General features: G+C 42.9%; 219 protein-coding genes and 1 other RNA gene (1 of these 220 cut by a window edge). 77 read left to right on the top strand and 143 right to left on the bottom strand.

The annotated features are described in order from the left end of the window. The 3 genes in view from plsY to KXQ82_RS16920 are tightly spaced (at most 46 nt apart) and all read right to left on the bottom strand, a layout consistent with a single transcriptional unit that may run on beyond the window. Positions 1-237, bottom strand: partial view of a glycerol-3-phosphate 1-O-acyltransferase PlsY gene (plsY, locus tag KXQ82_RS16930; protein WP_219489641.1) — the 5' portion only. Its footprint begins 414 nt before the window's first position; the window shows 237 of its 651 coding nt (coding positions 1-237); its start codon is at positions 235-237; the stop codon falls past the left edge of the window. Positions 238-280: 43 nt separating this feature from the next. Beyond that, a complete protein-coding gene (gene nadC, locus KXQ82_RS16925) occupies positions 281-1,129 on the bottom strand; it encodes a carboxylating nicotinate-nucleotide diphosphorylase (protein ID WP_219489640.1) in 849 nt (282 codons plus the stop codon). A 46-nt stretch (positions 1,130-1,175) separates the two neighbouring features. Continuing rightward, complete coding sequence (locus tag KXQ82_RS16920; RefSeq protein WP_219489639.1) at positions 1,176-1,568, bottom strand: DUF4783 domain-containing protein; 393 nt, start codon at positions 1,566-1,568, stop codon at positions 1,176-1,178. A gap of 69 nt (positions 1,569-1,637) precedes the next feature. Here KXQ82_RS16920 and gpmI point away from each other — a divergent pair, with 69 nt between their 5' ends. Further along, complete coding sequence (gene gpmI / locus KXQ82_RS16915; protein WP_219489638.1) at positions 1,638-3,164, top strand: 2,3-bisphosphoglycerate-independent phosphoglycerate mutase; 1,527 nt, start codon at positions 1,638-1,640, stop codon at positions 3,162-3,164. Further along, the gene (locus KXQ82_RS16910; protein WP_219489637.1) at positions 3,151-3,699 is read left to right on the top strand and encodes a hypothetical protein; all 549 of its coding nucleotides are present in this window, start codon (positions 3,151-3,153) and stop codon (positions 3,697-3,699) included. The genes gpmI and KXQ82_RS16910 overlap by 14 nt, the downstream gene beginning before the upstream one ends. Here KXQ82_RS16910 and KXQ82_RS16905 read toward each other — a convergent pair. After that, a complete protein-coding gene (locus tag KXQ82_RS16905) occupies positions 3,696-4,319 on the bottom strand; it encodes a tetratricopeptide repeat protein (protein WP_219489636.1) in 624 nt (207 codons plus the stop codon). The genes KXQ82_RS16910 and KXQ82_RS16905 overlap by 4 nt on opposite strands. A gap of 346 nt (positions 4,320-4,665) precedes the next feature. Between KXQ82_RS16905 and lon the strand changes: the two genes are divergently transcribed. From lon to KXQ82_RS16885, 4 genes are all read left to right on the top strand, one after another. Continuing rightward, positions 4,666-7,140 carry an endopeptidase La gene (gene lon, locus KXQ82_RS16900; RefSeq protein WP_219489635.1) on the top strand — a complete coding sequence of 825 codons (2,475 nt, stop codon included), beginning with the start codon at positions 4,666-4,668 and terminating at the stop codon, positions 7,138-7,140. Between the two features lie 8 nt (positions 7,141-7,148). Further along, complete coding sequence (locus tag KXQ82_RS16895) at positions 7,149-7,382, top strand: hypothetical protein (protein WP_219489634.1); 234 nt, start codon at positions 7,149-7,151, stop codon at positions 7,380-7,382. Between the two features lie 372 nt (positions 7,383-7,754). Continuing rightward, a complete protein-coding gene (locus KXQ82_RS16890) occupies positions 7,755-9,458 on the top strand; it encodes a M3 family oligoendopeptidase (RefSeq protein WP_219489633.1) in 1,704 nt (567 codons plus the stop codon). Positions 9,459-9,535: 77 nt separating this feature from the next. Continuing rightward, positions 9,536-10,873, top strand: coding sequence for an alpha/beta fold hydrolase (locus KXQ82_RS16885; protein ID WP_219489632.1), 1,338 nt, complete (start codon positions 9,536-9,538; stop codon positions 10,871-10,873). A 2-nt stretch (positions 10,874-10,875) separates the two neighbouring features. Here the strand turns inward: KXQ82_RS16885 and KXQ82_RS16880 are convergent, their stop codons facing one another. Next, the gene (locus KXQ82_RS16880) at positions 10,876-11,364 is read right to left on the bottom strand and encodes a DinB family protein (protein WP_219489631.1); all 489 of its coding nucleotides are present in this window, start codon (positions 11,362-11,364) and stop codon (positions 10,876-10,878) included. Between the two features lie 180 nt (positions 11,365-11,544). Between KXQ82_RS16880 and KXQ82_RS16875 the strand changes: the two genes are divergently transcribed. Further along, positions 11,545-12,240, top strand: a complete 696-nt coding sequence (locus KXQ82_RS16875) for a porin family protein (RefSeq protein WP_219489630.1) — start codon at positions 11,545-11,547, stop codon at positions 12,238-12,240. A gap of 78 nt (positions 12,241-12,318) precedes the next feature. On the opposite strand, the gene KXQ82_RS16870 is transcribed toward KXQ82_RS16875, so the two are convergent. The 11 genes from KXQ82_RS16870 to KXQ82_RS16820 all read right to left on the bottom strand — a co-directional run bounded on the left by KXQ82_RS16870 (position 12,319) and on the right by KXQ82_RS16820 (position 22,985). Then, positions 12,319-15,045, bottom strand: coding sequence for a carboxypeptidase-like regulatory domain-containing protein (locus KXQ82_RS16870; protein WP_219489629.1), 2,727 nt, complete (start codon positions 15,043-15,045; stop codon positions 12,319-12,321). Positions 15,046-15,154: 109 nt separating this feature from the next. Then, a complete protein-coding gene (locus KXQ82_RS16865) occupies positions 15,155-15,622 on the bottom strand; it encodes a hypothetical protein (RefSeq protein ID WP_219489628.1) in 468 nt (155 codons plus the stop codon). A 106-nt stretch (positions 15,623-15,728) separates the two neighbouring features. Beyond that, on the bottom strand, positions 15,729-16,976 hold the full coding sequence (locus tag KXQ82_RS16860; protein ID WP_219489627.1) for an LVIVD repeat-containing protein: 1,248 nt from the start codon (positions 16,974-16,976) through the stop codon (positions 15,729-15,731). A gap of 76 nt (positions 16,977-17,052) precedes the next feature. Next, complete coding sequence (locus KXQ82_RS16855; protein ID WP_219489626.1) at positions 17,053-18,012, bottom strand: YpdA family putative bacillithiol disulfide reductase; 960 nt, start codon at positions 18,010-18,012, stop codon at positions 17,053-17,055. Between the two features lie 140 nt (positions 18,013-18,152). Next, positions 18,153-18,250: signal recognition particle sRNA small type (ffs, locus tag KXQ82_RS16850), an RNA gene on the bottom strand. 144 nt (positions 18,251-18,394) lie between these two features. Continuing rightward, positions 18,395-18,862 carry a QcrA and Rieske domain-containing protein gene (locus KXQ82_RS16845; protein ID WP_219489625.1) on the bottom strand — a complete coding sequence of 156 codons (468 nt, stop codon included), beginning with the start codon at positions 18,860-18,862 and terminating at the stop codon, positions 18,395-18,397. Between the two features lie 41 nt (positions 18,863-18,903). Continuing rightward, positions 18,904-19,806 carry a DUF5777 family beta-barrel protein gene (locus KXQ82_RS16840; RefSeq protein WP_219489624.1) on the bottom strand — a complete coding sequence of 301 codons (903 nt, stop codon included), beginning with the start codon at positions 19,804-19,806 and terminating at the stop codon, positions 18,904-18,906. Between the two features lie 22 nt (positions 19,807-19,828). Then, entirely contained in the window at positions 19,829-20,374 is a 546-nt protein-coding gene (locus KXQ82_RS16835) for a YceI family protein (protein WP_219489623.1), read from the bottom strand. Positions 20,375-20,380: 6 nt separating this feature from the next. After that, positions 20,381-21,655, bottom strand: a complete 1,275-nt coding sequence (locus KXQ82_RS16830; RefSeq protein WP_219489622.1) for a hypothetical protein — start codon at positions 21,653-21,655, stop codon at positions 20,381-20,383. Next, on the bottom strand, positions 21,652-22,278 hold the full coding sequence (locus tag KXQ82_RS16825; RefSeq protein WP_219489621.1) for an RNA polymerase sigma factor: 627 nt from the start codon (positions 22,276-22,278) through the stop codon (positions 21,652-21,654). Before KXQ82_RS16825 ends, KXQ82_RS16830 begins: the two co-directional genes overlap by 4 nt. A gap of 125 nt (positions 22,279-22,403) precedes the next feature. Continuing rightward, entirely contained in the window at positions 22,404-22,985 is a 582-nt protein-coding gene (locus tag KXQ82_RS16820) for a 2'-5' RNA ligase family protein (RefSeq protein ID WP_219489620.1), read from the bottom strand. A gap of 69 nt (positions 22,986-23,054) precedes the next feature. On the opposite strand from KXQ82_RS16820, the gene dinB reads away from it, so the two are divergent. Next, positions 23,055-24,239 carry a DNA polymerase IV gene (gene dinB, locus KXQ82_RS16815; RefSeq protein ID WP_219489619.1) on the top strand — a complete coding sequence of 395 codons (1,185 nt, stop codon included), beginning with the start codon at positions 23,055-23,057 and terminating at the stop codon, positions 24,237-24,239. Between the two features lie 237 nt (positions 24,240-24,476). Here dinB and KXQ82_RS16810 read toward each other — a convergent pair whose 3' ends face one another. Further along, a complete protein-coding gene (locus KXQ82_RS16810; RefSeq protein ID WP_219489618.1) occupies positions 24,477-27,317 on the bottom strand; it encodes a TolB-like translocation protein in 2,841 nt (946 codons plus the stop codon). Between the two features lie 142 nt (positions 27,318-27,459). Between KXQ82_RS16810 and hscA the strand changes: the two genes are divergently transcribed. Continuing rightward, entirely contained in the window at positions 27,460-29,328 is a 1,869-nt protein-coding gene (hscA, locus tag KXQ82_RS16805) for a Fe-S protein assembly chaperone HscA (RefSeq protein WP_219489617.1), read from the top strand. Positions 29,329-29,447: 119 nt separating this feature from the next. Here the strand turns inward: hscA and KXQ82_RS16800 are convergent, their stop codons facing one another. Continuing rightward, positions 29,448-30,353 (bottom strand): SMP-30/gluconolactonase/LRE family protein, encoded by a 906-nt coding sequence (locus KXQ82_RS16800; protein ID WP_219489616.1) that lies wholly within the window; start codon positions 30,351-30,353, stop codon positions 29,448-29,450. A 125-nt stretch (positions 30,354-30,478) separates the two neighbouring features. On the opposite strand from KXQ82_RS16800, the gene KXQ82_RS16795 reads away from it, so the two are divergent. From KXQ82_RS16795 to KXQ82_RS16765, 7 genes are all read left to right on the top strand, one after another. Further along, positions 30,479-31,333 carry an SPFH domain-containing protein gene (locus KXQ82_RS16795; RefSeq protein ID WP_219489615.1) on the top strand — a complete coding sequence of 285 codons (855 nt, stop codon included), beginning with the start codon at positions 30,479-30,481 and terminating at the stop codon, positions 31,331-31,333. A gap of 1 nt (position 31,334) precedes the next feature. Further along, the gene (locus tag KXQ82_RS16790; protein WP_219489614.1) at positions 31,335-31,844 is read left to right on the top strand and encodes a hypothetical protein; all 510 of its coding nucleotides are present in this window, start codon (positions 31,335-31,337) and stop codon (positions 31,842-31,844) included. Positions 31,845-31,852: 8 nt separating this feature from the next. Continuing rightward, positions 31,853-32,038, top strand: coding sequence for a type II toxin-antitoxin system antitoxin (locus tag KXQ82_RS16785; RefSeq protein WP_219489613.1), 186 nt, complete (start codon positions 31,853-31,855; stop codon positions 32,036-32,038). A 114-nt stretch (positions 32,039-32,152) separates the two neighbouring features. Further along, positions 32,153-33,331 carry an acetyl-CoA C-acyltransferase gene (locus KXQ82_RS16780; RefSeq protein WP_219489612.1) on the top strand — a complete coding sequence of 393 codons (1,179 nt, stop codon included), beginning with the start codon at positions 32,153-32,155 and terminating at the stop codon, positions 33,329-33,331. A gap of 22 nt (positions 33,332-33,353) precedes the next feature. Continuing rightward, positions 33,354-34,271, top strand: coding sequence for a hypothetical protein (locus KXQ82_RS16775; RefSeq protein WP_219489611.1), 918 nt, complete (start codon positions 33,354-33,356; stop codon positions 34,269-34,271). Positions 34,272-34,446: 175 nt separating this feature from the next. Beyond that, positions 34,447-35,913 (top strand): POT family MFS transporter, encoded by a 1,467-nt coding sequence (locus KXQ82_RS16770; protein WP_219489610.1) that lies wholly within the window; start codon positions 34,447-34,449, stop codon positions 35,911-35,913. A 116-nt stretch (positions 35,914-36,029) separates the two neighbouring features. Continuing rightward, the gene (locus KXQ82_RS16765) at positions 36,030-36,251 is read left to right on the top strand and encodes a hypothetical protein (RefSeq protein WP_219489609.1); all 222 of its coding nucleotides are present in this window, start codon (positions 36,030-36,032) and stop codon (positions 36,249-36,251) included. Positions 36,252-36,255: 4 nt separating this feature from the next. Here the strand turns inward: KXQ82_RS16765 and KXQ82_RS16760 are convergent, their stop codons facing one another. The 4 genes from KXQ82_RS16760 to glmM all read right to left on the bottom strand — a co-directional run bounded on the left by KXQ82_RS16760 (position 36,256) and on the right by glmM (position 40,033). Then, entirely contained in the window at positions 36,256-36,891 is a 636-nt protein-coding gene (locus tag KXQ82_RS16760) for a hypothetical protein (protein WP_219489608.1), read from the bottom strand. Positions 36,892-36,970: 79 nt separating this feature from the next. Continuing rightward, a complete protein-coding gene (locus KXQ82_RS16755) occupies positions 36,971-38,107 on the bottom strand; it encodes a cysteine desulfurase family protein (RefSeq protein WP_219489607.1) in 1,137 nt (378 codons plus the stop codon). Between the two features lie 124 nt (positions 38,108-38,231). Next, positions 38,232-38,567, bottom strand: coding sequence for a four helix bundle protein (locus KXQ82_RS16750; protein WP_219489606.1), 336 nt, complete (start codon positions 38,565-38,567; stop codon positions 38,232-38,234). An 80-nt stretch (positions 38,568-38,647) separates the two neighbouring features. Next, positions 38,648-40,033, bottom strand: coding sequence for a phosphoglucosamine mutase (glmM, locus tag KXQ82_RS16745; protein ID WP_219489605.1), 1,386 nt, complete (start codon positions 40,031-40,033; stop codon positions 38,648-38,650). Positions 40,034-40,117: 84 nt separating this feature from the next. Here glmM and KXQ82_RS16740 point away from each other — a divergent pair, with 84 nt between their 5' ends. Next, positions 40,118-40,687 carry a phosphatase PAP2 family protein gene (locus KXQ82_RS16740; RefSeq protein WP_219489604.1) on the top strand — a complete coding sequence of 190 codons (570 nt, stop codon included), beginning with the start codon at positions 40,118-40,120 and terminating at the stop codon, positions 40,685-40,687. Continuing rightward, positions 40,684-41,409 (top strand): ZIP family metal transporter, encoded by a 726-nt coding sequence (locus KXQ82_RS16735; protein WP_219489603.1) that lies wholly within the window; start codon positions 40,684-40,686, stop codon positions 41,407-41,409. Before KXQ82_RS16740 ends, KXQ82_RS16735 begins: the two co-directional genes overlap by 4 nt. A 25-nt stretch (positions 41,410-41,434) precedes the next feature. On the opposite strand, the gene KXQ82_RS16730 is transcribed toward KXQ82_RS16735, so the two are convergent. From KXQ82_RS16730 to KXQ82_RS16685, 10 genes are all read right to left on the bottom strand, one after another. Further along, complete coding sequence (locus KXQ82_RS16730; protein WP_219489602.1) at positions 41,435-42,325, bottom strand: DUF6438 domain-containing protein; 891 nt, start codon at positions 42,323-42,325, stop codon at positions 41,435-41,437. A 62-nt stretch (positions 42,326-42,387) separates the two neighbouring features. Then, positions 42,388-42,834 carry a MarR family winged helix-turn-helix transcriptional regulator gene (locus tag KXQ82_RS16725; RefSeq protein WP_219489601.1) on the bottom strand — a complete coding sequence of 149 codons (447 nt, stop codon included), beginning with the start codon at positions 42,832-42,834 and terminating at the stop codon, positions 42,388-42,390. Positions 42,835-42,873: 39 nt separating this feature from the next. Then, positions 42,874-43,032: a C1orf53 family protein gene (locus tag KXQ82_RS16720; RefSeq protein ID WP_219489600.1), complete on the bottom strand. Its 159-nt coding sequence runs from the start codon at positions 43,030-43,032 to the stop codon at positions 42,874-42,876. Then, positions 43,032-43,970 carry an MBL fold metallo-hydrolase gene (locus KXQ82_RS16715; RefSeq protein ID WP_219489599.1) on the bottom strand — a complete coding sequence of 313 codons (939 nt, stop codon included), beginning with the start codon at positions 43,968-43,970 and terminating at the stop codon, positions 43,032-43,034. Before KXQ82_RS16715 ends, KXQ82_RS16720 begins: the two co-directional genes overlap by 1 nt. Continuing rightward, positions 43,967-44,566 (bottom strand): dephospho-CoA kinase, encoded by a 600-nt coding sequence (gene coaE, locus KXQ82_RS16710; RefSeq protein WP_219489598.1) that lies wholly within the window; start codon positions 44,564-44,566, stop codon positions 43,967-43,969. The genes KXQ82_RS16715 and coaE overlap by 4 nt, the downstream gene beginning before the upstream one ends. Continuing rightward, positions 44,566-45,513, bottom strand: a complete 948-nt coding sequence (locus tag KXQ82_RS16705) for a CdaR family protein (protein WP_219489597.1) — start codon at positions 45,511-45,513, stop codon at positions 44,566-44,568. Before KXQ82_RS16705 ends, coaE begins: the two co-directional genes overlap by 1 nt. Before the next feature lie 104 nt (positions 45,514-45,617). After that, positions 45,618-45,932 carry a preprotein translocase subunit YajC gene (gene yajC, locus KXQ82_RS16700; protein WP_219489596.1) on the bottom strand — a complete coding sequence of 105 codons (315 nt, stop codon included), beginning with the start codon at positions 45,930-45,932 and terminating at the stop codon, positions 45,618-45,620. 22 nt (positions 45,933-45,954) lie between these two features. Next, positions 45,955-46,356: a DUF1573 domain-containing protein gene (locus KXQ82_RS16695; protein ID WP_219489595.1), complete on the bottom strand. Its 402-nt coding sequence runs from the start codon at positions 46,354-46,356 to the stop codon at positions 45,955-45,957. Between the two features lies 1 nt (position 46,357). Further along, positions 46,358-47,305 carry a transcription antitermination factor NusB gene (gene nusB / locus KXQ82_RS16690; RefSeq protein ID WP_219489594.1) on the bottom strand — a complete coding sequence of 316 codons (948 nt, stop codon included), beginning with the start codon at positions 47,303-47,305 and terminating at the stop codon, positions 46,358-46,360. Between the two features lie 56 nt (positions 47,306-47,361). Then, positions 47,362-48,450 (bottom strand): Glu/Leu/Phe/Val dehydrogenase dimerization domain-containing protein, encoded by a 1,089-nt coding sequence (locus tag KXQ82_RS16685; protein WP_219489593.1) that lies wholly within the window; start codon positions 48,448-48,450, stop codon positions 47,362-47,364. A 152-nt stretch (positions 48,451-48,602) separates the two neighbouring features. Here KXQ82_RS16685 and KXQ82_RS16680 point away from each other — a divergent pair, with 152 nt between their 5' ends. Then, entirely contained in the window at positions 48,603-49,844 is a 1,242-nt protein-coding gene (locus KXQ82_RS16680) for a multidrug effflux MFS transporter (RefSeq protein ID WP_219489592.1), read from the top strand. Here the strand turns inward: KXQ82_RS16680 and KXQ82_RS16675 are convergent. The 3 genes from KXQ82_RS16675 to KXQ82_RS16665 all read right to left on the bottom strand — a co-directional run bounded on the left by KXQ82_RS16675 (position 49,841) and on the right by KXQ82_RS16665 (position 53,389). Further along, positions 49,841-50,704, bottom strand: a complete 864-nt coding sequence (locus KXQ82_RS16675) for a glycoside hydrolase family 28 protein (protein ID WP_369412478.1) — start codon at positions 50,702-50,704, stop codon at positions 49,841-49,843. The two genes, KXQ82_RS16680 and KXQ82_RS16675, sit on opposite strands and share 4 nt — an antisense overlap. Before the next feature lie 110 nt (positions 50,705-50,814). After that, the gene (locus tag KXQ82_RS16670) at positions 50,815-51,237 is read right to left on the bottom strand and encodes a glycosyl hydrolase family 28-related protein (protein ID WP_219489590.1); all 423 of its coding nucleotides are present in this window, start codon (positions 51,235-51,237) and stop codon (positions 50,815-50,817) included. A gap of 223 nt (positions 51,238-51,460) precedes the next feature. After that, positions 51,461-53,389 carry an SPFH domain-containing protein gene (locus KXQ82_RS16665; protein WP_219489589.1) on the bottom strand — a complete coding sequence of 643 codons (1,929 nt, stop codon included), beginning with the start codon at positions 53,387-53,389 and terminating at the stop codon, positions 51,461-51,463. Between the two features lie 564 nt (positions 53,390-53,953). On the opposite strand from KXQ82_RS16665, the gene KXQ82_RS16660 reads away from it, so the two are divergent. From KXQ82_RS16660 to KXQ82_RS16650, 3 genes are all read left to right on the top strand, one after another. Beyond that, positions 53,954-57,313: a SusC/RagA family TonB-linked outer membrane protein gene (locus KXQ82_RS16660; protein ID WP_219489588.1), complete on the top strand. Its 3,360-nt coding sequence runs from the start codon at positions 53,954-53,956 to the stop codon at positions 57,311-57,313. Positions 57,314-57,332: 19 nt separating this feature from the next. Beyond that, the gene (locus tag KXQ82_RS16655; RefSeq protein WP_219489587.1) at positions 57,333-58,913 is read left to right on the top strand and encodes a SusD/RagB family nutrient-binding outer membrane lipoprotein; all 1,581 of its coding nucleotides are present in this window, start codon (positions 57,333-57,335) and stop codon (positions 58,911-58,913) included. 62 nt (positions 58,914-58,975) lie between these two features. Then, positions 58,976-59,806: a tyrosine-protein phosphatase gene (locus KXQ82_RS16650; protein WP_219489586.1), complete on the top strand. Its 831-nt coding sequence runs from the start codon at positions 58,976-58,978 to the stop codon at positions 59,804-59,806. A gap of 112 nt (positions 59,807-59,918) precedes the next feature. Here the strand turns inward: KXQ82_RS16650 and KXQ82_RS16645 are convergent, their stop codons facing one another. The 5 genes from KXQ82_RS16645 to KXQ82_RS16625 form a co-directional block, all read right to left on the bottom strand. Beyond that, positions 59,919-60,470, bottom strand: coding sequence for a DUF2911 domain-containing protein (locus KXQ82_RS16645; protein WP_219489585.1), 552 nt, complete (start codon positions 60,468-60,470; stop codon positions 59,919-59,921). Positions 60,471-60,539: 69 nt separating this feature from the next. Next, complete coding sequence (locus KXQ82_RS16640) at positions 60,540-61,529, bottom strand: Gfo/Idh/MocA family protein (protein ID WP_219489584.1); 990 nt, start codon at positions 61,527-61,529, stop codon at positions 60,540-60,542. A 44-nt stretch (positions 61,530-61,573) separates the two neighbouring features. Next, positions 61,574-62,563, bottom strand: a complete 990-nt coding sequence (mgrA, locus tag KXQ82_RS16635) for an L-glyceraldehyde 3-phosphate reductase (RefSeq protein ID WP_219489583.1) — start codon at positions 62,561-62,563, stop codon at positions 61,574-61,576. 196 nt (positions 62,564-62,759) lie between these two features. After that, the gene (locus tag KXQ82_RS16630; protein WP_219489582.1) at positions 62,760-62,972 is read right to left on the bottom strand and encodes a helix-turn-helix domain-containing protein; all 213 of its coding nucleotides are present in this window, start codon (positions 62,970-62,972) and stop codon (positions 62,760-62,762) included. Position 62,973: 1 nt separating this feature from the next. After that, entirely contained in the window at positions 62,974-63,579 is a 606-nt protein-coding gene (locus KXQ82_RS16625; RefSeq protein ID WP_219489581.1) for a hypothetical protein, read from the bottom strand. 217 nt (positions 63,580-63,796) lie between these two features. Here KXQ82_RS16625 and KXQ82_RS16620 point away from each other — a divergent pair, with 217 nt between their 5' ends. The 3 genes from KXQ82_RS16620 (at position 63,797) to KXQ82_RS16610 (ending at position 66,842) form a co-directional block, all read left to right on the top strand. Beyond that, complete coding sequence (locus KXQ82_RS16620; protein WP_219489580.1) at positions 63,797-64,657, top strand: sigma-70 family RNA polymerase sigma factor; 861 nt, start codon at positions 63,797-63,799, stop codon at positions 64,655-64,657. 178 nt (positions 64,658-64,835) lie between these two features. Next, positions 64,836-65,621, top strand: a complete 786-nt coding sequence (locus KXQ82_RS16615; RefSeq protein ID WP_219489579.1) for a PhzF family phenazine biosynthesis protein — start codon at positions 64,836-64,838, stop codon at positions 65,619-65,621. A gap of 45 nt (positions 65,622-65,666) precedes the next feature. Next, a complete protein-coding gene (locus tag KXQ82_RS16610) occupies positions 65,667-66,842 on the top strand; it encodes a chondroitinase-B domain-containing protein (protein ID WP_219489578.1) in 1,176 nt (391 codons plus the stop codon). A 118-nt stretch (positions 66,843-66,960) separates the two neighbouring features. Here KXQ82_RS16610 and KXQ82_RS16605 read toward each other — a convergent pair whose 3' ends face one another. From KXQ82_RS16605 to KXQ82_RS16590, 4 genes are read right to left on the bottom strand one after another with little or no spacing between them, the layout of a single operon-like run. Then, on the bottom strand, positions 66,961-67,578 hold the full coding sequence (locus KXQ82_RS16605) for a hypothetical protein (RefSeq protein ID WP_219489577.1): 618 nt from the start codon (positions 67,576-67,578) through the stop codon (positions 66,961-66,963). Continuing rightward, positions 67,579-68,844, bottom strand: coding sequence for an adenosylmethionine--8-amino-7-oxononanoate transaminase (gene bioA / locus KXQ82_RS16600; protein WP_219489576.1), 1,266 nt, complete (start codon positions 68,842-68,844; stop codon positions 67,579-67,581). After that, complete coding sequence (locus KXQ82_RS16595; RefSeq protein ID WP_219489575.1) at positions 68,831-69,280, bottom strand: NUDIX domain-containing protein; 450 nt, start codon at positions 69,278-69,280, stop codon at positions 68,831-68,833. Before KXQ82_RS16595 ends, bioA begins: the two co-directional genes overlap by 14 nt. After that, entirely contained in the window at positions 69,267-70,256 is a 990-nt protein-coding gene (locus KXQ82_RS16590) for a cation diffusion facilitator family transporter (RefSeq protein WP_219489574.1), read from the bottom strand. The genes KXQ82_RS16595 and KXQ82_RS16590 overlap by 14 nt, the downstream gene beginning before the upstream one ends. 88 nt (positions 70,257-70,344) lie before the next feature. Here KXQ82_RS16590 and KXQ82_RS16585 point away from each other — a divergent pair, with 88 nt between their 5' ends. Then, positions 70,345-71,538: a pyridoxal phosphate-dependent aminotransferase gene (locus KXQ82_RS16585; protein WP_219489573.1), complete on the top strand. Its 1,194-nt coding sequence runs from the start codon at positions 70,345-70,347 to the stop codon at positions 71,536-71,538. A 55-nt stretch (positions 71,539-71,593) separates the two neighbouring features. Here the strand turns inward: KXQ82_RS16585 and KXQ82_RS16580 are convergent, their stop codons facing one another. After that, entirely contained in the window at positions 71,594-74,014 is a 2,421-nt protein-coding gene (locus tag KXQ82_RS16580; RefSeq protein WP_219489572.1) for an outer membrane beta-barrel family protein, read from the bottom strand. 322 nt (positions 74,015-74,336) lie between these two features. On the opposite strand from KXQ82_RS16580, the gene KXQ82_RS16575 reads away from it, so the two are divergent. Next, positions 74,337-76,955 (top strand): MGH1-like glycoside hydrolase domain-containing protein, encoded by a 2,619-nt coding sequence (locus KXQ82_RS16575; RefSeq protein ID WP_219489571.1) that lies wholly within the window; start codon positions 74,337-74,339, stop codon positions 76,953-76,955. 293 nt (positions 76,956-77,248) lie between these two features. Here KXQ82_RS16575 and KXQ82_RS16570 read toward each other — a convergent pair whose 3' ends face one another. Next, the gene (locus KXQ82_RS16570; protein ID WP_219489570.1) at positions 77,249-77,689 is read right to left on the bottom strand and encodes an Hsp20/alpha crystallin family protein; all 441 of its coding nucleotides are present in this window, start codon (positions 77,687-77,689) and stop codon (positions 77,249-77,251) included. A gap of 156 nt (positions 77,690-77,845) precedes the next feature. On the opposite strand from KXQ82_RS16570, the gene KXQ82_RS16565 reads away from it, so the two are divergent. Both KXQ82_RS16565 and KXQ82_RS16560 read left to right on the top strand, forming a co-directional pair. After that, entirely contained in the window at positions 77,846-78,289 is a 444-nt protein-coding gene (locus KXQ82_RS16565; protein WP_219489569.1) for an acyl-CoA thioesterase, read from the top strand. Between the two features lie 36 nt (positions 78,290-78,325). After that, complete coding sequence (locus KXQ82_RS16560; RefSeq protein WP_219489568.1) at positions 78,326-79,057, top strand: hypothetical protein; 732 nt, start codon at positions 78,326-78,328, stop codon at positions 79,055-79,057. Between the two features lie 44 nt (positions 79,058-79,101). On the opposite strand, the gene KXQ82_RS16555 is transcribed toward KXQ82_RS16560, so the two are convergent. Beyond that, entirely contained in the window at positions 79,102-80,499 is a 1,398-nt protein-coding gene (locus tag KXQ82_RS16555; protein WP_219489567.1) for an FAD-binding oxidoreductase, read from the bottom strand. Beyond that, positions 80,489-80,857 (bottom strand): dihydroneopterin aldolase, encoded by a 369-nt coding sequence (gene folB / locus KXQ82_RS16550; protein ID WP_219489566.1) that lies wholly within the window; start codon positions 80,855-80,857, stop codon positions 80,489-80,491. Before folB ends, KXQ82_RS16555 begins: the two co-directional genes overlap by 11 nt. Positions 80,858-81,215: 358 nt before the next feature. Between folB and KXQ82_RS16545 the strand changes: the two genes are divergently transcribed. Together KXQ82_RS16545 and KXQ82_RS16540 are read left to right on the top strand one after the other, a co-directional pair. After that, entirely contained in the window at positions 81,216-82,397 is a 1,182-nt protein-coding gene (locus KXQ82_RS16545) for an acyl-CoA dehydrogenase family protein (protein WP_219489565.1), read from the top strand. A 97-nt stretch (positions 82,398-82,494) separates the two neighbouring features. Beyond that, complete coding sequence (locus tag KXQ82_RS16540; protein WP_219489564.1) at positions 82,495-84,621, top strand: tetratricopeptide repeat-containing sensor histidine kinase; 2,127 nt, start codon at positions 82,495-82,497, stop codon at positions 84,619-84,621. Between the two features lie 87 nt (positions 84,622-84,708). Here KXQ82_RS16540 and KXQ82_RS16535 read toward each other — a convergent pair whose 3' ends face one another. Both KXQ82_RS16535 and KXQ82_RS16530 read right to left on the bottom strand, forming a co-directional pair. Continuing rightward, positions 84,709-85,338 (bottom strand): PXPV repeat protein, encoded by a 630-nt coding sequence (locus KXQ82_RS16535; RefSeq protein WP_219489563.1) that lies wholly within the window; start codon positions 85,336-85,338, stop codon positions 84,709-84,711. 217 nt (positions 85,339-85,555) lie between these two features. Next, entirely contained in the window at positions 85,556-86,017 is a 462-nt protein-coding gene (locus KXQ82_RS16530; protein ID WP_219489562.1) for a hypothetical protein, read from the bottom strand. A gap of 125 nt (positions 86,018-86,142) precedes the next feature. Between KXQ82_RS16530 and KXQ82_RS16525 the strand changes: the two genes are divergently transcribed. After that, positions 86,143-88,080, top strand: a complete 1,938-nt coding sequence (locus KXQ82_RS16525; RefSeq protein WP_219489561.1) for a heparinase II/III domain-containing protein — start codon at positions 86,143-86,145, stop codon at positions 88,078-88,080. 30 nt (positions 88,081-88,110) lie between these two features. Here KXQ82_RS16525 and KXQ82_RS16520 read toward each other — a convergent pair whose 3' ends face one another. Next, positions 88,111-88,692 (bottom strand): STM3941 family protein, encoded by a 582-nt coding sequence (locus KXQ82_RS16520; RefSeq protein ID WP_219489560.1) that lies wholly within the window; start codon positions 88,690-88,692, stop codon positions 88,111-88,113. A gap of 21 nt (positions 88,693-88,713) precedes the next feature. After that, a complete protein-coding gene (gene recQ, locus KXQ82_RS16515; protein ID WP_219489691.1) occupies positions 88,714-90,909 on the bottom strand; it encodes a DNA helicase RecQ in 2,196 nt (731 codons plus the stop codon). A gap of 244 nt (positions 90,910-91,153) precedes the next feature. Between recQ and KXQ82_RS16510 the strand changes: the two genes are divergently transcribed. Next, entirely contained in the window at positions 91,154-92,239 is a 1,086-nt protein-coding gene (locus KXQ82_RS16510) for a mannose-1-phosphate guanylyltransferase (RefSeq protein ID WP_219489559.1), read from the top strand. 109 nt (positions 92,240-92,348) lie between these two features. On the opposite strand, the gene rlmB is transcribed toward KXQ82_RS16510, so the two are convergent. Then, on the bottom strand, positions 92,349-93,110 hold the full coding sequence (gene rlmB, locus KXQ82_RS16505; RefSeq protein WP_255563691.1) for a 23S rRNA (guanosine(2251)-2'-O)-methyltransferase RlmB: 762 nt from the start codon (positions 93,108-93,110) through the stop codon (positions 92,349-92,351). Between the two features lie 304 nt (positions 93,111-93,414). On the opposite strand from rlmB, the gene dnaB reads away from it, so the two are divergent. Further along, entirely contained in the window at positions 93,415-94,989 is a 1,575-nt protein-coding gene (gene dnaB, locus KXQ82_RS16500; protein WP_219489558.1) for a replicative DNA helicase, read from the top strand. A gap of 182 nt (positions 94,990-95,171) precedes the next feature. Here dnaB and KXQ82_RS16495 read toward each other — a convergent pair whose 3' ends face one another. From KXQ82_RS16495 to KXQ82_RS16485, 3 genes are all read right to left on the bottom strand, one after another. After that, positions 95,172-96,362, bottom strand: a complete 1,191-nt coding sequence (locus KXQ82_RS16495; RefSeq protein ID WP_219489557.1) for a GAF domain-containing sensor histidine kinase — start codon at positions 96,360-96,362, stop codon at positions 95,172-95,174. Positions 96,363-96,445: 83 nt separating this feature from the next. After that, the gene (gene chrA, locus KXQ82_RS16490; protein ID WP_219489556.1) at positions 96,446-97,648 is read right to left on the bottom strand and encodes a chromate efflux transporter; all 1,203 of its coding nucleotides are present in this window, start codon (positions 97,646-97,648) and stop codon (positions 96,446-96,448) included. A 7-nt stretch (positions 97,649-97,655) separates the two neighbouring features. Then, positions 97,656-97,991: a tetratricopeptide repeat protein gene (locus tag KXQ82_RS16485; protein ID WP_219489555.1), complete on the bottom strand. Its 336-nt coding sequence runs from the start codon at positions 97,989-97,991 to the stop codon at positions 97,656-97,658. A gap of 58 nt (positions 97,992-98,049) precedes the next feature. On the opposite strand from KXQ82_RS16485, the gene KXQ82_RS16480 reads away from it, so the two are divergent. From KXQ82_RS16480 to KXQ82_RS16455, 6 genes are all read left to right on the top strand, one after another. Continuing rightward, positions 98,050-98,787, top strand: coding sequence for an electron transfer flavoprotein subunit beta/FixA family protein (locus KXQ82_RS16480; RefSeq protein WP_219489554.1), 738 nt, complete (start codon positions 98,050-98,052; stop codon positions 98,785-98,787). Positions 98,788-98,855: 68 nt separating this feature from the next. Further along, on the top strand, positions 98,856-99,827 hold the full coding sequence (locus KXQ82_RS16475; RefSeq protein ID WP_219489553.1) for an electron transfer flavoprotein subunit alpha/FixB family protein: 972 nt from the start codon (positions 98,856-98,858) through the stop codon (positions 99,825-99,827). A gap of 38 nt (positions 99,828-99,865) precedes the next feature. Further along, the gene (locus KXQ82_RS16470) at positions 99,866-100,471 is read left to right on the top strand and encodes a bifunctional nuclease family protein (RefSeq protein WP_219489552.1); all 606 of its coding nucleotides are present in this window, start codon (positions 99,866-99,868) and stop codon (positions 100,469-100,471) included. A 244-nt stretch (positions 100,472-100,715) separates the two neighbouring features. Continuing rightward, positions 100,716-102,005 carry a nucleoside permease gene (locus KXQ82_RS16465; protein WP_219489551.1) on the top strand — a complete coding sequence of 430 codons (1,290 nt, stop codon included), beginning with the start codon at positions 100,716-100,718 and terminating at the stop codon, positions 102,003-102,005. A 198-nt stretch (positions 102,006-102,203) separates the two neighbouring features. Next, positions 102,204-102,551, top strand: a complete 348-nt coding sequence (locus tag KXQ82_RS16460; protein WP_219489550.1) for a helix-turn-helix domain-containing protein — start codon at positions 102,204-102,206, stop codon at positions 102,549-102,551. Positions 102,552-102,769: 218 nt separating this feature from the next. Further along, on the top strand, positions 102,770-103,072 hold the full coding sequence (locus KXQ82_RS16455; RefSeq protein WP_219489549.1) for a hypothetical protein: 303 nt from the start codon (positions 102,770-102,772) through the stop codon (positions 103,070-103,072). Here KXQ82_RS16455 and ung read toward each other — a convergent pair. Continuing rightward, positions 103,069-103,746, bottom strand: a complete 678-nt coding sequence (gene ung, locus KXQ82_RS16450) for a uracil-DNA glycosylase (protein ID WP_219489548.1) — start codon at positions 103,744-103,746, stop codon at positions 103,069-103,071. The two genes, KXQ82_RS16455 and ung, sit on opposite strands and share 4 nt — an antisense overlap. Before the next feature lie 73 nt (positions 103,747-103,819). Between ung and KXQ82_RS16445 the strand changes: the two genes are divergently transcribed. Further along, positions 103,820-104,374 carry a DUF2892 domain-containing protein gene (locus KXQ82_RS16445; RefSeq protein ID WP_219489547.1) on the top strand — a complete coding sequence of 185 codons (555 nt, stop codon included), beginning with the start codon at positions 103,820-103,822 and terminating at the stop codon, positions 104,372-104,374. Positions 104,375-104,413: 39 nt separating this feature from the next. Here KXQ82_RS16445 and KXQ82_RS16440 read toward each other — a convergent pair whose 3' ends face one another. Together KXQ82_RS16440 and lysS are read right to left on the bottom strand one after the other, a co-directional pair. Continuing rightward, on the bottom strand, positions 104,414-104,620 hold the full coding sequence (locus tag KXQ82_RS16440) for a hypothetical protein (protein WP_219489546.1): 207 nt from the start codon (positions 104,618-104,620) through the stop codon (positions 104,414-104,416). Positions 104,621-104,906: 286 nt separating this feature from the next. Beyond that, positions 104,907-106,628, bottom strand: coding sequence for a lysine--tRNA ligase (gene lysS / locus KXQ82_RS16435; protein ID WP_219489545.1), 1,722 nt, complete (start codon positions 106,626-106,628; stop codon positions 104,907-104,909). A 166-nt stretch (positions 106,629-106,794) separates the two neighbouring features. Here lysS and smc point away from each other — a divergent pair, with 166 nt between their 5' ends. Beyond that, positions 106,795-110,331 (top strand): chromosome segregation protein SMC, encoded by a 3,537-nt coding sequence (gene smc, locus KXQ82_RS16430; protein ID WP_219489544.1) that lies wholly within the window; start codon positions 106,795-106,797, stop codon positions 110,329-110,331. A 51-nt stretch (positions 110,332-110,382) separates the two neighbouring features. Continuing rightward, positions 110,383-110,844 carry a hypothetical protein gene (locus KXQ82_RS16425; protein ID WP_219489543.1) on the top strand — a complete coding sequence of 154 codons (462 nt, stop codon included), beginning with the start codon at positions 110,383-110,385 and terminating at the stop codon, positions 110,842-110,844. Positions 110,845-110,867: 23 nt separating this feature from the next. Here KXQ82_RS16425 and KXQ82_RS16420 read toward each other — a convergent pair whose 3' ends face one another. The 6 genes from KXQ82_RS16420 to KXQ82_RS16395 all read right to left on the bottom strand — a co-directional run bounded on the left by KXQ82_RS16420 (position 110,868) and on the right by KXQ82_RS16395 (position 116,350). Beyond that, on the bottom strand, positions 110,868-111,101 hold the full coding sequence (locus KXQ82_RS16420; protein ID WP_219489542.1) for a UPF0175 family protein: 234 nt from the start codon (positions 111,099-111,101) through the stop codon (positions 110,868-110,870). 196 nt (positions 111,102-111,297) lie between these two features. Next, positions 111,298-111,906 carry an HAD family hydrolase gene (locus KXQ82_RS16415; RefSeq protein ID WP_219489541.1) on the bottom strand — a complete coding sequence of 203 codons (609 nt, stop codon included), beginning with the start codon at positions 111,904-111,906 and terminating at the stop codon, positions 111,298-111,300. Beyond that, positions 111,906-112,373 (bottom strand): hypothetical protein, encoded by a 468-nt coding sequence (locus KXQ82_RS16410; RefSeq protein WP_219489540.1) that lies wholly within the window; start codon positions 112,371-112,373, stop codon positions 111,906-111,908. Before KXQ82_RS16410 ends, KXQ82_RS16415 begins: the two co-directional genes overlap by 1 nt. Positions 112,374-112,381: 8 nt before the next feature. Then, positions 112,382-113,041, bottom strand: coding sequence for an ABC transporter ATP-binding protein (locus KXQ82_RS16405; protein WP_219489539.1), 660 nt, complete (start codon positions 113,039-113,041; stop codon positions 112,382-112,384). Between the two features lie 112 nt (positions 113,042-113,153). Continuing rightward, positions 113,154-115,724 (bottom strand): M1 family metallopeptidase, encoded by a 2,571-nt coding sequence (locus tag KXQ82_RS16400; protein WP_219489538.1) that lies wholly within the window; start codon positions 115,722-115,724, stop codon positions 113,154-113,156. Positions 115,725-116,083: 359 nt separating this feature from the next. After that, positions 116,084-116,350: a hypothetical protein gene (locus KXQ82_RS16395; protein ID WP_219489537.1), complete on the bottom strand. Its 267-nt coding sequence runs from the start codon at positions 116,348-116,350 to the stop codon at positions 116,084-116,086. An 84-nt stretch (positions 116,351-116,434) separates the two neighbouring features. Between KXQ82_RS16395 and sucC the strand changes: the two genes are divergently transcribed. Further along, positions 116,435-117,628 (top strand): ADP-forming succinate--CoA ligase subunit beta, encoded by a 1,194-nt coding sequence (sucC, locus tag KXQ82_RS16390; RefSeq protein WP_219489536.1) that lies wholly within the window; start codon positions 116,435-116,437, stop codon positions 117,626-117,628. 91 nt (positions 117,629-117,719) lie between these two features. Here sucC and KXQ82_RS16385 read toward each other — a convergent pair whose 3' ends face one another. After that, the gene (locus KXQ82_RS16385; protein ID WP_219489535.1) at positions 117,720-118,370 is read right to left on the bottom strand and encodes a DUF4279 domain-containing protein; all 651 of its coding nucleotides are present in this window, start codon (positions 118,368-118,370) and stop codon (positions 117,720-117,722) included. 65 nt (positions 118,371-118,435) lie between these two features. On the opposite strand from KXQ82_RS16385, the gene KXQ82_RS16380 reads away from it, so the two are divergent. Then, the gene (locus KXQ82_RS16380) at positions 118,436-118,735 is read left to right on the top strand and encodes a hypothetical protein (RefSeq protein ID WP_219489534.1); all 300 of its coding nucleotides are present in this window, start codon (positions 118,436-118,438) and stop codon (positions 118,733-118,735) included. A gap of 61 nt (positions 118,736-118,796) precedes the next feature. Here KXQ82_RS16380 and KXQ82_RS16375 read toward each other — a convergent pair whose 3' ends face one another. Continuing rightward, the gene (locus tag KXQ82_RS16375; protein ID WP_219489533.1) at positions 118,797-119,099 is read right to left on the bottom strand and encodes a GIY-YIG nuclease family protein; all 303 of its coding nucleotides are present in this window, start codon (positions 119,097-119,099) and stop codon (positions 118,797-118,799) included. Between the two features lie 674 nt (positions 119,100-119,773). Between KXQ82_RS16375 and KXQ82_RS16370 the strand changes: the two genes are divergently transcribed. Both KXQ82_RS16370 and KXQ82_RS16365 read left to right on the top strand, forming a co-directional pair. After that, positions 119,774-120,172 (top strand): hypothetical protein, encoded by a 399-nt coding sequence (locus tag KXQ82_RS16370; protein ID WP_219489532.1) that lies wholly within the window; start codon positions 119,774-119,776, stop codon positions 120,170-120,172. Continuing rightward, complete coding sequence (locus KXQ82_RS16365; RefSeq protein ID WP_219489531.1) at positions 120,169-120,369, top strand: helix-turn-helix transcriptional regulator; 201 nt, start codon at positions 120,169-120,171, stop codon at positions 120,367-120,369. Before KXQ82_RS16370 ends, KXQ82_RS16365 begins: the two co-directional genes overlap by 4 nt. 58 nt (positions 120,370-120,427) lie before the next feature. On the opposite strand, the gene KXQ82_RS16360 is transcribed toward KXQ82_RS16365, so the two are convergent. Continuing rightward, positions 120,428-121,081 carry a hypothetical protein gene (locus KXQ82_RS16360; RefSeq protein ID WP_219489530.1) on the bottom strand — a complete coding sequence of 218 codons (654 nt, stop codon included), beginning with the start codon at positions 121,079-121,081 and terminating at the stop codon, positions 120,428-120,430. A gap of 252 nt (positions 121,082-121,333) precedes the next feature. On the opposite strand from KXQ82_RS16360, the gene KXQ82_RS16355 reads away from it, so the two are divergent. The 3 genes from KXQ82_RS16355 (at position 121,334) to dapA (ending at position 124,644) form a co-directional block, all read left to right on the top strand. Next, on the top strand, positions 121,334-121,513 hold the full coding sequence (locus tag KXQ82_RS16355; protein ID WP_219489529.1) for a cysteine-rich CWC family protein: 180 nt from the start codon (positions 121,334-121,336) through the stop codon (positions 121,511-121,513). Positions 121,514-121,620: 107 nt separating this feature from the next. Further along, the gene (gene ligA / locus KXQ82_RS16350; RefSeq protein WP_219489528.1) at positions 121,621-123,639 is read left to right on the top strand and encodes an NAD-dependent DNA ligase LigA; all 2,019 of its coding nucleotides are present in this window, start codon (positions 121,621-121,623) and stop codon (positions 123,637-123,639) included. A 123-nt stretch (positions 123,640-123,762) separates the two neighbouring features. Then, positions 123,763-124,644: a 4-hydroxy-tetrahydrodipicolinate synthase gene (gene dapA, locus KXQ82_RS16345; RefSeq protein ID WP_219489527.1), complete on the top strand. Its 882-nt coding sequence runs from the start codon at positions 123,763-123,765 to the stop codon at positions 124,642-124,644. 50 nt (positions 124,645-124,694) lie between these two features. Here the strand turns inward: dapA and KXQ82_RS16340 are convergent, their stop codons facing one another. The 24 genes from KXQ82_RS16340 to gap all read right to left on the bottom strand — a co-directional run bounded on the left by KXQ82_RS16340 (position 124,695) and on the right by gap (position 152,938). Beyond that, positions 124,695-124,871, bottom strand: coding sequence for a BF3379 family histone-like protein (locus KXQ82_RS16340; RefSeq protein ID WP_219489526.1), 177 nt, complete (start codon positions 124,869-124,871; stop codon positions 124,695-124,697). Between the two features lie 390 nt (positions 124,872-125,261). Next, positions 125,262-126,503: an aminotransferase class I/II-fold pyridoxal phosphate-dependent enzyme gene (locus KXQ82_RS16335; RefSeq protein WP_219489525.1), complete on the bottom strand. Its 1,242-nt coding sequence runs from the start codon at positions 126,501-126,503 to the stop codon at positions 125,262-125,264. Between the two features lie 141 nt (positions 126,504-126,644). Further along, entirely contained in the window at positions 126,645-128,261 is a 1,617-nt protein-coding gene (gene ftsZ / locus KXQ82_RS16330; protein WP_219489524.1) for a cell division protein FtsZ, read from the bottom strand. A 126-nt stretch (positions 128,262-128,387) separates the two neighbouring features. Next, entirely contained in the window at positions 128,388-129,728 is a 1,341-nt protein-coding gene (gene ftsA / locus KXQ82_RS16325; protein WP_219489523.1) for a cell division protein FtsA, read from the bottom strand. Between the two features lie 12 nt (positions 129,729-129,740). Then, positions 129,741-130,589 (bottom strand): cell division protein FtsQ/DivIB, encoded by an 849-nt coding sequence (locus KXQ82_RS16320; protein ID WP_219489522.1) that lies wholly within the window; start codon positions 130,587-130,589, stop codon positions 129,741-129,743. Further along, positions 130,582-131,934, bottom strand: coding sequence for a UDP-N-acetylmuramate--L-alanine ligase (gene murC, locus KXQ82_RS16315; protein ID WP_219489521.1), 1,353 nt, complete (start codon positions 131,932-131,934; stop codon positions 130,582-130,584). The genes KXQ82_RS16320 and murC overlap by 8 nt, the downstream gene beginning before the upstream one ends. Positions 131,935-131,981: 47 nt before the next feature. Next, positions 131,982-133,085 (bottom strand): undecaprenyldiphospho-muramoylpentapeptide beta-N-acetylglucosaminyltransferase, encoded by a 1,104-nt coding sequence (gene murG / locus KXQ82_RS16310; RefSeq protein WP_219489520.1) that lies wholly within the window; start codon positions 133,083-133,085, stop codon positions 131,982-131,984. A gap of 5 nt (positions 133,086-133,090) precedes the next feature. Then, entirely contained in the window at positions 133,091-134,275 is a 1,185-nt protein-coding gene (locus tag KXQ82_RS16305; protein WP_219489689.1) for an FtsW/RodA/SpoVE family cell cycle protein, read from the bottom strand. A 96-nt stretch (positions 134,276-134,371) separates the two neighbouring features. Continuing rightward, a complete protein-coding gene (murD, locus tag KXQ82_RS16300) occupies positions 134,372-135,754 on the bottom strand; it encodes a UDP-N-acetylmuramoyl-L-alanine--D-glutamate ligase (RefSeq protein WP_219489519.1) in 1,383 nt (460 codons plus the stop codon). Positions 135,755-135,763: 9 nt separating this feature from the next. Further along, positions 135,764-137,005, bottom strand: a complete 1,242-nt coding sequence (gene mraY / locus KXQ82_RS16295; RefSeq protein ID WP_219489518.1) for a phospho-N-acetylmuramoyl-pentapeptide-transferase — start codon at positions 137,003-137,005, stop codon at positions 135,764-135,766. A gap of 2 nt (positions 137,006-137,007) precedes the next feature. Next, the gene (locus KXQ82_RS16290; RefSeq protein WP_219489517.1) at positions 137,008-138,471 is read right to left on the bottom strand and encodes a UDP-N-acetylmuramoyl-L-alanyl-D-glutamate--2,6-diaminopimelate ligase; all 1,464 of its coding nucleotides are present in this window, start codon (positions 138,469-138,471) and stop codon (positions 137,008-137,010) included. Beyond that, a complete protein-coding gene (locus tag KXQ82_RS16285; protein WP_219489516.1) occupies positions 138,468-140,600 on the bottom strand; it encodes a PASTA domain-containing penicillin-binding protein in 2,133 nt (710 codons plus the stop codon). The genes KXQ82_RS16290 and KXQ82_RS16285 overlap by 4 nt, the downstream gene beginning before the upstream one ends. Further along, a complete protein-coding gene (locus KXQ82_RS16280; RefSeq protein ID WP_219489515.1) occupies positions 140,597-140,992 on the bottom strand; it encodes an FtsL-like putative cell division protein in 396 nt (131 codons plus the stop codon). The genes KXQ82_RS16285 and KXQ82_RS16280 overlap by 4 nt, the downstream gene beginning before the upstream one ends. A 6-nt stretch (positions 140,993-140,998) precedes the next feature. Continuing rightward, entirely contained in the window at positions 140,999-141,901 is a 903-nt protein-coding gene (gene rsmH, locus KXQ82_RS16275; protein WP_219489514.1) for a 16S rRNA (cytosine(1402)-N(4))-methyltransferase RsmH, read from the bottom strand. Further along, a complete protein-coding gene (gene mraZ / locus KXQ82_RS16270; protein ID WP_219489513.1) occupies positions 141,894-142,361 on the bottom strand; it encodes a division/cell wall cluster transcriptional repressor MraZ in 468 nt (155 codons plus the stop codon). The genes rsmH and mraZ overlap by 8 nt, the downstream gene beginning before the upstream one ends. A 607-nt stretch (positions 142,362-142,968) precedes the next feature. Continuing rightward, complete coding sequence (locus tag KXQ82_RS16265) at positions 142,969-145,452, bottom strand: hybrid sensor histidine kinase/response regulator (protein WP_219489512.1); 2,484 nt, start codon at positions 145,450-145,452, stop codon at positions 142,969-142,971. Positions 145,453-145,474: 22 nt separating this feature from the next. Continuing rightward, complete coding sequence (locus KXQ82_RS16260) at positions 145,475-146,281, bottom strand: alpha/beta fold hydrolase (protein ID WP_219489511.1); 807 nt, start codon at positions 146,279-146,281, stop codon at positions 145,475-145,477. 240 nt (positions 146,282-146,521) lie between these two features. After that, positions 146,522-146,926, bottom strand: a complete 405-nt coding sequence (locus KXQ82_RS16255; protein ID WP_219489510.1) for a hypothetical protein — start codon at positions 146,924-146,926, stop codon at positions 146,522-146,524. Beyond that, entirely contained in the window at positions 146,907-147,509 is a 603-nt protein-coding gene (locus KXQ82_RS16250) for an archaeosortase/exosortase family protein (protein ID WP_219489509.1), read from the bottom strand. Before KXQ82_RS16250 ends, KXQ82_RS16255 begins: the two co-directional genes overlap by 20 nt. Before the next feature lie 103 nt (positions 147,510-147,612). After that, on the bottom strand, positions 147,613-147,969 hold the full coding sequence (locus KXQ82_RS16245; RefSeq protein WP_219489508.1) for a hypothetical protein: 357 nt from the start codon (positions 147,967-147,969) through the stop codon (positions 147,613-147,615). 237 nt (positions 147,970-148,206) lie between these two features. Continuing rightward, positions 148,207-150,078: a CocE/NonD family hydrolase gene (locus KXQ82_RS16240; RefSeq protein ID WP_219489507.1), complete on the bottom strand. Its 1,872-nt coding sequence runs from the start codon at positions 150,076-150,078 to the stop codon at positions 148,207-148,209. 84 nt (positions 150,079-150,162) lie between these two features. Further along, positions 150,163-151,353 (bottom strand): phosphoglycerate kinase, encoded by a 1,191-nt coding sequence (locus KXQ82_RS16235; protein WP_219489506.1) that lies wholly within the window; start codon positions 151,351-151,353, stop codon positions 150,163-150,165. A 158-nt stretch (positions 151,354-151,511) separates the two neighbouring features. Continuing rightward, on the bottom strand, positions 151,512-151,946 hold the full coding sequence (locus KXQ82_RS16230; protein ID WP_219489505.1) for a GNAT family N-acetyltransferase: 435 nt from the start codon (positions 151,944-151,946) through the stop codon (positions 151,512-151,514). Then, positions 151,943-152,938, bottom strand: coding sequence for a type I glyceraldehyde-3-phosphate dehydrogenase (gene gap, locus KXQ82_RS16225; RefSeq protein ID WP_219489688.1), 996 nt, complete (start codon positions 152,936-152,938; stop codon positions 151,943-151,945). Before gap ends, KXQ82_RS16230 begins: the two co-directional genes overlap by 4 nt. 84 nt (positions 152,939-153,022) lie before the next feature. Between gap and KXQ82_RS16220 the strand changes: the two genes are divergently transcribed. Beyond that, positions 153,023-154,624 carry a hypothetical protein gene (locus tag KXQ82_RS16220; protein ID WP_219489504.1) on the top strand — a complete coding sequence of 534 codons (1,602 nt, stop codon included), beginning with the start codon at positions 153,023-153,025 and terminating at the stop codon, positions 154,622-154,624. A gap of 42 nt (positions 154,625-154,666) precedes the next feature. On the opposite strand, the gene KXQ82_RS16215 is transcribed toward KXQ82_RS16220, so the two are convergent. From KXQ82_RS16215 to KXQ82_RS16125, 19 genes are all read right to left on the bottom strand, one after another. Further along, the gene (locus tag KXQ82_RS16215) at positions 154,667-154,807 is read right to left on the bottom strand and encodes a hypothetical protein (protein WP_219489503.1); all 141 of its coding nucleotides are present in this window, start codon (positions 154,805-154,807) and stop codon (positions 154,667-154,669) included. Between the two features lie 57 nt (positions 154,808-154,864). After that, positions 154,865-155,881, bottom strand: a complete 1,017-nt coding sequence (gene hemH, locus KXQ82_RS16210) for a ferrochelatase (protein WP_219489502.1) — start codon at positions 155,879-155,881, stop codon at positions 154,865-154,867. Between the two features lie 150 nt (positions 155,882-156,031). Further along, positions 156,032-156,703, bottom strand: coding sequence for a fatty acid desaturase (locus KXQ82_RS16205; protein ID WP_219489501.1), 672 nt, complete (start codon positions 156,701-156,703; stop codon positions 156,032-156,034). A 25-nt stretch (positions 156,704-156,728) separates the two neighbouring features. After that, positions 156,729-157,580: a 4-hydroxy-3-methylbut-2-enyl diphosphate reductase gene (locus KXQ82_RS16200; protein WP_219489500.1), complete on the bottom strand. Its 852-nt coding sequence runs from the start codon at positions 157,578-157,580 to the stop codon at positions 156,729-156,731. A 73-nt stretch (positions 157,581-157,653) separates the two neighbouring features. Further along, the gene (locus KXQ82_RS16195; RefSeq protein ID WP_219489499.1) at positions 157,654-158,310 is read right to left on the bottom strand and encodes a carotenoid biosynthesis protein; all 657 of its coding nucleotides are present in this window, start codon (positions 158,308-158,310) and stop codon (positions 157,654-157,656) included. Next, on the bottom strand, positions 158,307-159,395 hold the full coding sequence (locus tag KXQ82_RS16190; RefSeq protein WP_219489498.1) for a glycosyltransferase family 2 protein: 1,089 nt from the start codon (positions 159,393-159,395) through the stop codon (positions 158,307-158,309). The genes KXQ82_RS16195 and KXQ82_RS16190 overlap by 4 nt, the downstream gene beginning before the upstream one ends. Then, a complete protein-coding gene (locus tag KXQ82_RS16185; protein ID WP_219489497.1) occupies positions 159,396-160,019 on the bottom strand; it encodes a lysophospholipid acyltransferase family protein in 624 nt (207 codons plus the stop codon). It lies immediately after the preceding gene. A gap of 3 nt (positions 160,020-160,022) precedes the next feature. Further along, entirely contained in the window at positions 160,023-160,613 is a 591-nt protein-coding gene (locus KXQ82_RS16180; protein ID WP_219489496.1) for a lysophospholipid acyltransferase family protein, read from the bottom strand. Positions 160,614-160,645: 32 nt separating this feature from the next. Beyond that, entirely contained in the window at positions 160,646-161,464 is an 819-nt protein-coding gene (locus KXQ82_RS16175) for an alpha/beta fold hydrolase (protein WP_219489495.1), read from the bottom strand. 177 nt (positions 161,465-161,641) lie between these two features. Next, a complete protein-coding gene (gene crtD, locus KXQ82_RS16170; RefSeq protein ID WP_219489494.1) occupies positions 161,642-163,120 on the bottom strand; it encodes a 1-hydroxycarotenoid 3,4-desaturase CrtD in 1,479 nt (492 codons plus the stop codon). 42 nt (positions 163,121-163,162) lie between these two features. Continuing rightward, complete coding sequence (locus tag KXQ82_RS16165; RefSeq protein WP_219489493.1) at positions 163,163-163,714, bottom strand: type 1 glutamine amidotransferase domain-containing protein; 552 nt, start codon at positions 163,712-163,714, stop codon at positions 163,163-163,165. 75 nt (positions 163,715-163,789) lie between these two features. Continuing rightward, positions 163,790-164,689: a LysR substrate-binding domain-containing protein gene (locus tag KXQ82_RS16160; RefSeq protein ID WP_219489492.1), complete on the bottom strand. Its 900-nt coding sequence runs from the start codon at positions 164,687-164,689 to the stop codon at positions 163,790-163,792. A gap of 82 nt (positions 164,690-164,771) precedes the next feature. After that, positions 164,772-166,787 carry a M1 family metallopeptidase gene (locus KXQ82_RS16155; RefSeq protein WP_219489491.1) on the bottom strand — a complete coding sequence of 672 codons (2,016 nt, stop codon included), beginning with the start codon at positions 166,785-166,787 and terminating at the stop codon, positions 164,772-164,774. Positions 166,788-166,905: 118 nt separating this feature from the next. Next, the gene (locus tag KXQ82_RS16150) at positions 166,906-167,253 is read right to left on the bottom strand and encodes a Spx/MgsR family RNA polymerase-binding regulatory protein (RefSeq protein ID WP_219489490.1); all 348 of its coding nucleotides are present in this window, start codon (positions 167,251-167,253) and stop codon (positions 166,906-166,908) included. A gap of 12 nt (positions 167,254-167,265) precedes the next feature. Then, positions 167,266-169,734: a TonB-dependent receptor gene (locus KXQ82_RS16145; protein WP_219489489.1), complete on the bottom strand. Its 2,469-nt coding sequence runs from the start codon at positions 169,732-169,734 to the stop codon at positions 167,266-167,268. Between the two features lie 164 nt (positions 169,735-169,898). After that, the gene (locus KXQ82_RS16140; protein WP_219489488.1) at positions 169,899-172,103 is read right to left on the bottom strand and encodes a tetratricopeptide repeat-containing hybrid sensor histidine kinase/response regulator; all 2,205 of its coding nucleotides are present in this window, start codon (positions 172,101-172,103) and stop codon (positions 169,899-169,901) included. A 169-nt stretch (positions 172,104-172,272) separates the two neighbouring features. Then, positions 172,273-172,833 (bottom strand): aminoacyl-tRNA hydrolase, encoded by a 561-nt coding sequence (gene pth / locus KXQ82_RS16135; protein WP_219489487.1) that lies wholly within the window; start codon positions 172,831-172,833, stop codon positions 172,273-172,275. Between the two features lie 47 nt (positions 172,834-172,880). Then, entirely contained in the window at positions 172,881-173,372 is a 492-nt protein-coding gene (locus tag KXQ82_RS16130) for a GNAT family N-acetyltransferase (protein WP_219489486.1), read from the bottom strand. Between the two features lie 61 nt (positions 173,373-173,433). Further along, positions 173,434-174,441 (bottom strand): aspartate-semialdehyde dehydrogenase, encoded by a 1,008-nt coding sequence (locus KXQ82_RS16125; RefSeq protein ID WP_219489485.1) that lies wholly within the window; start codon positions 174,439-174,441, stop codon positions 173,434-173,436. Between the two features lie 231 nt (positions 174,442-174,672). Between KXQ82_RS16125 and KXQ82_RS16120 the strand changes: the two genes are divergently transcribed. The 3 genes from KXQ82_RS16120 to KXQ82_RS16110 all read left to right on the top strand — a co-directional run bounded on the left by KXQ82_RS16120 (position 174,673) and on the right by KXQ82_RS16110 (position 176,537). Beyond that, positions 174,673-175,398 (top strand): YebC/PmpR family DNA-binding transcriptional regulator, encoded by a 726-nt coding sequence (locus KXQ82_RS16120; RefSeq protein WP_219489484.1) that lies wholly within the window; start codon positions 174,673-174,675, stop codon positions 175,396-175,398. Positions 175,399-175,525: 127 nt separating this feature from the next. After that, on the top strand, positions 175,526-175,750 hold the full coding sequence (locus KXQ82_RS16115; protein WP_219489483.1) for a DUF2442 domain-containing protein: 225 nt from the start codon (positions 175,526-175,528) through the stop codon (positions 175,748-175,750). 4 nt (positions 175,751-175,754) lie between these two features. Beyond that, complete coding sequence (locus tag KXQ82_RS16110; protein ID WP_219489482.1) at positions 175,755-176,537, top strand: hypothetical protein; 783 nt, start codon at positions 175,755-175,757, stop codon at positions 176,535-176,537. 25 nt (positions 176,538-176,562) lie between these two features. Here the strand turns inward: KXQ82_RS16110 and KXQ82_RS16105 are convergent, their stop codons facing one another. The 3 genes from KXQ82_RS16105 to KXQ82_RS16095 form a co-directional block, all read right to left on the bottom strand. Then, positions 176,563-177,363 carry a carboxylesterase family protein gene (locus KXQ82_RS16105; RefSeq protein WP_219489481.1) on the bottom strand — a complete coding sequence of 267 codons (801 nt, stop codon included), beginning with the start codon at positions 177,361-177,363 and terminating at the stop codon, positions 176,563-176,565. 29 nt (positions 177,364-177,392) lie between these two features. Further along, positions 177,393-178,361, bottom strand: coding sequence for an oxygen-dependent tRNA uridine(34) hydroxylase TrhO (trhO, locus tag KXQ82_RS16100; RefSeq protein WP_219489480.1), 969 nt, complete (start codon positions 178,359-178,361; stop codon positions 177,393-177,395). Between the two features lie 101 nt (positions 178,362-178,462). Beyond that, entirely contained in the window at positions 178,463-180,913 is a 2,451-nt protein-coding gene (locus KXQ82_RS16095) for a DUF5686 family protein (RefSeq protein WP_219489479.1), read from the bottom strand. A 179-nt stretch (positions 180,914-181,092) separates the two neighbouring features. On the opposite strand from KXQ82_RS16095, the gene pheS reads away from it, so the two are divergent. The 3 genes from pheS to KXQ82_RS16080 are packed head-to-tail and all read left to right on the top strand — an operon-like array spanning position 181,093 to position 183,204. After that, positions 181,093-182,127 carry a phenylalanine--tRNA ligase subunit alpha gene (gene pheS, locus KXQ82_RS16090; RefSeq protein WP_219489478.1) on the top strand — a complete coding sequence of 345 codons (1,035 nt, stop codon included), beginning with the start codon at positions 181,093-181,095 and terminating at the stop codon, positions 182,125-182,127. Between the two features lie 44 nt (positions 182,128-182,171). Next, entirely contained in the window at positions 182,172-182,618 is a 447-nt protein-coding gene (locus KXQ82_RS16085) for a Rieske (2Fe-2S) protein (RefSeq protein WP_255563690.1), read from the top strand. Positions 182,619-182,622: 4 nt separating this feature from the next. After that, a complete protein-coding gene (locus KXQ82_RS16080) occupies positions 182,623-183,204 on the top strand; it encodes a TetR/AcrR family transcriptional regulator (protein WP_219489477.1) in 582 nt (193 codons plus the stop codon). A gap of 71 nt (positions 183,205-183,275) precedes the next feature. Here the strand turns inward: KXQ82_RS16080 and KXQ82_RS16075 are convergent, their stop codons facing one another. Next, positions 183,276-184,022 (bottom strand): hypothetical protein, encoded by a 747-nt coding sequence (locus tag KXQ82_RS16075; RefSeq protein WP_219489476.1) that lies wholly within the window; start codon positions 184,020-184,022, stop codon positions 183,276-183,278. A 323-nt stretch (positions 184,023-184,345) separates the two neighbouring features. Between KXQ82_RS16075 and KXQ82_RS16070 the strand changes: the two genes are divergently transcribed. From KXQ82_RS16070 to KXQ82_RS16045, 6 genes are all read left to right on the top strand, one after another. Further along, on the top strand, positions 184,346-185,905 hold the full coding sequence (locus KXQ82_RS16070) for a sensor histidine kinase (protein ID WP_219489475.1): 1,560 nt from the start codon (positions 184,346-184,348) through the stop codon (positions 185,903-185,905). A 14-nt stretch (positions 185,906-185,919) separates the two neighbouring features. Further along, positions 185,920-186,354: a response regulator gene (locus KXQ82_RS16065; RefSeq protein WP_219489474.1), complete on the top strand. Its 435-nt coding sequence runs from the start codon at positions 185,920-185,922 to the stop codon at positions 186,352-186,354. Positions 186,355-186,404: 50 nt separating this feature from the next. Next, entirely contained in the window at positions 186,405-187,043 is a 639-nt protein-coding gene (locus KXQ82_RS16060) for a response regulator (protein WP_219489473.1), read from the top strand. 287 nt (positions 187,044-187,330) lie between these two features. After that, a complete protein-coding gene (gene rlmD, locus KXQ82_RS16055) occupies positions 187,331-188,764 on the top strand; it encodes a 23S rRNA (uracil(1939)-C(5))-methyltransferase RlmD (RefSeq protein ID WP_219489472.1) in 1,434 nt (477 codons plus the stop codon). A gap of 5 nt (positions 188,765-188,769) precedes the next feature. Continuing rightward, a complete protein-coding gene (locus KXQ82_RS16050; protein ID WP_219489471.1) occupies positions 188,770-189,162 on the top strand; it encodes a hypothetical protein in 393 nt (130 codons plus the stop codon). 57 nt (positions 189,163-189,219) lie between these two features. Further along, positions 189,220-189,729 (top strand): phosphoribosyltransferase family protein, encoded by a 510-nt coding sequence (locus KXQ82_RS16045; protein ID WP_219489470.1) that lies wholly within the window; start codon positions 189,220-189,222, stop codon positions 189,727-189,729. A 54-nt stretch (positions 189,730-189,783) separates the two neighbouring features. Here the strand turns inward: KXQ82_RS16045 and KXQ82_RS16040 are convergent, their stop codons facing one another. Genes KXQ82_RS16040 through KXQ82_RS16030 form a run of 3 tightly spaced genes read right to left on the bottom strand, consistent with a single transcriptional unit; the run spans position 189,784 to position 192,046 of the window. Further along, positions 189,784-190,314: a shikimate kinase gene (locus KXQ82_RS16040; protein ID WP_219489469.1), complete on the bottom strand. Its 531-nt coding sequence runs from the start codon at positions 190,312-190,314 to the stop codon at positions 189,784-189,786. Between the two features lies 1 nt (position 190,315). After that, entirely contained in the window at positions 190,316-191,491 is a 1,176-nt protein-coding gene (locus KXQ82_RS16035; protein ID WP_219489468.1) for a BT_3928 family protein, read from the bottom strand. Positions 191,492-191,497: 6 nt separating this feature from the next. Continuing rightward, complete coding sequence (locus tag KXQ82_RS16030) at positions 191,498-192,046, bottom strand: DUF1599 domain-containing protein (RefSeq protein ID WP_219489467.1); 549 nt, start codon at positions 192,044-192,046, stop codon at positions 191,498-191,500. 184 nt (positions 192,047-192,230) lie between these two features. On the opposite strand from KXQ82_RS16030, the gene folP reads away from it, so the two are divergent. Further along, complete coding sequence (gene folP, locus KXQ82_RS16025) at positions 192,231-193,082, top strand: dihydropteroate synthase (protein WP_219489466.1); 852 nt, start codon at positions 192,231-192,233, stop codon at positions 193,080-193,082. Between the two features lie 461 nt (positions 193,083-193,543). Here folP and KXQ82_RS16020 read toward each other — a convergent pair whose 3' ends face one another. Genes KXQ82_RS16020 through recJ form a run of 3 tightly spaced genes read right to left on the bottom strand, consistent with a single transcriptional unit; the run spans position 193,544 to position 197,563 of the window. After that, entirely contained in the window at positions 193,544-195,067 is a 1,524-nt protein-coding gene (locus KXQ82_RS16020; protein WP_219489465.1) for a GH3 auxin-responsive promoter family protein, read from the bottom strand. Positions 195,068-195,076: 9 nt separating this feature from the next. Then, complete coding sequence (lptB, locus tag KXQ82_RS16015) at positions 195,077-195,832, bottom strand: LPS export ABC transporter ATP-binding protein (RefSeq protein WP_219489464.1); 756 nt, start codon at positions 195,830-195,832, stop codon at positions 195,077-195,079. A gap of 27 nt (positions 195,833-195,859) precedes the next feature. Then, complete coding sequence (gene recJ, locus KXQ82_RS16010) at positions 195,860-197,563, bottom strand: single-stranded-DNA-specific exonuclease RecJ (RefSeq protein ID WP_219489463.1); 1,704 nt, start codon at positions 197,561-197,563, stop codon at positions 195,860-195,862. Between the two features lie 88 nt (positions 197,564-197,651). Between recJ and KXQ82_RS16005 the strand changes: the two genes are divergently transcribed. Then, complete coding sequence (locus KXQ82_RS16005) at positions 197,652-198,425, top strand: MBL fold metallo-hydrolase (protein ID WP_219489462.1); 774 nt, start codon at positions 197,652-197,654, stop codon at positions 198,423-198,425. Here KXQ82_RS16005 and KXQ82_RS16000 read toward each other — a convergent pair. The 9 genes from KXQ82_RS16000 to KXQ82_RS15960 all read right to left on the bottom strand — a co-directional run bounded on the left by KXQ82_RS16000 (position 198,418) and on the right by KXQ82_RS15960 (position 208,564). After that, complete coding sequence (locus KXQ82_RS16000; protein ID WP_219489461.1) at positions 198,418-198,837, bottom strand: response regulator; 420 nt, start codon at positions 198,835-198,837, stop codon at positions 198,418-198,420. The two genes, KXQ82_RS16005 and KXQ82_RS16000, sit on opposite strands and share 8 nt — an antisense overlap. A 373-nt stretch (positions 198,838-199,210) precedes the next feature. Beyond that, positions 199,211-202,102 carry an aminomethyl-transferring glycine dehydrogenase gene (gene gcvP, locus KXQ82_RS15995; protein WP_219489460.1) on the bottom strand — a complete coding sequence of 964 codons (2,892 nt, stop codon included), beginning with the start codon at positions 202,100-202,102 and terminating at the stop codon, positions 199,211-199,213. A 130-nt stretch (positions 202,103-202,232) separates the two neighbouring features. Then, entirely contained in the window at positions 202,233-202,955 is a 723-nt protein-coding gene (locus KXQ82_RS15990) for a pyridoxine 5'-phosphate synthase (protein ID WP_219489459.1), read from the bottom strand. Positions 202,956-203,067: 112 nt separating this feature from the next. After that, positions 203,068-204,684 (bottom strand): M56 family metallopeptidase, encoded by a 1,617-nt coding sequence (locus KXQ82_RS15985; RefSeq protein ID WP_219489458.1) that lies wholly within the window; start codon positions 204,682-204,684, stop codon positions 203,068-203,070. Then, positions 204,681-205,052: a BlaI/MecI/CopY family transcriptional regulator gene (locus KXQ82_RS15980; RefSeq protein ID WP_219489457.1), complete on the bottom strand. Its 372-nt coding sequence runs from the start codon at positions 205,050-205,052 to the stop codon at positions 204,681-204,683. Before KXQ82_RS15980 ends, KXQ82_RS15985 begins: the two co-directional genes overlap by 4 nt. 110 nt (positions 205,053-205,162) lie before the next feature. Continuing rightward, positions 205,163-205,780: an START domain-containing protein gene (locus KXQ82_RS15975; RefSeq protein WP_255563689.1), complete on the bottom strand. Its 618-nt coding sequence runs from the start codon at positions 205,778-205,780 to the stop codon at positions 205,163-205,165. A 95-nt stretch (positions 205,781-205,875) separates the two neighbouring features. Next, positions 205,876-207,195 carry an adenosylhomocysteinase gene (gene ahcY / locus KXQ82_RS15970; protein WP_219489455.1) on the bottom strand — a complete coding sequence of 440 codons (1,320 nt, stop codon included), beginning with the start codon at positions 207,193-207,195 and terminating at the stop codon, positions 205,876-205,878. Between the two features lie 72 nt (positions 207,196-207,267). Beyond that, positions 207,268-207,690: a bactofilin family protein gene (locus tag KXQ82_RS15965; protein ID WP_219489454.1), complete on the bottom strand. Its 423-nt coding sequence runs from the start codon at positions 207,688-207,690 to the stop codon at positions 207,268-207,270. 10 nt (positions 207,691-207,700) lie between these two features. Beyond that, positions 207,701-208,564, bottom strand: a complete 864-nt coding sequence (locus KXQ82_RS15960; protein WP_219489453.1) for a M23 family metallopeptidase — start codon at positions 208,562-208,564, stop codon at positions 207,701-207,703. A 296-nt stretch (positions 208,565-208,860) separates the two neighbouring features. On the opposite strand from KXQ82_RS15960, the gene KXQ82_RS15955 reads away from it, so the two are divergent. After that, positions 208,861-209,271, top strand: coding sequence for a BrxA/BrxB family bacilliredoxin (locus tag KXQ82_RS15955; protein WP_219489686.1), 411 nt, complete (start codon positions 208,861-208,863; stop codon positions 209,269-209,271). A gap of 114 nt (positions 209,272-209,385) precedes the next feature. Then, positions 209,386-211,899: a M1 family aminopeptidase gene (locus tag KXQ82_RS15950; protein ID WP_219489452.1), complete on the top strand. Its 2,514-nt coding sequence runs from the start codon at positions 209,386-209,388 to the stop codon at positions 211,897-211,899. Between the two features lie 72 nt (positions 211,900-211,971). Here the strand turns inward: KXQ82_RS15950 and KXQ82_RS15945 are convergent, their stop codons facing one another. The 5 genes from KXQ82_RS15945 to KXQ82_RS15925 form a co-directional block, all read right to left on the bottom strand. Then, the gene (locus tag KXQ82_RS15945; RefSeq protein ID WP_219489451.1) at positions 211,972-212,340 is read right to left on the bottom strand and encodes a hypothetical protein; all 369 of its coding nucleotides are present in this window, start codon (positions 212,338-212,340) and stop codon (positions 211,972-211,974) included. 89 nt (positions 212,341-212,429) lie between these two features. Then, the gene (locus tag KXQ82_RS15940; RefSeq protein WP_219489450.1) at positions 212,430-213,302 is read right to left on the bottom strand and encodes an aldose 1-epimerase family protein; all 873 of its coding nucleotides are present in this window, start codon (positions 213,300-213,302) and stop codon (positions 212,430-212,432) included. Between the two features lie 104 nt (positions 213,303-213,406). After that, complete coding sequence (gene msrA, locus KXQ82_RS15935) at positions 213,407-213,955, bottom strand: peptide-methionine (S)-S-oxide reductase MsrA (RefSeq protein ID WP_369412474.1); 549 nt, start codon at positions 213,953-213,955, stop codon at positions 213,407-213,409. 71 nt (positions 213,956-214,026) lie between these two features. Continuing rightward, a complete protein-coding gene (locus tag KXQ82_RS15930) occupies positions 214,027-215,085 on the bottom strand; it encodes an NAD(P)-dependent alcohol dehydrogenase (protein WP_219489449.1) in 1,059 nt (352 codons plus the stop codon). A 46-nt stretch (positions 215,086-215,131) separates the two neighbouring features. Further along, positions 215,132-216,118 (bottom strand): aldo/keto reductase, encoded by a 987-nt coding sequence (locus KXQ82_RS15925; RefSeq protein WP_219489448.1) that lies wholly within the window; start codon positions 216,116-216,118, stop codon positions 215,132-215,134. Between the two features lie 168 nt (positions 216,119-216,286). On the opposite strand from KXQ82_RS15925, the gene KXQ82_RS15920 reads away from it, so the two are divergent. Continuing rightward, positions 216,287-217,183 carry a helix-turn-helix domain-containing protein gene (locus KXQ82_RS15920; RefSeq protein ID WP_219489447.1) on the top strand — a complete coding sequence of 299 codons (897 nt, stop codon included), beginning with the start codon at positions 216,287-216,289 and terminating at the stop codon, positions 217,181-217,183. A gap of 2 nt (positions 217,184-217,185) precedes the next feature. Here KXQ82_RS15920 and KXQ82_RS15915 read toward each other — a convergent pair whose 3' ends face one another. From KXQ82_RS15915 to KXQ82_RS15905, 3 genes are all read right to left on the bottom strand, one after another. After that, positions 217,186-218,502: an APC family permease gene (locus tag KXQ82_RS15915; RefSeq protein WP_219489446.1), complete on the bottom strand. Its 1,317-nt coding sequence runs from the start codon at positions 218,500-218,502 to the stop codon at positions 217,186-217,188. A 70-nt stretch (positions 218,503-218,572) separates the two neighbouring features. Next, positions 218,573-219,430 (bottom strand): alpha/beta hydrolase, encoded by an 858-nt coding sequence (locus tag KXQ82_RS15910; RefSeq protein ID WP_219489445.1) that lies wholly within the window; start codon positions 219,428-219,430, stop codon positions 218,573-218,575. A gap of 87 nt (positions 219,431-219,517) precedes the next feature. Then, on the bottom strand, positions 219,518-219,727 hold the full coding sequence (locus tag KXQ82_RS15905; protein ID WP_219489444.1) for a hypothetical protein: 210 nt from the start codon (positions 219,725-219,727) through the stop codon (positions 219,518-219,520). Positions 219,728-219,833: 106 nt separating this feature from the next. On the opposite strand from KXQ82_RS15905, the gene KXQ82_RS15900 reads away from it, so the two are divergent. Beyond that, positions 219,834-220,397, top strand: a complete 564-nt coding sequence (locus tag KXQ82_RS15900; protein ID WP_219489443.1) for a hypothetical protein — start codon at positions 219,834-219,836, stop codon at positions 220,395-220,397. 2 nt (positions 220,398-220,399) lie between these two features. Beyond that, the gene (locus KXQ82_RS15895; RefSeq protein ID WP_219489442.1) at positions 220,400-220,897 is read left to right on the top strand and encodes a hypothetical protein; all 498 of its coding nucleotides are present in this window, start codon (positions 220,400-220,402) and stop codon (positions 220,895-220,897) included. On the opposite strand, the gene surE is transcribed toward KXQ82_RS15895, so the two are convergent. The 3 genes from surE to acs all read right to left on the bottom strand — a co-directional run bounded on the left by surE (position 220,887) and on the right by acs (position 223,926). Further along, positions 220,887-221,657 carry a 5'/3'-nucleotidase SurE gene (surE, locus tag KXQ82_RS15890; protein WP_219489441.1) on the bottom strand — a complete coding sequence of 257 codons (771 nt, stop codon included), beginning with the start codon at positions 221,655-221,657 and terminating at the stop codon, positions 220,887-220,889. The genes KXQ82_RS15895 and surE overlap by 11 nt on opposite strands. Before the next feature lie 88 nt (positions 221,658-221,745). After that, positions 221,746-221,931: a CsbD family protein gene (locus KXQ82_RS15885; RefSeq protein ID WP_219489440.1), complete on the bottom strand. Its 186-nt coding sequence runs from the start codon at positions 221,929-221,931 to the stop codon at positions 221,746-221,748. Positions 221,932-222,018: 87 nt separating this feature from the next. Next, positions 222,019-223,926 (bottom strand): acetate--CoA ligase, encoded by a 1,908-nt coding sequence (gene acs, locus KXQ82_RS15880; protein WP_219489439.1) that lies wholly within the window; start codon positions 223,924-223,926, stop codon positions 222,019-222,021. A 114-nt stretch (positions 223,927-224,040) separates the two neighbouring features. Here acs and KXQ82_RS15875 point away from each other — a divergent pair, with 114 nt between their 5' ends. The 7 genes from KXQ82_RS15875 (at position 224,041) to bshC (ending at position 229,699) form a co-directional block, all read left to right on the top strand. Next, the gene (locus KXQ82_RS15875; protein WP_219489438.1) at positions 224,041-224,739 is read left to right on the top strand and encodes a hypothetical protein; all 699 of its coding nucleotides are present in this window, start codon (positions 224,041-224,043) and stop codon (positions 224,737-224,739) included. Positions 224,740-224,849: 110 nt separating this feature from the next. Next, on the top strand, positions 224,850-225,083 hold the full coding sequence (gene rpmB, locus KXQ82_RS15870) for a 50S ribosomal protein L28 (protein ID WP_219489437.1): 234 nt from the start codon (positions 224,850-224,852) through the stop codon (positions 225,081-225,083). A gap of 45 nt (positions 225,084-225,128) precedes the next feature. Beyond that, positions 225,129-225,311 (top strand): 50S ribosomal protein L33, encoded by a 183-nt coding sequence (gene rpmG, locus KXQ82_RS15865; RefSeq protein ID WP_022830075.1) that lies wholly within the window; start codon positions 225,129-225,131, stop codon positions 225,309-225,311. An 86-nt stretch (positions 225,312-225,397) separates the two neighbouring features. Next, positions 225,398-225,562: a DUF4295 domain-containing protein gene (locus tag KXQ82_RS15860; RefSeq protein ID WP_219489436.1), complete on the top strand. Its 165-nt coding sequence runs from the start codon at positions 225,398-225,400 to the stop codon at positions 225,560-225,562. Positions 225,563-225,635: 73 nt separating this feature from the next. Further along, positions 225,636-226,601 (top strand): signal recognition particle-docking protein FtsY, encoded by a 966-nt coding sequence (gene ftsY, locus KXQ82_RS15855; protein WP_219489435.1) that lies wholly within the window; start codon positions 225,636-225,638, stop codon positions 226,599-226,601. Between the two features lie 115 nt (positions 226,602-226,716). Further along, entirely contained in the window at positions 226,717-228,051 is a 1,335-nt protein-coding gene (gene rimO / locus KXQ82_RS15850) for a 30S ribosomal protein S12 methylthiotransferase RimO (protein WP_219489434.1), read from the top strand. 46 nt (positions 228,052-228,097) lie between these two features. Further along, the gene (bshC, locus tag KXQ82_RS15845) at positions 228,098-229,699 is read left to right on the top strand and encodes a bacillithiol biosynthesis cysteine-adding enzyme BshC (protein ID WP_219489433.1); all 1,602 of its coding nucleotides are present in this window, start codon (positions 228,098-228,100) and stop codon (positions 229,697-229,699) included. A 131-nt stretch (positions 229,700-229,830) separates the two neighbouring features. Here bshC and KXQ82_RS15840 read toward each other — a convergent pair whose 3' ends face one another. After that, positions 229,831-230,028 (bottom strand): hypothetical protein, encoded by a 198-nt coding sequence (locus KXQ82_RS15840; protein WP_219489432.1) that lies wholly within the window; start codon positions 230,026-230,028, stop codon positions 229,831-229,833. A 64-nt stretch (positions 230,029-230,092) separates the two neighbouring features. After that, positions 230,093-230,506: an SRPBCC family protein gene (locus KXQ82_RS15835; RefSeq protein ID WP_219489431.1), complete on the bottom strand. Its 414-nt coding sequence runs from the start codon at positions 230,504-230,506 to the stop codon at positions 230,093-230,095. Positions 230,507-230,686 lie beyond the last annotated feature (180 nt).

Below are 230,686 nucleotides of genomic sequence, written 5' to 3'. Positions count from 1 at the left end.
TATGCCTATAAAATAAGCCAGGTTGGTTGCTGTCCACCCTTTTAAAATATCAATAAGCATAACAGGGATACCGGCTCTTTTACCCAGTACCCTGAAGGTGTTAGTCGCACCGGCATTACCGCTGCCGTACTCGCGGACATCAACTTTATAAAAAGCCATCCCGATCCATACAGCAGTTGGTATTGAACCAAACAAATAGGCCAGTATGAGCGCTGAAATCGAATAGGTTGAAATCATCTCAGTACAATAATACTAAATGCTATCGTAATCACCATAATATTTAATCATTAAAGGCTTTAAGGCTTAAATCTAAACTTTTTACTGAATGTGTTAAAGCGCCTATTGAAATATAATCAACACCACACTCGGCATAGCTACGCACATTTTCGATAGTGATACCGCCCGATGCTTCAGTAATAAACTTACCACCTATTATTTCAACCGCCTTTTTAAGGTTATCGGTTGTAAAATTATCAAGCATTATCCGTTGCACGCCGCCTGCCTGCATGGCTTGTTCCAATTCGGTAAAGTTACGTACCTCTATTTCAATATCCAGTTGTTTGTTGTTTTGTTGGAGGTAGTTTTTGGCATTATTTATCGCGTTAGCTATCCCACCTGAGTAATCAACATGGTTATCTTTAATCAAAATCATATCGTACAAACCAAAACGATGGTTAACACCACCGCCTATTTTTACTGCCCATTTTTCAAAAAAGCGAAAACCAGGTGTGGTTTTACGGGTATCAAGCACTTTAGTATTTGTCCCCTCCAATAAGGCAACAATTTTTTGCGTTTGTGTCGCTATGGCGCTCATGCGTTGTACACAGTTAAGCACTAAGCGCTCAGCCTTTAAAATACTGTGTACACTGCCGCTTACATTCAGCGCGATATCGCCAATCACCATACTGTCGCCATCGTGCATTAGCACTTCAACAGCAAGTTGGCTATCTATCAGGCCGAATATTTCTATAGCCAGGTCAACACCGGCCAGTATGCCGTTTTCTTTTACCAGTAATTTGGCTTTTCCTTGTGTGCCTTGCGGGATGGTTGATAATGAGGTATGGTCGCCATCGCCAACATCTTCGGCAAGGTAAACTTTAAGGAGTTCGCGGATGATATTTTTATCCAAAATTCAGTTTTTAAGAGACTCCAAAAGTAAAAAAATACTTTTAAAGCTAATTGGCTTTTTCTTCGCTGATACCTAACTCGGTGAGTTGAAATACACCTTTGTTATTTTTAACAGAAAAAGACACCCGATAGTTTCCGCCTTTTGTAGTAAGAATAATGACGGCATAAAGCAGATCGGGATTGGAGTTTAACCTGTGTACCACCTTAGCACTTACAGGCTGATTTTTGGCAAAAAAAGCATTCAGCATTACCTGCGCCTTTTCTTTGGGATAAGTATCCTGATTATCGGCTATGGCGAGATCGATACTGGGGGCCAGTGTTTTACAAAGCTCAGCAACGTTGCCCTGCTTTAAAAAAGCTATGGTGCGCTCAACAGGATCGTCGGTACGTGGCTGCAATACAGCCAACGACAGTAAAAACGAAAGATACAGCATTTTCATAGCACAGGTTTGTTTGATGTTACGTAATAAATATACTAAAAGTTACGCATATCAAATTATATTTGCAGCGTGGAAAAAACAAATAAAAAAGTAGCCTTACTTATCCTTGATGGATGGGGTTATGGCCGTAACGACAGATCAAATGCAATATTAGCAGCAAATACTCCTTTTTTTGATTCGATACTCGAAAAATACCCGCATTCAAAATTGCAGGCATCGGGCATATCGGTAGGTTTGCCTGCCGGGCAAATGGGCAACAGCGAAGTTGGCCACATGAACCTTGGGGCGGGCCGCGTAGTTTACCAGGAGTTGGGCCGTATCCACAAAGCGGTTGACGACCACGAATTTGACACCAACCCGGTTATCAAAAACGCGTTCGACTATGCTAAACAGAATAATAAAGATGTACACTTTATCGGTTTAGTATCCGATGGTGGCGTACACTCGCATATCAAGCATTTAAAAGGCCTATGCGATGTTGTGGGCCGTTTTGAGTTACCAAACGTTTTTATCCATGCCTTTTTAGATGGGCGTGACACCGACCCGAATGGCGGCATTAAATACATTACCGATTTAGAGAACCACATTAGCGGCAGTAATGTAAAAGTAGCATCGGCTATTGGGCGTTACTATGCTATGGACAGGGATAACCGTTGGGAGCGTGTTAAAAAAGCTTATGATGTAATGGTTAACGGCGAAGGCCACCATACCCATAACATTCAAAAAGCAATAACAGACTCATATGCCGAAGGCGTTAGTGATGAGTTTATTTTGCCTATAGTTAAAACTGATGATAATGACCAGCCCATAACCGTAATTAAACCCGGCGATGTAGTGCTTTGCTTTAATTTCCGTACGGACAGGGGCCGCGAAATTACTGTGGCGCTTACGCAGAAAGCTTTCCCGGAGCAAAATATGCACCCGCTTGATCTGCACTACATCACGATGACAACCTACGACGAAACATTTAAAAACGTTCAAGCTGTATTTACCAAAGATGATCTGTCGTTTACCTTAGGCGAAACCTTGCAGAACGCGGGTAAAAACCAGGTAAGAATTGCCGAAACAGAAAAATATCCGCACGTTACCTTCTTCTTTTCGGGTGGCCGCGAAAAAGAATTTGAAAACGAAAAGCGTATTTTGATCCCATCGCCCAAGGTGGCTACTTATGACCTGCAGCCCGAAATGAGCGCCGAAGGTATCCGCGACGCGATCATCCCGGAGTTACAATCGGGCTGGCCTGATGTGGTGATACTTAACTTTGCCAATACCGATATGGTGGGCCATACCGGCGATTTTGCCGCGGTTGTTAAGGCGGCCGAAACGGTTGACCAATGTACACAAGCGGTTGTTGAAGCAGGTATTGCCAACGGATACTCATTCATCATCATTGCCGACCATGGTAATGCCGAATTTATGATAAACGATGACGGATCGCCAAATACAGCACATACCACCAACCTGGTACCTTGTATTTTGATAGATAAAGATTATAAGGAAATTAAAGACGGTAAACTGGGCGATATAGCACCAACCATATTAAAAATAATTGGCGTACCTATCCCATCACAAATGAGCGATAATGTTTTGGTATAAACTAAGGCCCGCCGTTGTTATTATTTTATTAATGGCTGCAAGCTGCAAGCCGGAGGTGAAAGATGACAACGGCAAACTAAAATATTTTGACCTGAAGAAATATTTTAACAATGAAGCCGCACGCCTTACCCGGCAATATCAGCACATTAATAAAACGGTAAGTTATAACGGCCAGCAGGAAACTAAAAACGTAACCATAAAACACTGGCAGCAAGAGCTAAATTCGTTTATAGAATCGGATGTTAATAAGGCTGCATGGAAGGATAGCTATATCCAAAAAGCAGAGCACGCGTATGCGATAAGTTACATTGCATTGGATACAACACTGCATACACGCAGGATAGAGATCTTTTTTGAACCACGGAATAATACTAAAGTTGAAAAGATCGAGATCAGTAATTTTACATCAAACATGCTGTATAAAACCAAAGAGCAATTAGTTTATGTTCCTGATAGTATTTACGTGATAGAGAAAAACCAAAAAGTAAGGTTATTGGGTAATAACGATTATAAAATAACAGGGAAATTTAACTAAGGCCTTAGCATAGCTGTAGCCAATAGTTGTTTTGACTGATCGAGCTGTACAGAAATATCCTTTCGCTCGGGGTGATCGGCAAGTATCTTATCCAGATCGGTAATGGATGCCTTCAACGATTCTGTTCCACGGGCCTTATCGTAAAACTTAGTAGTTTTTTGCAGTTTGAAAACCCCGTATTCCCGGTAAAATATTCCACGGTTCTGATAAAATTTTGTGTCTGTTGGTTCCAAAGTTATCGCTTTCGTCAAATCAGCAATGGCGCCTAACAGGCTTTTATCACGTTCTTTATCAGATGTTTGTATATCCCGTGCTAAATAGCTTCTGGCTAAAGCGCGGTAATAATATGCAGAGCAGTCGGCAGGTTTTAACTCAATTAATTTGGTGTAGGTAGATATCGACCTTTTATAATTTTCGTTATGGAAGTATGAATAACCCAGCATCCAAAGCGCGCTGGAGTTGGTAGAATCAACAATACAAGCTTTTTCAAGCTGGTTAACAGCCGCTTTAAAATCGCCCTGAAGTAAAGATTGCTGGCCCAGTTTAAGATATGAACTTTGAGCCTGAGAGCTCCCGATAGAAGATACCAGCAAGAGGGGGAAAATAAATGAAAGTTTCATCAGTACCTTAGATCTGGTGTTCAATTAACATATACTATAACTCTTTTGTAAAGAAATTATTATGCCAGTTTTATTAAATTTTTACAAATGTTATCTGTTTATACAACATCAATAACATTAAACTTGTTTTCAATAGTTAAACCAATGTTTCTACATCCCTGGTAAATAACTAAAATGAGTAATTAAATATAAATATCAAATTTAATTAACTTTAAATGAAGCTTGGCATAGCTCTTGAAATATAAGTACCCCGGCGGTAAATACACTAAAAACCACCCATTTTAACCTGTTAACATATAACAGGCTGACAACTTGACGTTATTACACATACATAGAAGGATATTTGATGAGTTTTGATCCATTTGATTTTAGAAGCGCGCTACCCATTATAAACGAAGATTCAGAGTTTTTCCCCCTCATGTCATCAGAGGATGAGGAGGAAATGAACAACGAAGAGCTGCCCGAAATACTGCCAATATTACCACTACGTAATACAGTGTTATTTCCGGGAGTTGTTATCCCTATTACTGTTGGCCGCGATAAATCTATCAAACTGATACGCGATGCCAATAAAGGTAACCGCATGATCGGGGTAGTATCGCAACAGGATGTGGGTATTGAAGACCCTACTTTTGAGCAATTGAACCATGTAGGTACCATTGCGCTCATCGTAAAAATGCTGCAAATGCCCGATGGTAATACCACCGTTATTATACAGGGTAAAAAACGCTTTATGCTAAAAGATGAGGTACAAAGCGAACCTTACATAAAAGCTACCATACAGCCCTTTATTGAAATTAAAGGTAAAGAAGATAAAGAGTTTAAGGCCTTAATATCATCGATAAAAGATATGTCGATGAACATTATACAGCTTTCGCCGAATTTACCGAGCGAGGCAGGCATAGCCATCAAAAATATTGAAAGTACTGCTTTCCTTATCAATTTCATATCATCAAATATGAATGCCGATATGCTGGCAAAACAGGAATTGCTTGAAATTAACAATGTGCGCGACCGTGCCAAAGTTGTTTTGGAACACCTTACCGTTGAGCTGCAGATGCTGGAACTGAAAAACCAGATACAAAGCAAAGTACGTGTTGACCTTGACAAACAGCAACGCGATTATTTTTTAAATCAGCAACTAAAAACCATACAGGAAGAATTGGGCGGTACATCGCCCGACCTGGAGATAGATAACCTGCGCCAGCGCGCATCCAAAAAGAAATGGGCCAAAGAAGTTGGCGACCACTTTAAAAAGGAACTGGAAAAAGCAGCCCGCACCAATCCCGCGGCAGCGGATTACTCGGTACAGATAAATTACTTAGAGTTATTACTCGATTTGCCGTGGAACGAGTTTACCAAAGATAACTTTGACCTTAAACGCGCCCAAAAGGTTTTAGATAAGGACCATTTTGGTTTGGATAAGGTAAAGCAACGCATTGTTGAATACCTTGCCGTATTGAAACTTAAACGCGATATGAAAGCCCCTATACTGTGTTTAGTTGGCCCCCCGGGAGTTGGCAAAACATCATTAGGTAAATCAATAGCAAAAGCTTTGGGCCGTAAGTACGTACGCATGAGCCTTGGCGGGATACGCGATGAAGCCGAAATACGCGGACATCGTAAAACCTATATTGGCGCTATGCCGGGCAGAGTAATACAATCGCTCAAAAAAGCGGGAGCAGCTAACCCTGTGTTTATTTTGGATGAGATAGATAAGATAGGCAATGATTTCCGTGGCGATCCATCTTCTGCCCTGCTGGAGGTTTTAGACCCTGAGCAAAACAGTACTTTTTATGATAATTACGTGGAGATGGATTTCGACCTGTCGAACGTGATGTTTATCGCTACAGCAAACTCATTAAGCACGATTCAGCCCGCTTTGCTGGATAGGATGGAAATCATAGAAGTGAACGGCTATACCATTGAAGAGAAAATTGAGATAGCCAAACAGCACCTTGTACCAAAACAACGCGAGGCACATGGCTTAAAATTGAAGGATGTTACCTTAAAAAATAACGTGCTCGAAAAATTGGTAGAAGATTATACCCGCGAATCGGGTGTGCGTTCATTAGAGAAGAAAGTAGGATCGTTGATCCGCGGTATCGCAAAAAGCATTGCCATGGAAGAAGAATATAACGCCGCCGTAACCAAGGATGATGTAGAGCGTATTTTGGGCGCCCCTATTTTTGATAAGGACCTTTACGAAAATAACGAGGTTGCCGGTGTGGTTACAGGGCTTGCCTGGACACAGGTTGGCGGCGATATCTTATTTATTGAAGCGAGCTTAAGCCCCGGTAAAGGAAGGTTGACCCTGACAGGCAGCCTGGGCGATGTAATGAAGGAATCGGCAACGATAGCCCTCGCCTACCTGCGCGCGCATGCTTCATTGTTTGATATCGATCAGAAACTGTTCGACCAATGGGATATACATATCCACGTGCCTGCGGGCGCTACACCTAAGGATGGCCCATCGGCAGGCATAACCATGTTAACTGCCCTTACCTCTGCATTTACACAACGCCGGGTAAAGAGCCATTTAGCGATGACAGGCGAGATTACCCTGCGTGGCAAAGTATTGCCTGTGGGCGGTATCAAAGAAAAGATACTGGCAGCAAAACGCGCTAATATTAAAGAGATTATACTTTGCAAATCCAATCAAAAGGATATTAACGAGATAAAAGGCGATTACATTAAGGATATGACCTTCCATTATGTTACCAGCATGCGCGAAGTGATAGACCTTGCCCTGCTGAAGAACAAAGTGAAAGACGCGATAGTCCTTACGGTTAAAGAAGACCCGAAACCCATTTTAAATTAACATATTACATGGCTAACAACGTATTTAAAGTATTGTACCTGCTGGTAGGCATGGCACTGGTTGCCGTACTGTTTGCCATGTACCAAAAACAAACTGAAAGCCGTTACGAGGTGATCAACCAGGCATCGGGCGTAATGTTGTTTGATAAACATACCAACGAGGTTTATTTTAACGCGGATAATAAATGGCATGTGGTGCGTAATGATGGCAGGATGGAGACTTTGGCGGAATTGCCTAAATAGTTTTTTTGTTGAAAGGTTGGAAGGTTTCTGAATACCTATTTTATCTGTTTACAACAGATTTGTCATTGCGAGAAGTTCCCTTTTCGGGAACGACGTGGCAATCTCTGAGACAGGTCTGCAACCATGTATGTCGTGAATATCCTCAGTGATGGCCATTCCGCCGAAGAGGCGGATCGCCATGACAGAGTTGGAAGATACCTATTTTTACCTGCTTAATGATTATGCAAAGTAAATCCGAAATCGAACATCTGAATCCTAAATAAAAATAAAAGAATACCCATAAATACCCATATTCATTTATAAATTCGAAATCGAAAATCCGAAATTCGAAATCAAATAATACCCATATTTGCCCATCAGCATATTCATACGATGATCCATAAAAAAGAAAGAAAATATATACCCGCCGAACTTGAAATTAAGTGGGAAACCCTTGAGCCATTTTATAAAGAGTTAACCGACCGTGCAATAAATTCGGTTGAAGAACTGGAGAAATGGCTGCAGGACCGTAGCGAGTTAGAGGCAGCTTTAGAAGAAGATTTTGCATGGCGATACATCCGCATGACCTGCGATACGGTAAGCGAAGACCTGCTGCAAAAGTTCCAGTATTTCGCTACCGAGATTGAACCGAATATTGCCCCTTACAGCAACAAGCTAAATGAGAAGTTTGTAGCCAGTGAGTTTGCTGAGCAACTGGATGGCAAAAAATTCTTTATTTACCTGCGTGGAGTGAAGAACGCGCTGGAGCTTTTCCGCGAGGAGAATATCCCGATACAAACCGAAATACAGGTGGAGCAACAAAAATACCAATCGACTACCGGCGCCATGTCGGTGCATATTGATGATAAGGAGTTTACTTTAGAGCAGGCTTCGGTATTTTTGAAGGACCAGGATCGCGATAAGCGCCAAAGCGTTTGGGAGAAAATAACCACCCGCCGTTTGCAGGACAGGGATAAGCTGAATGAGTTATTTAATCACCTGCGCGGCCTGCGCCATAAACTGGCGCTGAATGCCGGCTTCGAAAATTTCCGCGATTATATGTTCAAAGCCATGGGGCGCTTTGATTATACATCACAGGATTGTTATAATTTTCATGAAGCGATAGAAAAAGAGATTGTTCCGATACTGAAAGCGCAGGCCGAAAAACGTAAAGCAGCGTTGAATCTTGAGGCTTTAAAACCATGGGACACTGAAGTAGATATTACAGGAAAAGCGGCATTAAAACCATTTAGCAGTGGCGAAGAGCTGATAGAAAAATCGATACAGTGTTTTACCAACATCAGCCATTATTTGGGTGAGCGTTTGGAAATAATGAAAGACAATGGACTGTTTGATGTAGAGAGCCGCAAAGGCAAGGCACCGGGTGGTTATAACTATCCATTGGCCGAAACAGGTGCGCCTTTTATATTTATGAACTCGGCCGGTGGCTTGCGCGACCTCACCACGATGGTGCACGAAGGCGGCCACGCAGTACATACCTTTTTAACGGCAGACCTGGAACTGAACGATTTTAAACATTGCCCGAGCGAGGTTGCCGAACTGGCATCGATGTCGATGGAGCTGATATCGATGGATAACTGGGATGTTTATTTTAAAGACGAGGCGGAACTAAAACGCGCCAAACGCGACCAGCTTTTTGATGTATTGAAAACCCTGCCATGGGTAGCCGTGGTTGATCAATTCCAGCACTGGATATATACCAACCCCGACCATACCAACGAGCAACGTACTGAAGCCTGGACACAGATATTCGACCGTTTTGGCGCCAGCTTTGTTGATTGGGCCGGCCTGGAAGATGCCAAGCAAAACCTGTGGCAAAAACAGCTGCATATTTTTGAAGTGCCGTTTTACTATATTGAATACGGAATGGCCCAATTAGGCGCTATAGCTGTTTGGAAAAACTATAAAGAAAACCCGGAAAAAGGTTTGGACCAGTACATAGCAGCTTTAAAATTAGGCTATACCAAAACCATCACCGAAATTTACGAAACAGCAGGCATCAAATTTGATTTCAGCGCAAGCTATGTAAAAGAATTGGCTGAGTTTGTGAAGGCTGAGATGGATAAGATAGATTAATGTGCAAATATGCAGATGAGTAAATGCCGAATATTTTAAATGAGATTGATTATTGCCTACTTTAGGCTGATATAATTATGATGATGAGAAGAGTTTTATTGTGTTTGATGTTTGTGGTATCGGTGCTGTCGGTTTTTGCGCAGACTGAAAAACCTAACTATGCTACTGCTATTGGTAAGCTTAAAAAGTATTATAACAATAGCCTTCCCGATAGCTTGTTCGCCATGTTTGCACCTGCGGTTAAAACAAGTTTGCCTTTAGATAAAACCAAAGAACTCATCAGCAGCATGCATGCCCAAATAGGTAATTTAAAGCAAACTACTTTCGCAAAATATATGAGCACAGCGGGTGTTTACAAGGCGGAGTATGAAAATGCTACCCTATTCATCAACCTATCGTTAAACGGTTATAATCAAATTGATGGCTTGTATTTCAGAGAATATAAAGAAGAAAAGCCTACGGGTGCGAATGTACCAGCTTTAATAGCAGCACCTTCTTCACCGGCCATATCCGACCCATCGTTAACAGAATCGCCTTTTACTTTAAAAACACTGGCAGGCACCCTTTCGGGTACATTGACCACTCCTAAAAACGCTACCGGAAAAATACCGGTTGTACTGATCATAGCAGGTTCAGGCCCTACCGACAGGAACTGCAACAGCTCCCTGGGCTCTAAAACCGACGCCTTTAAATACCTTGCCGAAGGTTTAGGTAAAGCGGGTATCGCATCATTACGGTATGATAAACGTGGCGTAGGGCAAAGCACAACATCGCAAAAAGAAAAAGATACCAAGTTTAGCGACATGAGCGATGATGCCGGTTCGGTAATAGTTAAACTGCAGGAAGACGACCGTTTTTCGAAAGTGATCGTATTGGGGCACAGCGAAGGATCGCTGGTTGGCATGATAGCTTGTTACAGTGCCGAAAATCTGGCAGGTTTTATATCAGTAGCAGGCCCGGGCAGAACAGCAGACGTGATTATAGCGGAGCAAATGAAATCTGCGCCACCATCGGTAGCTATGGAGTTTAAAACCATTGTAGATAGTTTAAAAAAAGGGAAAACAACACCTAAAGTTGACCCCGCACTATACGCGCTTGCCAGACCGAGTGTACAACCCTACCTGATGAGCGCGATATTTATTGACCCGGCCCGTGTTATCAAAAAGATTAAGCTGCCCGTGCTAATCATACAGGGGAATAATGATATGCAAGTAAGTGTGCTTGATGCCGAATTGCTAAAGAAAGCAAAATCTGAAGCGACACTAAAGATCATTGACGGAATGAACCACGTTTTAAAGCAAGCACCAACTGATAGGGCCGGAAATATGGCTACTTATAACGACCCATCGTTACCTGTTAAACCTGAACTTATTACTGCTATAGTTGACTTTATAAAGGGACTAAAAAGCAAATAACGCTATTTCCAGCTATTCAGCATTCGCCTCATCAGCACGATCTGGCCTATGTGATAGCTGTTATGGTCGGCCATCATCAACGCGAACCTGAAAATGGTCTCGTTCTCTTCCGTGGCGAAGGGCTCAAACAGGTCAACGTCTTCATCACTTACAAGGTCAATAAATTTTTGGCGGTCACTTAATATCTGGTCGATCGAGTTTTGCCATTCCTCTTCGCTTTTGGGGGCCGCGTTTTTTGGCCAATAAGCATCGGGCCATTTTGGCGATGTATGCTGCAGGTTAGTGCTGAGTTTTAATACATCCCACTGTACCACACGGATATGATCAACCAATTGCCAGATGCTGTAGGGCGCATCATTGGGTTTAACGCCTCTTAAATTCTCCGGTAAACCATGCAAAGCTTCAGTTAACGATGCGTGGGAGTTACCGCCCTCTAACAGAGCCAGTAATTGTTTGCGGGTTGTTGATTCAACTAAAGACAGATCGGCCATGGCAGTAAATTTTATTATTCAAAATTACATAATGCACGTTACTTATGGTTTGTTTTTATCGTCTTTTTAAAAATGAATTTACAACGCGCATTTAAAAATTTAACCAGGTATTAAATTAATTACACAATAAACCTTTCGGCTTTCCTGTTATCTATACCATTATAATAAAAATTAAGAATCATGAAAAAAATTATCTTATTATCAATATGCCTGCTTAGTATAGCAGCTTCTGTAAGTGCACAGCGTTACCCGCCTGCACGCCGTAATTACCCGCAACGCCGTGCGCCGCAACAACAGCAACGCAAGGTAGTTGATAACGATTTTAACCGGCCACGGTTAGGTATAGTAGGTGGCATAAACCTCGCGAACATTATTAAACCAAACGACCCGGGCTTTCGTACCGATATAAAAGCAGGGTTAAACGCGGGTATTAGTTTGGATGTACCTATCTCCTATCCTTTTGGTTTCGAAGCTGACCTGTTATACTCAGAAAAAGGTTACACAGCATACACCGGCTTTGGTGGCCAGTTTACACAACGCAGCCAATTTATTGATCTGCCATTGTTATTAAAGCTATATGTAACACGTGGGTTTAGTTTTGTTATCGGCCCGCAGGTATCATTCCTTACCTCAACGCAAAACATCTACAACAATGGTTTTACTACTACGGTACAAAACCAGTATAACCTGGATAGTGAAGGCTATAATAAAACCCTGATAGATGGTGTTTTTGGTGTGGCTATAGCATTAAACCGTAATGTTGAGTTACGCGGCCGTTATACCATCGATCTGCAAAGCAATACCAGCTATGCGTCATCAAACAACCCTCAATATGCTAACCAGGTTTGGCAAATTGGCATAGGGTATAAGTTTTAAAAAGCAGAATCAAGAGTAAAGAATCAAGAACCAAGATGAGTGTTCTCTTGATTCCTGATTCTTTCTTCTTGACTCTATCTACTGTACCTTATACCGGTACACATAGCGGCCAATGTTACCATCAGCATCAATCCCTTCAACAACAACTTTATAAGTGCCTTTACCATCAGCGTTATAGTACTCCAAACTTGCATTGCCTGTTTTATCGGTATATACAAGCGGGTTCCAGTAAATGGTGCTGCGCAGGTCATTAGCAGCTTGTACCATGCGCGGTGCAACATATTTTGGCGAGTAAAATACCCTATCCATGGTATATCCCTGTGGCGCGAAAGTAAGCAGGTATTTTGGCGGGAACAGCTCTTTAAGCTGGGCTAAGGTAACCTTTTTACCTTCGGGAGGCTTACGCATATTAACAACCAGTACGCCATTTGTATTATTCATACGGTTAATGCCGCTTACACCATCGTTGTTAAATATTTCTATGGATTCTACCTGCTTTGGGTTTACACTGTTCAGGTAATTATAATCAACCGGGAAACCACCAACGTATATGGCCATAGGCACTTTTTTGCCCTGGTTATAATCGCGGGTGATATAAAAGTTATCTACATCAAAGGTTACACCAATAAGCATACCCTGTACACAGGTTAAAAAATCGTTACAGTCTTTAAGCCTGTCGGCCGAAAGGTCGTGATCTGCCAGCATGTTTAGCCCTACCAGGTTTGGAAAATCAATGTGACTGATCTTTTTGGGAGCAGGCTTATCTTTGATCTGTACCTCCCTTAAGGTATGCGATGTATTGAATTGCTTTTTGCTGTTAACCAGGTAAGGGTGCAATGCGCTGTCAATGTTCAATACCTCGCTTGGTGCATCCAGGTTTTTGGTTAATCCCTGTTGGCGGGGATAGTCAAGCATGATCATCAGGTTAGTATTATTCACGTTGTTGCGGGCATTTAAAACTACTTTTGATGAATCAGTAAGCAGCAACTTTGAGAACCTGAATACACCATCGGCATTGGTTATTGTTTGCGTGGTAAAGTTCCTGTCGGGTATGTTTAAACTTATGGAGCCTTTGTTTATTGGCATACCGGTTTGGTTACGTAGCGTACCGGTTACCTCAATACTTTGCTCCGGCAAAAAGTATATTTGCGGGGTTTTATCCCTTACAATATCCCGGTACGAGAACCTGCGGTAGCCTTGTGTAAGCATCAATATATCCAGGTTGGCAATACTTTCGGGGGTGACATGGTTAAAATATGAGTTCGGCTTTTCTATATATCCCTTCAGGTCTGATGTAAGCAAGAGGTTAGTGAGTATGGTAGTTTCGGCATTTTCATCACAAGGTACCTTGGTCTCATCAATAACCGCCACAGATAGATTTGCCATAGCAGGCAGGTTATCCGCCTTTGCCGATATGTTGAGTTTCACCTTTTCGCGTGTTAAAAAAGCGTTTTTTACTGTGCTTGCTGCCAGGTTAAGAAAATCGTTCCGTTGCACAAAGGTTATCCTTTCGCTGTATGGGTCGCCTTTATCATTAAATAAGGTAAACTGCACTATACCTGTCGGGAATTTTGTTTTGGGAATTGCTGCTGTATATACTGCATTTAACAGCACACTTTGGGCCGCATAATAAATAATGCCTCCGCTTTGTGCAATTACGTAGAACTTTTGATCCCGATGTTGTGCGAAAAAAGTTTGGCTCGCAGAAATTTTCATACTCAGGTTATCCGGATCGATATTACTCACCGAAAGGTTAATGCTACTTTGTTGCACACGTGGCAGATCATACACATGGGTTGAGCCATCAGGAAAAATAACGTTTGCCTTATAACTCTTACCATCTTCAGGGTTCATAAAAAATGCGCCCATACCGAGGTTTTGAGTTTTAATATCCGCGGTGGCTTTGCCATCGTTATCAACTACAGTTCCTTTGATATTAACGCCTAATCCATCACCTTTTATGGCTTTAAAACCTATGCGTGTTGATACACCGGCAATGAGTTCCCCTCCTTCAGGGAAAAACTGCACATCGATATTAGGGTCGGCATATTTTAAAGCGAACGTGCTTGCAATGGGCTTTTTATCACCACGTTCAAGTACAGTTTGCAGGCTGCGCGATGTAAGAGCCAGTGCTTTACTGCCCTCAATACTTACAGTCAGTATACCGTTATTGTCTGTGGTGCCTTTCCCCTTTAGCGGCTTATCGTTATCGGTATCAATTTTCCAGCTTACTTTTTTATTGCTGTATGGTGCACCGGTTTCATCCTTATAAGCTATTTGAGCATTTATTTTAGTAACGTCGCCTTTTTCCGATCCTGTAAAAGAAACATGGGTGCTTAGTTCATTATCAATAGCGTTACCTACTGTAATGTTTTTATTAAAAAAGTACTCGCCTTCAAAATTGCGCATCCAGGCAGTGTATGCCCTGATACGGTAATTACCTTTTTTTACAGCGTATTGCCCTAAGGGGATATTACCTGTAGCAACGCCATTCATCACCTGTATCTTTAACGATTGCACTAACGAATCGGTACTGCTTATCATCTCAACATATACAATTTTGCTTAACTCGGATGGCTGGTGTTTAAGCATAGTGAGATAGGCCTTAAACCAAATGGTATCGCCAACGGCATAGTATGGCTTATCAAAATGGAGATAAACTTTTTCTATAGGGCGCGAGCCCATGTATTTTGCGGTTTTTGATAGCAATGCAGGGAGGCCTATCGTATCGCGCTGGGCGGATGCCGAAAAATGAACAGCGCATGTAATAAAAGATAGTACGAATAAAAATTTACGGGTATTCATCAAAATCGTATCGAACAGGTTAACGTTGTTAAATATATAATTAACTAACGTTGCATGCTAATAATGTTGTTTCATTTAACATTATTTTACAATTCGAAATTATTGAATGTTAAAACCGGTAACCTACGCTTACCATATAACGGTTAAAAGTGTAGGTATAATAGTGGCCCGTTTGGTTATATATTGGGTAGGTTGGATAAATTATATCTGCCACATACTGCTTCAACGTTTTAACCGAATACCCTAAGCCAAACTGCACGCCGCGCAAATGGCTGTTGTATAAGCTATAGCCTAAACCAAAATCGGTATAAATACCGCGGGCAAAGCCCGTACTTGTATATTCCGTTTGTTCGTATTGTTGCTTCGCTGTCAGTTTGTTCAAATTTACACCAAGCTTTGTATAAATAAATACCTTGTCAAGCTTCCCCGAAAAGTTAAACCTGCCTTCGACAAAAATGGGTACCGATCGCAATCCATACCAATCAATACCCGAACCAACACCGAGCATTAATTTTTTATATGATACCCCCGCATTTAATATAACCTGTCCGCTTACTTCTTCATTGTTAATCGCCATGGCTTCCTGCGGTATTAGATAAAACCCAACAGCATCCCGCTGTGCCAATGCTGTAAGCGAACAGGTACACACGATAAGTAACGTAATTATTCTTTTCGCACACATATTACTGACCTGCAACGGGTATACTACCGGTTACCTGCGCATTGGCCGGATCGCGATAATCAATAATAAACAACCCATTTGCCGATGTTACAATGGCTTTGCCGTTAACGGCAATTACATCACGGGCATCAAAGCCTGCTACCTGCTTAATCAGCGGAATATTGCTTGCCACGGTTGCATCAAACAGCTTTAACCCATCCGTACCATCGCATATTAGTAACAGGTTCCCATCTTTACTTAAACCGCGCGGCCCTTTAAGCAAGTACGTTTTTACTAATAATGGGGTGTTGATGTTTGAAATATCAAGCACATTCAGTTCGTTACTGTAACCACCACATGCCGAGCCTCCGGAAAGGGTAACATAAGCATAGCCGCCATCGGCAATAACCGGATCGCACGAGCGGGCGTGTACAAACTGCGAAAGCTTAATGGGATTATCAGGATTAGTGGTATTATAAACATACATGCCGTTTTGCGAACCGATAAACAACATACTATTGTACGGAAATATGGTTTCGATACTGCCTTGCTGCATGTTAATGGTTTTAACATACGATGGCGCCGCTGCATTATCGGTATTAAAAACTTTAAGATTAAAACTGCTCACCGTGTACATACGGTTATTCAATAGACCAAACCTTGCTGTAGAACCACCTATAGCCATTGCCGGGCTTGAACTGCTGCTAAAAGAAGATATTGAATAATAAATACCACTGCTGTAATAATTTTGAAGCTTCGGATCGTTAAATTTACGTGCAATGGTGGTGTCACTTTTTATCCAGTCTACTATAATTTTGGAGGCGTCGTTAGTGTAATTCCCATTATAGTTTTCAGGGAACACGCCCGAAATGGTGTTTACCAGGCTGGCAGAAGCAGGGTTGCTGATATCGATGGCAACCATATCTTTATAACTATCAGCATATAAGTAGTTGTTTTTTATAGCGATATCTGCGCATCCTGGTATGGGTATAAATGCCACCTTAACGGGGTTTTTACCATCGCTGATATTAATAACATGTACGCCCCTGTTAACATCAACCAGGTAAGCAAAGTTACCTTGCATAAAGATCTTACCGGCTTCACGCACGTTTTGAGGTGCCTGGCTATGCATATCGGCCTTTACAGCGGCAAGGCTTTTGTAAACCGGTTTATATATGGTATAATGCTCGGTTATGGTGTCCCTGGTACAGGCAGGTATCACAGCCGCCAGCAACAAGCCCGCGGTTACAAAAGTTAGTAGTTTTTTCATTGGATGCGTTTGGTTGTATAGTTCATTTACATACCAATACGCACTGCTGCAGGTAAACGCTACAGCAATTGTGATTTTACTTTTTGCTTACAATATCGCTAATGATCATATCGGCGTGTACGCGCGAATTTTCTATAAACCAAAGGTGTGTATCCATACCGCCGCAAACTACCCCCGCAAGGTAAATACCCGGCAAATGGGTTTCCATGGTTTCGGGGTTGTACTCGGGTAATAGTTTTTCATCAACCGAAAGGTTAATGCCAATGCGCTTTAAAAAATCAAAATTGGGTTTATAGCCTGTCATAGCCAAAACAAAATCGTTTGCTATAGTTAAGGAGCCTTCGGATGTTTCAATATCCACTTCGTAAGGGCGAATAGCTTTTAGCGATGAGTTAAAATATGCTTTTATGCTGCCCTCTTTTATACGGTTAATAATATCGGGGCGTACCCAGTACTTTACACGGCTGCTTATTTCGGCATCGCGCACTATCATGGTTACTTCGGCACCTTTACGGTAAGTTTCCAACGCTACATCAACTGCCGAATTGCTCGATCCTACTACCACCACTTTTTGCATGGCATAGTAATGCGGGTCTTTATAATAATGCTTTACTTTAGGCAGTTCTTCGCCGGGAATATTCAGGTCAACAGCTATATCGTAAAAGCCCGTCGCTACAATAATTTGCTTCGCGCGGTACCCGGCTTTTGCAGTTTTAATGCTATAAGCCCCGTCACCGGCACTTACGTTTAAAACCTCTTCGAATAATTTAACGGGTAACTGATTAGAAAATGCCACCCTGCGGTAATACTCCAAAGCTTCGGCGCGGGTTGGTTTTACATTGTTGGATACAAATGGGATGCCGCCTATCTCCAGCTTTTCGGAAGTGGAAAAGAACGTCATGGTTGAAGGATAATTGTATAGCGAATTGGTTAAACAACCCTTATCTACTATAACGAAAGACAAGCCTGCTTTTTGAGCTGCCAAACCACAAGCCAAACCAATAGGGCCGGCACCTATAATGAATATATCGAGCATTATTTAAACGTTATTGAGTTGCTAAGTTATTGGTTATTGATGGCTTTTTGGTAAGTATTAAGTCAATAAAGCCGGAGCCGGCGTATCGGGAAGGGAACTATCACATGGTATAAGTTCCCGAAAAAAAGGGCATAAAAAAAAGGGTAAGCACCTTTTATCGCACCGCTACAACCCTCTACCCTTGCTGCGTTCCCACCCTGGGGGAGTTCAAGAGGAGCTGGTCGTAAAAGACTTACCCCGGCACAAAGATAGAAAAATTTGCGCTTTGCCTTAATAAAAATTCACTTTTATTGGTTGCAGGTTGCGTGGCGCGGGTTATGAGTTGTTTATTAAGCTGTTAGCTTTAAACACGCAACTCATAACACGCAACATACAACTTAAATTAAGATACCGCTAACGATGTTCCGGTAATGGTAACTGTATAATGTTGCAAATTTGCTGCAGCCGGGCCTAATATCACATTGCCATTAGTATTAAACTCACTGCCATGCAACGGGCAAATAAATTTATTTTGACCTGCGTTATAATTTATAGATGTGCCCTCATGCGTACAGGCTATTTGCACCGCGGTAAATGATGAAGCTACATTGCCTGCGGCCAAACGAACCAGTATAATACCATTGCCTGTTTTTATTGAGCCAACAGCTGTTAGTTCGTTAGTTAAATCGGCTGTTAAAAATGCGCTGCCACCGCCTGTACCAGGTGTAGGCGCGGGTGTGCCACCACCGCCTCCGCCGGTACCCGGACTTGGATTATCTGCCTTTGAGCCCCCGCATGCTGCTAAAGCGCAACCTGCACATACAGCTACTACTCCTATTCCAAACTTTGATAAAAATTCCTGCCTTTCCATGGTTTTGAGTTTTGTGGTGTGTGATATGAGTTAATATGTAATTATTTATAAGTGCTTTTATGATTAAAATCGAATATCCTTGAAATGGTAAAGCCAATACGGTACTGCCCTTCCGAGTATTTTGACAGCGTGCTGCTGAGGTAATTTACTTCTTCAACCGCTCTTGAATTGGTGATATTGATGGTAAATACGTGCCCGCCTGTTTCAACCTCAAGACCGAAACCAAAAGGGTCGCTAAAGCCTATATTACTGTTTTGTCTGAACGATGAGAAAGGGTGCGCATAATCAACCACTAAAGCCATGTGTTTTGATACTTTTAAACGTGCTGCCGCAGATAGCGAAAAGAAATTATTTTCATTTCCCGCTACGTTTGGGTTGGGGATATTGTCTTGCACAAAACCCGGCGCTACCTGCACTGAAAACCTGGAGAACTGGCGCGACAGGATGGCTTCGCCAAAGTAGGCAAGCCTGTCACCGAAAGACGAGTATACACCATAAGTATGTACAGCGCTTTGGCCAAACAAGCTTAATGATACCGGCATACTATTATCAGTAGTTTGCTGCAACAGTGAATATTTCAGATCAACATTTACCAGGCGGCCAATAGTACTGCGGCCCAGATCAACATTAAGTTTATCGGTTATCCCGTATTCAAAACCAATGTAAACATCGGCTACGGCATCCAGACCATAAAATATCTGGCCACCGCCATTATCGCCGCTAAAATCGCCAAAGCGGTGTATCACCATAAAATTGAGCGTCTTTTTCTTTATTGTCTCGGGTGTTTCTGATAGAATAAGCCTTGTTGACCTGAAAGAGATAACCGGTTGTTTGGTACTATCCGTATTCAATGATTTTAAAAGGTCATCGGTAGAGCCCGCCGTTTGGGCCATTATGCCCGTGCTTGCAAAACACATGGCTAATAAAATTGAAAACTTTTTCATGGTGTGTGGAGTTTGTTTGAGTTTACTTTTTATAAGGGTTGTAAGTAGCCGCAACATTCATTTTAATAGTTTCGGCAATGTTGTGGAATACAATAGTTGGTATGTGAATATTATGATCGGCACATTTAACCATAAACTCTGCTGTCATGGTTATAATACCACTCTTTATGGTTACCATTCCCGGGATGGTTCTGGCTTTGGTAACACCATGTACAGTCAGGTCGCCAACTACAGTTATTGCTGTATTGCCATCTTTAGTTACATCTATCTTCTCTTGTATTTTGCCTTTAAAACCCGCAGCAGGAAATTTATCGCTATCCATGTATTCGGTGTTAAAATGATCCTGCATTAACGATTTAGGAAACTGAAACGAACGGATCTGCACGTTAAACGCCAACTCGCCTGTTGTGGCATTAAAAACAGAAGCGCCTTTGTTTGATATTGCTTCAATATCCTCAATAGGAGCCTTTGAAAACAGGCTTATTTTGGCATTTTTACAGACATAGATGTCCTGCCCTGTCTGGAAAACTAACATCCAGACAAGTAATAATATACTTATGTATCTCATGGTGTTTTAGGGTTTTGCTAAACTGTTTAAGTTCCAACTCAGCCCAAAAGCTACACCTGCAGTTTGTAGCTTAACCCGGCTGTATCCTATATCGGTTAATGGGATTTTTAAATATGGTTGTATATCTAAACTTAATTTTGAACTCAACCTGCGCTGATAAGTAGTATTCAGGTTAAGTACGCCCAAAAAGTGTTGGTTTTGATTAACGATGTTAACTCCCTGCGGACCGTAAGTGTAGGGAGTAGCGTAATTATAACGATAATTTTCCTTCAGCATAATGTATGACGAAAGGCCTGAACCTACGCTGAATTTATTACCCGATTTGCTATAAACCTGGTAAGCAATATTTAACGGTATATCGAGCACACGGCAATCTGCCGAAACATTTACCGGATTAACTACAAAAGGATATGCGGTATGATAACTGCTAAATGGCGTTAGGTAGGGTGTTTTAGCATATACGGCCCCTGTAGTAAAAGTAAACTTTGATACACTTACCGAAAATTGCAAACCTACATCGGCACCAACTTCGGCTTCTTTAAAAGAATTTACCCCGTTAATATTAGAAGCAGCCAATACGGCTATAGCGTATTGCGGACGGTGTTTGTTGATTTGTATACCTTTTATAGTAGTACTTATATCTGTTGCTGAAACTACCGTATCATTTTTCAATTCCGAAAAATCAATTACATGATTGATACCATATGCGTCTATTTTATTATTACTAATAGCAGCTAATGTTACTGTACTCTTATTATTTACATCATTATCATTCACTAAAACAGCGGTATCGTGGCGGAAAGTATGGGCAGATAAGATAGCCGACCTCCCTTTTGGCTGATGTTTGCTCATTGCCAATATATGGCCACCTTTGACAGCATACGGCGTTTTTGCTGAGCCAACAGTTATTTGATGCTCTCCTCCGCCGCTTTTATTATCTTGAGCAGGGGTAACATTATCGGTGTTGTTAACAATTGGCGGTGTTGTTATCGTTACGGCATTGGCTGTATCTTTAACTGCAGGGCTAACAGCCATGTTTTGCTTTGCTGGTTTGGTTGCATTATCGGTTTGCATATACAACCAACCAAAAACTAACAGCAATGCCGCTGCAATACCGCCGGCTATGCGTAACCATAAAATAACAGGGCGTTTCTTCTCCTCGCCATCCAACATTTGCTCAAAGGCATCCCAATCGCTTTCGCGGTACTCCGCAGCGCTATCGGGCTCTTTTAGCCTTTGTTTAAATATGTTGTCTAATCCTTCTTCCTCTGTGCTCTTCATGGCCTGAAACCCTTGTTAAAATATATGTCTGTCACGTCTGTTTGTCGTATCGCTACAATTGATGAATGCCTTATCTCGCCCACTCCTGTACCTGATGTACTGAGTAGCATTTTCTGTAATTTTTGCCTGGCCTTATGCAGATTAGACTTTGAAGTACCCGGGTTTATACCCAGCATCTCACCTATCTCTTCGTGCGTATAGCCATCAATAGCGAAAAGGTTAAACACGGTGCGGTATGCTTCGGGTAGCTTTTGTACCAGCTTAAGCAATTCATCGTACCCCAATTTACTGCTCACGGTTTCGCACTCGCCAATATGGTCTGCCTGATCCAACTCTTCGGTATAAGCTACTTTTAAATTTGCCCGGTAATAATCAATAGATGTATTCATCATAATACGTCCCAACCATGCCTTAAATGGTTTAGCCGGGTCATATTTGTGCATATTGGTCATCGCTTTAAAAAAGCCTGTATTCATTATCTCCGAAGCCTCATACCTGTTACCTGCATAGCGCAAACAAATCCCCATAGCAAAGCCATACAATGCTTTATAAAGCATTTTCTGACATTTTCTGTCCTGGTTCTTACAACCTTCAATCAGTTGCTGTAATTCTTCTTCACCCATGTAGGTTTGTTCAGATCAGTTAGTATTACTTCCTTATCTGCAATCAATACGGCTATACCACGCCCGATGGTTGCCTTGGCCTAAAATTATTTTACAATTAAACGCAATCAATAAAATTACTCAAACTATTTACTAAAATGTAATTCCTTAAAATGCACCCAGTTATCATCATTGATATTGATGGTAGGGCGGCATAAAACCGTTAGTTTATCCGGTGTAAAAGTTTCAGCATACTCACGCATGGCAAATTCGGGCCAAAGCATCTTAAAAGCATGCGGCGGTATATTTTTAGCAATAGTGATATGCGGGGTAATGCCTTGCCTGTCGCCAAAAATACGTTTCAGGTGAGCGAACCATTTATTTACTTCGGTATTCAATTCAATTTTGGCATAAATAGTAAACCCTGAGCGACCATGTGAAAAATAGGCAAAGCCCGCGATACGGAGCTCGATGGATTTGAGCCTACCTACAAAACGCTGATAGTTATCTAACTTTTGCCGCATGGTTACCGGCATTTGCCTGTATTGCCCCGTAACAGATATATGGGCTTTGCTGTGCATGCTATCAAAATTGCCTATCATCCTTGCGGATGACAATTTGTATTTACGCACCATTTCAATTACTTCATCGGGTGGAGCAATGAGCAGCATATAATCAGAATAGGTGGCCGCGTTAACACCATAGTTGTTAAACATTTTAGTTTCCATATTGCATTATTCAAACAACTAAAATACTAATATTTTTAGCATTTATAATTATTTTTATACCTTTGATGTATGGATACAAAGCGCCATATCGTTCACATCGATCTCGATTCATTTTTTGTTTCGGTAGAGCGAAAGTTCGATCCATCACTTAACGGTAAGCCTGTTATTATAGGTGGCTCAAAAGAGCGAGGCGTTGTAGCTTCATGCAGTTATGAGGCGCGGCAATATGGTATCCACTCGGCCATGCCCAGCGCGCAAGCTTATAAGCTTTGCCCTCATGCTATTTTTCTGCATGGCTCATATCACCGCTACTCGGAGGCATCGGCACAGGTAACACAAATAATTGCCGATACCGTACCTGTGTTTCAAAAAGCATCTGTTGATGAGTTTTATATTGACCTTACCGGGATGGACCGCTTTTACGATTGCTATAAAATAGCCACCGACCTGCGCCAAAAGGTAATACGCGAAACCGGGCTGCCAATATCTTTCGGCATGGCATCAAACCGCACTATCGCTAAAATGGCTACCAATAAAGCCAAACCTAACGGGCAGCTTTTTGTGGAACATGGTAAAGAGCGTGAGTTTTTAGCCCCACTCAATATTGGCGCCATACCTATGCTGGGCGAAAAGACCTGCCAAAAGCTTTACGAATTTGGCATCGAAAAAATAGCTGACCTGCAACGTACCGACATCCGCTTTTTGCAAACTGTGTTTGGCAAATTTGGCCGTAACATATGGGAAAAAGCAAACGGGATGGATGACAGTGAGATAGTGCCTCACTCCGACAGGAAATCCATATCAACCGAAACAACATTTGATAAGAATGTGGCTGATAAAAAAACCTTGGAAAATGTGCTGGTATCGATGACGGAAGAGCTGGCTTTTAAACTGCGTAAGGAGAATAAACTCACATCGTGCCTGGCAATTAAGGTAAGATACGCCAATTTTGAAACACATACTTTGCAGGAAAAGATAGCGCTCACTTCCGCCGAGCATATTTTAATACCTGGTATAAAAAACCTGCTGGCCCGCGCATGGAACCAGAGCCGCCCCATCAGGCTCATCGGTGTTAAACTAAGTCAGCTTTGCCAGGGAAATTACCAGATCAACTTATTTGAGGATAATGAAGAACGGCTAAACCTGTATAACGCCTTAGATAAAATAAACTTTAAATATGGAGAAAAAACGGTTTGCCGCGCAGCAGGCATGGAAATTGGTACCCGGGGATTTAATCCTTTTATGCGGGGTTGAGTTTTACTTATTCTATAAAAAACTGACACATTCGTCATTTTTTTAAGTTAAATGACAATTTTGTAAAAGAATGTTAAACCTTAATAAATTTTTCCCGTTAAAGTAATAAGTTCAGTTGCCCATGCTGAACCAGTAACGTTCTTTGGTTTGGGTTTAATCAATAGTTTAAATTAATTAGGGGAAAGAGAGCATATTCGTATGCTCTCTTTTATTTTTTGTGGCTATTTGTAATTAGATCTAAAATATGCTTAAAGGCAAAACCAATTCAAAACGGTTTGGATTTTTACCTCCAAAAACATCATAGTCCAACAAGCGACTATACCTTATACCAACAGATACCGGGAATTGATTAAATATTTTGGTATCAAAAAACACTTCGGTACCGGCCGAACGGAAATTAGCGTTGGTGCTGTTTGAATAAGCCGGGATAATTCGCGAATCGGTAGCAAAACCATAGTCATAAAACAAATTACCACGTATACGCAAAAAGTAAACCGCGTTGGCAACACCAGCATCGGGGTAAACTATCGGGAAATAATAATTAGCACTTATTTTATATTGCTGATACAGGTTCTCGGCGGTGTAACCCCTTGCCGTAGGAAAGTTATTGCTAAAATTAGCGCCATTAGCCTTATCGCGCTCTTGGTAAGCACCCTGTAAAATCAAATTATGGTTAACGCCTATGCCGGGTAAAAACAAATTACCTACAGCTAAAAACTGATGGCCTGTAATGTTGGTAATGGTTCCTTCATAGTCCAAAAACAGACTTTGTCCAAAATGAGGATAGATATTTTTCCGTGCCTGCCTGCCATGGTTACTAAAACTCAGGTAATTATCTACATACATGTAATTACGATCGGCAATATAACTGCTTAATGGTTGTTGAAAGCTGGTCAAATCATACACTAACTGGCTGCCTATTGACAATGATGTAGCTGTATGCCCCTTAGTAAAATTAAAAGGAAACTCCAGGCCGCCATGTATCTGCGTTTCGTTGTAATAGCCTGTTTGTATGGCAGATGAGTTATTAAGCCTGTAAAAAAGCGTCCTGTCTATAACGTAATCGGCGCCAACAGAAATATAGGGGAACAAGCCGCCATAAACCAGCCCGGCACCAAATTCTTTATACCCTTCGTTACGATTGTAATTAAACAACAACTCCGACTGGACAGTGTTTAGAACATTCTCTCCCAACAAGGAAAATCCATAATTAGGGTCACTGATAGCCGGGGCAAGGCTATGAAAATTTAACAGATGAAATGCCTTGTTGTATTTTGTAACCGCGGGGTGCTCATCTGCTACGGTTGCCAGCATATCGGCAGCGGTGCCTTTATCCAAAGCTTTAATACCATATTCAGGTAGTTGGCCGGGGATATCATTAGTCGCGATGGGTTGCCATTGTATTCTGGCGTTATCCAACTCGTGAATTTTATAGCCAAAAGCGGTAAGGCTTGTCCACGCTATTTTATTTGCTGATGCTGTGGGCTGGTAATTGCCTATGCTTGCTGTAAGCGAATCACTTTGCAGGCGGTAGAGCTTTTTATCAGTTAACGACAGGGCGAACAACACATCGTTTTTATCGCTTGTGGCAGAAAAGTATACCTTATCCTTTTGTACCGATGGAAATACGATTGGCTGGATGGTGAATGGTATTAAATACTCGTTTTTACCTGTAGCAATATCGGTTAAAGCCAGCGACATTTTACCGGCAGTATTGCGCACGGCCGAAATGATCTTACCATTATAAAACTTAGGGTAGCTGTAAAACAGGTTTTCCTTGTTCGGGATAGCTATAATGAGTTTCCCGGTCCTGTCCAGTATGTGCAATTGGCTTTTGCCATCAGAACTTTGCTGTACTGCTACGATCTGATCACCAAACTCACTAAACGACGGCGAAAAATATTTGGTGGCGTTGGTAATGCGGGTTTGATCGCCTGTTTTAATATCCAATATATTCAGTTCGCTGTAATTACGGTATCCCCAGCGCAGATCGGGGCGGTATGATGCGTAAACGATCTTACCATCGCGGTAATCAAAGTAATTATCCAAACTAAAATCGTGCACGCGAATATTGCGTATGGCATTGCCTGTTTTAATAACAAACTCCGGAACATGATCATATGTAGTTTTAACGTATACAAGCGTGTTATCATTAACATAGGCCGGGTATTCTTCATCAGCAATGAAATGCCGGTTATTTTTTGCCGGCTGGTTTGATGTGGAAACATTGTATTCTTTTTTAAAGTGCTCAAATGCTTGTGTTCTGAACAGGTTAAAATCAACAGCCGAATACTTCTTTATTGCCCTTTGCATAGGGTAAAACAGCCCATCAAATGAAGCTGCATCGTGTGTCACTTTTTTCCAGAAGTCATCACCATATTTATCACGCCCGTATGCTACCAACATATAGCCGAGTGGGTAATGGTCGGGCACAAAATCCAGGTATGATCCATTGCGTAGCTTCATCCAGCTATAGTTTTTACCGGCAGCCCACAAGCTGCGGTAATCATCAAAAAAAGATGGCAGCCTGCCCCTGCCCTGCGTGGTTACATAAGTTTCGTTAAAAACAGCGTCGCCTTCAAAAAACCAGTTGGGTATAGCCAGTGCATTACCTACCGACTGACCACCTTCGCCAAATAAAATATGCAGCAAGCGCGAGCCGCCTACATCAAAATTATTAAACTGCTGCACATGCCTGAACTCGTGCACTGATAACTGATCTACCCAGTTCAGGCTTCCTAACTGAAAACTGTTTTGCGGAGGCGTATAATAAAACTCGCTGCGAAATGGTGCCAGGCCAACATAAGCATTTGATACAGTAGTTTGATTTTGAAGTAATATGCTGATTTGTTTTTGCTTCAGGCCGATGGTGGGTTGCACCGCCTTGTTCATCTGCCCGATGATATTGGCAATACGGATACCTGCCGAATCTAAGCCTGCCGGAAATATTACCCTTGCCGCCGGGGTATTAACCTGTTCCCAATTAACAGATGGCGGGTTACCGCCAAAATACTGGGCTTTTGTTTGAGTGGCGACACTTAGCAGCAGTGGCAGTACTAATAGTTTTAAATTACGCATTTACCAGGTTTTGATTGGTGAAAATAACACAAAAATTATGAAAATTATGTGAAGACCCGCCATATGCATATCAACCTACAATCAAATGACACGGCATCTGCAAAAACTCGCTACATTTGCGGCTTGTTAATTACGTATAAAAATGGCTAAAATTTCTATCAACCTGGCAACAGGTTCATTACAAAAAGAAGAGATCATTGTTGGGATAGACCTGGGCACCACCAATTCGCTGGTAGCTTTTATTAATCCCGATAAGGAGCCTAAAGTAATTAACGATGCCGGTAAGGGCGTGTTGGTGCCAAGTATAGTTCACTTTGGCGCGGCAGGCGATATTACTGTGGGTAACGAAGCCAAAGATTTTTTAATAACCGACCCGCAAAACACCATATTTTCGGTAAAACGCTTATTGGGCCGATCATACAAAGACATTGAAAAACACAAAGACTTTTTTAGCTACAAAGTTATTGATGACGACAGCGAAAGCCTGGTTAAAATAAAAGTAGGCGATACTTTTTACACTCCCATAGAACTATCGGGCCTGATATTAAAAGAACTGAAGGAACGCGCAGAGCATGCTTTAAAAACCCCGGTTAACCGCGCCGTGGTTACTGTGCCTGCTTATTTTAATGATTCTCAACGCCAGGCAACACGCGACGCCGGTAAATTGGCCGGGCTGGATGTGTTGCGCATAGTGAATGAGCCTACTGCCGCCAGTTTGGCTTATGGCATTGGCCTGGATCCGGAAGAAACAAAGACTATTGCGGTGTACGACTTGGGTGGCGGTACATTTGATGTATCTATCCTGCAAATACAGAGCGGCATTTTTGAGGTACTGGCCACCAATGGCGATACCTTTTTAGGTGGTGATGATTTTGACCGTGCGATACTGGATTATTGGATAGAAAAGAACCAGCTTGACCGTGCCGTGCTTTTGGCTAACCACGAACTTTCGCAGGAACTGCGTTTGAAGGCCGAAGAAGCTAAGAAATCGATGAGCCACCAAAGCATTTTTAATGAGAAGGTAGGCGAGATCTGGTGTACGTTGGATAAGCAAACTTTCGAAAGCCTTATCCTGCCAAAGGTTAACCAGACCATTGATTGCTGTAAGAACGCCCTTGCCGACGCTAAACTGAGCATTAGCGATATTGATGAAGTGGTAATGGTAGGCGGCTCAACCCGTACGGCTTTAGTGAAGAAGATGGTATCGGAGTTTTTTGGTAAACCTGTACACGATGATGTAAACCCTGATGAAGTGGTTGCCCTTGGCGCTGCCATACAGGCTGATATTTTAGCTGGTAACCGTAAAGATATTTTATTGCTGGATGTTACACCGCTATCTCTCGGTATTGAAACTATGGGTGGTTTGATGGATGTGATCATCCCGCGAAACAGTAAAGTGCCTACCAAAGCGGGCAGGCAATATACTACCTCGATTGACGGGCAGGTGAACATGAAAATTTCGGTTTACCAAGGCGAGCGCGACCTGATCAAAGAGAACCGTAAGTTAGCGGAGTTTGACCTGAAAGGCATACCGGCTATGCCCGCCGGTTTCCCCAAAGTGGATATTAACTTTTTGTTGAACGCCGATGGGATACTGAAGATACAGGCCATTGAACTGCGATCTGGTGTGAAACAGGAGGTGGAAGTAAAACCAACCTACGGCATTACCGACGACCAGGTGGAGCAAATGCTGATGGACAGCATTACCCACGCCAAAGATGATGTTGCCCAGCGTATGCTGATAGAGGCTCGCACCGAAGGCGAACAAATAACCTATACCGTTGAGAATTTTATTAAGAAACACGGCACACACCTGAGTGTTGCCGAGATAAGCGATACGCAAAAATACCTGGTTACCTTAAAAGAAGCCCTCACCAGTGGCGACAAAGACCTAATACATAAAGCTATTGACGAGCTAAACGAATTTACCCGCCCCTTTGCCGAGCGCCTGATGGACCATGCGGTAAATACGGCCATGAAGGGAAAATCGATTGAGGGGGCGGTTGATTGATTTTTTTGTTGATTGGGTTGGATTAGTTTATTAACTGAGTGGTTTTTGTTTGTGAGCATTATTAGGTTCATTAAGTGATTAGTTTGATCGAAAAAATCTAGCTTAATCACCCCCCTTAATTATTCAACTCCCTTAACTTTCATTCTAATAATATATATGGCCGTCGAAGCTGTAATAAACAAGTCTTTCCTGTTCTTGCCTGCAAAACAAAGGTTAGCTGTCCATGGTTCGGGGATATCAATGTGGGCTATCTTTTTACCGGCTGGATTGTACACGGTAACACCTTTTCCCGTAAGGTAAATATTACCGTGCTCGTCCAAGGTCATCCCGTCAGAGCCTTGGGTTATCACCAATTGTTTGTCTGTTAGTGTGCCATCGGGTGTGGTTTGGTAGCGGTATGTTTTGTTGGCCTTTATATCGGCTACATACAGGTATTTGCCATCAGGGATACCAACTATACCGTTAGGCTGCCGCAAGTCATCGGCAACTGTAATGGCTTCCTTTTTCCCTTTCGGGAGATAAAAAACGTACTGGCCGGGCATGTCGGTCGTCGTCCTGCTCCAGTAAGGGCGCTGGTAGTAGGGGTCGGTGAAGTAAATACCTCCTTTGGTATCCATCCAGACATCGTTGGGGCCGTTCAGGCGGTGGCCGTTGTAATTGGTTAACAGCGTATCGATCTTTTTGTCGGGGTGTATAAGCCATAGCTGGTTATGCTCATCGGCGCAAACCAGCAGGTTTCCTTTTTTATCGAAGTATGTGCCATTGGCGCGGCCCGCTTTATCCATAAAAACAGAGAGCTTTCCGTTTACATCATACTCCCAAATTTTGTCGTTAGGCTGATCGGTGAAAAACACATTGCCGTGCTTATCAACCGATGCGCCTTCAGTAAAGCTAAACTGCTTTGATATCAGAGTTGCCCTTAAATTGGTATCTACCACGTTATCGTTCGTGCTAAGCGCATCCATTTGGCACAACGCAGTAAATGGCGTTAAGCCAAATAAGAGGAATAATATAAAATTCTTCATGAGGTAATTGATTGATCAAATGTAACTGAAAATCAAGGCATCTAAAAAATAATTTCAACAAAATACTTGTTTTCTATTTTTTAAATATGATATCTTTGTGATATCATTTTAAATCATAAATCAACATGAACTCTGAAAAAATTATAACACCAACATCCGGCTACGGCGCAATGGGTATAGCTGCGTCATTGTTAATTGTGGGAATTGTTTGCCTTGTTATGGAACTGGTTGTTCCGGGAGCGGTATTGATCATTTTTGCATGGCTTATACTACCGGGCCTCATCATTATTAACCCATCACAATCAAAAGTTTTAACCCTGTTTGGTAATTACTTAGGTACGGTAAAACAGGATGGTTTCTTTTGGGTAAACCCCTTTACTATCAAAAAAACGGTATCATTAAAAGCATATAACGTTAATGGGCAGCAGCTAAAAGTGAACGACAAAGCTGGCAACCCCATTGAAATTGCCGCTGTAATTGTTTGGCAGGTTAATGATACGGCAAAAGCGCTTTTTGATGTAGAAAACTATATCCAATATGTAAACATTCAGAGTGAGTCGGCAGTGAGGCATTTGGCAAATTCGTTCCCCTATGATAATTATGAGGACGAGGGCGCCCGTATTACTTTACGCGATGGTGCCGATGAGGTAAGCAAAATGCTGGAAGATGAACTGAACCAACGTTTAGAACGGGCTGGCATCAGTGTGGTTGAAGCGCGGATATCGCACCTGGCTTATGCGCCCGAGATTGCCGCTGCCATGCTGCAAAGGCAACAGGCATCGGCCATTATTGCTGCACGCCGCCTGATAGTTGAGGGCGCGGTTGGCATTGTTGAAATGGCATTAGACAGACTGGCACAAAAGAATGTAGTTGAGCTTGACGAAGAGCGCAAAGCAGCTATGGTAAGCAATTTATTGGTAGTATTGTGCGGCGAGCGCAATGTTACACCCGTTGTAAATACAGGCACTTTATACCATTAAGATGTATACCTCGTTTAAAACAATAAAAAATCCTGCTATCCGGCTGAAAAGTATTGGCTGGTGGAGGCCGTGGTACCAGCTTACAGACGGGCAATTGATATATGGAAAGATGTATTACGATGGCTTTTTCAGAACAAGGAGCATCTGCGAAACAGACACCGATACCTGGGTGTTTGAAAGAGCCGGTGTATTTAGCCGCTCCATCAAAATCAGCAACCAGGGCGAAGTTATAGGGCAGTTAAAAATGGGAATGTTCTGTAAAGCATCATTACTGATGAATGACGGTTTTGAAGCAGAATTTAGTCGTGATTCAGTATGGAAACGGGGCTTTAGCTGGAACACCATGCGCTTTGGCGAAATTGTAAAAATGAAGCAAGGTGTATGGGGCAGGTGTATCGATATCACACTCGACCCCAATACATCAAAAATTGACCTTGTACCATTGCTGTGTTTTTTGGGAGCACACTTTATGTTTTTAAAGCAAAGGCAGGCGGCCGCGGCATCAGTTTAAAGATAAGAATGGCAGAGAAAAAAGCATTTGTGTTGAGGATAAACCCCGAGGTTTTAAAAGACCTGGAGCAATGGGCGGGCGATGAGTTTAGGAGCACCAACGGGCAAATTGAGTACCTGCTGCAACAGGCATTGAATGCGAGGAAGAAAAAGAAGAATCAAGAAGCAAGAGGCAAGAATCAAGACAGGGAGTAATGCAAACAACTATTATTCAATCATTGAACAGGCGCAACACAAATCGCTATCCATACGTTATAAGCTTGTGTAAATATGTAAGTTTGCACTGACCACATTATTGAACAATTATTTATGAACGAAGTTTATATAGTTGCCGCTACCCGTACCCCTATTGGAAGCTTCGGCGGCAGTTTATCATCATTTTCGGCCACACAATTGGGTGGCCTGGCTATTAAAGCGGCAGTTGAAAAATCAGGCTTAAAGCCGGAGCAAATACAGGAAGTTTATATGGGCAATGTGTTATCGGCCAATTTGGGCCAGGCACCGGCCACGCAGGCCGCAAAATTTGCCGGTTTGCCCGATCTGCCTACCACTACCATCAACAAAGTTTGCGCATCGGGTACCAAGGCCATTATGCTGGGGGCGCAGAGCATCCAGTTAGGGCAAAATGATATTGTTGTTGCCGGTGGGATGGAAAGCATGAGCAATACGCCTTATTATTTAGATAAGGCACGTAACGGTTACCGTTTGGGACATGGGCAGATCATAGACGGTTTGGTTAAAGACGGGCTTTGGGATGTGTATAATGATTTCCATATGGGATCGGCAGCGGAGCTGTGTGCCGTGGAGTATAATGTTAGCAGGGAGGAGCAGGACGCTTATGCTACCGAATCATACCATCGCGCGCAAACCGCACAGGCCGAAGGCAAATTTACTGCCGAAATAACCTCGGTTGAGATAAAAGACAAAAAAGGCGATGTGACTTCGGTTAAAGACGATGAGGACCCGCATGCTGTCAAATTTGATAAGATCCCTACGCTTAAACCAGTGTTTAAGAAAGATGGCACTGTTACAGCCGCCAATGCATCGGCACTGAACGATGGCGCGGCGGCTGTGGTATTAATGAGTAAACAAAAGGCTGACGAGTTGGGTATTAAACCGCTGGCAAGGATCATCGCTTACGCGGATACACAGCAGGAACCTGAGCGCTTTACTACCGCGCCATCAAAAGCTATCCCTTTGGCTTTGCACCGTGCGGGTTTAAAGAGCAGCGATATTGATTTCTTTGAGATCAATGAGGCATTTTCGGTAGTATCATTAGCTAATAATAAGATTTTGGAACTGAATCCCGCCAAGGTAAATATACATGGCGGCGCGGTGGCTATGGGGCACCCGTTGGGCGCTTCGGGCGCGCGTATTGTAGTTACTTTATTATCGGTGCTTGAACAAAACAAAGGAAAATACGGTGTTGCCGGAATTTGTAACGGCGGCGGCGGGGCCAGCGCAATTGTGATAGAAAATTTGCGTTAATTAGCTAAGTTCAATCACGATAATGAGAAACACCGCTTTAGGCTTACTGCTTTTTATATTTATACCATTTACTTCGTTAGCGCAGCAGGCCGGTAGTAACCCTGCAGCGTTAAAGCAATTACGTTTTTTTGAAGACAGCCTGAAATCATTAGGGAACAAAGTGATCAACCATCCTGAAGCTTTGGAGCGCAAAAACGCTAACTATACTTTTATAAAAACATTGGTGGGTGCTTTGCAGGTAAGCGGCTCATATAGCTATGGTTTTGATTCGGTAAAGAGCATGAGCATTATTAACGCGCCTGACAATAAGTTCAGGCTGATGACATGGCATGTGATGAACAGCGATGGCAGTTACCGGTTTTACGGTGCTATACAAATGAACAGCACTACCTTAAAACTTGTGCCTTTAGAAGATTATTCGCCCCTGCTTAAAAACCCCGAAGACTCGGTAGTTGATAACCGTAAATGGTACGGGGCCCAATACTATAAAATTATACAGGTAAGCGCGGCTACGCCGTATTATGTACTGGTGGGTTGGAAAGGAAATACCGAAAAATCGACCAAGAAGGTGATAGATGTGATATCTTTTAAAAACGATAAGCCCGTGTTTGGCGCGCCCGTGTTTGATGGGAACGGCAAAACACGTAAACGTGTCATTTTTGAGTATAACCGTTTGGCATCTATGTTGCTGCGGTATGTGCCATCGCAAAATACCATTGTGTTTGACCACCTGGTACCTCCCGACCCTAAAATGAAAGGTAAGTTTGATACCTACGGCCCCGATATGAGTTATTGTGGCTACCGGCTAAAAGAAGGACGCTGGGTGTATATTGACAATATTGATATGCGCAATATGCCCGATGCAGGCGACGACCAATTGGTTGACCCCAAAAAACAAGCCTTATTAGATAAACAAAGGGCGGCGGCCGGGAAGAATTAGTTAAAAAAACAGTTGATCAGGTTTATTGGATTGGCATACGTTAGCTATCCATGTGTTTTGCAAAAAACTTATGATAACCAATATAAAGCAATAAGTTTTGTTTACTTTCAACATTTAATTCTGACTAATAAGAATAATCTTAATTTAGACGAAATTTTTAATTGACCTTTTAAATATGCAAGAACCCACCACTGTGCCGGCTGAAAAGCCACGCTATCCGCGAAGTATTCCTTACATTATAGGCAACGAGGCTGCCGAGCGTTTCAGTTTTTATGGAATGCGCTCTATACTGGTAACTTTTTTGGCCGCGCAATTCTACAGTAAAATGTTCGGCCCGGCCGAAGCTGCTGCAAAAGCAAACCAAAGCACCCACTTTTTTGTGGCCCTGGCTTATACCCTACCCTTTGTTGGCGGTATTGTTGCCGATTGGTTTACCGGGAAATACAAGATCATTTTATGGATATCAATAGTATACTGTATAGGGCACTTATGTTTAGCTGTATTTGATACTAACTTATCGGGCTTTACAGCAGGTTTGGTTATTATAGCTATTGGTGCCGGTGGTATCAAATCCTGCGTATCCGCAAACGTTGGCGACCAGTTTGACGCAAGTAACCAATCATTATTATCAAAAGTATATGGCTGGTTCTACTTCAGCATTAATGCGGGCTCAATGTTCTCTACCGTACTTATACCATACGTATATAAAAATTATGGTGCGAAATGGGCATTTGGTATCCCCGGAATTTTAATGGCAATAGCCACCATAATTTTCTTTTCGGGAAGGAAAAAATATGTGCGTGTTCCGCCAAAAGGCGTTGATAAAAATAACTTCCTGTTCATATCGCTGTACGCGTTGTTTAATATGGGCAAAAAGAAAAAAGGCCAATCGTTATTAGATGTAGCTAAAGGGCCGTTCAATCCCGAAAAGGTGGAGGGCACAAAAGCGGTATATCGTGTGCTGGCCGTATTCGCGTTCGTGCCAATTTTTTGGGCCATGTGGGATCAATCTGAAAGCGAATGGGTACAGCAAGCCGAGCATTGCTACCGTGTAATTAATTTAGGTTTTACCCAGTTCACCATATTACCGGGCCAGGTACAAACAGTTAACCCGGTATTCCTTCTCATCTTTATCCCGATATTTACTTATGGTGTTTATCCATTTTTTGAGAAGATGGGTATTAAAACCACCCCATTACGCCGTATTGGCGCAGGCTTGTTTTTAACAGGTTTATCCTTCGTTATTATAGCCCTGATACAAACCAGTATTGACGGCGGCGGCCATCCAAATATCTGGTGGCAGGTGCTCGCTTTTATTATCCTCTCAGCAGGTGAGGTAATGGTATCTATAACAGGTTTGGAGTATGCTTATACACAGGCGCCTATATCAATGAAAAGCACCATGTCGGCCATATGGTTGTTAACTGTGGCTGCGGGTAACTTATTTGTAGGTTTTGTAAATGGTAGTATTGCAGAACATGGAATATTTAAAGGGCTTACCGGCGCAAGTTACTATTGGTTCTTTATCGAATTGATAGCAGGGTTTTTGATCATATTCATGTTTATATCGCCGCGATTGAAAGAACGTAATTATATTACAGACCCGGATGAGGTAGCTGTACCGGAAACTGAGAATTTATAATATCATTCCGCATTATTTTGAAAGCGCCCTGATCACCGGGGCGCTTTTTTTATGTAGTTATATTTCAAAACAACATGGCGGGTATACTGTTGTAAGGATATATAAAAACCAAGACCATGATAAACCCAATAAATTCAACCCCGCTAAACGAATCGGAAAATGATGCTGAAGATCAACAAAGCCAGCAGGATATACACTCTGATGGTATTGAGGGCACAGATGATGTAATATTAACTGAAACAGAACCTGATATTGAAGGGCTGCAGGCTGCCGACAGGGCATCTGAATCATCGTTCACTTTGAATGTAGATAAAGGGATTGCGCCGAAGAAGGAGTAGGCTTTTACGATATTAATTTATCGTATAGTATACCTATAACTGATGCAATAACAATTAACAATATCCAGGAAGTCAGCTTCGATTTATCGTCGATACTCTTATTAGTTCGTAACTGATAAAAAGCATAAGCCATCAAAACAACTATGCCCAAACCAGAGATGCCGACAATTATTTTGTTATCGGAAAGGTAAACGCATATCATCATTATGATTGCCATCATTATCGTACCTAAGGCCTTGTAGTTTACTAACTGATAACGAGGTTTACTTTTAACCTGAATAATGTTATTTAATATTATTTCAAGTTCGATAATGTTCTCAATTTGAGAAGGAATTATTAGTTTCCCATTTGAATTATTTGACTTTATGATTAAATAGCCATCATTACTTTTTTCAATACTCGTAATATCATCATATCTGATAATGATGCTTGGCTTACTAAATTGAAGCCGTGTCAAAGTCTCATTATCAGTTATTAACTGAATGCTTTCAAATGAATGCTTTTGACTTTTCACCCCACGATATATTACAAAACCTAAACAAAAGCACAGTATAGGAATGTTAAGTAAAAGATTGTTAATATTGGCTTCTTTCGAATGATATAAAGAAATTACAACGCCTACAATTACTGATATTGTCATTAGCGGTAAAATCCTAATGAAAATTTTCTTTTGAACTTTTTTAAAAGAGCCCGCGGGCACGTTAAATTGCTGCATGATATCAGGCCTTCACCAAACAAATCTCTTTTATCTTCTCTACAGTATAATCTACTTCTTCTTTAGTATTGTATTTTGAGAAGGAGAATCTTACCGCAGGGCGAAGCGGGCTTGAGCCGATGCCGGTTAATACATGCGAGCCAATATCTGTGCCGGAACTGCAGGCGCTGCCGCCTGAGGCGGAGATACCCGCTATATCTAAACTAAACAACAGCATATCTGCCATTTCCATTTCGGGGAAGGATACGTTGAGTACGGTGTACAGGCTTTTAGCCGGGTCAGTTTCGCCGTTGAACGCAATGCCGGGCACGTTGGCTTTTAATTGCGCCATCATATAGCTTTTAAAGCCTTGAATGTGTGCCTGGTGTTGTGGCATTTCGGCGTAAGCTAATTCCATAGCTTTGGCTAAACCAACGATGCCGTAAACATTTTCAGTACCGCCACGCATGTTGCGCTCCTGCGAACCGCCATACAGTAATGGCTTAATTTTGATCTTGTGGTTTACGTGTAAAAAGCCAACGCCTTTAGGACCGTGAAATTTATGTGCCGCGCCGACGATAAACTGCATTTTAAGCTTGCTCAGATCGTGCGGGTAATGTGCCATGGTTTGCACGGTATCGCAATGGTAAATGGCGTTGTATTTTTCGCAGATATCGCCTACCATCTCAATATCGGTTAGCGTGCCTATCTCGTTATTGGCGTGCATTAACGATACAAAACTACGGTTATGGCTTTTTAATAAGGTTTCGAGGTGCTCGGTATTTACGTTTCCTTTATCGTCAACATCAACAAAATCCAATTCAATCACACCGGCTTTTTCCATTGCCTCAAGGGTGTGTACAACGGCATGGTGTTCTATTTTGCTGGTGATGGCATGTTTGATACCATGATCTACAATACCACAACGGATGGCCATGTTATCAGCCTCGGTCCCCCCGGATGTAAAGAAGATTTCGGCAGGTGACGTGTGGAGCAATGATGCTACCGTTTTACGTGCTTTTTCGATAATGGTACGTACCTCGCGGCCATGGCCGTGGATGGATGAGGGGTTTCCAAAGTTTGTTTCCATTACCTGATACATTGCTTTTAGCACTTCAGGGTCAATAGGCGTTGTAGCAGCATTGTCTAAGTAAACACGCATCTTTTTTATTTATTGATTTATTGATTGATCGATTTATTGATTAATCAATTCAGTTAATATTTTATTTTTGATTTATTGATTGATCGAATTATTGATTAACCAATTTCAATTATTGATTAGAAAATTACTTTTGCAGTGTCGTTTTTCTCGCGGCAGCCACTACTTTCAGTATTTCTTTTCCTTCAGTTATTAATTTACTAATTTTCTCTTTATCTACAATTTCGGCTTCGGTCAGAATTTCCATCCAAAACACTGCTTCATCCGCTTCCTCAACAACGATAGAGAGTTTTGCACCGAATTCAGCTTTTGACCGCGCCCGGCAGGCAGCTCTGTAATTTGCGCCAACCGATGATGATGAGCGTAATAATTGTTTTCCAATAATCTTCGCTTCTTCAGTTTTAGGCAGATCCCTGAACAATTTGATATTATCGATCACAAACTTCTTTGTGCGATCTTTCATCAATTCAGCAAAATCTGCCTTATCATCCTCTCCATGCGATTCTTAAAAATCAATCACTCAATCATTCAATAAATCAATCATTAAACATTCAATATTTCTTTTATATCGGCAATTATCTTATTCGCCAAATTATTCGCAACGGTTTCAGAATCACCTTCTGAGTAGATGCGGATAATAGGCTCGGTGTTTGAGCGGCGCAGGTGTACCCATTGCTTATCGAACTCTATTTTTAAACCATCAATGGTGCTGTGCGGTTGCTTTTTGTATTTCTCTTCTACCTTAAGCAACAGGGCATCAATATCCATTTCGGGTGTTAACGTGATCTTGTTTTTGGAGATGAAATAGTTTGGATACGTATGCTTTAATGTAGAAATACTTTTACCAAACTTTGCCAGGTGCGTTAAAAACAGCGCGATACCAACCAAAGCATCACGCCCGTAGTGCGATGCCGGGTATATTACCCCGCCATTGCCTTCGCCACCTATTACGGCATTGGTTTCCTTCATCTTGTTCACCACGTTCACCTCTCCTACAGCGGCCGCATTGTACTCACCGCCGGCAAGTTCCGTCACATCGCGCAAAGCACGGGTTGACGACAGGTTAGATACTGTATTACCTTTATTGTTCTTCAACACGTAATCAGCAACAGCAACCAGGGTATATTCTTCGCCAAATACGTTTCCATCTTCGCAAACAAAGCAAAGGCGGTCAACATCCGGGTCAACGGCTATGCCCAGGTCGGCACCTTTATCCAATACTGTTTTTGACAGGTCTATCAGGTTTTCGGGCAGCGGCTCAGGGTTGTGCGGAAATTGCCCATCGGGCTCGCAAAACAGTTTATGCACTGTTTTAACGCCCAAAGCTTCCAGCAATGCCGGAACAAAGATACCGCCTGATGAGTTTACGCAATCAATAACCACCTTAAAATTTGCTTTGGCGATGGCTTTTACATCAACCAACTCCAAACCTAAAATGTGGTCGATATGCTTTTGCATATAGCTATTATCAACAATACGCTGTCCCAGGTCATTCACATCAGCATATTTAAAATCGCTTTTTTCGGCAATGTCCAATATCTCCAAACCATCGGCTTCGCTTACAAATTCACCATTCGCGTTAAGCAATTTGAGGGCGTTCCATTGTTTTGGATTATGGCTAGCGGTAAGGATAATACCTCCGCCTGCTTTTTCTAAAGGTACGGCAATTTCAACGGTCGGGGTTGTTGATAGGCCTATATCTACCACATCAATACCCAAACCCTGTAGTGTACCAACAACAATATTGAGTACCATCTCGCCCGAAATACGAGCATCGCGCCCAACAACAATTTTGTTGATACCCGATTTTTTAACGGCCCAGGCGCCGTATGCCGACGTAAATTTAACAATATCTAATGGCGTTAATCCATCGCCCACGGCACCGCCAATGGTGCCCCTTATTCCCGAAATTGATTTAATTAATGTCAAAGTATTAGTATTTACTGCAAAAATAACATTATTTGCCCGATAGCCAACGATTGTGCAATGTCAAATTAGCTATATTTGCCCTTCATGCCCCAGCAGCTTTTACAATTTGATCAGCATTTGTTTTACTTAGTTAACCACGGACTAAGCAATGCTTTTTTTGATTGGCTGATGCCCATTATTCGTAACCCGCTGGTGTGGATACCCTTGTACGTTTTTATTATCGCATTCAGTATTTACCGATATAAAAAAACGGGATTATATATTATTTTGCTGCTTGCCTTAACTTTTGGCATTGCCGATTTTGGTAGCGCCAGCATTATAAAACCTTTGATGCACCGCCTGCGCCCCTGTAACGACCCGGCTTTGGCTCAAACAATCATCACCCGTGTGCCCTGCGGCTCAGGTTATAGTTTCCCATCATCACATGCCAGTAACCATTTTGCTATAGCTATATTTTTGTGCCTGGTATTTGGCAGCAGGTGGCGTTGGGTATGGCCCGCGGCATTGTTATGGGCCTTTTCCATCAGCTTTGCGCAGGTGTATGTAGGCGTTCATTACCCTGTTGATGTTACCGGAGGTGCTTTGTATGGCCTTTTGGTAGGATGGGCCATGGTACAATTATTCAGAAAAATTCAACCCCAATTCCGGTTATGAGCGTTTGGCAATTGTTATTATTATTTGGCTGTGCTTTCCTTGGCGGGATGAGTATTTTTTTGTTTAAGGGCAGGGATAATACAAAGCTGCTTAAACTGGTGCTGTCGTTCAGCGGGGCATTTCTATTTGCCATCACTGTACTGCACTTGATACCTGATGCTTACCATGGCAGCGATAATTATGTAGGCGTATTCATTCTCGGGGGCTTTTTATTCCAGATCGTTTTGGAGCAGTTTTCGGATGGTGTGGAACACGGGCATATCCATAAACATACTGACCACGGGCACACGGTATTCCCCTTCGCTATTTTGATCAGCCTTTGTTTACATGCTTTTTTAGAAGGGATGCCATTGGCGCAAGGCTACCAGAATCAATTAGTGTTCGGTATCGCGCTGCATCATATCCCGGCTTCGTTCGCGTTGGCGAGCGTGATGCTGGCCAACCATGTGGCGAAGAATAAAATGATCTTCTTTTTGTTCCTGTTCGCAATAATGGCACCGGTAGGTTACTTTTTCAGCGATACGTTAAGCCACAGCAGCGTTTGGAACCTGCAGCATTACTTTAACCGGATAATGGGTATTGTGATCGGGATATTTTTGCATATATCTACCACCATCCTCTTCGAATCGACCGACGATCATAAATTTAATCTGCGAAAGCTGGTAGTTGTTCTGTTGGGTATCAGTATCCCGCTGATAGGGTTTCTTCTTGAGGTTCATTAGTTTATTGGTTCATTGGTCATTAGTCCTATCTATTATCCTTACCCAGATCAGGTTTTGCCGTAAACTGAACATCAAAATCAGTCGCGGCACGCTCCAACTTGATTTTTTGTGGCAGATCCATCAAATAATTAAAAAGTGGCCCTATTGCCAAAGGCATCGTCATCGAATTGATGGCCCATACTTTATGGTTATACCAAATCTCCAAAGTATAGGTAGGCAAATCGATATTCCTATCTGTATTCGCCCTCAACTTGTCCAGTTCAGACATTTTTAATATGCTGATCAGACTGTTGTAAAGCTTTGGAGAAAGCATGCCTGTAAAACTCCCTTCCAAGGCATTTAACTTTTCGTTTTCCGACATGTTCGGAATATTATGTTGCCTCGGATCTCTCTCCCTAATATACTTCATTGTTTTATCGTTATCGATCCGGATACTCATGGGTATGCATGGACCGTAACAGGTAGTGGAGTGGAACAGTATCTTCTCAAACTTTATGGTATCTGTGTAATCAGCATCGAGATTGTGAAATTTTAGTTTATCCGAGCCTTTACCGGGAGCTATACGGTCAATCACATCACGCGCGGCTGCATCCATGGGCTTCAAAATAAAAAACCCTTTTTTCCCGGTGTCGATCAGGAATCGGGCAACAGGCATCCTATTTTCCTTAAAAATGAGCGTATCGGTTTTTAATGTGTAGCGCGATACGGATCGTACCGGCAATACATGCCCCCTGAAATTATGATACCGGGCCGGATCCATCGACTCGATGACCAATATCGAATCCCCGGTGTATGCTAAAATGGTTTGGAGATATAAAAGGCGGTCATCACTCACCCAAACTTTCTGTTGTGGCAATGTTTGAGCCTTAGCTAAAAGAGTGACGCCAACAAGTAATAAGATAAAAAAGATTTTCATGCTTTCGGATTTTTAACAGCACGATGTACGATGGCACCGATTTCCATAAATGCAGAAATAAATTATCCCCTCATCTTATCCAGCAAAGCACTCAGTTGCCCTGCTTCTTCTTCGGTGAGGTTGTTCTTCAGGACATCGCGGGTTTTTAGCTCGATATCCAGTTTGGATAATATGTCTAAACCTTCATCGCTGATACGGATATCAACAGAACGGCGGTCTTTATTATTGGTGCAACGGGTAACCAATTGCTTTTGCACCAGGCGATCGACGATACGTGAGGCGTCTGACATTTTATCCAGCATGCGGTCCTTTAACAGGTTTACTGTTGCTGGGTTTGGCAATTGCCCACGCAATATGCGGAGTATATTGTATTGTTGCTGGGTAATGTTATATTTATCGAGATGATCGCGCATTATGTAGTGCAACCAATTATAGGTAAACACGATGTTTACAGTAGAGCGATGATAATTATCCTCAAATTTACCTTGTATTTCCTTATCTATCTCCATTATAAATTCTCAAAGGCCTGATATTCAAATATGACTATTTTATTTTGATTTTTTAACCTCACCGGTTTCCTTTCCGTAACCCCAAGGGCAATGTTTACATTTATTTTTACAGCAATACCCACGTTTTAGGTGGGCGGCTTCTGTAAAAACATACCTGCCCTGATCGTCAACATAATAATCTATACCTTCAACAAACACTATTTTAACAGTTTTACTTCAATATTACCGGCAAAATGCTCCTGCAAATGTGTACCATCGCCATGTAAGGTCCATATTTGTTTTGGTTTGGTAAAGTTAACACATTGCAGTATATCGTTCCAATCCACATGGTCTGATATAAACAACGTATCCTGCTCATTAGTTTGCAGGTTTTTCCATCCTGATGCAAATAAACGCTTTACACCTGTAGCTTTAAAATAACTATCGAAGGTAAAAGGCGGCACCAGGTATACGTATTCCTTCTGCTCCTTCATCAGTTTGCGGCCATACATCTGGTATTTACCGAGGCTAAAACCGTGCTTTTCATACACCGCATTGATGGGCATTATTTTATGATGCACCAAAATGATCTTCTGCGGGCAATGGGTGCTGATAAGGTTAATGAGCCGCTGACTTTTACCCAAAGCATACGCGCCAAGCAGGATATTGCTCTTAATACTATTCAGCTTTTGGATCTCGGTAACCGGATCGGGGTGTTGGGTGGCGGGGTTGGCAAAGGTACTTTCGGAGATGAGCACATCTGTTTCTATCCACTCGATGGGTTGGCAGGTAGCATCGGGCTGTACCTTGTAATCGCCTGTGTAGAGGTAGCGGATACCTTTGTACTCCATCAACACCTGCGCGGAGCCTAAAATATGGCCGGCCGAAATAAAGACAACTTTTACCTCCCCTATCAAAAATGGTTCGTGAAATTTAAATGTGTTAAAGGTTTTAGCGGCAGTTTTACCATAGCGCAGGGTCATCAGGTCGGCAGTAGCGGCGGTGCTGTATACCAATTTGTTACCCGTTACGGCATGATCGCCGTGGGCATGGGAGATGATAGCTTTTCCGGCGGGTTGTTTTGGATCGAGGTAAAAATCGCCGTAGCGGCAATAGAGGCCGGTTTCGTTGATCTCAATAAAATCGGCTAGTATCATTTGGTACCCGCCATTTCTAAAAACTGTTGGTGCAGTGCCAGTACCTGCGGGATAACCAGGGCAGTATCATCATTAATGATGGTATAATCGGCCAGTTTGATCTTTTCTTCGTCGGGCATTTGCCTGGCGTTACGGCTCAGAACTTCTTCTTTTGTGATACCATCGCGGCGGGTTACACGATTCAGGCGGGTTTCCAGGGGCGCATAAACCATAATGGCCTTATCGCATAGTTTGTAAGAAGCAGCTTCGAACAATAAAGCGGCTTCTTTGAGGATATAAGGCACATTGCCCACCTGCTCTACCCAGGTATCAAAAGCACGGAATGTGGCGGGATGAACTATCGCGTTCAATTTTTCCAGTTTAGCGGCATCGTTAAAAACGATGTTGGATATATATTTACGGTTAAGGCTGCCATCATCAAAATACGATTCTTCGCCAAACTCCTGTTTGATGGCATTGATCAGGATCTGATCTTCAACCATTACACGTTTGGCATGGTCATCAGCATAAAAAACGGGTACACCAAGCACTTCAAAAACTTTGCTTACTGTTGTTTTGCCGCTGCCTATTCCGCCTGTTATTCCAACTTTAAGCATTATTGATTAACGATAAAATCTATATTCTGAGGTTCTATTTTCACTATCTTACAAAAAGCGGGCACACGCACCGTTTTAACCGGGAGTTGGTGCAAACCCTGATCATGCCATAAATTCAGATCGGCAACGGCTTCAAAAAAGCTTTCATCGGTAGCGGTATATTTGCCAAGAGGAACAGTAAAAGTAACTTTAACCTTTTTAGGGAAAACCTTTACGTTGTAATAATCCTTATTATTGGCCAGCTTAACGGGTATATATATTGTTTTCTCGGTATACTCATCAACAGGCAACTTAACCTGCACGGTTTTGGGGTAAATATTAATGTTTGACTGAGAAACAGGCTGCAATTTAATTGTTCGCCTGATGGTATCAGCAATATCAATCAACGCCAGCGAGTCTGTTTTCCATGCATTAATATTAGCAAGTATATTGGCAGGGCCACTTATGGTTACATAATCGGGGTTTAACAGTGCATTGCCCGAAAAAGCATACTGGTGCCTGAATTTGATATTCGACAGTAATTGTATAGGTACGCGTTTAACCACCCTCGATGAGAAATCAAAGTATAGCGTATCCGGATTAAAGGAAATGATCTGCTGATCTGACGCCCATTTTTCGTTAATGCTTTTTAGCTGGGTGTTTAATACGATGAAATTTTTAAAATCGAGGTTCTTTAAATTAACCGGGATGGTTTGGTTGTTCAGTTTCATGGCCGAAAACAATAAATTCCAGCCGCTGCCCTGAACGGTTACATCGGCCGAATCTGCCTGTAAGGCCCGGAAAGAACGGTGTATGGGTGCATTGGTATAAACCAATGCCGCTTTAAAAGTATAAGGATAATTTTTTGACAACATGGTAAACATCCAGGCTACAAACGCCAAAGCCAGGCAGGTAAAAAATACCGATAGCCGCCTGCGTTCGTTTTTGGATAGTTTAATGATTGCCATTGTAACAAAATTATAAATAAATCAGACTGAAAACAGGGTAATCATCAGCCTGCAAAAAAAAAGCCCTACCAAAGTAGAGCTCTTTGTTTCCGGAAACTATTCCCTTAAGCTTTTTCGGGTGCATTAAGCGCTTTAGATGCTTCCAAAGAAATGGCCGACTTATCAAAGCGCATTTTTACATTATTATCAACGTTAATGGTAACAATAGTATCGGTTATTTCGGCAATGTGACCGTGTATACCTGCGGTAGTTACCACCTTATCACCTTTTTTAAGCTCTTCAACAAATTTCTTTTGGTCTTTTTGTTTTTTGATCTGCGGGCGGATCATGAAAAAATAGAACACTACGAATATCAATCCAAACATTAGAATTTGCTGGATGGTGGCAGAGTTCATTTGCAATAAAATAGTAGCGGTCATTTTAATTTAATTTATGTGTTGTTTACTTTTCTGTTACCTCGCCGGTTAAATGCACCATAGATTGGGCCGGATTGGTATTACCTGTTACGGTTATCATTTTATCTTGTATACCCTTTTTACCTGCGCTGTGAAAGGTAACTTTAATTTCGCCTTTATCACCGGGTTGGATAGGTTCTTTAGGCCACTCGGGTTTTGTACAGCCACAGGTAGCCACAGCATCAGTAATGATCAATGGCGATTTACCATTATTTATAAACGCGAATTTGTGCATTACCGAGTCGCCCTCTTTAATTTTACCAAAATCAAATTTGTCTTCGGTAAATTTAATAGCGGCAATTTCGCCAGCAGTGGCGGTAGTTTTGTTAGTTTGGTGGCAGGCCATCAGCATTGTTGCTGTTACAAGGCCAAAAAATAACTTTCTCATATTATTCCATTAATCCTCTTCCGGTTTTCTTTATTTTATTATCAGCTTTAAGCTCGGCTAAAATTTTGTCTAAGATACCGTTTATAAATGAATTACTCTTTGGCGTACTAAATTCCTTCGAAATTTCGAGGTACTCGTTTATGGTTACCTTAACCGGGATTGAAGGGAAGTACATAAACTCGGCCAGCGCCATTTTCATCAATAAAGTATCCATCATGGCAATACGCTCAGGCTCCCAGTTTTGGGTTTTGTTGGCTATCATTTCCTGGAAGGTTTCATCATAACGTATAGTTTGCTGGAACAAGCTGATGATAAACTCACGGTCGTCATCCCAGTTCACTACTACTTCGGCAAGCTTGTTTTTCTCAGGCTCTTCAAAAGCGAAGTTTTTAAAGGTCTTCGCGATAAGCGCCTGTAATACATCTTTATCAACCGGCCAGTAAATAAACTTATCCTCAAAAACCTGCTCGGCTATTGATGATTTAAGGATCACTTTTTTGAAGATGAATTTGATGATGTCTTTATCCGAATGTATGCTATCGTCAGTTTTTTCGAGATAGGCTTTGTAATCGTCGGATGCCTTGAGGGTAGCAAAAAGCGACTTGGTTAATTCAGGATCGAAATCCCAGATCACCTTGTACTTTTTAGTATGGGCCAGGTATTCTTTGTTTTTGTTGAGCGACTGGATGAAGGTGTTACCTAGAATTTTAAGGTTGGGTTTCAGGTCGGCTTCGGTAGGCAGGTATTTGTTTGACATTGCCGTTGCATCGGTATCGGCATATTGTGCCACTTCGTTAATGAGCGACAGCATCCAAATGTACATTTCCTGTACTTTGTCAACACTTTGAATTAACGATTTTTCGTAAGCCTTAAGATCCTTTTTTTCGGACTGATGATAAGCATACAATGATTGTAATACTTTTACGCGCAGGTGCCTTCTGTTTAGCATGTGATAAGAACGATTTTGCCCCGGACAAAACCGGGACGGGTTAAACTATTATTTATTTAGTACGATGTTTTTATTTTTTTGATATCAGCAATTCTCTTTTCGGCAATTTTATTGGCTGCCTCTATAGTAGAAATGTTTTCGGCCTTAGAAAGTTTTAAAACATTTCTAATAGCGTCATAAATATTTTCGGTGAGCTGCATGGTCCGCTTTTTATTGAACTTAGCAATCTCCGAATACATGTTGATCACCCCGCCGGCGTTTATTACATAGTCGGGCGCGTAAAGGATGCCTTTATCTAACAGCATTTGGCCATGTAATGTTTCATCTTCCAGCTGGCTGTTTGCCGAGCCTGCTATAATAGCACATTTTAACCGCGGTATGGTTTTACTGTTAATAGTTGCACCCAAAGCACAAGGGGCATAAATATCAACATCAAGGTCAAAAATACTGTTATGTTCTACTGCTTCGGCACCGTATTTTTTGGCAACCTGGCGCAGGCGGTCTTCATCAATATCACTAACGTAAACCTTGGCGTTCTCATCGCGCAACAGCTTTACCAGGTTTTCGCCAACGTGGCCAGTGCCCTGTACCGCTACCGATTTCCCGGCAAGGTTATCATTACCATATAACTCCTTTAAGCAACCTTTTATACCCATGTACACGCCGCGTGCCGCAACCGGGGTTGGGTCGCCGCTGCCGCCAATGCTTTCGGGCAGGCCGCTTACGTGTTCGGTTTCCATACGGATGTACTCCATATCGCGGGTGTTGGTGCCCACATCCTCGGCGGTAATATATTCGCCGTTAAGGTTTTTTACAAACTTGCCAAACATGCGGAACAAAGCTTCGGATTTATCTTTACGCGAATCGCCAATGATAACGGCATAGCCACCGCCCAGGTTTAAACCTGTTATGGCCGCTTTATACGTCATGGCGCGCGAAAGGCGCAATACATCGCGCAAAGCATCCTCTTCTGTTTTGTATGGCCACATGCGTGTGCCGCCCAAGGCAGGGCCAAGCGTGGTATCGTGTATGGCGATAATGGCTTTTAAACCTGTGGCTACATCATTACAGAAAACAACTTTTTGGTGTCCAAAAATATTGAGCTGGTTAAATACCGATGTATTGTTGGTGATTTGAGCTGACATTTTTGACAAAAGCGGATAGAGGTTGAAGTTGAGGCAAAAGTAGGTGTTTTTTTTAATTTACAAGGTTTGTATTTATTTATTATTAACAATGTAGCCAAATCGGGCGGCTTATAAGGCGCATCGGGTTATCTTTGCAGCTTATTACATTTGCTTTGGGTCGTAAACAATATATCATCATCATTCTCATTTTAGGCTTCATTATCGCCCTGGGTGCCTTATCCATCGATATGTATCTGCCCGCTTTCAAAGCCATTGCTGCCGACCTGCATACCGATGAATCCGGCGTTCAGCTTTCGTTATCCAGTTACTTCCTCGGCATATCTTTCGGGCAGCTGCTCTACGGTCCCCTGCTCGATCGTTACGGCCGCAAAAAGCCATTGTACATCGGCTTGCTCGTTTATATCATCGCATCAGTGGCCTGCGCCCTTACCCGTTCAATAAGTGTACTCATTGCCTTGCGGCTGATACAAGCCCTCGGCGGCTGTGCAGGCATTGTTGCCGCCCGTGCCTTTGTACGCGATCTTTTCCCGGTTAAGGATATCGCCAAAGTGTTCTCACTCTTACTGCTCGTTCTTGTGGTATCGCCTATGCTGGCACCAACCATTGGCGGTTATGTGAGCTCGGCATGGGGCTGGCACTATATCTTTATCATACTGGCAGCAGTCGCAGTTATCGTTGTTGTATCCTGCATCATTTGGTTGCCCGATGGCCGCCAGCCCGATACCACCCTATCGCTAAAACCAAAGCATATTACTAACAGCTTTTGGAGTGTATTTAAGCACCCGCAGTTCTTCACTTACGCCCTTACGGGATGTATTGGTATGGGCGGACAGTATGCCTACCTCGCCGGTTCGTCCTACGTGTTCATATCCTACTATCACGTCGATCAAAAACATTTCGGCTACATATTCGCCATCATCGCCGCGGGACTAATCGGCTTCAGCCAGGTAAACAGCCTTGTAATACGCAAGATATCCGGCGAAATCGTAATGAAGAATGCCCTCATCCTGCAATGCATTGTAGGTATAGTGCTCTTCGGTTTAACCTATAGCGGCTACATTAACATGTACTGCATGATTGGCATCATCTTCCTTTTCCTAAGCGTACAGGGCTTTATCACCCCTAACGCCACAGCCCTGTCACTCGCCCCCTTTGCCAGCCAGGCCGGCATCGCATCGGCATTGATGGGGTTTTTACAAATGGGCCTCGGCGCATTATCCGCAGCCATCGTCAGTCATTTTAACGAAGGTCGGCTTTCGCCAATACCCATGGTTGCTATCATGATGATAAGCGGTGTCATGGCCCTCATCTTCCTGTTCGTTACCAACAACTTCGTCAGCAAAAAGGAATTCACCGAGCCTGTTTTGGATGATGCTGAAACTTCAATGCATTAGTGACTAATATTCTTCGTATTCGTTAAATTATACACGGTTTTATCCGGCGAAATTATCGTCACGTTCTTCAGATCAATATCCGAAGCCTCTGTCATGTAAACTGCTTTTTGGGCTGATATTTTGATATCCTTAAAGTACAGATGGTTCACCTGCGCATCGGGCAGGCCAATGATGGAGATAGCCGTCTTAGCGTTATTGCAATAGATATCACTCATATGAAAATCCTGGAAAAGAGGGGTCTTATCATCCGATACCTTGTTCACTGCTCCCGGCGCACCATCTCCATAATAGCTGCTGAACAGGATGGCCTCGTTCAGGATATCGTGCATAAAAATATGGTCGATAAAAATATTATGCACCAGGCCGCCCCTGCCCTTGTTGCTTTTAATGCGGATGCCAATATCAGTATTTATAAAGTTACAATTGGTTACCCAGATGTTGTTCATCCCGGCATCGGTGTTACTGCCCACCACAAAGCCGCCGTGGGCATGGTAAACCACATTTTCGGCAATAATGATGTTTTCCAATCCGGCCGTTCCCTTTTCTGTTGTTCCGCTCGATTTCATACAAATACCATCATCACCGGCATGAACAGTACAATGATAAACGATAGCGTTTTTACAGCTCGACAGATCGATGGCATCGCCATTTTGCGCATAGTATTCGTTCTCGATCTTCAAATTGCGAATGATGAGGTTGTTGATATTTTTAGGATTAAAGGCAAAATTAGGCGAGTTTTTAAAGGTCGGCCCGTCTATCAACACGTTCTTACTACTGGCAATGCTTACCTCGATGGGTCGTAAACGGTCGTTCTCAGCCCCTTCTTTGGTTGGGTACCACATATCACCGTTGTTGGTAATTATCCCGCCCGATTTGGTGAGGTCGTTCCACAGTGTAGGCGCTGCCTTGCTCTTTTTTAAAGGGCGCCAGGTATCGCCCGCACCATCAAAAATACCGTTACCTGTTATAGCTACGTTCTCCAGCTTTTCGCCGTATAATTGTGGCCTGCCGCGCCCCCCTCCATTTTAAATAGCGAGTGGTCGCTGCTGAACATCACCAAGGTTCCCCATTCGGTATGCAGGTTCACATTGCTTTTAAGCTCGATGGGGCCTGTTAGCCAAAGCCCGGCAGGGATAAGTACTGTGCCGCCACCCGAAACCGAACACGTGGCAATGGCCTTATTAATGGCATCAGTATTAAGGGTTTGCCCATCGCCAACGGCGCCAAAATCTTTTATATTAAGAACTTTAGCAGGGAATACCGGTTCGGTGATGCTTACCTTAAAGGGTGCGTTTTTGATATAGTAAGCCATATCCCTTTCGGATTGGCTGAATGTGGCAGTGAATGAAAGGCAGCTTAAAAGAGTAAGCGCCAGGAAACGTTGTTTTATCATGGGGAATTTAATTGGTTAACAATGCTAACAGTTTTAAAGCACATTATGCATAGGTTTATTACGAATTATTTATGTGTTCTCACGAGGGTAATGTTGCGACAGAATAGTTTGCTACCTGTCTCAGTGATGGCCACGTCGTTCCTCCTCGCCATGACATGGTGTGAACGAAAAAACGGCACGCCTTGGGGCGTGCCGTTGCACATTAAAACACCAAACTAAAACGCTATTTATCCTTTTCGGGATTCTTTTTCAGTTCTTTGACTTCTTTTGTGGTATCCATCATCTCCATCAGCTTAATGCCAAGCAATCCGCTTATCGGCCCTTCCGAGCCGTTGGCACCTCCGCCTATCAAAACATCAGGCATAACTTTAATATGGCCCTTACCGATCTCTTCAGTGATCTTGAACTTGGTAAAGTTATCGCCACCCATGGCTTTCACCTGTAGCTCGTAAGCTTCGGCAGTTGATTTACCTATCGCCATAATTTTCTCGGCCTCAGCCAAACCTGTTTTCGAGATCTTTTCGGCTTCGGCAACAGCGTTCAACTTGGTCGATTCTGCCTGGGCAGCAGCTCTCACTCTTGTGGCTTCACCCTCAGCTTCGGCCCGCATTTTAGTGGCCGATGCTTCAGCACTTACCTGTAGCTTCAAACTGGTAGCCTCACCTTCCGATTTCTTAACAGCAGCATCCGCGGTGCGTTGAGCGATCTCCACACTTTGTTGTGCCTTCACTATTTCCTTTTGGATCTCGGCGATGGCGGTTTCTTTTTCCACACCCTGGCGTTGTACCTGCGCCATGCGTTGCGTTTCGTAGGTCTTTTCTTCCTCTTGCGCAATTTTACGGTCGGTTAAGGTTTTCATCAGCGCTTCCGGCGGAACGATGTCACCGATAAGGGTATCCACGGCGTTCACGTTATACTCTTCGAGTACGACCGAGATATGTTGCTTGGCCGATTCCTGCCTTTCCTTACGGGTGATGAGGAAGGAGATCACATCGCTGTCCTGCGCCGAGTTACGGAAGTAGTTACCGATGGTAGGCTCCAGCACCTGCGATACCAGGTTGAGCATGCTACCGAACCTCGCGATCACCTTTGGTGCCTCGTTGGCGGGGATGTGGATGATCTGCGCCACATCCAGGTTGAAAGGGAAACCATCTTTTGAACGTACGGTTATGGTACACAAATTCTTATCTAAATTGTGCGACTCGCTCCTGGCGTTCGCCCAGTTTAACACTAAGTTGGTTGTTGGTACCAGCTCAACCTTCATGGTAAAGGTATTGATGGGGTACCTACCCGGGCCAAGCGGTTCCATCCAAACACCGCGGAAGCCTTTGCCTACAATGTTACCGTGTTTAAAGTGTTCGCCGGTAAGGTCTTTACCATCCTCGCCAATGTACGATATCACTACACCGACGTAACCGATAGGTACTTCAGTCATGGGGATCTCTTCGATCTGTACGGCCCATTGGTTAATGTTGTACGAACCGGCCAGTACAATTTGTGGCTGCAAACCACGGTTACCACCGTTGTTTAAAAAGGCATCGATGTCCTGGAAGTTGTTGTGGCCCTCCACGTGCTTACCGGCTATCTGGCCGATGGTGATCGGCTGACCATCCAACACGGTGATGACACCTACTTTACTTTCGTGGATGACCGTCATATCGGCTATCGAAATGGTAAAGGCATAGGTATTGATACGATAGGTACCCGCGGTAATAATGGCTGTTTGACGGCCTTTTTGACCACCGTTAACCAGGAACTTCTCGGCATCCTGGAAATTATCACAGTCCACCTTGCGGCCCAAAATATTACCTGTAGGAATCTCGGCGCCGTCTTTCGATAAGATGAGGCCAATTTTACCTTCCGGGATAACCGTAAAGCCCTCCATGTTGATGCCATACTGCCACGGGAACATAAACCAGTACAAACCCGGCGCCAGCGCCTTTGCCTGGAAACCGGCCTCGCCTTTTGTGGCGATGATACGGCCGTCGGGCAGTTCCCTGTCGCCACCATAGAGCACGAACTTTTTAGTGACCAGGCCTATCCTGTCTTCGGGAATAATGACCATCCCGAACATGAGGCGTAAAATAGTTTTGTAAAATAAGATACATAATACGGGTATGATAACCCACCAATAAATTGCAACGTAATTCATATTTGTTTAAGTTTAAATTATAGCACCAAGTACCATATAAACTAAACATCTGTCAAGAAAAACAGCCCTAAACCGTCTGCAGGATACTTTTTTTACCAACTTATAAAAAAAGGGGCCTAAGCAAAAAAGGTATTATTTATAAACACGCCGGGATGCTATAATTATAAAAGTTGCAAAAAACGGGACACGGCAATTTTGGACATAAAAAAACCACCCCGGTTTGTGGGATGGTTTTTTGTAATTTTCTGCCCAAAAGTATGGGATGATCTTAATTTTTTGGTTTGGGGGCTATTATCATAGTCAGAAAAACCAAACCATAAATAACCGCATTTTAGAATAACGTTATAAGCTATGCCGAATTATTGTGCGATGCACTACCGGGCTTTAATTAAAAAGACAATTATTTCGAACGGAGAAACAGTTTAACTAAAGTTTAGCATTTATTAACAATGGCTCTATTTCGATATCATTTCGCTAACATTATTCATCTATTGTTGTTATTCCGTCAATAATTTAATAATAGGGCGTAGATAGTTTTGCTCAAATCAATCTAATTAATTGAATATGAAGCAACAATTATCTAAACTCCCAAAATTACTGATTGCATTTGCAGTAATATTACTGACAACAACACCACTGTTTGCCCAAAACAATACACTAAGGGGTATTGTTATTGACGACACTAACCAGCCCTTACCCGGTGTAACTATATTGGTTAAGGGTACAAAGCAAGGTACCACTACAGGCGCCAATGGTCGTTTTACCATTTCGGGCTCAAAAGAGCAGGTATTGGTTTTTACTTCTTTGGGCTTTATTAGCCAGGAAGTAACCATTAGTGATGAAACATCACTTTCTATCAAATTAGTGCCAAACACAAAAGCCTTAACAGAAGTAGTTGTTACCGCTTACGGTATTAAAAAGGAAGTAAAAAAGTTAGGGTACTCTGTACAGGAAATTAAAGGCTCTGAGCTGATAAAAGCACGTGAGCCAAATCCGATAAACGGCCTTGCAGGTAAAGTAGCAGGTTTAACCATAGGTGTTAACGCCGAGATGCTTGGCCGCCCTGAGATCGTGCTTCGTGGCAGCAAGGATTTGCTGTTTGTTGTTGATGGCTCGCCTATCAACTCTGATACCTGGAACATCAGCCCTGACGATATTGAATCTTACAGTATTTTGAAAGGCCCTAACGCTGCTGCCTTATACGGTTTTAGGGGTATAAATGGCGCCATCGTTATCACCACTAAAAAAGGAACGAACGATAAAAAAGGTTTCCAGGTTGATTATAACAGCAGTACTTTATTTGAAGGCGGATTTATCGCTTCGCCCGAAGCACAAACCGAGTACGGTCGCGGTAACGCATACCATTATGAATACCAGGCAAAAGATAACAGTAACGTTTACGCACCTGCGGCAGATGCTTTGTATGATAACGGAAATCGTTTAGGTGAGTACGGCCCACGTTTTGACGGCCAGTTATTACGCCAGTACGATAGCCCGTACAACACACTAACAGGTGTAAGAACACCAACACCCTGGGTTGCCCGTGGTATAAACAATTTTGACAACTTTGTACAAACAGGTTTAATTACCACTAATAACCTGGCCATTGGTGCATCCGGCTCTAACTACAACATCCGCATGTCGTACACGCACAGTTACCAAAAAGGCATTTTCCCTAACACGCAGTTAAACTCTGATAATTTTAGCCTGAACACCAGCTACAATGTATCGCCAAAGTTTAGCATTGATGGTAACATTAATTATAACAAACAATATACACCAAACATACCCGATGTTAGCTATGGCCCCAACAGCTACATTTATATGTTTAAAGTTTATGGCTCGGCCGATTATGATGTACGCGACCTTAAAGATTACTACAAAGGCCCACAAGGTGTGCCGGATCTGGTACAATACGCCCAGGAATATGGCCGTTTAAATAACCCCTGGTTTATGGCCGACAAATGGTTGCGCGGACATGACAAAACCGATATATACGCTTACTTGAAATTAAACTATAAGATCACCCCTGATCTGAATTTGAGTTTGCGTTCGCAAATATCAACCTGGAACCAAAAACGTACGGAGCAGGTGCCATCATCAGCCAATTTAAATGCTTATACAAGCTGGTATTATTTTGGCTGGTATGGTGATTACCGCGAAGATGACCGCCAACTGTTTGAAAACAACACAGACGTTCAATTAAACTACAACAAAAAATTTGGTAAATGGTCTGTAAGCGCCTTGGCGGGTGCCAATAACCGCACGTTTAATTACCATTCGTTTTATGGTACTACCCGCGCTTTGCAATTACCTAACGTATACTCGTTGTCAAACTCACAACAACCGGCTTTAACTTATACCTGGGATGCTAAAATGCAGGTTTCAAGCGGTTACTACTCTGCTGATTTTGGTTACGATAAATACTTTAACATAAACACTACAGGGCGTCTTGATAAGGTATCAACACTGCCAAACTCGTTCTTTTACCCATCTGTATCATTATCAACCCCACTGTCTGATTATGTTACACTTCCTAAATTTATCAGTTTTGTAAAATTCAGGGGCTCTGTTGCCGAAGTTAAATCGGCTTTAACAAAAGCAAGCATTGGTTCGGCATACCAGCAGGTTACAGGTATAAGCACCGGTACCTTATTAAACTATGGTACAGAACTGTATAGCTCTTATGATGGCCCTTCGTACTTAAACGAAAACAAGGCAAGTACCGCTACTTATTGGAATGGCACACCTTCAATTCAATATTCAAATACACTGGCTAATCCTAACTTAAAACCATTGAGCCGTCTGTCATACGAAGCCGGTGCTGACATTAAGTTTTTGGATAACCGTTTAGGTTTAGATGTTACTTACTTTTATACCAACAATGGCCCGAACATTTTTGCCATTCCAACACCTCCATCAACAACTAATGATGCCAGTCTGCAAAATGCTGTTACCACAAAAAGAACAGGTTTTGAGCTTGCTTTAACCGGCTCACCATTCCGCAGATCTAACGGTTTTTCGTGGGATATCAACGCGAATATTTCTACCTACAGAGAAACCATATCTGATATTGGCTACGGTACCCTATCTGAAATTACCTTAGGTAACCACAATTACAAAGTTGGCGACAGGGTTGATGAGATATACGGAACTAAGTTTTTAAGAGATCAAAACAATAATATCGTTTATGATGCTTCGGGTGGCTTATTAAGGGCATCGGGCTCACAAAGCCAAACCTTAGGTTCATTAGGTTTTTTAAATCCTGATTTCACCTTTGGTATCAACAACAAGTTCTCTTATAAAAACTTAAGCTTTAGCTTTCAGTTTGATGGCCGTATAGGTGGTGTAATTTATGATTACAACTACTACGCTGCAAGACAAGGTGGTACAGACCTGTCAACCGTACAAGGTGTAATTGGCGCAGCACGTTTAGCCGAGTGGCAATCAACAGCTACCGGTACAAAGGCTCCAACAGCAGCTTTACTGGGTAACGAGTATGGCGCCGGTGTAAAGATCATCAGCGGAACGCCTAAATATCTTAACGGTCAAATATCAAATTTAAGTGAACTTACTTTTGGCCCTAATACATCGCCTATCACCGTTCAGGGTTATTTAAATGGCAACGTAAAATCTATTGATGAGGCCTTTATGATCAGCCGTTCATACGCCAAACTTCGCGAGGTTACATTAGGTTATACTGTACCTGCAAAATGGCTGAAAACTACTTTCATCAAAGCACTTACCGTATCGGCAGTAGGGCGTAACTTACTTTACTTTGCCGCCCGTAAAGACTTTGATATTGACCAATATGCATCAGGTTATGATTTTACCAACGGTACTACCGGCGGTGCCCCTGCAAACGGCGCTTTGCAAAGTACCACCACCAGGAAATATGGTTTCAATATAAACCTTACATTCTAACATTATTAAAACAACAGACATGAAAAATATTAAGTTAATTATAACATGCATCTTACTGGTACTTTCGGTAAGCAGCTGCCAAAAAGGGGACCTGCTATCAGATCCCAACGCGGTAAACTCGAACTCATTAGTACCAATCTCATTAATACTGAACCACCTTACCGCTACCATGATAAGGGCCGAGGAATTACCATTTAACGGAAGCGTTTATAAATACGATCAATTCCAGGTTTCAAACTATGAGAAATACTGGGGCAATAATGAAGATACCTGGTCATACTCAACCCATAGCTATGATATATTGAAGTACGCGGTACAATTAGAAACACAGGCGGCAAGCCAGGTGGGCGGCACTGCAAACAAATACTCGGCAGTTGCAAAATTTTTCCGTGCTTATGCTGCTATCTGGTTATCGCAAAGGGTGGGTGATATACCAATGACCCAGGCAGGCGATCCGGCTTATTTAACACCTGCTTTTGATGCCCAGCACGATGTTTATAAAAATTCGCTTAAGTTGCTTGATGATGCCAATACGATATTCAATACGGTAATATCTCCGGCTACGCAAGGTGCATTATTCAATTCGGGCGATATTTTTGGTTTTACCAATTTGCAATGGCAAAAACTGATCAACACGTATCGTTTAAGGATACTTATCAATTTAAGTAAACGCGCTGATGATAATGCTGACCTGAATGTTAAGACACAATTTGCTACCATTATAGGTAACCCTGCAACTTACCCCATCATGACCGGCAATGCCGACAATATGGTTTATAAATTTACGGCTATTACATTATATCCAATTTTTGCATCGGGTAATGGATCTTACAACAACTTTATGAATGTTGGTAAAACGGTGTTGGATATTACAACCGCTAATAAAGACCCTCGTACTTACTTAATGGCAACACCAATTACTACAACAAATGTTGGTGCTTTTACAAATTATGTTGGTTCCGACCCTAATATTATCGTAGCAACATTACAAACTACTGCTGCTACAGGCATTTACTCATGTTTTAACGCCAAACGTTATTTTGGTGCAAACACAGGCAGCACTGTTGAACCATTTATATTTATAGGTTACCCGGAGTTGTGCTTTAACATTGCCGAAGGCATAAACAGGGGCTGGGCACCCACGCTTACCGTTGCTGATGCAAAAACATATTATGATAAAGGTATAGCTGCATCATTTTCAAATTACGGCTTAAGCGTTACTGCAAACTCAGCAGTTAGTATTTCTGATGCGGGTGGTGCTACCTTAGGTACAGTAACTACTGATAACGCTACGTTTTTAACTAATGTAGCTTATGATGTAGCTAACCCTGCCAACGCGCTAACACAAATTTTACAGCAAAAATATGTGGCCTTCTTTATGAACTCGGGCTACGAATCATTTTTTAACTACCGCCGCACAGGTGTACCAAACTTTAGTAAAGGCGGTGCAGGTATTGGTACTACCGGTGGTGCTATACCACGCCGCTGGTTATATCCGTTAGCCGAGATCAATGCCAACGGTGCTAACTATTCAAAAGCAATAGCCTCGCAATTTGGCGGCGCCGAAGATGTTTTTAAAGATACCTGGCTAACTAAATAACCAATATAAACTTAACAAGTGAACAGGGGCTTTTAAACCCCTGTTTTTTTATACCAGCTAAAATGAAAAAACAAATTGCATTTTTTATTGGCAGTTGTATTGCGCTAACAGCAAACGCGCAAATTGCCGATAGCGTAAAACGTAAAGTTAGCCTGCAGGGCGCGGTTAATTTCAGAGATATTGGTGGCTATAATACTACCGATGGGCATCACGTAAAGTGGGGGCTAATATACCGCAGTGCCGATATGAGTAAATTAACCGATACCGATTTGGCCGAGCTTGCCAAACGCAACATTGCTTATGATGTTGATTTTCGCGGAAAACAGGAAGCAGCACAGGCCCCCGATAGGCTTAACCCGAATACAGATTATATACTATGCCCTGCCGGCAGCGATGATGTAAACCAATCGATGATAAAGAGCTTAGCAACTGTGCATGGCCAACAAGGCGATTCGGTAATTACAGCCTACTATAAGAACATCACTTATTTGGCCGACAGGTATAAACCCTTTTTTGAAAAGCTATTAGCCTTACCCGAAAACAAAAGCCTGGTTTACCACTGCACCGCCGGTAAAGACCGTACAGGCATAGGTACAGCGCTGTTATTATACAGCCTTGGCGTACCATACCAAACCATTGTAAATGATTACCTGGCATCAAACTACTACCGCGCTGCCGAGAACGAAAAATCAATTAAAGGCATGGTGCAATTCCTGCATATTGATGAACCTGTGGCCCGTGATGTACTTAGTGTAAAGAAAGGATACCTGGATGCTACTTTTGCGGCCATTAACCAGCAATACGGATCTGTTAACGCTTACCTTACAACAGCTATCGGGCTTGATGACGCTAAAATAAAACTGCTTAGAAATAAGTTTTTAGCAAAAAACTAATATCCCGGTTTGATTACCGCTTTATAGCAAGCACAAATATTTGTCCATAAAAAAACCATCCTGTAATACAGGATGGTTTTATAATTTCATTACCAGGAATTGATCCCGTAATTTACTTCACTTTAAAGGCAACCATATAATCGCCCCAGGCAAATGATACATCGTCTTTACCTACCGAAAATTTTAATAACTCGGTAAAGGCAGGTGCCTTTTGGGTTTTAACCGTTACACGCAACACATCAAATGCATCACTGTAAACGGTACCCCACTCCGTAGTTTTTTTATTGATGATGATCACCCATTCTTTTTCGCCGGGTATGCTCCACAAGCTGTATTTGCCTGCCGGCACCTCTTTGCCTTCCAATTTTACATCCTTGCTAAAAGATATCGTGGTTTCTTCGTTAGCGCCGGTGCGCCAGGGCTTACCATCAAATGGGGCAATCTCTTTACCTACGGTACGTCCTTTTACACCGGGCTGGCTATATGCTACAACAATATCAACACCGTTTTTGGTAGTGCCTTTTACGGTATCGGGCAAACTTGGCCTTGGCTTTTTAACTTTAGCCGGTGTTATAGGCGTAGCCGGTGTCATGGTTTGTGCCGAGGCAGCAAACCCCAAACACATTGCACCAATTAAAAAGGCCGGAAATATTATTTTTTTCATAGCTGATCGATTTATGATTTTAGTGGTTAATTGAGATGCAATTTAGTACTTATATATCAACAAATGCAATTATGGCTTGGCCGCAAAAGAATCTATCATTTGCATGACAATTATGGCCTGCTCAATATCGCACAGGTTATCACCCTTATCCTGAAAGAAATTAACTACCCTTTCTATCATAGGTTGCTGTATATGTTGCGGGTGCTCAAATTTCACTACTTCAACATCGTCGCTGTCCTCATTTTGCCAGGTTACCGTGTTGCCGAAAAACGGAAAACTGATACTGCCTGTGCTGCCTACAATAAGGCACTCATCAATCTGTTCTTCCTCATCCACATTAAAGCTCCATGAACCGTTGAGCACTACATTATTAGGGAATAAGGCTATACCGGCAGTATGATCATCAGCCGGTGTAATATCAGCCTGGTTTAATGAGAAGCCATGCAGGTGCGTTGGCGTTCCGAAAAAATACAACATCAGATCGAGCTGGTGTGGCGACAGGTCGTGAAAATAACCTCCGCCCGAAAGTGCAGGGTCCACGCGCCAGGCGTGCTCAGTATAAGTAATGAGTTGTGGCTTACGCGATTGCCACATTTTTATCTGCACGGTGCGCACATCGCCAATCTGTTTACGGTCTAACAGGTCCTTAACAAACAAAAACATAGGCAACGCACGGCGATAATGTGCCACACTCAACTTAGCTGTTGATGCTTTTGCCGCTTCGGCAATGTCTTTTGCCTCCTGCGCATTTAGCGTTACGGGTTTCTCTACGTACACGTTTTTGCCAAGCGCCAATGCCTTTAGGGTATACTCTTTATGATAAACCGGCGGCGTTGCGATATAGATCGAATTGATCTCCTGATCGTTCAGCAGTTCATCGGCATCACTGTACCATTTGCCTATACCGTGGCGCTGTGCATAATCTGCAGCCTTTTCGGCATCGCGGCGCATAACGGCAATGATCTGGCTGCCGGCAACTTTATTGAATGCGGGGCCGCTTTTTACTTCGGTAACGTCGCCGCAGCCGATGATGCCCCATTTTATAGTTGATTGGTTCATTAGTTCATTAGTTTATTGGGTGTCTGTTTGCTAAACACTCAATGTTACTTTAAAATCTCTTCTATGCGGCTCAATTCTTCGGTGCTGAATTTGATGTTGTCGAGGCATTTGAGCGAGTCGGTCAGCTGTTCGGGGCGGCTGGCTCCTATCAGCACAGTGGTTACCTCTTCGTGCCTTAATATCCAGGCTAAGGCCATTTGTGCTAAACTTTGGCCGCGCTCCACCGCTATGTCGTTCAGTTGTTTTATTTGTGCGATACGTTCTGGGGTGATATTGTTCTCCGTCAGGAAGCCTACACCCTTAGCCACACGCGAATCGGCAGGGATCCCGCCAAGGTATTTATTGGTTAGCAACCCTTGAGCCAACGGCGAGAACGGGATACAGCCTACGCCCTCTTTACCTAAAAGCTCCAGCAAACCACCCTCAACCCAACGCTCAAACATTGAATATTTGGGTTGATGAATAAGGCATGGTGTGCCTAACTCTTTTAAAATACGAATAGCCTCGGCAGCTTCTGCAGGCCTGTAATTGGAGATACCTACATACAAAGCTTTACCCTGGCGAACGATAAGATCAAGTGCCGACATGGTTTCGTACAACGGCGTATCCGGATCGGGGCGGTGGTGATAGAATATATCTACATAATCCAAATCCATCCGTTTCAAGCTTTGGTTTAAACTGGCAACCAGGTTCTTTTTCGAACCCCATTCGCCATAAGGGCCTTCCCACATGTAATAACCCGCTTTGGTACTGATGATCATTTCATCGCGATGAGCGGCAAAATCTTGTTTCAGTATCTTACCAAAGTTAACCTCGGCGCTGCCCGGAGGCGGGCCGTAGTTATTTGCCAGATCGTAATGGGTAATACCGGCATCAAAGGCTGTATGTAGTGTTTTACGATAAATGTTAATATCGTCAACATCGCCAAAGTTGTGCCACAGGCCAAGCGAAACAGCAGAAAGTTTGATGCCACTTTTACCGCAACGGCGGTATATCATATTTTTATATCTATCCGGAGATGCTATATAGGTCATTTGGAATTTGGTTGGTTATAGTTGGAGGTAAAAATAAAATTTAAACTGATATAAACTATCCTGCGGTATGCTAATTTAGTCGGGAGTCTTTAGTCTTGAGTCCTTAGTCCTTAGTCGGAAAGACTGGAAGTCAGAAAGTAAATCCGGGAGATTTCGGATTTATAAACCGGTATGCGACTGCTATTCAGTTCCCCCTTTAGGGGGTTAGGAGGCTGTATTCCAAAATATCCCCCGGCTGGCAATCCAAGGCTTTGCATATCGCTTCAAGCGTTTCGAGGCGAATGGCTTTGGCCTTGCCGGTTTTGAGTATGGATAAATTTGACAAGGTAATGCCCACCCGTGCGCTCAACTCATTCAGGCTCATTTTGCGCAGCGCCATCATTACATCCAAATTTATAATAATGGGCATATTATGCGGCAGCGTTTTGATCATCCCAAAGTACTATCGCTTTTTCGATAAAGCGGCTCAAAACTATCAGCATAATGCCCAGGTAAAAGTAATACCATTGGATAGTTTCGGCAGGCAGGGTAAATTGCCCGCCGGTAATATGCTCAACATACCTGTTAAGCAGCTTGAATTTTAAAAACTCCAGCGCGGGTGTTATGGCGATGATGAAAAAGATAACCCTGAAACCCTGTACCGCATTTTTTATAAACGCGGCTTTGTTTTCCCTATTCCTTGTCATTACATAAAAAACAAATACAAATACAAAAAGGAACAGCCAATGTTGTACGTCCATAAAGTTCAGGTTGCGGGTATCTGTCATTTTTAAAACAAACGTTTGCCATATGCTTTCAGGATGCCATATCAATGTGCCGCTCCCGCCGCCGGTTACAAAGGCATTATTAGCAGGTAAAGCGTAACTATTGCGTGTTGATAGCTGGCTCGCATGAGTAACCACAGCTATGCTCATGGTAGCCTTACTGGTATCGTATGCATCCATAATGGATATGCAGGCAAAAAAAGTAACGATCAGAAAATAGGGCCATACAGGGATGGAGTTTTTTGTTTTCATGTGTTTAGATGGTTAGTTCAGCTACCAAATTCATGGCAAGATAAAGACATTTTATTATTGCGAAACAATAAATATGCGCGCCAGGCTTAACTGTTGAAATCGCCTTGTTTGTTAATAATTATTTTTATCAACACACTTTCAAAAGTTAATTTTTAGCAACATTTTTATATTATTGCACGTTGTATAGTTAAAATAGGATAGCGCTTTATATTCCAAGATGAGACAACTCAAAATAACCCAATCCATTACCAATCGTGAGTCGCAATCATTAGATAAGTATTTACACGAAATTGGAAAGGTTGACCTGATCACTGCTGAAGAGGAAGTAATTCTCGCACAAAAAATTCGGGAGGGCGACCAGGCCGCTTTGGAGCGTTTAACAAAAACCAACCTGCGCTTTGTTGTTTCTGTGGCTAAGCAATACCAAAACCAGGGCCTTACCCTGGGCGACCTGATAAACGAAGGTAACCTGGGTTTGATTAAGGCTGCCAAACGTTTTGACGAGACCAAAGGTTTCAAATTCATATCATACGCCGTTTGGTGGATACGCCAAAGCATATTGCAAGCCATTGCAGAGCAATCGCGCATTGTGCGCTTACCATTGAACCAGGTAGGCTCGCTAAGCAAAATAAGTAAGGCTTTCAGTAAACTGGAGCAGGAATACGAGCGTGAGCCAAGCCCTGAAGAACTGGCCGATATTTTGGAAACTACCGTTGATAAGATATCCGACACGTTAAGTAACTCAGGCCGCCATGTATCTATGGATGCGCCTTTTGTTTCGGGCGAAGAAAATACGCTATTGGATGTATTGGGTAACAACGAGCCCAATACCGATTTTAACCTGATTAACGAATCACTATCCGAAGAGATCAAGCGCTCTTTATCAACCCTTACCGAGCGTGAGCGCGAGATCGTCATATTGTTCTTTGGTTTGGGAGGCAGTTCGCCGCTTTCGCTTGAAGAGATAGGCGAAAAGTTCAACCTCACCCGCGAGCGTGTACGCCAGATAAAAGATAAGGCTTTGCAGCGTTTAAGGCATACATCGCGAAGTAAGATATTGAAATCGTATTTAGGATAAGCTCTGCGATGTAATTATGCGTACGCTGTGGTTAATTTTACCACAAAGGGCGCAGAGAGTAGAAAACCACGGAGATACACAGGGTAAAATATTTGAAAGCCTTTCTGAAACACCGGAAAGGCTTTTTAGTTATCGTCAATTTCGGCTATCTTAGTCAATAATACCTATTGATACCATCATGACCATACCTATTTACCAGGCCGATGCCTTTACCGATCAGCTTTTTGGCGGTAACCCCGCCGCAATATGCCCCTTAACCGAATGGCTACCCGAAGCTACTATGCAAAAGATAGCCGCCGAGAATAACCTTGCCGAAACCGCCTACTTTGTAAAAGAAGGCGATGGCTACGGCTTGCGCTGGTTTACACCCGAACTGGAGATAGACCTTTGCGGCCATGCAACCCTGGCTTCGGCGCATATTTTGTATACCGAATTGGGATATGATCAGCTATCTATCAACTTTTACACGCAAAAAGCAGGCACATTGGTGGTAAGTAAGCAGGGCGATAAATATTGTCTTGATTTTCCAAGCAGGCCACCGCAGCAGGTTATTGCGCCGCAGGAGTTGATTGTCGCTCTTGGCGGGAAAACACCGGTTGAGGTTTTAAAATCGAGAGATTACTTTGTGATTTACGAGACTGAGCAGGATATCCACGATATAGCTCCCGACTTTAACCTGCTGGCCAAAGTAGATACTTTAGGAATTATTGTAACTGCCGTTGGCGATGATGCTGATTTTGTATCCCGCTTCTTCGCGCCATCAGCGGGGATAAATGAGGACCCGGTTACCGGTTCGGCACATTGTAACCTGATACCGTATTGGGCGGAAAAGTTAGGCAAAGATAAAATGCACGCCTACCAAATATCATCCCGCAAAGGTGAATTATGGTGCGAAAACAAAGGCGACCGTGTGCTGATGGGCGGCAAGGCGGTTACTTATTTAAAAGGCGAAATATACGTTTAACACCTATCAATTATATTTTTTAACCTATCACACAACACACATTTTATGAAGAAGATTTTATTGGGTACTGCCCTGGCGGCGGCCTTTATTGGCACGGCCCTGGGTAAAAACCGGCTGGTACACACACAGCAGGAATTTGAAACGGCACTAACGCAAACCCAACCGGGCGATGCGGTCGTTATTGCTAATGGTACGTATACGCCATGGGAGTTGAACATCACCATATCCGGCACGGCGGAAAAACCTGTCACTATTCGCGCGGAAGCGGAAGGCAAAGTAACCTTTACAGGCGATGTTTACGATCACATTTTCAGGATAACGGGTAATTATGTAATACTTAACGGTATCACCTTTTCGGGATGTAACGTTTTAAAAAAGGGTAATAAAAACGCGTTGCTTATCGAGTTTTTCAATACCAAAAACGGCAGGCTCAGCAAATGCATGTTTACTAAAAACACGGGTAAAAGCCAGTTTATGCCTTTGGTGGTAATATCCGGCTACGGCGAAAACAACCGGGTTACCAACAACGCTTTTATTGCCGATGTTGATGATATGGAAGTACAGGTAAAAGTAACCAAAGAAGACTGCCCTAAATACACTTTAATTGACCATAATACTTTTAAAGATAAACCAAAAGTAAGCTGGCCTATATACAATGGCGGCGAATGCGTACAAATAGGTCAGGACCCGATACTATTGGGCAACTTAGTGCCTAATGCTACCGTGAGGGAGAATGTATTTATACATTGCGACGGCGAGCCGGAGGTGATCAGCAATAAAAGCACCGGCAACAAATACATTAAAAACTACTTTGAAGATTGCCAGGGTGAACTGGTTATGCGCGGCGGCCACGATTGTTTGGTGGATAGTAATAAATTTAAAGGCGGCATTGGCGGCATACGTGTAAATGGCACGGGGCATACCATTACTAATAACAACATTAGTAATATTAAAACCGCTATCCGCTTAATGTATGGCATGGCCAAAGGTAAAGAGGTAACGGGATTTTACATCGCGGCAAGCGGCTGTACAGTAAAATACAATCACATTACCAATGCTTCGGTAGCTATTTTGGTTGGCGATAGTAAGAATGTGGATTGGACGGGCAAGTTTGATACCAACCGATATCCATCGCGCACCATGCAGGATGTAGCGCCTTTTGATAATCAGTTTGTAGGCAATGTATTTACCGGGGCAGAGAAGGAGATCGTTTATAATTAAACTTTTAAAACGCGTCATTGCGAGCGATAGCGAAGTAACCTCTGCACATGCAAGTCGATAATGTATATCGGAAACCTGTCGCGCAGAGGTTGCTTCGTACCTCGCAATGACGTATTTTTTAGTTCGCTACGCCTTGCAACACTTCTTTCTTCAAACCTTCTATCCAGTTGTTAAACAACCGTGTTTCAATTTCAACAGCAATATCCGCATGCTGTTGCCAATCGGGCGAGAATGATTTGAGTTGGTTGATCATTTCTTCTAGGTGGCCTTCTTCTTCTAGGATGATGGATTTTACGTTTACTTTGCTGCCTGCGGCTTCTAAAGCGGTTTGATAAACCGGGTAAAGCTCATCAGCACGCACTTCGATGGCGTAGGTAACCAGCAGATATGCTGCGAAGCGCAACTCAGCACCTGATAGTTGGAGCGTGCTTTTCAGGTAACGACAAACTTCAACATCCAATAAATTGAGGTAGTATTTACTTTGGGCCGGGGCTATTAAATATTCAGTAGCGTAAGTTGGGCAAAGATTGGTACCAACTTTTTCTAATTGTTTTTTAAGATAGAACGCGTGGCGATGTTCTTCGGCAGCGTGTTTTAGTATGATATAGGTAACAGTAGCCATATCCTCGCTTGCTGATATTTTACGTGCGCCGGTGTTCTCCATCAACGAAAGCGTATTTAACCAGCGGGCATGCAGGTCGGCATTGGTAACTATGGTATTCAGTAAGTTCTCCATTTAAAATATCTCTAAGGCCTCTTCAATTTTGCTGTAAATATAGCTGAGTTGGCTATCCGTAATGCAATACGGAGGTAAAATGTACAGAATGTTGCCAAGCGGGCGCAAAATGATTCCGGCATCTAAAAAGTAGGTATATAGCTTATCACGTAAGCCGCTAAAGTATGATGTATTGCTGCCCGTCTCCCACTCCATCGCTATGATCGTTCCGGTTTGGCGAATCTCTTTTAACTTAGGGTGCGATGCTATTTTTGCTCCGAATGTCTTGTGCCTCGCTTCAATCCGTTCAATATTAGCTATGGTTTCAGGTTGTAAGAACAGATCCATACTGGCCGATGCCGCGGCACAGGCTATAGGGTTGGCTGTAAATGAATGGCCGTGAAACAAGGTCTTCAGTTTATCATCCGAAAGGAAAGCGTTATAAATTTGTTGCGTGCAGGTAGTAACACCCAGAGCCATGGTGCCGCCCGTTAGCCCTTTGGAGAAACACATAATATCGGGCTGCTGCTGCAGGTGATCGCAGGCGAAACGTTTGCCGGTGCGGCCAAAGCCGGTCATTACTTCATCAGCAATGGTTAACACCTGTTCGGCGCGGCAATGGGCCATTAGCTCGTCAAGGTATTTAGCCTCATACATCAGCATCCCCCCCGATCCTTGTATTAACGGTTCGAAAATAAAGCAGGCTAATTCGGATTTGATATGCGAGATCTGAGTTTTGAGTTGGTCAATATTATCGGCATTGGGCAGGTCAATAAATTCAACATCAAACAATAAATCATCAAAGGCTTTAGTAAATGCGCTGCGGCCGCTTACAGCCATGGCACCAAAAGTATCGCCGTGGTAAGCGTTATTAAAGGCTACTATTTTAGTACGCTGTATACCTTGGTTGTTCCAGTATTGCAGGCACATTTTTATCGCCACTTCTATAGCTGTCGAGCCATTATCAGAATAAAACACTTTTTTTTGATTTTGCGGGATGATGGCTAATAAGCGTTCTGCCAGTTCAACCGCTATGGGGTGCGTAAAGCCCGCGAATATCACGTGCTCCAATTGCAGCGCCTGCTCATATATTTTCTTCGCGATATGCGGATGCGAGTGCCCGTGGATATTTACCCACCATGATGATACGGCATCGATATATGTTTTACCATCTTCGGCAAATAACAGTGAGCCCTCTCCTTTTACTATCGGGATATGCGGCAATGCTGTTTGCATTTGTGTATAAGGGTGCCATATTACGGCCAGATCGCGCTCAACTAAGCCCATGTTGTTGTCTTAAAAGTTTCACCACGTGTTTATCTACCGGGAAGGTAACATCGTGTTCGGTAAGGTCATTTAAACTCACCCAACGGAAAGCCTGCAGGGGCTCCACATCGCCATCAAAATCAAAAGCTTTTTGCTTAATAGTTAGGTTGATGGGTTCAAGGTTTTTAACCGTATAGTAAACGCTGATGAGTTGTGCATCATGAAAGAGCGATTTTACAAAAAAATCAGTGGTATAATAATGCTGCAGTACTTCGATCTTTAAATTGCACTCTTCAATAAACTCGCGCTGAAGGCCTGCTATTAAACCTTCGCCAAACTCAAGCCCGCCACCCGGGAATTTTGAAAAGCGCATACCATACTCCTTTTCGTCGCTTATCAGCACTTCGTTTTGCTCGTTAATGAGCAAGCCATATACACGTACACTAAAGTTGTTCATCAGGTTCAAAATGTTTTTTGTTACGGATCACATTGTCCATCGTCCAGGTAATATCTACCCGCTTTGCTTCGCTGCGTATGGGGCAGTTGGGCATATTGCAATAGTGGCAGCACTCGGGCAAACAGGGATCGGTATGGATAAAAAATTCGGTTTGTATGCTGGCTTTGGTGTTAATCAGTTCATCAAGCTCTTTTACTTCCTGGTGCACACGGTTCAGGTCGAAGTAATTGGGTAGGGTTAAGTGGCAATCAATGTGCAGTTCGTTACCGTATTTCTGCGCGCGCAGGTTATGGATATCTATCCAGGCCTCGTCGCGGTTATCGTTCAGTATCTTCACTACATCGTCAACAATGGCAAAGTCGGTTTCGTCCATCAAGCCACCAACCGATTTACGGGTAAGTTTATATCCCACAAACACAATATACAATGCTACTAATATGGATAAGGCATTATCCAGTGCTTCAATCTTCGTGAAATATATCAGCGTTAAGCCAACAACCAGGCCACCGCTGGTAACCATATCGGTAAGCAGGTGGCGGCCATCGGCGTCCAGGGTCATTGATCGCAGGGCTTTTCCCCTCACTATCATATACCAGCCCAGCAAGCCGTTAACCACCCCGGTAACACCAATAATTGCAGCACCTAATAATACAGCATGTACGGGGTGCGGGTTAAAAAAACCATATATTGATTTGCACAGGATAAGCACCCCCGCTATGGTGATGAGTATCCCTTCAACAAATACCGAAAAAAACTCCACTTTACCATGCCCGTATGGGTGGTTATTATCGCGCGGCTGTGCCGATAGGTAAATACTGTAAAAAGCGAAGGCGCTGGCCACTACATTAACAATGCTTTCGGCGGCATCGGTAAGTATAAAGTTCGACTCGGTTAAAAAGTAGGCAGCAAACTTGGCGACCATTAATATGGCACCCGTTATTAACGAAAATAGAATGATGCGCCTTTGTTCGTTCAAGTAAATGAAATTTCTTCAAATTTATAAATAACAGCCAAGTACCCGTAAAGTTATTTTCTATATTTGCCGCAACAAGCAAAAAAAATATATGAATGCACTGAGCGACAGGATCAATAATTTATCCGAATCTGCAACCATTAAAATGGCCAAACTTGGCCGCGAACTTTCTGCTAAAGGTGTTGATGTGATCAGCCTTAGCTTTGGAGAGCCTGATTTTCATACCCCCGAGCACATTAAAACTGCTGCCAAGGAAGCTATGGATCAGAACTACACTTATTACACACCTGTAGCCGGTTACCCCGAACTACGAAAGGCGATAGCGAATAAGTTAAAGGTGGAAAACGGATTAGATTATGATGCAAGCCAGATAGTAGTATCAACAGGTGCTAAACAGGCTATTGCTAATGCGTTGCTATGTTTGGTTAACCCGGGCGAAGAGGTAATTATCCCTACGCCATACTGGGTATCATACAGCGAGGTGGTTAAGTTAACCGAAGGTACCAGTGTTTTCATTAATAGTACTGTTGAAAACAACTTTAAAATTACACCTGAGCAATTAGAGGCGGCTATCACACCAAAAACAAAACTTTTCATGTTCTCATCGCCATGTAACCCTACAGGCAGTGTATACAGCGAAGAAGAATTGGCCGGTTTGGTAAAAGTTTTCGAAAAATACCCGAACATTTATATCCTGTCTGACGAGATATATGAGCACATTAACTTTGTTGAAAAATGCGTTTCTATCGCGTCTTTCCCATCGGTTAAAGATCGTGTGGTGATCATCAACGGTTTCAGTAAAGCTTACGCGATGACCGGATGGCGCATTGGCTACTCGGCATCAAACAAAGAAATTGCTGCTGCATGCGATAAACTGCAAGGTCAGATCACATCAGGAACATGCTCTATTACCCAACGTGCCGGTATTGCCGCTGCCGAAGGTGGTTTAGAAAGCGTTCACGAAATGCGCACAGCTTTCCGCAAACGCCGTGATATTGTTTACGATCTGTTGAAGAACATTGATGGTGTAAAAGTGAACCTTCCCGAAGGTGCGTTTTACTTCTTTCCGGATGTTACTTCGTTCTTCGGTAAAAGCTACAACGGCAAAACGTATAACGATGCTGATGAGTTAAGCATCTTTTTATTAGAAGAAGCGCACGTTGCAACCGTTGGCGGTGATTCTTTCGGCGATCCGAAATCTATCCGTATATCATACGCCGCGTCAGAAGAAAAACTGATTGAAGCGATGAGCAGGATCAAAAATGCTTTAGCTAAACTGCAATAACAGATCTGATCTTTATTTCATAAAAAAGCGATGGTTTTAATAACTCATCGCTTTTTTAGTTTCCACCCCCGGCGCGGCCTTGCTCTTCGAGCGCCGCTGCCCTATGTTTACGCTCTTCTTTAGCGCCCTTGCTACCAAAAGAGTAAACCATACTCAGCTGATACGTTCTGAAAAAATTACGCGCGTATGCCGTATAATTGAGGCCCTGGTAATCGGCATAGTAGGTATTATAGTAAGAGTTGAAAACATCGGAAACCTGGAATTGAACAGATCCCATTTTATTAAAAATACTTTTGCTCAGGCCCGCGTTAACCCGGTACCTGCCATTATAATGATAAAATCCCTCGTACTTTGGCGACTCATAAGTTGTAAGCAATTCGGCTTTAAACTGCTTTAAAAAGCTAAACTGCTGCTGGATGTTTAAATTAACCTCCTGGGTATTGATGTTATAATCAGTTCCGTTCAAACTATTATCATAATGCTCATAAGATATATCAGCATTTAAATTGGCTTTCCACCATTTAGCAACATCAACAGCCTGGTTAATTTGCACACCGTAGCTGTTATTATATCCAAAGTTTACTTTTTGCGCTATAATGTTACCGGGTAAAAACGTAACAAAAACATAATTACGGGTAATTGATGTACTTAATGTAACACTAAATTTCTGTTTAAAAGTGTTTGTGATCTCGACATTGCTTGTGTACTGAGGCTTCAGTTCGGGATTGCCAATATAGTAGTTATACTGGTCCTGGTAGTTTAAAAACGGGTTCAGATCGGTATACATTGGCCTCCGTATCCGGCGGCTGTAAGAAAACGAAAGCTGATCGTTATCATTCAGGTTTGATATTAGCTGGAACGCCGGGAACAGGTTAACGTAGTTATTTGTTGCTACCGGGCTTGTTTTAGTTAACGATGTTGCCTGACCATGATTTATAGTCTGCTCTGCCCTTAGCCCAACCTCTATAGAAGTTTTTCTATTTAAAATGGCGCTGTAAGTTATGCCTAATGCATTTATTTGTTCGTTATAATTGTATTGATTAGTAAAACGCGGATCGGATTTATATACATTATTTGTAACGTAACCAAAATCGGCATTATTAGCATTAGTAACATAACTTACCTTAGCAGTTGCCAAAACAGACGACAGTTTATTCAGCTTAATATTATCGCTAACATTAAAAGAGTATATGTTATAAATTGTAGGAAAAGTGTTTTGTATATACGGTGGCTGCGGTGAACGTTGCAATATTATAACAGGATGCAAAACATACCTATCGGTATAAACTGTTTCAAAAGGCTTCCTGTCAAAAACAGAATAATCAGCATCGGCTGATAATTCGCCCCATTTACCCAGGCTACCTTTATAATTTAAGTTCAGTGTATAGGTTAGCAGTTTACGGGTAGTTAATGAGTTGCTAACAAACATAGAATCGGGCTTGGAATAAACCGTAGTAACCGTGCTTGTATTTTTAGTATAATCGTAATTACTATATATACCGTTTACCAGGAAACCAACAAGCTGCTTCGGGTTGATCGCATAATCCATACCCAGCCTGAAAATATTACCCCTATCGTTGAGATCGTTAAGGTAATCGGTATGCGCTTGTTTTAATGATGGATTATATACATCCCTATCGGTAACGGATAATCTTTGCGATATATTAGTAGCGCGTGTAAATCCGCCAAACAGGCTTATATTTTTATTATTATAATCTAAATTAAAGCCCGTACTCCATTTTTTCCTTGTTCCGTATTGCTCATTAATATCAGTTATGCCAAATGCTGCATTAACAGATCCCTTGATGCCATCAGTTTTATCGCGCTGTATTTTAATATTGATCACCCCTCCGCTACCCTCTGCAGAATATGTTGCATTTGGGTTGCTGATCAATTCTATTTGCGCAATAGTATTTCCGGGGGTGTTACGCAATAATTCGGCTAAAGCATCGGGCGATAAATAAACCTGCTTATTATTCATCATAACTGTTACGTCCTTCCCTCTGAGCTTTACATTGCCATTATCATCAACCAGAACGCCGGGTGCCGTATTCAATATATCCAAAGCGGTATTGCCTGCTGATAAAATACTTTTATTTACATTTAAAATTATTTTGCCCGGCTTTACATCAATATAATTAGCGGTTTTGGCAGTAATATCAACCTGCTTCAGGTCGTTTCCCTTCGTTATGGTAATGGCACCAACATCAATTGCATTTTGCTGTATGTTAATTATTGGCAAAATATACCTGCGGTAACCCAATACTGAAATATTAACAAGGTACGGCCCGGGTTTCAGATGATCAAACTCAAAAGCACCCTGGCCATTTATCAGAGACGTTTTTACCAGGCTTGAATCATTAGCCTTGAGCAGGTAAACAGCGCCCATTGGAACTGCTATTCCTTTAGTATCAACAACATTGCCCTTTATCGCCCCGTTTACCTGTTGCGCCGAAACAGAGGAACTACATAGCATAAGCATTATCCCGCTAAGGATAACCGTAATTTTATACCGCTTATAGTTAATGTAAAGTACTACCAATTAATGCAACATTTCGGTTACAATTTACTCACAGTAAATTAAAACTGCAACCATTGTTTATAAGTATTACAATAAAAGGGGAAATTTTATTGAAGTGCTAAATTAATAATTTAATATAATACTATCAGATACAACACATATTATTGCTGCACCCAACCAAAACATTGCATTTAAAGCAATATGGTAATCCTTTTAATGCTTATCTTCACGGCTTTGCATTAAAGTTATTTACAATTTAACAGGTTGAGTACACCCTATGACAGCTATTTCTAATAATCCGGAGCAAAACCGGTTAGACGAAAATTCGAAAAAAGATGTACCCTTAGAGCTTTGGGGGCCTTACCTGAGCGAGCGGCAATGGTCAACAGTACGCGAAGATTACAGTACCAACGGCGATGCCTGGAATTATTTTACGCATGACCAGGCCCGCAGTCGTGCTTACCGCTGGGGTGAAGATGGTATTGGCGGAATATCCGACTATTACCAGCGCCTGTGCTTTGCCATTGCTTTATGGAACGGAAAAGACCCTATTTTAAAGGAGCGGCTTTTTGGCTTGCCTAACGGCCAGGGTAACCATGGCGAAGATGTAAAGGAATTATATTACTACCTGGATAATGTACCATCGCATTATTACATGAAGTACCTGTACAAGTACCCCCACCAGGGCTTTCCGTATGATGAGTTGGTAAGCGTTAATTTAAACAGATCGAAATTAGAACCGGAATACGAGTTACTGGATACTAATATTTTTGATAATGACCGCTATTTTGATGTGTATATTACCTACGCAAAAAACAACAGCCAGGATATACAGATATGTATTGAGATAGTTAACCGCGCCGCAACAAGCGCGGATATTACCGTGCTGCCTACGCTTTGGTTTTATAATTACTGGCAATTTGACCAGGTAAAGCCAAAACCACTCATCAGCAAAATTGATACCGGCAGTGTAAAAGCAACCCACCCTAACGGGGGGGATTATTACCTGTATCATAAAGATGCCGCCTTTACCATGTTTACCGAGAATGATACCAATAAGGAGCGGATCTTCAGGCAAAAGAATGACAGCGTTTTTGTAAAAGATGCCTTTCACGAGGCCATCATTGATAAGGATAATATAGATCAGCTTAAAAAACAAACTACCGGCACCAAGTTTTCGCCGGTTTACCAATATACTATCCCCGGTAAGGGATCAAAAAAAATATACCTGCGCCTGAGTAAAGCCCAGCATGAAAACCCTTTTGATGAAGCATTTGAAAAAATGTTTGATACCCGAAAAGAGGAGGCCGATATTTTTTATAAAGCCATGCTACCGCCTGATACTTCGCCCGAGTTGGCAAATATTCAGCGTCAGGCATTCGCGGGCTTGTTGTGGAGCAAACAATACTACCATTACGATATCAGGGCGATGATATACAAGGGCAAAAACGCGTCGCCCGCATTAGAGAACCGCCCTAACCAGCGTAACAGCAATTGGAAATACCTAAAAAACCAGGACGTAATATTGATGCCTGATAAATGGGAATACCCATGGTATGCCGCCTGGGACCTGGCATTCCATTGTGTGCCAATGGCGTTAATAGACCCGGTTTTTGCCAAAAACCAGCTCATTTTAATTATGCGCGAATGGTATATGAACCCCGAAGGGCAAATACCCGCTTACGAATGGAACTTTAGCGATGTTAACCCGCCTGTACAGGCATGGGCAGCCATGCAGGTTTACCGCATTGAAAAAGAAAAGAAAGGCGTTGGCGATATTACCTTTTTAAAACGCGTGTTTCAGAAATTGGTGGTAAATTTTACCTGGTGGGCTAACCGGAAAGATATTGATGGCAACAACATATTTTCGGGTGGATTTTTGGGCCTGGATAATATTGGTGTTTTCGACCGCAGCAGCGTTATCAAAGATGCCGTACTGGAACAGGTTGACGGTACAAGCTGGATGGGCGCCTTCGCGCTAAACATGATGGATATGGCGGTAGAAATATCGTTACAGGATGAGGCTTACGAGGATATGGCCGTTAAGTTTTATGAACATTATGTACTTATAGCGGAAGCACTGAATGAACTGGGCCTATGGGATGAGCAGGATGGCTTTTTTTACGATACCCTGCGTATGGATAACGCCACGCCATATCACCTTAAAGTACGCTCATTAGTGGGATTAACATCCATGTTCGCGGTATCGGTATTTAACCTGGATGATTACCATAAACTGAATGATTTTAGGAAACGCGCCGGATGGTTAAACCGCTATCGTACACAAAACAACTTGTTTTTACCAACTACAGAAAACGACAAAGGGCAGGTATTGCTTTCACTGGTGCCTTTTGAGCGTTTGGCAAAATTGATGAGCAGGATATGCGATGAGAACGAGTTTTTATCAAAAGGAGGTATCCGGGCATTATCAAAATTCCATTTAAACAATCCGTATACTGCTAATATTAACGGGCACTCGTATTCTATAAAGTATGAGCCCGGCGACTCAACCACCAACCTGTTTGGTGGAAATTCCAACTGGCGCGGGCCAATATGGATGCCCATGAACTACCTGCTTATTAACGCGATAAAAGAGTATGCCAAATTTTATGGCGAAGAAACCAAAGTTATCTTCCCGACAGGGAGTGATAAGGAGGTAACTATTGGCGATGTGGCTAACGAATTGAGCCGCCGCCTCATCAGTATTTTTGAGCAAGATAACACAGGCGCACGCCCTGTACATGGCATACATTCCGATTTTTATAAAAAGCCCGAAAACGCCGACCTGATATTATATTATGAGTACTTCCATGGCGATGAAGCCTTTGGCCTGGGTGCCAGTCACCAAACCGGTTGGAGCGCACTGATAGCGAATATGATAAACGATATTTATTAGACTCACCCGGTCATCGCTCCGCTCGACCAGCCTCTCTCCCGCAAGCGGGAAAGAGGGTAAAAAACTTAAAAAATATTTTTTCCTCCTCTTTACGCAGCAGAGGGGGGCGGCCAACGTAGTGTCGCCGGGGTGAGTCAAAAAAAGCGGGGTGCCGCTTACGCAACACCCCGCTTCAACTAAACTAACAACCTATATGAAATACCATGCTATCAGCACTTATCTATCACACTTAACACGCATGGTATCCCATATATAAACTAAACCAAACTATATAATGAAAACCTTAGCCTAAATTACTTTACAGCAATTTCGCGGGTTTGAATTTTAGCTTCTTCTTTTTTAGCCACATTGATGTTCAAAATACCATCAACATATTCGGCGCTAATGTTTGCATAGTCAGCACTTTCGGGTAAAGTAAACGTCCTGCTAAAGGCGTTATAGCTGTACTCGCGTTTGCTGTATTTTTTACTCTCGTCAACGTTTTCAACTTTCTTTTCGGCTGATACAGTTAACAGGTTCTTCTCTAAATTTATTTTAAAATCTTCCTTTTTTAAACCCGGTACAGCCAACTCAATGTGAAACTGGTTTTCGGCTTCGGCAATGTTAACAGCCGGAGTTTTTGAAACCTGGCTTCCACCGAAATATTTATCATTTAATATCGAGTCAAATACATCAGTGAATAATGGATTTAAAGCGTTGTTTTTGTGTCCGTTTGCAAATTTTACAAGTGTCATTTTTATAATCCTCCTATATTGTTTTTTATTAACTTCGAAAACTCTAATTCAATTGCTATACCAAGGGCGGTTTTTATGCCCTTTTATACATTTTCGACAGAAACAAGCAGACAATTTGTCGCTTTAATATATTTATTACAGACATATTGACACAACATGACGCCTAACCTTGCTAACTTTAAGTACAAAACTCCCATACATATTCGCTTTTCGGACATGGACGCCTTTGGCCATGTTAACAATGCCATATATCTTACCTATTTCGAAATAGCCCGTGGCGACTACTGGACCAATATTATTGAGTGGGATTGGGACGAAATGGGCATCATTTTAGGCCGATCGGAAATTGACTACCGCAAACCCATCACCCTGAACGATACGATTGTATGCTATGTGCGCACCAGCCGTGTAGGCAACAGCAGTTTTGATGTGGAATATATCTTGTCGAAAGTAGTTGATGATAAGGAAGACATCTGCACTACCGGCAAAACGGTCTGCATCAGCTACGATTATAAATCGAACAAATCAATGCCGATACCGGATAAGCAGCGCAAAAAAATGATCGCGTATGATGAGCCGAGGTTGATTATGAATAGTTAGCTCCCCGGCCCCCTGAAGAGGGAGATTAAATTAAAAATGGCTACAGATTTTATGAGAAAAGCAACTTTGTTATTGTTTTTTGTCACCTACCTTGGTTTAGCGTCCAAAGCGCAGCAAAAATATTTGTGTGATATTGTTTTTAATCATGAATACCGAAATTCTGAAGGTTTAATGATGAATATTGATTATTGGTATTTTGGACCTGACATATTTGATCAAACTCGAATTTCAAAAGAATATACTTCGGCGGGCGCCCGGATAAAAGTTTTCAATCAAAATAGCGCAAAAGTAACTTACCAACTTTTAACAGGTAATCAATCTGGCTATAAAAGCCAGAATCCAAATGATTCACTTATCTATGTCTTTGATAAACAAAATATTGACGAGTCAACTTTAAGACGTAAAATATTGATCAATGAAAAATATTATCGTGCCGATACATTTTATTTAAAAGTTATCGATACACTATTACTTAATAACTATCGATTATCAAAAAGAGTATTTGGTAAGGACATCTTGAAGGATAAAAAGTCGTTAAAAATCTATGTACTTAAGTCGATAGATAGTTCGAATAGCCTTATGCTTCATTTTTGGGTAGAACAAATTGGAGTTGTTAAACTAACGAATGAAAAGTATTGGCGCTGCTCATTCGAGATGAAAGATACCAGAACTAAAGATTCCGAAAAACTATTTTCGGCTATTATGAATGTTATAAAAAGTAAATACAAAGACCCAAATTGGAAGCCCGATAAGTTTTATCCCGATTAAATCAGAACAAACTCGTATTCCCCCTTCAGGGGGTTAGGGGGCCTCTAAAATATCTTCCCCGGGTTCAAAATCCCATTCGGATCGAAAACCTGCTTTATCCCACGCATCAAATTCAGATTGATATCAGCATACTTCAAAGGCATAAATTCTTTTTGCACCAGGCCAATGCCGTGTTCGCCGCTGATGGTGCCGCCGAGGGCTACCGTGAGTTCAAATATTTCTTTAATGCCGTCTTTGAGTTTGGTGTTCCAGTCGGCATCGCTCATACCGGCTTTTATGATGTTTACGTGCAGGTTACCATCACCGGCGTGACCGTAGCAAACGGATTCGAAACCGTATTTCTCGCCTATGGCCTTAATGCCTTTGATGAGGGCGGGTAGTTCGGCGCGAGGTACTACGGTGTCTTCTTCCTTATACACGGAATTTGATTTAACCGATACGGCCATAGTGCGGCGCATGTACCAAAGCTCTTCTTTTTGTGCCGATGAATCGGCAAAGAGGATATCCTGGCAATCAAATTCTTCCAATACAGTGTTGATGGTTTCACAATCGCCGAATATGACATCGGCATTATTACCATCTACCTCGATGAGCAGGTAAGCGCCAATGCCGTCTTTAATATCAAAGTTAATGCCGTCATGCTCCACCACCCATTCTACTCCTCTGCGCTCCATAAACTCTAATGCCGACGGGATAATGCCCGCCCTGAATATAGCGGATACCGCGCCGCAAGCCTGCTCATTAGTTTGGAACGAGGCCAGCATGAGTACCGTTTGCGTTGGTTTTGGAATGAGTTTTACTACTATTTTGGTGATGATACCGAGTGTTCCTTCGGATCCTATCATTAATTGAGTGAGGTTATAGCCCGATGCGTATTTGAGCGTATTGGCACCTGTCCAGATAATTTCACCGGTAGGTAAAACCACCTCGAAGTTGAGCACATATTCGCGGATGGTACCGTACTTTACCACTCGTGGGCCGCCCGAGCAATTGGCCATGTTGCCGCCAATAAAGCAGCTGCCCTTACTTGCCGGGTCTACAGGGTACAGCAAACCCTTCTCTTCTACCGCGTTCATAAATACCTCGGTAATTACGCCGGGTTCAACAGTAGCCTGCAGGTTGCGCTCGTCGATACTGATAATGGTATTGAAACGCTCCATTGAAATGATCAAGCCGCCGTGAATAGGCAATGCGCCACCTGCTAAACCCGTGCCAGCTCCGCGTGGTGTTACCGGGATAAGTTTTGCGTTGCAAAGTGCTAACAGGGCCGATATCTCATCAGCCGTTTTGGGTTTTACGGCAACTTCGGGATAATAATGTAGGTCCTCGGTTTCATCATGGCTGTATTTTTCCAGGTCATCCCTTAAGGTAAATACGTTGCTATCGCCAACAATAGCTTTTATTTGTTGTAAAATATCTGCGGTTATGGAATTAAATTTCATCGGGCTTACGGTATGTTATTTCAACAAGTGAGCAGGCAATATCCGCTTTTATAGGCGGGTTCAATTTTTTCAGGCTTACGCGGATGGCTTCGGCAAAAGGGTAAGTTTCTTTTACTTCATCCAATATGCCCTGTACTACGGTTTCGAGTAGCTTGCGGGTAATGCCCATGTGCCTTTCGGCGATGGCGTATAGTTGTTCGTAGTTAACAGTGTGACCTATCTCGTCGGTATCAAAATGCTGTTGCTGTAAAAACGACACTTCAACATCTACCACAAAATTATTCCCCGAAACCTGCTCTTCGGGGTAAAAGCCGTGCCAGGCAAAAAACTGAATACCCTGTAACCCTACCTTAACCATGCGGTAAAGTTATTATACTGGTTTTAATTAACTGTACTGATTGATTGACTTTTTGGCAATGCGGTTGAAATTTTGTATATTGTAGGGATGGAAGATGTAAAATGAAAGACGGAAGATGTTTTGAATTTCTTTCTTACTTTATCCCCCCTCTTTATTTTTTATTGATTGATTTTTGATTGATTGATTATAAAAACTCTGTGCACTCTGCGAAAAACCCCGGTGACCTCTGTGGTTAAATTTAACCGCAAAGTACACAGGAGATAAGGCACGGAGATACACAGAGAAAAGACCATTTGCATATACGCACATTTACTCATTTGCACATTAAATATTAGCTTTGTATATAACATTAAGCCCCATGCCTAAAACCGACCTGTACCAAAGTCCTGATTATTATTTATTGGATGAATTGTTAAGCGAAGAGCATTTGCTGATACGTGCTACGGTGAGGGATTGGGTAAAGCGGGAGGTTAGCCCGATAATTGAAGAGCACGCTCAAAATGCTACCTTCCCTAAGCAACTGATAAAGGGCCTGGGTGAGATAGGCGCTTTTGGTCCTACGATACCTGTTGAGTATGGTGGCGCAGGGTTGGATTACACCGCATACGGCATTATGATGCAGGAAATAGAGCGGGGCGACTCGGGCATACGATCTACAGCTTCGGTACAGGGCTCGCTGGTAATGTACCCTATTTACGCATATGGCAGCGAGGAGCAGCGCAAAAAGTACCTGCCTAAACTGGCCACCGGCGAGTTGATGGGTTGCTTTGGTTTAACCGAACCTGACCATGGATCGGATCCGGGTGGCATGACCACTAACTTTACAGACATGGGCGACCATTACCTGCTGAACGGCGCCAAAATGTGGATATCCAACGCTCCCTTTGCGGATATCGCGGTAGTGTGGGCAAAGAATGAAGAAGGCAAGATACATGGCCTTATTGTGGAGCGGGGTATGGAAGGTTTTACTACGCCCGAAACACATAATAAATGGTCGTTACGGGCATCGGCAACGGGCGAGTTGGTTTTTGATCAGGTAAAGGTCCCGAAAGAAAATCTGCTGCCCAATGTATCAGGCTTAAAAGGACCATTGGGTTGTTTAAACCAGGCGCGTTATGGCATAACATGGGGTGCTTTGGGCGCGGCTATGGATTGTTATGATACGGCTTTGCGTTACACCAAAGAGCGCAAGCAATTTGGCAAGCCTATAGCGGGCTTTCAGCTACAGCAAAAAAAGCTGGCCGAAATGATCACCGAAATTACCAAAGCGCAATTACTGGTATGGCGTTTAGGGGTATTGAAAAGCGAAAACCGCGCAACGGCGGCGCAAATATCAATGGCAAAGCGCAACAGCGTAGAAACAGCCATTACCATAGCGCGCGAAGCCAGGCAAATGCTCGGAGGCATGGGCATTACCGGCGAATACCCGATAATGAGGCACATGGCTAATTTGGAATCGGTAATTACGTATGAAGGTACACACGATATACATTTACTGATCACCGGAATGGATATTACCGGCGAAAACGCCTTTAAGTAATTTCAAAGTCAGATTTAGCCGATCCCTATTATTTATCCTGTTAAATTGACAGAATACCATCAAAGCATGCTATTTTTTTTATATTTGGTAAATAAACATGCCTAAGCTAAAATTACGAAGTGTTTTGCCCGTAAAAAAAGCAACCCGTGCTTTTTATGGCATGGCTGTATTTATTGTTTTGCTTTTATTGCCCTCATGTAACTCAAACGTAAACGAAGGTGCATCCCCAGCTCAATTCAAAAAAACACTGGATTCGGCAACCCGGATATTTTACATCAAAGATCATAATGAGGCATTACATATTATTGATTCGGCTGTTGCAAAAAACCCGAAAATAAGCATTGCCGATCAGTTTGACGTGTATATGATGCATTGCGACCACTACGTTAATGTAGTGAATGATTACGAAAAAGGAGGACTTTATGCCGACAGCATGCTCAATTTATTGGAAACTACCGGGCATGCTAAAAACTATCCCAAGCAATTGGGTATTGCCTATTTTTCGTTAGGAGATGTAGCGTTCAAAAAGCAAAAATTTGTTGAAGCCTACCAATATTATTATAAAGGCAAATTAACCGCCCGCAATAACCTGAATAACTGCACCCTTGCCGATTACAGTTACCGCCTGGGTATGGTTATATACAAGCAAGAGCATTATGACTTAGCAGCTAACTACTTTAAACAAAGCTTTCAAGAATCGGCAGGTTGCGAGAAAAATTTCCCATCCTTTTATCGCCAGCAGGAATTATTGGATAATGCCGCTTTGAGTTATTATAAAGCCGGACTTGTAGACAGCGCTAAGATGTTTTACCAAAAAGCGCTGAATTTTATTGATACCGAAGGCAAAAAGTATCCTGAAAAAAGCACCTCGGCAGAGGTAGCGCGTGGCGTAGTTTATGGAAACATGGCACAACTATACATAGCCGAAAAAGATTATAAAATTGCTGTCGAATTACTTAAAAAGAGCTATATCATAAACCTTAAAAAAGGCAATGATAACCGGGATGCCGAGCTTACAGAATTAAAGCTGGCTCATATTTACGTTACCCAAAATAACATTGATTCATTGTATTTGCTACTGCAAAATATAGGAAAGCAATTGGATACTGTTAAAAACGCTGATGCTGAAGTTGACTGGAACCATTTAATGGCCAATTATTACCAAAGCAAAAACAAGTTAAAAGAGTCAATCGGGCATTTTAACAGGTACGCTACTTTAAAGGATTCGGTAGATAAATCAAAACAAAAACTACTCGAAATTGATGTAAGTCACCAGTTTAAAGATTTTGAGAACCAAAGTACCATTGCAAAGTTAAAATCAGACAACGGTATGCAATTGATCTACCTATCGGTTGCTATTGTTATTGCCGCCATGGCCCTGATCATTGTTTTACTGATATTATCCAACTGGCGAAAAACGCGCAGGAACGTATCTGTATTAAGCGATCTGAATAAAAAGATACACGAGCAGAATGAAAGCCTGCAAAGAGCATTTTTAAACCTCGAACTGAACGATAAGGAAAAAGACAGGATATTACGCGCCGTAGCGCATGATTTGCGTAACCCTATTGCCGGTATAGCATCGTTAACGGCATTGATGCTGATGGAAGAGGAATTGCACAACGATCAAAAAGAATTATTGCAGCTTATTAAAACCACTACTACTAACTCATTGGAACTGATAAGGGAGATACTGGAAGCTACAGGCGCAGTTACGGTTAAAGATATCCAGAAAGAAGATATTGATATTAACACCCTGGTAAGCAACAGTATTGAACTATTACGCTTTAAGGCCGCTGAAAAGGAGCAGAAAATAGTTTTTGAACCCTTGCCTGATCCTGAGATACTATCATTAAGCCGCGAAAAAATGTGGCGGGTGATCAGTAACCTCATCAGTAACTCGATCAAATTCAGTCAGCAGGGTACAGATATTGTTGTTAAGGTTACACACCGCAACGCTGATGTTTTGATCTCGGTAGCAGATAGCGGCATTGGCATACCCGATGAGCTTAAACACTCGGTATTTAATATGTTTACTCAAGCTAAAAGGCCGGGCACCATTGGCGAGCCTTCATTTGGCCTGGGCCTGTCTATCTCTAAACAAATTATTGAAAGCCACGGCGGCGAGATATGGTTTGAAAGCGTTGCCAACAAGGGTACTACGTTTTATATATTGCTGAAGGAATCATCAAAGAAACCGGGGGCCGAATTGTTGCATCAATAAAAAAGCCGCCCCAGACTTGCTCCGGAACGGCTTCGTAAACAACAACAATCAAAACTAACAACACTAAATCACTAACACTAAACTATCTTATATACCGTGGCTATCGCGCCCAAAATGGTTACCACGGTTATTATTTTGCTGGTTACCCTGTTGCGGCCCGCGGTTATTGTTACCTCCATTTTGTTGGTATTGGCCCTGGCCCCTGTTATCACGGTTACCATTGTTTTGTTGATAATCACGATGGTCATTATCCCTCCTATCATCCCTTTGGTACTGGTTGCGGTAATCCCTGTCGCGGTTTGCATACATCCTTTCGCGGTCGTAAGCGCGGTTCCAGTCGCGGTTAGCTACACCACCAAAACGCTGGCGGTAAACATCGTTACGTAAATATGGCCTTGCTTCGCGCACTTCAAAACGGCGGGCGCGGCTGATATCATAATCGCGGTAAGCACCGGGTAAGTAAGCAGCCGATACCCAGGTACGGCCGTCGTTATAATAATAACAGTGGCGGCTTACCGAGTAATAGGCTTCAACATCGGGCAGGTAATAATAATCTACATCGTTGTAAACCGGAGCAGGTTCGTGGTAAACAGGAGCCGGTGCATAAACTACCGGGCTACCTAAGTTGATGTGTAAACCTACGTGGATCTGTGCGCTTGCCGATTGATACATCAAACTGCTTGCTGCTATGGCTGATAATAAAATTAACTTTTTCATTTTTCTTAGTATTTGTATGTAAGACGAGGTCAATTTGATATAGTTTAATTTTAAAGATTATTATATTGTAATAAATAGATTACAAAGAATATAATTCTTTAATTTATGAATTATAAAGAATTACAACTCAAAACATTAAATAGATTTGGTAAAGAGTAGAATTTAATTGCCTTTTTTGAGATTTGACAGAATAAATGAGAATTTGGGAAGATACGGGCTATTGTTTTTCACTGAATGGCCTCATGTAAACAGTTGGCGTACCCTTTACGTAATACTGCCATAAAACAGCCCCACTGCTTATGATGATGATATTTTTCATGATGTACTGGCCCAGCAGGGTAAAGTCATAAGGCAGGTGCATAAATGTTTGGTGCGGAAAGAAAACGAAAGGCGTAAAAGTAAGGCACATATGCGCGAACATGAGGATGAGTGTAAATTTCATGTATCTGCGCAAAATGAGCATAGTGCCTAATACGCATTCCCAAACTGCAAGAGCGCTTATGGCTATACGGTCGGGCAACAAACCGAATGTTAGCTGGTGTATGGTTTGCGATGCCACCTGCTCTGCCGGGCTAAGGCCGAAGAAGAACTTTAACACCCCAAACCACAGGTAAATGATACCGATGCTAATGCTCAGTATTTTGAAAGGGTTTAGTGTATTTTGTTTGATCTCGGTCATATCATTCGGCAGATATCTTTTGGAGGCATTTTATTGGCAATGGTTTAATTTGACAATGATTGAATGAGTGATTTATTGAATGATTGATTGTTTTGACTATTATTGTTTACCATTATACACCTGCCATGAAATATGTTCTAAAACATATCGCCTTCCCGATATTAATTATTGGTTGCCTTTCCGCGAAAGCGCAATTGATCCATCGCGAGCTGTTGCAAAAGACATCAGCGGATTTGAGCCAATCGCTTATCCCGCAAGGTAAGTTTAAGCCTTTTCCGCAAACGCCGGATGGCTGGAAGCAGTTATTACCTGATACGGTGATCGCTAATATCATCCGCAGGGGCGAATTGGCTTTAAAAAAGGAGTTTAAAAATATCCCGGCAACGGTAATGCTCGATTTTGTACGAAACGGCAATCGTACCAATTATGAAAAATTGTCTTTCGAGAAACGAAACCAGTTATGGGACCTGGTAATGGCCGAAGCGGTTGAAGGAAAAGACCGTTTTGTTGACCAGATAATAAATGGCATATGGTCGGTAAGCGAAGAGAGTTTTTGGGGGATAAGCGCGCATGTTGGCGCACAAAAGGCAGGGCCCGGTTTACCGGATGTGGAAGACCCGATTGTTGACCTGTTTGCTGCCGAAACCGGGGCCATAATGGCATGGACAGATTACTTTGTTGGCCCGCAATTGGATAAAGCATCAAAACTGGTAAGGCCGCGTATCAGTTACGAACTTAACCGCAGGATATTTACACCGATGCTTACCGCCAAATACGGCTGGATGGGTGGAGGCAAGCCCGAAGCCAAATTAAACAACTGGGCGCCATGGATATGCAGCAACTATATTACCGCCGCCTTATTAATGGAAAAAGACGAAACCAAACGCACAGCCGACCTAACCCGTGCCATTAAAATATTGGACCAATACATGGATGGCCTTGGCGTTGATGGCGGCTGCGAAGAAGGCCCAAGTTATTGGGGCGCTGCGGGTGGCTGTGTTTATGATGCCTTGAACTTATTATATGATGCAACAAGCGGCAAAGTAAGTATATATAAAGAGCCCTTTATACAAAAAATGGGAAGCTATATTTATAAAACCCACATAGCGGGCAATTACTTTATCAATGTAGCCGATGCCCACCCTACCCTACAGCCCGATGGCCTGATGATGTACCGTTTTGGTAAAGATATTGGTTACCAGCCTATGATGGAGTTTGGCAGCTGGGCCTATCATTCCTTTAATACTGAAGGTGGATATGAGCAGTTCCGGCGGACAAGGGTATTGTATAACCTGGCAGCGATAAAGGCCTGCGCCACGGCTACTGCAAAAGAAAGCCCCGTACCCGATGCCTGGTACAGCGATGTACAACTGATGGTATCGCGCTCAAACAACGGGTTGTTTGTGTCATCACATGGAGGTACTAATGGCGAAAGCCATAACCACAATGATGTTGGCGATTTTATAGTGTATGCCGATGGATACCCTGTTATTATTGATGTAGGTTCAGGAACGTATACGGCGCGTACTTTTGGTAAGGATAGGTATAAACTTTGGTTCAACACATCGGCATACCATAACCTGCCCGTTATTAATGGCAAAGAGCAGGGTGTGGGTTTGCAGTTTGAAGCAACGGGCGTTAACTACCAGCAGGCAAAAAACATATCGAACTTAACTTTGGATATTGCCAAAGCATACCCCGCCGATGCGGGGCTTAAAAGCTGGACACGAGTAATTAAAATGGATAAGACCAACGGTATAGAGGTTGATGATACCTACGCGATGGAAGTACCTTTAAACAGTTTAACACAATCATTCATGTCTGTTTGTGATGTTGATACGGCAACACCCGGAAGGATAGCTTTTAACCTGCCTGATAACAGCAAAGTTTATCTGGATTATGATGCGGCGATGTGGAGCGTTAGCAAAGAAAAAATGGAACTTGTTTCGCCAGAAGACCAGGGTTTAAAACATAGCTGGGACGGAAAGACGATATGGCGGGTGTTGCTGACTTGTAAGACTAAGGATGTGGCTAAGACTGTAAAGTATTTGGTGCATAAGTAAAGGGATCAAATACGCCGGAGTTGAAAAAACTTAATCCTTGTCGCTATTTCCTGTTTTATAATTTTCAAACCGCTCGCTCATAAGTATAAAAAGATCCTGATGGTTTGTTTTGAGGCCATTGGTTGAGATATGGATGGGCGAGCCGTAGCTTTTGGCGTTGGCTTCAAGCAGTTTTCTTTTCAGGGTGTTTGTTTCCTTCGTGATGTATTTCCCGGGCTTGGTTAGCCCTATGGTTACAAAGTGTTGCCTGGATGTTGCTGTTGCCTGGATTGTCCGTTCATATATTTGCGAAATATCAGACCAGGGAATCAGCCCAAATTTAAATATGCTGGTGTTATCATAAATACCTTCCTCGTTAATAACAAGGCCCGGGTTATTGTCGAACAATTTTCTGGAGAAATAATAGCTACCCAGCACACCCATTATTATCGCACCGTAAGACGCGAATATTTTAACCACCGGGTTATTGAATACCGGGTTACTAATCTGTGGATCTTTTATCACCATCCAAAGGCCGATAATCAAAAATATGATGCTAAACAGCAAAAGCTTCGCCAGCTTGGTTTTACTCAAAGGGATCTCGATCCTGGTGTTCTCTATCATATCGGGCATTAATGATAAATAGCTTTTTCTTTAGTTCCCCAACTCGCTCATAAACTTTATGCGCATTAGCTGCACTTCTTCGCGGGTGTAATCATTGGGGCCAAGTTCGGCTAAAGCGTCGTCTATCGAGTCAATCTCGGCACTGCGGAAGTAATCAAAAACTTCTTCCTGCTTATCTTCATCTATCACCTCATCAATATAATAATTGAGGTTTAATTTGGTACCCGAGTTTACTATTGATTCCACCTCGCGGATGATATCCTCATAACTTAAGCCTTTGGATGCCGCTATATCTTCGAGCGACAAGTGGCGATCTATGTTCTGGATGATATACACCTTCATGGCCGATTTATTGGCCGCGCTCTTTATCACCATATCTATCGGGCGGTCAATATCGTTCTCCTCCACGTACTTACCGATCAAGTCGATAAACTGCGCGCCAAACTTCATAGCTTTACCGGCTCCAACACCCGAAATTTGTTTCAGCTCATCGATAGAAATTGGATAATGCGTACACATTTCCTCTAATGACGGATCCTGAAAAATAACAAAAGGGGGCAGGTTTTTTTGCTTGGCTATCTTTTTACGCAGATCCTTCAGCATGTTGAGCAATTGGGTATCTAATGCACCCGTGCCGCCTTTGCCATCGCTATCGCTGTCGTCACTATCATCTGTTGAGCCCATTGGCCTGTTCAGTACATATTTTAACGTGTAAGGATTCTCAATAAAGGCGTTGCCTGATTTTGTTAAATGAAGCAGCCCGTAATGATCAATATCCTTTGCTACAAAATTATTGAGCAATGCCTGGCGCATTAATGAGTTCCAAAGTATTTCGCCTTCTTCTTTGCCCGAGCCAAACTCAGGCAGCAGGTGGTGCTCATAATTATGTATCTGCGGGTTATCAACCCCCATTAATACACTGATAATGTGATGGTCGTCAAACTTTTCACCCATCTTTTTCATCAGGCTCAACACCTTATGTAAAGGCCCTTCGGCATCAAAATGCTGCTTCTGTGCGGCACAGTTATCGCACATGCAGTTACAGCCTGCCTCGTTAAAGTTTTCGCCAAAGTAATGGAGTATTTGCTTGCGCCTGCACACTGCCGACTCAGCATAATCAATTACCTCTTTTAATATCTGTGTACCGATCTCGCGTTCTGCTACCGGCTTATCTTTCATAAACTTTTGCAGCTTATCAATATCCTTTTCAGAATAAAATGACAGGCAATAGCCCTCGCCCCCATCCCGGCCGGCACGGCCGGTTTCCTGGTAATAACCTTCCATGCTTTTTGGCATATCGTGGTGTATTACGTAACGAACATCGGGTTTATCAATACCCATACCAAAGGCTATGGTAGCTACAATAACGTCCACATCTTCCATCAGGAATTTATCCTGCGTATCGGCACGTACTTTGGCATCTAAACCTGCATGATAAGGTAATGCCTTTACACCATTCAGGTTCAACGCTTCGGCCACCTCTTCAACCTTTTTACGGCTCAAACAATAGATAATGCCAGATTTACCCTGGTGCTGTTTAACAAACCTTACCAGCTCTTTTAAAACATTACGCTTGGCCCGCACCTCGTAATACAAATTACCACGGTTAAATGATGATTTATAGATGGTAGCATTATTCATCTGCAGGTTTTTTTGAATATCCTGCTGAACTTTGGGGGTTGCTGTTGCTGTTAAAGCGATGATGGGGATATTTTCGCCGATATTACTGATCACCTGGCGTATTTTTCGGTACTCGGGCCTGAAATCATGACCCCACTCTGATATACAGTGCGCCTCATCAACCGCTACGAACGATACATTATTTAAACGTAAAAAATCAATATTCTCTTGCTTTGTTAATGATTCCGGCGCTACATATAGTAGTTTGGTTTTACCTTCCATCACATCTTCTTTAACCTTTGTGATCTCGGATTTATTGAGCGAAGAGTTTAAAAAGTGAGCTATACTATCAGAGCCCCCAAACGCGCGGAGCTGATCTACCTGGTTTTTCATTAAGGCGATAAGCGGCGAAATAACGATGGCCATACCATCTGTCATTAATGCCGGCAATTGGTAACACATTGACTTACCACCGCCTGTTGGCATAATAACAAAGGTATCGTTACCTGATAAAATATTGGTTATAATGGCTTCCTGCTCGCCCTTGAAGTTATCGAACCCAAAAAAATTCTGAAGATTATCGAAAAGTGACTTCTTCGTCTCTATCATTATGCTAAAATTATTCGAACTGCATGTAAAAATTAAACATCAAAATAACAAAAAAAATTAAAGAAATTGCATTAAAACTTTAATTCCTTAGATAGATATGATAATTAAAGTATAATGTACGAATAATTATTTAAAAAAGTACATAAACATTCAATTTATTTTTTCGTTTAGGATATGGCTTGTTTCAATTTATTTCGTCATTTTCACAGCGGGAATAATTACCATAACAACATCAACAAAAATGAACCGTAATAATTACGCCATTATAATGGCTGGCGGCATTGGAAGCCGCTTTTGGCCCATCAGCAGAACATCACATCCAAAGCAATTTATAGATATTTTAGGCACCGGAAAAACACTTATCCAACAAACTTACGATCGCTTTTTAAAGGTTTGCCCTAAAGAAAACATTTATGTTGTTACCAACGAGATATACACCGACCTGGTAAAAAAACAATTACCCGATATGGCCGATGGCCAGATATTAACTGAACCGGTAATGCGCAATACCGCGCCATGCGTTGCATACGGCTGTTTTAAAATTGAAAGCTTAAACCCTGATGCGGCCATTGTTATTGCTCCATCTGACCATTTGATCCTTGATGAACCTGCTTTTGTAAGTACCATAGAGAAATCACTCGAAGCGGCAACACAACATAGCTGCCTGGTTACCCTGGGTATTATGCCATCAAGGCCTGATACAGGTTACGGATATATACAATACACGGATAACATTTTAAACGGCGAGTTTCATAAAGTAAAAACCTTTACAGAGAAACCGACACTGGAGATTGCCAAAACTTTTATCCAAAGCGGCGACTTTTTATGGAACGCGGGGATATTTGTATGGAGCGTTAAAGCAATACTATCGGCATACAAAAAATACCTGCCTGAGATCACTGAGATTTTCGAAGAGGCTAAACCGGTTTACAATACTGATAAAGAAAAAAGCTATATCCACAGCGCTTACCAGCAGTGTACCAACATTTCTATTGATTACGGTATTATGGAAAAGGCCGATAACGTATACGTAATACCATCAGAATTTGGATGGAGCGACCTGGGTACCTGGGCATCCATATATCAGCTTGCCGAAAAAGATGAGCACGATAACGCCCTGATACCGCAAGACAGGATCATCACTTACGATTCATCAAACAATATGGTGAGTGTGCCCGAAGGTAAACTGGTTATTATTAAAGGACTGCACGATTTTATCGTAGTAGAATCAAACAATACCTTAATGATAAGCCCGCGCAGCGAAGAGCAGGGCGTTAAGCAAGTTGTTGCTGATGTGAAGCAGAAATTTGGAACGAAGTATATTTAGAGCAAAGTCTTGAGCCGAGAGTCTTGAGTCTTTTTAATAAAAAAGGAGTGTCAAAATTGACGCTCCTTTTTACTTTATAAGAGATAACTATTGACTAACGACTTTCGACTCAAGACTGTCTTTGGCGAATAGCCTCATACAAAATAACACCTGTAGATACCGATACATTCAACGATCCTATTTCGCCGAACATAGGGATCTTGGCCAAGTGATCTGATATACGGATCAATTCATTGGCAATACCTTCATCTTCCGAACCCATAATAATTGCTGTTGGGGCAGTATAATCGGGTACGTAGATCAGATCATTTGTTTTTTCGGTACAGCAAACCAGCTGCAAGCCCGATGATTGCAGGAATTTGGCGGTTTGTAGCAAGCTGCTTTCGCGGCAAACGGGGATATTGTATAATGCTCCTGCTGATGTTTTGATGGCATCGGCATTGATTTGCGCCGAGCCTTTTGCAGGCACAACAATAGCATGTACACCTGCACACTCGGCGGTACGGGCAATGGCGCCTATGTTACGCACATCTGTAATGCCATCCAAAATGAGTATCAGCGGTGTTTCGCCTTTTTCAAATACCATCGGGATGATGTCTTCTATCTTATAATAAGTAATGGGCGAAATGATGGCGATAACGCCCTGGTGGTTTTTGGCGGTAACGCGGTTCAGCTTTTCTACAGGTACTTGTTGCGACTCAATTTTATACTCTGCAAGAATACCTTTGAACTCTGCAGATAAGGGGCTGCTTAAACCACGTTGTATGAGAAGAGACTCAATTTCTTTACCGGCAATGATAGCTTCCATTACTGCACGGATGCCAAATACCATTTGGTTGTTTTCGCGCGGTGCTCTTTTTTCAAATCCCATATTTCCCTGATGAATAAGTCAGCGAAATTAGTCATATTAATTGATTTGGCATCTATTTTTATCAAAGTCGAAACGCATTTTATAAAAGTAATTCACAGCAAAATACTTTGTTAACAAGGCATTAAAAGGCTGGCTATCAATACCGATTTATTTTTATACACAGCTTATTAACAATGGGTGTTGATGACCAACTGGTCTAAAAATATCGTTTTCAAGGATTTCCATTTTCATAAAATGAGCTATGTTAATGAATATCAATGCAGGCATAGTAATACCAATTCTATTTTGTATATTTTTGTTCAGTATGACTTTTGAGAACGAGAACCCAACCGGAAAGACCGGATTTACAAGCGACAAACGCAGTAGATTTAGCAGTAACCCCATTAGTGGCTTGGGTAAGTTGCCCCCACAGGCTATTGATTTAGAAGAGGCCGTTTTAGGTGCTTTAATGCTGGAGAAAGATGCACTTTCTTCGGTTATAGATATTTTAAAACCAGAGGTTTTTTATCGCGATAGCCACCAGAAAATCTTCCAGGCTATCCGCATCTTATTCGAGAAAACGTCACCGGTTGATATTTTAACTGTTACCGCCCAGTTACGTTTACAAGGAGAACTGGAAATGATAGGCGGCGCGTATTACATTACCGAGCTCACCAACCGCGTAGCATCGGCAGCTAATATTGAGTACCACTCGCGTATCATCATTCAAAAGTATTTACAGCGCGAGCTGATCCGCATATCAACAGAGGTAATTAACAGTGCTTACGAAGATACGACAGATGTGCTTGACCTGCTGGACAAAGCCGAAAAAAACCTGTTCGATATAGCCCAGAATAACCTTCGCCGTGATTCGCGGATGATGGACGACATTTTACGTGAATCGTTAAAAGACATTGAGGCTTTGCGCGAAAAGAAAGACGGCTTAACGGGTGTGGCATCCGGCTTTACCGATCTTGACCGCATGACCTCGGGCTGGCAAAAATCCGATCTTGTGATCATTGCTGCGCGCCCTGCAATGGGTAAAACAGCCTTTGTATTGACCTGTGCCCGTAATGCCGCTGTCGATTTTAATAAGCCCGTAGTGGTATTCTCGCTCGAAATGTCCTCAGTTCAGTTGGTTAACCGTTTAATATCCGGCGAAACCGAAATTGAACAGGAAAAAATACGTAAAGGCCGTTTGGAAGAATGGGAATGGAAACAGATACATACCCAAATAGGCCGCCTGGAGCAGGCTCCCTTAATTATTGACGATACCCCCGCCCTTAATATATTTGAGTTCAGGGCCAAATGCCGCCGTTTAAAAGCGCAGCATGATATCCAGCTCATCATTATCGATTACCTGCAGCTGATGCATGGTAAAGGCGCTGATGGTAAAGGTGGTAACCGTGAGCAGGAAATTGGTAGCATATCGCGGGCGCTAAAATCGGTAGCTAAAGAGTTAAATGTACCTGTTATAGCGCTATCGCAATTAAGCCGGGCTGTTGAGAGCAGGCCGGGTGGTTCAAAAAGGCCAATGCTATCCGATTTGCGTGAATCGGGATCGATTGAGCAGGATGCGGATATGGTACTCTTTTTATACCGCCCTGAATACTATGGTTTGGAGTTTGACGAAGACAACAACCCAACCCAGGGTGTAGGTGAAGTAATTATTGCCAAACACCGTAACGGCGAAACCGGGCGCGTACGATTGAAATTCGTAGGTAAATATGTGAAGTTCCAGGATCTGGATGGCGGTATGGATGCATTCCCTGCCCCGGGTGGCGGTGCAGGCGCCAGTCCGTTTGCAGGTTTAGCCCCATCGCAGGATTTTGAGAAACCGAGCAATTTCATCATCCGACCGTCAAAGATGAACGATATTGATGAGGAGCCGCCTTTTTAAAGGTTCCGTTATATCTTCCAACGCGTCATTGCGAAGCAGGAAACAATCCTCGATTGGCAGGTTTGCGATATGCATAATTTGAATGAATAGTTTAGGATTGCTTCGTTCCTCTCAATGACGGAATCACTATAACAAAAAAGGGTAACCACCTGGCTACCCTTTTTTGTTATATAACCGTTTGGTTACCGGTTATTATTAATGATGATGATAAACTTTGAGCCTTCGCCGAGCTTACTTTCTACCCGTATAGTAGCGTTTATCTGATCGATAAATTCTTTTACCAGCATCAGGCCAAGGCCGCTACCTTTTTCGTTTTGCGTACCCAGTGATGTAGTGGCCTGAGTAGTTTGCGTAAACAGGCGCGAAAGTGTTTCCTGCGACATACCCACACCTGTGTCTGCAATTGTTATTTGAGTTGCCGTGTCCTGTTTAACTGCAGCTATAGTAATTGTACCATTCTCGGTAAACTTGTTGGAATTACTTACCAGGTTGCGTAAAATAAACTTGATCACTTGCTTGTCAATACCAACGGTTACGTCGTTATCCACCCTGTTCAGCAATTCGTTATTTTTCATTTTAGCACCGAGCGCATCGGCGGTAAGTATGTCATCAACCAGCGCTTTCAGGTTTATTTCATCGGCGGCATAAGCAGCTGAGCTTAATTGCAGTTGCCCCCAGTTTACTACGTTATCCACCATTTCGATGGTACTATCCAGTTGTGTGCTTATCATATCCAGCATTTCGCTGGCCGTTTGCTCATCAATGGTATCATCCTGTTTAAAGTTAATAACCGATTTTATAGATGCCAGCGGGTTACGCACATCATGCGCCACTATAGATATGATACGTTTTTGTGTTTCGGTAAAATGATGGAGCTGCTTATTTTTCATGCGCAGTTCGGCAACCTTAATTACGTTGCCCGCCAACACCTTTAATGCAAAACGCTGGCGCTCTGTTAAAACACGCGGTGCGCTGTCAATAACGCAAAGGGTACCCAACCTGCTGCCTGATTCGGTAACTAAAGGCATTCCCGCGTAAAAACGAATTTCGGGTCCACCGGTAACCAGCGGGTTATCGCTAAAGCGGATATCCTTTAAGGCATCTGGTATCTCAAAAAGTTCGTCCTGTAATATGGCATGGCCACAAAAAGATACCTCGCGGGTAGTTTCGGTAGCATCAAGGCCTACTTTTGCCTTAAACCACTGGCGTTCGGTATCTAATATGGTAATGAGTGATATAGGCGTATTGCACAGATCCGAAGCTAACTGAACGATCTCATCAAATTCAGTTTCTTCGGGAGTATCCAATAGTTGGCTACGGTAAACATCCTGCAAACGTTTATCTTCATTTGCCGGAAATATAGGGGCTATCATGTTACAAAAATAATAAAATCAACACATTACAAAAAACATTACGACTACGTTTAATTTCTGATCTGCTTTGGCAACAAGCCCGATCAAAAGAACCACCCTAATAAAACGCCTGCCAAAATTAGCCAGGGTGTTTTTACAGGTGTGAATTTGAGCAGTAAAAAAGTAACGATTACAATAACGTACGATAATACATTTATACCCAAAGGCTGGGTAAGCAAAATGAGCGCGGTTGCCATAAACCCCACTGCTACCGCATTGATACCGCTAAGCGAATTTTTGATACTGGTAATTTTACGCAGGTCATTCCAAAAGGGTACAATGAAGAGTATCAATATCAACCCCGGGAGATTAATACCTATTACCGCCACTACACTGCCTATAATGGTGCCGTAAAAGCCACTGCCGTTATTGCCCATGGCCAGACCGCCCAAAAATGAGGTAAATGAGAATGTAGGGCCAGGAATGGCCTGCTGCAGCGCATATCCCGAAAGGAACTCGGTAGCGGTAAGGTAATGCTTTACCTCTACAAACTCGGTATACATCAGGGGAACCAAAACCTGGCCGCCGCCAAAAATGAGAATGCCGTTACGGTAAAAATTCTCGAACAAACGGATAGGCAAACTAAATGGTGAGGTACGGCTTACTACCGCACCCAAAGCGCCAAAAAACAGTAGGATACCGATAAAGTAAGCCACCTTTCGGGGATTAACGTTAGCGAACAGGTTTACCCGCAACTGGGTTTCCTGCGGCGGCGATTCGAGCGCCGACGATATGATGCCGCCCATCATAATCAGTATTGGGAAGGCGTAGGCATTTTGCAAAATGAGCGTAGTAAGCAGCGAGCCTATGGCCAGCATGCTGTTTATCTTTGTTTTTAAAAATTTATGGGCAAAGGTATAGGTGGCATAAGCTACAATACCCACTGCAATGGGTTGTATAAAGCGCAGTATCTCTGTGTACTTAGAGTGCGATACAAACATTTTGAAGCTGATGGCCGCCAGGCACATGATGGTTGCCGATGGGATGATCCAGATCAAAAATGTAATAATGGCTAAAGGCAGCCCGCCGTATTTCCAGGCTATCCCCACAAGGGTTTGGGTGGATGAGGGGCCGGGCAATATCTGCGAAAGCGCGTTAAGCTCCATTAGTTCATCTTCTTTAATGTATTTACGCTTTTCGGAAAACTCGCGCAGCAAAATAGCTATATGCGCCTGCGGGCCACCGAATGAGGTAAGCGTGTAAAAAAACACATCGCGAAGAAAAATGAAATGGCGTTTTCTTAACATCAATTAATCAATAATCATCGTCATCATCATCAAAACCTTTAAGTTCCATGTACACAGCTTGCAGTTCGGATAGGGCATGGTTGTCGCGCAAGTCCTTGGCAATGAGCATACCTGTTTCGTAAGTTTTTACAGCATCATCTTTCCGGTTAAGCGCTTCGTACAATTTGCCCAGGTGGTAATAAGTACCTACATAACGCGGGTGGTTTTTAATAAGGTCCTCATAGTAAAACAAAGACTTATCTGTTTCGTTTAGTCGTAAATATTCAGTGGCAAGGGCGTATTTTAAAAATTCGTCGTTAGGTTCATCTTTAAAAAAATCGAGCAACTTATCTAATCGTGTCATTTTGTGTTTTTATACGCTGTATTTTTAATTAATTTTGTACAAACCAATTTCATAACTGATGAAAATATTAGTTTGCATAAGTAACGTTCCCGATACGACCACAAAAATAACCTTTACCGATAACAACACCCAATTTAATACTGCGGGTGTACAGTTTATATTAAATCCTTACGATGAGATTGCTTTGGCACGTGCCGTTGAACTTGCCGAAGGTGGTAAAGGTACGGTAACCGTTATTAATGTTGGCGAAGTTAATACAGAACCAACCATCCGCAAAGCTTTGGCCATTGGCGCCGACGATGCCGTTAGGATAAACGCAAAACCGCACGACGCTTATTTTGTAGCTTACCAAATAGCGGAGTACGCCAAAGCAAACGCATTTGACCTTATACTGACCGGCCGCGAGTCGATTGACTATAACGGTGCTAAGGTGGCGGGTATGATTGGTGAATTTTTAGATATCCCATCGGTATCCATCATCAAAAAGTTAGATATTGATGGTACAAGCGCGACAGTGGAGCGTGAGATTGAAGGCGGTAAAGAAGTAATTACTATCCCCTTCCCTTTTGTAGCGGGTACTGCAGAGGGTGTTGCCGAGTGGAAGATACCCAATATGCGTGGCATCATGTCGGCACGTACCAAACCTTTGAACGTCATCGAACCGAAAGAGATAAAAACATTATCAGAAATTATCAGCTTTGAAACACCTGCACCACGTGGCGCGGTTAAATTGGTACCGGCAGATGATGCCGCCAAACTGATTGATTTGTTACATAACGAGGCGAGGGTTTTTTAGCCCCCTAACCCCCTAAAGGGGGAACAACAACGACTAACTATAACACAAGAACTTAATAACTACGACACATGTCAGTTTTAATATACGCGGAGAATGCCGATGGCAAGTTTAAGAAGTCAATTTTCGAAGCGGTTTCTTACGCTAAGGCCATAGCTGATCAGAATAATACCAACCTTGTTGCCATATCAATCGGCAATGTTGCTGCAGGCGAATTAGCCGCTTTAGGTAAATACGGAGCTGCTAAAGTGCTTAATGTAAGCAACGATAAACTAAAAAGCTTCATTAACCAGGCCTACGCGTCGGTAATTGCCGAGGCTGCTAAAAAAGAGGGGGCAAATATTGTTGTGCTATCTAATTCCTTTTCGGGAAAAGGTTTGGCCCCGCGGATAGGTGTTAAGTTGGAGGCCGGTGTGGCAGATGGCGCGGTAAGTTTGCCTGAAGCAGGTAGTGCTTTTAAATTAAAAAAGACAGCCTTTTCGGGAAAAGCATTTGCGACTGTTGAACTGACATCAGCAAATAAAGTAATCTCATTAACACCAAACAGCTATAAAGTTGTGGAAACGGGTGGTACAGCTACTGTTGAAGATTTCAATTCGGAAGTAAAAGAATCTGATTTTAAAACCATCATCAAAGAAATAGTAAAAGCTACAGATAAGGTATCATTACCTGATGCTGAGCTGGTTGTATCAGCAGGGCGTGGCTTAAAAGGCCCCGAAAACTGGGGTATGATTGAAGAGCTGGCCAACCTGTTAGGTGCGGCAACGGCATGCTCAAAACCTGTATCTGATGCGGGCTGGAGGCCACACAGCGAACACGTTGGACAAACCGGTATAGCTGTCAGTCCAAATTTGTATATTGCGATAGGAATTTCGGGCGCTATACAGCACTTAGCGGGTATCAGTTCGTCAAAGGTTATTGTAGTGATAAACAAGGATCCCGAAGCGCCGTTCTTTAAAGTTGCCGATTATGGTATTGTTGGCGACGCGTTTGAAGTTGTACCAAAACTAATTGAAGCTGTTAAACAATTAAAGGCTTCATAATATAAAAGACTGACGATTAGGTTGTGATGGGTAATAGCATGAAAAAAATTAAGCTCGACATAGTAGGTTTGTCATACAGCCAAACCCAGTCGGGTGCATACGCGTTGGTATTAGGCGAAGTTAGCGGCCGCCGCAGGTTACCTATTATTATAGGCAGCTTTGAGGCACAAGCCATTGCCATCGAGATTGAGAAGATGACACCCAGCCGCCCCTTAACGCACGATCTGTTCAAGAGTTTCGCGCAAGCTTACAGCATTAACATACAGGAGATCATTATTTACAACCTGGTGGATGGTATATTTTACTCCAAGCTCATCTGCAGCGATGGCAAAAAAGTAGTGGAGATAGATGCCCGCACCAGTGATGCCATAGCCATGGCCGTAAGGTTTGAGTGCCCTATATTTACTTACGAGTTCATCCTGTCATCGGCAGGGATAGTTATTGAGGGTAATGATTTTGTTTACCTCGAAAACATTAATGAGCCTAACGAAGAGAATGCGGTTACTACAGCCGCAACAGGTGGTGGCTACGGCGGTTTAAGTACCGATGAGCTAAAATCAAAACTATCTGAAGCATTGGCCGAAGAATCTTATGAGAAGGCTGCTAAAATAAGGGATGAACTGAATAAGAGGAAGGCATCCTGATTTGATGTAATATGGAAGAGGTAAGATGGAATATGTATGTTACCGACACAACTCGCCAATTTCAAAATGTGTTTAATTTTCAACATAACAAACAATAATCGTTTGTTTATACGCCAATAAAAGCAAATTTTATTTTTTCTCGCCTAATAGCTTTTAAATTATCGCCTCATAATTTTCGCTTTTTACTTTTATTTCCTTACTTTCCGTTTTTAATTATCTAACATAATATAAAACCTGCTGCTGTATGAATATTAAGTTCCGCTTAATACTGATGAATTTTATGCAATTTTTTATCTGGGGGGCATGGCTCATTACCATAGGTGCTTACTGGTTCCAAAATAAAGGCTGGTCTGGCGCGCAGTTCGGGGCTATCTTTTCCACTATGGGTATCTCGGCCATATTTATGCCTGCCATTACCGGTATCATATCCGACAAACTTATTAATGCCGAAAAACTTTATGGCATTATGCACATTTTAGGTGCTATGGTTTTGTTCAGTATACCAATGGTAACTAATCCTACGGCATTCTTTTGGGTGATATTATTAAACATGGTATTCTATATGCCAACTTTATCGCTTTCTATTACCGTAGCTTACTCGGCTTTAAAAGCCACAGGTAAAGATGTAGTAAAAGACTATCCACCTATCCGCATCTGGGGAACAATAGGCTTTATTGCCGCACTGTGGGTGGTAAGCTTAACGCATAACGAAACTTCGGCAAACCAGTTTTATATCGCATCGGCAGTATCATTAGCGTTGGGTATCTATTCGTTCACTCTACCAAAATGCCCGCCGTTGTTAAACAAAAAGACCGAAACATCACTCAAGGCAAAGCTCGGTCTAAACGCATTCGAATTGTTCAAAATGCCAAAATTTGCCATATTCTTCGCATTCTCGATGTTATTGGGCGCAGCATTGCAATTAACAAATGCTTATGGCGATACTTACATTCACGATTTTAAAAACGTTGCTGCTTATAAAGACCTGCTGGCCGTAAAATATCCTGCCATCATTATGTCCATATCACAGGTATCCGAAACGCTGTTCATTTTAGCCATACCGTTCTTCTTACGTAAATTCGGTATAAAATACGTTATGCTCATCAGTATGCTGGCCTGGGTGTTAAGGTTTGGTTTATTCGCTTTCGCTGATCCTGATAGCGGTTTATGGATGATCATCCTGTCATGCATTGTATATGGTATGGCTTTCGATTTCTTTAATATTTCAGGCTCGCTATTCGTGGAAACTCTGGCTCCTGCCGAAATACGCGGCAGTGCGCAAGGTATGTTCATGATGATGGTAAATGGCTTCGGTGCATTTTTCGGCAGCATTATCAGTGGTGCCGTGATACAGCATTTCTTTACCTATGCCGATCAGAGCAAAAACTGGCACGGCATCTGGCTTTCTTTTGCAGGATACGCCTTGGTAATTGCTGTTATATTCCCTCTTGTTTTCAGGTACAAGGATACTACTATGCAAAACACCAGCTTAGCAGATCTGCACGGAGCGGGCAGCACCGACCCGGCTGTATAAAGTTTTTTTTCTGACACACCTTTCCCCTATCATGTCATTTCTTTCCCGCAAACGGATCGAAATGACATTTTTATTTACTAAAAAGTAAGCATTGTAACTTTTTGGATATTACTTTCGTACAAATTTGTAATGCAATGCGTTATTGCTTGTATTATTATTGAACATCTACCCTACATCCTTGAAAAACAACAGAAAGAAATGAAAATTTTGGCGACAAACATCCGTATGCTAAGGCACCAGCACAACTGGAGCCAGGAAGATATTGCAAACCGCTTAGGTATATCTATCCCGGCTTTCTCTAAAATTGAAACCGGTATTACCGATGTTAACTTATCGCGTATTGAGCAAATTGCAAATGTATTCGGCGTACCTGTAACAAGACTCCTGTCGGACGAAGAAGAAGAGCAAAATGAAGAGCCCCAACAATTACTGATCGACGCGGTGAAGAAAAAGATCGCCGAAAGGGAAGAAGAAATAAATGCACTGCAACGAAAAGTTATTGTGCTTTATGAAGAGCTTAGAAAAAAGCACAGCGTGCTGGTTTAACAACACTCAAAATGTATGTAGCAGATATACTACATATTAATTATACTTTGATACGTTCTCAGCATCCGGACAGCCAAAGCTGCCGGGCTTATGTGCATAAAGGTTAAATATGGCTGGTATATTTTAGTAAAAGTTAATTAAGCAAGCAAATCATACAGCAAGCTACCTATAATATTGCATTGGTTTAATAATTGCTGTTTGTTACTAAACCAACTACTATGAACTCGAATTATTTAATATCTATATCAGAAAGTGGTGCTTCAAAAAAGCAAACGATACACGATACAGAAAGTAAACTCAAAATAGGTGTGGTAGATTTGGTTAAAGCAAGTTTTAAGCCCAAAAAGGGTGAACTGCATTATTATGTATCGGCAGGGGGCAGCGATATGTTACTCGCTTTTGAAACTGAAGGATACAAAAAGCATAAAAACCTATTAGTATTGGATATGATAGCACGCTACTGTGTTTACCTTGGCTTTGGCGAAGCCATTATCCACTCTACTTTACCCGGCATTAGTTAATGAATTTGCCAGTCGATGGGTTGTTTGCCTTCGCGCGCTAATATCTCGTTCGTTTTTGAAAATGGCTTGCTGCCAAAGAAGCCCCCATGTGCAGATAATGGTGATGGGTGCACACCCGATAGTATAGTATGCTTATTGGCATCTATAAATTTAGCTTTACTTTTGGCAAAGCTGCCCCATAGTATAAATACAACACCATCTCTTTTATCGGATATTTCCTGTATTACCTTATCAGTAAAAGTTCCCCAGCCCGAGTTTTGATGTACGTTGGCCTCGCCCTCGCGTACTGTTAACGTCGCATTAAGCAATAGTACTCCTTGTTTTGCCCATTCGGTAAGGTCGCCATGGTTTGGGGTAACAAAGCCCGGTATATCGGTTACCAGCTCTTTATAAATATTTTGTAATGATGGCGGTATGCGCACACCGCGTTGAACCGAAAACGAAAGGCCGTGTGCCTGGCCTGCGCCATGATATGGGTCTTGCCCTAAAATAACTACCTTAACTTCATCAAAAGGTGTTTGGTTAAAGGCATTGAAAATATCGCTACCCTTAGGGTATATTTTATAGCCTGCTTCCTTTTCGTGTTTTAAAAAAGCTTTGAGTTTTACCATGTAATCCTTCTCAAACTCGCCCTTTAAAACATGCAGCCATGAGGCCTCCAAATCAATCGACATAAATGTAAAACAGCTATTGGTTAACAATACAAATAAACGGATATTTGCACTGTTTTTAAACGAACAAAAAATTATGTCGAATATAATCAGGTTAGTTACTTCTTGTATAGTTTTTGGTGCTGCTGTGGCACTATGTGTTTTTGGCTTTTGGTGGTGGGGTGTGCTGGTATTTGTTATTGGCGCGCTGGTGTTACTTACTTATTTTTTAAACGAGAATATGTTGCTTGCGCAATACCATATGCGTAAAGAAAAAATGGACCAGGCACAGGCTGCGCTGTTAAAAATAAACGATTACGAAAAAGAACTGCACAGAACCCAGCATGGTTATTACAACCTGTTAATGGGCTTGATCGAGTCGCGCACAGCGCCGTTAAAATCCGAAAAGTATTTTAAGAAGGCACTGTCTTTAGGCATGAAAATGTCGCACAATACCGCCCTGGCTAAATTAAGCCTTGCCGGGATATCGATGGCAAAACGCAATAAACGCGAAGCTGAACAGTATTTAAAAGAAGCTACTAAAGCGGATACAAATAAATTATTGGCCGAACAGATAAAAATGATGAAAGCGCAGATGGGCCAAATGGATAAACAACAGGTTGTACGCGGTGGTTACCGCCAACAGTTTTAAAGGCAATTTATCTTGATGATAGACGGAGCGTGCAAACGCTTACTTTTCATCAAGGTGGCTGTAGTAATCAGATTTTGATGCCTGCAAGTCATCGCCAAAATCACGGTCGTAAATGGCATCGTTTTCCGACTGATCAGAAACCTCTACAATTTTTAGCAGGCTGCGGATAAATGACAGGTTAAACTTACTACGGTTAAGTTTAATCAGGTATTCGTTTTCGGTTATTTCCAGGCTGGTGTTTATCATAACGCTTTGCATTTCTATGGATTATAAAAGTATACAATCAATTTCGTGCCAAAGTTTTGAAAATCTTAACTTTCGATTAAGTTTTTGTAAAGTATCAACGGATGTTGGGAAATAGTTGAGGGGGTCCTTTTAAAATATAAAATAAGAAGGGGTAGAAAAAGAGGTTCAATTGTAACTTCTTTTGGGGCGTTGCCTGCGGCCCGGGCTATACGCTACAAGTCCTCGCCGCTGATAGAAGCGGACTCCGGGCTTTCCGCTTCTATCCCTAACGCGGGCTTTGCTTTATTTACACGAACCATGCCATCACCTCATCCTTTGCAGGCATGGCAATATCAAGCTTTAATTTTTTGCGCATCCCGCCAAGGTCGTTAAATACTTTGTTGGGGTTGCCCGCTTTTAATTCCTCAATGGTATTGAAGCCCATTTTGTTAAGCACAGGCACCCATTCGGCCGGGATGCCGATATTTGTAAAGTCTTCAATGGTTACCACTTTGGCTTTCTTTTCGGGGCGCATTTGCGGGAAGAAGAGTACTTCCTGTATGGTGGTCTGCCCTGTCATCAGCATCACCAGGCGGTCGATACCGATACCAAGGCCCGATGTTGGCGGCATACCGTATTCCAGTGCGCGAAGAAAGTCTTCGTCCATCGCCATAGCTTCTTCATCGCCACGGCCGGCTAATATCAATTGCTCTTCCAAACGGCCGCGCTGATCGATAGGGTCGTTTAGCTCGGTATAGGCGTTGGCAATTTCTTTACCCATTACAAACAGCTCAAAACGCTCTACCAAACCGGGTTTGCTGCGGTGCTTTTTGGCAAGCGGCGTCATCTCGATAGGGTAATCGGTAATGTATGTTGGCTGTATCAGGTGGTGCTCAACTTTCTCGCTGAATATTTCGTCAACCAGTTTTCCTTTGCCCATAGTTGGGTCAACCTGTATGCTCAATTGCTTACATACCTCGCGCAAGCCGGCCTCGTCCATTGCTGATACATCGATACCTGTATATTTCAGGATACTGTCATACATAGAAAGCTTTTCGTACGGACCCGCAAAGTTGATCTCATGCTCGCCAAATTTAACCAAAGGCGAACCATGAATAGCGCGGGCAACTTTTTCCAAACATTCCTCAACCATAGCCATCATCCAGATATAATCTTTATAGGCCACATATATCTCAACCGACGTAAACTCGGGGTTGTGGGTGCGGTCCATACCCTCGTTACGGAACATTTTACCGAACTCATAAACGCCGTCAAAGCCTGCTACTATCAGTCTTTTTAAATATAATTCGTTGGCTATGCGCAAAAACAAAGGCATATCCAGAGTATTGTGAAAGGTATTGAAAGGCCTTGCAGCGGCACCGCCGTGTACGCCCTGTAATATCGGTGTTTCTACTTCCATCCAGCCATTGCTATCAAAATAGCCCTGCATGGTGCGGATAATTTTTGAGCGGTTGATGAATATCTGTTTAAACTCCGGGTTAACCGTTAAATCCACGTAACGCTGGCGGTAACGCATTTCCGGGTCGGTAAAGGCATCATGCACGGTACCATCCTCGTCGCGCTTAACAACGGGTAGCGGTTTTAATGATTTTGACAAGATCGTCAATTCCTTTACGTGAACAGATATCTCGCCTGTTTGAGTAATAAATACATATCCTTTTACACCAATAAAATCGCCAATATCCAACAGCTTTTTAAATACGGTATTGTATAGGGTTTTATCCTCATCGGGAGATATATCATCGCGCTTAATGTACAGCTGCACGCGGCCTGTTGCATCCTGTATCTCGGCAAACGAAGCGCTGCCCATAATACGGCGGCTCATAATACGGCCGGCTATGGTTACATCCTGGTATGCGCTTTGGTTAGCTTCAAAGTTTTCGGCAATATCCTTTGCAGTAACATTCACAGGGAATGTTTCAGGAGGATAAGGATCGATACCTAAATTACGTAGCTGCTGCATTGCCTCGCGGCGAAATATCTCTTGTTCGGATAAACCAATACTCATATGATAACTCTTTTTAACGGACTGCAAAAATAGGATTTTATGCTTAGAGTTCTAAGCGCTTTTATTTATGTGCAAATTATTCAAAAAAAGCCCCTTTGGTTTTAAAATTTGAATTATTTATGCTTTATTTAAGGTTCAGAATTTGATGAGGGCCGTTCAGTAAAAAATGCAGCTTACACGTTTAGAAGTTAAAGGGTTTAAAAGTTTTGGTGATAAGATCACCATCAATTTTAACGAGGGCATCACTGCCGTTGTTGGCCCTAACGGCTGCGGAAAATCGAACGTGGTTGACTCCATACGCTGGGTACTGGGCGAGCAAAGCACCCGTATGTTACGCTCCGAAAAAATGGAGAACGTGATATTTAATGGCAGCAAAACCCGTAAGCCGGGTAACCTGGCCGAAGTATCACTTTCGTTCGATAATACAAAGAACATCCTGCCTACCGAATTTTCGCAAGTTACCATTACACGCAAATTGTACCGCAGCGGCGAAAGCGAATATTGGCTGAATGATGTACAATGCCGCCTGAAGGATATTACCGACCTATTCCTGGACACAGGAATAGGGGCGGACTCCTACTCTATCATTGAGCTGAAGATGATAGAAGAGATCATCAGCAATAAGGAGAACTCGCGCCGTAACTTGTTCGAGGAAGCATCGGGCATATCAAAATACAAGCTTCGCAAAAAGCAAACTTTTAATAAGCTTAAAGATACCGAAGCCGACCTGGAACGGGTTGAAGACTTGCTTTTTGAGATAGAAAAAAACCTGAAAACATTAGAGAACCAGGCAAAAAAAACCGAGCGTTATTATAAGATAAAGGAGCAGTATAAAACCCTGAGTATTATGCTGGCATCGTTCAGGATAGTATCCTTTAGTGAGTCGCTGGCGGGAATTGAAGACCTGGAACAGAAGCAACGCGAAGGGAAAACCGGGATTGTTGCAGCAATAGATAAATTAGAAGCGGCTTTACAGCAACAAAAGCTGGACAGCCTTACCAAAGAGAAAAACTTATCGGTACAGCAAAAAGCCACTAATGAATATGTGGGCAAAATACGTGCGTACGAGAGCGAGAAAAAGATAAAGAACGAGCAGCTACGATCGCAGCAGGATAAGGAAAAGCGTTTGAGCGAAGAGTTGGAGCGCGATACAAAAGAACTTAATCACGTACTGTACAACATTAAGCGCCTATCAGAAGAGCGGATGCAGGAGGAGGAAACTTTTGAGACCATCCGTGCAAACGTAAGCGAACTGAAAACTACGGTTGATGAATCGCGGCAGGAACAGGCAGCGGCAAAGGCAGAGTTGGATGAGATCGTCAACATCAATAACCGCCTGCAAAACCAAATTTATAAGGCGGAGAAAGACCTCGACATACTGAAGATTCAGCAACAGGCTTTGGAGCAGGAAAGCCAGCGCAATATGGAAGATGCCAGCAGTAAAGAGGCTGAGCTATCCAGCTTTAATGAAGCCATTACCGGGTTGGAAAGCCAGGCCGGGATATTGCAAAAAGAACACCAACTGGCTGTTGACCTGGAAAATAAGCTTAATCAGCAAATAAAAGATACCGAAGAAGAGCTTAATTTTTTAAAGGATACCCTTACGCGGGAAAGCCGTAAACTGGATGCCAAACAAAATGAGTACAACCTGACCAAGAGTTTGGTGGATAACCTGGAAGGCTTCCCCGAGTCGATACGGTTTTTAAAGGGTAATACCAGTTGGGCCAAAAACGCGCCGTTATTTAGCGATGTGTTGTTTTGCCATGAGGCTTACCGTGTGGCTATTGAAAACTACCTTGAGCCTTTTATGAACCACTACGTGGTTGAAAGCTATGATGAAGCCATAAAAGCTATAAACCTGTTAAGCAGTTCATCGCGGGGCAGGGCGCAGTTTTTTGTATTGAGTAATTATGCTAAAGATATACCGGCACGCCACCTGCATGAAAACTGGATTGCAGCATTAGATGTAATTGAGGTTGATAGCAGGTACCTCCCATTATGTAACCATTTGCTCAACAATGTTTACCTGGTAAACGATGGTACCGAAGCGGACCTAAACAGCAGCGAACTACCCGGCAATGCCATTATATTGGGTAAGAGCGGCAAATTCAGTAAATCGAAACTGACCATGGCCGGTGGCTCGGTGGGTTTGTTTGAAGGTAAGCGCATTGGACGTGCCAAAAACTTAGAAAATCTGGCTAAGGAAATTAAGGTCGCCGATAACGAAATTACAAAATACAGATCCAAGATCGAAGAGTTGCAAAGCCGTTTAACATCATTGAAAGCATCGGGTAAACAAGCCGAAATCAATCAGAAGCAACAGGAATTGAACCGCCTGAATACTGAACTGGTGACCGTGCAAACCCGCCGGGAGCAGTACCAAACCTTTATTGAAAGCAGCCGTAACCGCAAAGATGATATTGCGCGCAAAATAGCCAGCATAACTGATGAGGCTTTAAAGTTGACCCCTGCCCTCGAAGAGTATAAAACTCAAAAAGAGATACAAGGCGACCTGCTCGCCGAAAAGCAAATTACCTTTGCGGAATTGGCCGAAATGGTAACCGTACGATCAAACCAGTATAACCAGGAGAACATCAAATTCCATCAGCAGCAAAATAAGGTATCAGGTTTGTTAAAAGACCTTGATTATCGCGAAACGCAGCAGGAAAACCTGGATAAACGTATCAAAATAAACAGCACAGAGTTGACGGTTGTAAAAGCCGCGATAATGGAGATACTGCAGCATACCGATCACTCGGATGATGACCTGCTTGAAATGTACAGCCAAAAAGATGAGCTGGAAAAAGCTGTACAACAGGCGGAGGAAGATTATGCGGGCGCACGCAACGCGATCACGGAAACCGAAAACCAGGTAACTATATTAAGGCGTAATAAGGATAATTTTGAAGAAGCAGAAAATGAGTTAAAGGATAAAAAGAATAACCTTAAACTGGAACTGAATGCTTTAAAAGAGCGCCTTTCGGTTGAGTTTAATATTGATATTCAAGACCTGATAGATACAGAGGTACCCGCAGATGATACCGAAGAAGGCCTGCGTGATAAAACCGAAAAGTTAAAAAGGCAGCTCGATGATTTTGGCGCCATAAACCCCATGGCCGTTGAGGCTTATAACGAAATGAACGAGCGTTATACCTTTATACAGGCGCAAAAGAAAGATCTGGCGGAAGCCAAAGCATCGTTAATGGCAACGATACAGGAGATTGACGATACCGCCCGCGAAAAATTCATGGATGCCTTTGGCAGGATACGCGAGAACTTTATCAAGGTATTCCGTTCCTTGTTTAACGAAGAGGATTCTTGCGATCTGATCCTGTCGGACCCGAATAACCCGCTTGATTCAGATATCGACATTATTGCAAAACCAAAAGGAAAAAGGCCATTGTCTATCAATCAACTTTCGGGTGGTGAAAAGACTTTGACGGCAACGGCTATCTTGTTCTCGCTTTACCTGTTAAAACCTGCCCCATTCTGTATTTTCGATGAGGTTGACGCGCCGCTGGATGATACCAATATTGATAAGTTCAATAACATCATCCGCAAATTCTCCAGCGAATCGCAATTCATCATCGTATCGCATAATAAACGCACCATTGCCAGCGCCGATATTATTTACGGGGTTACTATTGTTGAGCAAGGGATTTCGCGGGTAGTACCGGTGGATCTGCGGGAGTTGGTGGATTAGAGAGGTTAAATATCATATTATACTCTTATTAGAAATTTCATACCTTTAATTATGGAGTTTAACTTAAAAGATATAAATCTTAATAGAGCAGAAGAACTCGCAATAATAACTGCTTCTTTAATATTACCTGCTCCATTAAGCTTATTCATTATTGATAGTAAATTATTTTGGCAGGCTGATATTTTTAAAATTTTACTGATTTCCGTTTCTACATTGGGTACGTTCTACTTGATAAACTATGGTATATCTACAATATTTTTTTGGCTTTCACCAGACTCAAAAGAGGACGACAATCTAAACTTCACTTTGGTTTTACCCATGATAATCCAAAATATTATCGTACTTACTTCAATAACTAATTTGGCGTTGAGAAAGTTGTTTGGTACATATTCAAAAGAAGAACTTGTCAGAGGGAGCTGCGAAACAGTCTTTCTCGTTTTTATAATTCTCTATGTATTTTTATTCGTTCTCGCTATCAGAAAATATCGAAAAAAACAAAAAAGACTTAGGTAAATCGATCATTACTTAATGTCTTGTCATTTTGAAATTCTTGCGACATCGGCCATTACATCATCGTATGAATAATTGATATAACTCACTCCATAATCGCCAAGAATTTCGGCAAACTCTGCTTTGGTTAGGCTAACCATCTCTGCAGCTTGCCCCAATGACAACTTCCCAGACTCATACAATTTAGCTGCAAGAAAACGGACGGTATCATTATGATTTTCTTCCAGAAAATCAGGAACCTGAAGTGTCGTCGTAGTCATTATATTCTATTTAACTATTAAAGGTAGCAATAATTGTGCAAATGTGGGAACAATGTGCGTATTTGCAGATGTACAAATGAAGATCCACTCTCTTTCGAATATCGCTTTGTAAAGTTTTCTCCTGTTGGCCGAAATGACAGGGTTTAGAAGCAATTAGTCATTTGCACATACGCACATTTTCGAATTTCGCATTTATCTACCCCTGGTAAAACTCTAAATAATCAACTCCCGCGGCTGCGGCGCAGAGTTCGTCGGTTTCGGTGTTGCCTATCATTACTATGTCGCGGCGCTCAAGGTTGTGCGTTTTTAATATGTAATGCAGGGCATCGGGCTCTGGTTTGGGTATAATCTCATCCGCAAAATAGCAGGTAAGATAATTTTCGAGGCCATGCCACTCGGTTTGCCTTATTTTATTGAGCTGCTGCTGCGGGTTGCCGTTGGTGAGTATAAATATCTGTTTACGATCGATCACTATCTCCTGCAAAAGGGCTAAAGCATTCTTATACAGCAGCAATTTTAATGGTAACCTTGCGGTGCTGTGCAGCAGGTTAAAGTTATAGCGGTATTGTTCGTCAATCAGAAATTTTTCCTGTACACGGTCGAAAATATGGGCGCTGCCTTCCTGTTCGTAAGTTTCTGTTATTAATTTAATGAGTACTTTGGCATCAAGCAACTCCTTATATTCTAAAAATCCGGCAAAAAGATAGTAAACCTGCAAAAGGTAGTCTTTTTCGGGATACAGCACATCGTCCAATTCGAAAACGAAGGCTTTTTTTTGCGGGTCGATATCTGCGTAATTAAACATTAGTCGGCAGTAAAAATATGGTATGCTCCGGAGTCTGCAATACTAAAAACGCCATCAGTAAGCTCATGCGGGTGGTTTACTTCCCTATTTCCGGCTATTACCTCGCTCCTGTTCATCACTACAATGCTGCCATCGCTTATATTAGGATGCCGATTTATCAGTTCTGTTTTTGGTATGATGAGTTGGATATCAAACTCTAAAAACAATTGACGCGACTGGGCCAGGGGCAATAATTCGCTTTTTCTGAGTGGCAGCAGCATGCTTATACCATTATCCAAACAAAGTGTCAGCATTTCGTGCGCGAATGAGGGGCTTTCAGGATTTGGTGTTTTTATCATCGCACCACTTTTCACCATCAGTTCGGGTATATCTAAATAATCGCCCAGTAAAACATTTTCAATTTTACTCAACAGGCTTTTAAGCTTATATGCCTGTGCCGAATTTGCCGCTGTTATTAAAACGCTCATATCTGCTGTTATAAATGGTCAACAATTAACCCATCCTTCATCAATACCTTACGGTCGGAAATATTAGCTAACTCTTCGTTGTGCGTAACGATAATAAAGGTTTGCTTAAAATCGCGGCGCAGATCAACAAACAACTGGTGCAATTCGCGCGCGTTTTTTGAATCCAGGTTACCCGATGGTTCATCGGCCAGTATCAAAGCAGGATTATTTACCAAAGCCCTTGCTACTGCAACGCGTTGCTGCTCGCCACCGGATAGCTGGTTGGGTTTATGATGGAGCCTATCGCTTAAGCCAAGCATTTCTAATAAACTCTTTGCTTTTTTTTCTGATTCAGCTTTTGATGTGCCTGCGATGAAAGCCGGGATACATACATTTTCGAGCGCGTTAAACTCGGCCAATAAGTGGTGGAACTGAAAAATAAAACCGATCTCTTTGTTCCTGAAATTACTGAGCTGGCGTTTGCTGAGTTTGCTTACATCGGCGTTCTTAATAGATACAGTGCCCGAATCTGCCTTATCCAAAGTACCGATAATATTAAGCAAAGAACTTTTGCCCGCTCCGGATGCGCCAACGATGGATACGATCTCGCCGTGCTCAACAGTGAGGTCAACACCTTTTAGTATCTGCAAACTACCGTACGATTTTTTGATGGACTGGACTTTGAGCATGGGGCAAATTTAATATAAATGTGCAAATGTGGGGATGTGCAGATGTGCAAATGAAATTTATTCCGCTTACAGATTTGACAAATTTAAAAAGTTGTCAAATCTACCCCGTGCTCTATTCAATCACCACCACCCTTGGCACTAACTTACCACTTGCGCGTATCAAATTATCGGTACTTTGTTGAATTTTGGCTTTTAGTTTTTCGTTGTAGTTGGGATGCGCGGCTAAAAATTCGGTGACGATGTGCGCGGCTTCGGCGCTTTGGTAGCTGCCGAAAGTTGATGATAACCACGATTGAGGGAAGAAGATATCGCCGGTTGACTGGATGGTCTCCAACATATCTAAACTTTTAGCTAAATACTTTACTGATGTGGCTTGCCTTAGCGGGTGGTGCAGGTAGCCGAGGGCAGTGAGTACATTGGCTTCTTTTGCACGGTTCTTTAAATCGGCCAGGCTGGCAAAGAATTGATCGCGCACCTTAATATCATTTGATAGTGCCGGGCGAATAAATTGGACACGTTTTTGCCTGTCGGGATTGGTAATTCGGGCGTACTGTTGGGTAAGGATGGTGGTATCTGCATCATTGCGAAGGGCGAGTGAGAAAGCCATGCCGGTATAATCTTCTTCGGATAGTTTTACACCCGCGGGTGGCTGTTGCTGCTTCCATACATTATAGATATTGCTACGAGCATTGGCGCTCAAATAAATACTTTGATAAGTGCTGAACAGTATCTTTTTATTGTTGGCAGCAGTTTGCTGCTGCATGGCCTGCCATAAAGCGTTCTCCAGGTTTTCGTTTACTTTGAGGCGGGTTTGGGGATTGATAAACTGCCAGTAAATACTGCTGATATATCCCGTTATTTGTTTCAAGCTCATTTCTTCTTTTTCGGTGCCGAGGGCATGGGTATAAACATTGAGCAAAGCCTCAGGTTTGATATAGCGGCCTGCCAGCATGTTCTCGTACAGTGAAATATAAGCCGAGGTGCGCTGTAACGGACTTTGGATATTATCCAGCGAGTTATACAGATCTCCATCGGTTGGGAACAAGCCATAACCTTCGCCGCCGGAGTTGAACAGGATGTAAGCGGGGCGTTTCATCCCTTCCGTTTCTTTAAAATCGAATACGCCTTTAGTCATATTCACTGTAATGGTTTTGGGCTGCTGGCCACCCCAAAATAACGTTACGTCGAAACTTTGCGGCCATGTACGCGGGGCGCCGTGCTCAGCGTGCTGTATCAGTAAAAAGCGTTTTATTTTTCCGTTTTTAGATACAAGGCTATAGTTGAATACCGGCCTGCCGGGTTGGTTTACCCAGGTATTGTTCCAGGTGTTGAGGTCTTCGGTGGTGTATTTATCAAGTATTTTGATCAGGTCGGGCCAGGTGGCGTTGCGGTAGGCGTAGGTTTTAAGGTACTCGCGCAGGCCGTTCTGGAAGTTTTCTTTACCCATCAGCAGTTCCAGCTGGCGCATCATAATGGGGGCTTTGTGGTAGATGATATTGCCGTAAAGTGAGCCTGCATCTTTTAGGTTATCGAGCGGTTGGCGGATGGAGTTAGCACCGGGTGTTCTGTCGATACCGTAAGCGGCGGGGAAATGGTCGGTTAAAAATTTGAGGTTGAAGGTCTCCTCTCCCATCAGCGAGCCGGTTACCTTGTCGGCCATAAAGTTGGCAAACACTTCTTTCATCCATACATCGTTAAACCAATCCATGGTCACCATATCGCCAAACCACATGTGCGCGGTTTCGTGGGCGATGAGGTTTAGGCGGGCAATGATCTGCTCCTGCGTAGCGCTGGCATCTAAAAACAGGCTCGATGCTTTATACTGCACTTCGCCGGGATGTTCCATACCGCCGAACTGGAAATCGGGCACGGCTACAAAACCCATTTTTTGGAAGGGGAAAGGTATCTGTGTCCAATCCTGCAAAAAGTTTACAGCATCGGCATGAGCCTTGAATATGGCATCGGTGCTGAGTTTTATTTTGGTTTGGTCGGTTTCGCGGTATAAAAAGTCGGGATTGAGTTTGCCTATGTTTTGCGTTGCCGTGAAGTATTTACCCGCGGTGAAGGAGAAGAGGTAGGTACTTAGGGTATCCGAGGTGCGGAAGCGGTAGGTTTTATTGGTGGTGTTAACGGTTGAATCGATGATGAGGCTGTTGGATAATGCCTTCCATGTTGTTGGCAGGTTAAGGGTAAGCAGGAAGGTGGCTTTTAAATTAGGCTGATCAAAGCATGGGAAGACGGTTCTTGCCCTATCGGGGACGAAGAGTGCGTAAAGGTAATCATCGTTGCGGTTGAGGGCGCCGTTGCCTGCGAGGAAACTTATTTGCACAATGTTTCTGCCCGGAACCAGGTATTTAGACTCGAGCAGCAGGTGTTCTTTATTGTGTTTTATCTCCGCCGCTTTGCCGTTGATGGTGATGGTTTTGATGCGTTTGGGATCTTCTTTAAAATCGAGTTGTAAGGGTTCGGTGCCTGGTATGTATTCGAAGGTGAGAATTTCTTCAGCTTGTATGTCGGTGTTTTTTTCAGCTGGGATGGTGAGGGTTAAGGTGTATTGCGGATGGCTGATGTGGGTTTTGCGGTAGTCGGATAAAGTTTTGGATACACCGGGTTGTACTGTTGTTTGGGCTTGGGTTGTGGTGATTATGAATAGTAATATGATGATTAATAATGGGAAGCGCATGATTTGTGTGTTTGAACGCAAATTACTGCAAAATTTGTTGTTTCGGAATAACAAAGTGGTGACACTTGGTTTCGATAAAGCTGTATAGGCTCGCTCATAGCCGCGAGGGGCTTAGTTACTTTGTAGCCACAAAGTAACCAAAGGGCTTGTCAGCAGGAGGCTTCTTTCCGCTCAGGGCCATGCCGCACAAGCCGTCAGAACTCACGGGCTGCAACCTTTCGCCCCTGCTGCGCTCGCTCCCGCCCTACGCTTCAGGCGAAAATTGCTATGCCCTTCCCACCACGCTACCCTACACGTTCTGCCCCCTTTTGGCCGAAGCTTCCCTGCTGACTGGAGAAATTAGAATCAAGATGTGAGAATCAAGAATTAAGACGAAAGCCCGCGTTAGGGATAGTAGTGGAAAGCCCGGACGAAGCCCGCATCTGTAATGCCGTGGCCCCGCCTTCGCTAAAGCTATGGCGGGCGAAGGAGGAGTTGTAACGGATAGCGCGGGCCGAAGGCAACGCCCACAAATCTTGACCGTTGATTTTAATGATTACGTTGATTTCGCTGATTTCAAAGTCAATTATTTTAAAATCTGAATCGATCCCGGTAGCTATCGGGACAACGTCCGATATCGTTTGCATAAATAGTTCAATAAAAATGGTATTAAGCTTTATACTAACCGTTCAATTTAATAGCTTTACCGCACAAATACTTCAAATTAAGAGATGAATATTCACGAATACCAGGGTAAAGCTATACTAAAGAGTTTTGGTGTACGAGTTCAGGAAGGCATTGTTGCCGATACCGTTGAACAGGCTGTTGAGGCCGCTAAGAAAATGAAGGACGACTATGGGTCGGACTGGGTAGTTATTAAGGCGCAAATACATGCCGGTGGCCGCGGTAAAGGTGGCGGTGTTAAGCTGGCCAAAAACATTGAGGAGGTTAAAGAACGTGCCAACGCTATTTTAGGCATGACGTTGGTAACCCCGCAAACCGGCCCTGAAGGTAAGTTAGTGAGCAAAATTTTGGTTGCACAGGATGTTTATTATCCGGGCGAAAGCGCAACTAAAGAGTTTTACATGGGTGTATTGCTTGACCGTGCCAAAGGCCGCAACATTATTATGTACAGTACCGAAGGTGGTATGGATATTGAAGAGGTTGCCGAGCACACACCGCACCTGATATTTAAAGAAGAAATTGACCCTAAGGTTGGTTTGCAAGGTTTCCAGGCGCGTAAAATTGCGTTTAACCTGGGCCTGAGCGGTAATGCTTTTAAAGAGATGGTAAAATTTGTTGCCGCTTTATACAAAGCTTACGATGCTACCGATTCGGCGATGTTTGAAATTAACCCGGTATTAAAAACATCGGACGATAAAATATTGGCGGTTGACGCTAAGGTGAATTTGGATGATAACGGTTTGTTCCGTCACCCGGATTTTGCTGCTTTGCGCGATGAGGCCGAAGAAGACCCAACAGAGGTTGAAGCCAGCCACTCGAACCTGAACTATGTGAAGCTTGACGGTAACGTGGGCTGTATGGTAAATGGCGCAGGCTTAGCGATGGCAACTATGGACATCATCAAGATTGCCGGCGGCGAGCCTGCTAACTTTTTGGACGTGGGCGGCACTGCCAACGCGCAAACGGTTAAAGCGGCCTTCAACATTATTTTGAAAGACCCGAACGTTAAAGCTATCCTGATCAACATCTTCGGTGGTATTGTGCGTTGCGACCGTGTGGCGCAGGGTGTTATTGATGCTTATAAAGAAATTGGCAATATCCCGGTACCAATCATTGTACGTTTACAAGGTACAAATGCTGTTGAGGCTAAGAAATTATTGGATGACTCGGGTCTGCAGGTTAAATCGGCTATTTTGCTGAAAGAGGCTGCGGATAGGGTGAAAGAGGTTTTTGCTGCGTAAGTTTTAGTTTATCGTCGGTGGGGACACCGACGATGGAAAATATAAAAAAGCGATGAGAGGTTTTTCATCGCTTTTTTTGCTTTCTTTTTATTTAGTTGAACGGATTTCCCCAAGCCCAAAAATCAAATTCAATTCGCAGGTTTAATTCGCTAAGCATCCTAATACACTCTAAATCAATTATCGTTGCAGCTATATGTTGATTGCCATGGTGGCAATCAACTGCCACATTTATATATGCGTTAGAATTTAAGGCTAACTCCCGAACATCCGCCTCATGCTCTTTCAAGTTTGTTAAAAGTTTTCGTAACTTATCTTCAAAAGCATCGGTTTCGCGATTGGGTTCGTATTCAACAAAACTATATTCATAAGCCGATTTTCCATGCTTTTTTAAATCACCCCTATTATGTGATTTGGTCGGGGATAGATTTATAAACGAGCTTAATTCTGTAAGACCCAATATTTCGGAAGTCGCTCTTAACGAGACAGTATTTCTCGACTCTATGCCAACGTTAAAAATTTCTCTCGCGTCAGAGTCAATGTAAACTGCAAACGAAAAGTGCTCTCCTTCAATAGGTAAATAAGCGACAATCAACCCAATTCGGCCCTCTCTATCAATACGCGAAATTTCAAGTTTACCGTCTAAATAAACCGGTGAATGTATTTCTAAATACTGCTCGGTTGCACCCAACGTCTTTTCAGAAAATTCTTTATAAATTAATTCTCCAACTTGTTCATCTGTCATAGTATTTAAAGTTAATAAAGGTTATAGCTTCTTCAAATAATTAGCATTTGTTTATATTTAAGATCATGCACCCCATCCCCCTCTCCCTCAACAACACCTTCGCCATCGAGCCATACACAAAGCTGTGCGTGCGGCTCATCGTCTTTAAGAACGGCGAGGAATACGTTTGCCGGAAGGAAAGCATTTACAAACTGAAACAGTTTTTGGCTTTGGATGAGGGCCGGGCTTTTAAAGGGCGTTTGCAGTTGGTGAAGCGTGGGGATATTATTGCTGTGGAGGTGAAGGGTGAGGTTTTGGGGATGGTTGGGGTGGCGCGGATCGTAACATTGTTAGATAACAGCAATACCAGCTTAGGCCAAGACTAACCATCACGTCCTTGCGAGCGGTAGCGAAGCAATCTCTGCGCGTGCTATTCGATAAGGCTCTTTATTCCACAAGGCCATCATACAAGTCTTTCCATTCGGGATTGATGAATTCGATCAATTTCAATTTCGCATCCCTGCTGCCTCCTTTTATGGCTTTCTCATACGCAATAGCTTCTACAATGGTTGAATAGCAACAGTAATAAACTAACTTATCACAGCCGTATCTGGCCGTAAAGCTTTTTGGGTGCACTTTATTTTTGTGCTCCCAAATGCGGCCGATAATATCAGACGTTACGCCGGTATATAAAACCGTGTTACGTTTATTAGTAATAATGTAAACGCATCCTCCCTTTTGGAAAACCATTGTGCAAAATACAAATTTGTAATATTATTTGTTGATTGTAAAGTTCGCTACTTTTCTGCGCAGAGATTGCTTCGTACCTCGCAAGGACGTGGTGGTGTAGCCGTCGCTTTTTTAGTTGTAAAGTTCCCTACCTTTTCGCGCAGAGATTGCTTCGTGCCTCGCAAAGACGTGGTGGTATAACCGTCGCCTTTTCACTTGTAAAGTTGACTACCTTTCGGCGCAGAGATTGCTTCGTGCCTCGCAAAGACGTGGTGGTGTAGCCGTCGCCTTTTCACTTGTAAAGTTGGCTACCTTTCGGCGCAGAGATTTCTTCGTGGCTCTCAAGGACGTGGTGGTGTAGCCGTCGCTTTTTTAGTTGTAAAGTTGTCTACCTTTTCGCGCAGAGCTTGCTTCGTGGCTCGCAAGGACGTGGTGGTGTAGCCGTCGCTTTTTTCCTCGTACAGTTGGCTACCTTTCGGCGCAGATTACTTCGTGCCTCGCAAAGACGTGATGGTGCAGTCGCCGCTTTTTTTCCTAGTAAAGTTGGCTACCTTTTCGCGCAGAGATTGCTTCGTTCCTCGCAAGACGGGGTGGCTAGTATACTGATTAAAGACCACTATTTAATTCTTTTTGCAATGTTTACTTGACATTATGAAATGTTTACATATCTTTGTTTATTAATTAAAAACAAGGACATGGAAACAACGATCAAAAAAAAGGCGGAAAAACGCACTATTATTACAGCGCTCATTTGGGGCGTTACTTATTTGCCCATCATCTATTTAATAAAACATGGCGGGTTAGATAAAGGCGTGTCGGTTATGCTCTCGGTGATACCCATCATCACCTTTATCATATACATTTACAGCTACATTAAACAGATGGGCACGTTAGACGAGGTGAAGCAGCGCATCCAGTTTGAGGCGGTGGTAATCGGTTTCGCTTTGAGCCTGCTGTTAATGCTGGTACTATGCCTGTTGGACGTGGCCGGGGTATTGAATGACAAGTATGCAGGCTTTGCTTATCTCGAAATGTACCTGATGGCTTTCTATTTTATCGGGCTGTTTATCGCCAGGAGGAAATACATTGTATGAAAAACACCATAAAAGTTGAGCGTGCCAAAAAGAACTGGACCCAGGCCGATCTGGCCACCCACATCGGCATATCGCGGCAAGCGGTAAACGCTATCGAGACGGGTAAGTTTGTCCCTTCTACCGTGTTGGCCCTGCGTATGGCTACGGCGTTTGAATGTACGGTTGAAGTGTTGTTCCAGTTGGAGGACAATAATTGATTTTTGAATGATTGATTTATTGAGTGATTGATTGTCAGTCGCATCAATAACCCAATAATTATTCTTGTGTAACGTACAAAGTAGGTGTAGTCCCTTTAACTGATTTTACCCTGCCCAGGTATTCGCGGCCCGAAAACCTGTCGAAATAGGTGATCACGGTATTGCCAATGCTTTTTAGCTTTCCGATATTATCAAAACCATCGAACTGGCTGTAATATGTTATCTTGTCATCGCCTACAGATTTAAGCCGGCCGGTGAGTTTGGGGTCGCCATCAAAGCGGTCGTAATATTTAAAGATCACCCCGTCAATCGATTTCACTTTGCCTATGTTATCAAAACCGTCGAACCTTGTGTAATAATCGACCACCATCCTACCGAATGATTTGAGTTTTCCGGTTTTATCCACGTCAAAACTATCATAAAAATCCTGGGGCACCCCGGCGAGGGTTTTCGTTTTGTTTTTGCGGTGAGCACCATCATTGGTTCCCCAATATTCAATGGTTCCTTGTCGGGATGTACCTACACGTGCTATCCCGTCGGGATCCAGTCCGATAAAAACATCGCAGGTACTATCCTGGTTAACAATTATTGATCTGAGTTCGGCCTTTATGGGCGATACCTTGAGGCGGATCTGGTATTTGTTCTGCGCGAAGCAAAAAGTGGTGAATGTGAGTAGGAGAGCAAAAAGTAAGGTAGGGCGTAAGGTTTTCATAAGCTGATATGGTTGCTTCAAATATAAGATAGATACGCATGTGAAAGGTTTAAGATATGTTAAATTTTTGGCGATGCGGTTGTTTTTTGCTATATTGTAGGGTGCCTGGGATGAAGGAGCAAAGAATAAAGAACAAGGAGAAATATTCTTACTTTATCCCCCCTGCTTTAAAATGATCGGGTTATTGATTTTTGATTTGTTGATTGTTTCTTTTAAATCAATAAATCAGTTATTCAATAAATCAAAAATTGAATGAATACTAACGAGCGAAAAAAGATTTGTCCGCGTTGCGGAACTGAGTTTGGTTGCTGTACCGAGAATTGCTGGTGCAGCGAGCTGCCGAACATTATGCCTTTAGTGCATAACGAGGATTGCTTGTGTTATGATTGTTTGAAGATGGAAATTGATAAGAAAGTGGAGCAGGTTGGATAAAAATGTTATTTGAAAATACCCAAGAATACCCAAGGGTTGGACATCGCACATTTGCATATCGGCACATTTGCACATTAAAAATTTAGTCAAATTATTATCTTCGTTGCATGTCGCCTAAAGAAGCTAAAACCCGGATCGACGCGCTTACCGCGGAATTAAAACAGCATAATTATAACTACTATGTGCTGGCCATGCCTACCATAACCGATATGGATTTCGACTTTAAGTTGAAAGAACTGGCGGAGCTTGAAAAGCAATTCCCGGAGTTTGCATATGATGATTCGCCTACGCGACGTGTAGGTGGCGAAATAACAAAGGAGTTTGAAACCGTTCGCCACAAATGGCCGATGCTGAGTTTAGGTAATACCTATAACGAGCAGGAACTGGTGGACTTTGATGAGCGGGTACGCAAGGCTATTGGAGATGATTTTGAGTACGTATGCGAGCTTAAGTTTGATGGCTTATCCATGAGTCTCACTTATCAAAACGGCAAGCTACAGCGCGCCGTAACACGCGGCGACGGGGTACAGGGCGATGATGTTACCACCAACATTCGCACCATACACAGCATCCCGAAAAAACTTGGCGAAGGCTATTATCCCGATCATTTTGAGATACGCGGCGAGGTGTTTATGCACCTCAAAGCTTTTGAGCGTTTAAATAACGAACGCGTAGAAGCGGGCGAAGTGCCTTATGCCAACCCGCGCAATTTTGCATCGGGCACCATAAAAATGCAGGACTCTGCAGAGGTAGCCAAACGCCCGCTGGATTCTTTCCAGTATTTTTTATATACCGATAAGCAGCTTTATAAAACCCATTGGGAAAGCCTGAAAGCCGTTAAAAGCTGGGGCTTCCATGTTAACGAGCATAGCAGGTTATGCAAAGGCATTGATGAGGTTTTGGCCTTCATCAGCAAATGGGATAAGGACAGGTTTGACCTGAGTTATGATATTGATGGTATTGTGATCAAGGTAAACAGTTTTGCACAGCAGCAGGAATTGGGCTTTACGGCCAAATCGCCACGATGGGCCATATCATATAAATTTAAGGCACAGTCGGTTGAGACCATTTTGGAAAAAGTGACCTACCAGGTTGGCCGTACCGGTTCGGTTACACCGGTGGCTAATTTGAAGCCGGTGCTCCTTGCGGGAACGACCGTTAAACGCGCCAGTTTGCACAATGCCAACGAGATCATCAGGCTTGACTTGCATGAGGGCGATAGTGTTTATGTAGAGAAGGGCGGCGAGATCATTCCGAAAATAACCGGGGTGAACGAAACCAAAAGAAAGGCAGGTGCCCATCCTATCGCATACATTACCCATTGCCCCGAGTGTAATGCGGAACTGATACGCAAGGAAGGTGAGGCTAACCATTACTGCCCAAATGATGAAGGTTGCCCGCCGCAGATAGTTGGTAAGATGCAGCACTTTATCGGCCGTAAGGCAATGAATATTGACGGATTGGGTGACGAAACCATTGATGCTTTTTATCAAAAGGGGCTCATTAATCATATCAGCGATATATACGAACTGCATACCCACGCTGATGAATTGAAACAGATGGACCGCTTTGGCGAGCGCTCCATTGCTAACATGCTGGAAGGTATAGAGAAATCAAAACAAATGCCTTTTGAGAAGGTGCTGTTTGGGATGGGCATTCGGTATGTAGGCGAAACGGTGGCTAAAAAGCTGGTAGCTTATTTTAAGAATATTGACGCGCTTATGGCGGCCTCGGTTGAAGAACTTAACGCGGTTGAAGAGATAGGCCCCCGCATAGCGGAAAGTCTGGTAGAATACTGGAGCGACCCGCAACATGTGAAGCAGATAGAACAACTGAAAGCCCATGGCCTGCAATTTGTAGCCGAAGAGAAAGAAATAGTGCTGGCGAGTGAAAGCCTTTCGGGGAAGACGTTTATTATTTCGGGGGTATTTGAAACTTATTCGCGCGATGAATTGAAGGATATCATAGAGGCAAACGGGGGTAAGATATTGAGCAGTATATCGCCAAAGCTCAACTACCTGGTGGCTGGTGATAATATGGGGCCTGCTAAATTGGAAAAGGCGAATAAGTTAAATATTCCTATTATATCAGATAATGAACTCATCGCTATGCTGACCGGGGATTAGTGATGATTTAAATGATCACATTGAATTTTTTAGCAGCTCAAATTCAAATCTGCGTCATCATTAAAATCAAATCATAAAAAATCAGCGGTCTATTTATTATCTTAGCACCCTTTAAAACAAATAATGAATAAATTTTACGGAACAGGGGTTGCCATGGTAACTCCATTTCAGGCAGACGGAGCAGTTGATTTTAGTGGCCTCGAGACAGTAGTTAACCATATTATTGGAGGCGGAGTTGAGTACCTGGTGATCTTAGGAACAACCGGTGAGAGCGCTACACTGAGCAAGCAGGAGAAGAAGGATGTTTGGAGCAATACCGCTAAATTTAACAATGGCCGTGTACCCCTGGTAGCCGGCATTGGCGGCAACAACACTTACGAAGTGCTGAAAAGCATGGAAGAATTTGACACCGCAGGTTATGATGCTATTTTATCGGTTAGTCCGTATTATAACAAACCCACACAGGAGGGTATTTACCAGCATTATAAGGCCATTGCCGAAAACGCGCCATTGCCTGTCATTTTATATAATGTACCGGGCCGTACCGGCAGTATGGTAAGCGCCGAAACCACTATCCGTTTGGCTAATGATTTTAAGAACATCATTGCCACTAAAGAAGCTTCGGGTAGTTTTGACCAGTTCAACTATATCATGAAGGATAAACCGAAGAATTTCCTTTTCATTTCAGGCGACGACCCGGTTACTTTACCTATGATAGCTATGGGTTGCGCCGGTGTGATATCGGTTATCGGTAACGCAATACCTAAAGAGATATCGGATATGGTGCGTTTATGCCTTAAAGGCGATTACGAAAGCGCCCGCCCGTTACATTACAGCATGATAGAGTTTACCCGCCTGATGTTTGCCGAAGGCAACCCTGCCGGTGTTAAACAAGCCATGAAAGAGTTGGGCGTTTGCGCCGACCATGTACGCTTGCCCCTTACCAAAGTAAGCAGTGCCACTGCTGCCAAAATATCTGCTGAATTACAGCACCTTATAAAATAAAAAAAACCCGGCTTAGGCCGGGTTTTTCATCATAAAAAATTTCTTTCTTATTATTTAGCGTTTTTTGAGTTCTGAACTTCTAAGCGGATTGCTTGTGCTAAGTTTTTCAGATCTTGCATGCCTTTACGAACACGTGTTCCGGCTGCGCTGTTTCCTTTGTTGTAGAATTTGTCAGCATCACCTTCTAATGACGCGATCAGGTTTTTTACTTCTGTAAATTTTTCCATTGTTAGTTACTCCTTTTAATATGAGGTTAAAATTGTTTTAAACTGAAGCTAATGTAAAATGTTTTTTTGTGAATTAAAAGCATTTATAACATAAAATAGTGCCTTTAGATGGGTTTTTTTCCACATTTTATAGAGTTTTCACATTAAAAAATATATTATTAATTAATTATTAAACATTTCATAAAATATCATATCAATCAATACTGAAATATAACATAAAAATGACTAAAACACATTTGATATATTTAACAAAATTAAAAAATAAGATTGTATTAAATACAATAAATCGGATTTAATACCAACAAAACACAACTTATTAAATACATAAAACATATAGCAATAAAAAAGTCCCGCCAAACGGGACTGTATGTTTAAACATGCTTATACTAATTAAGCAAGCGCTACTTTTTGTTCGCGGTAGTAACCCGACTTAAGTTTCTCCCCTACTTCGGTAAAGGCAGTTAGGGTACGTTCTACATCTTCCAGGGTATGTACCGCCGTTGGGATCAAGCGAAGTTGTATCAAACCTTTCGGGATAACCGGGTAAACCACTATCGAACAGAAGATCCCATAATTTTTACGCAGGTCCATTGTCAGGGCGGTGGCCTCGTTCAGGTCGCCTTTTAAAAACACAGGGGTTACCATGGTATCAGTTACACCTGTATCAAAGCCATGTTTTTGTAAGCCGGTTTGCAATGCTTTTGAGATTGACCACAGCTTCTCGCGAAGTTGAGGACTGGATTGCAGCAACTCTAAACGCTTGTGTAAACCCATTACCATTGGCATAGGCAAAGCCTTTGCAAATGTTTGCGAGCGCATATTATAGCGCAGGTAATTGGTAATCTCTTCGGTTGACGCTACGAAAGCCCCTATGCCTGCCATTGATTTAGCGAAGGTACCGAAGTATATATCCACACCATCTATACAATCCTGGTGCTCGTGCGTACCGGCACCTGTTTTACCCATGGTACCAAAACCATGCGCATCGTCAATCAGTAAACGGAAATCGTATTTATCTTTTAGCGCGATAATGTCTTTCAATTTACCCATAGCACCCGACATACCAAATACGCCTTCGGTTATCAGTAATATACCGCCGCCGGTTTCGGCAACCATTTTAGTAGCACGCTCCAATTGCTTTTCGCAGCTTTCAAGGTCGTTATGTTTATATACAAAGCGCTTACCCATATGCAGGCGAACACCATCAACAATACAGGCATGCGACTCGGCATCGTAAATAACCACATCGTTCCTGTCAACCAAAGTATCAATGATAGATACCATACCCTGGTAACCGTAATTCAATAAAAAAGCATCTTCTTTACCCACAAAATCGGCCAGCTTACGCTCTAACGATTCGTGGTGAACTGAGTTACCCGACATCATGCGGGCACCCATAGGGTAAGCCATACCGTAATCGGCCGCGCCTTTTGCATCTGCTTCGCGCACTTCGGGATGGTTGGCCAGGCCCAGGTAATTATTCAAACTCCAAACTAAGTGTTCTTTACCCATAAACTGCATGTGTGCAGCTATATCACCTTCTAACCTCGGGAATGAAAAGTAACCATGTGCCCATTTTTGGTGCTGGCCCAGGGGGCCCATGTTCTTTGATATTTTTTTAAACAGATCCAAAACTTACAAATTTTTATTGTGGCAATAGCTTCAAAGATAAAGCTTAACGAGAGGATTTACAACAACTATAACTTATTATGATAGCTTATAACAAAAAACCCCTTGTATTACTACAAAGGGTTGGGCTAAATGTTTTATAACTCAGTCAACATTATCATGCAGGAAAGAGTTGTTGTTCCTGATCTCGGTTTTACCTTCATCATCCGTTAGTAAGCTGAAGCGGGATATCTGGCTTTCTGATGATGATGGTGTTTCCTGTAAAGCTATTTCTTTACGTTTATACGCTGGTACATTCTCCAACTCCTGGATGCTTCCGTTACGCAGTTTCATGCTCAGGTCCTTCAATCGCATGATACGCTCACGGGATTTACGTAATTGTTCCTCGATCGATTCGTCGGTTTTGTTATCATCGGCACCAACAATTGGCTCCGGTTCCGGTTCAATTACGGGTTCAACATATGCTTCAACCATTGGCTCGAAAACTACTTCAGGCTCAGAAAGCTTGAAAGTCATTTCAGGTAGCTCTGATGATTCCAGTTCTTCGGTAGCATCTTCCATTCCGAAAGCGTACTTTATTACCGGTGCAGGTGCAGGCTCTTCGCTTTTTGGTGCAAACAAATCAAACAGGCCTGTTTGTGGTTGCTCTTCTTTAGCGCCTTTCATGTAAATACCTGTAGTTTGCTCCTCTTCTTCCTTTTTAGGAATGGTGATAAACTCGTTAACTACAGGGCGAACCAAAGGTTTCTCCGGCTCAAGCATATTGATGATCTTTTTGGTACTTTGCTCGCGCTCACGCTCATCTTTGGTTTGGAAACCTGTAGCTATAATGGTTACAGATATCTTCTCGCCCAAAGCCTCGTCGCGGCAATTACCCCAGATCAGGTCGGCAGCCAAACCTGCTTCTGATTGTATATAATCGGTAATAATGCTCACCTCATCCATAGTTACCTCTTTTGAACCCGAGGTAATATTTAACAGGATGTAGCGTGCACCTTCAATTTCGTTATCTTTTAACAGTGGTGATGATAAAGCACCTTCAACAGCTTTAAGGGCGCGGTTATCACCTTCGGCAGCACTGCTGCCCATTATGGCTACGCCGCTGTCTTTCATAACAGTGCGCACATCCTTAAAATCAACGTTAATGTATCCCGGCAAGGTAATGATCTCGGCAATGCCTTTGGCGGCAGTTGTTAAAATATCATCGGCCTGCGCGAATGCCGAGCCTAAGGTTAGGTTGCCAAATATCTCGCGTAACCTGTCGTTTGAGATAACAAGAAACGAATCGACATATTTTTTAAACTCTTCCAAACCTTCTTCGGCCTGCATTTTACGACGCTTGCCTTCAAAAGAGAACGGTGTAGTAATGATACCAACAGTAAGTATATCCAACTCGCGTGCGGCTTTGGCAATGATAGGGCTTGCGCCTGTACCTGTACCGCCACCCATACCCGCAGTGATGAAAAGCATTTTGGTGTTAACACCCAACATTTGCTTAATATCATCTATGTTTTCGATAGCTGAGTTTTTACCTACTTCGGGGATTGAGCCTGCGCCCATTCCTTCGGTTAAACTTGCACCTAGTTGTACCTTGTTAGGTATAGGGCTTAACTCTAATGCCTGGGCATCAGTATTACAGATAATAAAATCGACACCTGTAATGCCGGCCTTGTACATGTGGTTAACAGCGTTGCCACCACCGCCGCCAACACCAATAACTTTGATGATGGACGACTTTTCTTTTAACATCTCAAACTGCATAATCCTTGTGTTCAGTTATATGTGAATGACGATAGATCAGACTTTAACTCATGTAATAATAAGCGTTTTTCCACACAGTTTATCCACAAACGTTGATAATGTGGAAAAGTCGCTTTTTGTTGAAAATTACTTTAAAAAGTCCTCGTCTTTGATATCGTCCTTAATAAATTTTTTCCCTGTCTCTAATATCTTACCAAACAAACCAAACTTTTTCTCTTCGGTATATTTTACTTTTTCGATGCGGGTTTCTACATGTACAGGCTGCTCAGAATCTTCCATTTTCTGGATGCCCTTTATCAGCAAACCAATACCTGTGGCAAAGGTTGGGCTCTGTAACTCTTCGTAAGTACCTTTTGGTAATACCTCGTTTTTGGCCAGGTGCTCGTTAGGGTAACCTACACGGCAATCTAAACCTGTAACATACTCTACCAATTGTGGCAGGTGTTTCATTTGCGCGCCACCACCGGTTATTACAATACCACCAATCAGTTTCTTTTCATAACCGGATGATTTGATCTCATAGTACACATGCTCTACAATCTCTTCCATACGTGCCTGTATTACATAGGCAAGGTTTTTAACTGATATCTCTTTAGGTTCGCGGCCACGTAAGCCCGGTACACAAACAATCTCATTGTCTTTATTCTCATCGGCCAAAGCAGAGCCAAAACGGGTTTTCAATTGCTCGGCTATGTTGCGCATTACAGAGCAGCCTTCGCGGATATCTTCGGTAATGCTGTTACCGCCAAACGGAATAACCGAGGTATGGCGTATAATACCTTCGTGGAATATGGCCACATCGGTAGTACCGCCACCTATATCAACCAGCACCACACCGGCTTCTTTTTCCTCATCGCTCAACACAGATTCCGACGAGGCCAAAGGCTCTAATATTAGTTCCTGGCTTTCCAAACTTGCTTTGTTAACACACTTTACAATATTTTTAATAGCAGTTACCTGGCCCGATATGATATGGAAATTCGCTTCGAGCCTAACACCTGCCATCCCGATAGGATCTTTTACACCAGGTTCGTTATCCACAGTAAATTCCTGCGGTAATACGTGGATAATCTCTTCGCCCGGGGGCATTACAAGGTTGTACATGTCTTCTATCAACTTTTCAATATCCTTGCGGGATATTTCTGAAGCCAGGTCGCGACGGGTAATTAAACCACGGTGCTGCAGGCTTTTGATATGCTGACCGGCGATGCCGACATTAACTACCTTAATTTCGACATTGGATTGCGCGCTGGCGATATCAACCGCGGCAATAATGCCCTGCACGGTTTTATCGATGTTTGATACCATGCCACGCGTAACCCCTGCGGATTCCGCCTTGCCGATACCCAGCACTTCAATTTTACCATTTTTGCTCCTGCGGCCAACAATAGCGCAAATTTTTGTAGTACCGATATCTAATCCTACTACAATTGGCGAACTTTTTTCGTTTGTAAAACCCTTGTCCATATCAATGATCTATTAATGTTGTAATTGTGTTGTTACTTGTTTGGTGCTATCCGGTTTGGCTTTAGCCGCCGAATCTGTTTTTAAAATCGTATTCTTTACGCCAACTATCTGGTTGGTGTATTTTATGTTTATTGTTTTATAGGTATCCTGCCCTACTTTTGGCAAAGCCTGTTTGTAAAAAGCCAGCAGGTTATCAAATTTTATCTTTAGCGAATCGGCATTACCTAATAATATCCTTTGGTTACCTACACGCGGTATCAGCTCCAACTCATGGTTCTGATCTACATATACCTGTACGATCTGCGCGTTCCATAAAGAATCGCGACGGATAAAATCTGCGGTTTTGAACAGTTGCTTAGCAATATCAGTATGTAATGAATCTACACGATTTGCAAACAACTCATCCACAAATCCATTTGCCACCAAAACCTTCGCGGTAAAGTTTGGCGATAGCGGTATTTTTAACCCATGCTGATCAATATAATAATCCTGATCGAACCGGTTAACTACCCTTAAAATGGGCTGGCGCTGACTGATCTCGACCATAATTACACCATCCATATCTACATATACCTTAGCAAACTCAATAAAGGGGTTAGCCTTCAACTTGGTTTCCAGCAAATGGATATTGATATTATCTACTTTACGGCCTATCAAGCCATCGCTTTGTACACCCAGAATATTATCTACTTCCTCCTTATCGATAAAATACTGGCTGCCGGGTATGTATATCTTAATGTCTTTACAAACCACTTCGGCTTTTTTTATGTTGATGAAACTCATCAGCACAATAACGCCACTTAGGGTTGTCAACCAGCCCAATCCTATAAAAACCTTACGCCAAATTGGTTTCTTAAACATGTAAAGCTTGTTTTAAGGGTTCAACCAATGTGTCAATATCTCCTGCACCTACAGTTAATAGCAGTTCGGGTTGCCCGGCTTTTACCGTTGCTACAACATCGCTTTTGCTTAACAGGCGTTTATTTGTCAAAGTCATTTTATCCAGCAGCATGGCCGAGTCCACCCCAGCAATAGGTAGCTCGCGGGCCGGGTAAATATCCAGCAGCAGCAGTTCATCGCTCATGCTTAATACCTCGGCAAAGCCATCGGCAAAATCACGGGTACGGGTAAACAGGTGCGGCTGAAAAATTGTAGTCAACTTTTTATTTGGATACAGTTTTTTTACTGATGAGATGCAAGCACGCAACTCTTCGGGATGGTGCGCGTAATCATCAATGTAAATATGCTCCGACGTTTTAACAACATATTCAAACCGGCGCTTAACACCACGGAAAGAAACCAGCGCGGCTTTTATCGCTTCGGGATCGCAGCCAACAAACAGCGCGGCCTGTATAGCGGCAGTGGCATTCTCCACGTTATGCGTTCCCGCGATGCCGAGTTCAATATCTTTTATGGTAACTGTGCCGTTATCAAAATCGAACCAAAAGGAGCCGTTTGCGATACGGATATTCTTTGCCATTACATCAGCATCTTCTTTTATCGAATATGTTAAGCCAGTATCCAATGGCAAACCTTTTTTATAGATCAATTTTCCGCCTTCTTTCAGTTGCGATGCAAACTGTTTGAAGGAATCGGTTAAATGCGAATGATCGCCGTATATATCCAGGTGGTCGGCATCCATTGATGTGATGACCGCGATATCCGGGTGCAGGGTCAGGAATGAGCGGTCATACTCATCGGCTTCCACCACCACAATATTGCTTTTGCCGAACAGCACATTTGTGTTATAGTTAGACGCGATGCCGCCTAAAAACGCAGAGCAATCTTTACCACACGATTTAAGCACATGCGCTATCATGCTCGACGTAGTGGTTTTGCCATGTGTACCGGCAACGGCGACGCAGAATGAACCTTTACTTAAAATACCCAATACCTGCGAACGCTTTTTGATATCGAAACCTTTACCCTTTAAAAAATTCAGGATAACCGAATCTTTAGGGATGGCAGGTGTGTAAATAATTAGCGTAGCGTTATCCGGTTGGCGAAACTCAGCAGGGATCAATTCAGCCTTGTCTTCAAAAACGATGTGCATGCCTTCGGCTTGCAGCTCATCGGTGAGGTGTGTTTGTGTTTTATCATATCCGCAAACCATACAGCCCAGGTGGTTAAAGTACCGTGCAAGGCCGCTCATACCGATGCCCCCGATACCTATTAAATAAACCCGCTGTATGTTGCTCAACTCCATTTTCTCTCTTTAAAAGCTTCCCCGTTTTTGGACCGGGGAAGCTTACTTTAATTGTTATTTGTTATTTGGATAACTTCTTTCGCAATAACCTCATCGGCATTTGGCATTGCCAGTTTGCCTATGTTTTTGCTTAATTCTTTTTGTTTGTCTTTATCGTTTAATAATTCCAGTGCTTTATCAATCAGTTTTGCCTCGGCATCCCTGTCGGGGATAAAAGCCGCGGCGTTTGTACCTACCAGCGCCAGCGCGTTCTTTGTCTGGTGATCTTCGGCTACGTTTGGCGATGGCACCAGGATAACCGGTTTTTTGATCACACATAACTCGGCAATGGTACCTGCCCCGGCGCGAGAAATGATGATATCCGCGGCAGCGTAAGCAAGGTCCATCCGGTTTAAAAACTCCATGATACAGATGTTGGGGTTATGATCGGACCCTAATTTCTCCATCATGCTGTTATAATAGAACTTGCCTGTTTGCCATATTACCTGCACATCGGCAGCGATGATTTTATCCAAGCCTGCCAGTACACTTTTGTTTAATGTACCCGCGCCCAGGCTGCCGCCTGTTACCAGTATTGTTTTTTTGTTCGGCGAAAGCTTTAACAGCTCCAGCGCCTGCATCCGTTTATTTTCGATATCTACCGAATCTTTACGGATGGGATTGCCTGTTTTAATAATTTTTGATGCAGGAAAGAATTGCTCCATCCCATCAAAAGCGACACATATTTTATCAGCCTTTTTACCCAGCCATTTATTGGTGATACCGGCGTAAGAGTTTTGTTCCTGTATTAACGTAGGGATACCTTTCAAACCTGCGGCATACAATAACGGACCCGAGGCATAACCACCCACACCTACCGCGGCATCGGGTTTAAAATCTTTAATGATCTGCAATGCCTTGCGCACGCTGCCGATCAGCTTTATAGGGAACATCAGGTTTTTAACAACGGACTTGCGCTGGATACCCTGGATATCCAAACCAATAATTTTATAACCCGCGGCCGGAACCTTTTCCATTTCCATACGGCCGTTAGCGCCCACAAAAAGGATCTCGGTTTTCGGGTCGAGCTTTTTCAAAGCATTGGCAATAGCAATAGCCGGGAAGATGTGCCCTCCTGTACCGCCGCCGCTTATGATTATCCTTTTTGCCATTGTCCTTATGCTAATTGAACGTTATCATTAATCTCTCCAACTACTACTTTTCGTGGCTCATCATTATCTTTACTTACCGACAGGATGATGCCGAACGCTATGCTGGTAAACAGGATAGACGTACCACCCATACTGATGAGCGGAAGCGGCACACCCGATACCGGGCCTAAACCCGTTGCTATCGCCATGTTGGCAAAAGCCTGTATGGTTAAGCTGAAACTTAAACCCGCTGCCAGTAATGCGCCAAAGGCTTTTGGCGCTTTGGTTACTATCCTTACGCACCTGAACAACAGGAACAGATACAGGCCTATTAATATAATGCCGCCTATCATGCCGGTTTGCTCTACAATGATGGCGTATATCTCATCAGAGTAGGCTTCGGGCAGGTAATTTACTTCGGTGCTTTTGCCGATGCCTTTACCAAGCACACCGCCGGTAGCGATAGCTATTTTGGCATGATCAGACTGGAATGTTTTATCTGAACTTGCTTTTTCGTGGTGCAGGAAGGTGTGCATACGCGATGCGTAAGTGTGGCGGCGCGGGCCCAGGAAAACAACACCTGCCAATAACACGGCTCCGGCTAAACATACAATAGCTATTTGTTTAATACTGATACGACCTATGATGAGCAATAAAATGCTTACACCAAACAACATTAACGCAGTAGAAAGGTTGGCCAGCGCTATCAAAATAAACACCACGCAAACCGACCCCATAATGGGGATGAAGGATTCTTTAACATCCTTAATGTTTTCTTGCTTACGCGATAGTAAACGGGCCAGGTAAGTTATCAGGGCAAGCTTTGCCAAATCGGACGATTGGAAGCTTAAGCCTGTACCCGGTATAGGTATCCAGCGGCTGGCATCGTTAATGTGGCTGCCAAATACCAGTGTATAAAACAATAAGGGTATGGTAATAACCATTAACAGTTTTGATATGCCTGCGTAATAGCGATAATCCAATTTATGCGAAATATACATCAAGGCAATACCGGCGGCTATCATGGCGAAATGCTTCATCAGGATAGACTCGGGTACGCGGCCTTGTTTATAGGCCAAAGTACCAATGGCGCTGTATACCGAAAGCATAGAAATTACAGACAATAAAATAACGATAAGCCATATCCAGCGGTCGCCGCGGGTTTTGCTTAGCATGGTGGCTATGTATTGTTTACCTTCTGTTAGTTCCATTCTTCTGTCGATAGTCCATGGACCATAGTCCATAGTTGTTTTTTACTTTATGTTTTGTTACCATGGACCATCATCTATTGTCCATGGACTTTTTACTTATAGTTCTTTCACCGCTGCTTTGAACTGGTTACCCCTGTCTTCGTAATTTTTAAACAGGTCGAAACTGGCGCAGGCTGGGGATAGCAATACGGTATCTCCTTTTTTGGCCAGGTGGAAAGCCACCAGTGCTGCTTCGGACGCCGAAGCTGTGTTCACAATAATATCCACCACATCTTCGAAAGCATCGTGTATGCGCTTATTATCCTTACCCAAACAAACTATTGCCCTTACCTTTTGCTTCACCAACTCCGTGAGCATGGCGTAATCGTTCCCCTTATCTACACCACCCAATATCAGTACCACATCGCTGCTCATACTTTCCAGAGCATACCAGGTTGAGTTAACGTTGGTTGCTTTTGAATCGTTAATGAACCTGATGCCGGAGATATTGGCCACAAACTCAAGCCTGTGCTCAATGTTCTGGAAATCGGCCATGCTCTCACGAACGGTTTCGTTGCGTAGTTCGAGCACTTTGGCGATTATCCCTGAGGCCATTGAGTTGTAAATGTTGTGTTTGCCCTGCAGGGCCAGCTCGTTTAATGACATTTTAAAATGTGCTAATGGTGAGGTTTGTATATTGATCTGTTGCCCGTCGAGGTAAGCGCCGGGTTCTTCTTTGTGTTCAATTGAAAAGGGTAATCGTTTCGCTTTAAAAGTTCTTTCAGCCATGCCCTTCATTGTTTCAGGATCATCGGCACAATAAATAAAATAGTCGGCAGCGGTTTGGTTCTGCACAATGCGGAACTTTGATGCCACGTAGTTTTCCATTTTATAATCGTAACGGTCAAGGTGATCGGGGGTGATATTTAGCAACACCGCTATATCAGCCTTGAACTTGTACATGTCATCCAGCATAAAGCTGCTGATCTCGAGCACGTACCAATCAAACTTTTGCGTGGCTACCTGGTAAGCAAAGCTTTTGCCTATGTTACCTGCTAAACCTACATTTACACCTGCCCTTTTAAGGATATGGTAAGTTAAGCTGGTTGTTGTAGTCTTCCCGTTCGAACCTGTGATACAGATGGTTTTAGCATCGGTATAGCGGCCCGCAAACTCAATTTCGGATATGATGGAAACGTTGTTTTCTTTCAGCTTTTTAATGATAGGCGCCTTATCGGGGATGCCGGGGCTTTTTACTACTTCGGCAGCTTTCAATATTTCGGCTTCGGTATGTTGCTGCTCCTCGTAGCGGATGCCCCACTCGTTTAATTGAGCCTTGTATTTATCGGCTATAGCCCCAAAATCAGATACAAACACATCATAACCTTTCTTCATGGCAAGGTATGCCGCGCCTGCGCCGCTTTCGCCGGCACCAAGCACAACAAGTCTTTGCCCTTGCGGGGAGGTTTGTGTAAATGATATGTTTATGTTCTCTGTCATTAATCTGTTCTATCTCAATTTTAACGTGATGATGGTTACTACTGCCAGTATGATCCCGATGATCCAGAAGCGGGTAACGATCTTAGCTTCATGGAAACCGCGTTTTTGAAAGTGATGATGCAATGGCGACATTAAAAACACGCGCCTGCCTTCACCAAAACGCTTACGGGTATATTTAAACCACGATACCTGGATGATAACCGAGAAATTCTCGATCACAAAAATCCCGCACAGCAGCGGTATCATTAACTCCTTACGGATCATAATGGCAAATGCCGCGATGATACCGCCAATGGCCAAGCTGCCTGTATCTCCCATGAAAACCTGGGCGGGATACGAGTTGTACCACAAAAAGCCTACACAAGCACCTACAAACGCACCCGCAAAAACCACCAGCTCGCCCGAATCGGGGATATACATAATGTTGAGGTAATCGGCAATAACAGTGTTACCCGATACGTAGGCCAGTATAGCCAGTGTAACCCCGATAATTGCCGAAGTTCCCGTTGCCAACCCATCAATACCATCGGTTAGGTTTGCACCATTTGATATGAAAGTGATGATGCCTATAACAAAAATCATATACACCAACAGCGAGTAATGATCTGTTTTGGCACCCATAAACTTGATCACCTTGGCATAATCAAACTCATTGTTCTTGTAGAACGGCATGGTGGTTTTGGTCGATTTAACATCCTGCGTTAATACCTCTTTATTCCCACGCATGTGGTATGATACCGGCAAATCATATTTTACAGGCAGCTTTACTTCCTGGCGCGTAACAATATTGGGGTTAAAGTACATTGTCCAGCCAATAATGAGCGCTAAACCTACCTGCCCCACTATCTTAAACCTGCCTGCTAAACCTTCTTTATTCTTTTTAAACACTTTGATATAGTCATCTAAAAAACCGATGGCACCCAACCAAACAGTGGTTACCACCATCAGGATAACATAAATATTTTCGAGTTTGGCAAATAACAACGTAGGGATGAGGATACCCATCAGGATAATGATACCACCCATTGTTGGTGTGCCCTGCTTTTGCATTTGGCCCTCTAAGCCTAAATTCCTTACCGTTTCGCCTACCTGTTTTTTATGCAAATAATCAATCAGCCTCCTGCCGTACACCGTAGTAATAAACAAAGAGGTAATAACCGCCATTGCCGTACGGAACGTGATGTATTGAAACACACCCGTTCCCGGGATATTAAAATTGTGATTCAAATAATTAAACAGATAGTAAAGCATGTTTAATTGATTAGTTGGTTAAAGGCGTTGATTAATTCTTCTTTATCATCAAAATGGCTTTTTACGCCTTTTACTTCCTGGTATTTCTCATGTCCTTTTCCGGCAAGCAGGATAATGTCTCCGGGCTCGGCTAAATGGCATGCGGTTTTGATGGCTTCGCGCCTGTTGGCTATGCTTAGTGTTTTGCGTTGCTGCGAAGGGCCTACACCTGCTTCCATATCCTTAATGATCTGGCCGGGATCTTCTGACCGTGGATTATCCGATGTCAGAATAACTTTATCGCTCCATTCGCAGGCCACTTTTGCCATTACCGGGCGCTTGGTTTTATCCCTGTCGCCACCACAACCTATTATCGTGATCACCTTTTCAGTTCCTTTACGGATGTTTTGAATGGTGCTCAGCACATTTTGCACGGCATCGGGCGTATGCGCATAATCAACTATGCCAATCACTTTGTTGGGCGATATAAAATAATCGAAACGCCCCTCGGCACCCTTTAATTTACTGAGCGATACCAGCACTTTGGCCTTATCCTGATCTAAAAGCATAGCGGTTGCGTAAACTGCCAACAGGTTGTATGCGTTAAAGCTCCCTACCATTTTAAACCAAACCTCCTCGTTATTGATCTGCAAAAGCAGGCCTCCAAATTGGTTCTCTAATATCTTAGCCCTGTAATCGGCCATGCTTTTCAGGGCGTAGCTTTTTTTGTGAGCCTTGGTATTTTGTAGCATTACTTCGCCGTTCTTATCATCAATATTGGTAAGGGCAAAAGCGCTTTTTGGCAATGTATCAAAGAAAGTTTTTTTAGCCTTCAGGTAATTATCAAACGTTTTGTGATAGTCGAGGTGATCATGGGTGAGGTTGGTGAATATCGCACCCGAAAAAGTTAAACCCTCAATACGGTGCTGCACTACGGCGTGCGAGCTTACTTCCATAAAGCAGTAATCGCAGCCTTTTATCACCATTTCATCCAACAGCTTATTCAGCTCCACCTGGTCGGGCGTGGTATGTGTTGATGGGATGATCTGGCCGTTGATCTGATTTTCTACAGTAGATAGCAAGCCACATTTATAACCAAGATCGCGAAACAACTGGTACAATAATGTTGCTACAGTGGTTTTACCATTCGTACCGGTAACGCCAACCAATTTTAACTTTTCGGATGGTTTATCAAAGAAATTAGCGGCGGCCAAACCCAGCGCGGCGGCCGAATCGGCAACCATGATAAAGGCGACTTCGGCTGCGGTATGCGCAGGCAGGTCTTCGCAGATGATAGCAGAAGCACCATTCGCGATAGCGGTATCGATAAAATCATGCCCATCAGACTGGGTACCTTTTACGGCAACAAAAAGCGAGCCTTTGATCACCTTACGGGAATCAAAAGCGATGGATACGATCTCCATGTCGGCGCTGCCCTGCAACTCGGTTGCGGGTATGCCTGCTAATATGTCGCTCAATAACCTCATTCCAATTCAATTAATATTTTAGACCCTTTAGGAATAGCGCTGCCACCCGTTACTGATTGCCTTACCACTACCCCGCTGCCACGTGCCGTAACTTTATAACCTGCGTTGCCCATTACATATAATGCATCGCTGAGGCCCATGCCTGTTACGCCGGGTACAGTACCTTTTTTATATTTTTCTTCATCGTAAGCCACACCGTTACTGGTATCAACTGTAGTGGCGGTATTATTGGCGAACAAGGGTTTTATGCCCAATTTGTTGAATACCTGCTGTGCCGCTTTGGTATCGCCGGTCTTAATTTTTGGCTGCTGTGTGTTACCTACAAAGCGGGTTGCGTTACCCTGGTTAATATCCAGATCGCTGCTGTACACCTTATCCGCAATAGCCCTGAACACCGGACCCGCCACCAATGCGGCCAGGTATGAACCCGCTGTTGGATGATTAATTACAACAATCATGGAGTATTTAGGATGATTAGCAGGAAAATACCCACAGAATGAAGCCTGATATGTTGATGAGCCATCTTTATTACCAAAAGTTATTTTGCCGCTGGCATTACGTTTTGCAATTTGGGCTGTACCTGTTTTACCGGCAACGGTATAACGCGCACCTTTGAAGAGATTTTTAGCTGTACCTTCGGTTACCACGCCTTCCAACAAAGCGCGCATTTTACCAAGCGTGGCATCAGAACAAACTTTTTCATTGATGACACGGGCCTGGAACTGCTCAACAGTATTTCCTAAACGGCGTATCTCTTTAACAAAAATTGGCGCTATCATTTTACCATTATTTGGTACCGAATTATAGAAGGCCAGCATCTGCAAAGGCGTCATGGCCATTTCATAGCCGTATGCCATCTCCGGAAGGGTATAGTTATTATTCCAGCTTTTATTTTTTGGATTTTTAACAACAGGCATACCTTCGCCGGGGATCTGCAATTTTAATTTTTCGTTCAAATGATAGCTGTAAAGCTTATCGGTAAACTGTTGCGGGCTATTATAATAATGATCATAAACAAAACGCGCAGCAGCTACGTTGGATGATTCTTCGAATGCCCTTTTAGCAGTCATTTCGTAGTTATCATGCTCCACATCACTTATCATGGGGCCTTTGGGTATTTTGTATTTACCGCCCATGGTATTGATAATGGTATTGGTATCTATCTTATGCTGATCAAAAAGCGTCATGTAGCTCGCCATTTTAAATGTCGAGCCCGGATCGGCAGCATCAGCAATAGCATAATTCAGCTTTTCCTGGTAATCGCCATCTTTTGAACGGGTAAAATTGGCAATGGCTTTAATATGCCCTGTAGCAACCTCCATGAGCACCACGCAGCCATGATCTGCCTGGTTAAATATTAATTGTTTTTTAAGCGCGGCCTGCGCGGCATCCTGCAGGTTCACATCAATAGTGGATATGATATCCGCGCCATCTTTAGCGGCATACTCTTCATCGCCACCGTTATTAACGGGGCGCCATGTACCGCCGGCAATACGCTGCACCAAACGTTTTCCGTTTTCGCCATTAATATAACTGGCGTAAGCTCCTTCAAGGCCAACGGGATTTTTAACGTTCTCGTTTTTATAGCCAATGGTACGGTAAGCCAGTGAGCGGAAAGGCAGTATCCTCCTGTTTTTCTGATCCACGATCAGTCCGCCTTGCTTTCTGCCTAAACTAAACAACGGAAATTTGCGGATCACTTTCAGATCCTGATAGGTTACCGCTTTGTGGATAAGCACATAGCGTGAGCTATCCTTACGCGCATCGCGGAACATGCGGGAATACTCCTGCGGTGTTTTGTCTTTATAAAACTGCGACATTTTAAGCGCCAGCGAATCTACTTTGCTATAAAAAACATGATCATCGGCAATACCACCTGCCAGCATATCCATGTGCACATCATACTCGGGTACCGATGTAGCCAGCAGGCTGCCATCCGCCGAGAAGATATTTCCACGGGCAGCCTCTACGTTCACATATTTGGTAGACATGCTATCGGCCATGCTCTTCCATTTTTTACCCTGAACGAACTGAACCCTGTACAGTTGCACAACAACCGCCAGGGCGAATAGCAAGATCAACCCAAACGCCAGGTAAACCCTTACTAATATGTTGGTTCTGATACTCATTTGTCGCTATTCTCTTCGATGGTTAATTTTTGCGGCGGATCCAGTGATACTTTTACCCCCAGGGTATCCGCACGCTTTTCAACTTCGCTTAATGTGCTTTTAAAGGCCAAATCAGCTTTAGTGGTTTTATAGTCCCAGTTCAACTCTTTTACCTCTTTGCCAATTTTTTCTATCTGGCGTATATTTTTATCGGCCAGGTGCATATTGGCAATGTATATCATACACAACAGCGCCAGGTACAGTATAAACGGCAAAGCCCTAGTTGCAGCCTCGGTGGTAATAAAACCCTTGGCCAGCAGGTTGGTAAAAAAGTTTTCGGGACTTGATTCCTTAGCGGGCTTGCGCTCCACCACAACCTCTTCCTCAATTTCCGCACGTAAACGATTCGTCATAACCTTTTACTTTTTTACCGCTATCCTTAACTTAGCACTGCGTGCCCTGTTGTTTGTTTTTATCTCATCATCTGTTGCCACAATGGCCTTGCGGCTCACGGCATTAAACGGACGGTTATCATTACCATAAATATCCTTTTCCAACTCGCCGCTGAACTTGCCTTTGGCGATGAAGTTTTTTACCAGCCTGTCTTCGAGCGAGTGGTAGCTCATTACCACCAACCTGCCGCCCACAGCCAGCACATCTACCGTTTGCTGCAAAAATTCCTGCAGGGCCTGCAGCTCCTGATTCACTTCGATACGCAGCGCCTGGAAAACCTGCGCTAAGTATTTGTTTTCTTTGCCTCGTGGGATCAAGCCCGCTATCACACTTTTCAGATCGGCGATGGTATTGATAGGTGTATTTAACCTCGCGGTAACTATAGTCCGCGCAAGCGATTTTGCATTCTGGATCTCGCCGTACATGCCGAATATTTTGTGCAGCTCAGCCTCTTCGTATTTGTTCACGATGATCTTGGCTGTTAACGTAGCTGACTGATCCATGCGCATATCCAGCTCTGCATCAAATCTGGTGGAAAAACCACGATCCGCCTGATCGAATTGATGCGACGAAACGCCCAGATCAGCCAGGATACCATCCGCAGGTACAGCGCCATGTAAACGGCTAAAGTTTTTTAAGTAGCGGAAGTTCTGATCAACAAACACAAAGCGATCATCAGCTATGACGTTAGCCTGAGCATCTACATCCTGATCAAAGGCAACCAACAAGCCATCTTTACCTAAATGCTTCAGTATCTCGCGGGAGTGGCCGCCGCCGCCAAAGGTTACATCAATATATTTTCCGGAAGGCTTAATGGCTAAACCCTCTATACACTCTGCAAGCATTACGGGGTTATGGTACTCAGCCATTTTGCTCCCCCTTTCCTTTGCCGCCCATTACTTCTTCGGCCAGGTTGGCGAAGTTTTCGGGCTCGTTATCCAGTTGCGCATCGTAAGCATCCTGCGCCCAAACTTCTATTTTATTGAACTGACAAGAGAGCACCACATCCAAACCAATGCCCGCATACTCTAACAGCGCCTTTGGTAAAAGCACCCGGCCGGCGGCATCAATACTGAGCGACGAAGCGCCGCGGGTGAAGTAACGGATGAACTCGCGGTTCTTTTTTTCGTATTGGTTAAGCTGATTAAGGTCCTCAACAATTTTACCCCATTCTTTTCGGGTGTAGATCACCAGGTGCTTCTCAAACCCACGGTTGATGACAAGAGCCTCTCCTTCAGCTTCGGGAAGCTGTTTTTTGAGGCCAGCAGGGATCATCATCCTTAGCTTGGAGTCCAGTTTACAATCAAATTCACCTAAAAAATGGGACATACCTATCGGTTCTCTACTTTTTAATATGTAAATGTAGATACATTTTCCACTATCTACCACTTTTTCCCACTAAAAGTTTTCAACAAACGAAAATATTTTAGATTTTAGTATGGAGATGTTAGATATGAGATAAAAATCCCACCAGAATAGCTGCAAAGGCAGTTTTTTATTTTAGGTGTAAAGTGGGAGGAAACTTCAGTGGTAGTACCGCCCATCTCTAAATCATATATGTTAACTAAAATAACACATGAACATATACTACAATAAATGAGGTACTTAAGCAGCATTTGGCCGCAGGTAAGATAGAGATTTATAGCGCAGGTGGGACAATGTGGTGGCAATTCGCCTTCATGTAGCGATGTTTCGGATGTTTTACGTGGATTGCAAATCCACTGCTATTTAGGTCGGGGATTATAAATCCCGACCAACATGCGTTGTGGTGCGGTGATAACACCGACCACAGGCTATAAAAAGCTCCTTCCTCGGAGAAGGGTGCCGCTGTTTGTGTAGTGGCGGGTAGGGGTAATTTGCACGATGCAATGTCGCATCCCCCCTCCCTAAACCCTTCCGTTGAGATGGAATCGCACAATCCAATGCTTTTAAGTACTTAGATCACTTTATTGAGCTTGCTTTTCCAGTGGTTGAACTTGTAGTAAAAGTTATCAAAATCAAAGGGTTTGATAATGTAATCGTCCATGCCGGCGGCAAGGCAGTTTTCTTTGTCTTCGTCATAAGCGCCGGCCGTCATGGCGAGGATGAAGGGGCGGTTATCGCCGTAGGTTTTGATGATCTCACGGGTGGCTTGCAGGCCGTCCATTTCGGGCATTTGTACGTCCATCATAATGATGTCGTAAGATTGCCTTTTCAGGGATGTAAGCACTTCGAGTCCGTTGGCTACCACATCGCAGGAGTAGCCGATGTTTTGGAATGCCTTGGTAACTATCTTTTGGTTAATGAGGTTATCTTCGGCTACCAATATCTTTACTTCGGTGCTCAATTCTGTTAGTACCGGGGCTGGGGCTGCAACCGGGGCCTTGCGTTCAGGTTTTGGTACCGCGCTCAGGTTTTCGAGCAGCATTTTATGGAAGTAGGCCGGTTTAATAGGCTTATCCAATACTTTGGCAAACAGTTTCAAATCTTCTTTATACTCTGCAGCATAATGCCCTGCCGAGCTGAACAATACCAGCGGTATGTTATTGCCATATTTTTGAACGATCAGCTTAGCTACATCCATCCCATTCATGTTGGGCATCAGCATATCTATCACCACAATATCGTATTTGCGGTTGGCCATGGCGGCTATTCCATCGGGGCCGTTGTCAAATGTATCCACCTGCATGCCCCAGTGTTCGCAGTGGCCCTTCAGGATACGCAAGTTGGTAAAGTTATCATCGATAATAAGGGCGGTTTTGCCGAGCAGGTCTTTTTGCAGCGTAATGGGTTTATACTCCTTGACCTCAGTATTGGCATTTATTTGTATGGTAAACCTGAAGGTTGTGCCTTTACCCACTTCGCTCTCCACCCAAATGCGGCCGTTCATTTTTTCGATAAGGCGGGCGCTGATGGCAAGGCCCAAACCGGTGCCACCGTACTTGCGCGTTGTGGATGAATCGACCTGAGAGAAGGAGTTGAACAGTTTGTGCATTTTATCTGCCGGGATACCAATGCCGCTATCTTTCACAGCAAATTCAAGCTCGTAGCTGCTGCCTGTTTTTGAGGCTAATTTTATGCTGGTGAGGATTTCGCCCTGGTCGGTAAATTTGATGGCGTTGCCTACCAGGTTCACCACGATCTGGCGCAGGCGCGTCATATCGCCCAGTACTTCCATGGGTACTTCCGGTTCGATCATATAGAGCAGGTCGATATCCTTTTCGTGGGCCTTTACTGCGAGCAGGTCGTACGTTTCTTCTACAATTTTGTGGATGAGGAAAGGGTGCTCTTCCAGCTCCAGCTTGCCCGATTCTATCTTGGAGAAATCGAGGATTTCGTTGATGATCTCCAACAGGGTATCGGCGCTTAGCCGTATCGACTCTACAAAATCAAATTGTTCTTCGTTCAGTTCGGTATTGCGTAGCAGGCTCGTCATACCGATAACGCCGTTCATAGGCGTGCGGATCTCGTGGCTCATGTTGGCCAAAAACTCCGATTTGGCTTTGTTTTGCTGATCGGCCAGGCGGCTTTTTTCTTCGAGCTGTACGTTGAGTTCTTTCAGGTTCTCATCGTACAGGTATTGTCGGGTGATGTCTTCAAAGGTCCACAATACGCCGCTAATGTGTTGTGATACTGTTGGCGTACAGCACACATTGAGCACAAAAGTTTCGGGTTCGGTAAATATCCATTGCCAGTCGGTAACTGTTTTATCTTTGGATTTGAAGAGCTCCATCCCGCGCTTAAAGATCTCTTCTTTATTACTTGCCCTGTTCCGCAATTGCTGCATGGCAACCGATAGCTGGTCGGGCGGCACATTACCTCCCGTAAGGTTAAACAGTTTTGCCGCGGGGCCGTTTATCCAGCTGTTATTGCCGCTGTCATCAACAAATACCATGCTTTGGGGCACGGTTTGCAGGATAGCATTGAAACGCACTTCCAGCTCTTCGAGCGAGTAAAAGGTTTGAGCCAGCTTAACACGTTCGTTTATTTTGTTGAGACAGGCGCTTACAAACTCTTTAAAATCTTCATTAAAATCGAAGGTTTCTTTCCAACTGATAAGAATATAGCTATTGATATCCAACTGCTTAACGGGCAGCACCAGTAAGGAAGAGGTACTACCGATCAACTCCAGCAACTCAGGCTCGAAACCAGTTACGGGCAATTGATAATACAGGGGTAGTTTGCCGCCATTAAAAATTTTAACGTTGGCCGGATCGGTATATAACACATCGCTATCTGCCTGGCCGGGTTTAATTACACGCGCGGTTATGGCATCCTCATTTTTTATCAGCAGCACATTATCAGCCGCAGCCAAAATTTTAAGGTGCAGCATGCTTTGCCGCATAATTGTGCCCCAGTCCTGATAATCATCGGACAGGCCAAATTTGCCGATAAAATTAAGGGCGCATTTTGCCCAGTTTATGTTATCGTGTTGCTGCACAGACAGGTATTTTTGTATCGGACTAAATAAATGCTTTAATAGCTTCTATTACCTGCCCCGGCGCGCTGATGTGCGGAAAATGGCCTTCGGCATCAATAAACTTCAAATCGCTGTTGGTGATGTTAGTGTTAAGATAATGCGCCACATCTGACGGTACAGCAATATCATGTTTGGTTTGCAGCAGCATGGTTGGTTTTTGGTGCTTTGCCAGCTCTTTACGAACATCCGACTCGAAAATCACTTTGGCAACAGATAACGCGATATCGGGCCTGATGGCACCCAGGCTGCGTGCAAAGCTTTCGCCCAGTTCCGGTTTATCGGGGTTAGCCATGGCCGCTGCCGAAAAACCACTTACCCACGCGTAATAGTTAGTGGTCATGGTTTCGTACATACCATCGAGCACGGGCTGGGTAAAACCACCGATGTAGCTTTGGGTTTCATCGTTAAGGTAACGAGGCGAGGCGCCTATGAACAATGTTTTTGAAAAATATTGTGGTGCTTTGTTGCTGGCAAGCAGGCTTACCATAGAGCTTACCGAGTGGGCTATAACTACAGCGTTGTTTAGCTCCAGATCGGCAGCTATGGCCAGCATATCATCGGCATAGGTGTTTAAGGTATTGTATTTTATGGGGCTATAGGCCTTTGGGTCGGCGTTGCCGGCGCCTACGTTATCATATAAAACAAGCTTATAATCATCTTTAAAGGCTTGTTTTACAGTATCCCAGGCAGTTTGGTCGGTACCAAAGCCATGCGCAAATACCAGTGTTGTCGCGGCATTGAGGTTTCCCCCGATAGTGATGTTGTTTTTGCTTTGTAAGGTAGGTTTCATGCAAATACAGTTTTATACATTATAATATACGCAACAGAAAGGCATAAAGATTTCGGAAATCTGAATTTTTATCCTTTTATGTTGCTATATTGTATTTGGGTTAGACTGTAAGGAAATTGAAACGTTTAAAGGAAAGTAGTGATAAAGTTGAATGTCATTTATCCCATTTGTAAATTTTGTAATAATAAATTAAGGCGAGTCGAGAGTCAGGAGTCAAGAAAGCATTTACACATCCGCACATTAAACAGATCTGCGGAGCAGCTTGGTGTGGATGATGTAGAGGGCGATGAACAACATGGGCGAAATGAGGAACTCGTGGAGGGTGTTGGCTATGTTGCGTATTTGGGATGAAGCGCCGCCAATGCTCCAATCATATATCCCGATAAGGAGCAACAGCGCCACAGCTATGAGGTAAATGCCGTTCCAAAGGCTGATCACCCAGCCTTCTACATATTTTGTTAGTGTAAAGATGCCAATACCATAAACCATAAGTATAGAAACAAAGCGCGCGATGTGCCTTACTTTACGGGGGATCTGGTTATAATAGCTTACATCAACCAAATAAATATTGTACAGCGAGTAAAGCACTACGATAGCGACAAAACCCGCGATAAGATAGGTGCGCTTAGTTGGGGTTGCTGTCATTGCTTAAAGATACTTTGTTTGAATAAGCCAGCCACAACGCAATAATGAAAGCGTATACGATAAAGGCGAATACATAATGATGGGCAAAATCGGCATGGGTGGGGTAATAAAGAACCATATAGGCCACCATAGCGCAACGGAATACATTGACTGCATAAATAGCAATAACACCCAATATGGTATAACCTGCTTTATATTTAGCAGCCGAAGGTAAAATAAGGATAAAGCTGATGTAGAGCACAAAAAGTTCGAGCCCGTTACAGGCATCCTCTATGTAAACTACAATTTTACCATTAATGCATATGGCTTCTTCGTAAACGTAACCAATGGCACCTGTTTCTGTTTTATAGCTACGCGAGGTAGTTTTTGAAGTATATGCTTTTGAATGCGTATAAAGGTTTAAGGCCCCTGCTGTGAGGCTGGCTACAGAATAGGTTAGCGGGGCATCTAAAGTACGGTGAGGCGCTAAAAAACCCAGGTAAAGAATTTTCCATACTACCAAAATGATCAATGCCCTGGATAAAAAAACTTTTACAGCTTTGGGTACCTGGTTCCATTTTGATTGTAAAGTAGCGCCACTCATTAAATAGTTATTATTATTTACAGGTATAAATATAAAATAAAAAAAGGCAAACTAAACAGCCTGCCTTGCTCCGGCTAAAACAGCCGAATATTTTAGTAAATAATTATGCTTTTTGTGCTTGTAACTTTAATTGCTTAACACGGCTCATTACCACTTTAGTGCCAATAGCAACACCGGCTACCAATAAAAAGATAATGCCGTTGTTAATTGGTAAGTGATCCTGGTTACCGTTTCCATTACCGTTACCTACACCACCATTACCATTACCGTTGCCCTGAGTTCCATCAGTTTGACCATAGGCATTACCGTTACCATTACCGTTGTTAGTGCTTGTAGTAGTAGCACCGTAAGTAGGCGTTGTGGTGGTAGTGGTTGTTGTAGCCGCTGATACTTTTACTGTAGTTGCCACAAAAAACAGCAGGGCTATTATAGCTGTTGTAGTAAGTTTAAGTGTTTTCATATTGATATTTGCTGCATTTTTCAATTTATACGGGATACTGCTTTATTAGGTTTCCTTTTAATTTAAATAAACCAAACACATATGTAAATATAGGCAATTTATATACCGATTGCGCAAAAATTACGAAAAAACAGCCTAAACGCCTTAAAAACAGGGTTTATTCATTTTTATCACAAATAAAGAAACCTATTAGTTATGGAAACCATTGCCCACTTTTCCCCAATGTATTGCACAGGTTTAGTTAAGCACCCTTACTTTTAAAAAACTTGGCTGCGCTTTATTAGTGTAAACACGGTGCGTTGCCTTCTTAAAGTCGCTCTCTTTGGCTTTCATAATATCAACAAAGGTTTGGGGGTTACGGTCAACCAGGGGGAACATGGTACTTTGCACCTGTACCATTATGCGGTGGCCTTTTTTAAAGGTGTGCAAAATATCCTGCAGCTCAAAGTTAACCGGGCTTACCTTGCCGGGGATGAACGGCACAGGCTTGCTGATGTTAACACGGTATTTACCGCGCATGGCCTCGCTCCTCACCATTTGCTGGTAGCCGCTCATGTACACATCCTTGCCCGTCCACTGGTTGTTTTTGGCGCTATCAGGATACACATCGATCACCTTTACCATAAAGTCGGCATCGGTACCTGTGGTTGATACTTTAAGGTTGGCCCAGATATTCCCGGCAAGGGTAACATCCTTATCCAGAACAGCACTTTGATAAGATAATACATCGGGGCGTGTTGAGGCAAAGCGCTGGTCGGCAGTCATGTACTCGCGGCGCATATCCATATCGGTACCGTTCCAGAAAGGTACGGGCTTAGCCGGATCGGACACAAACTCATCAAAAGCCGCGAGGGCCTTTGGCGCATCGAAGGACAACTTACCTCCGGGAAGGAAATACAGGTTTTGCTCTTTAGCCTCAACAGGTGGCCAGGTTTTGTAGGTCTTCCATTGATTAGAGCCTGTTTCGAAAGTAGATACCAGCGGGATGTTGAGATCAATCCCCTTCAAATAATGGCTAAAGAACTTGAACTCGATGCCCTCGCGATAGTAAGGGCCGGATTTCTGACCAAAATCAACATCGCCGAGGTGGTCGCCATCGCCACGCGCCCAACCGCCGTGTACCCAGGGGCCCATGCAGAAGTAAGCCGGTGTACCGGGATTGTTCTTTGAAATCGTTTTCCAGGTATTGATGGCACCGTAAAGGTCTTCGGCATCATACCAGCCGCCGGTAACCAGTACCGGGGTTTTGATGTTGGTGAGATGGGTAAGCACGTTACGGTCTTTCCAGTGCTGATCGTAGTCGGGGTGATCCATCATCTCGTTCCAAAGGCGGATGCTATCTTTAAAGTACTTAGCATTGGTGTTCTTCATCGAACCCATGTTGAGATAAAATTGGTAGCCATCTTCTGTGCCGGCATCAAAGCGGCCACCACGCCGCTGAGTTGGTGTGCCATCCTGACGGTTAGTAAAGCCGGGGTAAAAGCTAAAGTTGGCCGCAAGAAAAAATGCGCCGTTATGCCAGCCGTCATCGCGCCACAGATCGGCAATTGGTGCCTGCGGTGATACACAGGCCAGCGCAGGGTGGCGGCTTAGCAGCGCGGTAGTTGAGTAAAAGCCGGGATAGGATATACCCCACACTCCTACTTTGCCATTATTGCCGGGTATGTTTTTAATGAGCCAATCAATGGTATCATAGGTGTCAGAACCTTCGTCGGTTACCTTGCTGGTTGGGTTGGTATCCTTTTCGGGAGTCATTTCCTCGTAGATGCCTTCGCTCATAAAGCGGCCGCGTACATCCTGATAAACAAAGATGTATCCATCGTGTGTAAACAACGATGAGGGGCCAAGGCTGCTTTTATAGCCCGCACCATAGGGGGCAACACTATAGCAGGTGCGATCCATCATGATGGGATACTCTTTGGATTTGTCTTTTGGCACATATACCGAGGTAAAGAGCTTTTTACCATCGCGCATGGGTATCTGGTATTCCGTTTTGGTGTAATTGTCTTTAATGTACTGGGCATCGGGTGCTACGAAGCCGGGTTGCTGTGCAAAGGCACAGGTAATGAGCGCGCACAGCGCGATAAGGAGTAAGTGTTTTTTCATCATGAAATCAGTTAACGCTAAAATAGCATTTTTACGCAAAAAGGGCAACCTTTTGGGTTGCCCTTTTTAAATATAGTAATATGTAACCTATTCGTTGATGGCTTTAACGCCGGGCAGTTCTTTACCTTCCATGTATTCCAGCAAAGCACCGCCACCTGTTGATACGTAGCTAACATCGTCGGTCATATCAAACTTAGCAACAGCCGCGGCAGAATCGCCACCACCAATCAGCGAAAATGCTCCGTTTTCGGTAGCTTTAACTACAGCTTCGGCAACTGCTTTGGTACCATGTAAAAAAGACTCCATTTCGAATACGCCCATTGGGCCATTCCAAAGGATAGTTTTAGATTCTTCGACTACCTTAGCAAATGCCGCGCGGGTGTTAGGGCCAATATCTAATCCCATCCAATCGTCTTTAATAGCTTTGGTTGGCGCTATTTCTGTTTTTGCTTCATTAGAGAAGCTGTCGGCTATAACGGTATCAGTTGGCAGGTATAGCTTAACACCTTTATCCTTTGCTTTTTGTACGATGCTTGTCGCGAGGTCAAGCTTATCCAACTCCACCAAGGAAGTACCGATAGTGCCACCATCCGCTTTAGCGAAAGTATAAGCCATACCGCCGCCGATGATGAGGTTATCGACTTTATCAAGCAGCTTTTCGATGAGGAGGATCTTATCCGAAACCTTAGAGCCGCCCATAATAGCGGTAAAAGGCTTTTCGGCACCGTTCAGTATCTTTTCGGCATTGGCTAATTCGCCAGCCATCAGGTAACCAAAGTATTTGGCATCAGGAAAGAACTGAGCGATAATAGCTGTTGAGGCATGCGCACGGTGAGCGGTACCAAAGGCATCGTTCACGTAAACATCACCCAGTTTAGATAGCTTTTCGGCAAAGTCTTTATCGCCCTTTTCTTCTTCTTTATAGAAGCGGAGGTTTTCGAGCAGCAGCACTTCGCCGGCACCTAAGGCTTTGGCTTTTTGAGCAGCGTCGTCGCCAATGCAATCATCGGCAAATTCAACTTCCTGGCCCAGCAGATCGGACAGGTGTGGCACGATGTGCTTTAATGAGTACTTGTTGGTGGGACCATCTTTTGGCCTTCCCAAGTGCGACATCAAAATCACCGAGCCGCCATCAGCAAGTATCTTTTTGATGGTTGGTAAAGCAGCCGTAATGCGGTTATCGTCGGTTATGTTAAAGTCGTCATCTAACGGAACGTTAAAGTCTACCCTGATAAGGGCCTTTTTTCCGGAGAAGTTGATCAGATCTATTGTCTTCATTTGGTGTGGTTTGTTGTTGTTGATTTGTTCAGCGCCAAATTCCGAAATAAATCCTGATTATGGAATTATTGTTTGAAAAAGGAGGATGATTGATCTCTTTTAATGACACACCCCTCCACCCCTCTCAAGAGGGGAATCGCACAGCCCGTTGCTTTTGGCTATTGGATCTTGAGGTACATTACCCTGTGGGGGCCAATGCCGGGTACTTCAAACTCATCGGAGATGATCTCGAAGCCGATGCTCTCGTAAAATTTGAGGGCATTTTTGCGTGCATTGCACCAGATGTAGTTGGCCTTTTGGCCCTTAAGGTAAACAATGGCAAAGTTGAGCAATTGGTTGCCAAAGCCTTTTCCGCGGTAAGCTTCTAATGTAGCCATGCCGCGCAGTTGGTAGCCTGTACCGGTAAACTCGCCATAGCTTTCGGGGTGGAAGGAAGCTACGCAGGCCAGTTCATCACCAACAAAATAGCCGAGGTGGAAGATGCCTTCTACATCATCCGACGGGAAACGTGGCTGGCCGGGTGGCATTTTGCCTTCGCGCAAAACGATGTTGCGGATGGAGGTGATATCCTCCAACTGTACAAATCTGATCATTTTAATAAGCTTATTTGGTTTACCAGATCGGCAAGGCGACTGGAGTAACCCATTTCGTTATCGTACCAGCCCACAACCTTTACCAGGCCGCCAACTACGGATGTAAGCTTTGAATCGAAGATACAGCTGTGCGGGTTATCCAGTATATCAACCGATACAATTGGGTCTTCGGTATATTCAAGGATATCCCTCATCCCGTTAAGGGTAGCTTTTTTAAAGGCCGCGTTTATCTCATCAACCGTTGGCGTGGTTTTTAGACTGCAGGTAAAATCGGTAAGCGAGCCGTTCAGTACCGGAACACGGATACCGGCGCCGCCGAGCTTACCATTGAGGTGCGGGAAGATATTGGTGATGGCCTTTGCCGCCCCTGTTGTTGTTGGGATGATGGATGCCGATGCGGCACGTGCACGGCGCAGGTCTTTATGTGGCGCGTCGTGCAGGTTTTGGTCGCCTGTCATAGAGTGTACGGTGGTGATGTAGCCATCTATAATGCCCCAGTTATCATCCAGCACCTTCACCATGGTAGCCACGTTGTTGGTGGTGCATGATGCGTTGGATAATATGGGCGATGTGATATCGACCATACCGTCATTTACACCCAACACTACGGTAGGTACATCCCTGTCGGTAGATGGGGCAGATATGATCACCTGCTTCGCTCCGGCTTTTAAGTGTTGCTCTGCTCCTTCGCGGGAAGCGAATTTGCCGGTGGACTCGATAACCAGATCAATATCTATTGCGGCCCACGGTAATTGAAGCGGGTCTTTTTCGGCCAGAACGCGGATTTTCTTTTGGTTGATAATGAGGTGTTCGTCATCAAAGCTAACATCGCCTTTAAAACCGCCATGAACGGAATCATACTTGAACAAATGGGCAAGGGTGGCGGTATCAGTCAGGTCGTTAATGGCAACAACATCGATGCGGCTGTTATCCAATACTGAGCGCAGGAATATCCTGCCTATCCTGCCGAAACCATTTATAGCTATCTTCATCATTGGGGCGCAAAGTTATAAAGAATATACAAGTGCCCGAACTATGCTTTAGTATGCTATTGTAATTTTTGTACTTTTATTGAGATGAAGAAACGGTTCGGTATAGCGGCATCATTGTTTATAGGTCTTGTTAGCGTGGGTGTAGTGAGGTGCCAATTTGGCCCTGCAAAGCCACAAAACATGGTGGCCGATCATCCTGTAAAGCCTAACCCGCTTAAAAACATGTTTGGCATTAACTGCTATGAGTGGAATATTTTACAAAACCCCAACAACCTGAACGATGTGAGCAAGCCCTACGAAACCAAGATGAATTTGGTGGCAACCTTTAGCAGCATACGCCATTATTTGGATTGGAGTAAGATAGAATCCCGCCAGGGCAGCTACACCTTTAACCCCGCCAGCGATGGCAGTTGGAATTATGATGCCATTTATGAGCGTTGTAAAAAGGAGAACATCACGGTACTCACCTGCCTTAAAACCTGCCCGCAATGGTTGGAATATACCTATCCTAAAAATGAGCGAAATAATGAAAATGTGCCCGCACCTTATGGGTTGAACCGCCTTGACCCGGCATCATATATGCTACAGGCTAAGGTGGCTTTCCAATTCGCGGCGAGATATGGGTATAACAAAGCCATCGACCCTAAGCTGGTTACGGTAAATACCACGCCACGCTGGACGGGAGACCCGGTAAACGAAGTAAAGATTGGCCTGGGCCTGATACGGTATATTGAGTGTGATAATGAGCGCGATAAATGGTGGAAAGGCAAACAGGCGCAGCAAAGCCCGGAGGAGTACGCGGCTAACATGTCGGCCTTTTACGATGGCAACAAGGGCAGGCTGGGCAAGAACGTTGGTGTAAAAACCGCCGACCCTACCATGCAGGTAGTGATGGGTGGCCTGGCTTCGGCAGATGTTAAATTTGTGGAAGGGATGATAGCCTGGTGCAAAAAATACCGTGGATTAAAACCAGATGGCAGCGTTGACCTGTGTTTTGATGTGATTAACTACCACTACTACCCTAACGACAGCAAGCAGCATTACGATAAGCAAGCTACACGTGGTATAGCACCCGAACTGAGCGATGCCGGGAAGGTAGCTGATGATTTTGTAAAGCTATCCCTTGCCACAACAAAACACCCTGAAGTTTGGGTAACAGAAACGGGGTATGATGTTCACCCGAAAAGCCCGCAACGTGCGATAGCTATCGGCGATAAGCCAGCCCTAACTACACAAGCCGATTGGCTGTTGCGTACGGCCCTGCTGTTTAACAGGCATGGCATAAAGCGGGTGTTCTATTACCAGTTGTTTGATGATAACAGCAGCGGTGTGCAATACGGCACATCGGGATTGGCGGATGGGTTAACTTTGAGGCGGCGCCCGGCGGCGGACTATATTTTGCAGGCCACCAAGCTGATGGGCAATTACAGTTACAAGCGAACCATCAGCACCATGCCTTTGGTTGATGAGTATACTTTGGGGGCTAAGAAAATGTACGTATTGATGATACCTGATGAGAAGAATGCGACTGCGAGTTACCAGCTAAACTTAGGAAATGCCAAAACAGCCGTTATTCATCTACCAAAAGCAGGTTCGGATGCAATGACAGAACGCGCTATAGGAACAACCAATGGTAAAGTGAATATCACAGTTACGGAAACCCCACTATTTGTGGAAGCGCAATAAAGTAAATTTGCACATACGCACATTCACTCATTTGCACATCGACTAACCCTTTTTCCTTGCGGGATTTGATTTAGTTACGAAGTTGGCTTTTGATGATACCTGCCCACTTTTATTACCCGGCTGATTATTGAACTCGCCTTTTTGGGCAGACTTTAAGAAATCACTTTTTTTAGGCTTTCCCATAATAATGTTGTTTTTATAAATGTACGGAAACAGATATCAAACTGCAAGTCTGTTAGTTTACTTTACCGCCATTTGCTTTAAAGCGGCTATCCATTTTGGCGAATCGTTCAGGCTTTCTACCAGTTGAACGTGCTCACCGCCTGCGGCTTTAAACTCTTCGTGGTACTCAACGGTAACCTCGTAAACGGTTTCCAGGCAATCGGCAACAAAGGCAGGGCAAAATACCAGCAGGCGCTTTTTACCTTCTTTGGCTAACTGATTTACTACCTCGCTGGTGTAGGGCTGCACCCATGGGTCGCTGCCCAGGCGCGATTGAAAACAAATGGTATATTTCTCTTTCGGGATATTCAGCTTTCCGGCTATCAGTTGAGCGGTATGGTGCGATTGGGCCGAGTAGCAAAACTTGTTGGCATCGGTAAGGGTCTGGCAGCAATCAGCCGATTTAAGGCAATGGTTATGTGTATGATCAGCCTTGATCAGTTGCCTTTGCGGGAGGCCGTGAAAACTGAACAGGATATGATCATATGTTTCGGGGTTGTATTTCTTCGCGTTATCAGCAAAGGTTTCTATCATCAGTTCATTATCATGAAACGAGTTTTCGATGCTGATATTGGGCGATGTTGGCCATTTGCCTATAATGTCCATCACCTTTTCGTAAACCGAACCTGTACTTGCCGAAGCATATTGCGGAAACATGGGTATCACTTTGATGCTATCCACCAGGGCATCTTTCAACTTTGTTAAGGCCGATTCGATAGAAGGGCTCTGATAGCGCATAGCCAGTTCAACCTGGTAATCATCGCCTAAGCTTTCCTGCAAAAGTGAGCGTTGCAAAAGGCTGTAATGCAATAATGGCGAGCCTGTTTTGTCGCTCCAGATCTCTTTGTACAACTTGGCCGATTTTGGGCTGCGGAATGGTACAATAATGCCTTTCACTAAAAAGGTGCGTAAAACCGGGTTTACATCAATCACCCGCGGGTCCATCAAAAACTCGTTAAGGTACTTGCGTACATCACTTACTGCAGGGCTATCAGGTGTGCCCAGGTTTATTAATAAAACGCCTTTTTTGCCCATGTTATTTATTTCGGGTGCAAAGATAATGTTGCAATTGATGGTTGCGGTATTAAAATGTCAGGAATGTGTTAAAAGATGATTGAAATAAGATTCGCGCAAAGACGCGAAGGCGCAAAGTTTCTGAATGCTTTATAAGATATGGGCCAATGATCACTTCATCCGCCACAACAGCCACCACGGTGTTGCAGTTGAATCATGGTGCTCATAGTGATAACCGAAGAAATAGCAGCTAAAAAAGGCAAGCAGATGATTTTTTGATTGGCTGCGGGATTGATGCTGATTGGTATGCTCACCCTTATGCGGCAAGTAGGTACCAAAGTAGAACAGTTGCACCGTGCTTAGCAGCGATGGCAGCACCCAAAACAGTAACAAGTTTACCTGGGGTATCCACAATTTTGCCACATTAAATAAGATGGCCATAAACACCACCTGCCAAACGGACAGGTAGTTTTTAATGAATGTAAAGTACCAGCTTATAAAATTACCACTGTGGTAATCAGGGTCGTTAGCAGTATGTACATGTTTGTGGTGCTGATGGTGTTTGTTGTATAGTTGCCCGTACCAAAACGCCGCGTAGAAAAACGTAGCGATGTAGCCGATAGCGTTGTTGATCTTTCGGTTGGCTGATACCGTGCCATGCATGGCATCGTGCGCGGTGATGAACAGGCCGGTATACAGGTGCATTTTCAGCAGGATGAAGAAATAAAGCAATGGGTTTAACCAGCTTACCTCCCAGCACATTAATAAAACTGTGGATGTGAGCCAGCCGAGCAATACGGTTAAGGCGATAATAATCCCGAGGTAGGCAGGTGGTTTTTGCATTACAGCATTAACGCCCTGCACAGGCTTAAAGTTTTTGGAGCGCGGTTTTAACTTCTTCCATCAGCCACATGGGTGTTGATGTAGCACCTGCTATACCAACGGTATCGCCGGGCTCAAACAGGGAAGCATCAATTTCATCGGCGGATGAAACAAAAAAGGTATTGGGATTATGGCGCAGACACACTTCAAACAGCACTTTGCCATTGGATGACTTTTTGCCCGATACAAAGATGATCTTATCGTACTTTAATGCAAACTCGGGCAGGTCGCGGTCGCGGTTTGATACTTGCCGGCAAATGGTGTCGTTTGCTTTTACTTCGTAACCGCGGTTAATCAGTTCTTCTTTTATCTGATAAAACTTGGCGGTGCTTTTAGTGGTTTGGCTGTACAGCGTAAATTTTTGCGGCAGCTCCATATGGTCCAACTCGCCAAGATCCTGGAAAACCAGTGCCTCTCCATCGGTTTGCCCCTGTAAGCCTATAACTTCTGCATGACCATGCTTACCAAATATCACGATATCTTCTTTAGCATCGAAAGAGGTTTTAATCCTGTTTTGCAGTTTAAGCACTACCGGGCATGAGGCATCTATCAGCGTAATGTTATTTTCAAGAGCTATTTTATACGTTTCGGGCGCTTCGCCATGGGCGCGGATGAGAACTTTTTCGTTATGCAGTTGGGGAAGGGCATCATGATTGATAATGCGCAGGCCTTTTGCTTTCAAACGATCTACTTCTTCATCGTTATGCACAATATCGCCAAGGCAATATAAATACCCGTCTTCGGCTAAAATATCTTCGGCCATGTCTATCGCGTAAACAACGCCAAAGCAAAAACCCGAATCCTGGTCGATAGTTACCTCAAGATCTAATGCTCCCATGTTGCAAATTTAGTAAAAAGTAATTTGAATACGACAAGTTTGAACAAGCAGCATTTACACAGCTTGCTTGTACCTATATATCGTGCACGGCCCAGCGGAGCAATATAAAAAACGCGAATTGCGCACCCAGCAAAACCAGCCCCAGCCTGTTTTGCTTTTTAAACTGGAACAACTCGAATATGGTTAAGAAAGCAAGGCTCACAAAAAACCAGTCGATATAATTTGAGGTCGGGGCATTTAGCTGGCTGTTGTAGATGTGCCAGTGCCAGTAATCAAGCCGCGTGGCAACGGGCTCAATAGCCATATCCAAAAAAACCATGAGTACCGCACCGCCTAAAATGCGTAAAGGAAAAAAGCTCTTTATCAGGTACCGCATTGATACGCCTACGGAATAGGTAATGAGCAGCCAGTTAAAACCGATAATGATGGGTACATCGTCAAATTTTATACCCAAAGGCTCGCCATAACCATAATTGCCAAAAAAGGTATGCTTGTTTACCCCCCGCCACTCTATGCCATAACCCAGCAGGATGATCAAAATCGCGAATGCAGCAAACTTAATATCCGGCTTATCATGACTGTAGCATATAACTACAGCCATCAACAAAATGAACCAGGGCACAAGGATTAAAAAAAATGGTTTTAAAGCAGGAGTATAAAAACCAACGATACCTACCAGGTGGAACAGAACAACAATGGCAATAGATACAACCTCTTTAGTGGGTTTCATATCCGCCGCCCTTTCCACACGTTGGTTTTAGTAAGATGTTTTTGGATAGCTAAAAAAGATATAACAACCATATTAAACATTTGTACAGGATGAAAAACAATATTGTAAAAAACATTTTGTCCCGAAGTGAGCGATACCATAACACGGGTTAAAATAATAAGCATTAACATGAACGCCACAAGCGGGGGATTTGTGGTAATGGCAATTAACATGGGGCCACATACCAATAATAGTAAAAAAAACAGAAACGCGGGTATACTATAGTTAAAGGCTGCTAAAAAGTTCTTGCTAAAGCCATTCAGGCTGTCGGTATAGCTTTTATACATACGGCAGCTTACCATGCCGTTCGCCAGCAAAGTTTCGCCATTTAGCTGCTTCGATTTTACAAGCCGCATAATCTCAATATCTTCAACCACTTTATCTTTTACCTCGCGGTGCCATTGGTGTTTATGATAACCGGCAGCATTAAAAAACATAAACTGGCCGCTTGCCGCAGCTACCGAGGCATTTTTAATTAATAACACCAGGCGCAGGGGCAATAAGTTAAGCAGTATAAAATGCATGAGTGGCACCACCATTTTTTCGCCAATGGTTGGCATTTGCTGATTTGCAAACAGGCTTAACAAGCTTAATTTATTAACCAACATGCGATGGATAACGCTATTTATCAATCCATCATGTACCTCCTCGTCAGCATCCAAAAACAAGAGGTATTCGCCTTTTGCTACACGTGCCAACTGGTAGCAGGCATAATTTTTACCCAGCCAATCATGAGGTAAGCTCTCGCCTCTTATTACCTTAAAATTGGGGTTAGCAGCGGCAAATTGAGTGCATATATTAAAAGTATTATCTGCTGAACTATCATCCAGAATAATTACTTCATAATTCTCATAGTCTTGTTTTTTGATGGATTGGAGTAAATAAAGAATATTATCTTCTTCGTTACGAACAGGAATAAGAATAGACACCATCTGATCATAATACCGGTTTACCTTGCGCAGTTTAGGGTCGGATATGAAGTTGAACATGGTTACCGTAAACCGCAGTATCAGGAAAAAGAACACAAGGTAAATGGCGTATATCATTTAAACTGTTGTACGTGTTTGCTGCGATTTTGTTAATTGGTAATGTTGCTGATATATGCTGTGTAGCTGTTCGGGCGTTGCAATGTCGGCTTTATCCAAAACTTTTAAACCCATAAATACCGATGGCTTTTTATACTGAAAGTGTTCTATAAAGCTTGCCGATAAAACATACTGAAAATTTGCCGGTGCCTGCGCTGTTATGCGGGATAAGCCCTTTTCAAATTCAACCCTATCAACAAAGTTTGAATACAGTTTGCCTTGCGGGAATATCACGACCATATTGTTATTTTCATTTAAAAGCCCGGCCGCGTAATCCAGCGACCCGATAACTTCCCTGGAGTTTTTAGTGACAGAGAAAGCGCCCAGATATTTCATAAAGCCAACTTTTTGCATGGTATCATTAAGCACCATGATATGGAACGCTTTTTTGAAATATATCTTATTGAGGTGGTAAAGTAAAAAGCCGTCCCACCAGCTAAAATGGTTGGCGATGAGCAGGATGGATTTGTCCTCATCAAAATCAGCCCAGTTAAAAGTTACTTTTTGAAAATGGCGACTAATGATCCAACTGATGTACCTGTTAAAGAAACCCGTAATAATAAAGTTCTGTTTAGGTTTGATCATTAGTTAATGTGCTACGTTAACCTGGTCTTTTAAAGCCTGTTGGTGAAAGTTCTGGATGTTTTGATTAAGCTCTTCAAATGGTACTTGCCCGGCTACACCGCAATCATACAAATGCATGTAAGCCGATGGTTTTAGGCTCTCAAAATAATCGATCAGCGTGGCACAATAAACAATCTGGCATGGCCCTTTGATGTGGTTCACCAAACGCTCAATGCCTTTCTCTACACTCACGGTAGTGGTATGATTTGAGATCAGTTCGCCTTGCGGGAATACCACTACCAGGTTCTCGGCATTGTTGAGCAGATCGGCAGCATACCATAATGATTTCATCATTTCGCGGGTACCACGCTCGATAGAAAAGCCACCAAACAGGTTAAAGAGCATACGCTTCTCCAGGTGATCATGCTGCATCATGATATACAGCTTGCGTTTAAGCACCCAATAGGCAAGGTAATTACCAAAAAAGCCGTCCCACCAACTAAAGTGATTACAGAGCAACAATATGGAATGCCCCTCTTTTACCGTAACAGGCGTGGCTATCTCGATAGTTTTAAAAGCCCTGCGCATACGAAAGCGCATGTACCTTGCAAACATATTACTGAGGGTGTTATTTCTGCGTGCAGGTATCATACCGCCAAATTAACTAAATAATTATCTAATTCTTTTGTTACCAGCCAGTGGCCCATGGGTACTTCATGCACTTCGGCGCCCTCGATTTGCTCAATAAGAGGCAAAGCAGGTTTGAGCGGGAAGAGCAGATCATCACGACCAAAAATAAGCGTGCACTTAATATGGTATTGATTTATCAAGGCGATAACCTTTTGCATATCGGGCTGTAAAAAGCGGATGAGGTTGAGCGTATAAAATACATCTTCGCGCTTTTTTATGGTATCTACTTCGTTATAGGCAATGGTGTATAAACTATCGTCGATAGTTTTAAACCGCTTAAGTGTTTTGAGGATGCCGGGCATCAACCATTTGCTTTTGGTAGCTGTTTTAAACAATAGCCTGCCCGCGGGATGATGCTGTAAAAAGCTAAAACCTTTGTATCCTGCTAAACCATCGGGCGCCATCAGGATGAGTTCATCAACCAGGTCGGGGTATTCTTCCAGTAAAATAAGCGCCAGGTTAGCGCCTATTGAATACGCCATGAGCGAAATGCGCTGGCGGCCATGAATGCTAAACCATGCTTCGGCATAGGCTTTTACCCTTTGGCGGGGCATGCCTGCTAAAATTTGCTTTTCTGTCCAGTTCTCCAGTTTGCTATCGCCATGAAAAAAGTGATCGAAACCGTATACCCGGTACTCGCTGAGTACGGATTGCTCAAGCACATGGAATTGTTTACCCGTCATGCCGTAGCCGTGAAAAGCGAGCAGGGGTTTTGTGCCTGTGCCGTATTCGTGATAATGTACCGTACCGAGGCCGGGAATTTTAAGAAAGCCCATTAGGGTGCTAAGTTAACAGTTATTGCCTTATTTGCTCAATTAACGCAGTTGTTGTTTTTATGTTTGATTTATTGATTTTTGATTTATTGATTGAAGGAATGAAGGAAAGGTATAATTGTGAGAATAGAACAGGTTAATCATTTGCACATTGAATCCATCAATCGATCATTCAATAAATCAATCCTTAGATACCCAATCGCTGACAATTTTGGCGGAGAGCAGGGCCAAGGGGATGCCGCCGCCGGGGTGGACGCTGCCGCCGCAGAAATAGAGGTTTTTAACTTTTGATGATCGGTTGGCGTGCCTTAAAAAAGCAGCCATTTGTCCGTTGGAACTGTTGCCGTACAGCGAGCCCTGATAAGATGATGTTTTAGATTCGATGCTGCGCGGATCGAGGATGGATTCGCATTGGATGAGTTGGGAAATATCCTCGCCAAGGCATTTTGAAAGTTTGGCTTGAATATTCCTGCGTGCTTCGGCAATAAGCAGGTCCCAATCCTGACCGGTATTAGCCGGAACGTTGATCATCACGAACCAGTTTTCGCATCCCGCCGGGGCATCGTCGGGTTTTAGTTTGGCGCTGATGTTGACATAGACCGTCGGGTCGGCACAGATCGTTCTTTGTTTCCAGATGGCGTTAAACTCATCTTCATAATCAGCACTGAAGAAGATGTTATGCAGATCAAGCTGAGAAAACTGCTTTTTTATCCCCCAGTAAAATATGAGTGCAGAACTGCTCCGCTCCTGCTGTAAGATACGTTTAGGTTGCAGACCAGGGTATGATGCCAGCAGTTTTTTGTAAGTGAACCATACATCCATATTGGAGATAATGATATCCGCATTATGCAACACCCCATTTACTAAAATGGCTGTTGCCTTTTGCTTATCTAGTACAATTTCGTCAACCGGGTTGTTATAGTGAAATTGAACACCGATAGATTCCGCCAGCTTAACCAAACTGGTGGTAATGCTGTACATGCCCTTATCGGGAAAATAAGCTCCAAAATGCTGCTCAAGATGAGGGATCACATTGAGCGTAGCCGGTGCCTGGTACGGGTTAGAACCATTGTAGGTAGCATAACGATCAAAAAATTGTATCATGCGCTTATCCTTAAAGAAGCTTTGATTAGCCCGATGCATGGTTCTGAGGGCGTCTATCCGCGGCAAGCGCAAAACAGAGCAGAGGGTATCCCAACGTAAATAGGTTTTGAGCCTGTGTAGCGAACGCTCTAAAAAAACATGATTAGTAATGCCGTAGATAGCTGAGCTGTTTTTGAAATAACCGTGTACCGTCGCCGCGGTATCAGTTGTTTTTGACTGTACTTCGTGTGCAAACCGTTGTTCATCAGCATAAGCGGTTAATGTGCTGCCATCGGGATAGAAGTACTTGCAAACGGTATCGAGCTTTTGATAGGTAAACTCATCAGCCGATACTTTTCCCGCGAGGGTGAAAAGCTCATCAACATATTGGGCCATGGTAAACAGGCTGGGGCCTGCATCAAAGCGATAGCCGTTTTGATGTATCTCTGATAGTTTGCCGCCGGCATAACTGTTGGCTTCAAAAACCTCAACCCTGTAGCCTTTTACCGCAAGGCGGATAGCGGTAGCTATCCCGGCAATTCCGGCACCGATGATGATGGCTTTAGGTTTGGGCATGGCTCAAAGATAGCCCATCAAAACAAAAAATCAGAACGCCAATTACGCATGTACGCCTTCGGCTATCTCTTCAATCATTTTTTGATTAAAGGCATCAAGGTCGGCCGGCGAGCGACTGGTAATTAAGCTACGGTCAACCATTACTTCAGTATCTTCCCACTGCGCACCAGCGTTTTTAAGATCGGTTTGCAGTGCCGGAAATGAAGTTAATTTACGGCCTGCCAGCATCCCTGTTTCTATAAGCAACTGCGGACCATGGCATATTGCCGCTACGGGTTTACCTTCAGCTAAAAATGAGGCTGCAAATGCTACAGCTTCTTTATTTTGCCGTAGTTTATCGGGGTTAAGTACACCACCGGGTAATACCAGGGCATCATAATCATGAGGGCTAACTTCGCTTAAATGCCTGTCAACCTCTACTTCTATGCCCCATTTATCGGTATCCCATGCCTTAATATGGGTACTTTTGTTTGGCGATACGATATCAACCGTCGCACCCATATCTTCGAGCGCTTGTTTAGGGCTGGTAAGTTCTATTTGTTCAAAACCCTCTTCGGTTAAGATGGCCACTTTCAGGTTATTCAGGTATCCCATATAAAACGTAATTAATAGCTTAATAAGTTTATTACTATTAATTACATTTTAACCAAGACAAGGTTTTAAGTTTTTCTAAATTTTTACGCTGCGTGTTGCAAATTGGATAAAGTTACCGGTAAGGCCATGCTCTTCGGTTCCTTTACGGCGAATGAAGAAGAAATCACGTTTAATATTCAGGCCTTCTACGGGCACTTCAACAAGGTCGCCTTCGGCTAACTGGCGTATGATAGAGGGTCGGGGCATAAAGCCAAGGCATTGATCGGCCAGGAGAAAGTTCTTTAAGGCCTCTGTCCCGCCAAGGCGTATCTTTACAGAAAGCTCGGATGTTTTGATATGATTTTCGGAGAGGGCCTTTGTTAAGGCATTAAGCGTTCCCGACCCCCTTTCGCGTAAAGCTATCGGGGTTTGTGTAAGCTGTTTGAGGGTTAATTGCCTACCTGCCAAAGGGCTTTTTGATGAGCAAACAGGTATTACTTCGTCGCTTATAAATTTTTCATAAGATACTGTGGTGAGCTTGTTCTCCACTTCGATAATGCCCAGGTCAACCTCGTGGTTAAGCAGGGCGTTCAATATATATTCGGAGTTACGATTAACCAGTTGAATATCAACATTCTCAAACTCACGCTGAAAATCGGATAGTATTGATGGCAGAATATATAATGCTATTGTAGTGCTGGCCCCAAGGCGTAAATGCCCTGCAGCATTTGATACGTTTGTTAAGGTTGACAGATCATACTCGATGCTGCGTTGTATCTCACGGGCTTTTAGCAGGTGATTATATAGCATGGTACCCGCTTCTGTAAGTAATATAGAAGCCCCTTTGCGTTCAAATAAGGGCACTTTATACTGATCTTCAAGTAACTTGATGTGCTTACTTACTGCAGGTTGTGTAATAAATAAAACCTGCGCGGCTTTTGAAAAACTCAAATTAGCGGCTACTGCTAAAAAAACCTGGTGTGCAACTGAAAGCATGTGTGGTTATAAAATTGATGCCAATATACTCAAAAAAAAATACCCCGGTCTGTTAGGTTTAGCCGGGGTATTTTTGAGGTGATTACTTTTTCCAGGTATTGTTGTCGGAATTAATATCAGGCATCATATGATCAGGATCAATTTCTACTGACTGCAATTCTTCGGTTGAAGGATAGATAAATGTCCAGCTTATATTGCGTTCCCATATTTCGACAGGCAATTTAATGCGTTCTGTTTTTCCGCTTATGGTTTTAATCTCCATAATAACCGGCATCGGCATTTTTTCGTTGTTGATAATGGTGATCACCGCACCTTGTTTCGGGTCGTCTTTAACATATTTAACCGTGCGCACAGCCTGGTCTAAGCGCCAGTTGTTTACAATCCAACTCCTCCAAAACCAATTCAGATTTTCGCCTGATACATTTTCCATCGTATGGAAAAAATCATCAGGCGTTGGGTGCTTAAATGCCCAGCGATTAATGTAAGTACGGAAGGCCAGATCAAAGCGTTGAGCGCCCAATACCTGTTCTCGCAATAACGTTAGCCCTGCGGCGGGTTTATTATAAAGTAAGGTTCCGGTGTTGGGTTCTTTAGTATTATCGGGCACGGTTAAAACCGGATCCAGGGCAGGGCGGGTCATGTTAGCTCCCGTAATGTGCATATCCGAGCGTAGCTTGCGATATTCACCATTGTTAAAGTAATAAGTGGATAAGCTATTGATAAAAGTGTTAAAGCCTTCGTCCATCCATCCGTACAAGCGTTCGTTCGAGCCAACGATCATCGGGAACCAGGTATGGCCAAACTCATGATCGTTTACGCCCCAAAGCCCGGCCCCTGCTGATGCATATCCGCAAAAAACAATACCCGGATACTCCATACCACCAACAATGCCCGCAACTGTAGTGGCGTTAGGGTAGGGAAATTCAAACCATTTTTTTGAGTTATACTCAATAGATTTTTTGGTATACTCTGTTGATCTGCCCCATGCATCTTTGCCATCGCTTTCAACCGGGTAAGCTGATATGGACATGGCTTTGCGGCCACTTGGCAAATTCATTTTAGCGGCATCAATAATAAACGCGGCCGATGAGCCCCATGAAGCATCACGGGCATTTTTGATCTTAAACTTCCACGTCAGTTCGGCTTTACCTGCCGGGCGGGATGATGGGTTTGTTACTTCGGATGCTGAACGGATAAGCACTGTGGTTTCACTCTGCTCGGCCTGCGCCCAGCGTTTTAGCTGCTCCGGTGTATATACATCCTGTGGGTTTTGCAACTCGCCGGAGCAAACTACAATATGGTTTGCCGGAGCGGTAATATTAATATCAAAATCGCCGTACTCAAGGTAAAACTCGCCCGGGCCTGTATAGGGTTGCGGGTTCCATCCATTGATGTCATCGTACACGTACATGCGGGGGTACCATTGCGCTATGGTAAATATTTTACCGTTCTTACTTTGCTTGGTGCCCAATACCCCCATACGGTCTGAACCATAGTCGGGTGATATGAATGAATATTCTATCTTCAGTTTAACCTGCCCGCCGTCGGGTGCTACGTCTGATGGTAAGTACACCTGCATACGGGTATCATCAACCAGGTATTGCAGGTCTGTTTCGGTAGCAGGCTTTCCTTTTTCCTGGGATAAAAGCTTTATTGATTTGATTTTGTAACCGGCATCAAACTTTTGCCCGTTGCCCCAATTACGGCTTCCTTGCAGGGGCACAATGGCAGATCCACGTGAATCGCTTTTAAAAAGGTTTTGATCCAACTGCATCCATAAAAATGACAGCTTATCGGGACTATTGTTGGTGTAGGTTAATATTTCGCTGCCGGTAATTTGGTTGAGCTGCTCGTTTAAAGTAGCATTCAGCACATAGTCGGCACGGTTTTGCCAATACTTTGGGCCGGGCTGGCCACTTGCTGAACGGTATTCCGATCCATTTTTGGTATAGAATAGTGGAGCAAATGCATCGTGATAGTTGTAGTTTGTAGCAACAGTATCGGTTGAGGCACCGAGTTGCCTGCGTTGTGCATTAGTGGTTGTAAACATTCCGGCTGTACCTGCCAGTATTACAACTGCAATTAATTTAAAATTCATTTAATACGTCAGTTAATGAGAATGCTAATATGAATATAAAATCGCATTCAGCACAATCCAACGCAATAAAATCAAAGCTAAATTAACTTTGAGACAACTTTTTTACAATACGTATCAGCTACTTACCAAAATGCCCGGTGTAAACATGCTCATCAAAACCAAAGTACAAAAAGCCATTATCTTCAATAACAGGGCGCTTTATCATACTGGTTTTTTGCTGCAAGAGTTTCAATGCAGGCTGTTTCCCGGTAATGCTTTCCTTAACTGATGGATCCAGTTGTTTCCAGGTTAGGCCTTGCTTGTTCATAAATTTCTCGTAGCCTGCTTTGGTATTCCATTCATCCAGTTTTTCGGTAGATATGCCTAACTTTTTAAAATCGTGGAACTCATAATCAACTTTATTTGATTTTAACCAGTCTAAAGCTTTTTTTACCGTATTGCAATTTGTTATTCCGTAAACTTTCATGCGACTAATTTATTAATTCCCGCTGGTTTTATTACCTCCGCCGCCTTTTGTATCATCATTATTAATACCGCGCTGGTTCTTTTTAATATCGCTGTTTAGTTTGCCAAAACGATAATTAAAACGCACCGCGAAGCTTTGATATGGCCCTTTGTAATAACTCGACTGGTTAAAATCGGCCGTATTGGTGTATGATTTCTGATTAAAATACTTACGGTAAGGATTGTTAGCTACCAATGATATAGTTGCCTTATTATTCTTCAGGAAATCTTTACCAACAACATACGAATTGTACATATAATCGCCATTGCGACCCTGTAACGTTACATCGCCATAAAAGTAACCGCCGTTAAAACCTATGCGGTAACCGCTTTTAAACTTATAGCCGGTATTTAAAAATACATTGCCACCAAAACCATCATTGCTATATAAATTACCATTATAAGTGCCTTTTAACCACAAGTGGGTAAGTTGGGCATTAATGCTGATATTTAACCCTTTTACAGGCGACAGGTTAGTATTTAAGTTTAAACCCAATGTTTTATTACTGCCCAGGTTTTGAAACGTTGTTGTAGTTATAGTATCTGTTACTCCATTTACAATTTGAGTACTCCTGATACTTACATTCTGGATAGAATTATCAGAAAACGCGTAGCTTAAACCCGCAGTAATGGAGTTTTTTGAAAAACTGCTAAAGTTGAGTTCGAAAGTATTATTTAATTCGGGTTTCAGGTCAGGGTTACCTGTATTTATAAATTTAGGATTGGATTTATCTACAAAAGGGTTCAACTGGTAAATACCCGGGCGTTGTATGCGTTGCGTAAAGCCAAAAGTAACACTGCTGCTTTTAAAATTATGCTGCACTGATAGTGATGGTATCAGGTTATCATAATTTGATGTAACAGGGGTACCAATTGAAGAAAACCTGGCATTGGTTTCAGTATGTTCAATACGCAAACCTGCTTTGGCTGTCCATTTTTCAAACTTGAGCTGATATGAATTATAAAGGGAATACACATCCTGGTTATAATCAAAGTTATTGCTTTGATCTGTTGTAAGTTCGTATTCGTTCGTTGTTGTATTTTGGGTTTTGGTAGTAAAATCGCTGTAGTTATTCCGCAATATTGCCTTACCACCTGCTTCAATGTTTATTTTTTTGTTAACTGGCTGAACATAATCTAACTGAATGGTATGTTCTTTATTACCAGACTCATTGTACTGTTGATAATTACGCTGCCCATATTTATATGTATTGCTGATCACGTTATCATTAAACTGCGCATTAGGCGAGTAGCTATACTTATATGATAAAGTAAGCAACTGATCTTTCTTCTTTTTAAAACCCATCTGGTAGTTTACACTGGCATCAAGCCCATGAAAGTTATTGTAGCCTGAGTTATCCAAAGCATATTGTTGGTCCAATACTCCTACCCCATTTATCTGTTTAGTAAATTGGGTAGCCATTTGATTGCCTGACCCGCCATAAAACTGGTATGAGCCTGTTATTAAATTCAAGCTGTCAATTTCATAGCTCAGCTCGGCATTTCCGTATGTATTATGACCTGAATAGCTGTTTGATCCTTCCTGCGTTAAAGCCGCACCATTCTTTAAAAAGATTTGTGAATTACCAAAGTAATTAGGGTTAGTGCCTGAACTGCCATAGCCTATAAAACCGGCCAAACCAAACTTCCCTTGTTTCATGGTGAGATTCAGGTTGATACCCGGACCAAAAACACTATTGGCACGACCGTTAACACTGCCATTATAACCTTGATCAGCATTTTTTTTGGTAATTATATTAATGATACCTGTAAGCCCTTCGGCATCATACTTGGCGGGCGGGGTAGTAATAACCTCTATTTTTTCGATGTTTGTTGCAGGCATTGATTTAAGCACATCCGACGGGCTTTTAGCCATCAATGCTGATTCTTTACCATTTATTAGTATTTTGTAGTTGCCGCTGCCTTTCAGTTTAATATTATCATTAGCATCAACCGATAGCAAAGGCACCTTGCGTATCATATCCAATACGCTCTGCGCTTTTATTTCAGGGTCGGCCTGTACGTCATAAGCTATCCTGTCTACCTCTTGTTTTATTAATGGCTTTGCTTCGTTTATAGAAACCTCTTTGAGTTGCCCGCTTGATGGCGAGATAGTTACTTTGCCCAGGTCTATAGCCTCATCGGGCTGTTTAAAGGCCGGCACGCTTATAATTTTTGCGCGGTAACTTACATATACAAATGTTATGGTATAAGTTTTATTTGCCAGGTTGGCAAATTCAAAGCTCCCATTATCTTTAGTCAAAGCTGTTTTTACGGGTTGCTTTGTTACTGCATCTTTTAAAGCAACGGTAGTAAAGCCAAGCGGCTGATTTGTTACCGAGTCAATTACAATCCCTTTAATTCCATATTTTGATGGTGCTGATTGCGCGAACGCGTTTGATATGATACCGGCAGATACTAGTAAGAGTAAAAAATATTTCATAAACAGAAATGACTATAAGTTTTTTATTAACCAATAGACAGAAATGAACCTGAAACGTTACAGATTGTAAGCGTAATTAACACTTATTAACTATTTCCACCATCTTTTTTTAACACTTATAATGATGATGACGGGGGGAAGTCTCCCCGCAGCGGGATCTATAATCAGAGATTAACGGTGGTTAATGCTTCGTAAAGCTTGTCAATTTCGATAGGCTTGCGTAAAAAGCCATTAAAGCTGGTAGTATATTCTTCTTCGTGCTCGGCAGTAATATCGGCCGTAAGTGCAAAAATAGGGGTGTTTTGATTAGGGTTAACACTATTGCGGATACTTGATGTAGCATCATACCCATTCATTTCGGGCATGTGGATATCCATCAATATAAAGTCGAACTCCTTTTCATTAGCTTTTTTAACCGCCTCCAACCCATCCTTGGCATGCTCGCTAATGATACCCCAGTTTGATAACAGTTTGCGGGCCACCATTGCGTTTATCATATTATCTTCGGCCAATAAAATCGTTTTGTTCTTTAACTCGTCCGATCGTTTGGTTGGCGATTTGATGGGCGCAACCGAGCGTTTCAACTGCAGGTCAAAGTAAAACTCCGAGCCTTTATTCATCACACTTATAAACTGCACCCGGCTATCGTGCAGTTCTACTAATTTTTTAACTATGGCAAGCCCTAAGCCCGAACCACCATGCTTACGTGTTGTTATTGATTTAGGCTGCGAAAAGCTTTCAAACATTTCGGAAAAATAGCTTTCGGGGATACCTGGGCCGGTATCTACAATATTAAATCGCAACCAATCCGAACTTTGATCGTCTTTTATTTTAGTAATGTTAAAGTTAACATGCCCGTAATCTGTGTACTTAATCGCATTACTGATCAGGTTACCTAATATTTGCGATATTTTGGTCCCGTCAAGCTCATAATTCTCGGCAATGCCGCTACCTACATTTAAGTTAAGCTTAAGGCCTTTCTCTTTAGCCATACTATCGTATGTGCGATATATGTTTTCGAGCAGGTTTACAAAATTAACCGACCTTACATCAAGGTTAACCTTGCCTGTTTCAAGCTTGTTAAAATCGAGAATATCGTTAATGATGAGCAACAAGTTATTTGAGGCAAATTTTAACGAACTGAGCAATTGCTGGTCTTCAGGGTCCGATTTATCTTTAAGCAGCGATGTTATGGTAATAACCGCGTTTAAAGGTGTACGGATCTCGTGGCTCATTGTAGATAAGAAATCCTGCTTTACTTTTGCCGAACGTTCTGCTATTTCCTTTTTCTCAATAATATCGGCCTTCTCTTTTTGCAGCTTTGCCTCTTTTTCGAACGACTCCATTTTAGTGATGTGTTCGTAATTTTCGATAATTTTCAGGGTTTGTGTATTAATTACCGATTCTTTTGTGGTAAGGTATTGCTCCAGGTTTTGAAGCGCCATTACCATATCATTTTCTTGCTTATATATTAAGTATAGCCGGTAGCTGCACTTAAATTTAATGATCATGATGTTATGCGTATTAGCAAATGCGAGGGCAGTATTAAGGGTATTTTTTGCCTCATCGGTACGGCCGGTTTCCATATAAAGGGCTGCCATCTTTAAATACGCCATGCCGGTACCTAAAATCTCACCCATTTCAAGGTGTATCCTCAACGACTCCTTAAAATCCTGTTCTGCTTCAACAAAACGGTTCATTTTAAAATATGCCTTACCACGGGCATAAATAGAAAAGGCTAAACCACGGGTGTCACCTGTTCCCTGCTTCATCGCAATGGCACGCTCAACTATAGTAAAGGCTTTTTTTACTTCGTTTTGTTTAAGATAGATACCCGAAAGCGGATTATATGCGTTCGATTCGATATTCAAATCACCCGCTTTTTTGGCCAGTTCAATGGTATTCTCGTATGAGCTTATCGCATTACGATGGTCGCCAAAAAACTCATATATGGTACCTAATGATTTATGGGTACGCGCTTCGTTATAATGGTCGCCAAATTTGCGGTAAGTAGCAATACAGTTAACAAGGTGTATAAGGGCCAGGTGGTAATTATCGGTTTTGTAATAAATACCGGCTATACTATATTTAGCATCGGCAACACCCCTTTCATCATCAAGTTCTTTAAAATAAACAATGGCTTCTTCGGCTGTTTCAAGGCATTTTTTGTAATCGCCAAGTATCATGTGATAAAGCGCCAATTGATTAAGGCTTTTGCCTGTCAATGCCTTATCTTCCATTTTCCTGCTTAGCGTAAGCGCTTTTTGAGCAAGAGAAATACTCAGTTTTAAATTATTTATCCGGCTTGCGTTAGCCTCGCCCAGAAGAGAAAGTACCTGATCGGTATTATCTGTAAAGGTATTATCCATTCCGGTTCAAAAAATAATTTCAATTAAGGCTGAACAAATAAAATGAAACCTTGATTTTTACTTAAAACCAAAGCTATGTGTGCACTAATTTACAAATTGTAATGATACAAAAACAATTATTGCTTTAATATAAGTAGAAATACGCTTTTTATGACAGGCAGGTTGCCTGCTATTTGTTAAATTTCGTCATGGTAAGTTCTGTGCCGATGGTAACAAAACTCTTTATCATTTCTATTGAGCGGTCTATCAGCGCGGGCAATTCAGGCAACTCCTCTTTATCAAAGCCATCCAACACATAATCAACCTGGCGTCCTTTCGGAAAATTATCGCCGATGCCAAAGCGCAGGCGCGCGTAATTATTGTTGCCTAAGGTAGCTTCGATATGTTTTAAACCATTGTGCCCCGCGGCGCTGCCCTTAGGCTTAAGTCGCAGGGTGCCAAAGGGTAAAGCAAGGTCGTCAACCAACACCAGCACGTTTTCTATCGGGATATGCTCTTCCTTCATCCAGTATGCCAAAGCTTTTCCGCTCAGGTTCATGTAAGTAGTTGGTTTGATCAGGCAAATTTGACGGCCCTTAAATTTAAAGTCGGTATAGTATGCCAACCGCATATTAAAAAACTGGCAGTTTTCTTCTTTTGCCAGCTTGTCTAATATCATAAAACCAATATTGTGCCTTGTATCCGCATACTCGGGCCCAATATTCCCTAAACCAACTATAAGATATTTCATATCGGCGCAAAGATAGGCTTTGGAGCGAAAAGTCGAAAGCGAAAAGCTTAAAGCCCTACAGCCGCTTCGAGGGCAACCACATCATCCCAACCTATCCAATGCTCATTAATATGCTCGCCACCATGTTTCAGGTAAAACTGTTGGTAGGGGTTATCCTTATCAATACCTACACACACGCTTTTAACATTGAATTGCTTAAACCAATCCAGCAAATGCGCCAGCATCTTGGTGCCATAACCTTTGCGCTGCTGTTCTTTTAACAAATAAAAAGCCTGTATCTCAGCATCCTTTTCATAACGTGTAGTCAGGTGCCCGGCCACGTATCCAATAATATGCCCGTTTAACACCGCCTTATACACCACCCGTTCAGGCTTAGCGCTGGCAGGCGTTTGGGCATCAAAATATGTTTGCCAACGGTAACCTTGTATAGCATGACTTATACCCACCTCATCGTTATCATAAAACGATTTGAGCTTGCTTTCAATCTCAACCTTAGTCAATTCGTCAATATCAGCTGTGGTGGCGATGTGTATCTGCATAAAATAAAAATAGGGATAACTTTTGGTCATCCCTATTTTAACATTAAAATTATGATTTTGTTTAAGCTTCCGCCGGAACACCAACTAAGTGTTTAGCAACCAGGTATTCAGCAATCTGTACCGCGTTAGTAGCGGCACCTTTGCGCAGGTTGTCGCTTACTATCCAGCAGTTCAGGGTATTTGGCTGGCTCTCATCGCGGCGGATGCGGCCCACAAATACTTCGTCTTTATCATGAGCATCTAACGGCATCGGGTATTTCAGGTTGGCAATATCATCAGTAACGATGATGCCCGGCGATTTTGCCAGTAATGCTTTCACTTCTTCCACATCAAAATCGTTGGCGAACTCAATATTAACCGACTCGCTGTGGCCGCCCATTACCGGAATACGTACAGTTGTTGCAGTAACACGGATGCTGTCGTCGCCCATGATCTTGTTGGTCTCTTTCACCATTTTCATTTCTTCCTTGGTGTAGCCGTTATCTAAAAACACATCAATTTGTGGTATAACGTTCAGGTCAATTTTGTATGGGTATGCTTTCGCCCCATCAACACCTGCGCGCTCGTTCATTAACTGGTCAACCGCCTTTACGCCTGTACCAGTTACCGATTGGTAAGTTGATACTACAACACGTTTAATTTTGTATTTATCGTGCAGTGGTTTTAAAGCCACTACCATTTGTATGGTTGAGCAATTTGGATTGGCGATAATTTTATCTTCGGCAGTTAATACATCGGCATTAACTTCGGGAACCACTAATTTTTTAGTCGGGTCCATTCTCCATGCTGATGAGTTATCCACTACTGTAGTACCCACTTCGGCAAAACGCGGCGCATCTTGTAAAGAAGTACTGCCACCAGCCGAAAACAAAGCCAGATCGGGCTTCATGCTAATCGCTGTATCCACAGAAACGATCTTGAATTGCTTACCCTTGTAAGTAATTTCCTTACCAACACTTTTTTCGGATGCTACGGGTATCAATTCTGTAACCGGGAAGTTGCGTTCTGCCAGAACCTGCAACATTTTAGTACCTACCAAACCGGTGGCACCTACAACTGCGACTTTCATTTTAAATTAATTTATAAATTACTGTTAATTAAATAGTCTGCAAAAATGCAGATTTTTTTTGCCTTTTAAAAGGGCAAGAGATAAATTCTATTAAAATGGTATAGTTTGACTCACCACCAAAATTAACCCGTTTTAAAATTTCCTACCATTACACTCATTTTTTTACCTTTGCCATTACGGATGGTTTCCACAATGAATTATGAACCATCAACTATGAACTAAGTAAACACAATGGGAAGAGCATTTGAGTTCCGTAAAGAGAGAAAATTTAAGCGCTGGGCCAAAATGGCAGTGCAGTTTACCCGTTTGGGGAAAGAAATAGTTATGGCGGTTAAGGCTGGTGGATCAAACCCCGAAGCCAATTCGTGGTTGCGCACCGTTATGCAAAACGCCAAGGCGGTTAACATGCCTAAACATACGGTTGAAGCCGCCATTAAGCGCGCGTCGAACAAAGATGAATCAAATTATGAAGAGCTGGTTTACGAAGGTTACGCCCCACACGGTGTGCCCGTACTGGTTGAAACCGCTACCGATAATACCAACCGAACTGTTGCCAACGTGCGCAGTTATTTTACCAAAACGGGTGGTACTTTAGGCAAAACAGGCTCGCTCGATTTTGTATTTACCCGCAAAGCTATATTCCGTTTTGAGCCTGCCGATCGCGACCTGGAAGAACTGGAGTTTGAACTGATAGACGCAGGCCTGGAAGAACTATACCTGGAAGCAGATGAGAACGGCCACGATATTGCAGTAGCCCAAACCGCTTTCGAAGATTTTGGTACGATGCAAAAAGCTTTAGAAGGTATGGGTATCGAACTAAAATCAGCCAAACTGGAGCGCATCGCACAATCGCATACCAAAGTAACCGAAGAGCAGGCTGCCGATGTAATGAAACTAATAGACCGTTTGGAAGAGGACGATGATGTGCAGGCGGTTTATCATAATATGGAAGAGTAAACTAACGTTACTCTCCCGCAACGTCATTGCGAGGGAAGAAGCAATCTTCGATAGGCATTTGCGCTAATGAATAGTTTAGGATTGCTTCGTACCTCGCAATGACGGCTTTATTATTTATCTTTAATCTATGGCAATTTTCACTTCGCGAAAGCAAAAAAAAGACATCAAACTCACCTTTGATGGCAGCATGCTTTACGTGGAATGGACAGGCGGCAAACCACAGGCATTCCCCATGGCTTGGCTACCCAAATTGCTTAACGCGACGGATGAAGAACGTGCAGATTGGAACTTAACCCCAACGGGCATTCACTGGAACAAACTGAACGAGGATATTACTGTTACCGGATTATAGGCTTATGACATTCGAAGAGTTCTTCAAAAAGAAAAAGATCGACCTGGCTCAACTATCCGTAGCCGAGCCAGTACTTTTTGCCGAATTTGAAGCTCACTATGCCGTAATGGGCGAAAAAAGTTTTGACCACACCAAAAAATACCTGTTTAACAGCCTAAGGCGTATATACCATACAGCCGAAGAAGTTAAGGCAGAAAAGATAATTATAGAAAACCGGTTGGCCGAGCAAACGGTAATTGATTCGGTAACTAATGAAGTTGCCGAAGAGCATGCACCCAAGGTTGGCTTTAAACCGAGGTTTAAGACCAATGTTCCGGTAGCAGCGGAAATTTTGGCTACCCCTGCTGAAGAAGTTAAACAAACCGAAGCTGCGGACACAGATGCTACGCCTAAACTTGGCTTTAAGCCAAAATTCAGGACTGCCAGCCAGCCAAAGGTTGTGGATGAAGCTACTGTTCCTGCCAAAGAAGTTAAACCAGCTGAAGAAACCCCGGCTCCTGTTACGCCGAAACTTGGCTTTAAACCCAAATTTAAAGCTGCCGCTCCGACTAAAGTTGTAGAGGAAAGTATTGCACCTGCTGAAGAGGTTATACCTGTTGATGAAACCCCGGCTCCTGCCACACCTAAACTTGGCTTTAAGCCCAAGTTTAAAGCTGCCGTTCCACCTAAAGTTGCAGAGGAAAGTGTTACGCCTGCTGAAGAGGTTAAACCTGTTGAAGATATTCCTGCCGTTACACCGGCACCAAAGCTGGGATTTAAGCCAAAGTTTAAACCTAAAACAGAGTAGTATTTAATAAATTACGTATTTGCGCTTACTGAGCTTCTTTTTTACTGTGCAAAAACAACCAGGGTAATAACTCCGGCTCTGCGAAGGCATTGCTCCAACTGTTGTGTGCTACGTTTTGGTATAAGGTGAGTTTAGGCTTTCCTCCAAATTTTTCAATGGCGGTGGATATGTCCTTCGAATGTGCTGCAGGCACTATAGTATCATCTTCGCCATGAAATAACCAAAGCGGTGTTTGAGCATAACTTTTTGCATTGAGTGCATTATCGCCACCACAAATTGAAAAAGCGGCGGCAAATACGTTGGGCCTGCGCCTTAACAGTTCCAGGGTGCCCATCCCCCCCATCGATAAACCGCCTACATATACGCGGTCCTTATCAACGTAAGGCTTACTTAAAAAATCATCAATAGCGCCTAAAAGCAGGGCCATATCACGGGTAGGCTCTCCGGCTATCTGGAAATTATGCTGCACATTACCATCAGGAGTGGTATCTATATGTACATTAGCCCAAAAACCATCCTTTGAGCATTGCGGAAAAATAACAATGGCAGGATCATTTTGGAGAAACTTATTTTGTAAAAAAAGCGCGCCGCCATTATTTAACTGAACGGAGTTATCGTTACCCCGCTCGCCTGAACCATGCAATACCAGTACCAGCGGATATGTTTTTTCTGAGTCGAAATTTGATGGAAAAAGTATACGGTAGCTTATCGTTTCCTTTTTAAGCGAATATGAATCCCGTTTGTACCGGTCAAAATCCTGAGCCTTATTAATTGAAGGAGAAGCTAACTTTAGCTTTATTAATAATGACTGTATCGATCTATTCATTTCGGCTAAAACAGAATAAGGGTAACTTACTATCCACCCAAATTAACCGCAGATTTTGGATTCTTTTTGGAGAAATTAACAGGTTGCGGCACTTTAACGTAATAACCTGTACCATCATAAACACGTTTGCGCGGATGTTGCTGACATGCTACCGAACAGGTGCCTTCCAGTTTTTCGCCACAGGCATCGCATTGGGTAAAGTGCTCGTTACACTCCGGGTTGGCACAGTTGATCATTTTAGCAGTGGTGGTGCCACAGTTATAGCAAGTTGATATTACCTTCGGGTTTACCGCGTTTACATCAACCGTTAAACGGTTATCAAAAACATAGCATTTGCCTTCAAAATCTTCGCCGCCGGCTTCTTTACCATATTTGATAATGCCGCCATGCAATTGATATACATCGGTAAAGCCTTCGTGCAAGAGCAAGGCCGAAGCCTTTTCGCATTTAATGCCCCCGGTGCAGTAGGTTAATATTTTTTTGTCTTTGTATTTAGCCAACTCGTTTATCTGTGCCGGGAAATCGCGAAAGTTCTCGATATCCAGGGTTACTGCGTTTTTGAAACGGCCAACTGAATGTTCGTAGTTTGAGCGTACATCCAGTATAATAACATCATCACGATCTTTCATCGCCAAAAAGTCTTTGGGCTCCAAATGTTTGCCGGTTTGTTGTTGCGGGTTGATTACGTTTGGGTCGCGCAGGCCTGAGTGTACTATTTCAGATTTATAGCGTACATGCATTTTTACAAATGAAGGCTCATCAACGTTATCAATTTTAAAATCGATACCGGCAAAGCGTTCATCAGCATGCAGGGTGTTCATATACGTTTGGCATGATTCGGCAGTACCCGAAACAGTACCGTTCAAGCCTTCTTCGGCAACTATGATGCGGCCAACTAAGTTTAAGCTTTTGCAAAATTTGAGATGATCGGCAGCGTATTGCTCCGCATCAGTTATTGTTGAATAACAATAATAGAGTAATGTTTGATATGTAGTCATAATGCATTGATACTGTTTCAAGCAGCGTTTAATGAGTGGCAAAGATAGTGCTTACTAACAGATTTGACAACTTTTAAAAAGTTGTCAAATCTACCCGGGTGTTACAATCCATAATAAAACATTATCCCGTGCATGTAATGATTACCACCTAAAAATGATATTCCATAATCAACACGGAAAATGTATCGCTTTAAGCCCACGTAAAACTCGGTATAAGCAGGGGTGTTAGCGCGGCCCAGGTAATTAGCACCTATTATCTCTTCTAATTTTGCATGGCGTATCCCTTTTAGTTTATTCATCAGGAAACCCGAAAAATTATGTTCGTAATGCGCTTCTACAAAGCTATCATCGGTATAGGTGTAGTACCTTAAAAAGTGGAAGTAGCTTACCAATGGCGTAAAGGTAATTCCTTCGTTGCCTTTAAACTTTTTATAATCGGGGTACACCAGCGCGTTTGTATTGAAAAACTTGCCTGCGGTAACGGTAAATGATGAGTAACCAACATGCCCTATCTTAATATGATCATCATACACTTGCAGGTCGGCATAGTCATAATCAATATCCGAATTAAGTACATTTTTGATACCTTTTTTATAGGTCAGTTTTATTTTAGGCAGCCTGCTTGGCTGATAAAGAAACCCATTGGGTGTGCTTACATATTGCTCATCAAAAGTATAAGTAACAGATGTTTTTAGCGTTAGCGCGTTACTGGTTTTAAACAACAGGTTATTATCGGGCAACTCGGGATGGAATGGATTATTAGATGTTAATACTACGTCGGGCTTATCTACCACAGTAAAATAGGTAGTATTATACAATTGCTCCCGTTGTGCATATTCTAATGAGCCATCAAACAAAACCCCTCTGAACAAATTATGTTGCAGGCCCAGCATGGCATATTTGGAGCGATACAGCTTCATAGTGTTGCTCTCAAAAAACAAGGTACTAATTGAGTTAATAAAAGGGCTGTTATTCACCTCATTATTCAGGTCGAGCACGCTGCTGCCTGCCTTACCATAAAAAATGGCTTTGGTGTATGGGTTGTACCGGTATTTAAAACCAACATTGGCACTCAATAAATTATTCGAGAAACCATAGCGCAGTTCGGGGCTTATGGTGTAACTTTTCAGCCTGTCAATACGCTTATCATAGTCGGCTTTAAAATCAAGTGCAAAACCTTCAACATTATTGAATAATATAGTTTCGTAAGAAGGGTGAAAGAACCATGATGAACCGGCAGCCCTGTTTTTTATTGAGTCGCCAAATATCATGTAACGCAACGGCTTAAACTTATTGTTCGCCCGCTCCAGCGAATCCTGATAGACATCGGTTTCGGCTATGCGGGTAACAGCATCCTTATCCCGGTAATTGCGTACTTCTTCGGGCGTGAGTGGCACAGGTCTGTTTTTTGCCCAGTAAACAGAGTCTTCCTTGCGGGAATGGTTAGGCACACGCATTATTTCTCCATTAAAAAACTTAGGCGGAAATTTAGGATCGAAGTTATAATCGCTAAAAGTGCCAATAATATAACCTGTGTACCTAAAGCCAACCAGCGCCCCACTGTAGGTAATAGCCACCGCGGCGGGTTGCCATCTGTCGTTAGATAGTTGTATATAATCCTGGTTAATGTTCAGGGTATCAACATAGTTCAGGTTGGCGTTCTTGGTCACAAATAAATGCACGCTGTAAATACGCCAGTCGCCATCGGTAATATAAATATACCCGTTAAAAATTGGCCCGTGAATATGCTTTGGCAATACCTGTATCTTGTGGATGGTTTTACCGTTCTCAACCGAGGTCCCAAGCAGTTTATAGCTATAAAAATTCAGCGCGTCATCTGCAATGGGCGATACCAAACGGCGCTGGCTGAGGCCTTGAATATCAAACGTATTGCGATAAAAGTTCATCTGCAAATTTGCCGCGCGGTTAAAGCTGAACGCATTGTTAACACCCGCTTCTTTTGATGATATTACAATTTCTTTTACACGGTTTGGCTGCTCAAAATTAAACTGTGTTTGCATCTCGGCCATGTACAAAATATTGTTGGTTGTGGTATCAATATCAAACTGTTTGGATACCGCCTTACTCACTACATTTTGCGATGCGTGCAGCAAACGCTGCATACCTTTAATGTATACATTACAGCTATAAGCCAATGTTTCGTTTAAGTATCCTTCGCGTTTTGCAATAGCGTTTTTGATGATTGTTAGCGCGAGACCGGTACTGTCTGCATTGGCATCATTCAGCTTATACTGCTCAACCCGGAGTTGCACATTTACTACTTTATTTTGGCTTGATAACTCTATGTTCTCCAACCTCTGTTTAAATCCCAGTGTGCGGAAACTAAGTTGGTATTTACCGGGCTTTAATTTGAGCATATACTGCCCGTTCGCGTTGGTACTTGTGCCGGCTGATGTACCGATAACATATACTGAAGTAAAGGGAATGGCATTGCCTGCCAGATCGGCTACTTTACCCGTTATGAGATATTGCTGGGCAGCCACCTGCACTGATATTAGCAAAAACGCGAATAGTATTAAATTTTTCTTCATAAGGGTAATCAAACCATACAAGCAATATTATTGCAAAAAGTTTTATTTGAATGTAAAATTATAGCTAAATGTATCATACGGGCAGTTTTTAGACCCGGAGCACCAAAAATACGCGCGCTTTTTCTATATTTGTTGCAACGATGCCTGGCGCTGTGCCGAACATCCGAACTGATAAGATAATGCAAGATAAAATAGACCAATACACCGCCGAGATAAAAGCGTTCACATCGGCCAAAGCAGATGAACTGGAAGCCTTCCGTATTAAATATTTAGGGACAAAAGGATTGATAAAAGACCTTTTTGAACAGTTTAAAACAGTTGGGACCGAAGAGAAACGCACTTTTGGAAAGGTATTGAACGAGTTTAAGCAATTTGCCGAATCAAAATATAATGAGTTAAAGGACAGCATAGACTCATCGACCGCTACCGAAGACACCGAATTTGATATGACGTTGCCTGGCGAGGGTGTTTCTGTTGGCTCACGCCACCCGCTGTCACTTATCCGCAACGAAATTATCGACATATTTAAACGACTGGGTTTTGTGGTTGCCGAAGGACCCGAAATTGAGGACGACTGGCATAACTTTTCAGCATTGAACTTTCCTGAAGAGCACCCTGCCCGCGATATGCAGGATACTTTCTTTATCAAAAAAAATTCGGGTACGGATGATATCGCTCTGCGTACGCATACTTCATCTGTACAGGTACGGATGATGGAAAATGGCAAACCGCCATTCCGCGCTATTATGCCGGGCCGCGTATACCGTAACGAAGCTATATCCGCCCGTGCGCACTGCTTTTTTCACCAGGTTGAAGGTTTGTACGTTGATGAGAATGTGTCTTTCAGCGACCTTAAACAAACCCTATACAGCTTTGTACAAGAGTTGTATGGCGAAGGTACCAAGGTACGTTTCCGCCCATCATACTTCCCATTCACCGAGCCCTCTGCCGAAATGGATGTATCATGCACCATTTGTAAAGGCGCTGGATGTAACATGTGTAAGCACTCAGGTTGGGTAGAAATTTTAGGTTGCGGAATGGTTGACCCTAATGTATTGGAAAACTGCGGTATAGACAGTAAGAAATATACCGGCTTTGCTTTCGGAATGGGTATTGAGCGTATCACCAACCTTAAATACGTGATCCGTGACCTACGTTTATTTTCGGAGAATGACGTGCGTTTCCTGGAGCAGTTTAAAACTGAAATAATATAGGTTTAACATACGTTTTAAAACCAAACCGTAATAATAAACCGTAAATGAGTAAAGGCATATATACATGGAGAAATGTGATGAAAGCAGTATGCTTTTTTATGGTGTGTATATGCTGCATTAGCTGCGGTAAAACCGATAACAGTTTTGTGCCCGATATACCGGTAAATTTCCAGTCGCCGTTGACAGATCCGCGGCTGAGCAACCTTACCGTTGCGGGTGGTGCTGTTGTTATAAACGGGTATGGCGTATCGGGCATTATTATTTACCATAGCCCAAATGGCAATTACCTGGCTTATGACAGGTGCAGCAGTTACCAGCCCGAAAAACGTTGCGCGGTTAATTTAGATAACCCCACCTTTACGGTTACCGACCCCTGCAGTGGTGCCAAATTTTCGCTGAGCGATGGTTCGCCGGTAAAAGCACCGGCAACTAAGTCGTTAAAAATGTATACAGTAAGTGTGAACTTTAATGAGATATTTGTATCCAATTAGATAAATGGAAGTTGATAAAATAAAAGAAAGCATTAAGCGTGCCGCGCAAGAGCTATTCCGCAAGTTTGGCTATCACAAAACCAGTGTTAACGAAATTGCGCGTAAGGCTAAAATAGCTAAAGCTACCATATACAAATATTTTGAAAGCAAAGAGGATGTGCTACACGCCCTGCTGATGGATTATATACGCCTGAGTGTTGACGACCTGATAGCAAACTACAACGATGAGATGGACGAGGAAACACACCTTACCAACCTCATTATGAAAACCAGCCGTTTAAGCTACACCATTTGTAATGAATTTATTGGCTGGGACTTTATCCGCGAAAGTACCAACTCACAGGATTTTTTAAAGAGCTTAAGTAACGAACTTGAAGAGCTCCTCATCAGCTCATTTACCCGCGTTACCGATATCCGCCGCGATGAGACTTACCCTTCGCGCCTGCGTTTCCTCATCAAATCAAGCAAGAGCATTGTTTTCAGCTTTGCCTTTACTTCGGTAAGCGATTCGGATGTGCGCAAAAATTTTGTAAGCTTCCAGAAAGAGATTTTACCTTATTTGGTGAAGGCGGCGATAAAGGAATAGGACCAAGAGCCGCAAATCAAAGTATTTTAAATAGCGATGATTTTTAAACCTATCGCTATTTTTGTTTACAATTAATCCAGGCCTTGTTTTTTACGGTATTCATCACGCTCTTTCTTATACTTCCCGTTATCGTAATTAGCCTCTTTACGGCTTGCTATCATCCATCCTGTTGTATACTGCTCAAAAGGTATGCGCTTTTCAAAAGCGGTGGCCAGTTGCTTTATATCGCTCGCTGTCTTTAATGTATCAAAAACATCGTGTGCGGCATCATTACTTGCCTTTTTCCAGCATGTTTTAAATGTATATACATTATTGTCAGCATATTTAAAAGAAGGAGGGCTGCCATCCAGGTAACTGGCAACTCGTATCTCACCATACCCGTTGGCATTTAATATGGTATCGCGCTTTTGCGCAGGGATATTACTAAGGTTAACGCTCGTTAATTGTTTAAATAGTTTTATCGCGGTAGCATTATCTAATGCTTTTGTTTCGCTATAGATACGTTTGGTAGGGTGTTCTTTGGTTGTGTCAACATACTCATGCGTATATAGGGTAACAAAAGCCTTGCATTCATTTTCGTTGATATAGTTTACATCAAGTATTACCGAGGCGGATATGGTATAGCTAAAAAACAAACGCCAATGCGTTCCGTTTTTTAGCTTGGCTACGTCAGGCAGCTTAAGTTTTTGTTCGAGGCTATTAAAGTTTTGATAAGCGTAAATATCATCTGCCGATACCTTTGCCTGTTTCTGCTGGCCGAAAGCATTGCTGCATATCAATAAAAAATAAAACGCGAAGATAGGCTTGATAGATTTCATCACATTAGGTTTAGATAAAACGAAAAACAGCTCTCAACTATTAATAATAACGAATAATTTTACGCTTATAATTAATTAGATTTCTACAAATAGGATATCATAAATATATTAATTATATTCAAAACAAATAGTAAAAAAGCATACTTATTACCTAAAGACACGATAATATCGTACCTTCACTTTACCTCCTTTGAACAACCTGGCTGCTTTATGCACAATCAGACTTTGACCCAGGTATAATATATCAACATTATCATTGCCGTTCCTTGTTTCTTTACCGGAGCAGTTTTTTTATTGCCGTAAACATAAACGATTAACTTATCATGGAAAAAAGAAACACACCAAATACTGTGATTCCCCACAAGCCCAATCTTCAAAACTCCGAAGAAAAACGAACTACTGAATTAGTGATCGCTAAGCTAAATATAGCACTTCAAAAAAATGAAAAAGAAATACAGGCGGCCGAACTATCCAACGCCAATAAAGAATTGATTTTTCAAAACCAGGAAAAACAGAACCTTGCGGCTGAATTGGTTATTGCCGATAAGGAACTGGCCTTTCAGAATAAAGAGAAAAGGAAACGGGCCGCTGAACTGATCATCGCAAACAAAGAACTTGCCTATCAGAATACCGAAAAAGAGAACCGGGCTGCCGAACTCATTATAGCCGATAAAGAACTCGCTTTTCAAACCATTGAAAAAGAGAACCGGGCTGCCGAGCTAATCATTGCCAATAAGGAGCTTGCATTCCAAAATGATGAGAAGGAAAACCGTGCCGCCGAATTGCTTATCGCTAATAAAGAACTGGCCTTTCAAAACCAGGAGAAGGAAGACAGAGCTGCTGAACTATTGATAGCCAATAAAGAACTTGAATATCAAAACACCCAAAAAGAACAACAATCCGCAGCCCTTACTATAGCTTATAAAGAACTCGCCTTTCAGAATAAAGAAAAAGAAAACCGTGCCGCTGAATTATTAATAGCTAATACAGAATTAGCTTTTCAAAATGATGAAAAAGAAAAACGGGCCGCTGAACTCATCATAGCCAATGTTGAACTGGCTTTTCAAAATGATGAAAAAGAAAAACGGGCAACTGAACTCATTTTCGCTAATAAAGAACTAAAAAAAGCAGAAGATGATATCCGTAAGCTAAATGAAGACCTGGAGCAAAAGGTAATTGAACGTACCGCTCAACTCGAAATGGCTAATAAAGAACTTGGATCATTCTCGTACTCTGTATCGCATGATCTGCGAGCCCCTATACGTGCAATAAATGGTTACGCCCGCATATTGGATGAAGACTATGGCGACAAGCTGGATGAGGATGGAACCAAAATACTGCATGCCATTACCCATAATTCCAAAAGAATGGGTCAGCTGATAGATGACTTACTGGCATTTTCAAAATTGGGCAGAAAAGAAGTAACGGTTTCTGATATTAACATGACCAGCCTTGTTAACTCGATCAAAGATGAAATGCTGCTCGATGATAACGGCAATAAGATCATATTTAAAATAGGCGATTTAACCACCACAAAAGCTGACTTTTCATTAATAAAACAAGTATGGATCAACCTCATATCTAATGCTGTAAAATACTCGCAACACAAGGCTGAAACACATATAGAAATTGGCAGCACTAATAAAGATGGCTTTATAACTTACTATGTAAAAGACCACGGCGCCGGTTTTGATATGCAGTATTATAACAAGCTTTTCGGTGTTTTTCAGCGCCTGCATTCGCAGGAAGAGTTTGAAGGAACCGGTATTGGGCTGGCTATAGTACAAAAAGTTGTTGACCGCCACGGCGGCACAGTCTGGGCCGAATCTGTATTGAACCAGGAAACCTGCTTTTACTTTACCTTACCCATTATAACTACCTGATAATTCCCAAAAACATGAATGATATCGAAATTTTATTTGCCGAAGACAGCGCCGATGATGCATTACTTACTATGCGTGCGCTTAAAAAAAGCGGTTTTTTAAATCGTGTACACCATGTAAAAGATGGCGCGGAAGCGCTCGATTTTATGTATTGCCAAGGTACCTACAGCAAAAGAAACAGCCAGGAAAAACCTAAACTAATATTGCTTGATCTTAAAATGCCTAAAATAAGTGGCATGGAAGTTCTTGAAAAATTAAAGACCGACCCCAATTTTCAATCCATACCCATCATCATACTCACCTCATCAAAAGAAGACCCTGATATACAAAAATGTTATGCACTTGGTGCCAACAGCTATATTGCAAAGCCTGTTGAAAGCGACAACTTTTTCCAGGTGATAAAAGAGATCGGTTTGTATTGGATGATACTAAGCCAATTACCCGATTAATTAAAATTTATACTTAATGCGCCAAGCTTAAGTACCTAAACCGGCACAATATGTTAACCTTACCATACAAAGTACTCCTACTGGAAGACAATAAAAGCGATGCAGACCTCACCATACGGGAGTTAAAAAAAGGCGGACTAAGTTTTGAGCATCAAATAGTAGAAACACGTGAAGATTTTGAAAATGCCTTACAAAACTTCAGCCCGGATATCATCATTTCCGATTACTCTTTACCATCTTTCGATGGGCTTTCAGCATTTATCATCATGCAGGAAAAATATCCCGAGATTCCTTTTATCATTATTTCGGGCATGCTTGGCGAACAAAAAGCCGTTGAGTTAATAAAAAGTGGCATTACCGATTATACCATAAAAGACAAGCTATTTACGCTGCCCCCAAAAGTAATGCGTGCTTTACGCGATGTTGAAGAACATAATGAAAAAAAGATAGCGGACGCTGAGTTAAAGCTGCATCACGATAAGTTACATGAAATAGCCTTCCTGCAATCACACCAGGTAAGGGTACCCATTGCCCAAATATTGGGCTTGTTCAGCCTCTTTAAGTTCGATGATCCTTATAATCCCGTAAATGCCGAGGTATTGCAAATGCTTCAGGCAACTGCCCAATCGTTTGACACCCTCATTCATGATATTGTAGAAAAAACTACTGATATAAGGAAAATGCATTAAAGATAAATCCACTATACCGTTTTGGTTTTTGGTATATATTTACTATGTTTGCATAGTATCAATACCATTATCATGAGCAGCGAGCTAAAAGAATTTTCAAGCATGATTGATGAGCGTTTTGAATTGGCCGACATAAAAGAAGACGAAGGTATTTTGGATTTAATTATAAGTTGGTTTATTTAACACCTTAACAAACATCAATGCACTCACACCTCAAATAACAGGTGATGGCATTTTTACGGCCATGCATTTAGCAAATTCCATATTTCAGGTTAACTTTGCTGCCAATGAGACCAGCACGCAAACCCAACACTTTTCTCCAAAACATTAGCATTATAGATATTGCCGAAGAAGGCAAAGGTGTAGGCAAAACCGACGAACTGGTTGTTTTTGTTGAGAAAGCCATTCCCGGCGATGTGGTTGATGTAGAGGTTTACCGTAAAAAGAAAAACTTTGCCGAAGCTAAAATAACCAATCTGCAAACAGCATCAGAATACCGTACCGATGCTTTTTGCGAGCATTTTGGTGTGTGCGGCGGTTGTAAATGGCAGCACATGCTGTACGATGCACAACTGGTTTACAAGCAAAAATCGGTTACCGATGCTTTGCAGCGCCTTGCCAAAGTAGAATTACACGGTCTTATTCCTATCCTGCCATCAAAGCAAACCAGTTACTATCGCAATAAACTGGAATACACCTTCTCCAACAAACGCTGGTTAACCGACGGTGAAAATCGCGAAGACAGTGACCTGGAAATGAATGCCCTCGGCTATCACATCCCCGGACGTTTTGATAAGATACTGGATATCGACCACTGCTACCTGCAGGCCGATCCCTCAAACCAAATACGTAATAAAATACGCGCTTACGCCTTACAGCATGGCATTAGCTTTTATGATATTAAGGCTCACGAAGGTGCTTTGCGTAACCTCATCATCCGCACCTCGTCAACCGGCGAGTTGATGGTGATCGTTGTGTTTGCCTACGCTGTTGAAGAACAGATAGAAGGCCTAATGAAATATGTTGCAGATGAGTTCCCGCAGATCACATCGTTGCTATACATCCTCAACAAAAAAATGAATGATACCATTTTTGACCAGGATGTAATTACCTACCGCGGTATGGATTATATTCACGAAGCTATGCCGACCAATGCTGACGGCACAGGGGTGATACAATTCCGCATCGGGCCAAAATCATTTTACCAGACCAACTCTGAGCAGGCCCTGCACCTGTATGAAATAACCCGCGACTTTGCCGGCTTTACCGGTAATGAATTGGTGTACGATTTGTACACCGGAGCAGGCACCATTGCCAACTTTATAGCCGGGCAGGTAAAGCAGGTAGTGGGCGTTGAGTACGTGCCTCAAGCCATTGAAGATGCTAAAGTCAACTCATCCATCAACAATATCACCAATACCAAATTCTTCGCTGGCGATATGAAGGATGTGCTGACGCCCGACTTCGTAGCTGAGCACGGCAAACCTGATGTGATCATTACCGACCCGCCACGCGCTGGCATGCATGCCGATGTGGTGAACCGCCTGATGGAAATTGAAGCCGAAAAGATAGTTTACGTAAGCTGCAATGCAGCTACCCAAGCCCGCGACCTCATCATATTAAAAGAAAAATACGACGTAGCTAAAATACAACCGGTAGATATGTTCCCGCATACACAACATGTGGAGAACGTTGTATTGCTGAAGCTACGCGCCAATTAACTGTTATGGATCCCGAAGAACTACTCAACGAAAACCCGGGCGAGACCCAAAAGGAAAGCCCGCTGAAAAGCCTCGAGGCTGATCTGAAAATATATGCCGAATCGATGCGCGAGGTAGCTGTCGAGATCATGGTGGAAGGAATTTCCCTCTATCCTATCTTCATTGCCCACCAGCACGAAGTAAAGCTGGGGGAGGTAATACTCGACCGTATCGAACTTAACACTACCTGGACCATCAATGCATCTACCCTTGAGGAATTTGTTGAGATCGGTATCATTAAAAAACAGCTCCAGGATAAGTTCCTGAAAACATACAAAAAACCTGAAGACTATATGTGCATCTTCGTGGTAACACCCGAAGGCGCTAACTTTGTTTTTTACCCTTACGGGAAAGGATAACCATTTTCAGAATCCGATTACTGTTATTAACTTAGTAGGCATAACAACAACCATCCAATGTCCGACAAAAAGATACTTGTACTTAACCAGCAGCAAATACAGCAAAAGATAGACCGTATTGCTTACCAGGTATTGGAAGACAACCTTGACGAAACTGAAGTTGTTATCGCTGGTATATTACCCCGCGGCAATTTATTAGCAGAACGTTTAAAGAAGGTACTGGATGGTATAGCGCCTTTTAAAACTACGCTGTTAAACATCGAACTTGAAAAAGATAGCTCAACCCTGAAATCAAAGATCAATTTTGATGTAAATGACCATGCCGAAAAAGTGATCATCCTGGTGGATGATGTGCTAAACAGCGGCAAAACACTGGCTTATGGTATGGGTGTATTTTTAGATGTGCACCTCAAAAAAATAAGCACCGTTGTATTGGTTGATCGTAACCATAAAAGCTTCCCTATATCAACTGATTACGCGGGCATTGCCATGTCTACCGTTTTAAAGGAACATGTTGATGTTGTACTGAATGAAGCGGGACAGGAAGACGCTGTTTATTTAAGGTAACACACTAAGGCGCATACAACGCTGAGAAAACCATTTGCGTCTTCGCGAGAGAAATCATTCTGTTATCACAGCTTCCAGCTTCTCCACGCTCATATCTATTCCATCTATAATAAATGTAGCACGGTTATAAAAGCCTTCGCGTTCGGCTAACTTTTCGGTAATAAAAGCAACAAGTTCATCACCTTTTTTACCTTGCAATACCGGGCGTACGGTTTTGGCATTCTCCAGCCTGTCGCCTAAAGTTTTTGGAGATAGCCTGATGTAGATACTCTTTCCGTGGCTGTTCATCCAGTCCATGTTATCAAAAAAACAGGGTAAGCCCCCACCTGTTGATACAATAGCACTGGCCGGGTAATCGGTTTGCTTTAACACATCCGATTCCAATTGCCTGAAGGCTGACTCGCCATGCGCGTTAAAATACTCAGGGATGGCCATGCCTACTTTGGCTTCCAACACATGGTCAAGGTCCATAAAATCACATTCCAGTTTAGCGGCCAGCTTGCGTGCCCAGGTGGTTTTACCGCAACCCATAAAGCCTACTAAAAATATAAGGCCATGGCCCTTTTGTTCTAACTCAGCCGACATATTATGGGTGTTGCAGGTATTGTTTAACTAAGTTATCGTAAGTGGGCACGGTATGGTAATGCCATTTATTGATGATGGTACCACCCTTCATCAGCAATACGCCGGGATTGGCTCTTACCATGCTTTTCAGCGGCACCTCATCCGCATAAAATATCTCGCTTACCAAATGATTGGCCTTGCTGAATGCCTCCGCGTCTTTCGGCGAGTTTGAAGTTAGCAATACTACACGGCTATTATAATTCTCTTTCAGGTCTATCGCCATAGCGTTTAAATTACGCATGGCGTTTACATTGGTTTTATCCAGGTTGTAAGCCACAATAAATACGTTGTAATAAGGGTTAGCCAACAGCGCATCGGTATAGCTATTACCCGATGCATCGTTAATATTGAGGTCTTGTATCTTGGGATGGAAACCTCTTTTTATCAACTTGTTTGTCGGGTCGCCAACTATCGCCCAGTTATTATCCTTCCAGATACCGGTCTTGAGGTATTCTTTATCTGTCATCACCTTGGTTTCGCCGGTCTTTTTGTTTTTCAGGCTATAGGTCAGCTCAAACTCATCGGGCATTGCACCGGGTGGGGTTTTCATTTCATCAGGAATATTGGCCCCTACTTTATACGGCAGAAAATCCATCACCGGCAAAAAGTTATAGGTGTAAAAGCCAACACCAAACGATACGATGATAGCCACAATAGCGATGTTCTTTTCGGCCTTTGGTTTAAACAGCGGCTTTATCGCATCCTTTTGTTTAAATATCACCAGTATCAGCAACAGCAAGATCAGATCTTTACTGAAGGACTGCCAGGGTGTTAACACAATAGCATCGCCAAAACAGCCACAGGTTTGCACCACCTTAAAGTACGCCGAGTAGAATGTCAAAAAAGAGAAGAAAACGATTAACAACAACAGGCCCCAGGCCACTTGCTTGCCGCGAACACCGATGAGCAAAGCAAAGCCAAAAAACATTTCTAAAGCGCATAAAAATATGGCGAGCGACACAGCGAGGTTATTCAGGAATGTGATATGGAAAACTTCAAAATACTCTTGTAGTTTATACGAGAAACCCAAAGGATCATTCGCTTTGATCAATCCGGAAAATATAAAAAGTACGCCGACAAATATGCGGCAAATCCAAAGCACAACCGAGCCTTCGTTTATTTTTTTAGTGGCTGTCATTTATAATTATATTTCGAGGAAACCCTCTGTTTTTATAAGCGCGAAAACCGAGTAGTTCAGCATATCCTGGTAATTGGCCTTTACACCTTCTGATGCCAGGGTCTGCCCTTTGTTATCTTCAATTTGCTTTACGCGAAGTATCTTCATCAATATCAGATCGGTAAATGAGCTGATACGCATATCCCGCCAGGCTTCACCATAATCGTGATTTTTGGCAAACATCAGATTTTTGGTTTCATTCACTTTTTCATCGTAAAGATTGCTCACTACATCAGTGTCCATTTCCATGGGCGCATCGGCGTTAAGTTCCAGTTGCAACATAGCAATAACGCAATAATTGATGATACCGATGTATTCGCCAACAATATCCTCTCCTACCTTACTCACTTTCTTTTCTTCAAGCGTGCGAATGCGCTGCGCCTTGATAAAGATCTGGTCGGTAATGGATGCAGGGCGTAGTATGCGCCATGCCGTGCCGTAATCGCGGGTTTTTTTCACAAAAAGATCCCTGCAAACTTTTATTACTCCTTCGTATTCTGCTGCTGTATTTGCCAAGACTGTGTTGTAATGTTAAAACGTTTGAATGTTGTTTTCTAATGTTGTAAGGTTTGAAAGTTGTAATGTTATTTCTAATTTGATGTATCAGGCAACATTTAAACATTGCAAATTACAACATTCAAATGTTCAAACATCCTAACTTTACAACATTGTAACATTAAAACTTTACAACATTCTTCGAATGGCTAAAGATACATTTTTTAATAAAAAGATAACCCTAAATGCGGATGGTAAACTCATTGATCTGAGTGTACCAAAGGTAATGTGTATCATCAACATCACGCCCGACTCATTTTACGCAGGCAGTCGCCACCAAACCGTGCATGATGCCGTATTACAAGCTGCAACAATGTTAGCAGAAGGTGCCGCAATACTCGATATCGGTGCTTATTCATCGCGCCCCGGCGCAACGGATATTTCAGCACAGGAAGAAACTGACCGCCTGTTACCTGTTATTGAAGCTATTGTAAAAGCCTATCCGGATGCCGTTTTATCTGTAGATACCTTTCGTGCCCCGGTTGCCGACGCGGCAATAAAAGCAGGTGCACACATCATTAACGACATCAGCGGCGGGCAACTGGATGCTGATATGTTCGCTACAGTGGCCAAACTGCAAGTACCTTACATCCTTATGCACATGAAAGGCACACCCCAAACCATGGTGCAGCAAGCACAATACACCAATGTATTTACAGAGGTGTATGATTACTTTACCGAGCGCATCCAACAGCTAAAAGCCTCAGGAGTTCACGATATTATCCTTGATCCCGGCTTTGGCTTTGCCAAAACCCACGAGCATAGTTACGAACTGATGAGCAAATTGCAGGATTTCCGTGCGCTGGACTTGCCTGTCCTTGTCGGGATATCCCGCAAACGGATGATCTGGCAACTCAGCGGCGGCAACGCTGCTGATGCCCTTAACGGCACCACCGTACTCAACACCATCGCCCTTACCAAAGGCGCAAACATCCTGCGTGTTCACGATGTAAAAGAAGCTGTTGAAGCGGTGAACCTCTGGACCAAATGCGGCTAAGGCATCTGGGTATTTATGGATATGTTTCCCTCCACATCATTGAGAAGTACAGCCTGTGCCGAACTTATTTCGGTAAAGCAATCCTAAAGACCAAAGGCAAAGCCACATAGGTATTTATGGGTATCAAAACAATAGTACAGAACCGACGAAGCATCATAAATTGCCATTTTCATAACAAAACACCCATGCCCCACTGAAAAACTTGGGTATTTATGGGTGTTTTAGCAAAAAAAACGAGTGTTACATTGCCATTTTTATAATTCAACACCCATAGTTACAGTTGCCGATAACATTGGTATTTATGGGTATTCTTCAAAGAACTTTTCGACTTTGTTATTGCGAGCGAAGCGTGGCAAATTTGAGAAACACATGGGTATTTATGGGTATTCAAAAAATCTTTACTTCTTGTTCCTTACTCTTTGATCCAAACACATACAAGATACGCAATTCCAGCAACAATATCAAGCAACAACATCTGCTATCACCTTCAATATCGCATCCACATACTCGCGGTTATTGGCTAAGCGAGGTACTTTATTTTGTCCGCCCAGCTTACCACGACTACTCATCCAGTTAAAGAAAGTACCTTTCGGCATGGAGCGTACTATCGGCCGTTGCAATGCCATGTCCTTAAAGCGCTTGGCATCATAATCGGAGTTTATTTTACGCAGGGTGCTGTCTAACAGGTCAACAAAACGTTCAAATTCGGCGGGCTTTTTTTCAAACTCTATCAGCCATTCATGACCGCCTTTACTGTTGTTTGAAAAGTAAACCGGCGCGGCAGTGTAATCGCGGATTATAGCCCCGGTTTGCTTGCAGGCTTCAGCCAAAGCACGTTCGGCATTGTCAATGATCACCTCTTCGCCAAAGGCATTAATAAAGTGTTTGGTACGCCCGGTTATTTTGATGCGGTATGGCGATAGCGAGGTAAACTTTACCGTGTCGCCAATAAGGTATCGCCATAACCCTGCGTTGGTACTGATGATGAGCGCGTAATTTTTACCTAACTCAACCTCGTCCAGTGTGTATGTTTTGGGCTGCTCATCATGCAGGTGTTCCAAAGGTAGAAATTCATAAAAAACACCATAATCCAGCATCAGCAGCATATCATCGCGGCCTTCAATATCCTGTATCCCAAAAAAGCCTTCGGAGGCATTGTAGGTTTCCAGGTAGTACATATTATCCAGCGGGATGAGCTTTTTGAATTGTTCCCGGTAAGGCGTAAAATTTACCGCCCCGTGAAAGTACACTTCCAGGTTTGGCCAAACTTCGAGCAGGTTGCTTTTGCCTGTAATTTCGAGGATACGTTTAAACAGCAGGATATTCCAGGTGGGCACGCCACTTAAACAGGTAACATTCACATCAATAGTGGCATGCGCCATCTTTTCTATCTTTTCCTCAAAGTTTTCGAGTAGCGCGATATCGAGGTGCGGCACACGATAAAACTGTGCCCAAAGGGGCATGTTCTTCATAATTACCGCCGACAGGTCGCCAAACGAAGCCTCCGCATTTACGCTGTTGATCTGGTGGCTGCCACCAAGGGTAAGCACCTTGCCGTCAAATATCTGCCCTTCGGGGCGGTTATTCACAAACAGGGTCAGCATATCTTTGCCACCTTTAAAGTGGCATTCTTCCAATGATTCTTCGCTTACGGGTATAAACTTGCTCCTGTCATTCGTTGTACCCGATGATTTGGCAAACCATTTTATCTCGGAACCCCAAAGTACATTTTGTTCCCCATCCAGCATACGCTGGATATAAGGCTGCAAGGTTTCGTAAGTTTGTATGGGTACACGCTCTTTAAACTGGCGTAAATTTTCAATATCGCGGTAATGGAATTGTTTACCCCATTCTGTATTCTCGGCGCTTGATATCAGCCGCTCAAACCACTCTTCCTGTACTTCATTAGGATATTTCTGGAAAAGCTCGATCTGGTGGATGCGCTTTTTCATAAACCACGTAAATACAGAATTAATGAGCGTCATGCTATCGGTTTATTGGGGAAACGTTTTGCGCTTAAGCACAAAGTTTGCACCAAGATAAACTTTTCTAACCATTTCATTTGCAGCCAAAACTTCGGGCACACCGCTTTCCAGTATCTTACCTTCAAAAAGCAGGTAAGCCCTGTCGGTAATGGATAGTGTTTCCTGCACGTTGTGGTCGGTAATTAAAATACCAATGTTGCGGTAACGCAGTTTTGCCACCATGGCTTGTATCTCTTCAACCGCAATCGGGTCAACGCCGGCAAAAGGCTCATCCAGCAAAATAAATTTAGGCTCTGCAGCTAATGCACGGGCAATTTCGGTACGGCGGCGTTCACCACCCGAAAGCAGGTCGCCACGGTTTTTGCGTACTTTGTGTAAGCTAAACTCGTCAATCAGTTCTTCCAGCTTTTCTTTTTGGCGCTCAGAACTCAGGTTACCCATTTCAAGCACGGCTTTAATATTATCTTCAACCGTCAGTTTACGGAAAACTGATGCTTCCTGCGCCAGGTAGCCTATCCCTTTTTGCGCACGGCGGAACATGGCATCTTTGGTAATATCATCATCAGTGCCTTCATCACCTTCCAAATGAATGGTACCTTCATTAGGTTTTATCAGGCCAACAACCATGTAAAATGATGTAGTTTTACCGGCACCATTCGGGCCAAGCAGCCCAACAATTTCACCTTGCTCCACATGGAACGATACATCGTTAACAACGGTACGTTGCTTGTATTTCTTTATTAAATTATTGGCACGTAAAATCATCTTCTAAGTTCTAAAAACAAAATAACACTAATAAGTCCGGATACCTTTAATATTCAACTGAATGCTGCGGCGTTCGCGCCAAACATTTTCTTCAATACTGTAGCAAATATCAAAAGGTATTCCTTTGCTTATTTTTGGCAGGTACTCACCCATATTAAAGGCTATGCAATCAAACGCAGGCGAATCCTGCTGTTGCACCGTCATTTTGATATGGTTATTACCTACAATGCTTGCATTATTGCCACTAACATACACATTTTTTGTGATGAATACCGGCGACATGTTCTCGGGCCCAAATGGCGAAAACTGGTTCAATACTCTAAAAAATTTCGCCTCTATCTGTTTTAAATCCAACTCGGCATCAATACGGATCTCCTGTATCAGCAGGTCATCGGTAATGGAGGCATTTACCACTTCCTCAAACCGCTGGCTAAAGGCTTCAACCATTTCGGGTGCCATGGTTAACCCCGCTGCATATTTATGCCCGCCAAACTGTATCAGCAGGTCGCTGCAGCCACACAAGGCTTCATACAGATCAAACCCATAAACAGATCGCGCCGAACCTGCCACATGCTCGTTCGATTTTGTTAATACAATAGTTGGGCGGTAATATTTTTCCGTCAGGCGGGATGCTACGATACCGATAACACCCTTATGCCATTTCTCGTTATATACCACGGTACTTTTACGCCTCATCATTACCTCGTCGCCGTCTATCATACCCAAAGCTTCGTCGGTAATATTCAAATCATGCTCCTTACGCTCAATATTACGCAGGTTGATCATATCCGATTTTATCTGTGCTGATTCATCTGTACAAGCGATCAGCAGCTCAACAGCATGCTTGGCATCATCTATCCTACCCGCGGCGTTAATACGCGGGCCTATCATAAACACAATGTCGGATATGGTATAATTTTCTGTTCTGCCCGCCGCCTGCATCAGGGTTTTAACGCCAATGCATGGGTTGCTGTTAATACGCTGCAAACCATAATAAGCAAGCACCCGGTTCTCGCCCGTAATGTGCACAATATCGCAGGCAATGCTAATGGCGGTATACTCAAAGTATTGGTGTAATTCTTCAAATGGAATATCGTTAACCTGCGCATATGCTTGTATCAGTTTAAAGCCAATACCACAACCGGATAGTTCTTTATAAGGATACCCGCAATCTAATCTTTTAGGATCAAGTACAGCAACGGCATCGGGTATTTCATCTCCGGGGTTATGGTGATCGCATATAATAAAATCAACTCCCAGGCTATTTGCGTAAGCAATTTTATCAACCGATTTAATACCGCAATCCAGCGCTATAATAAGTTTAAATCCATACTCAGCTGCATAATCAATTCCTTTTGTAGATATGCCGTAACCCTCTTTATACCTATCGGGAATGTAATACTCCAGGTTAGGGTATATTTTATGAAAGAAACTATAAACAAGCGCCACCGATGTGGTACCATCTACATCATAATCGCCATATATCAATATCTTTTCACCTTCTTCAAAAGCCTGCTCAATACGGGCAATGGCTTTATCCATATCCTTCATCAAAAAAGGATCGTGAAGATGGCTAAGTTCGGGCCTGAAAAAAAAGCGTGCTTCCTCAAAATCTGTAACGCCCCGTTGTAAAAGCAATGTGCTTAAAACAGGGTCGATATTAAGTTCTGTTGAGAGTTTTATAACGTCGGCATATTCGGGTTTGGGCCTTACCGACCATCTTTTTTGCATATCTTTGCGCTTCAAAAAGTAAATATAGCTAATGCGTTGTTAATTGAATACCCAAAGCAATTAATTAACCACAATACCCTGTTATACAATGCATATTTTTCCATTACAAGAAGGTTCGTACTCGGTTGATGCCAGCAAAAAATTCATCCCTTTTGATCCGGATATCCATAGTTATAAAGATCGACCGGCATCGCTGTTCATCCATGTACAGCCCTTTTTAGTTAAAACGCCAACCGACCTTATTTTATTTGATGCGGGCCTCGGTTTTAAAAATAATCAGGACGAACTGGTACTGCACCAAAATATCCGAAACGCAGGTTTTGACCCGGAGGATGTAACCCTGGTGCTCATGTCGCACCTGCATTATGACCATACAGGAGGCCTTGTGGTGGAACGTAATGGAAAATTAGAGGCCGCTTTCCCCGCGGCAGAGCATGTAATACAGCGCAGCGAATGGGAAACCGCTTTCAGCAGTAAGTCATCATCATACCACAGCGAAATATTTGATGTGCTGCAACGCTCGGTACATATTACCTTTTTAGAAGGTGATGGCGAGTTTAAACCGGGAATCAGCTACGAGTTATCGGGCGGACACAGTCAGTACCACCAGGTGTTTTTGCTAAACTATGATAACGAGAAAGTATTTTTTGGTGGCGACGAACTACCCGAGCCCGAGCAACTGATTCGTAAATTTATAGCCAAATATGATTATGATGGCCGCAAGGCGATGGAGTTACGAGACGAGTACGGAAAACGCGCTGCTGTTGATGGCTGGAAGTGCTTGTTTTACCACGCCAAAGCTAACCCGGTGGGAACTGTTAAATATGAGAACGATAGTTTTATAGTTACCCCTATTAATTAGAGGCCGACAAGCCAAGCAGATCTTTTATTTTATCAACGCTTAATGGTTTGGATATAAAATCTTTTACCAGCGGGTATGACTTTGCTTTGTTAATATCGTTATTAAATACCGATGATGAAATGATGTAGATCTTGCTTTTTCCTTTAGGGTCTATTTTTAACCTTTCGTATTCTTCTAAAAACTCCCATCCATTCATAATGGGCATGTTAATATCCAGTAGTATATAGTCGGGCAGATCATTCAGGTCGTTATTCTGTAATTCTAATAATTGATCTATAGCGAATTTACCATTGAGGCAAGTACGTATTTCCGTATTGATCAATGTTTTTTTTATAAGCTTAACTGAGATAAAGTTATTGATCTCGTCATCATCAACGAGAAGAATACTTACAGCTTTGGCATTTATCGTCATAGGTAATTAATACGGGGGTTTAAAGCAAAAAGTTTCACAAAAAACACTGTTATTATAATATTAATTATTCAACTTTTCTGTTAGACTAATTCTATACATAAAAGTCAAGTCAATCATAAAAAAATTACTCAAAAATTAAGTAACCGATTACTTTGTCCTTATAAATATACACATATTCATCCAAGTAGCAATGAATAAATTATTGCGTCTTATAAACTGTTTAATAAAGTTACATTTAATATTTAATAAATAAATGTTTAAAAAGAATAAAAACATAAAGTGACTTTTTGATAATGAGGCTTTTAAAATAAATAAAGCCCGAAACAATTAAATTGCTCCGGGCTTCTTGATTCTTGCCTCTTAATTCTTGATCCTATTCTATCACGCTTTCTTCAAACTCGTAGCTTTCTATTGGTGGGCAGGTGCATATCAGTGTCCTGTCGCCATAGGTATCGTTTACCCTGCCAACTGACGGCCAGAATTTATACTGTGCCACATAAGGCAACGGGAAAGCTGCTTTTTGGCGTGTGTATGGCCGCTCCCATTCATTAGCTGTAATTACAGCGGCAGTATGCGGCGCGTTCTTGAGGGGGTTATTTACTTTATCGATAAGTTCCTTCTCTACATCCTCAATTTCATGGCGGATAGAGATCATCGCATTACAGAACCTGTCCAACTCATGTTTTGGTTCCGATTCGGTTGGTTCAACCATTACCGTACCCGCAACCGGGAAAGATACTGTTGGCGCGTGGAAACCATAATCCATCAAACGTTTGGCAATATCTGTAACCTCGATGCCGTAAGCTTTAAACGCGCGGCAATCCAATATCATTTCGTGCGCGCAACGGCCATTAGCGCCCGCGTATAATACAGGATAGTGTTTCTCTAAACGCGCTTTAATATAGTTGGCATTCAGGATCGCATATTTGGTAGCATTAGTTAAGCCATCAGGCCCCATCATAGCAATGTAGGCGTGCGATATCAGCAAAATAGAAGCAGACCCCCATGGCGCCGCTGATACCGCGTGTATAGCTTTACCATTATCAATATCAACCACCGCATGCCCCGGAAGGTAAGGCACCAAATGTTTGGCCACGCCGATTGGGCCCATACCCGGTCCGCCGCCGCCATGTGGTATACAAAAGGTTTTATGCAGGTTCAAATGGCAAACATCCGCGCCAATAGTAGCCGGACTGGTTAAACCAACCTGCGCGTTCATGTTAGCGCCGTCCATATACACCTGTCCGCCATTGTCATGGATGATCTGGCAGATATCGATAATAGATTCTTCGAACACCCCGTGTGTTGACGGATAAGTCACCATTAAGCATGAAAGTTCGTTTTTATATTGCTCGGCCTTGGCCTTCATATCGGCAACATCAATATTCCCGTTATCATCACATTTTACCACAACTATCTTCATTCCTGCCATAGCGGCCGAAGCTGGATTGGTACCGTGCGCCGATGATGGTATTAAAGCGATGCTACGGTGATGGTCGCCCCTATCCTGGTGATAAGCGCGGATAACCATTAAGCCGGCGTATTCGCCTTGCGCGCCTGCATTCGGTTGCAAACTCATGGCTGCAAAGCCGGTGATCTCGCTCAGCCATTTGTTCAGTTCATCAAATACCTGCATGTAGCCGCCCACCTGGTCGGTTGGTGCAAAGGGGTGTATCTTACTAAACTCGGCCCAGGTAACCGGTACCATTTCAGTTGTTGCATTGAGCTTCATCGTACACGATCCCAAAGCGATCATCGAATGGCAAAGCGAAAGGTCCTTCGCTTCTAACGATTTGATATAACGCAACATCTCGTGCTCCGAGTGGTGCGCGTTAAATATCTGGTGAGTTAAGTAAGCGCTTGTACGTTGTAATTCGGCCGGGATAACGGTAGTAATATCAGCCGCCATTTCATCAACAGCTACATCATTCAGGCTCATTGCTTTTACTTTAGCAAAAAAGCGGATGATGGTTTTTACATCCTCTAATGATGTGGTCTCGTCCAACGAAATACTTACCGAAGTACCCGAATAATTCAGGTTCATTTCATTGTTAATGGCTTGCCCATGTATCGGTTTAGCCAAAGCACCTAACTCATATTTCAGGGTATCAAAGTACACTTTGTTTTGTTGCTCGTAACCTAACTCCGCTAATGCTTTATCCAGCAAAACGGTTAAGCCATGTATCCTTTCGGCGATAAGCTTTAAGCCCTTCGGACCATGATAAACAGCGTACATACCGGCCATAATGGCCAGCAATGCCTGCGCCGTACAGATATTGGAAGTAGCCTTATCCCTGCGGATATGCTGCTCGCGTGTTTGCAATGCCATACGCAGCGCATAGTTGCCCGCGCTATCAATAGTTACCCCGATAATTCGGCCCGGCATGGAGCGTTTGTATTCATCCTTAGTGGCAAAAAATGCCGCGTGCGGGCCACCGAAACCCATCGGCACACCAAAACGCTGACTGGAGCCTACCACAATATCAGCACCCCACTCGCCCGGGGGCGTAAGCAGTAACAGGCTCATGATATCGGCAACAACAGTAAGTTTGATACCTTTTGCATGGCTGTTAGCGGCAAAATCAGCATAATTGTAAACTTCGCCATTACCCGATGGGTATTGTACAATGGCACCGAACATTTGTTCGGTTAATTCAACCGTGCGGTGATCGCCTATCAGCAATTCTATCCCGTAAGGTTGCGCACGGGTTTTTAAAATATCTATGGTTTGAGGGAATACCTCTTCGGAAACAAAAAACACATTAGCCTGCTGGTTTTTGCGCAGACTGTATTGCATAAACATGGCCTCGGCAGCGGCGGTACCTTCATCCAGCAAACTGGCGTTGGCAATCTCCATTCCGGTAAGGTCAAGCACCATGGTTTGGAAATTCAATAATGCCTGCAAACGCCCCTGGGCTATCTCGGCCTGGTATGGGGTATATTGAGTATACCAGCCCGGATTTTCAAGAATATTACGCTGTATAACCCCCGGAACGATCACATCATAATAACCCTGACCGATATAGCTTTTAAACACCTTATTTTTTGATGCTGTTTGTTTCAGATCATTCAAATAATCAAACTCGCTTTTTGCCGCAGGCAGGCTTAAAGGCTTAGCCAAACGTATCTTTTGCGGAACAGTTTGCGCTATCAGCTCATCGATGGTGTTAACACCAACGGCTTGCAGCATTTCGGTAGTATCAGCGGGGTTTGGAGCAATGTGGCGGTGTTCAAATTTCTCCTGGTAGTCGATGTTTAACTTCATGAAAATGGGGTCAGAGTATCTTTTGCGCAAAGGTATGGAATTAACAATTCGATAACAATGGAACACGCATTTTCCAGGCTGATTTTATGATTAATTACATGCGGGAAACACGACAGATTTGGTAGCCTTTTTAAGATATCGCCAGCTGCCTCAAATACATTTGTATCGTATTCTCCAAACCATAATACAATGCATCGCTAATCAGCGCATGGCCAATGCTCACTTCCAACAACCCGGGAATATTTTGTGCAAAGTACTTCAGGTTATGCAGATCAAGATCATGCCCGGCATTGATACCTAAACCAACTTTTTGAGCCGTTTTGGCAGCTTCAATATAAGGGGCTATGGCTTTCGCCGGATCAGTGTGGTATTGGCTGGCGTATGCCTCGGTGTATAATTCGATGCGGTTGGTACCTGTAGTCGCGGCCGCCTCTACCATTTCCACCACCGGGTCAACAAAAATAGAAACACGGATACCCGCCAGTTGAAACTCCTGGATAATGGCTTTTAAATAATCCTGGTGTTTGATGGTATCCCAGCCATGGTTAGATGTGATCTGCCCTAAAGCATCGGGTACCAAAGTCACCTGGGCCGGGCGATTTTTCAATACCAGCTCCACAAACGAATCTTCAACAGGGTTTCCCTCAATATTAAACTCTGTTTTTATGGCTTTCTTCAGGTCATAAACATCCTGGTAGCGAATGTGCCTTTCATCTGGCCTTGGGTGCACCGTGATACCTTCGGCACCAAACCGTTCGCAATCCAAAGCTACTTTTAACAGATCAGGGTTATTACCACCGCGCGAATTACGCAGGGTAGCTATTTTGTTGATGTTTACCGATAGATGTGCCATGCAGGCAAAGTTAAGCTAATCTGTTTATAGCCGGATAATTTTTGCAGGAAAGTATAAAATTAAAGCATTGTACTGGCGGACAAGGCTTTGTAATCTTTCTTAAATATCCTGCTTATATTTTTTCGGCCGATACGTATTGATCATCTTTTACCTTAAAACCCTTAACTCCTGCTACCTTAGACATTTTAATCCACATGTGGTCTTTAAATTCATCGCCTTTGAAACCTCTTCGAAAAGCTTCGTTATACTTAACTGTTGATAAAATAACCTCATAACGATACCTTTTATAATTTACCGCTCGCGGTGTTAGCGTACTGATGGCTACAGCACCAAAGTCAGCCGGTGTATATTTGCTAATTTCGTTATTGGGCACTTTCTTTTCATCTATCCATACGCCATAAACATGTGCATTTGCAAAAGCGTTAAGCTGGGCTTGGGTAGGCTTTACGGATGGTTGCAAGGGATAACCATAGTGAAACATAATTACCTGTTTGGCCTGTTGTTCCGGGCTCATTTGCCTGTATATCGCAATCATTCTGTCCTTATCCGCAGGTTCAATCTTGCGCTCTCTTGGCGGGATATTACCCCATTTGTTCTCATATTTTTCGATGATGGAGGAATATTCGTCGAGCATTTGCTGTGATACGCCTTCTTTGGTAGATGGGTATGGTTTAGGGAAGTGAATTTTGTTTGTGTCCTTTTTGGGCAATGGAGCTATCACCGGTATCATCGGTTGACCGATAGCATACGTAATCTTCTCCGGTTCTGATTTTTGTTTTGTTGTGGATTGTTGCTGCAAAACAGTAGCATTGCAAAACAGCACAAATACTACACTCATCACAGCAAATGTTAGCACCTTGCTTAATACCGCTGTTTTTTTGGAAGTTGTTTTCGTCATCATGATCAATCGTTTTTTGGTTAGTGAATAATTGAATTGGCTGGTTACAGACAGGCCCGATGCCATGCTCAAACTTTTAAGTAAAAGATGCTGATAGCTAATAACATCGGTATAGGTATTCAAGACCGCTTCATCAGCCAAAAACTCGTGGTTTAATTGTATCGCTTTCCGGTACAATATCAGTAGCGGATTAAACCAGCAGAATACCTGTACCAACTCAATAAACACCACATCGGCCGAGTGGTATTGGCGGGTATGGGCCAACTCATGGTGCAATATTTTATCTTCAATTTTATTGCCGTGAAAATCATCACGATTTAAAAAGATGTATTTAAAAAACGAGTGGGGAATTAACCTTTGCGGGATAAGCACCACTTCGGCTTCATTATAATCCACATGCTCGTTCAATGTTGTCATCGTCCGGATTTTATACAGGTTTCTTAAAAATCGAAACAATAGTAAGGCGGTAACAATACCATATATGCTCAGGCTAATAATAAGCAGGTAATTTACCGGCTTGTTAACCGGTGCAACGCTAACTATAGGCTGTGCTATGGTTGTTTTAGTTTCCATAGTTTGTTCCTTATCATTTTCAATTGCCATAGCAGGCTGTTCAGCCTGTACAGCTATCGATTCTGCAACAGGCATTATTTGTGGCAGATCAACCACATGCTGCTCAAACTGAATGAACGGCACTGCCAGCGAGAACACAATGCCCGCCAGCAAGAAGGCCCTGTTAAAGCGGTACATAGCTTTGTTTTTTAACAACAGATGGTACACCGCCAGCAGCAAACCGGAGCATGCGATGAATTTTGCGAGATACAGCATCATAATTTTTTCCTTTCTATTTGTTGGTCGATGATTTTTTTTAAGCTTTCTAATTCATCTTGGGTCAAATCAGTTTCGGTGGTGAAGAACGATGCGAACTGCATGGCCGAGTTACCAAAAAAGTTATTGATAAGCCCCTTGACATGGGTAGAAAAATAATCAGCTTTTTTTACCAGCGCATAGTATTGGCGCGAGTTACCCATTAGGTTATAGGCCACAAAGCCCTTGTTCTGCATACGTTTTAACAATGTAGCAATAGTGGTTGTCGCTGGTTTGGGTTCGGGATAGCTATCGATGATATCTTTAAGGAAAGGCTGCCCCTGATCCCAGATCACTTCCATTAACTGTTCTTCGGCTTTGGTTAATTTCATATCGCTCTATGAGTTTAGAATCTACTCTACAAATGTAGAGTAATAAATCAAAATGTCAAGAGGTTGGTGAAAATTATTTTTAGAAATCAGATAGGTTTTACAAAAGATAGCTATTCTGTAACAAAATCAAACCTCGCATTTTTATAAGCAGGTTTGGGCAGTTCAAGCTTTAACTTCTCAAAAGTTTCTAACGGGCCTTTTGTAGCAAAAAGATTTATTAGCCATGCAGGCACTGCACCGGCCGGGTCAACTTCTATTTCATAGGTTACATGCAGCTTATTATTTGGTAAGGGGGCAACTAACCATTTACCTGTAGAATGAACTATGCGCACCAGGCTTTCTTTTAAAGGGACCATATCCGGCAAACAAGGTGCATCTATAGTTACTATTTTTGTTTTGGCATTTTGGTTAACTATAATATGCGCTATGTAATCACGGTTCTCAAACGGCCAGGGTACTGCCACTTCCGAGTAATAATAAAGTTCTGAGGGAGATGTTTGTTTAAGGAGTTTTACATTTTTGGCATGGTACACCCACTTTTCGCTGCCTGCAACATCTAAAATAACTGCCACAAATTGCGACAGCTTACCATCCATAATACAATCAGCTTTAAGTGCTTTTATTTTTGAGTTTGGAACAGGGCGTGTATACACCTTTATACCTTCTTTTTCGGTGGCTAATTTCCAGGTGCTTTGAGCCTGCACAAATAAGCCTGCAAGTAAAGTCAATGTTAAAATAATGTAACGCTTAAACATAGGCACAAAAAAAAGGACATGGTTTTAAAACCATGTCCTTTAAATATCATATTTAAAAAATTTACATTTTAGTACCTGTAAGCATCCGATTTGAACGGACCTGCAACCGGCACACCAATGTAATCAGCCTGATCCTGGTCAAGTACTTCCAGCTCAACACCAATTTTAGCAAGGTGCAGGCGGGCCACTTTTTCGTCTAAGCTTTTTGGTAAAGTATAAACTTTGTTTTCGTATTTATCGCTGTTTTCCCAAAGCTCTAATTGCGCTAAAGTTTGGTTAGTGAACGAGTTACTCATTACAAACGAAGGGTGGCCTGTAGCACAACCTAAGTTTACCAAACGCCCCTCGGCTAAAACGATAACATCCGAACCATTGATAGTATATTTATCAACCTGCGGTTTAATTTCAACTTTAGTTGAACCGTAAGCGCCGTTTAACCAGGCCATATCTATCTCGTTATCAAAGTGGCCAATGTTACAAACTATAGCTTTATCTTTTAAAGCACGGAAATGCTTTTCGCGAACGATATTACAGTTACCTGTAGCGGTTACCACAATATCAGCTTCAGCAATAGCAGTGTCTAATTTCTTCACTTCAAAACCTTCCATTGCAGCTTGCAGCGCGCAGATAGGATCTATCTCGGTAACGATAACCCGGACACCCGCATTACGTAATGAATCAGCCGAACCTTTACCTACATCACCATAACCACAAACAACGGCAATTTTACCAGCCATCATTACGTCGGTAGCACGGCGTATAGCGTCAACCAACGATTCGCGGCAACCATATTTATTATCAAATTTAGATTTGGTAACCGAATCGTTAATGTTGATAGCAGGCATCAATAATGTGCCATTCTTCATACGCTCATATAAACGGTGCACACCTGTAGTGGTCTCTTCTGATAAACCTTTAATTCCGGCAACCAGTTCAGGATATTTATCCAATACCATATTGGTTAAATCGCCACCATCATCCAATATCATGTTCAATGGTTTGCGGTCTTCGCCGAAAAATAAAGTTTGTTCTATACACCACTCAAATTCCTGCTCATTCATACCTTTCCAGGCATAAACTGATGTACCTGCGGCGGCAATAGCAGCAGCGGCATGATCTTGAGTAGAGAAGATATTACATGACGACCAGGTAACCTCGGCACCTAAAGCCTGTAAAGTTTCTATCAAAACAGCGGTTTGGATAGTCATGTGCAAACAGCCAGCAATACGCGCTCCTGCTAACGGTTTTGATGCACCAAACTCTTCACGTAAACTCATTAAGCCCGGCATTTCTGCCTCAGCTAAACCAATTTCTTTACGACCCCAATCGGCAAGCGACAGGTCTTTCACTTTATACTTAACAAAAGTAGTATCTAATGTAGTTGACATTCTTTAATTTTTATGGATACAAATGTAGTTAATATCCATACGTAAAAAAAGTTTTGCCGGATGTAGGGTAAGCTAAGCTACCTCTTCCACCTGCTCTTTTATGCGCTTAACGGTAGCTTTATGTTCACTATTGGCAATATTATTACCGTTGGTTGATATTTTACCATTGTAAACAGCACCCATTTCTACCTGCAGGGTTTGGGTTTTAATATCGCCGTTTATTTTGCCCGTGCTCTGTATCCTTAGCGCATCAGCCTGTATATTGCCGTTCACTGTGCCATAAACTATAATTTCGCGGGTAAAAATATTACCGTGTACAACACCGGTTTCGCCCAATATTAAGCCTTCCTCAATTTTCACATCACCGTTCACCTGCCCGTCTATCCGTACAAAATTGGGGGCCTTTATATTACCTTCAATAACGCAGCCTGTGCTTATCAGGGTTGATATTACCTGCTGGTCTATTGCTTTACTTTTTTTGTTAAAAACGCTCATGATATTGTGATTAGCTGTTAAGGGTTAGATAATTTACCGGATTAATTGGCCTGCCATTTTTACGTACCTCATAATGCAGGTGCGCGCCTGTTGAATGCCCTGTTGAGCCAACAGCACCTATCACATCACCAACGTTAACAGATTGCCCTTCTTTAACGCCGATTTTAGATAAATGACCATACAGCGTTTCAAGGCCATTTGTGTGTTGTATCCGGATGCAATTACCATAACCGCCATACCAGCCCGCAAATATAATCTTCCCACTGGCGGTGCATTTCACCGGATCACCCATGCTGCCTTTAAAATCGATGCCGGGATGGTTTTCTTTACCCTCGGTATTAAAAGGATCCGTACGGCCGCCAAAAAATGAACTCATACCACTAAGGCGTGGGTAACCCATTGGGATAAAGGCAATGCACGACACCAACCTGTTTAAATGATCGTTATATTTTTCGTACTTATCTGCGTCTGATAATTTAGCCTCTGCAGCCTTATCGGCATCCGTAGTTTTAACAGAAAAGCCCGAAAGGCCGCGTTTTGTAAGGTATGAATTAATTTTTTTTAGCTTGGTTTCGATACCCTGGATATAAGTTTGTGCCTTATCGGCAGTATTTGTTTTGCTAACAGGGGGCGGGATCTCGCGCTCGAGCCGGGATATTTGAGATAAAAGGTTCTGTTTTTCTACCTCCTGTTTATCAGCACGGTAGTTGAGGTAAAAAACCGATAAGCATAAACATACAATAACAGCCGCTATTATAGCAATGTAGTGTTTATATAGGCGGAGGTGTTTTGTTTTGATTTGCAAAGACCGGGTATGGCCATGCGTTTTGTTAACAATAATAACTGTGCTAAAATCTGAAAATTTTAGTTCCATAGGGATTTGATGGGGTATTGGGTGTATTTATTAATTTAGTAAGCGCAATTTAACGGATGTACAATTCGTATTTTGGTGGCCTGACCCTCCTGCCGATGAATTTAAAGAGAGGTTGCTTTTAAACTCATTCGATTTCCCCACTTACAGGTTACAACGTTTTACGGATATTCCTAAAATAAGGTTACACAGAAAGTTAGCCATATAAATCGTCAGCAAAATGTTATTATTCGCAGATGAGGATTTTATACAACAATGATTTATTATTTTTGCATAAGTAATTTAGAAAAAAGAAAATGATGTATCCTGAATATTTGGTTGCCCCGATGAGGGAAGACCTGACCAAAGTTGGTTTTGAAGAGTTAAAAAATGCCGACGAAGTAACAAAAGCTATCGAAAGCGAAGGAACAGTATTCGTTATGGTAAACTCGGTTTGTGGTTGCGCGGCAGCTAATGCACGCCCTGCAGCACGTATTGCAGCGCAAAGCGGTAAACATCCTGATAAACTGGTTACTGTTTTTGCCGGCATGGAAAAAGAAGCTGTAGATAAAGCACGTAACTATATGTTGCCTTACCCTCCGTCATCGCCATCAATGGCTTTGTTTAAAGATGGTAAATTGGTACATATTATTGAGCGCCACCAGATAGAAGGCCGCCCTGCACAAATGATAGCTGATAATTTAATTGGCGCGTTTGAACAATATTGCTAAGAAACTACGTTTTAGAATAATTAAGAAAAATCCGGTGTAACCCACCGGATTTTTTTGTGTCTAACAAATAATAAATCTTTTAAATTCGCATACATTAACACACACTGGCCAACTATGTCAAAATTAAAATCTATCAGCCTACTTTCTACAGTAGTTGTTATGGCGTCTACCGCAGTTTTAGCGCAGCAAACAAAACCTGCCGATGACCCCCAATTAAAAATATATCGCGCCACAGCGACAAAAGTGAACGACCTGGTACATACCAAACTGGATGTACGTTTCGATTATAAAAAATGCTATATGTATGGCAAAGAATGGGTAACCTTAAAACCCCATGCTTATGCTACAGACTCGTTACGCCTGGATGCCAAAGGGATGGATATAAAAAACATATCGGTAGTAAAGGCAGGTAAAAACTATCCTTTAAAATTTACTTACGATAGTTTAACGCTGGCTATTACCCTCGATAAAAAATATCAGCCTAATGAAAACTATACGCTTTATATTGATTACACATCAAAACCTAATCAGTTAAAAACTACAGGCAGCGCGGCTATAAATGATGCCAAGGGTTTATATTTTATTAATCCTGAGGGCAAGGACAAGGATAAACCGACCCAGATATGGACACAGGGCGAAAGCGAAAGCTCATCGGCCTGGTTCCCTACCATTGATAAGCCCAACCAAAAAACTACAGACGAGATCAGCATGACGGTGCCGGCCAAATATGTTACACTGAGCAACGGCCGCCTGGTATCACAAAAACCAAATGCTGATGGCACACGTACCGATACCTGGAAAATGGACCTGCCACATGCCCCATACTTGTTTATGATGGCAGTTGGCGATTTTAAAATTTACAAGGACCAATGGCGCGGCAAAGAAGTTAGCTATTACTTAGAGCCTAAATACGCGCCATACGCCAAAGATATTTTTGGCTACACGCCCGAGGTAATGGAATTTTATTCGAAAACTTTGGGTGTTGATTACCCATGGAACAAATACGCGCAAATTGTAGTGCGTGATTATGTGAGCGGCGCCATGGAAAATACTACGGCCACCCTGCATGGCGTACAGGTACAGGCCACAAAACGCGAATTAATAGATGGCCGCCCCGAAAGCGAAACGGATATTGTACATGAGCTTTTTCACCAATGGTTTGGTGATTATGTAACTGCCGAAAGCTGGAGCAACATTACGGTGAATGAATCCTTCGCTGATTTTAGCGAGGCGCTTTGGATGGAGCATAAACACGGACAGGATGCCGGCGATGCCCATGCTTACGATAACATGACCCGCTACCTTGGCGATCCAAAACAAAAAACAAAGAACCTGGTGAGGTTTTACTATGCCGATAAGGAAGATGTTTTTGATTTGGTAAGCTACCAGAAAGGCGGGCAGATATTGAACATGATGCGTAAATACCTGGGCGATGCAGTATTTTTTAAAGGCTTAAACATTTACCTTAAACAAAATGCCTTTGGTAACGGCGAGGCACAGCAATTGCGTTTGGCTTTAGAGCAGGCCAGTGGTAAAGATTTGAACTGGTTTTTTAACCAATGGTATTACAGGGCAGGCCACCCCGAACTGGATATTAAATACAAATGGGACGAAGCAGCGCACACCCAAACTGTTTATGTTAGCCAAACACAGGCTGGTGATGCATTTGTACTACCCTTCGCTATTGATGTGTACTCGGGCGGCAAAAAAGAGCGCCACAACGTTTGGATGAATGACAAGAGCGCTACCTATACCTTTAACGCAGCTACCAGGCCTGACCTGGTGAATGTGGATGGCGATAAAATATTACTTGCCCAAAAGGCAGACCATAAAACTATGGAAGAGTTCGCTTTTCAATACGCCAACGCTCCTTTATTTGTTGATAGGTCTGAAGCGATAGATACCGCTACCCAAACACAGAGCAACCCCGTTGCCCAAAAAATAATGCTGGCGGCATTAAAAGATAAATACTTTGAATTACGCATTAATGCAATTAAACAGATAGACCTGGAAAACCCGGCCATCAGGGCGGCAGCGTTACCTATCCTGCTTAACATTGCCAATACCGACGAAAAAACACTGGTAAAGGCTTCGGCATTAAAAGCCATTGCCAACCTGAAAGATCCCGGCAACCTTGCCTTGTTAAAACAAACCATCAACAGCCAATCATACGCGGTGCAAGCGGCATCGTTAAACGGTATAGCTTTGTTAGAACCAGATAATGGGATGAAGCTGGCAAAAAACCTGGAGAAAGACAGCTATCCGCCATTAACAGGTGCTATAGCGGGCATCTATGCAAAAAGCGGCAGCGATGCCGAGTTCCCATATGTATTTAAAGCCTTTAAAAACGGCGATACCAACGAGAGGTTTTTAATGATGCGCAGCTATACTGCCATGTTGGCTAAGGCAAACAATACCGAAGCGGTAAAAGAATCGCTGGAGATTTTTAAAGACTTTGCTGCAAAATATAAAAGTTATGGCGTTGTACCCTTCTTTAAACAACAATTGGGCATACTTAAAACCGCTAAAGATAATGCAGCGGCCAACGCCAGCGGCGATGCTAAAACACAGTTAGAGATACAAAGCAAAGCTACAGCGGATGCACTTGCCGAAATAAACAAGATCTAGATCTTGAACACAAAAAAGCCTTCCCGACATGATCGGGAAGGCTTTACAAAACTATACTCACTTAAACAAACATTAATGTAATATCAGTATCAGCAATAAAATGATGATAATGATAGCACCCACCGAAAGGTAAATACCACCGCCACCGGCTGCCGAATCCATTACTTTAGCTTCGCTGCGCATGCTTTTTAATTCGCTGCGTAATTCTTTTTTCTGCTCGTGGCTCAGCGTTGATTTATCCATGGCTTTAATTTCGGCAATGCGTGCTTTAATTTCTACAACACGTGCCTTTTGCTGGTCAAGGGTCATGGCCTTAACTTCTTCCTGGGTATATGATTTCCAGGTTGTAGTACCCGGATCAACAGATGCTGCTTTTACAGTAATGGTTGTAGCAAGCAAAAGCATCAATGCGGCTACAAATAGGGTAAGTTTAATTTTCATGGTTCTTTTAAAGTTTAGTTAATTAATATATACATAATCTTTAAAAGATAGAATTGTTTGCAACTCACGATAAAAAATATCCGGGCAGATCAATAACTCGTTTTAATAAAATACTCAACCTCAAACACATGGCCCTTTTCGGCCTTTTGGATACCTTCTTTTTGTTTAATGTCGTTTATTTTGCCGTCAGTATCAGAACATCCCAACCATGGTTCTATACATACAAAATCGGCACCATATTTTGCCCAGATTCCCATGTAATTAAAGTGTGGGTACTCTACCGATATATAGCTGTTATGATTTTTGCTGCGTAATGATATTTCGCGCGACTGGATGGGTTTAAACACCAAAGCGTCTTTAGCGAACAGATCCCTGGTCAAGCCCAGTTTTTTGTTTTCTGTAGGGATATGAACTATCTCGCCATTAAAATTCCCGGTTGATGATAGTACATGAGTTTCCAGTTTTTCATCAATCTCAAATTGCAGGTAATAATCTTCATAAGCTTCACCTTTATGGAATGGTGTATTAAATGCCGGGTGTGCCCCTACCGAAAAGTAAATGGTTTTATCATCATAATTTATCACCTTATAGCTCACGCGCAGGGCATTATCTATCAGGTCATACAATATCTGGAACTCAAATTTATAAGGGTAAACCGCTAATGTATCCTCGCTAAAATGCAGGGAGTATTTGGCATGGGTTTTAGTACTCTCTATCTTTTTAAATGTTGATGTACGGGTAAAACCGTGGCGCGTCATGTGGAAGTCGGCCCCATCAACATGCAGGGTATCATTGTTAAGGCCGCCAACTATAGGAAACAGGTTTGGCGCATGCCATGGCCATACATCCGGGTTTCCATCCCATAAATGTTCTATATTCTCTTTTTTATTATAGATAGAAGTCAGTTCGGCACCTTGAGGCCTGATGGTTACCTTCAGATAATCGTTCTCGATAGTTGTCATAATGCAGATGGTTTATACGGGGTAAATATACCATTTCTAATAAAAGCAAAAAGGCTTCTTTTTGGGTAGAAGCCTTTTTGCATATTGTTTTAATAAATGGCGCATTATAAATACTCCGGTTTCATCTTATCGTGAAACTCTTTGGCAAACTTGTTCATTTTGGGTTGTATAACAAACATGCAATATGGTTTCATCTTGTTATCATTATAATAATTTTGATGATAACCTTCGGCAACGTAAAACGTGCTTGCCGGGCTAACTTCGGTTACGATGGCTTTGTCGAACACTTGTTCTGCGGTCAGCTTTTTAATAATAGCTTCGGCCTGCTGCCTTTGCTCATCGTTATGATAAAATATTACCGAACGGTATTGTGTGCCCACATCATTACCCTGGCGGTTTAGCGTGGTTGGGTTATGGCTTTTAAAAAAGGCCACAAGCAATGTCTCGAACGACACCTCATCGGCATCAAACTCAATTTGTATCACCTCGGCGTGTCCCGTATCGCCATTGCAAATCTCCATATAGGTTGGGTTATCGGTTTGCCCGCCCATGTACCCCGACTTTACCGACTGTACGCCTTTTATGGATTGAAATATGGCTTCGGTGCACCAAAAGCAGCCGTTACCAAATGTTGCTGTTTGAATATTCATCATTGTATTACAAATTTAGCCCGATTTTGATTGAAGATAATCAAGGCATTGTAAAGATAAATAGCAACTCACAATCACGCTTTTAATGATGCCATATCGATAACAAAGCGGTAACGCACATCGCTCTTCAGCATACGCTCATAAGCTTCGTTAATATCCTGCATATTGATCACTTCTATCTCCGATACGATATTATGTTCACCGCAAAAGTCCAACATTTGCTGTGTTTCGGCAATACCACCGATCAGCGAAGCAGCCACCGATTTCCTGCCCATTATCATAGGCACGGTTTGCAGCATCGGGTCTAAAGGTCCAAGGTATCCTACCAGTACTACCGTGCCACTAATTGCCAGCGTGGCCACATAAGGATTAACATCGTGCACATAAGGCACAGTATCAATAATCACATCAAAATACCCGCTAACGGCTTTCATTTGCGCTTCGTCTGTCGAAATAACTACGTTGTCGGCACCCAGCGCTTTAGCGTCATCGGTTTTGCCCGGCGTGCGCGAGAAGAGGGTAACCTCGGCGCCCAAACCTTTAGCCAGTTTAATAGCCATATGGCCCAAACCGCCCAGGCCAACTACGCCCACTTTGCTGCCCGGCCCAACGTTCCAATGCTTCAACGGCGACCATGTGGTGATACCTGCACAAAGCAACGGTGCCACAGCGGCAGGGTCAAGGTTTTCGGGAACTTTTAGTACAAAATGCTCGGTAACCACTATCTTTTCGGAGTAACCCCCAAAGGTATGGCCGCCAAGGTGTTTATCTGCACCGCCATAAGTGCCGGTAAATCCCGTAAGGCAATATTGCTCCAGTTCATCTTTACAACTGGCGCAGGTGCGGCACGAATCCACCAGGCAGCCTACAGCAGCCAGATCACCTACCTTAAATTTGGTTACCTGGCTACCTACACTGGTAACGCGGCCCACTATTTCATGGCCGGGTACGGCATTGTATTGGGTAAAACCCCAATCGTTTTTTGCCGTGTGCAGGTCAGAGTGGCATACCCCACAAAACAGGATATCGATCTCCACATCGGTGGGTAAAACCTCGCGGCGTGCTATGGTTAATTGCTTTAATGGTGTAGTTGCTGATTCTGCACCGTATGCTTTTACATTTGTAGTTTCCATGTTATATTTCGGATTTAATGTTTTTGTATTCGATGATAAATTCTGATTACAGCCCTGTCATTTTTTGCATCTGTTCAGGATAGCGCTCCCCTGCTACCTCAATGGCAGATGCTGCACGGTCTATTTCGCGCAGGTCATCGGCTGTTAGCACAACTTTTTCAGCACCATTATTTTCGCTTAGGCGATGTAATTTAGTAGTGCCGGGTATAGGCACAATCCAGGGCTTTTGAGTCAGCAGCCATGCCAGCGCAATCTGAGCCGGGGTGGCATTTTTTTGTTGGGCTACCTGCGTAAGCAAATCAACCAGTATCTGGTTTGCTTTCAAGGCTTCAGGAGTAAACCTCGGTAATACGTTCCTAAAGTCGTTACTTTCAAATTTGGTATCGGCCGTCATTTTCCCGGTAAGGAAACCTCTGCCTAATGGGCTGTATGGCACTAAGCCAATACCCAATTCTTCAAGCACTGGTATCACTTCAGCCTCCAGCCTTCTCTCCCACAAAGAGTACTCGCTTTGCAATACGCTAACCGGCTGCACCGCATGTGCCTTACGGATAGTTTGCACCCCTGCTTCGGACAGGCCAAAGTATTTTACCTTTCCCTCGGCTATCAGTTCCTTCACCGCACCGGCTACATCCTCAATAGGAACGGCAGGGTCAACACGGTGTTGATACAGCAAATCTATCACTTCAACATTCAGGCGCTTAAGCGATGCCTCTACCACTTGCTTAATATGTTCGGGCCGGCTGTTAACACCCACCATTTTGCCATCATTTATGTTAAAACCAAATTTGGTGGCAATTACCACCTCGTTGCGGAAAGGCGCAAGCGCTTCGCCTACAATTACTTCGTTGGTGTAAGGGCCGTAAACTTCGGCTGTATCAAAAAATGTTACTCCCTGCTCAACAGCGGCCCGCACTATGGCAATGGCATCTTGCTTTGAAGGGGCCTGCCCGTAGGCAAAATCAAGCCCCATGCAGCCAAAGCCCATGGCCGAAACTTCGAGTCCGTTATTTCCTAATTTTCTTGTTTTCATTGTGATGTTAATATTAGCGATGTTTTGATGATACAAAGGTGTAACCTATTTGGGCACTAATTGTTATACCCATTACGGTATTACTTACCATTATTACTGATGGAGTGATCCGGGTAGGATAAACCCGGAATGAAGCTGTAAATTTGTTTCACACAAAAATAAAATGTTATGGATAGCATTATAAAGTTTGATACTATTAGCCAGTACAACGCATATAATAATACAGAAACGCTGCACCCGCTGGTTAGCGTGGTAGATATGGCAAAAGCTGCACCGAGACAATATTCGAAAGTTAATTATGGCTTTTATTGTGTGTTTTTAAAGGACATTAAATGCGGCGACCTGCGTTATGGTTGTAATTATTATGATTACGAAGAAGGGACGCTGGTATTTATAGGCCCCGGACAGGTAATGGGTATTGAGAATAACGGCGAATATTTTCAGCCACAAGGCTACTCGCTGGTATTTCATCCCGACCTGATAAAAGGGACAACGCTGGGTAAACATATCCAGGATTACACGTTCTTCTCCTACGATGCACATGAAGCATTGCATCTCTCAGAGGGCGAACGAAAAATCATTACCGACTGTTTATCCAATATTAACTTTGAGCTGGGGCGTGCCATCGATAAGCACAGCAAAACGCTTATTGTAAATAATATCGAATTGTTTTTAAACTATTGCCAGCGCTTTTACGACAGACAATTTATTACCCGCGACACGGTACATAAAGGTATTTTAGAAAGGTTTGAAAGCTTGCTGAACGAATATTTTGATTCGGCAAAACCGAGAACAGTGGGCTTGCCTTCGGTAGCCCATTGTGCGGAGCAACTCAACCTGTCGGCCAATTATTTTGGCGACCTGATCAAAAAAGAAACAGGAAGATCAGCACAGGAATACATCCAGGCTAAAGTGATCGATGTGGCTAAGGAACAAATATTTGATACCAGCAGATCGCTCAGTGAAATAGCTTATGGGCTTGGATTTAAATACCCGCAACACTTTACAAGGCTGTTTAAGCAAAGGGTTGGGCAATCGCCAAATGAATATAGGATGTTGAATTGATATTATACCATTCTGTCCTGTCGGTTTCGCCAGCGGTAAAGTTGCCATAAGCCCTCGGCCAGCACCATAATAACCAGCACCCCAATTAAAGGTATATAGATCGTTTCTGATGATGCGAAAGCCCCAGCCATGGCAACGCTGTACACACTTAAAGGCAGCAACATCATCAGGCATAAGCCAAAAACATTCAGTGGTATTTTAAATGGACGGTGCTCATCAGGAAATTTCATCCTCAATACAATGAGCGATATAAATTCTAATAATAAACCCGCGCCATACAGCGTAACATCCATTACGATCAGCTCGCCAAAAGTGAACAGCACCATGATACTCACCACAACCGAACAGGTGATGATAGATACATAAGGCGTATCAAACTTAACATGCAGTTTATTAAGATGATGTGGTATAAAACCATCGTCGGCCATAACTTTTGGCACACGCGATACGGATAACAATACAGATGAATAAATACCGAATGTACTTGCCAAACCACCAAAAGCGATGATGGTGCCCAGCCATTTACCACCGATAAATGAACCCAGCGACGCGAAGTTCTCTTCTACAATGGTTTCCAGCTTCATACCTGATTGGAGGGCCGTAAATATGGTAAGCGAATAAATCAGCATAACCGCTATAAACGCTATGCCAACAGCATATAAATAACTTCGAACAGGATTTTCAACTTCTTCGGCATAAGTGGTAGCGTTATCCCAACCTAAAAAATTCCACATTACGGTATAAAGCCCCATACCTATTGACGAAAAGCCTACCCCCTTTAACGAGAAACCAGGAACGGCATACGTACCCGTATGATGATAAAATGCCATACCAAACAATATAACAAATGGCGTAAGCACCAAAACGCCCAACACCACCGCGGTTTTACCAACGGGTACTATACCGATTATGTTAAGTATAGCACACCCCCATATCATAAACAGGCAAATGTATATTTTGTATTGATGTATCTCCGGAAATAAGAAAGAAGCATATTCTACAAACAGTACGGGGTAAATAGCCAGGTCAACAAAGGTATATAGCCACGTCCACCAGCCTTCATATAGCGCGAAACGTAAGCCCAGCGCACGCTTAACCCATTGGTAGTATCCGCCCGTAACCGGCATCATACTGTTCATTTCGAGCACGGCCAATATAGCAGGGATATCCCACAATATTGGTGTAATTAACAGCAGCAATAATGATCCGTTTGGGCCGGCATATGTTAATAATGGCTCCAGGCCGTAAGGGCCGCCTGATACGGTTAAAAATATAACTGCGGCAAGCTGAAAAAGTCTGAGTTTTTTGATAGATGGCATTGCACCTAAAATAGAAAAGGTATTTCAAATAAAAAACCGGGTGATCGCTACCGACATTTCTTGTCGTATTTTATTTGATCATTTTTCTATCCTGCAACCATGCATAAAGCTCATCGGGCCATTTTGCAATTGCGCCTGTGTTTTTAGGGCGCATGCCAAAGCCATGGCCGGCACCCGAATAGATATGCAATTCGGCGGGTACTTTTACTGCTTTATATTTGAGATAGAGCTGAGGCATATATTCGGCAATATCCGGGCGATCATTATAACCACAGGCAATAAATGCCGGCGGCAGGTTTTTAGTCACCTCAAAACGGCTCGAATTACCGGGGTATATCAATGCCTGAAAAGCGGGATGCGAACTCAGTTTATCAATATCATCAGTACCATTAGGCAAACCATAATCATAGCGCATAGCAGTTAAACCAGCCAACTCGCCACCGGCAGAAAAGCCCATTACACCAATTTTAGCCGTATCTATCCCCCACTCCTGGGCACGGCTACGCACCAAACGAATGGCACGCTGCATATCGGGCACGGCGCTACCATCAACGGTGTAGGTGGAGCCTTCTTCTTTAGCCAAACGATATTTCAATACAAAAGCTGCTATGCCGTGTGCCTGCAACCATTCGGCAACATTGTAACCTTCGTGGGTTATTGCCATCAATTTATGGCCGCCCCCAGGTGCAACAATAATAGCTACACCTGTTGCTTTATCGGCAGCAGGAATATATGGTGTTATGGATGGGAAGTTTACGCTTGAAACAGAAAGCTCGCCACTGCCCGATTTCACCACCTTTTTGGGTGCGGTTTTACCTTCGCTGCCCGGTGCGCCCTTGGGCCATAATAAAATCTCTTTTGGAGCATCAGATGGCGCCATGGCCAACAGCAAAACGCACAGCATAAGCCCAGGTAAATTTCTTTTCATTATTCAATAATTGGTGTACCGAAGTTATTGAATAATAGGGCATAAAACAACATAGCGATGACATAGAGGCCATCGCTATGTTTTAAATTATAATTTAATTATTTTATCGCTCTTTTCCTTTTCATGATGCTCATGTAAGAGGTTTATAGCACCTTTAGCAATGCCAAAAAAAGTATGCCCCAATACGCTGATGGCACCAGCCCCGAATTTCACAAACGGCTTCATTGTTTCCCAGGCATTATGGTCGGCTAAACGGATATCGTTTTTACTGCCCTTGATATATTTTTGATGTGCCATGTTAATGTGGTTTTATGTATAAAATGAACGAAACGCTTTTTTGTTTGATGAATTGTGCCAATATTGATATCTTGCTTTTATCTTATGAAAAGTATATTTTCGATACATGAAAAAAATATCCCTGATCATTTTGATGGCAATATCCAGCCATTTAACTATTGCTCAAAAATATCTGCCCATTATTAGCGCCAACACAGTTATCAATTATAACGCTATGGCAACAAACATCGGGCAAACGGTACAATTGAAATTAACAATCGTATCGTTAACAGACCCGGTAACCCTTGGCTGGCAAATTCCCGGTTTAGGTACGGGTACTTACCAGTTAAGCGCCGCCGGTTTTGAAAGCGGCACCAAAATGAGGATAAAAGAACCGGGCGACGGTATAACTAAACTGAAAGACGACGAAACCATAATGGTGTTATCAAAAAAATCCTTTGCCGGCCTGGTTAAGGATCAAACCATGATATTTAACGGTGCTACGTTTAACGTTAAACCCCTTACAGCCCCCTATAAAATAAACGACCTGGAAGCCGACGTAGTACATGCTGTAAGCGCAAATGGCAAAGTTGAAATATGGGTACTTAACAACCCGGAGTTTCCGCTGCTTTGCAAATTAACAGGCAATCCGGGTGGTATTGACCTGGACCTGACGAATATTAAGGAATAACCATGGCAAATAAAGACTCAAGACTGGGCCTTGTAAAGCTAACCTTACTTAGTGGTTTATTAGTTGGCACGCTTGATATGACGGCCGCCTGTATTAATGCCTACCTTAGTTTTGGGTTAAATCCTACCAGGGTATTTAAATATATTGCTGCAGGGGTTTTAGGCAAGTCTGCTTTTGCAGGGGGAGCTTTGGTTGATGTATTGGGTGTGCTGCTCCATTATTTTATAGCCTGTAGTTGGACTGCTTTTTTCTTTTTTATTTATCCCCGCACAAACCTGGTTAACCAAAACAAATACATTACCGGTACATTTTATGGCGTACTGATATGGATGGTGATGAACCTGGTAGTTGTACCACTTACCAATGTTCCTAAACCTAAAAACGGATTCAATGTAACGCAGGCATACATCAACGCCGGTATATTGATCGCTGTAATAGGCATTCCGCTTTCGCTGATCGCTTACCGCTATTTTAGGAAACTACGGGGCGCTAAACGTTAAACTTCCAGCTGTTTAATACAGGGATAGCATGGTGAGCGGTCAGATCGAACTGAACGGGTACCACCGAAACATAGTTGTTATCCAATGCCCAAACGTCCGTATCTTCACCATTATCATTATTTTGAAATACGCCCGTTAGCCAATAATAGCTACGCTTGTGCGGATCGAGGCGCTCATCAAACTCCTCGGCCCATTTGGCATTCGCCTGGCGACATATTTTGATGCCTTTGATATCTGCCGTGTTCGGAAAGTTTACATTAAGTACCGTAGCTGTTGGTAAGCCATTAGTTAAAACCTGCAGGGCTAACTCTTTAATGTATTTAACGCAATGGCTAAAATCAGCCTGTAAAGTAAAATCGTCCAACGAAAAACCGATAGAAGGAATACTCTCTATAGCCCCTTCAACCGCTGCCGACATGGTACCAGAGTATAACACATTTATCGAGTTATTCAACCCGTGATTGATACCCGAAACGCACAGATCGGGTTTTTTACCTTTAAAGATGATGTTTACAGCCAGTTTCACGCAATCAACCGGGGTACCCGAGCAACGGTACATTTCAACACCAGGATAAATATCCACCTTATCTAAACGCAGCGGTTTGCCGATGGTTATGGCATGCCCCATGCCGCTTTGCGGGCTATCAGGTGCAACCACTACAACATGGCCAATATCGCGCATGGCATCCATCAGGGCTTTAATACCCGGCGCGGTAATGCCGTCATCGTTTACAACAAGAATGGTGGGTTTGGTTTTCATTGAGGCAAAGGTAGGAAAGTGATCATTATTACAAACAAAAAAGCGCCCCAACTCATCAGGGCGCTTTCATATTATTCAAATACTATCTTTACAAACTGTTTATCCATTTCACCAACTCATCGCGGCCTTTGCCGGTTTTTTGCTGGAGCTTACCTAACAGTTCATCATCTTTTCCTTCTTCGTGGGTAAGGTCATCTTCGGTTAAGTCGCCGTAGGCTTGTTTAACTTTTCCCTTTATCTCGTTCCACTTTCCTTTTAATTCTAACTTATCCATTATATTTATAATTAGTTGTTGTTAAAGCAACAGCCAATTATAAATATGGTTTTCACCAATTAACTAATGAACAAAGAAACCAATGAACTAAAGAGCCCCCGCCTTTATCTCCTCTACAACACCCGGATCAAGCAAGGTTGACGTATCTCCCAAATTAGATGTTTCACCTTCGGCTATCTTCCTTAATATCCTGCGCATAATTTTACCGGAACGGGTTTTGGGCAGGCCGCTTACAAACTGGATCTTATCGGGTTTGGCTATAGCGCCGATGATGCGTTGTACGGTCATCATGATGTCCTTACGGGTAAGGTCTTCATTGTCGGTTTTGGCCGGACAAACCACAAAGGCGTAAACACCCTGACCCTTAATATCGTGCGGGTAACCAACTACGGCCGATTCAACTACTGTGGCGTGCATATTAATGGCGTTCTCCACTTCGGCGGTACCTATGCGGTGGCCGGATACGTTCAACACATCGTCAACACGTCCTGTGATACGGTAATAACCGTCCTCATCGCGCAGGCAGCCGTCGCCGGTAAAATACATGCCGGGGTAAGTGGCAAAGTAGGTTTGGCGGCAACGCTCATGGTCACCGTAGGTGGTACGGATAATGCCCGGCCACGGGAATTTGATGCACAGGTTACCGCTTACGCCGTTACCTAAAATTTCTTTACCATTCTCATCCACCAATACCGGCTGAACTCCCGGCAAGGGTAAGGTAGCATAACCCGGCTTGGTAGGCGTTACACCAGCTATGGGCGATATCAGGATACCGCCGTTTTCGGTTTGCCACCAGGTATCTACTATCGGGCAATTGCTTTTTCCTATTTTTTCATCGTACCAATGCCAGGCTTCTTCGTTTATCGGCTCGCCTACCGAGCCCAATTTAGTCAATGAACTCAGGTCTTTCCCTTTTAGCGGTTCATCGCCAAAGCTCATTAACGAACGGATAGCCGTTGGCGCGGTATATAATATATTTACTTTATGTTTATCAACTACATCCCAAAAACGGCCCGCGTCGGGGTAAGTCGGGATGCCTTCGAACATCAACGAAGTTGCGCCTTGTGATAGCGGACCATATACAATATAAGAGTGACCGGTTATCCACCCGATATCGGCTGTACAGAAATAAACCTCGCCGGGATTGTATTGAAATACGTTCGCAAACGTATAACCCGCATAAACCATATAACCACCGCACGTATGTACCACGCCTTTAGGTTTACCGGTTGAGCCTGATGTATATAGGATGAACATCATATCCTCGGCATCCATTTCTTCGGCAGGGCAATCTACATTACCTTGCGTTTCTACTTTTTTTATCTCGTCTTCCCACCAAACATCGCGGCCCTTTATCATGGCAACAGGTGTGCGGCTGCGGGTTAATACAATTACACGCTTAACCGACTGGCACTGTACCAACGCATCGTCTATCACGCTTTTCAGCGGAAGATCTTTAGCGCCACGGAAACCACCATCGGCAGTAATTACCAGCGAACAGGTAGCATCATTTATCCTATCAGCAATGGATTGTGCCGAAAAACCGCCAAATACCACCGAGTGTATAGCACCTACCCTCGCGCAAGCTAAAAGTGCAATGGCCAGCTCGGGCAACATGGGCATGTAAATGCAGATGCGGTCGCCTTTTTTAACACCGTTATTTTTAAGTACGTTGGCAAACTGGCATACTTTGGCATGCAGTTGTTTGTATGATAATACGCGGTGGTCTTCATTCGGGTCGTTAGGTTCCCAGATAATGGCGGGTTTATCGCCCAGGGTATCCAGGTGGCGGTCAAGGCAGTTTTCGGTAATGTTCAGCTTGGCGCCGTCAAACCATTTAACGTTGGGTTCGGTAAAGTTCCAGTCTAAAACTTTATCCCACTTTTTTTTCCATTGAAAATTATCGGCTATGGCGGCCCAGAACTCTTCGGGCTGCTCTACACTTTGTTTGTACACTTGTTCGTACTCCGCGAACGAGGATATTTTAAGGTTCATTTACAGGTATTATTTGGTGCGGTTAAATTAGTAAATTTACAAAGAATGCACTATAATTAGTTTGTCTATCTGTACAATTTTATCAATTTAACAATGGTATCGATTGCAATTCCTATGAAAAAGGTAGTTTTAGTAGTTCAGTTTTTGATTTTGGTAATGGTGGTAGCGTCGTGCAAACATCAGGATGAGCGTAAAACTATATTGATCGATGGCGGAGTAGATGATGAGCAAATAGAAATGTTAAACGGTTCAGTAAAAGAGGTATTATCAGGAGATTCTACAAAAGCAGATAACTTTAATCACATCTATTTTGACCAGAGGGGTAATATGGTTAGGGCAAATGCAAAATACATAAGCTACCATGACACTGTATATCGCAAGGTTGTTTATAAATCGGAATATGACAAATACGGAAAACGGATATTACTAAAGGCCAACTATTCGGTTTACCCAGATTCATGTGGATGTAACGGCATCTTAAAATGGAAGTTTGATAATAAAGAACGCGTTATCGAATCAATTTCTGACAAGATACGTTTTGATCATTTTATTGAGTACAAATACGATTCATTAGGAAGAGTGAATTATAAAAATGTTTGGGGAAAAATGGAAGACCCCGAGATTTACAGATATAAGTACGATAACAATAATCACTTGAAAAGCTTAGAAACTTATGAGCCAGAAATTGGAAATAAAAAAGGCCATCTGGTAAACACTATAAATTTTCATTATTTAAATTTTGATTCGCATAACAACTGGATAATGATGGTAACAGGTACAGATACCATCACCCGTAAAATCACCTATTATTAGCTGTTTTATCTTTTTTAAAATATTTTGAAAACACTATTGCCTTTTCAACTTAATTTCCTGATATTTGCAAACTCTTTTTGGAAAAGGGTTTAATTAAAATTGATTTAGTCATGTCAAGAATTTGTGATTTAACAGGAAAAAGCTCGATGAACGGCTTTAATGTTTCTAACTCTAACGTTAAAACAAAACGCAGGTTTCATCCTAACCTGCAAACAAAAAAGTTTTACATACCGGAAGAAGATAAGTGGATCACTTTGAAAGTTTCTGCCGCTGCTATCAAAACCATCAGCAAAAACGGTATCACTGCCTGCATCAACAAATTTGTTAAAACAGGCTCTATATAATAAAGGATAAGGTTATCGTGAGATATCCGCTAAACAGATAAAGCAATGGCAAAAAAAGGCAACAGAGTTCAGGTAATATTAGAGTGTACAGAGCATAAAACCAGCGGTATGCCGGGCATGTCTCGTTACATCACTACCAAGAACAAGAAAAACACTACCGAGCGTTTAGAGTTGAAAAAATTCAACCCGGTTTTACGTAAAGTTACTGTACATAAAGAGATTAAGTAATTAGTTACTAAGTTGTTAGGTTACTGAGTTAGTTTTAGTTTAACTTAATAACCAATAACTAAATAACCAAATAACAACACAAAAACATGGCAAAGAAAGTAGTTGCAACCCTGAATACAGGTAAAGGTAAAGAATACTCAAAAGTGATCACCATGGCTAAATCGCCAAAAACAGGTGCTTACTCATTCAAAGAGATCATCGTGCACAACGATTTAGTGAAAGATGCTATTGCTGAAGGCACTAAAGGATAATAATTTATTCTAAAATATACGAAAGCCGTTCCCGATCTCGCGGAAGGGCTTTTTTTGTTAATGCAATTTCCGAATGGGATTATTTGATTTTTTTAAGAAAAAGGAAAGCACCCCGCAAGAGCAGGAGGCGCTTGATACCGGTTTGGAAAAAACCAAGGAGAACTTTTTTTCGAAGATCACCAAGGCCGTTGCAGGTAAATCAACCGTTGACGATGAGGTGCTTGATGACCTGGAAGAAGTACTCGTTACATCCGACGTGGGCGTTGCCACTACCCTTAAAATTGTAGAGCGTGTGCAAGAGCGCGTTGCCCGCGATAAATACCTCGGCACATCGGAACTGAACAACATACTGCGCGAAGAGATACAGGAACTGCTCGCCGAAAATAACAGTAACGATTTCAGGAATTTTGAATACGGCGACCATAAACCTTACGTAATTATGGTGGTTGGCGTAAACGGTGTGGGTAAAACTACCACCATTGGCAAATTGGCCGCTAAACTTAAAGCTACCGGTCATAAAGTAGTTATTGGTGCTGCTGATACGTTTAGGGCTGCGGCGGTTGACCAGATCCAACTTTGGGGCGAGCGAATTGGTGTACGCGTAGTGGCACAAGCCATGGGCAGCGACCCGGCTTCGGTAGCATTTGATACGTTGAAATCAGCTGTGGCAAATGGCGAAGATGTGGTGATCATTGATACCGCCGGCCGTTTACATAATAAAGTTGGTTTGATGAACGAGCTTACCAAGATCAAAAACGTAATGCAAAAGGTAGTACCGGATGCACCGCACGAGATTTTATTGGTACTGGATGCATCAACCGGACAGAATGCCATTGAGCAATGCAAACAGTTTACCCAGGCTACCGATGTGAACGCTTTGGCGCTAACTAAATTAGATGGTACTGCCAAAGGTGGCGTAGTAATAGGCATATCCGACCAGTTTAAAATACCGGTAAAATATATTGGTGTGGGTGAAGGGGTGAATGATTTACAATTGTTTGATCGCAGGGCGTTTGTTGACTCATTATTCAAACAATAGTATATATTAAAGCGTCATTGCGAGGCACGAAGCAATCCTCGATAGGCATTGGCGCTAATGCATAATTTAGGATTGCTTCGTTCCTCGCAATGACGTGATGGAGAATAAGGTATAAATGAAGACGAAGAATATCAGTAAGCCGATCATAACCGCAAAACCCCGTGTAAACGTGGTTACCTTGGGTTGCTCTAAAAATACATACGATTCTGAAGTATTGATGGGCCAGTTAAAAGGCAACGCCTTTAACGTGGTGCATGAGGACCAGCAATTACGCAGCGATGATATCATCGTGATAAACACCTGTGGCTTCATTGACAACGCCAAGCAGGAATCTATCGATACCATATTACAATACAGCGAGCTGAAAGAACAGGGCAAGGTAGGCAAGGTAATTGTTACCGGTTGCTTATCCGAACGTTACAAACCTGAGCTGGAAGCCGAAATCACCAACGTTGATAACTACTTTGGCACCAACGATCTGCAACATCTGCTGCACAGCGTAGGTGCTAATTATAAGCACGAGTTGATAGGCGAACGTTTACTTACTACTCCATCGCACTTTGCTTACTTTAAAATTGCCGAGGGCTGTAACCGCCCCTGCTCGTTTTGCGCTATTCCGCTGATGCGTGGCAAACATGCATCAACACCAATGGACCAATTGGTGAAGAACGCAGAAAGTCTTGCTAAAAATGGCACTAAAGAACTGATATTGATTGCACAAGATCTGACCTATTACGGCCTTGACCTTTACGGGAAACGTAATTTAGATGAATTATTGCGCCGCTTAAGCGATGTGAACGGCATCGAGTGGATCCGTTTGCAGTACGCCTACCCTTCCGGTTTCCCGATGGAGATTTTGGATGTAATGAACGAGCGCGACAACATTTGCAAGTATTTGGATATGCCTTTGCAGCACATCAGCGATAATATGCTGAAATCGATGCGCCGTGGTATTACTAAACAAAAAACCATCGATTTGGTGAACGCCATACGCGATAAAGTGCCTAATATGGCTTTGCGTACTACGCTCATCACCGGTTACCCGGGAGAAACTGAGCAGGACTTTGGCGAAATGCTGCAATGGGTGGAAGATACCAAATTCGACCGTTTGGGTTGCTTTACCTACTCGCACGAAGAAAAAACACATGCGCACAGCCTGATAGACGATGTGCCGGAGCAGGTAAAAGCCGACCGCGTTGATGCCGTAATGGAAGTACAGCAAGGTATCTCGTTCGATAAGAACCAGGAGAAAATTGGGAATACCTATAAAGTACTCATCGATAAAAAAGAGGGTGATCATTTTATTGGCCGCACGCAATTTGATTCGCCGGAAGTTGATAACGAGGTTTTGATTGATGCTACTACGCAATACGCTACCGTTGGTACTTTTGTAAACGTTAAAATTGACAATGCCGAAGACTTTGACCTTTATGGACAAATTGTAAAATAATTTGCCGCAGGCGGGTATTTAATTTATTGCTTTTACATTTGAGCCAATGGACGCCCACTGTATTAATTATTCGGATACCGGTTTTTTTACCAAAACCATTTTACAATACCTGGATAACGATCCTCAGCTACAACCCTTTTACAATAACCGCCCCGACTTGGCCGGCTTTGCCGAGCAGATAAAAAACAAAGCCCCCCTACCCGGCCGTTTGGTATTGGCTTACGCGCTGCAACAGCAGTACAGCAGCATTGCCGATGCCGGTTTCCCTATTGATGAGGCGGTTTTAGATAACATAGCGCTATTACGTAACGAGAATACCTACACCATTACCACGGGGCACCAGCTTAATATATTTACCGGTCCGCTTTACTTTATTTATAAGATAGTTACGGCTATTAAGTTAGCACAACAATTAAAAGCCGCTCATCCCGATAAGGATTTTGTGCCTGTTTACTGGATGGCCAGTGAGGACCATGATTTTGCCGAGATAAACCATACCAGTGCAGGCAATAAAAAAATTGAGTGGAATTTAGATGCTAAGGGTGCTACCGGCAGACTATCTACCAAAACTATTCGCGAAGCTTTAAACCAGTACAAAGGTGTTTTGGGCCTTGCGGGACATGCGCCCGAACTGGCTGAAATGGTAGAAACCGCTTACTCCAAATTTGATAAACTGGCAGATGCCACACGTTATTTAGTAAATGTGCTGTTCAGTAAATACGGTTTGATCATTATTGATGCGGATGACGTGGCCCTGAAACAGCAGTTTGCTGATGTAATGGAGCATGATATTATCGGTCAACATAGTTTTGCCAATATATCAAAAAGCAACGCCGCCCTGCAAAAATTGGGTACCCATATACAGGTTAACCCTCGCGAGATCAACTTTTTTTATTTAGCCGACGGCCTGCGCGAACGTATTGTTTTTGAGCATGACGTCTACGAAGTATTAGGTACCGACATCAAATTCACCGAAGCCGAACTGCGCACCGAGATACAGGAACATCCCGAAAGGTTTAGTCCGAATGTGGTGATGCGCCCGCTTTACCAGGAAACCATTTTGCCTAATCTTGCCTATATTGGCGGCGGCGGTGAGTTGGCTTATTGGTTCCAGCTGAAAGCTAATTTTGATTATTACGCCGTTGATTTCCCAATACTCATTTTACGTAACTCGGGTTTGATCGTTGATAAACGCTCTGCCGAAAAATGGAGCAAAACCGGATTCGAGATCAGCGACCTGTTCAAGCCTGTGGACGTATTAAAAACGGAGTGGGTAAAACTAAACAGTAAGGCCGACCTCAACATTACTAAGGAATGGGCAGAGCTACAAGCCATTTTCGACGGACTGAAACACCGCGCCAAAAAGATAGACCCCACACTTACCGCATCAACCGAAGCTATACAGGCGAGACTTAAACATGCCATAGGCAACCTGGAGCGCAAGATGCTCAAAGCCGAAAAACGAAAGCACGACAACAACCTTTCGCACATTGACCGTGTGAAGGATACCCTCTTCCCCAACGGTGGCCTGCAGGAACGCAGTGAGAATATCGCGCTATTTTATGTGGCGTATGGAGCGGGGTTGATAGATGACTTGGTGGAGAAGTTTGAGCCTTTAGATTTTAAGTTTACGGTGTTAACCGAATAACTCACTGCCACGTCTTTGCGAGCGGTAGCGAAGCAATCTCTACACATGCAAGTCGATAATGCCATTCTGAGACCTAACAATTCCATGCCTGTCGCGCAGAGGTTGCTTCGTGCCTCGCAATGACGTGGTACCTATATCTGTTTAGAAGACACCTCGCTTTTCCATTTTTCAAATTCATCTTTTTTCATTTTATCGTCTTTGTTATACTTTTTATTTAACCAAGACAACAAAGCAAAAGCTATCAACGCGTACAAAATCGTAAGATTCGGTTCATCTTTTGATCGACCTCTCGATGGATCTCCACTTAAAACAAAAACAAGTTCATTCATAAACCCGCCATAAAACAAGCTTATAAAAATTCTGGCCCATACGTTGCGAATTACTTTCATCTAATCAATTCCCCTCCACATGCTTCTTAAAATTATCCATAATAGCCTGCCAGCCGCCGCGTTGCATTTCGATGGGGTTTTGGGTTTCCGGGTCGAAGGTTTCGGTTACGGTGGTTTGGTCGTCATCGTCTGAGCTGAAGGTGATGCTTACTTTACGGCCATCGTCTAAGGTGTATTTTATCAGTTGGTTGGTTATCACTTCATCATAAACACCGCCAAAATCAAAGCTGAAGCTACCATCCTTAGCGGCCATGGTGCTGCTGAACTGGCCACCTGTGCGTGGGTCATTGGTGGCGGCGGGGCAATACCAGTCGTCGGATGCGAAGCACCATTGGGTGATATGTTCGGGTAAGGTCCACATTTGCCATACAACTTCTATAGGCGCGTTAATGGTAGCTTGTACTGTTATGGGTTCCATTTTGGTATTGATTTTTATTAAGCGAGTTTACGTATTAATGTTGTAAAGTTGAAATGCACTTTTGAGCCTTTCTCTAACATGTCATTGCGAGGAACGAAGCAATCACTGAGATATGTATAGAAGCGACAGGGCGGCGATATTCTATTTATGACCCGTCTCAGTGATTGCCACGTCGTTCCT

It is taken from the genome of Mucilaginibacter rivuli, from assembly GCF_019391655.1.
GTDB classification, from domain to species: domain Bacteria; phylum Bacteroidota; class Bacteroidia; order Sphingobacteriales; family Sphingobacteriaceae; genus Mucilaginibacter; species Mucilaginibacter rivuli.
The sequence above is the reverse complement of the archived record's forward strand: the minus strand, read 5'-3'. Positions and strand labels throughout refer to the sequence as shown.

What these genes read in the sequence shown, in the direction of transcription:
- bshC (WP_219489433.1), top strand. Translation starts at nt 228,098, where the DNA reads ATGGACGCCCACTGTATTAATTATTCGGATACCGGTTTTTTTACCAAA.
- KXQ82_RS16845 (WP_219489625.1), bottom strand. Translation starts at nt 18,862, where the DNA reads ATGGAAAGGCAGGAATTTTTATCAAAGTTTGGAATAGGAGTAGTAGCT.
- KXQ82_RS16410 (WP_219489540.1), bottom strand. Translation starts at nt 112,373, where the DNA reads ATGAGCGTTTTAATAACAGCGGCAAATTCGGCACAGGCATATAAGCTT.
- KXQ82_RS16285 (WP_219489516.1), bottom strand. Translation starts at nt 140,600, where the DNA reads ATGAGTATCAGAACCAACATATTAGTAAGGGTTTACCTGGCGTTTGGG.
- rlmD (WP_219489472.1), top strand. Translation starts at nt 187,331, where the DNA reads ATGAGACCAGCACGCAAACCCAACACTTTTCTCCAAAACATTAGCATT.
- KXQ82_RS16065 (WP_219489474.1), top strand. Translation starts at nt 185,920, where the DNA reads ATGAATGATATCGAAATTTTATTTGCCGAAGACAGCGCCGATGATGCA.
- KXQ82_RS16540 (WP_219489564.1), top strand. Translation starts at nt 82,495, where the DNA reads ATGCCTAAGCTAAAATTACGAAGTGTTTTGCCCGTAAAAAAAGCAACC.
- pth (WP_219489487.1), bottom strand. Translation starts at nt 172,833, where the DNA reads ATGAAATATCTTATAGTTGGTTTAGGGAATATTGGGCCCGAGTATGCG.
- KXQ82_RS16400 (WP_219489538.1), bottom strand. Translation starts at nt 115,724, where the DNA reads ATGCGCTTCCCATTATTAATCATCATATTACTATTCATAATCACCACA.
- KXQ82_RS16790 (WP_219489614.1), top strand. Translation starts at nt 31,335, where the DNA reads ATGTATACCTCGTTTAAAACAATAAAAAATCCTGCTATCCGGCTGAAA.
- rimO (WP_219489434.1), top strand. Translation starts at nt 226,717, where the DNA reads ATGAAGACGAAGAATATCAGTAAGCCGATCATAACCGCAAAACCCCGT.
- KXQ82_RS16705 (WP_219489597.1), bottom strand. Translation starts at nt 45,513, where the DNA reads ATGGCAATCATTAAACTATCCAAAAACGAACGCAGGCGGCTATCGGTA.
- gcvP (WP_219489460.1), bottom strand. Translation starts at nt 202,102, where the DNA reads ATGAAGTTAAACATCGACTACCAGGAGAAATTTGAACACCGCCACATT.
- KXQ82_RS16750 (WP_219489606.1), bottom strand. Translation starts at nt 38,567, where the DNA reads ATGAAAGATCGCACAAAGAAGTTTGTGATCGATAATATCAAATTGTTC.
- KXQ82_RS16105 (WP_219489481.1), bottom strand. Translation starts at nt 177,363, where the DNA reads ATGAATAGATCGATACAGTCATTATTAATAAAGCTAAAGTTAGCTTCT.
- KXQ82_RS16420 (WP_219489542.1), bottom strand. Translation starts at nt 111,101, where the DNA reads ATGACTACGACGACACTTCAGGTTCCTGATTTTCTGGAAGAAAATCAT.
- KXQ82_RS16320 (WP_219489522.1), bottom strand. Translation starts at nt 130,589, where the DNA reads ATGTTTAAGAAACCAATTTGGCGTAAGGTTTTTATAGGATTGGGCTGG.
- KXQ82_RS16020 (WP_219489465.1), bottom strand. Translation starts at nt 195,067, where the DNA reads ATGACGCTCATTAATTCTGTATTTACGTGGTTTATGAAAAAGCGCATC.
- KXQ82_RS16195 (WP_219489499.1), bottom strand. Translation starts at nt 158,310, where the DNA reads ATGAAACCCACTAAAGAGGTTGTATCTATTGCCATTGTTGTTCTGTTC.
- KXQ82_RS15985 (WP_219489458.1), bottom strand. Translation starts at nt 204,684, where the DNA reads ATGATGCTGTATCTCGCAAAATTCATCGCATGCTCCGGTTTGCTGCTG.
- KXQ82_RS15990 (WP_219489459.1), bottom strand. Translation starts at nt 202,955, where the DNA reads ATGGCACATCTATCGGTAAACATCAACAAAATAGCTACCCTGCGTAAT.
- mraZ (WP_219489513.1), bottom strand. Translation starts at nt 142,361, where the DNA reads ATGTCCCATTTTTTAGGTGAATTTGATTGTAAACTGGACTCCAAGCTA.
- KXQ82_RS16125 (WP_219489485.1), bottom strand. Translation starts at nt 174,441, where the DNA reads ATGAAAGTCGCAGTTGTAGGTGCCACCGGTTTGGTAGGTACTAAAATG.
- pheS (WP_219489478.1), top strand. Translation starts at nt 181,093, where the DNA reads ATGCAAGATAAAATAGACCAATACACCGCCGAGATAAAAGCGTTCACA.
- ahcY (WP_219489455.1), bottom strand. Translation starts at nt 207,195, where the DNA reads ATGTCAACTACATTAGATACTACTTTTGTTAAGTATAAAGTGAAAGAC.
- KXQ82_RS16255 (WP_219489510.1), bottom strand. Translation starts at nt 146,926, where the DNA reads ATGACAGCAACCCCAACTAAGCGCACCTATCTTATCGCGGGTTTTGTC.
- rpmB (WP_219489437.1), top strand. Translation starts at nt 224,850, where the DNA reads ATGTCAAGAATTTGTGATTTAACAGGAAAAAGCTCGATGAACGGCTTT.
- KXQ82_RS16005 (WP_219489462.1), top strand. Translation starts at nt 197,652, where the DNA reads ATGCATATTTTTCCATTACAAGAAGGTTCGTACTCGGTTGATGCCAGC.
- KXQ82_RS16120 (WP_219489484.1), top strand. Translation starts at nt 174,673, where the DNA reads ATGGGAAGAGCATTTGAGTTCCGTAAAGAGAGAAAATTTAAGCGCTGG.
- KXQ82_RS16050 (WP_219489471.1), top strand. Translation starts at nt 188,770, where the DNA reads ATGGATCCCGAAGAACTACTCAACGAAAACCCGGGCGAGACCCAAAAG.
- KXQ82_RS15955 (WP_219489686.1), top strand. Translation starts at nt 208,861, where the DNA reads ATGTATCCTGAATATTTGGTTGCCCCGATGAGGGAAGACCTGACCAAA.
- gap (WP_219489688.1), bottom strand. Translation starts at nt 152,938, where the DNA reads ATGAAGATAGCTATAAATGGTTTCGGCAGGATAGGCAGGATATTCCTG.
- KXQ82_RS16725 (WP_219489601.1), bottom strand. Translation starts at nt 42,834, where the DNA reads ATGGAGATAGATAAGGAAATACAAGGTAAATTTGAGGATAATTATCAT.
- KXQ82_RS16365 (WP_219489531.1), top strand. Translation starts at nt 120,169, where the DNA reads ATGAAAAACACCATAAAAGTTGAGCGTGCCAAAAAGAACTGGACCCAG.
- folB (WP_219489566.1), bottom strand. Translation starts at nt 80,857, where the DNA reads ATGGTTAAGGTAGGGTTACAGGGTATTCAGTTTTTTGCCTGGCACGGC.
- nusB (WP_219489594.1), bottom strand. Translation starts at nt 47,305, where the DNA reads ATGCTAAACAGAAGGCACCTGCGCGTAAAAGTATTACAATCATTGTAT.
- KXQ82_RS15905 (WP_219489444.1), bottom strand. Translation starts at nt 219,727, where the DNA reads ATGGCACATCAAAAATATATCAAGGGCAGTAAAAACGATATCCGTTTA.
- KXQ82_RS16200 (WP_219489500.1), bottom strand. Translation starts at nt 157,580, where the DNA reads ATGGGAGCATTAGATCTTGAGGTAACTATCGACCAGGATTCGGGTTTT.
- KXQ82_RS16520 (WP_219489560.1), bottom strand. Translation starts at nt 88,692, where the DNA reads ATGCCCGATATGATAGAGAACACCAGGATCGAGATCCCTTTGAGTAAA.
- smc (WP_219489544.1), top strand. Translation starts at nt 106,795, where the DNA reads ATGCAGCTTACACGTTTAGAAGTTAAAGGGTTTAAAAGTTTTGGTGAT.
- KXQ82_RS16605 (WP_219489577.1), bottom strand. Translation starts at nt 67,578, where the DNA reads ATGGAGAACTTACTGAATACCATAGTTACCAATGCCGACCTGCATGCC.
- KXQ82_RS16855 (WP_219489626.1), bottom strand. Translation starts at nt 18,012, where the DNA reads ATGCTCGATATATTCATTATAGGTGCCGGCCCTATTGGTTTGGCTTGT.
- KXQ82_RS16045 (WP_219489470.1), top strand. Translation starts at nt 189,220, where the DNA reads ATGTCCGACAAAAAGATACTTGTACTTAACCAGCAGCAAATACAGCAA.
- KXQ82_RS15930 (WP_219489449.1), bottom strand. Translation starts at nt 215,085, where the DNA reads ATGGAAACTACAAATGTAAAAGCATACGGTGCAGAATCAGCAACTACA.
- KXQ82_RS16760 (WP_219489608.1), bottom strand. Translation starts at nt 36,891, where the DNA reads ATGACAATATCAGTAATTGTAGGCGTTGTAATTTCTTTATATCATTCG.
- lon (WP_219489635.1), top strand. Translation starts at nt 4,666, where the DNA reads ATGAGTTTTGATCCATTTGATTTTAGAAGCGCGCTACCCATTATAAAC.
- KXQ82_RS15925 (WP_219489448.1), bottom strand. Translation starts at nt 216,118, where the DNA reads ATGAAAACAAGAAAATTAGGAAATAACGGACTCGAAGTTTCGGCCATG.
- KXQ82_RS16830 (WP_219489622.1), bottom strand. Translation starts at nt 21,655, where the DNA reads ATGAAGAGCACAGAGGAAGAAGGATTAGACAACATATTTAAACAAAGG.
- KXQ82_RS16560 (WP_219489568.1), top strand. Translation starts at nt 78,326, where the DNA reads ATGGCTACAGATTTTATGAGAAAAGCAACTTTGTTATTGTTTTTTGTC.
- KXQ82_RS16585 (WP_219489573.1), top strand. Translation starts at nt 70,345, where the DNA reads ATGAATGCACTGAGCGACAGGATCAATAATTTATCCGAATCTGCAACC.
- KXQ82_RS16245 (WP_219489508.1), bottom strand. Translation starts at nt 147,969, where the DNA reads ATGAAAACACTTAAACTTACTACAACAGCTATAATAGCCCTGCTGTTT.
- KXQ82_RS16150 (WP_219489490.1), bottom strand. Translation starts at nt 167,253, where the DNA reads ATGAAAGTTTACGGAATAACAAATTGCAATACGGTAAAAAAAGCTTTA.
- KXQ82_RS15965 (WP_219489454.1), bottom strand. Translation starts at nt 207,690, where the DNA reads ATGAGCGTTTTTAACAAAAAAAGTAAAGCAATAGACCAGCAGGTAATA.
- KXQ82_RS16545 (WP_219489565.1), top strand. Translation starts at nt 81,216, where the DNA reads ATGCCTAAAACCGACCTGTACCAAAGTCCTGATTATTATTTATTGGAT.
- KXQ82_RS16190 (WP_219489498.1), bottom strand. Translation starts at nt 159,395, where the DNA reads ATGATATACGCCATTTACCTTGTGTTCTTTTTCCTGATACTGCGGTTT.
- dinB (WP_219489619.1), top strand. Translation starts at nt 23,055, where the DNA reads ATGGATACAAAGCGCCATATCGTTCACATCGATCTCGATTCATTTTTT.
- KXQ82_RS16645 (WP_219489585.1), bottom strand. Translation starts at nt 60,470, where the DNA reads ATGAAAAAAATAATATTTCCGGCCTTTTTAATTGGTGCAATGTGTTTG.
- KXQ82_RS16660 (WP_219489588.1), top strand. Translation starts at nt 53,954, where the DNA reads ATGAAGCAACAATTATCTAAACTCCCAAAATTACTGATTGCATTTGCA.
- KXQ82_RS16785 (WP_219489613.1), top strand. Translation starts at nt 31,853, where the DNA reads ATGGCAGAGAAAAAAGCATTTGTGTTGAGGATAAACCCCGAGGTTTTA.
- KXQ82_RS16620 (WP_219489580.1), top strand. Translation starts at nt 63,797, where the DNA reads ATGAGACAACTCAAAATAACCCAATCCATTACCAATCGTGAGTCGCAA.
- lysS (WP_219489545.1), bottom strand. Translation starts at nt 106,628, where the DNA reads ATGAGTATTGGTTTATCCGAACAAGAGATATTTCGCCGCGAGGCAATG.
- KXQ82_RS16145 (WP_219489489.1), bottom strand. Translation starts at nt 169,734, where the DNA reads ATGAAATATTTTTTACTCTTACTAGTATCTGCCGGTATCATATCAAAC.
- KXQ82_RS16425 (WP_219489543.1), top strand. Translation starts at nt 110,383, where the DNA reads ATGGAGTTTAACTTAAAAGATATAAATCTTAATAGAGCAGAAGAACTC.
- KXQ82_RS16610 (WP_219489578.1), top strand. Translation starts at nt 65,667, where the DNA reads ATGAAGAAGATTTTATTGGGTACTGCCCTGGCGGCGGCCTTTATTGGC.
- KXQ82_RS16735 (WP_219489603.1), top strand. Translation starts at nt 40,684, where the DNA reads ATGAGCGTTTGGCAATTGTTATTATTATTTGGCTGTGCTTTCCTTGGC.
- KXQ82_RS16455 (WP_219489549.1), top strand. Translation starts at nt 102,770, where the DNA reads ATGAACTCGAATTATTTAATATCTATATCAGAAAGTGGTGCTTCAAAA.
- rlmB (WP_255563691.1), bottom strand. Translation starts at nt 93,110, where the DNA reads ATGGGATTTGAAAAAAGAGCACCGCGCGAAAACAACCAAATGGTATTT.
- KXQ82_RS15910 (WP_219489445.1), bottom strand. Translation starts at nt 219,430, where the DNA reads ATGAAAAGAAATTTACCTGGGCTTATGCTGTGCGTTTTGCTGTTGGCC.
- KXQ82_RS16655 (WP_219489587.1), top strand. Translation starts at nt 57,333, where the DNA reads ATGAAAAATATTAAGTTAATTATAACATGCATCTTACTGGTACTTTCG.
- KXQ82_RS16340 (WP_219489526.1), bottom strand. Translation starts at nt 124,871, where the DNA reads ATGGAAAAATTTACAGAAGTAAAAAACCTGATCGCGTCATTAGAAGGT.
- KXQ82_RS16460 (WP_219489550.1), top strand. Translation starts at nt 102,204, where the DNA reads ATGAAAATTTTGGCGACAAACATCCGTATGCTAAGGCACCAGCACAAC.
- KXQ82_RS15900 (WP_219489443.1), top strand. Translation starts at nt 219,834, where the DNA reads ATGAAAAAAATATCCCTGATCATTTTGATGGCAATATCCAGCCATTTA.
- trhO (WP_219489480.1), bottom strand. Translation starts at nt 178,361, where the DNA reads ATGACTACATATCAAACATTACTCTATTATTGTTATTCAACAATAACT.
- KXQ82_RS16910 (WP_219489637.1), top strand. Translation starts at nt 3,151, where the DNA reads ATGTTTTGGTATAAACTAAGGCCCGCCGTTGTTATTATTTTATTAATG.
- lptB (WP_219489464.1), bottom strand. Translation starts at nt 195,832, where the DNA reads ATGATTTTACGTGCCAATAATTTAATAAAGAAATACAAGCAACGTACC.
- KXQ82_RS16860 (WP_219489627.1), bottom strand. Translation starts at nt 16,976, where the DNA reads ATGAAAAAACTACTAACTTTTGTAACCGCGGGCTTGTTGCTGGCGGCT.
- KXQ82_RS16070 (WP_219489475.1), top strand. Translation starts at nt 184,346, where the DNA reads ATGGAAAAAAGAAACACACCAAATACTGTGATTCCCCACAAGCCCAAT.
- KXQ82_RS16360 (WP_219489530.1), bottom strand. Translation starts at nt 121,081, where the DNA reads ATGAAAACCTTACGCCCTACCTTACTTTTTGCTCTCCTACTCACATTC.
- KXQ82_RS16155 (WP_219489491.1), bottom strand. Translation starts at nt 166,787, where the DNA reads ATGAATTTTAAATTAATTGCAGTTGTAATACTGGCAGGTACAGCCGGA.
- KXQ82_RS15915 (WP_219489446.1), bottom strand. Translation starts at nt 218,502, where the DNA reads ATGCCATCTATCAAAAAACTCAGACTTTTTCAGCTTGCCGCAGTTATA.
- hemH (WP_219489502.1), bottom strand. Translation starts at nt 155,881, where the DNA reads ATGGGCAAAAAAGGCGTTTTATTAATAAACCTGGGCACACCTGATAGC.
- ung (WP_219489548.1), bottom strand. Translation starts at nt 103,746, where the DNA reads ATGTCGATTGATTTGGAGGCCTCATGGCTGCATGTTTTAAAGGGCGAG.
- KXQ82_RS16180 (WP_219489496.1), bottom strand. Translation starts at nt 160,613, where the DNA reads ATGTTTGCAAGGTACATGCGCTTTCGTATGCGCAGGGCTTTTAAAACT.
- KXQ82_RS16920 (WP_219489639.1), bottom strand. Translation starts at nt 1,568, where the DNA reads ATGAAAATGCTGTATCTTTCGTTTTTACTGTCGTTGGCTGTATTGCAG.
- KXQ82_RS16000 (WP_219489461.1), bottom strand. Translation starts at nt 198,837, where the DNA reads ATGACGATAAATGCCAAAGCTGTAAGTATTCTTCTCGTTGATGATGAC.
- folP (WP_219489466.1), top strand. Translation starts at nt 192,231, where the DNA reads ATGGCTAAAGATACATTTTTTAATAAAAAGATAACCCTAAATGCGGAT.
- sucC (WP_219489536.1), top strand. Translation starts at nt 116,435, where the DNA reads ATGAATATTCACGAATACCAGGGTAAAGCTATACTAAAGAGTTTTGGT.
- KXQ82_RS16445 (WP_219489547.1), top strand. Translation starts at nt 103,820, where the DNA reads ATGTCGAATATAATCAGGTTAGTTACTTCTTGTATAGTTTTTGGTGCT.
- KXQ82_RS16355 (WP_219489529.1), top strand. Translation starts at nt 121,334, where the DNA reads ATGAATACTAACGAGCGAAAAAAGATTTGTCCGCGTTGCGGAACTGAG.
- KXQ82_RS16230 (WP_219489505.1), bottom strand. Translation starts at nt 151,946, where the DNA reads ATGATCAGATTTGTACAGTTGGAGGATATCACCTCCATCCGCAACATC.
- KXQ82_RS16630 (WP_219489582.1), bottom strand. Translation starts at nt 62,972, where the DNA reads ATGCCCATTATTATAAATTTGGATGTAATGATGGCGCTGCGCAAAATG.
- chrA (WP_219489556.1), bottom strand. Translation starts at nt 97,648, where the DNA reads ATGTTAAGAAAACGCCATTTCATTTTTCTTCGCGATGTGTTTTTTTAC.
- KXQ82_RS16650 (WP_219489586.1), top strand. Translation starts at nt 58,976, where the DNA reads ATGAAAAAACAAATTGCATTTTTTATTGGCAGTTGTATTGCGCTAACA.
- KXQ82_RS16835 (WP_219489623.1), bottom strand. Translation starts at nt 20,374, where the DNA reads ATGAGATACATAAGTATATTATTACTTGTCTGGATGTTAGTTTTCCAG.
- KXQ82_RS16780 (WP_219489612.1), top strand. Translation starts at nt 32,153, where the DNA reads ATGAACGAAGTTTATATAGTTGCCGCTACCCGTACCCCTATTGGAAGC.
- KXQ82_RS16110 (WP_219489482.1), top strand. Translation starts at nt 175,755, where the DNA reads ATGACATTCGAAGAGTTCTTCAAAAAGAAAAAGATCGACCTGGCTCAA.
- KXQ82_RS16095 (WP_219489479.1), bottom strand. Translation starts at nt 180,913, where the DNA reads ATGAAGAAAAATTTAATACTATTCGCGTTTTTGCTAATATCAGTGCAG.
- KXQ82_RS16795 (WP_219489615.1), top strand. Translation starts at nt 30,479, where the DNA reads ATGAACTCTGAAAAAATTATAACACCAACATCCGGCTACGGCGCAATG.
- KXQ82_RS15920 (WP_219489447.1), top strand. Translation starts at nt 216,287, where the DNA reads ATGGATAGCATTATAAAGTTTGATACTATTAGCCAGTACAACGCATAT.
- KXQ82_RS16475 (WP_219489553.1), top strand. Translation starts at nt 98,856, where the DNA reads ATGTCAGTTTTAATATACGCGGAGAATGCCGATGGCAAGTTTAAGAAG.
- acs (WP_219489439.1), bottom strand. Translation starts at nt 223,926, where the DNA reads ATGAACCTTAAAATATCCTCGTTCGCGGAGTACGAACAAGTGTACAAA.
- KXQ82_RS16130 (WP_219489486.1), bottom strand. Translation starts at nt 173,372, where the DNA reads ATGCAGATACACATCGCCACCACAGCTGATATTGACGAATTGACTAAG.
- KXQ82_RS16185 (WP_219489497.1), bottom strand. Translation starts at nt 160,019, where the DNA reads ATGATCAAACCTAAACAGAACTTTATTATTACGGGTTTCTTTAACAGG.
- murC (WP_219489521.1), bottom strand. Translation starts at nt 131,934, where the DNA reads ATGGAGTTGAGCAACATACAGCGGGTTTATTTAATAGGTATCGGGGGC.
- KXQ82_RS16825 (WP_219489621.1), bottom strand. Translation starts at nt 22,278, where the DNA reads ATGGGTGAAGAAGAATTACAGCAACTGATTGAAGGTTGTAAGAACCAG.
- KXQ82_RS16165 (WP_219489493.1), bottom strand. Translation starts at nt 163,714, where the DNA reads ATGGGATACCTGAATAACCTGAAAGTGGCCATCTTAACCGAAGAGGGT.
- recJ (WP_219489463.1), bottom strand. Translation starts at nt 197,563, where the DNA reads ATGCAAAAAAGATGGTCGGTAAGGCCCAAACCCGAATATGCCGACGTT.
- KXQ82_RS16160 (WP_219489492.1), bottom strand. Translation starts at nt 164,689, where the DNA reads ATGCTTTCAGTTGCACACCAGGTTTTTTTAGCAGTAGCCGCTAATTTG.
- KXQ82_RS16880 (WP_219489631.1), bottom strand. Translation starts at nt 11,364, where the DNA reads ATGGCCGATCTGTCTTTAGTTGAATCAACAACCCGCAAACAATTACTG.
- KXQ82_RS16380 (WP_219489534.1), top strand. Translation starts at nt 118,436, where the DNA reads ATGCACCCCATCCCCCTCTCCCTCAACAACACCTTCGCCATCGAGCCA.
- KXQ82_RS16525 (WP_219489561.1), top strand. Translation starts at nt 86,143, where the DNA reads ATGAAATATGTTCTAAAACATATCGCCTTCCCGATATTAATTATTGGT.
- KXQ82_RS16905 (WP_219489636.1), bottom strand. Translation starts at nt 4,319, where the DNA reads ATGAAACTTTCATTTATTTTCCCCCTCTTGCTGGTATCTTCTATCGGG.
- KXQ82_RS16685 (WP_219489593.1), bottom strand. Translation starts at nt 48,450, where the DNA reads ATGTCAGCTCAAATCACCAACAATACATCGGTATTTAACCAGCTCAAT.
- KXQ82_RS16895 (WP_219489634.1), top strand. Translation starts at nt 7,149, where the DNA reads ATGGCTAACAACGTATTTAAAGTATTGTACCTGCTGGTAGGCATGGCA.
- KXQ82_RS16615 (WP_219489579.1), top strand. Translation starts at nt 64,836, where the DNA reads ATGACCATACCTATTTACCAGGCCGATGCCTTTACCGATCAGCTTTTT.
- ftsA (WP_219489523.1), bottom strand. Translation starts at nt 129,728, where the DNA reads ATGGACAAGGGTTTTACAAACGAAAAAAGTTCGCCAATTGTAGTAGGA.
- KXQ82_RS16885 (WP_219489632.1), top strand. Translation starts at nt 9,536, where the DNA reads ATGATGATGAGAAGAGTTTTATTGTGTTTGATGTTTGTGGTATCGGTG.
- KXQ82_RS16240 (WP_219489507.1), bottom strand. Translation starts at nt 150,078, where the DNA reads ATGATGAAAAAACACTTACTCCTTATCGCGCTGTGCGCGCTCATTACC.
- KXQ82_RS15860 (WP_219489436.1), top strand. Translation starts at nt 225,398, where the DNA reads ATGGCAAAGAAAGTAGTTGCAACCCTGAATACAGGTAAAGGTAAAGAA.
- KXQ82_RS16715 (WP_219489599.1), bottom strand. Translation starts at nt 43,970, where the DNA reads ATGATACTAGCCGATTTTATTGAGATCAACGAAACCGGCCTCTATTGC.
- KXQ82_RS16625 (WP_219489581.1), bottom strand. Translation starts at nt 63,579, where the DNA reads ATGAAAACAAAAAACTCCATCCCTGTATGGCCCTATTTTCTGATCGTT.
- KXQ82_RS16730 (WP_219489602.1), bottom strand. Translation starts at nt 42,325, where the DNA reads ATGAAAATCTTTTTTATCTTATTACTTGTTGGCGTCACTCTTTTAGCT.
- KXQ82_RS16535 (WP_219489563.1), bottom strand. Translation starts at nt 85,338, where the DNA reads ATGAAAAAGTTAATTTTATTATCAGCCATAGCAGCAAGCAGTTTGATG.
- KXQ82_RS16205 (WP_219489501.1), bottom strand. Translation starts at nt 156,703, where the DNA reads ATGCAAAAACCACCTGCCTACCTCGGGATTATTATCGCCTTAACCGTA.
- KXQ82_RS16440 (WP_219489546.1), bottom strand. Translation starts at nt 104,620, where the DNA reads ATGATAAACACCAGCCTGGAAATAACCGAAAACGAATACCTGATTAAA.
- KXQ82_RS16740 (WP_219489604.1), top strand. Translation starts at nt 40,118, where the DNA reads ATGCCCCAGCAGCTTTTACAATTTGATCAGCATTTGTTTTACTTAGTT.
- mraY (WP_219489518.1), bottom strand. Translation starts at nt 137,005, where the DNA reads ATGCTTTACTATCTGTTTAATTATTTGAATCACAATTTTAATATCCCG.
- msrA (WP_369412474.1), bottom strand. Translation starts at nt 213,955, where the DNA reads ATGATGAATATTCAAACAGCAACATTTGGTAACGGCTGCTTTTGGTGC.
- ligA (WP_219489528.1), top strand. Translation starts at nt 121,621, where the DNA reads ATGTCGCCTAAAGAAGCTAAAACCCGGATCGACGCGCTTACCGCGGAA.
- KXQ82_RS16580 (WP_219489572.1), bottom strand. Translation starts at nt 74,014, where the DNA reads ATGCTATGTAGTTCCTCTGTTTCGGCGCAACAGGTAAACGGGGCGATA.
- KXQ82_RS16480 (WP_219489554.1), top strand. Translation starts at nt 98,050, where the DNA reads ATGAAAATATTAGTTTGCATAAGTAACGTTCCCGATACGACCACAAAA.
- yajC (WP_219489596.1), bottom strand. Translation starts at nt 45,932, where the DNA reads ATGACCGCTACTATTTTATTGCAAATGAACTCTGCCACCATCCAGCAA.
- KXQ82_RS15945 (WP_219489451.1), bottom strand. Translation starts at nt 212,340, where the DNA reads ATGAAAATTAAACTTACCCTATTTGTAGCCGCATTGATGCTTTTGCTT.
- KXQ82_RS16375 (WP_219489533.1), bottom strand. Translation starts at nt 119,099, where the DNA reads ATGGTTTTCCAAAAGGGAGGATGCGTTTACATTATTACTAATAAACGT.
- murD (WP_219489519.1), bottom strand. Translation starts at nt 135,754, where the DNA reads ATGACAGAGAACATAAACATATCATTTACACAAACCTCCCCGCAAGGG.
- KXQ82_RS16800 (WP_219489616.1), bottom strand. Translation starts at nt 30,353, where the DNA reads ATGAAGAATTTTATATTATTCCTCTTATTTGGCTTAACGCCATTTACT.
- KXQ82_RS16060 (WP_219489473.1), top strand. Translation starts at nt 186,405, where the DNA reads ATGTTAACCTTACCATACAAAGTACTCCTACTGGAAGACAATAAAAGC.
- ftsZ (WP_219489524.1), bottom strand. Translation starts at nt 128,261, where the DNA reads ATGCAGTTTGAGATGTTAAAAGAAAAGTCGTCCATCATCAAAGTTATT.
- KXQ82_RS16215 (WP_219489503.1), bottom strand. Translation starts at nt 154,807, where the DNA reads ATGGGAAAGCCTAAAAAAAGTGATTTCTTAAAGTCTGCCCAAAAAGGC.
- KXQ82_RS16695 (WP_219489595.1), bottom strand. Translation starts at nt 46,356, where the DNA reads ATGAGAAAGTTATTTTTTGGCCTTGTAACAGCAACAATGCTGATGGCC.
- KXQ82_RS16080 (WP_219489477.1), top strand. Translation starts at nt 182,623, where the DNA reads ATGGAAGTTGATAAAATAAAAGAAAGCATTAAGCGTGCCGCGCAAGAG.
- KXQ82_RS15950 (WP_219489452.1), top strand. Translation starts at nt 209,386, where the DNA reads ATGTCAAAATTAAAATCTATCAGCCTACTTTCTACAGTAGTTGTTATG.
- KXQ82_RS15960 (WP_219489453.1), bottom strand. Translation starts at nt 208,564, where the DNA reads ATGGAACTAAAATTTTCAGATTTTAGCACAGTTATTATTGTTAACAAA.
- KXQ82_RS16470 (WP_219489552.1), top strand. Translation starts at nt 99,866, where the DNA reads ATGAAAAAAATTAAGCTCGACATAGTAGGTTTGTCATACAGCCAAACC.
- KXQ82_RS15840 (WP_219489432.1), bottom strand. Translation starts at nt 230,028, where the DNA reads ATGAATGAACTTGTTTTTGTTTTAAGTGGAGATCCATCGAGAGGTCGA.
- KXQ82_RS16670 (WP_219489590.1), bottom strand. Translation starts at nt 51,237, where the DNA reads ATGATAAAACAACGTTTCCTGGCGCTTACTCTTTTAAGCTGCCTTTCA.
- KXQ82_RS16510 (WP_219489559.1), top strand. Translation starts at nt 91,154, where the DNA reads ATGAACCGTAATAATTACGCCATTATAATGGCTGGCGGCATTGGAAGC.
- KXQ82_RS16575 (WP_219489571.1), top strand. Translation starts at nt 74,337, where the DNA reads ATGACAGCTATTTCTAATAATCCGGAGCAAAACCGGTTAGACGAAAAT.
- KXQ82_RS15895 (WP_219489442.1), top strand. Translation starts at nt 220,400, where the DNA reads ATGGCAAATAAAGACTCAAGACTGGGCCTTGTAAAGCTAACCTTACTT.
- KXQ82_RS16290 (WP_219489517.1), bottom strand. Translation starts at nt 138,471, where the DNA reads ATGAGGTTATTGAGCGACATATTAGCAGGCATACCCGCAACCGAGTTG.
- KXQ82_RS16875 (WP_219489630.1), top strand. Translation starts at nt 11,545, where the DNA reads ATGAAAAAAATTATCTTATTATCAATATGCCTGCTTAGTATAGCAGCT.
- KXQ82_RS16235 (WP_219489506.1), bottom strand. Translation starts at nt 151,353, where the DNA reads ATGAAGACAATAGATCTGATCAACTTCTCCGGAAAAAAGGCCCTTATC.
- KXQ82_RS16260 (WP_219489511.1), bottom strand. Translation starts at nt 146,281, where the DNA reads ATGAAACCTACCTTACAAAGCAAAAACAACATCACTATCGGGGGAAAC.
- KXQ82_RS16595 (WP_219489575.1), bottom strand. Translation starts at nt 69,280, where the DNA reads ATGAACAACTTTAGTGTACGTGTATATGGCTTGCTCATTAACGAGCAA.
- KXQ82_RS16075 (WP_219489476.1), bottom strand. Translation starts at nt 184,022, where the DNA reads ATGAAATCTATCAAGCCTATCTTCGCGTTTTATTTTTTATTGATATGC.
- KXQ82_RS16465 (WP_219489551.1), top strand. Translation starts at nt 100,716, where the DNA reads ATGAATATTAAGTTCCGCTTAATACTGATGAATTTTATGCAATTTTTT.
- dnaB (WP_219489558.1), top strand. Translation starts at nt 93,415, where the DNA reads ATGACTTTTGAGAACGAGAACCCAACCGGAAAGACCGGATTTACAAGC.
- murG (WP_219489520.1), bottom strand. Translation starts at nt 133,085, where the DNA reads ATGGCAAAAAGGATAATCATAAGCGGCGGCGGTACAGGAGGGCACATC.
- KXQ82_RS16415 (WP_219489541.1), bottom strand. Translation starts at nt 111,906, where the DNA reads ATGTTTAATTACGCAGATATCGACCCGCAAAAAAAAGCCTTCGTTTTC.
- coaE (WP_219489598.1), bottom strand. Translation starts at nt 44,566, where the DNA reads ATGCTTAAAGTTGGAATAACAGGCGGAATAGGCAGCGGCAAAACAACA.
- KXQ82_RS16640 (WP_219489584.1), bottom strand. Translation starts at nt 61,529, where the DNA reads ATGAACCAATCAACTATAAAATGGGGCATCATCGGCTGCGGCGACGTT.
- KXQ82_RS16115 (WP_219489483.1), top strand. Translation starts at nt 175,526, where the DNA reads ATGGCAATTTTCACTTCGCGAAAGCAAAAAAAAGACATCAAACTCACC.
- KXQ82_RS16820 (WP_219489620.1), bottom strand. Translation starts at nt 22,985, where the DNA reads ATGGAAACTAAAATGTTTAACAACTATGGTGTTAACGCGGCCACCTAT.
- KXQ82_RS16840 (WP_219489624.1), bottom strand. Translation starts at nt 19,806, where the DNA reads ATGAAAAAGTTTTCAATTTTATTAGCCATGTGTTTTGCAAGCACGGGC.
- KXQ82_RS16175 (WP_219489495.1), bottom strand. Translation starts at nt 161,464, where the DNA reads ATGGGCTTTCTTAAAATTCCCGGCCTCGGTACGGTACATTATCACGAA.
- KXQ82_RS15885 (WP_219489440.1), bottom strand. Translation starts at nt 221,931, where the DNA reads ATGGATAAGTTAGAATTAAAAGGAAAGTGGAACGAGATAAAGGGAAAA.
- KXQ82_RS16385 (WP_219489535.1), bottom strand. Translation starts at nt 118,370, where the DNA reads ATGACAGATGAACAAGTTGGAGAATTAATTTATAAAGAATTTTCTGAA.
- KXQ82_RS15980 (WP_219489457.1), bottom strand. Translation starts at nt 205,052, where the DNA reads ATGAAATTAACCAAAGCCGAAGAACAGTTAATGGAAGTGATCTGGGAT.
- KXQ82_RS16770 (WP_219489610.1), top strand. Translation starts at nt 34,447, where the DNA reads ATGCAAGAACCCACCACTGTGCCGGCTGAAAAGCCACGCTATCCGCGA.
- KXQ82_RS16370 (WP_219489532.1), top strand. Translation starts at nt 119,774, where the DNA reads ATGGAAACAACGATCAAAAAAAAGGCGGAAAAACGCACTATTATTACA.
- ftsY (WP_219489435.1), top strand. Translation starts at nt 225,636, where the DNA reads ATGGGATTATTTGATTTTTTTAAGAAAAAGGAAAGCACCCCGCAAGAG.
- mgrA (WP_219489583.1), bottom strand. Translation starts at nt 62,563, where the DNA reads ATGACCTATATAGCATCTCCGGATAGATATAAAAATATGATATACCGC.
- KXQ82_RS16565 (WP_219489569.1), top strand. Translation starts at nt 77,846, where the DNA reads ATGACGCCTAACCTTGCTAACTTTAAGTACAAAACTCCCATACATATT.
- KXQ82_RS15875 (WP_219489438.1), top strand. Translation starts at nt 224,041, where the DNA reads ATGAAAAAGGTAGTTTTAGTAGTTCAGTTTTTGATTTTGGTAATGGTG.
- KXQ82_RS15835 (WP_219489431.1), bottom strand. Translation starts at nt 230,506, where the DNA reads ATGGAACCCATAACAGTACAAGCTACCATTAACGCGCCTATAGAAGTT.
- rsmH (WP_219489514.1), bottom strand. Translation starts at nt 141,901, where the DNA reads ATGGCTGAGTACCATAACCCCGTAATGCTTGCAGAGTGTATAGAGGGT.
- KXQ82_RS16405 (WP_219489539.1), bottom strand. Translation starts at nt 113,041, where the DNA reads ATGCTCAAAGTCCAGTCCATCAAAAAATCGTACGGTAGTTTGCAGATA.
- rpmG (WP_022830075.1), top strand. Translation starts at nt 225,129, where the DNA reads ATGGCAAAAAAAGGCAACAGAGTTCAGGTAATATTAGAGTGTACAGAG.
- KXQ82_RS16250 (WP_219489509.1), bottom strand. Translation starts at nt 147,509, where the DNA reads ATGAGTGGCGCTACTTTACAATCAAAATGGAACCAGGTACCCAAAGCT.
- KXQ82_RS16220 (WP_219489504.1), top strand. Translation starts at nt 153,023, where the DNA reads ATGAAGAAACGGTTCGGTATAGCGGCATCATTGTTTATAGGTCTTGTT.
- KXQ82_RS16890 (WP_219489633.1), top strand. Translation starts at nt 7,755, where the DNA reads ATGATCCATAAAAAAGAAAGAAAATATATACCCGCCGAACTTGAAATT.
- KXQ82_RS16865 (WP_219489628.1), bottom strand. Translation starts at nt 15,622, where the DNA reads ATGGCGATTAACAATGAAGAAGTAAGCGGACAGGTTATATTAAATGCG.
- crtD (WP_219489494.1), bottom strand. Translation starts at nt 163,120, where the DNA reads ATGCCCAAACCTAAAGCCATCATCATCGGTGCCGGAATTGCCGGGATA.
- KXQ82_RS16305 (WP_219489689.1), bottom strand. Translation starts at nt 134,275, where the DNA reads ATGGAACTAACAGAAGGTAAACAATACATAGCCACCATGCTAAGCAAA.
- KXQ82_RS16765 (WP_219489609.1), top strand. Translation starts at nt 36,030, where the DNA reads ATGATAAACCCAATAAATTCAACCCCGCTAAACGAATCGGAAAATGAT.
- bioA (WP_219489576.1), bottom strand. Translation starts at nt 68,844, where the DNA reads ATGGGCTTAGTTGAGCGCGATCTGGCCGTAATATGGCACCCTTATACA.
- KXQ82_RS16570 (WP_219489570.1), bottom strand. Translation starts at nt 77,689, where the DNA reads ATGACACTTGTAAAATTTGCAAACGGACACAAAAACAACGCTTTAAAT.
- KXQ82_RS16665 (WP_219489589.1), bottom strand. Translation starts at nt 53,389, where the DNA reads ATGAATTACGTTGCAATTTATTGGTGGGTTATCATACCCGTATTATGT.
- KXQ82_RS16395 (WP_219489537.1), bottom strand. Translation starts at nt 116,350, where the DNA reads ATGCAAACGATATCGGACGTTGTCCCGATAGCTACCGGGATCGATTCA.
- KXQ82_RS16485 (WP_219489555.1), bottom strand. Translation starts at nt 97,991, where the DNA reads ATGACACGATTAGATAAGTTGCTCGATTTTTTTAAAGATGAACCTAAC.
- hscA (WP_219489617.1), top strand. Translation starts at nt 27,460, where the DNA reads ATGGCTAAAATTTCTATCAACCTGGCAACAGGTTCATTACAAAAAGAA.
- KXQ82_RS16755 (WP_219489607.1), bottom strand. Translation starts at nt 38,107, where the DNA reads ATGCGTGTTTACTTAGACAATGCTGCTACAACGCCTATTGACCCTGAA.
- KXQ82_RS15940 (WP_219489450.1), bottom strand. Translation starts at nt 213,302, where the DNA reads ATGACAACTATCGAGAACGATTATCTGAAGGTAACCATCAGGCCTCAA.
- KXQ82_RS16280 (WP_219489515.1), bottom strand. Translation starts at nt 140,992, where the DNA reads ATGACGAATCGTTTACGTGCGGAAATTGAGGAAGAGGTTGTGGTGGAG.
- KXQ82_RS16140 (WP_219489488.1), bottom strand. Translation starts at nt 172,103, where the DNA reads ATGGATAATACCTTTACAGATAATACCGATCAGGTACTTTCTCTTCTG.
- KXQ82_RS16775 (WP_219489611.1), top strand. Translation starts at nt 33,354, where the DNA reads ATGAGAAACACCGCTTTAGGCTTACTGCTTTTTATATTTATACCATTT.
- KXQ82_RS16555 (WP_219489567.1), bottom strand. Translation starts at nt 80,499, where the DNA reads ATGAAATTTAATTCCATAACCGCAGATATTTTACAACAAATAAAAGCT.
- KXQ82_RS16810 (WP_219489618.1), bottom strand. Translation starts at nt 27,317, where the DNA reads ATGCGTAATTTAAAACTATTAGTACTGCCACTGCTGCTAAGTGTCGCC.
- KXQ82_RS16530 (WP_219489562.1), bottom strand. Translation starts at nt 86,017, where the DNA reads ATGACCGAGATCAAACAAAATACACTAAACCCTTTCAAAATACTGAGC.
- dapA (WP_219489527.1), top strand. Translation starts at nt 123,763, where the DNA reads ATGAATAAATTTTACGGAACAGGGGTTGCCATGGTAACTCCATTTCAG.
- KXQ82_RS16085 (WP_255563690.1), top strand. Translation starts at nt 182,172, where the DNA reads ATGAGTAAAGGCATATATACATGGAGAAATGTGATGAAAGCAGTATGC.
- KXQ82_RS16870 (WP_219489629.1), bottom strand. Translation starts at nt 15,045, where the DNA reads ATGAATACCCGTAAATTTTTATTCGTACTATCTTTTATTACATGCGCT.
- KXQ82_RS16495 (WP_219489557.1), bottom strand. Translation starts at nt 96,362, where the DNA reads ATGATAGCCCCTATATTTCCGGCAAATGAAGATAAACGTTTGCAGGAT.
- KXQ82_RS16035 (WP_219489468.1), bottom strand. Translation starts at nt 191,491, where the DNA reads ATGACAGCCACTAAAAAAATAAACGAAGGCTCGGTTGTGCTTTGGATT.
- surE (WP_219489441.1), bottom strand. Translation starts at nt 221,657, where the DNA reads ATGAAAACCAAACCCACCATTCTTGTTGTAAACGATGACGGCATTACC.
- KXQ82_RS16040 (WP_219489469.1), bottom strand. Translation starts at nt 190,314, where the DNA reads ATGTCGGCTGAGTTAGAACAAAAGGGCCATGGCCTTATATTTTTAGTA.